At 54.1% G+C, this 230686-nt stretch carries 198 protein-coding genes, 6 tRNA genes, 1 pseudogene and 2 riboswitches (2 of these 207 cut by a window edge); of the genes and pseudogenes, 96 read left to right on the top strand and 109 right to left on the bottom strand.

Annotation, left to right across the window (positions count from 1 at the left end; translation table 11 throughout):
• On the bottom strand, window positions 1-702 hold the 5' portion of the coding sequence (locus ACT3RP_RS06470) for a dihydrodipicolinate synthase family protein (protein ID WP_441685195.1). 192 nt of this gene lie to the left of the window's left edge; only the first 702 of its 894 coding nucleotides appear in the window; it begins with the start codon at window positions 700-702; its stop codon lies beyond the left edge, outside the window.
• A 571-nt stretch (window positions 703-1273) separates the two neighbouring features.
• Between ACT3RP_RS06470 and ACT3RP_RS06465 the strand changes: the two genes are divergently transcribed.
• From ACT3RP_RS06465 to ACT3RP_RS06450, 4 genes are read left to right on the top strand one after another with little or no spacing between them, the layout of a single operon-like run.
• Window positions 1274-1660: a hypothetical protein gene (locus tag ACT3RP_RS06465; RefSeq protein ID WP_444625273.1), complete on the top strand. Its 387-nt coding sequence runs from the start codon at window positions 1274-1276 to the stop codon at window positions 1658-1660.
• The gene (locus ACT3RP_RS06460) at window positions 1629-2852 is read left to right on the top strand and encodes a hypothetical protein (RefSeq protein ID WP_483393476.1); all 1224 of its coding nucleotides are present in this window, start codon (window positions 1629-1631) and stop codon (window positions 2850-2852) included. Before ACT3RP_RS06465 ends, ACT3RP_RS06460 begins: the two co-directional genes overlap by 32 nt.
• A 30-nt stretch (window positions 2853-2882) precedes the next feature.
• A complete protein-coding gene (locus ACT3RP_RS06455) occupies window positions 2883-5738 on the top strand; it encodes a bifunctional diguanylate cyclase/phosphodiesterase (protein ID WP_483393475.1) in 2856 nt (951 codons plus the stop codon).
• Between the two features lie 55 nt (window positions 5739-5793).
• Window positions 5794-6612: a PEP-CTERM/exosortase system-associated acyltransferase gene (locus ACT3RP_RS06450; RefSeq protein WP_483393474.1), complete on the top strand. Its 819-nt coding sequence runs from the start codon at window positions 5794-5796 to the stop codon at window positions 6610-6612.
• A 17-nt stretch (window positions 6613-6629) separates the two neighbouring features.
• Here the strand turns inward: ACT3RP_RS06450 and ACT3RP_RS06445 are convergent, their stop codons facing one another.
• Both ACT3RP_RS06445 and nfsA read right to left on the bottom strand, forming a co-directional pair.
• Window positions 6630-7595 (bottom strand): zinc-binding metallopeptidase family protein, encoded by a 966-nt coding sequence (locus ACT3RP_RS06445; RefSeq protein WP_483393473.1) that lies wholly within the window; start codon window positions 7593-7595, stop codon window positions 6630-6632.
• Between the two features lie 110 nt (window positions 7596-7705).
• On the bottom strand, window positions 7706-8437 hold the full coding sequence (gene nfsA, locus ACT3RP_RS06440) for an oxygen-insensitive NADPH nitroreductase (RefSeq protein ID WP_096278845.1): 732 nt from the start codon (window positions 8435-8437) through the stop codon (window positions 7706-7708).
• A gap of 155 nt (window positions 8438-8592) precedes the next feature.
• Between nfsA and ACT3RP_RS06435 the strand changes: the two genes are divergently transcribed.
• Entirely contained in the window at window positions 8593-9363 is a 771-nt protein-coding gene (locus ACT3RP_RS06435; protein WP_096278843.1) for a class I SAM-dependent methyltransferase, read from the top strand.
• A 19-nt stretch (window positions 9364-9382) separates the two neighbouring features.
• Here the strand turns inward: ACT3RP_RS06435 and ACT3RP_RS06430 are convergent, their stop codons facing one another.
• From ACT3RP_RS06430 to hemA, 5 genes are read right to left on the bottom strand one after another with little or no spacing between them, the layout of a single operon-like run.
• Window positions 9383-10138, bottom strand: coding sequence for a HesA/MoeB/ThiF family protein (locus ACT3RP_RS06430; RefSeq protein WP_483393472.1), 756 nt, complete (start codon window positions 10136-10138; stop codon window positions 9383-9385).
• A gap of 4 nt (window positions 10139-10142) precedes the next feature.
• Window positions 10143-10643: an Lrp/AsnC ligand binding domain-containing protein gene (locus ACT3RP_RS06425; protein WP_096278839.1), complete on the bottom strand. Its 501-nt coding sequence runs from the start codon at window positions 10641-10643 to the stop codon at window positions 10143-10145.
• Window positions 10644-10672: 29 nt separating this feature from the next.
• Window positions 10673-11524 carry a peptide chain release factor N(5)-glutamine methyltransferase gene (gene prmC, locus ACT3RP_RS06420; RefSeq protein WP_483393471.1) on the bottom strand — a complete coding sequence of 284 codons (852 nt, stop codon included), beginning with the start codon at window positions 11522-11524 and terminating at the stop codon, window positions 10673-10675.
• Window positions 11524-12612 carry a peptide chain release factor 1 gene (gene prfA / locus ACT3RP_RS06415; RefSeq protein ID WP_096278835.1) on the bottom strand — a complete coding sequence of 363 codons (1089 nt, stop codon included), beginning with the start codon at window positions 12610-12612 and terminating at the stop codon, window positions 11524-11526. The genes prmC and prfA overlap by 1 nt, the downstream gene beginning before the upstream one ends.
• A complete protein-coding gene (gene hemA / locus ACT3RP_RS06410) occupies window positions 12609-13916 on the bottom strand; it encodes a glutamyl-tRNA reductase (RefSeq protein WP_096278833.1) in 1308 nt (435 codons plus the stop codon). The genes prfA and hemA overlap by 4 nt, the downstream gene beginning before the upstream one ends.
• Window positions 13917-14174: 258 nt before the next feature.
• Between hemA and ACT3RP_RS06405 the strand changes: the two genes are divergently transcribed.
• The 10 genes from ACT3RP_RS06405 to ACT3RP_RS06360 all read left to right on the top strand — a co-directional run bounded on the left by ACT3RP_RS06405 (window position 14175) and on the right by ACT3RP_RS06360 (window position 23909).
• A complete protein-coding gene (locus ACT3RP_RS06405; RefSeq protein WP_096278831.1) occupies window positions 14175-15968 on the top strand; it encodes a tetratricopeptide repeat protein in 1794 nt (597 codons plus the stop codon).
• A 128-nt stretch (window positions 15969-16096) separates the two neighbouring features.
• Window positions 16097-16744 carry a lipoprotein insertase outer membrane protein LolB gene (gene lolB, locus ACT3RP_RS06400; protein ID WP_483393470.1) on the top strand — a complete coding sequence of 216 codons (648 nt, stop codon included), beginning with the start codon at window positions 16097-16099 and terminating at the stop codon, window positions 16742-16744.
• Window positions 16745-16768: 24 nt separating this feature from the next.
• Window positions 16769-17641, top strand: coding sequence for a 4-(cytidine 5'-diphospho)-2-C-methyl-D-erythritol kinase (gene ispE, locus ACT3RP_RS06395; RefSeq protein ID WP_441685177.1), 873 nt, complete (start codon window positions 16769-16771; stop codon window positions 17639-17641).
• A 30-nt stretch (window positions 17642-17671) separates the two neighbouring features.
• Window positions 17672-17746 (top strand) — tRNA-Gln (locus ACT3RP_RS06390).
• 58 nt (window positions 17747-17804) lie between these two features.
• Window positions 17805-18746 (top strand): ribose-phosphate pyrophosphokinase, encoded by a 942-nt coding sequence (locus ACT3RP_RS06385; protein WP_176483380.1) that lies wholly within the window; start codon window positions 17805-17807, stop codon window positions 18744-18746.
• Between the two features lie 96 nt (window positions 18747-18842).
• The gene (locus ACT3RP_RS06380; RefSeq protein ID WP_096278824.1) at window positions 18843-19487 is read left to right on the top strand and encodes a 50S ribosomal protein L25/general stress protein Ctc; all 645 of its coding nucleotides are present in this window, start codon (window positions 18843-18845) and stop codon (window positions 19485-19487) included.
• A gap of 184 nt (window positions 19488-19671) precedes the next feature.
• Complete coding sequence (pth, locus tag ACT3RP_RS06375; protein ID WP_441685174.1) at window positions 19672-20259, top strand: aminoacyl-tRNA hydrolase; 588 nt, start codon at window positions 19672-19674, stop codon at window positions 20257-20259.
• A gap of 114 nt (window positions 20260-20373) precedes the next feature.
• The gene (gene ychF / locus ACT3RP_RS06370; protein ID WP_096278819.1) at window positions 20374-21465 is read left to right on the top strand and encodes a redox-regulated ATPase YchF; all 1092 of its coding nucleotides are present in this window, start codon (window positions 20374-20376) and stop codon (window positions 21463-21465) included.
• Window positions 21466-21605: 140 nt separating this feature from the next.
• Window positions 21606-23729, top strand: coding sequence for a cation:proton antiporter (locus ACT3RP_RS06365; RefSeq protein WP_096278817.1), 2124 nt, complete (start codon window positions 21606-21608; stop codon window positions 23727-23729).
• Between the two features lie 103 nt (window positions 23730-23832).
• A tRNA-Met gene (locus ACT3RP_RS06360) sits at window positions 23833-23909 on the top strand.
• Window positions 23910-24009: 100 nt separating this feature from the next.
• Here the strand turns inward: ACT3RP_RS06360 and ACT3RP_RS06355 are convergent.
• Window positions 24010-25329, bottom strand: coding sequence for a M18 family aminopeptidase (locus ACT3RP_RS06355; RefSeq protein WP_483393469.1), 1320 nt, complete (start codon window positions 25327-25329; stop codon window positions 24010-24012).
• Between the two features lie 138 nt (window positions 25330-25467).
• Here ACT3RP_RS06355 and ACT3RP_RS06350 point away from each other — a divergent pair, with 138 nt between their 5' ends.
• Window positions 25468-27594, top strand: a complete 2127-nt coding sequence (locus ACT3RP_RS06350) for a carboxy terminal-processing peptidase (RefSeq protein ID WP_483393468.1) — start codon at window positions 25468-25470, stop codon at window positions 27592-27594.
• A gap of 247 nt (window positions 27595-27841) precedes the next feature.
• Here the strand turns inward: ACT3RP_RS06350 and ACT3RP_RS06345 are convergent.
• The 3 genes from ACT3RP_RS06345 to ACT3RP_RS06335 form a co-directional block, all read right to left on the bottom strand.
• A tRNA-Asn gene (locus ACT3RP_RS06345) sits at window positions 27842-27917 on the bottom strand.
• Between the two features lie 58 nt (window positions 27918-27975).
• Window positions 27976-28051, bottom strand: a tRNA-Asn gene (locus ACT3RP_RS06340).
• Window positions 28052-28133: 82 nt separating this feature from the next.
• Window positions 28134-28209, bottom strand: a tRNA-Asn gene (locus tag ACT3RP_RS06335).
• Window positions 28210-28407: 198 nt separating this feature from the next.
• Here ACT3RP_RS06335 and miaB point away from each other — a divergent pair.
• The 5 genes from miaB to lnt all read left to right on the top strand — a co-directional run bounded on the left by miaB (window position 28408) and on the right by lnt (window position 34029).
• Complete coding sequence (gene miaB, locus ACT3RP_RS06330) at window positions 28408-29751, top strand: tRNA (N6-isopentenyl adenosine(37)-C2)-methylthiotransferase MiaB (RefSeq protein WP_096278811.1); 1344 nt, start codon at window positions 28408-28410, stop codon at window positions 29749-29751.
• Window positions 29752-29849: 98 nt separating this feature from the next.
• Entirely contained in the window at window positions 29850-30929 is a 1080-nt protein-coding gene (locus ACT3RP_RS06325; RefSeq protein ID WP_096278809.1) for a PhoH family protein, read from the top strand.
• Window positions 30911-31441 (top strand): rRNA maturation RNase YbeY, encoded by a 531-nt coding sequence (gene ybeY, locus ACT3RP_RS06320; protein ID WP_483393467.1) that lies wholly within the window; start codon window positions 30911-30913, stop codon window positions 31439-31441. Before ACT3RP_RS06325 ends, ybeY begins: the two co-directional genes overlap by 19 nt.
• Before the next feature lie 143 nt (window positions 31442-31584).
• A complete protein-coding gene (locus tag ACT3RP_RS06315; RefSeq protein ID WP_096278805.1) occupies window positions 31585-32484 on the top strand; it encodes a CorC family transporter in 900 nt (299 codons plus the stop codon).
• Between the two features lie 63 nt (window positions 32485-32547).
• Complete coding sequence (lnt, locus tag ACT3RP_RS06310) at window positions 32548-34029, top strand: apolipoprotein N-acyltransferase (protein WP_483393466.1); 1482 nt, start codon at window positions 32548-32550, stop codon at window positions 34027-34029.
• 105 nt (window positions 34030-34134) lie between these two features.
• Here the strand turns inward: lnt and ACT3RP_RS06305 are convergent, their stop codons facing one another.
• Window positions 34135-35208, bottom strand: a complete 1074-nt coding sequence (locus ACT3RP_RS06305; RefSeq protein WP_444625259.1) for an NAD(P)-dependent alcohol dehydrogenase — start codon at window positions 35206-35208, stop codon at window positions 34135-34137.
• Between the two features lie 219 nt (window positions 35209-35427).
• Between ACT3RP_RS06305 and ACT3RP_RS06300 the strand changes: the two genes are divergently transcribed.
• Window positions 35428-36321, top strand: a complete 894-nt coding sequence (locus ACT3RP_RS06300) for an AraC family transcriptional regulator (RefSeq protein ID WP_441684691.1) — start codon at window positions 35428-35430, stop codon at window positions 36319-36321.
• Between the two features lie 33 nt (window positions 36322-36354).
• On the opposite strand, the gene ACT3RP_RS06295 is transcribed toward ACT3RP_RS06300, so the two are convergent.
• Window positions 36355-36780 (bottom strand): VOC family protein, encoded by a 426-nt coding sequence (locus ACT3RP_RS06295; RefSeq protein WP_096278797.1) that lies wholly within the window; start codon window positions 36778-36780, stop codon window positions 36355-36357.
• Between the two features lie 132 nt (window positions 36781-36912).
• Here ACT3RP_RS06295 and ACT3RP_RS06290 point away from each other — a divergent pair, with 132 nt between their 5' ends.
• On the top strand, window positions 36913-37800 hold the full coding sequence (locus ACT3RP_RS06290) for a LysR family transcriptional regulator (protein ID WP_096278795.1): 888 nt from the start codon (window positions 36913-36915) through the stop codon (window positions 37798-37800).
• Between the two features lie 120 nt (window positions 37801-37920).
• Here ACT3RP_RS06290 and mqo read toward each other — a convergent pair whose 3' ends face one another.
• Window positions 37921-39642: a malate dehydrogenase (quinone) gene (gene mqo / locus ACT3RP_RS06285; protein WP_096278793.1), complete on the bottom strand. Its 1722-nt coding sequence runs from the start codon at window positions 39640-39642 to the stop codon at window positions 37921-37923.
• A 150-nt stretch (window positions 39643-39792) separates the two neighbouring features.
• Between mqo and ACT3RP_RS06280 the strand changes: the two genes are divergently transcribed.
• Window positions 39793-40023: a DUF3820 family protein gene (locus ACT3RP_RS06280; protein ID WP_096282316.1), complete on the top strand. Its 231-nt coding sequence runs from the start codon at window positions 39793-39795 to the stop codon at window positions 40021-40023.
• Here the strand turns inward: ACT3RP_RS06280 and ACT3RP_RS06275 are convergent.
• Entirely contained in the window at window positions 40014-40361 is a 348-nt protein-coding gene (locus ACT3RP_RS06275) for a hypothetical protein (RefSeq protein ID WP_096278791.1), read from the bottom strand. The genes ACT3RP_RS06280 and ACT3RP_RS06275 overlap by 10 nt on opposite strands.
• A gap of 64 nt (window positions 40362-40425) precedes the next feature.
• Here ACT3RP_RS06275 and ACT3RP_RS06270 point away from each other — a divergent pair, with 64 nt between their 5' ends.
• Window positions 40426-41193 carry a DUF1499 domain-containing protein gene (locus ACT3RP_RS06270; RefSeq protein ID WP_441684685.1) on the top strand — a complete coding sequence of 256 codons (768 nt, stop codon included), beginning with the start codon at window positions 40426-40428 and terminating at the stop codon, window positions 41191-41193.
• 4 nt (window positions 41194-41197) lie between these two features.
• Here the strand turns inward: ACT3RP_RS06270 and ACT3RP_RS06265 are convergent, their stop codons facing one another.
• From ACT3RP_RS06265 to ACT3RP_RS06255, 3 genes are all read right to left on the bottom strand, one after another.
• The gene (locus ACT3RP_RS06265; protein WP_441684683.1) at window positions 41198-41560 is read right to left on the bottom strand and encodes a ribbon-helix-helix domain-containing protein; all 363 of its coding nucleotides are present in this window, start codon (window positions 41558-41560) and stop codon (window positions 41198-41200) included.
• A gap of 116 nt (window positions 41561-41676) precedes the next feature.
• Window positions 41677-42246 carry a DJ-1/PfpI family protein gene (locus tag ACT3RP_RS06260; protein ID WP_483393465.1) on the bottom strand — a complete coding sequence of 190 codons (570 nt, stop codon included), beginning with the start codon at window positions 42244-42246 and terminating at the stop codon, window positions 41677-41679.
• 157 nt (window positions 42247-42403) lie between these two features.
• Window positions 42404-43018: a flavin reductase family protein gene (locus tag ACT3RP_RS06255; protein WP_096278789.1), complete on the bottom strand. Its 615-nt coding sequence runs from the start codon at window positions 43016-43018 to the stop codon at window positions 42404-42406.
• 184 nt (window positions 43019-43202) lie between these two features.
• On the opposite strand from ACT3RP_RS06255, the gene ACT3RP_RS06250 reads away from it, so the two are divergent.
• The 6 genes from ACT3RP_RS06250 (at window position 43203) to ACT3RP_RS06225 (ending at window position 49176) form a co-directional block, all read left to right on the top strand.
• Window positions 43203-44117 (top strand): LysR family transcriptional regulator, encoded by a 915-nt coding sequence (locus ACT3RP_RS06250; protein ID WP_096278787.1) that lies wholly within the window; start codon window positions 43203-43205, stop codon window positions 44115-44117.
• 288 nt (window positions 44118-44405) lie between these two features.
• On the top strand, window positions 44406-45389 hold the full coding sequence (locus tag ACT3RP_RS06245; RefSeq protein WP_096278785.1) for a TAXI family TRAP transporter solute-binding subunit: 984 nt from the start codon (window positions 44406-44408) through the stop codon (window positions 45387-45389).
• A gap of 110 nt (window positions 45390-45499) precedes the next feature.
• Window positions 45500-47482 carry a TRAP transporter permease gene (locus tag ACT3RP_RS06240; protein ID WP_483393464.1) on the top strand — a complete coding sequence of 661 codons (1983 nt, stop codon included), beginning with the start codon at window positions 45500-45502 and terminating at the stop codon, window positions 47480-47482.
• A complete protein-coding gene (locus tag ACT3RP_RS06235; protein ID WP_096278781.1) occupies window positions 47479-48426 on the top strand; it encodes a D-2-hydroxyacid dehydrogenase family protein in 948 nt (315 codons plus the stop codon). The genes ACT3RP_RS06240 and ACT3RP_RS06235 overlap by 4 nt, the downstream gene beginning before the upstream one ends.
• Before the next feature lie 88 nt (window positions 48427-48514).
• A complete protein-coding gene (gene arfB, locus ACT3RP_RS06230) occupies window positions 48515-48931 on the top strand; it encodes an alternative ribosome rescue aminoacyl-tRNA hydrolase ArfB (protein WP_096278779.1) in 417 nt (138 codons plus the stop codon).
• A gap of 38 nt (window positions 48932-48969) precedes the next feature.
• Window positions 48970-49176, top strand: coding sequence for a DUF1289 domain-containing protein (locus ACT3RP_RS06225; protein ID WP_444625253.1), 207 nt, complete (start codon window positions 48970-48972; stop codon window positions 49174-49176).
• Here ACT3RP_RS06225 and ACT3RP_RS06220 read toward each other — a convergent pair.
• The 6 genes from ACT3RP_RS06220 to ACT3RP_RS06195 all read right to left on the bottom strand — a co-directional run bounded on the left by ACT3RP_RS06220 (window position 49152) and on the right by ACT3RP_RS06195 (window position 56230).
• Window positions 49152-50210, bottom strand: a complete 1059-nt coding sequence (locus tag ACT3RP_RS06220) for a proline racemase family protein (RefSeq protein ID WP_483393463.1) — start codon at window positions 50208-50210, stop codon at window positions 49152-49154. The genes ACT3RP_RS06225 and ACT3RP_RS06220 overlap by 25 nt on opposite strands.
• The gene (locus tag ACT3RP_RS06215) at window positions 50210-51400 is read right to left on the bottom strand and encodes an alcohol dehydrogenase catalytic domain-containing protein (protein WP_096278775.1); all 1191 of its coding nucleotides are present in this window, start codon (window positions 51398-51400) and stop codon (window positions 50210-50212) included. The genes ACT3RP_RS06220 and ACT3RP_RS06215 overlap by 1 nt, the downstream gene beginning before the upstream one ends.
• 22 nt (window positions 51401-51422) lie before the next feature.
• Window positions 51423-52391, bottom strand: a complete 969-nt coding sequence (gene corA / locus ACT3RP_RS06210; protein ID WP_483393462.1) for a magnesium/cobalt transporter CorA — start codon at window positions 52389-52391, stop codon at window positions 51423-51425.
• A gap of 108 nt (window positions 52392-52499) precedes the next feature.
• Window positions 52500-53879 (bottom strand): sodium:solute symporter family transporter, encoded by a 1380-nt coding sequence (locus ACT3RP_RS06205; RefSeq protein WP_444671469.1) that lies wholly within the window; start codon window positions 53877-53879, stop codon window positions 52500-52502.
• A riboswitch (TPP riboswitch) is annotated at window positions 53869-53976 on the bottom strand. Its footprint overlaps the gene before it by 11 nt.
• Window positions 53977-54039: 63 nt before the next feature.
• Complete coding sequence (locus tag ACT3RP_RS06200; protein WP_441684669.1) at window positions 54040-54642, bottom strand: peroxidase-related enzyme; 603 nt, start codon at window positions 54640-54642, stop codon at window positions 54040-54042.
• Between the two features lie 88 nt (window positions 54643-54730).
• Window positions 54731-56230, bottom strand: coding sequence for a CoA-acylating methylmalonate-semialdehyde dehydrogenase (locus ACT3RP_RS06195; protein ID WP_444625251.1), 1500 nt, complete (start codon window positions 56228-56230; stop codon window positions 54731-54733).
• Between the two features lie 127 nt (window positions 56231-56357).
• Here ACT3RP_RS06195 and ACT3RP_RS06190 point away from each other — a divergent pair, with 127 nt between their 5' ends.
• The 3 genes from ACT3RP_RS06190 to ACT3RP_RS06180 all read left to right on the top strand — a co-directional run bounded on the left by ACT3RP_RS06190 (window position 56358) and on the right by ACT3RP_RS06180 (window position 58840).
• Window positions 56358-56546 (top strand): hypothetical protein, encoded by a 189-nt coding sequence (locus tag ACT3RP_RS06190; protein WP_444671468.1) that lies wholly within the window; start codon window positions 56358-56360, stop codon window positions 56544-56546.
• Window positions 56547-56610: 64 nt separating this feature from the next.
• Window positions 56611-57021, top strand: coding sequence for a hypothetical protein (locus tag ACT3RP_RS06185; protein WP_483393461.1), 411 nt, complete (start codon window positions 56611-56613; stop codon window positions 57019-57021).
• A 94-nt stretch (window positions 57022-57115) separates the two neighbouring features.
• The gene (locus ACT3RP_RS06180; RefSeq protein ID WP_444625250.1) at window positions 57116-58840 is read left to right on the top strand and encodes a potassium/proton antiporter; all 1725 of its coding nucleotides are present in this window, start codon (window positions 57116-57118) and stop codon (window positions 58838-58840) included.
• A 29-nt stretch (window positions 58841-58869) separates the two neighbouring features.
• Here the strand turns inward: ACT3RP_RS06180 and ACT3RP_RS06175 are convergent, their stop codons facing one another.
• Window positions 58870-59577 (bottom strand): DUF3581 family protein, encoded by a 708-nt coding sequence (locus ACT3RP_RS06175; RefSeq protein ID WP_441684662.1) that lies wholly within the window; start codon window positions 59575-59577, stop codon window positions 58870-58872.
• Between the two features lie 109 nt (window positions 59578-59686).
• Here ACT3RP_RS06175 and ACT3RP_RS06170 point away from each other — a divergent pair, with 109 nt between their 5' ends.
• Window positions 59687-62632, top strand: a complete 2946-nt coding sequence (locus ACT3RP_RS06170; protein WP_483393460.1) for a translocation/assembly module TamB domain-containing protein — start codon at window positions 59687-59689, stop codon at window positions 62630-62632.
• A 5-nt stretch (window positions 62633-62637) separates the two neighbouring features.
• On the opposite strand, the gene ACT3RP_RS06165 is transcribed toward ACT3RP_RS06170, so the two are convergent.
• Entirely contained in the window at window positions 62638-63354 is a 717-nt protein-coding gene (locus tag ACT3RP_RS06165) for a trimeric intracellular cation channel family protein (protein WP_441684658.1), read from the bottom strand.
• 241 nt (window positions 63355-63595) lie between these two features.
• Here ACT3RP_RS06165 and tssI point away from each other — a divergent pair, with 241 nt between their 5' ends.
• From tssI to ACT3RP_RS06125, 8 genes are all read left to right on the top strand, one after another.
• Complete coding sequence (gene tssI / locus ACT3RP_RS06160; protein ID WP_483393459.1) at window positions 63596-65698, top strand: type VI secretion system Vgr family protein; 2103 nt, start codon at window positions 63596-63598, stop codon at window positions 65696-65698.
• Window positions 65698-66504, top strand: a complete 807-nt coding sequence (locus tag ACT3RP_RS06155) for a DUF4123 domain-containing protein (protein WP_096278752.1) — start codon at window positions 65698-65700, stop codon at window positions 66502-66504. The genes tssI and ACT3RP_RS06155 overlap by 1 nt, the downstream gene beginning before the upstream one ends.
• A gap of 14 nt (window positions 66505-66518) precedes the next feature.
• Window positions 66519-70124 carry a hypothetical protein gene (locus ACT3RP_RS06150; RefSeq protein ID WP_441684654.1) on the top strand — a complete coding sequence of 1202 codons (3606 nt, stop codon included), beginning with the start codon at window positions 66519-66521 and terminating at the stop codon, window positions 70122-70124.
• Complete coding sequence (locus ACT3RP_RS06145) at window positions 70121-71308, top strand: hypothetical protein (RefSeq protein WP_096278748.1); 1188 nt, start codon at window positions 70121-70123, stop codon at window positions 71306-71308. The genes ACT3RP_RS06150 and ACT3RP_RS06145 overlap by 4 nt, the downstream gene beginning before the upstream one ends.
• A 106-nt stretch (window positions 71309-71414) precedes the next feature.
• Window positions 71415-72590, top strand: coding sequence for a hypothetical protein (locus tag ACT3RP_RS06140; RefSeq protein WP_483393458.1), 1176 nt, complete (start codon window positions 71415-71417; stop codon window positions 72588-72590).
• 324 nt (window positions 72591-72914) lie between these two features.
• A complete protein-coding gene (locus ACT3RP_RS06135) occupies window positions 72915-74090 on the top strand; it encodes a hypothetical protein (RefSeq protein ID WP_483393457.1) in 1176 nt (391 codons plus the stop codon).
• A gap of 201 nt (window positions 74091-74291) precedes the next feature.
• A complete protein-coding gene (locus ACT3RP_RS06130; protein WP_096278739.1) occupies window positions 74292-74786 on the top strand; it encodes a nodulation efficiency, NfeD-like protein in 495 nt (164 codons plus the stop codon).
• A gap of 2 nt (window positions 74787-74788) precedes the next feature.
• Window positions 74789-75841 carry an SPFH domain-containing protein gene (locus ACT3RP_RS06125; RefSeq protein ID WP_441684646.1) on the top strand — a complete coding sequence of 351 codons (1053 nt, stop codon included), beginning with the start codon at window positions 74789-74791 and terminating at the stop codon, window positions 75839-75841.
• Between the two features lie 168 nt (window positions 75842-76009).
• Here the strand turns inward: ACT3RP_RS06125 and ACT3RP_RS06120 are convergent, their stop codons facing one another.
• The 6 genes from ACT3RP_RS06120 to ACT3RP_RS06095 form a co-directional block, all read right to left on the bottom strand.
• Window positions 76010-77512: a sodium:solute symporter family protein gene (locus tag ACT3RP_RS06120; RefSeq protein WP_441684644.1), complete on the bottom strand. Its 1503-nt coding sequence runs from the start codon at window positions 77510-77512 to the stop codon at window positions 76010-76012.
• Window positions 77505-77732 carry a hypothetical protein gene (locus tag ACT3RP_RS06115; protein ID WP_441671808.1) on the bottom strand — a complete coding sequence of 76 codons (228 nt, stop codon included), beginning with the start codon at window positions 77730-77732 and terminating at the stop codon, window positions 77505-77507. Before ACT3RP_RS06115 ends, ACT3RP_RS06120 begins: the two co-directional genes overlap by 8 nt.
• 30 nt (window positions 77733-77762) lie before the next feature.
• Window positions 77763-79172 carry an amidase gene (locus ACT3RP_RS06110; protein ID WP_483393456.1) on the bottom strand — a complete coding sequence of 470 codons (1410 nt, stop codon included), beginning with the start codon at window positions 79170-79172 and terminating at the stop codon, window positions 77763-77765.
• A 39-nt stretch (window positions 79173-79211) separates the two neighbouring features.
• Window positions 79212-79685, bottom strand: a complete 474-nt coding sequence (locus ACT3RP_RS06105; protein ID WP_483393455.1) for a GNAT family N-acetyltransferase — start codon at window positions 79683-79685, stop codon at window positions 79212-79214.
• A 112-nt stretch (window positions 79686-79797) separates the two neighbouring features.
• Window positions 79798-80502 carry a 5,6-dimethylbenzimidazole synthase gene (gene bluB / locus ACT3RP_RS06100; RefSeq protein ID WP_483393454.1) on the bottom strand — a complete coding sequence of 235 codons (705 nt, stop codon included), beginning with the start codon at window positions 80500-80502 and terminating at the stop codon, window positions 79798-79800.
• Window positions 80503-80688: 186 nt separating this feature from the next.
• Window positions 80689-81177, bottom strand: a complete 489-nt coding sequence (locus ACT3RP_RS06095; protein WP_096278725.1) for a MarR family winged helix-turn-helix transcriptional regulator — start codon at window positions 81175-81177, stop codon at window positions 80689-80691.
• Between the two features lie 84 nt (window positions 81178-81261).
• Here ACT3RP_RS06095 and ACT3RP_RS06090 point away from each other — a divergent pair, with 84 nt between their 5' ends.
• Window positions 81262-82179: a DMT family transporter gene (locus tag ACT3RP_RS06090; protein ID WP_483393453.1), complete on the top strand. Its 918-nt coding sequence runs from the start codon at window positions 81262-81264 to the stop codon at window positions 82177-82179.
• Between the two features lie 96 nt (window positions 82180-82275).
• On the opposite strand, the gene ACT3RP_RS06085 is transcribed toward ACT3RP_RS06090, so the two are convergent.
• From ACT3RP_RS06085 to fabV, 8 genes are all read right to left on the bottom strand, one after another.
• Window positions 82276-83793 carry a Na+/H+ antiporter NhaC family protein gene (locus tag ACT3RP_RS06085; protein WP_483393452.1) on the bottom strand — a complete coding sequence of 506 codons (1518 nt, stop codon included), beginning with the start codon at window positions 83791-83793 and terminating at the stop codon, window positions 82276-82278.
• A 397-nt stretch (window positions 83794-84190) separates the two neighbouring features.
• Window positions 84191-85546 carry an N-succinylarginine dihydrolase gene (gene astB, locus ACT3RP_RS06080; protein WP_483393451.1) on the bottom strand — a complete coding sequence of 452 codons (1356 nt, stop codon included), beginning with the start codon at window positions 85544-85546 and terminating at the stop codon, window positions 84191-84193.
• Window positions 85543-87015, bottom strand: coding sequence for a succinylglutamate-semialdehyde dehydrogenase (gene astD, locus ACT3RP_RS06075; RefSeq protein ID WP_483393450.1), 1473 nt, complete (start codon window positions 87013-87015; stop codon window positions 85543-85545). The genes astB and astD overlap by 4 nt, the downstream gene beginning before the upstream one ends.
• A gap of 50 nt (window positions 87016-87065) precedes the next feature.
• Window positions 87066-88097: an arginine N-succinyltransferase gene (gene astA, locus ACT3RP_RS06070; protein ID WP_483393449.1), complete on the bottom strand. Its 1032-nt coding sequence runs from the start codon at window positions 88095-88097 to the stop codon at window positions 87066-87068.
• Window positions 88097-89161: an arginine N-succinyltransferase gene (locus tag ACT3RP_RS06065; RefSeq protein WP_483393448.1), complete on the bottom strand. Its 1065-nt coding sequence runs from the start codon at window positions 89159-89161 to the stop codon at window positions 88097-88099. Before ACT3RP_RS06065 ends, astA begins: the two co-directional genes overlap by 1 nt.
• Before the next feature lie 38 nt (window positions 89162-89199).
• Window positions 89200-90414, bottom strand: coding sequence for an aspartate aminotransferase family protein (locus tag ACT3RP_RS06060; RefSeq protein WP_483393447.1), 1215 nt, complete (start codon window positions 90412-90414; stop codon window positions 89200-89202).
• A 116-nt stretch (window positions 90415-90530) separates the two neighbouring features.
• Entirely contained in the window at window positions 90531-91508 is a 978-nt protein-coding gene (locus tag ACT3RP_RS06055) for a GlxA family transcriptional regulator (protein WP_483393446.1), read from the bottom strand.
• Between the two features lie 182 nt (window positions 91509-91690).
• Window positions 91691-92902 carry an enoyl-ACP reductase FabV gene (fabV, locus tag ACT3RP_RS06050; protein ID WP_483393445.1) on the bottom strand — a complete coding sequence of 404 codons (1212 nt, stop codon included), beginning with the start codon at window positions 92900-92902 and terminating at the stop codon, window positions 91691-91693.
• Between the two features lie 190 nt (window positions 92903-93092).
• Here fabV and ACT3RP_RS06045 point away from each other — a divergent pair, with 190 nt between their 5' ends.
• Entirely contained in the window at window positions 93093-93479 is a 387-nt protein-coding gene (locus tag ACT3RP_RS06045) for a DUF7079 family protein (RefSeq protein ID WP_096278706.1), read from the top strand.
• An 18-nt stretch (window positions 93480-93497) separates the two neighbouring features.
• Here the strand turns inward: ACT3RP_RS06045 and ACT3RP_RS06040 are convergent, their stop codons facing one another.
• Window positions 93498-93989 carry a glutathione peroxidase gene (locus ACT3RP_RS06040; RefSeq protein WP_441684488.1) on the bottom strand — a complete coding sequence of 164 codons (492 nt, stop codon included), beginning with the start codon at window positions 93987-93989 and terminating at the stop codon, window positions 93498-93500.
• Window positions 93990-94049: 60 nt separating this feature from the next.
• Window positions 94050-94667 (bottom strand): LysE family translocator, encoded by a 618-nt coding sequence (locus ACT3RP_RS06035; protein WP_096278702.1) that lies wholly within the window; start codon window positions 94665-94667, stop codon window positions 94050-94052.
• Between the two features lie 203 nt (window positions 94668-94870).
• On the opposite strand from ACT3RP_RS06035, the gene ACT3RP_RS06030 reads away from it, so the two are divergent.
• A complete protein-coding gene (locus ACT3RP_RS06030; protein ID WP_096278699.1) occupies window positions 94871-95605 on the top strand; it encodes a YebC/PmpR family DNA-binding transcriptional regulator in 735 nt (244 codons plus the stop codon).
• Between the two features lie 15 nt (window positions 95606-95620).
• On the opposite strand, the gene ACT3RP_RS06025 is transcribed toward ACT3RP_RS06030, so the two are convergent.
• Entirely contained in the window at window positions 95621-96457 is an 837-nt protein-coding gene (locus ACT3RP_RS06025; protein ID WP_096278697.1) for a mechanosensitive ion channel family protein, read from the bottom strand.
• 38 nt (window positions 96458-96495) lie between these two features.
• Window positions 96496-97641 (bottom strand): hypothetical protein, encoded by a 1146-nt coding sequence (locus ACT3RP_RS06020; protein WP_483393444.1) that lies wholly within the window; start codon window positions 97639-97641, stop codon window positions 96496-96498.
• Window positions 97642-97807: 166 nt separating this feature from the next.
• Here ACT3RP_RS06020 and ACT3RP_RS06015 point away from each other — a divergent pair, with 166 nt between their 5' ends.
• Window positions 97808-98074: a hypothetical protein gene (locus ACT3RP_RS06015; protein WP_096278693.1), complete on the top strand. Its 267-nt coding sequence runs from the start codon at window positions 97808-97810 to the stop codon at window positions 98072-98074.
• A gap of 100 nt (window positions 98075-98174) precedes the next feature.
• Here the strand turns inward: ACT3RP_RS06015 and ACT3RP_RS06010 are convergent, their stop codons facing one another.
• From ACT3RP_RS06010 to ACT3RP_RS06000, 3 genes are read right to left on the bottom strand one after another with little or no spacing between them, the layout of a single operon-like run.
• Window positions 98175-99182 carry a zinc-dependent alcohol dehydrogenase family protein gene (locus ACT3RP_RS06010; protein WP_483393443.1) on the bottom strand — a complete coding sequence of 336 codons (1008 nt, stop codon included), beginning with the start codon at window positions 99180-99182 and terminating at the stop codon, window positions 98175-98177.
• A gap of 52 nt (window positions 99183-99234) precedes the next feature.
• On the bottom strand, window positions 99235-101121 hold the full coding sequence (locus ACT3RP_RS06005) for an ABC transporter ATP-binding protein (RefSeq protein ID WP_483393442.1): 1887 nt from the start codon (window positions 101119-101121) through the stop codon (window positions 99235-99237).
• Window positions 101122-101171: 50 nt separating this feature from the next.
• On the bottom strand, window positions 101172-102212 hold the full coding sequence (locus ACT3RP_RS06000) for an AbrB family transcriptional regulator (RefSeq protein ID WP_483393441.1): 1041 nt from the start codon (window positions 102210-102212) through the stop codon (window positions 101172-101174).
• A gap of 219 nt (window positions 102213-102431) precedes the next feature.
• Window positions 102432-102602, top strand: a riboswitch (FMN riboswitch).
• A gap of 100 nt (window positions 102603-102702) precedes the next feature.
• Here ACT3RP_RS06000 and ACT3RP_RS05995 point away from each other — a divergent pair.
• Window positions 102703-103179 carry a 6,7-dimethyl-8-ribityllumazine synthase gene (locus ACT3RP_RS05995; RefSeq protein ID WP_444625223.1) on the top strand — a complete coding sequence of 159 codons (477 nt, stop codon included), beginning with the start codon at window positions 102703-102705 and terminating at the stop codon, window positions 103177-103179.
• 108 nt (window positions 103180-103287) lie between these two features.
• Here ACT3RP_RS05995 and ACT3RP_RS05990 read toward each other — a convergent pair whose 3' ends face one another.
• The 5 genes from ACT3RP_RS05990 to ACT3RP_RS05970 all read right to left on the bottom strand — a co-directional run bounded on the left by ACT3RP_RS05990 (window position 103288) and on the right by ACT3RP_RS05970 (window position 107531).
• Window positions 103288-104148 carry a PA4780 family RIO1-like protein kinase gene (locus ACT3RP_RS05990; RefSeq protein WP_096278683.1) on the bottom strand — a complete coding sequence of 287 codons (861 nt, stop codon included), beginning with the start codon at window positions 104146-104148 and terminating at the stop codon, window positions 103288-103290.
• Window positions 104149-104213: 65 nt separating this feature from the next.
• Window positions 104214-105647: an ATP-dependent RNA helicase DbpA gene (gene dbpA, locus ACT3RP_RS05985; protein ID WP_483393559.1), complete on the bottom strand. Its 1434-nt coding sequence runs from the start codon at window positions 105645-105647 to the stop codon at window positions 104214-104216.
• A gap of 89 nt (window positions 105648-105736) precedes the next feature.
• Window positions 105737-106204 (bottom strand): Cys-tRNA(Pro) deacylase, encoded by a 468-nt coding sequence (ybaK, locus tag ACT3RP_RS05980; protein WP_096278681.1) that lies wholly within the window; start codon window positions 106202-106204, stop codon window positions 105737-105739.
• An 88-nt stretch (window positions 106205-106292) separates the two neighbouring features.
• Window positions 106293-106562, bottom strand: coding sequence for a hypothetical protein (locus ACT3RP_RS05975; protein WP_444671451.1), 270 nt, complete (start codon window positions 106560-106562; stop codon window positions 106293-106295).
• A gap of 102 nt (window positions 106563-106664) precedes the next feature.
• Complete coding sequence (locus ACT3RP_RS05970) at window positions 106665-107531, bottom strand: cation diffusion facilitator family transporter (protein ID WP_096278677.1); 867 nt, start codon at window positions 107529-107531, stop codon at window positions 106665-106667.
• A 115-nt stretch (window positions 107532-107646) separates the two neighbouring features.
• Here ACT3RP_RS05970 and ACT3RP_RS05965 point away from each other — a divergent pair, with 115 nt between their 5' ends.
• Both ACT3RP_RS05965 and ACT3RP_RS05960 read left to right on the top strand, forming a co-directional pair.
• The gene (locus ACT3RP_RS05965; protein WP_096278675.1) at window positions 107647-108531 is read left to right on the top strand and encodes a LysR family transcriptional regulator; all 885 of its coding nucleotides are present in this window, start codon (window positions 107647-107649) and stop codon (window positions 108529-108531) included.
• Window positions 108532-108739: 208 nt separating this feature from the next.
• A complete protein-coding gene (locus ACT3RP_RS05960; RefSeq protein WP_096278673.1) occupies window positions 108740-110149 on the top strand; it encodes a PhoH family protein in 1410 nt (469 codons plus the stop codon).
• A 117-nt stretch (window positions 110150-110266) separates the two neighbouring features.
• On the opposite strand, the gene ACT3RP_RS05955 is transcribed toward ACT3RP_RS05960, so the two are convergent.
• From ACT3RP_RS05955 to ACT3RP_RS05915, 9 genes are all read right to left on the bottom strand, one after another.
• The gene (locus ACT3RP_RS05955) at window positions 110267-111241 is read right to left on the bottom strand and encodes a YihY/virulence factor BrkB family protein (protein ID WP_096278671.1); all 975 of its coding nucleotides are present in this window, start codon (window positions 111239-111241) and stop codon (window positions 110267-110269) included.
• Window positions 111242-111277: 36 nt separating this feature from the next.
• On the bottom strand, window positions 111278-113050 hold the full coding sequence (locus tag ACT3RP_RS05950; RefSeq protein WP_483393440.1) for a complex I subunit 5 family protein: 1773 nt from the start codon (window positions 113048-113050) through the stop codon (window positions 111278-111280).
• Window positions 113047-114552: a complex I subunit 5 family protein gene (locus tag ACT3RP_RS05945; protein WP_483393439.1), complete on the bottom strand. Its 1506-nt coding sequence runs from the start codon at window positions 114550-114552 to the stop codon at window positions 113047-113049. Before ACT3RP_RS05945 ends, ACT3RP_RS05950 begins: the two co-directional genes overlap by 4 nt.
• Complete coding sequence (locus ACT3RP_RS05940) at window positions 114549-116039, bottom strand: complex I subunit 5 family protein (protein WP_441684500.1); 1491 nt, start codon at window positions 116037-116039, stop codon at window positions 114549-114551. Before ACT3RP_RS05940 ends, ACT3RP_RS05945 begins: the two co-directional genes overlap by 4 nt.
• Window positions 116036-116716, bottom strand: a complete 681-nt coding sequence (locus ACT3RP_RS05935; RefSeq protein ID WP_096278663.1) for a hypothetical protein — start codon at window positions 116714-116716, stop codon at window positions 116036-116038. Before ACT3RP_RS05935 ends, ACT3RP_RS05940 begins: the two co-directional genes overlap by 4 nt.
• A gap of 56 nt (window positions 116717-116772) precedes the next feature.
• Window positions 116773-117438, bottom strand: a complete 666-nt coding sequence (locus ACT3RP_RS05930; protein WP_096278661.1) for an alpha/beta hydrolase — start codon at window positions 117436-117438, stop codon at window positions 116773-116775.
• Window positions 117439-117540: 102 nt separating this feature from the next.
• The gene (locus tag ACT3RP_RS05925; RefSeq protein ID WP_441684501.1) at window positions 117541-119310 is read right to left on the bottom strand and encodes an SLC13 family permease; all 1770 of its coding nucleotides are present in this window, start codon (window positions 119308-119310) and stop codon (window positions 117541-117543) included.
• 242 nt (window positions 119311-119552) lie between these two features.
• Complete coding sequence (locus tag ACT3RP_RS05920; RefSeq protein ID WP_008958127.1) at window positions 119553-119756, bottom strand: cold-shock protein; 204 nt, start codon at window positions 119754-119756, stop codon at window positions 119553-119555.
• 223 nt (window positions 119757-119979) lie between these two features.
• On the bottom strand, window positions 119980-121638 hold the full coding sequence (locus tag ACT3RP_RS05915) for a GMC family oxidoreductase (protein WP_444625216.1): 1659 nt from the start codon (window positions 121636-121638) through the stop codon (window positions 119980-119982).
• Window positions 121639-121951: 313 nt separating this feature from the next.
• On the opposite strand from ACT3RP_RS05915, the gene msrA reads away from it, so the two are divergent.
• On the top strand, window positions 121952-122572 hold the full coding sequence (msrA, locus tag ACT3RP_RS05910) for a peptide-methionine (S)-S-oxide reductase MsrA (RefSeq protein ID WP_483393438.1): 621 nt from the start codon (window positions 121952-121954) through the stop codon (window positions 122570-122572).
• Window positions 122573-122600: 28 nt separating this feature from the next.
• On the opposite strand, the gene ACT3RP_RS05905 is transcribed toward msrA, so the two are convergent.
• The 3 genes from ACT3RP_RS05905 to ACT3RP_RS05895 form a co-directional block, all read right to left on the bottom strand.
• Window positions 122601-124199, bottom strand: a complete 1599-nt coding sequence (locus ACT3RP_RS05905; protein WP_483393437.1) for a sigma 54-interacting transcriptional regulator — start codon at window positions 124197-124199, stop codon at window positions 122601-122603.
• A 94-nt stretch (window positions 124200-124293) separates the two neighbouring features.
• Window positions 124294-125715, bottom strand: a complete 1422-nt coding sequence (locus ACT3RP_RS05900) for a permease family protein (protein WP_096278650.1) — start codon at window positions 125713-125715, stop codon at window positions 124294-124296.
• A 79-nt stretch (window positions 125716-125794) separates the two neighbouring features.
• The gene (locus ACT3RP_RS05895) at window positions 125795-126967 is read right to left on the bottom strand and encodes an iron-containing alcohol dehydrogenase (RefSeq protein WP_483393436.1); all 1173 of its coding nucleotides are present in this window, start codon (window positions 126965-126967) and stop codon (window positions 125795-125797) included.
• 406 nt (window positions 126968-127373) lie between these two features.
• On the opposite strand from ACT3RP_RS05895, the gene ACT3RP_RS05890 reads away from it, so the two are divergent.
• On the top strand, window positions 127374-128756 hold the full coding sequence (locus ACT3RP_RS05890; RefSeq protein WP_483393435.1) for an NAD-dependent succinate-semialdehyde dehydrogenase: 1383 nt from the start codon (window positions 127374-127376) through the stop codon (window positions 128754-128756).
• Window positions 128757-128837: 81 nt separating this feature from the next.
• Here the strand turns inward: ACT3RP_RS05890 and ACT3RP_RS05885 are convergent, their stop codons facing one another.
• From ACT3RP_RS05885 to ACT3RP_RS05865, 5 genes are all read right to left on the bottom strand, one after another.
• Entirely contained in the window at window positions 128838-129314 is a 477-nt protein-coding gene (locus ACT3RP_RS05885) for a phosphatidylglycerophosphatase A family protein (protein WP_444671442.1), read from the bottom strand.
• Window positions 129314-130063 carry a tellurite resistance TerB family protein gene (locus tag ACT3RP_RS05880; RefSeq protein WP_444671441.1) on the bottom strand — a complete coding sequence of 250 codons (750 nt, stop codon included), beginning with the start codon at window positions 130061-130063 and terminating at the stop codon, window positions 129314-129316. Before ACT3RP_RS05880 ends, ACT3RP_RS05885 begins: the two co-directional genes overlap by 1 nt.
• Before the next feature lie 150 nt (window positions 130064-130213).
• Complete coding sequence (locus ACT3RP_RS05875; RefSeq protein WP_483393434.1) at window positions 130214-133279, bottom strand: AAA family ATPase; 3066 nt, start codon at window positions 133277-133279, stop codon at window positions 130214-130216.
• Window positions 133276-134421 carry an exonuclease SbcCD subunit D gene (locus ACT3RP_RS05870; RefSeq protein ID WP_483393433.1) on the bottom strand — a complete coding sequence of 382 codons (1146 nt, stop codon included), beginning with the start codon at window positions 134419-134421 and terminating at the stop codon, window positions 133276-133278. The genes ACT3RP_RS05875 and ACT3RP_RS05870 overlap by 4 nt, the downstream gene beginning before the upstream one ends.
• Before the next feature lie 111 nt (window positions 134422-134532).
• Entirely contained in the window at window positions 134533-136164 is a 1632-nt protein-coding gene (locus ACT3RP_RS05865) for an SLC13 family permease (protein ID WP_096282311.1), read from the bottom strand.
• A 292-nt stretch (window positions 136165-136456) separates the two neighbouring features.
• On the opposite strand from ACT3RP_RS05865, the gene ACT3RP_RS05860 reads away from it, so the two are divergent.
• From ACT3RP_RS05860 to sstT, 4 genes are all read left to right on the top strand, one after another.
• Complete coding sequence (locus ACT3RP_RS05860; protein WP_483393432.1) at window positions 136457-137086, top strand: CDP-alcohol phosphatidyltransferase family protein; 630 nt, start codon at window positions 136457-136459, stop codon at window positions 137084-137086.
• Window positions 137087-137133: 47 nt separating this feature from the next.
• Entirely contained in the window at window positions 137134-137862 is a 729-nt protein-coding gene (locus ACT3RP_RS05855) for a Crp/Fnr family transcriptional regulator (RefSeq protein WP_444625206.1), read from the top strand.
• Between the two features lie 190 nt (window positions 137863-138052).
• Entirely contained in the window at window positions 138053-146647 is an 8595-nt protein-coding gene (locus ACT3RP_RS05850) for a glycoside hydrolase family 94 protein (protein ID WP_483393431.1), read from the top strand.
• Window positions 146648-146990: 343 nt separating this feature from the next.
• Window positions 146991-148214, top strand: a complete 1224-nt coding sequence (sstT, locus tag ACT3RP_RS05845; RefSeq protein ID WP_483393430.1) for a serine/threonine transporter SstT — start codon at window positions 146991-146993, stop codon at window positions 148212-148214.
• A gap of 51 nt (window positions 148215-148265) precedes the next feature.
• Here the strand turns inward: sstT and ACT3RP_RS05840 are convergent, their stop codons facing one another.
• Entirely contained in the window at window positions 148266-149042 is a 777-nt protein-coding gene (locus tag ACT3RP_RS05840; protein ID WP_096278630.1) for an IclR family transcriptional regulator, read from the bottom strand.
• Window positions 149043-149166: 124 nt separating this feature from the next.
• Between ACT3RP_RS05840 and ACT3RP_RS05835 the strand changes: the two genes are divergently transcribed.
• From ACT3RP_RS05835 to ACT3RP_RS05780, 12 genes are all read left to right on the top strand, one after another.
• Window positions 149167-149691, top strand: a complete 525-nt coding sequence (locus tag ACT3RP_RS05835) for a 2,4'-dihydroxyacetophenone dioxygenase family protein (protein ID WP_096278628.1) — start codon at window positions 149167-149169, stop codon at window positions 149689-149691.
• A gap of 67 nt (window positions 149692-149758) precedes the next feature.
• Window positions 149759-150733, top strand: a complete 975-nt coding sequence (locus tag ACT3RP_RS05830; protein WP_096278626.1) for a Bug family tripartite tricarboxylate transporter substrate binding protein — start codon at window positions 149759-149761, stop codon at window positions 150731-150733.
• A gap of 12 nt (window positions 150734-150745) precedes the next feature.
• Window positions 150746-151216, top strand: coding sequence for a tripartite tricarboxylate transporter TctB family protein (locus tag ACT3RP_RS05825; protein ID WP_441684512.1), 471 nt, complete (start codon window positions 150746-150748; stop codon window positions 151214-151216).
• On the top strand, window positions 151216-152730 hold the full coding sequence (locus tag ACT3RP_RS05820; RefSeq protein ID WP_096278622.1) for a tripartite tricarboxylate transporter permease: 1515 nt from the start codon (window positions 151216-151218) through the stop codon (window positions 152728-152730). Before ACT3RP_RS05825 ends, ACT3RP_RS05820 begins: the two co-directional genes overlap by 1 nt.
• The gene (locus ACT3RP_RS05815; RefSeq protein ID WP_096278620.1) at window positions 152727-153422 is read left to right on the top strand and encodes an SDR family NAD(P)-dependent oxidoreductase; all 696 of its coding nucleotides are present in this window, start codon (window positions 152727-152729) and stop codon (window positions 153420-153422) included. The genes ACT3RP_RS05820 and ACT3RP_RS05815 overlap by 4 nt, the downstream gene beginning before the upstream one ends.
• A gap of 24 nt (window positions 153423-153446) precedes the next feature.
• The gene (locus ACT3RP_RS05810) at window positions 153447-154235 is read left to right on the top strand and encodes an SDR family oxidoreductase (protein ID WP_096278618.1); all 789 of its coding nucleotides are present in this window, start codon (window positions 153447-153449) and stop codon (window positions 154233-154235) included.
• A gap of 237 nt (window positions 154236-154472) precedes the next feature.
• A complete protein-coding gene (locus tag ACT3RP_RS05805; protein ID WP_441684515.1) occupies window positions 154473-155003 on the top strand; it encodes a helix-turn-helix domain-containing protein in 531 nt (176 codons plus the stop codon).
• Window positions 155000-155722, top strand: coding sequence for an AzlC family ABC transporter permease (locus ACT3RP_RS05800; RefSeq protein WP_444625202.1), 723 nt, complete (start codon window positions 155000-155002; stop codon window positions 155720-155722). The genes ACT3RP_RS05805 and ACT3RP_RS05800 overlap by 4 nt, the downstream gene beginning before the upstream one ends.
• Complete coding sequence (locus ACT3RP_RS05795) at window positions 155719-156051, top strand: AzlD domain-containing protein (RefSeq protein ID WP_096278612.1); 333 nt, start codon at window positions 155719-155721, stop codon at window positions 156049-156051. The genes ACT3RP_RS05800 and ACT3RP_RS05795 overlap by 4 nt, the downstream gene beginning before the upstream one ends.
• 105 nt (window positions 156052-156156) lie before the next feature.
• Window positions 156157-157098, top strand: coding sequence for an ABC transporter substrate-binding protein (locus ACT3RP_RS05790; RefSeq protein WP_096282310.1), 942 nt, complete (start codon window positions 156157-156159; stop codon window positions 157096-157098).
• Window positions 157092-158096: a FecCD family ABC transporter permease gene (locus ACT3RP_RS05785; protein ID WP_483393429.1), complete on the top strand. Its 1005-nt coding sequence runs from the start codon at window positions 157092-157094 to the stop codon at window positions 158094-158096. The genes ACT3RP_RS05790 and ACT3RP_RS05785 overlap by 7 nt, the downstream gene beginning before the upstream one ends.
• A complete protein-coding gene (locus ACT3RP_RS05780; protein WP_096278607.1) occupies window positions 158093-159076 on the top strand; it encodes a FecCD family ABC transporter permease in 984 nt (327 codons plus the stop codon). Before ACT3RP_RS05785 ends, ACT3RP_RS05780 begins: the two co-directional genes overlap by 4 nt.
• On the opposite strand, the gene ACT3RP_RS05775 is transcribed toward ACT3RP_RS05780, so the two are convergent.
• Window positions 159073-161214 (bottom strand): TonB-dependent receptor, encoded by a 2142-nt coding sequence (locus ACT3RP_RS05775; RefSeq protein WP_176483377.1) that lies wholly within the window; start codon window positions 161212-161214, stop codon window positions 159073-159075. The two genes, ACT3RP_RS05780 and ACT3RP_RS05775, sit on opposite strands and share 4 nt — an antisense overlap.
• 275 nt (window positions 161215-161489) lie before the next feature.
• On the opposite strand from ACT3RP_RS05775, the gene ACT3RP_RS05770 reads away from it, so the two are divergent.
• Entirely contained in the window at window positions 161490-162320 is an 831-nt protein-coding gene (locus ACT3RP_RS05770) for an ABC transporter ATP-binding protein (RefSeq protein ID WP_441684518.1), read from the top strand.
• 268 nt (window positions 162321-162588) lie between these two features.
• Here the strand turns inward: ACT3RP_RS05770 and ACT3RP_RS05765 are convergent.
• Window positions 162589-162665: transfer RNA gene (locus tag ACT3RP_RS05765), tRNA-Ile, on the bottom strand.
• Between the two features lie 184 nt (window positions 162666-162849).
• Between ACT3RP_RS05765 and ACT3RP_RS05760 the strand changes: the two genes are divergently transcribed.
• The gene (locus ACT3RP_RS05760) at window positions 162850-163425 is read left to right on the top strand and encodes a hypothetical protein (RefSeq protein WP_255249092.1); all 576 of its coding nucleotides are present in this window, start codon (window positions 162850-162852) and stop codon (window positions 163423-163425) included.
• A gap of 16 nt (window positions 163426-163441) precedes the next feature.
• On the opposite strand, the gene ACT3RP_RS05755 is transcribed toward ACT3RP_RS05760, so the two are convergent.
• The 5 genes from ACT3RP_RS05755 to ACT3RP_RS05735 form a co-directional block, all read right to left on the bottom strand.
• Complete coding sequence (locus ACT3RP_RS05755) at window positions 163442-165250, bottom strand: ABC transporter ATP-binding protein (RefSeq protein WP_483393428.1); 1809 nt, start codon at window positions 165248-165250, stop codon at window positions 163442-163444.
• Window positions 165251-165319: 69 nt separating this feature from the next.
• Window positions 165320-166129, bottom strand: coding sequence for an ABC transporter ATP-binding protein (locus ACT3RP_RS05750; protein ID WP_441684247.1), 810 nt, complete (start codon window positions 166127-166129; stop codon window positions 165320-165322).
• Complete coding sequence (locus ACT3RP_RS05745) at window positions 166126-167202, bottom strand: FecCD family ABC transporter permease (protein WP_096282305.1); 1077 nt, start codon at window positions 167200-167202, stop codon at window positions 166126-166128. Before ACT3RP_RS05745 ends, ACT3RP_RS05750 begins: the two co-directional genes overlap by 4 nt.
• Window positions 167203-167304: 102 nt before the next feature.
• On the bottom strand, window positions 167305-168318 hold the full coding sequence (locus ACT3RP_RS05740; RefSeq protein ID WP_096278575.1) for a FecCD family ABC transporter permease: 1014 nt from the start codon (window positions 168316-168318) through the stop codon (window positions 167305-167307).
• Between the two features lie 129 nt (window positions 168319-168447).
• The gene (locus ACT3RP_RS05735) at window positions 168448-169371 is read right to left on the bottom strand and encodes an ABC transporter substrate-binding protein (RefSeq protein ID WP_441684248.1); all 924 of its coding nucleotides are present in this window, start codon (window positions 169369-169371) and stop codon (window positions 168448-168450) included.
• A gap of 275 nt (window positions 169372-169646) precedes the next feature.
• On the opposite strand from ACT3RP_RS05735, the gene ACT3RP_RS05730 reads away from it, so the two are divergent.
• The 7 genes from ACT3RP_RS05730 to ACT3RP_RS05700 all read left to right on the top strand — a co-directional run bounded on the left by ACT3RP_RS05730 (window position 169647) and on the right by ACT3RP_RS05700 (window position 180463).
• Entirely contained in the window at window positions 169647-171854 is a 2208-nt protein-coding gene (locus tag ACT3RP_RS05730) for a TonB-dependent receptor domain-containing protein (protein ID WP_483393427.1), read from the top strand.
• 271 nt (window positions 171855-172125) lie between these two features.
• Complete coding sequence (locus tag ACT3RP_RS05725; RefSeq protein WP_444625175.1) at window positions 172126-174183, top strand: TonB-dependent receptor domain-containing protein; 2058 nt, start codon at window positions 172126-172128, stop codon at window positions 174181-174183.
• Window positions 174184-174371: 188 nt separating this feature from the next.
• Window positions 174372-175286, top strand: a complete 915-nt coding sequence (locus ACT3RP_RS05720) for a LysR family transcriptional regulator (protein WP_096282304.1) — start codon at window positions 174372-174374, stop codon at window positions 175284-175286.
• A gap of 78 nt (window positions 175287-175364) precedes the next feature.
• Entirely contained in the window at window positions 175365-176240 is an 876-nt protein-coding gene (locus ACT3RP_RS05715; protein ID WP_483393426.1) for an AEC family transporter, read from the top strand.
• 107 nt (window positions 176241-176347) lie between these two features.
• On the top strand, window positions 176348-177529 hold the full coding sequence (locus ACT3RP_RS05710; RefSeq protein ID WP_444625173.1) for a PQQ-dependent sugar dehydrogenase: 1182 nt from the start codon (window positions 176348-176350) through the stop codon (window positions 177527-177529).
• Between the two features lie 76 nt (window positions 177530-177605).
• A complete protein-coding gene (locus ACT3RP_RS05705; protein ID WP_096278563.1) occupies window positions 177606-179051 on the top strand; it encodes a sensor histidine kinase in 1446 nt (481 codons plus the stop codon).
• An 11-nt stretch (window positions 179052-179062) separates the two neighbouring features.
• Complete coding sequence (locus ACT3RP_RS05700) at window positions 179063-180463, top strand: sigma-54-dependent transcriptional regulator (protein WP_096278560.1); 1401 nt, start codon at window positions 179063-179065, stop codon at window positions 180461-180463.
• A 215-nt stretch (window positions 180464-180678) separates the two neighbouring features.
• Here ACT3RP_RS05700 and ACT3RP_RS05695 read toward each other — a convergent pair whose 3' ends face one another.
• Window positions 180679-181197 (bottom strand): hypothetical protein, encoded by a 519-nt coding sequence (locus tag ACT3RP_RS05695; RefSeq protein WP_226938605.1) that lies wholly within the window; start codon window positions 181195-181197, stop codon window positions 180679-180681.
• Between the two features lie 415 nt (window positions 181198-181612).
• Here ACT3RP_RS05695 and ACT3RP_RS05690 point away from each other — a divergent pair, with 415 nt between their 5' ends.
• From ACT3RP_RS05690 to ACT3RP_RS05675, 4 genes are all read left to right on the top strand, one after another.
• Window positions 181613-182815 (top strand): quaternary amine ABC transporter ATP-binding protein, encoded by a 1203-nt coding sequence (locus tag ACT3RP_RS05690; protein WP_483393425.1) that lies wholly within the window; start codon window positions 181613-181615, stop codon window positions 182813-182815.
• The gene (locus ACT3RP_RS05685) at window positions 182815-183645 is read left to right on the top strand and encodes an ABC transporter permease (RefSeq protein WP_096278557.1); all 831 of its coding nucleotides are present in this window, start codon (window positions 182815-182817) and stop codon (window positions 183643-183645) included. The genes ACT3RP_RS05690 and ACT3RP_RS05685 overlap by 1 nt, the downstream gene beginning before the upstream one ends.
• 55 nt (window positions 183646-183700) lie before the next feature.
• Window positions 183701-184576 (top strand): glycine betaine ABC transporter substrate-binding protein, encoded by an 876-nt coding sequence (locus ACT3RP_RS05680; protein ID WP_096278555.1) that lies wholly within the window; start codon window positions 183701-183703, stop codon window positions 184574-184576.
• A gap of 222 nt (window positions 184577-184798) precedes the next feature.
• Complete coding sequence (locus ACT3RP_RS05675; protein WP_096278553.1) at window positions 184799-186439, top strand: BCCT family transporter; 1641 nt, start codon at window positions 184799-184801, stop codon at window positions 186437-186439.
• A gap of 111 nt (window positions 186440-186550) precedes the next feature.
• Here the strand turns inward: ACT3RP_RS05675 and ACT3RP_RS05670 are convergent, their stop codons facing one another.
• From ACT3RP_RS05670 to ACT3RP_RS05660, 3 genes are all read right to left on the bottom strand, one after another.
• Entirely contained in the window at window positions 186551-187276 is a 726-nt protein-coding gene (locus tag ACT3RP_RS05670) for a 3'-5' exonuclease (protein WP_096278551.1), read from the bottom strand.
• A 1-nt stretch (window position 187277) separates the two neighbouring features.
• Entirely contained in the window at window positions 187278-189191 is a 1914-nt protein-coding gene (locus ACT3RP_RS05665; RefSeq protein WP_483393424.1) for a DUF294 nucleotidyltransferase-like domain-containing protein, read from the bottom strand.
• Window positions 189192-189395: 204 nt separating this feature from the next.
• Window positions 189396-189788, bottom strand: coding sequence for a DUF4168 domain-containing protein (locus ACT3RP_RS05660; RefSeq protein WP_096278547.1), 393 nt, complete (start codon window positions 189786-189788; stop codon window positions 189396-189398).
• A gap of 204 nt (window positions 189789-189992) precedes the next feature.
• Here ACT3RP_RS05660 and ACT3RP_RS05655 point away from each other — a divergent pair, with 204 nt between their 5' ends.
• Complete coding sequence (locus ACT3RP_RS05655; RefSeq protein WP_483393558.1) at window positions 189993-190865, top strand: DMT family transporter; 873 nt, start codon at window positions 189993-189995, stop codon at window positions 190863-190865.
• 11 nt (window positions 190866-190876) lie between these two features.
• Here ACT3RP_RS05655 and mtgA read toward each other — a convergent pair whose 3' ends face one another.
• The 3 genes from mtgA to ACT3RP_RS05640 form a co-directional block, all read right to left on the bottom strand.
• A complete protein-coding gene (gene mtgA, locus ACT3RP_RS05650) occupies window positions 190877-191593 on the bottom strand; it encodes a monofunctional biosynthetic peptidoglycan transglycosylase (RefSeq protein ID WP_096278543.1) in 717 nt (238 codons plus the stop codon).
• Window positions 191594-191603: 10 nt separating this feature from the next.
• Window positions 191604-192458 carry an S-formylglutathione hydrolase gene (gene fghA / locus ACT3RP_RS05645; protein ID WP_096278541.1) on the bottom strand — a complete coding sequence of 285 codons (855 nt, stop codon included), beginning with the start codon at window positions 192456-192458 and terminating at the stop codon, window positions 191604-191606.
• Between the two features lie 85 nt (window positions 192459-192543).
• Complete coding sequence (locus ACT3RP_RS05640) at window positions 192544-193653, bottom strand: S-(hydroxymethyl)glutathione dehydrogenase/class III alcohol dehydrogenase (protein ID WP_483393423.1); 1110 nt, start codon at window positions 193651-193653, stop codon at window positions 192544-192546.
• Between the two features lie 161 nt (window positions 193654-193814).
• Between ACT3RP_RS05640 and ACT3RP_RS05635 the strand changes: the two genes are divergently transcribed.
• On the top strand, window positions 193815-194711 hold the full coding sequence (locus tag ACT3RP_RS05635; RefSeq protein ID WP_444625169.1) for a LysR family transcriptional regulator: 897 nt from the start codon (window positions 193815-193817) through the stop codon (window positions 194709-194711).
• Here the strand turns inward: ACT3RP_RS05635 and ACT3RP_RS05630 are convergent.
• On the bottom strand, window positions 194708-196078 hold the full coding sequence (locus tag ACT3RP_RS05630) for an L-serine ammonia-lyase (protein ID WP_192535925.1): 1371 nt from the start codon (window positions 196076-196078) through the stop codon (window positions 194708-194710). The genes ACT3RP_RS05635 and ACT3RP_RS05630 overlap by 4 nt on opposite strands.
• A 171-nt stretch (window positions 196079-196249) precedes the next feature.
• Here ACT3RP_RS05630 and ACT3RP_RS05625 point away from each other — a divergent pair, with 171 nt between their 5' ends.
• Both ACT3RP_RS05625 and ACT3RP_RS05620 read left to right on the top strand, forming a co-directional pair.
• Window positions 196250-196897 (top strand): hypothetical protein, encoded by a 648-nt coding sequence (locus ACT3RP_RS05625; RefSeq protein ID WP_096278533.1) that lies wholly within the window; start codon window positions 196250-196252, stop codon window positions 196895-196897.
• Between the two features lie 88 nt (window positions 196898-196985).
• Window positions 196986-197147 (top strand): annotated as a pseudogene (locus tag ACT3RP_RS05620) (AbgT family transporter); the annotation flags it as partial.
• An 87-nt stretch (window positions 197148-197234) separates the two neighbouring features.
• On the opposite strand, the gene rpoD reads toward ACT3RP_RS05620, so the two are convergent.
• From rpoD to rpsU, 3 genes are all read right to left on the bottom strand, one after another.
• Window positions 197235-199079, bottom strand: coding sequence for an RNA polymerase sigma factor RpoD (gene rpoD, locus ACT3RP_RS05615; RefSeq protein WP_096278531.1), 1845 nt, complete (start codon window positions 199077-199079; stop codon window positions 197235-197237).
• 226 nt (window positions 199080-199305) lie between these two features.
• Window positions 199306-201165, bottom strand: a complete 1860-nt coding sequence (gene dnaG / locus ACT3RP_RS05610; protein WP_441684255.1) for a DNA primase — start codon at window positions 201163-201165, stop codon at window positions 199306-199308.
• Between the two features lie 249 nt (window positions 201166-201414).
• Window positions 201415-201630 (bottom strand): 30S ribosomal protein S21, encoded by a 216-nt coding sequence (gene rpsU / locus ACT3RP_RS05605; protein WP_096278527.1) that lies wholly within the window; start codon window positions 201628-201630, stop codon window positions 201415-201417.
• Between the two features lie 225 nt (window positions 201631-201855).
• Here rpsU and tsaD point away from each other — a divergent pair, with 225 nt between their 5' ends.
• Window positions 201856-202917 (top strand): tRNA (adenosine(37)-N6)-threonylcarbamoyltransferase complex transferase subunit TsaD, encoded by a 1062-nt coding sequence (gene tsaD / locus ACT3RP_RS05600; protein WP_483393422.1) that lies wholly within the window; start codon window positions 201856-201858, stop codon window positions 202915-202917.
• 2 nt (window positions 202918-202919) lie between these two features.
• Here tsaD and plsY read toward each other — a convergent pair whose 3' ends face one another.
• Window positions 202920-203492 carry a glycerol-3-phosphate 1-O-acyltransferase PlsY gene (plsY, locus tag ACT3RP_RS05595; protein WP_483393421.1) on the bottom strand — a complete coding sequence of 191 codons (573 nt, stop codon included), beginning with the start codon at window positions 203490-203492 and terminating at the stop codon, window positions 202920-202922.
• A gap of 90 nt (window positions 203493-203582) precedes the next feature.
• Between plsY and folB the strand changes: the two genes are divergently transcribed.
• Window positions 203583-203963, top strand: coding sequence for a dihydroneopterin aldolase (folB, locus tag ACT3RP_RS05590; protein WP_444671413.1), 381 nt, complete (start codon window positions 203583-203585; stop codon window positions 203961-203963).
• Complete coding sequence (gene folK / locus ACT3RP_RS05585; protein WP_444671412.1) at window positions 203960-204481, top strand: 2-amino-4-hydroxy-6-hydroxymethyldihydropteridine diphosphokinase; 522 nt, start codon at window positions 203960-203962, stop codon at window positions 204479-204481. Before folB ends, folK begins: the two co-directional genes overlap by 4 nt.
• Here the strand turns inward: folK and ACT3RP_RS05580 are convergent.
• Complete coding sequence (locus ACT3RP_RS05580; protein ID WP_483393557.1) at window positions 204464-205591, bottom strand: tRNA nucleotidyltransferase/poly(A) polymerase-related protein; 1128 nt, start codon at window positions 205589-205591, stop codon at window positions 204464-204466. The genes folK and ACT3RP_RS05580 overlap by 18 nt on opposite strands.
• On the bottom strand, window positions 205591-206439 hold the full coding sequence (locus tag ACT3RP_RS05575; RefSeq protein ID WP_483393420.1) for a symmetrical bis(5'-nucleosyl)-tetraphosphatase: 849 nt from the start codon (window positions 206437-206439) through the stop codon (window positions 205591-205593). The genes ACT3RP_RS05580 and ACT3RP_RS05575 overlap by 1 nt, the downstream gene beginning before the upstream one ends.
• A 205-nt stretch (window positions 206440-206644) precedes the next feature.
• Here ACT3RP_RS05575 and ACT3RP_RS05570 point away from each other — a divergent pair, with 205 nt between their 5' ends.
• Entirely contained in the window at window positions 206645-206821 is a 177-nt protein-coding gene (locus tag ACT3RP_RS05570; RefSeq protein WP_176483375.1) for a hypothetical protein, read from the top strand.
• Window positions 206821-208266 (top strand): FAD-dependent oxidoreductase, encoded by a 1446-nt coding sequence (locus ACT3RP_RS05565; protein ID WP_444671410.1) that lies wholly within the window; start codon window positions 206821-206823, stop codon window positions 208264-208266. Before ACT3RP_RS05570 ends, ACT3RP_RS05565 begins: the two co-directional genes overlap by 1 nt.
• Before the next feature lie 24 nt (window positions 208267-208290).
• On the opposite strand, the gene apaG is transcribed toward ACT3RP_RS05565, so the two are convergent.
• The 5 genes from apaG to ACT3RP_RS05540 form a co-directional block, all read right to left on the bottom strand.
• Window positions 208291-208668 (bottom strand): Co2+/Mg2+ efflux facilitator ApaG/CorD, encoded by a 378-nt coding sequence (gene apaG, locus ACT3RP_RS05560; RefSeq protein ID WP_096278512.1) that lies wholly within the window; start codon window positions 208666-208668, stop codon window positions 208291-208293.
• Window positions 208665-209492, bottom strand: coding sequence for a 16S rRNA (adenine(1518)-N(6)/adenine(1519)-N(6))-dimethyltransferase RsmA (gene rsmA / locus ACT3RP_RS05555; RefSeq protein ID WP_444625164.1), 828 nt, complete (start codon window positions 209490-209492; stop codon window positions 208665-208667). The genes apaG and rsmA overlap by 4 nt, the downstream gene beginning before the upstream one ends.
• 62 nt (window positions 209493-209554) lie before the next feature.
• Window positions 209555-210619: a 4-hydroxythreonine-4-phosphate dehydrogenase PdxA gene (pdxA, locus tag ACT3RP_RS05550; RefSeq protein ID WP_441684285.1), complete on the bottom strand. Its 1065-nt coding sequence runs from the start codon at window positions 210617-210619 to the stop codon at window positions 209555-209557.
• A complete protein-coding gene (locus tag ACT3RP_RS05545) occupies window positions 210619-211644 on the bottom strand; it encodes a peptidylprolyl isomerase (RefSeq protein ID WP_096278506.1) in 1026 nt (341 codons plus the stop codon). Before ACT3RP_RS05545 ends, pdxA begins: the two co-directional genes overlap by 1 nt.
• A gap of 38 nt (window positions 211645-211682) precedes the next feature.
• Entirely contained in the window at window positions 211683-214133 is a 2451-nt protein-coding gene (locus ACT3RP_RS05540) for an LPS-assembly protein LptD (protein ID WP_096278504.1), read from the bottom strand.
• Between the two features lie 70 nt (window positions 214134-214203).
• On the opposite strand from ACT3RP_RS05540, the gene ACT3RP_RS05535 reads away from it, so the two are divergent.
• The 4 genes from ACT3RP_RS05535 (at window position 214204) to speD (ending at window position 217273) form a co-directional block, all read left to right on the top strand.
• Window positions 214204-215211, top strand: a complete 1008-nt coding sequence (locus ACT3RP_RS05535) for an aminoglycoside phosphotransferase family protein (protein ID WP_483393419.1) — start codon at window positions 214204-214206, stop codon at window positions 215209-215211.
• A 35-nt stretch (window positions 215212-215246) separates the two neighbouring features.
• Window positions 215247-215930, top strand: coding sequence for an N-acetylmuramate alpha-1-phosphate uridylyltransferase MurU (murU, locus tag ACT3RP_RS05530; protein WP_096282302.1), 684 nt, complete (start codon window positions 215247-215249; stop codon window positions 215928-215930).
• A 123-nt stretch (window positions 215931-216053) separates the two neighbouring features.
• A complete protein-coding gene (locus tag ACT3RP_RS05525) occupies window positions 216054-216482 on the top strand; it encodes an OsmC family protein (RefSeq protein ID WP_096278500.1) in 429 nt (142 codons plus the stop codon).
• Window positions 216479-217273, top strand: coding sequence for an adenosylmethionine decarboxylase (speD, locus tag ACT3RP_RS05520; protein ID WP_096278497.1), 795 nt, complete (start codon window positions 216479-216481; stop codon window positions 217271-217273). Before ACT3RP_RS05525 ends, speD begins: the two co-directional genes overlap by 4 nt.
• 59 nt (window positions 217274-217332) lie before the next feature.
• Here the strand turns inward: speD and lpxL are convergent, their stop codons facing one another.
• The 12 genes from lpxL to ACT3RP_RS05460 all read right to left on the bottom strand — a co-directional run bounded on the left by lpxL (window position 217333) and on the right by ACT3RP_RS05460 (window position 227925).
• Window positions 217333-218247 (bottom strand): LpxL/LpxP family Kdo(2)-lipid IV(A) lauroyl/palmitoleoyl acyltransferase, encoded by a 915-nt coding sequence (gene lpxL / locus ACT3RP_RS05515; RefSeq protein WP_444625161.1) that lies wholly within the window; start codon window positions 218245-218247, stop codon window positions 217333-217335.
• Window positions 218248-218259: 12 nt separating this feature from the next.
• Window positions 218260-219360 carry an alanine racemase gene (gene alr, locus ACT3RP_RS05510; protein ID WP_444625160.1) on the bottom strand — a complete coding sequence of 367 codons (1101 nt, stop codon included), beginning with the start codon at window positions 219358-219360 and terminating at the stop codon, window positions 218260-218262.
• A 118-nt stretch (window positions 219361-219478) separates the two neighbouring features.
• Window positions 219479-220453, bottom strand: coding sequence for an RNA polymerase sigma factor RpoS (gene rpoS / locus ACT3RP_RS05505; protein ID WP_096278491.1), 975 nt, complete (start codon window positions 220451-220453; stop codon window positions 219479-219481).
• Window positions 220454-220618: 165 nt separating this feature from the next.
• Complete coding sequence (locus ACT3RP_RS05500) at window positions 220619-221707, bottom strand: peptidoglycan DD-metalloendopeptidase family protein (RefSeq protein ID WP_096278489.1); 1089 nt, start codon at window positions 221705-221707, stop codon at window positions 220619-220621.
• A gap of 7 nt (window positions 221708-221714) precedes the next feature.
• Window positions 221715-222674, bottom strand: a complete 960-nt coding sequence (locus tag ACT3RP_RS05495) for a DUF368 domain-containing protein (protein ID WP_441684267.1) — start codon at window positions 222672-222674, stop codon at window positions 221715-221717.
• Window positions 222671-223348, bottom strand: a complete 678-nt coding sequence (locus tag ACT3RP_RS05490) for a protein-L-isoaspartate(D-aspartate) O-methyltransferase (RefSeq protein WP_483393418.1) — start codon at window positions 223346-223348, stop codon at window positions 222671-222673. Before ACT3RP_RS05490 ends, ACT3RP_RS05495 begins: the two co-directional genes overlap by 4 nt.
• Window positions 223335-224081: a 5'/3'-nucleotidase SurE gene (gene surE, locus ACT3RP_RS05485; protein ID WP_441684268.1), complete on the bottom strand. Its 747-nt coding sequence runs from the start codon at window positions 224079-224081 to the stop codon at window positions 223335-223337. The genes ACT3RP_RS05490 and surE overlap by 14 nt, the downstream gene beginning before the upstream one ends.
• Window positions 224082-224130: 49 nt before the next feature.
• The gene (gene truD / locus ACT3RP_RS05480) at window positions 224131-225162 is read right to left on the bottom strand and encodes a tRNA pseudouridine(13) synthase TruD (protein WP_483393417.1); all 1032 of its coding nucleotides are present in this window, start codon (window positions 225160-225162) and stop codon (window positions 224131-224133) included.
• Complete coding sequence (ispF, locus tag ACT3RP_RS05475) at window positions 225155-225643, bottom strand: 2-C-methyl-D-erythritol 2,4-cyclodiphosphate synthase (RefSeq protein WP_483393416.1); 489 nt, start codon at window positions 225641-225643, stop codon at window positions 225155-225157. The genes truD and ispF overlap by 8 nt, the downstream gene beginning before the upstream one ends.
• Window positions 225643-226365 carry a 2-C-methyl-D-erythritol 4-phosphate cytidylyltransferase gene (gene ispD / locus ACT3RP_RS05470; protein ID WP_483393415.1) on the bottom strand — a complete coding sequence of 241 codons (723 nt, stop codon included), beginning with the start codon at window positions 226363-226365 and terminating at the stop codon, window positions 225643-225645. Before ispD ends, ispF begins: the two co-directional genes overlap by 1 nt.
• Window positions 226362-226700 (bottom strand): cell division protein FtsB, encoded by a 339-nt coding sequence (gene ftsB / locus ACT3RP_RS05465; protein WP_483393414.1) that lies wholly within the window; start codon window positions 226698-226700, stop codon window positions 226362-226364. The genes ispD and ftsB overlap by 4 nt, the downstream gene beginning before the upstream one ends.
• Window positions 226701-226776: 76 nt before the next feature.
• Window positions 226777-227925, bottom strand: coding sequence for a GNAT family N-acetyltransferase (locus tag ACT3RP_RS05460; RefSeq protein WP_096278473.1), 1149 nt, complete (start codon window positions 227923-227925; stop codon window positions 226777-226779).
• 160 nt (window positions 227926-228085) lie between these two features.
• Here ACT3RP_RS05460 and ACT3RP_RS05455 point away from each other — a divergent pair, with 160 nt between their 5' ends.
• Entirely contained in the window at window positions 228086-229441 is a 1356-nt protein-coding gene (locus ACT3RP_RS05455) for an aldehyde dehydrogenase family protein (protein ID WP_441684271.1), read from the top strand.
• Window positions 229442-229528: 87 nt separating this feature from the next.
• Window positions 229529-230686, top strand: partial view of a GAF domain-containing protein gene (locus ACT3RP_RS05450; protein ID WP_483393413.1) — the 5' end (the start) only. It continues 1464 nt past the right edge of the window; only the first 1158 of its 2622 coding nucleotides appear in the window; its start codon is at window positions 229529-229531; its stop codon lies off the right edge, out of view.

The following is a 230686-nucleotide window of genomic DNA, read 5'->3' as shown; positions in this document are numbered from 1 at the left end:
TTGAATAAGCTGCATGTCCCCTTTTTGAGCGGCACCTGTAATGGCCAGCGCCTGTTGGGGAAACAATCCGCCAAAAACGGAGTACCAGGCATCACAGCCTGCCCGTAATCCTACTCCTGCCACCGCATCGCCGCTGATGCCTATGGTGACACCGTCAGGAATCAACTTACGCAGCCGCTCGACGCGAGCGCGAGCTACTTCTACTTCATCCGCAACGGGCGGAATTTTTATTGAATGTACCTGCGATAGCTGAGCAATACGGCCATGCAGTTCATCGCTAAATTCAAAATGAGTAGTGCCAGGGTTGTCATAGACGCAAAGCGGCACACTCAGCGAACGGCAAACCGTTTCATAAAGATCAAATACTTCATTATCGGTAAGCTTTTGGTAGGAAACAGGAGCTAGCAGCACCCCGCTGGCACCTGCTTTCTGGGCGTTTTCTGCATTGGCCAACACATCCCTGGTACGTAATGCACCAATACCCACCACAACAGGCACACTGGCTGCGCTTTCCACGCTAAGCTGGGCCACACGCGCTCGCTCTTCTTGGCTTAAATAAGCGTAGCTGCCGGTCGATCCCAGCACGCCAATGGAGTCCACCCCAGCGTTAGCTAAGTGCTCCACTAAACATATTAGCTCACGCTCTTTGATACCCTTTTCATTCATAGGGGTTAGCGGAAACGCACTTAGGCCGGTGAACATGGTGGATCGTCCTATTTAGAGGGGCTTTATCGCAGTGTCACATAGACAGCTAACCGCTAACTAAAAGCATTTTAGGTAGATACTGCCGCAGGCAAAATGCAATAGCGGGTCAGAGCAGTGCCTACAGGTGTAATTCTAAAAACAGGTGTAATTCTAAAAAATTTCAATCGGTTATGTGCGTGAATGAGCTTTGGCTATCCGTTGAGTCAACCCCACAGCCTCCACCATGCCTGATCGTCTATCATTGACATAACTTCCTGTTATTTTTCTTGAATTGATGTAGTGTTTGCGTATATTCCGTAACAACGACACAGCGGTGTTTTTCTGAGGCTTATCATTTCGTTATACCCTAAGCGCGCGACATAAAAAACGATATTTAAAAAAAGCTAAAAAGGGAGATCGCCATACAATCATACTCATATAAAGTGCAGTCAGAACCTGTATGGTGCATGATCCTGGCGTTTCTCAAGCCGCCAGTATACCAATGCCATCATCTTTCTTGACTCGCTTCATCGCGCGGATAGCGTTATTAACAGTGATTACCACTGTTTTAATGGTGTGCATCACGTTTATGAGCACTACTGCCATGGCGCGGGAAGCACCTATTTTTCTGGTTGCACACCCAGATGTTGCTACTCGCGGACTCAATACTGATGCCACCCGCGCTATTTTCGCCATGCGTCAACGCACATGGCCAAGCGGGCAAGCTGTCCGCGTTTTTGTATTGAATAATAACGACCCTGTGCATGCCCGCTTTGCTAAAGAACATTTGGCCGTTTACCCACATCAGCTACAGCTGGCCTGGGACCGAATGGTATTTTCAGGCACCGGACAGGCTCCTAGCTCTGTACGCGATCAGGAGGAGATGCGCCAGCGCGTTGCAACAACGCCCGGCGCCATTGGCTATCTTGAAAGGGAGTATCTGGATGATAGTGTCCAAGTCATTTCGATGGAATGAGTACCGCACAATCGCGGCACTAGTCGCTGCACTGGCCTTGGTATTTCCCTCTCCAAGCCAGAGCAACGAGGACATTCTGGATACTTTCCAGGTGCATGGTTTTCTTAGCCAAGCGCTGATCGTGACTGACGATAACAACTTCTTTGGCCCTAGTAGCCATAATGAAGGCAGCCTGGAATTTACTGAAGTAGGCCTGAATGCATCATTACGCCCGCATCAAAATGTGCTGATGGCTGCCCAGGTACTCAGCCGACGAGCAGGTGGCGATAGTGGCGATGCAAGCCCCGTGCTCGATTACGGTCTCATTGATTACCAGCTAATCTCCGACCAAAAACACACGCTGGGTGTTCAGGTAGGACGCTTTAAAAACCCGTTAGGATTTTATAATCAGACACGCGACGTAGCCTTTACTCGCCCAAGTATATTATTGCCCCAATCCATTTATTTTGATCGTACGCGGTCGTTAGCGCTTTCCGGTGATGGCATAAGCCTTTATCACGAGGCACGATTATCTGCTGGCGTGATACGTACTCAAGTAGGGATTGGCCAGGCTCAAGCGGGTGACGATTTACAAAGCGCCCTGCGACTAGAAAATGTGCCAGGTAGTTTGGACGCTAAACAGTCTGCTATTGGGCAAATTCGTTATGAGCATGACGGCGGCCGTATTATTGCAGCGTTGAGTGCTGCTCAGGCAAAAGCGCGCTTTGACTCAGGTACGCCGCTGCAGTCTGATGTCGCATTCCGCTTCCGCCCCGCTATCTTGTCCTTGCAATACAACGAAGAGCTTTGGAGTTTGACCGGCGAGTTCGCGCTTAGATCAACCAAACTTGGCGGGGTAGAAAACCCCTGGGTTAATGATGTCATTGGAGAAAGCTGGTATATCCAATACACGCGTCGGTTTGCCAGTAACTGGCAATGGTTAGCTCGGTATGACAGCTTGACCAATAATCGCGATGATCGTAGAGGGCGGTCGTTTGAAGAAAGCACCGGTGGTGACATTCCAGCCCACACCCAATTTGCAGATGACCTGACGTTTGGCCTTCAGTGGACCCCGCATCCAAGAATAATGCTGGCAGGCGAGTACCACCATGTCGATGGCACTGGCTGGCTACCTATCCGAGATAACCCTGACTCATCACAGACTAGCCGTCGTTGGAATATGCTCTTATTCCAACTATCGCTTCGTTTCTGACGTCATGCTCACTAGGTTAGGAAGCTGAATGTGATCAAAACCACTGTTCCTATTCACAAATCTCATCGATTCAGTCTAACTTGGCGTGTCATTACGCTAAGCAGCTTACTGCTTCTGGCACTAGTGACGTTGTTTACCATCCTAGGCCACGACAATTTAACTCGCCAGTTTAAGGAGAGCCGAGACCAACACCATGAACGCCAACAGCGTGAAATTCGTTTAGCCCTACAGCACTCATCAGAAAATCTTCGCCAATTAGCAGGGTTAACAGCGGCCTCTTCAAGCCTGGGGCCTCCACTGCAAGCGGGGGATTCAGAAACGGTCGGGCAAGCATTAAATTCGCAATGGCCCGCGCTACAACTTGAAGCGGGCATTGATGAAGTTCTGGTGATGGACACCCACGGTCAAGTTCTAGGCAGCTGGGGAATGGGGGCAAGCGAAAGCCAGTTGCCCATATTGAGTTGGGTCAGGCGAGTGATCAATACCGAGATACCGCTCACCACATTGCGGTGCTCAACCAGTTGTCAGCAGTTTGCTGCGGTGCCTGTATTAGTCGAGGGTGAAAGCGTCGGCATGCTCGTATTAACCCGATCATTAGCCGATGTGACCAGGGAGGCCAACGAGGTTTCAGGTAGTGAAGTGGCACTGGTCGTCACAGGGGCGGATGATCAGCGCGATATTGCAGATGAACGCTATTTAGAACGCTGGAATGGTCGTATCACAGCGCTAACGCGTCAAGAATATAGCTTGGCACTCTTACAACAGGCCGCACAGACTTTGTCGTTACCTAGCCTTTTAGAAGCGCCGGCCATTTTTGAAAGTGATGGGAGAAGTTTAGAATTAAGTGCCGTCAATATGGAAGAAGATGCCGATATTATTAATAACAGCTACTTCTTATTGATATCCGATATCACTGAACAAATTGATACGATTAATCAGGACACGCGCACCCTGCTGTTCGTTGGCGTCCTTGGTTGGATTTTAGCGGAGTTACTGCTGTTATTCATACTCCTTGGCCCCATGGCTCGGCTACGTCGAGTGGCAGGGCTTCTGCCGACACTGGCACGAGGCAAGTTCAGCGATATACGTTCCGCCATTCCCGAAAGACTGCGGCGTCTTCCTGACGAAATTGACGTGCTAGAAAGCACAACACTGGCACTTTCCCATCAACTCGAAACATTAGAGACGCAAGTTCAGGAGCGTGGCGAACAACTAGCGGAGCGTATTGAAGAACTAGCAAAGGAACGTGACTTCGTTAACAGCCTGTTGAATACGGCTCAGGTGTTTATCGTGGCTCAGGACATCACAGGACGTATCAGTTTGGTCAATGAATACTCTCAGTTGATGCTAGGACTCGATGAACGGTCCTTACTCGGACGCAATTTTAGTGACATCTTTGAAGCTGGCAGTTCAACAGCCCATACGCCAAACGTTTCTCAGCAAGAAGAAAAAACGCTGCTAATGCCAGACCAGAGCCTGCATACCATCGTGTGGTATCACGCTCCATTGCAGGCTGGCAGCAACGAGCAACCGTCAAGAATATCGGTGGGACTTGATATAACGAAGCGCAAGGCTGCCGAGGCGCGTTTAACTTGGCTGGCCGAACGAGATCCTCTCACCGAGCTGTATAATCGTCGTTATTTCCAAAATTCGCTGCAAGCTGCTATGGAACGCACTATGCACGCTAACGGTGCTGTGCTGCTGTTGGACTTAGATCAATTTAAAGAAATTAACGAGCTTAGTGGGCACCATGTGGGCGACCAGCTGCTACGCGAAGTGGCCAAGACTCTCTTTCATAACCTTGGTCGACATGGCGTTGTTGCCCGCTTAGGTGGTGATGAGTTTGCTCTGCTGCTAGAAGATACCAACGCAGAACAAAGCGTCAAGATCGCGCAATATATCGTGCAACTGCTTGAAAATCTCGGTTTCACCGCAGGAGAACGGCGTCATCGTGTTACCGCCAGTATCGGCATTGCCCTCTTCCCAACGCATGGCCATACGCCCGCGGACATGATGGCCAGTGCAGATGTCGCGATGTACAAAGCCAAGGAAAATGGCCTTCAGCATTGGCACTTACTTTCCCAAGCGGAGAATGCCAAAGACGAGCTCAAGGAGCGGGTCTACTGGGTTGAGCGCATACGCAACGCGCTTGAAGAAAACAGCTTCGAGCTGATGGTACAGCCGATTATGCGCTTGGAAGATAGCGACGTGAAACACCATGAGGTGTTGCTACGTATGCGTGATATCGACGGCAGTCTAATTTCACCAGCACATTTTATTCCCGTTGCCGAACAAAGCGGTCAAATCGTACTCATTGACCGCTGGGTATTACGTCAAAGCTTGAAGGCCCTTAGTCAACTGCAGAAACGCGGCATTACCTTGGCGGTTAACCTTTCAGGCCAGTCACTGCACGACGAAGAACTAAAACAGTATCTTTCAGACGAGCTGGCGGCTAGCGGCGCAGACCCTCATCATCTTATTTTGGAAGTAACTGAAACAGTGGCTGTGACCGATTTCTCAACGGCACGTGGCGTTTTACAATCCGTACGTGAGCTGGGGTGTCGCATCGCGCTAGATGACTTTGGCATCGGCTTCAGCAGCCTCCATTATTTAGGGCAGTTGCCCATTGATTACATCAAGATTGATGGCTCTTTTATTCACAGCTTGCTGACCAACCCCGATAGCCGCGTGATTGTGCGTGCTATTGCTGACATAGCCAAAGGTTTTGGAAAGCAAACTATCGCTGAATTCGTCGATCAAGAAGCTTTGTTACCGTTATTAAAATCCTATGGCATCACTTATGGTCAGGGATTCTATCTTGGTCAGCCAGTCGCCATTGGCAATGCTTTCTCTGACTTGCCACCATCAGATAAATATTTAAATTAGACCAGCGCTTTTCTTAATTTATATTAATAACTCTATTAGCCAAGGAAAATCATTGATGGAAAAAAATCAACAAAAGGAGAATAGCAGCACTACCGCTTATGATTTTTTCGCTTCTTTTAAAAATGATTTTAATTTCAAAATAGCCATTACGGACATTGAAAAGCGCCGAATATACAAACTTCGTCATGACGTTTATTGTCAGGAAATTGGCTATCAAGCACCTGAATCATCGAGTAACAACCTTGAGCTCGACATTCACGACACTCATTCAATTCACTGTTTGATAGAGCATCGTCGTTCAGGGCTAGCGGCTGGCTGTCTTCGTCTAGTGCTCCCCGCCCCCTGTACTGACGACAATATGAAACGGCTCCCTCTACAAGATTTTGGCGAGCAACACTTACCCCATAAGACGTTACATCCAGCAAAGCTGCCTTATAACAGTATTTGTGAAATATCGCGTTTTGCTATTGCCAGGGCGTTTCGCCATAAAGCCATCAAATATGAGACGCTGGACCTCAATGATATCGACTATCAATTTACTAATGCAGAAAGAAAAACATTTCGCTTAATCATCATTGCGTTATTTCTTTCAACATACTCGCTTGTAGGTCTAATGAACAAGCGACATGTCTTTGCCATGATGGAACCACGACTTCCACGGCTCCTTTCTATGTCTGGCTTTAAGTTTACGAAAGTGGGAGAAACTATCGAAATGCATGGTAAGCGCAATGCTTTCTACATCGATCACGCTAAAGCTGAAGAAACAATGCACAAAGATCTAATGCCATTTTATTCGTACATTAGGCAAGCCTTAGATCCACAGCTTAAGGAACTGCTGGCCGTAAGGCTCAGCAGTTTCAATCAAGCTAGCTAATGCTGCTAAAAATACGTTTATAGTCCCAGCGCACCGCGACGCAGCCACTCATGGACGAAAGCAAGCTTATGTCGGGCGGCTTCTGAAAGCACAAAGGGATAAAGATCGGGCAAACCCATAGAGCGATTTATATGATTAACGCCGACAGTGAGCCCCGCTGCCACGTAAATCAAACGCTCAGCATTCGGCTCTGCATATGGCTCCCACTGATGGCTAGGGAGCTCCGGGGAAGAAAGATTGGATGCAGCAAAGCTATCGGCTATATCGGTTAAATGCAGAAGATGTGCAGCCGTTTCAGCCCAGTCTTCATGAGGGTGCGCAGAAGCATAGGTGGTCAGGAAGCTTTCCTTCCAGTTCGAGGGGGGGCCTTCCTTGTAGTGGCGCTGAAGCGCAGCCGTATAGTCTTGGCGCTCGTCACCGAAGGTTTTGCGGAAGGCATCAAGAAAATCTTCTCGCAGACTAAGCCGCCACCAGAGCATGTGCGATATTTCATGGCGCATGTGGCCGATCATCGTGCGATACGGCTCGTCTAATGCCTCACGACGCGTTGTGACCAATACAGGGTCTACCTCTGCCACACTGATGGTCACCACCCCTTCTATGTGCCCCATGGGCACCGGTGTCTTCCCTTCGGCTAACAAATGAAAAACCGGCGGTGCGCCTGCGTCTTCAGGGCGAAACCAGTGCCAGCGACCTAGGTTATCCAGCACCCAGCGTTTTGCTGCTTCCGTTTTCGCCCAGTTAGCCATCGCATCGGGAAGCTTGGGGTCTGGTGCTAGCGCCGTCATCGCACAAGAGCGGCAAAAAGCACCTTTTTTAGGTGCAATCCAATTGCAGCCGATGATCTCTCGATTGATACAGAAAGGCGGCATGGGCACAAAGGCCCTTGCCTGGGGATCATAAGCAACGGGAGTACCATCAGCAGTCGCGAGGTTGTCGAACCAAAGAGAGCCTGCACCGACGGGATTGGAAAATACACGCATACGGTAGAGCTCCTAAAAACGAGAAAAGAGAGCGTCCAATAAGCAGTTGATCGCTCTCTTTTCCGAACAGCCTATCCAGCAGGATGCTGCACCTCACATATCCTTACGGCTTACTTCATCTCAAAGCCGCGCTTGATCAAGAAATCACGCATATGAGGACGCAGCTTGTTATCGAACAGTGGCTTAAGATTATGCGACCAGTCAGTGTCTTTATTACTGCTGCTACGCGCTTGATAGTAAGCCTGCATAGTCGCGTCAAAAGCTTGAACCTGCTCGCTGTCTTCAGTGTAGTAGTCTTCCTTCAGAATGGCCTCCACCGCTAAACGAGGCTTAACTTCAGGGGCGTGATCAGGATAGCCAAGGCACATTCCAAACACGGGATAAACGTGCTCAGGCAGTCGCAGCAAATCACTAATCGCCTGGGGATTATTGCGGATGCCGCCAATATAGCAAATGCCCAGCCCTTCAGACTCAGCCGCCACTGCCACGTTTTGCGCCATTAGCGCCGTATCTACCGTCGCTACCAACAGCTGCTCGGTCATGCCGCGAATGACGTTGGCACCCGTGAGCTCAGATGCCTCAGTGGGCCGCTTCATATCGGCACAAAACACAAGAAAGTCTGCGCAGGTAGTAATATAACTTTGCCCACCGGCCAACTCCGCAATCTGTTCGCGGTTCGCCGCATTTTTCACATGAATAACGGTATAGGCTTGAACATGGCTGGAGGTTGCTGCGCCCTGCCCCGCTTGAATCAGCTCTAACAGTAGCTCTCGCGGAATCGGTTGATCGCTAAATTTACGGACCGAGCGATGGGATTTTAACAGTTCAATAACGTCGTTCATGGAACCTCGCTTCTCTGAATAGCACTTTTCTGATTAACACTTACCGATATAACGACTGGATATGGGTCAACAGTATCTCACAGCCTGGCAGGACTAGCGTATGCTGCATACTGACTGACACTTGATGAAATAATCACGAGGCTTAGAAAGCAGACATGACTCATACACCTCAACAAAATGCGCCTGGCCAAAAGTGGAATGCCAGTGGCTATGCCGAGAATGCTGACTTTGTACCGAAGCTAGGCGGCGACGTACTTAAGCTTTTGTCGCCTCAAGCCGGTGAAAGCATTTTGGACCTTGGCTGCGGTGACGGTGCCTTAACCGAACGCCTTGTGCAGCTTGGCGCCAATGTACTAGGCGTCGATGCGTCAGAAGACATGGTAAACGCAACACGTCAGCGTGGCATTTCCGCGCAAATCGTTGACGCCCACCAGCTGGATTTTGACCATGAGTTTGACGCAGTGTTCAGCAATGCGGCTCTGCACTGGATGCTTGATCCGCAGCCGGTTTTAGTGGGCGTTAAACGGGCATTAAAACCCGGCGGTCGATTGGTAGCCGAATTTGGCGGCCACGGTAATGTAGCGGCGATCTGCACGGCACTGATCGCTGCGCTGCACCTGCGTGGCATTAGCATAGAAGGCCGTCATCCATGGTATTTCCCTACCCCCACCGAGTATACGAAGCAGTTAGAACGTGCCGGCTTTGAGGTTGAGAGTATCGCTCTGATTCCTCGCCCAACGCCGCTACCGACCGGCATGGCAGGATGGTTAAAAACATTTGCCAGCCCGTTTATGCATGGTTTGGATGAGAGCGTACGCGAAGCCGTACTAGAGGATACCTTGATGCTTCTTGAGCACAGCCTGCGTGATGAGCAAGGAAACTGGACAGCCGACTATGTTCGTCTGCGCGTTTCAGCCCGCGCGTAAAGTAGCCCAACAACTGTCCTTATCGAAGCGATGCACATACCGGGCAGGCAGGGTCTCTTGGAACCTGAAAATGGCGCCATTGGCCGCTCAAACCATCAAACGTGGATAGCCCTTGATGGGCTGTGCCGGCGCCGCTGAGTAGTTTGAAAGCTTCCACAGCTTGAAAGCAGCCAATTAAGCCGACAAGAGGCGCCATGACGCCGCTTTCTGAGCAACTGAGCGCTTCGTCGCCGCTATCATCCGGCGGGTAAAGGCAGGCATAGCAGGGGCAATCAGCTCGGCGGGGGTCAAATACCGCCAGTTGCCCAGAAAATCGTATGGCGGCGCCAGACACCAACGGCACACCGGTCATTTGTGATGCTGCATTGATTGCATAGCGGCTTGAAAAACGATCGGTGCAGTCCAGCACGACATCCACAGACGCGACTAAGCGTTCAAGCGCGCCACCGGCTACATGCTGATCTAACGCGATAACGCGACAGTGCGGATTAAGCGCCTGCATGCTGGCTTGAGCTGAGCGCGCTTTATTGCCACCGATGCTAGCCTGCTGGTGAGCGATTTGGCGTTGAAGATTGGAAAGCTCAACGTGATCAGCATCGGCAATGGTGATGCTCCCCACGCCCGCAGCCGCCAAATAGAGCGCAACCGGTGAGCCAAGGCCGCCTGCGCCAACAATCAGCGCGTGGGCCGACAGCAGGCGTTCTTGGCCCTCTATATCAACCTCGGGCAGCATGATCTGGCGGCTATAGCGCAGCAGCGCCTGGTCATCCATCATGGGCTTACTTATCCTCAAATTCCTCATAGGCGGGAACGTGTAAATTAAAGCTTTCTTTTACCTCTTCCATCACCACGTAGCTTTTGGATTCTTTTACACCCGGTAGCGTTAACACGACATCTCCCAATAGCTGCCGATAGGCGGCCATTTCGGGGATACGGCACTTTAAGATGTAGTCGAACTGGCCTGAGACAAGATGACACTCTTGGATCTGGGGGAGTTTTTCGACAGCGCGACGAAACTCATCAAAAACGGCAGGCGACTGTGTCTCTAAGCTGATCTCAACAAAGACTAATAAATTGGCCTTTAAGGCTCGTGGATCAAGAATCGCTTGGTAGCCACGAATAATGCCGGCCTTCTCCAGTCGCTTAACGCGCTCAAGACAAGGCGTTGTGGACAACCCAACCTCTGAGGCTAAATCAACGTAAGAAATGCGCGCATTCTCTTGCAGGGAGCGCAAAATTTTAAGATCGATACGGTCCAGCGTTCTATTTTTAGGTTTCATGCCAGAATCCATTGCTAATAATCAGGCCGTTATTTTAAGCGCCCAAGAGTAACGCGTTCATGTCCGCCTAGGTCACAAACACTTTCAACGTTTTGATAGCCCGCGCTGCTGAGCGCCATGCGTACTTTATCCGCCTGGGTGTAGCCATGCTCAAGCAGTAACCAGCCGGACGGCGCCAAATAGCGCTGAGCGGCATTTACCAGATGCAGCAAATCGGCCATGCCATCGGCCTTCGCCACTAGTGCAGAGCGAGGTTCAAAGCGTACATCGCCCTGCGCTAAATGTGGATCATCGGCAGCAATATAAGGAGGGTTGCTCACGATCATATCGAACGACGCCACGCTCTTCTCATCGGTACTTAAAGCACTAAACCAGTCGCTTTGGCAAAACGCGGCATTGGTAATCGCAAGCGACTGTGCATTACGGGCGGCCAATGCCACCGCTTCGACGCGCACATCCATGCCGAGCACTTCCCAGCTTGGCTGCTCGCTGGCAAACGCTAACGCGATAGCGCCAGTGCCTGTACCAAGATCAAGCAGGCGGCCTGCCGATGCTGTCGCTCGGCTAAGCGCCTGCGCTACTAGGGTTTCCGTATCAGGCCGGGGAATTAACGTATCGGGCGAGGTGGCTAAACGCAGCCCCCAGAACTCGCGCTCGCCAATTAAGTAAGCAACAGGCGTCCCTTGGGCACGTGCCGCCACGAGGGCATCAAAACGCGCATGCTCCCAAGTCGGACAGCGCTGGTCGCCCCAAGTATAAAGCCAGGTTCGATCACGCCCTGTAACGTGGCTTAACAGCACGTCTGCATCGACTCGCGGTGAAAGCGAGCCCGCCGCCTGCAAGCGCAGAGCGGCCTGTTTAAGCAGCGCATCAAACAGCATTAGGCGTCCTGAAGAGCAGAAAGCTGTTCCGCCTGATACTCATGAATCAGCGGACTGATGACATCGTCAAGCTGTTCGCCGCTCACCACTTCGTTGAGCTTATAAAGCGTCAAATTAATCCGGTGATCGGTAATACGTCCTTGCGGAAAATTATAGGTGCGGATCCGCTCACTGCGATCCCCAGAGCCTACCAGCGAACGCCGCGCATCCGACTGCGTTTGATGCTGAGCATCGACGGCATTGCGCTTCAATTTCGCCGCCAGCAGCGACATCGCTTTGGCGCGGTTTTTATGTTGGCTACGCTCTTCCTGACACTCCACCACGACGCCGGTAGGTAAATGGGTAATGCGGATTGCTGAGTCGGTGGTGTTAACGTGCTGGCCACCGGCGCCACTGGAGCGGTAGGTATCCACTCTCAGATCGGCGGGATTAATCGTGATATCACCGACCTCATCGACTTCTGGCATCACCGCGACCGTGCAGGCAGAGGTATGAATACGCCCCTGTGATTCGGTTGCGGGTACGCGCTGCACCCGGTGAGCACCGGATTCAAACTTCAGCTGTGCGTATACGCCATCGCCTTTAACGCGGGAGATAATCTCTTTGTAACCACCCTGCTCGCCGTGACTGGCGCTGACAACTTCCACTCGCCAACCGCGCTTTTCGGCATAGCGTGAGTACATGCGAAATAGGTCGCCGGCAAAAATAGCCGCCTCATCGCCGCCGGTCCCCGCGCGTACTTCCAGAAATACCCCGCGCCCATCATCAGGATCTTTAGGCACAAGTAAACGCTTTAACTCAATGTCCAGCTCAGCTAGCCGATCGCGCCCTTCGCTTAGCTCCATCTCGGCCAATTCACGCATATCCGCATCACTATCGCCGCTAAGCTGCTCGGCATCCTGCATATTGGCTTCAACGTCACGATACTGCTGCCAGGCAGCTACCAGCTCTTCTAGCTCGGAATACTCACGCGAGTAGTCGCGAAAACGCTGCTGGTTATTGATCACTTCTGGATCAGACAGCAGCATCGCCAGCTCTTCAAAGCGTTCCGTAAAGCTGTCTAAGCGTTGGCGCAAAGTCTCTTTCATGCGGGCGTATCATCCTTCTGACGGTTAGGCACAGGCGTGGTTTCAAAGGCAGGTTTGGCGGGCAAAAGTAGGCGCGTCGCCGCATTCAGCAGCTCGTGGCGCTCTTCAGACGCAGCATCGCGTATTGCCTGTGTCGGCTGATGAAGCAGGCGGTTGGTCAATTGGTGCGCTAAGCGCTCAATGACTTTAGCGGGGTCTTCACCACTTGCCAGCCGCGCCAAGGCCTGGTCGCGGGTAAGATCACGCAGCGCCTCACCCTGCTGGCGATAGTCGCGGATCAACTCACCGCCGTTACGAATACGCCGCTCGTGCTGCCAACTCCCGACGCCGTGCTCAATTAATGATTCGGCTTGGTCTGCGGCTACCTGGCGATGACGACGATTCTCTTGGATCACTTCTTCCAAGTCATCAACGGTGTAGAGAAATACATCCGCCAGCTCGCCGACTTCGGGTTCGATATCCCTAGGTACAGCAATGTCCACCATAAAAATCGGCCGGTGGCGACGCTTTTTAAGCGCCCGCTCCACCATACCTTTGCCCAGAATAGGTAGCGGCGATGCGGTAGAGGAGATCACGATATCGGCATGTTCAAGCGCTTCAGGAATTTCTTGAAGGGTAATCGCCGACGCACCCAAGGGCCCCGCCAAACGCTCGGCGCGCTCACGAGTACGATTCGCAACGGTCAGTTGACGAACGCCCGCCTCATTTAAATGCCGAGCCACTAGCTCGATGGTTTCTCCAGCGCCAATCAATAGCGCCCGCGAACGGCTGAAATCATCAAAAATACGGCTGGCCATGCTGACAGCGGCATACGCCACTGAAACAGGGTTTTTGCCAATACCGGTCTCGGTGCGTACCTGTTTAGCGACGGCAAAAGTATGCTGGAAGAGACGTTCAAGCTCGCCGCCCAAACCTTTGGACTGACGTGACTGCTGATAGGCATCTTTCAACTGCCCCAGGATCTGCGGCTCGCCCAGCACCATTGAGTCCAGGCCAACGGCCACGCGCATTAAATGACGCGCCGCATCGTTGTCTAAATAGTGATAGGCACAGCGAGTCAGCTCATCGACGCGAAGATTATGAAAGCGCCCAAGCCAATTCAATACTGCCTGTTCACCAGCCGCATCCGTGACACAGTAAAGCTCCGTGCGATTACAGGTGGATAGCACGACCGCTTCACTAATTTGCGGCAGGCCACGCAATTCGGCCAGCGCGGCATCAAGCTGCGTTGGCGTAAAAGCGACCTGCTCACGCACGGCCACGGTGGCGGTACGATGATTTATTCCCAGGGCAAGAAGCGTCATGCGTTATGCGTCTTCGCTAGTGTGTCGGACTTTTCGTCAGCCGCTGATCTAAGCAGGCAGCTGTAACGTCAATTGGGGCTTGCTAAAACAAGTCTTAGCTATGGTCTAAGTGAGGCACATTCAGTATGCATAAAGATGGCTAATCACTTTTTCAAGGAGGAACATTCTATCACAGCAGGCTATCATCTGGCTCACACCACTTTGCCGCAGGCAGGCAAGCCGCTATGCTGAGCATTCGGCCACTTAATTGAGAGACGCATGCGACTTCGCTCTACATTACTGGGCACCACATCGATGGGCTCTATTTTAAGGGGTTCGACCCTATTATCCATGACCGCTGCTGCGCTGCTGCTAAGCGCCTGCCAATCGGCACCCAGCTCGCAGGATGGACCGCTAGGCCCATGGACAGACGATCCAATGCGCACCGCGCCGCCGATCACCCGCGGGCTCGATGCGGCAGGGCTCAGTGCACTGCTAGGGGCAGAGCTTGCTGGCCAGCGAGGCGACTACCGCTACGCCAGCCAAGGTTATCTGGATGCCGCGCAGCGCTACCAAGAGCCTGCGCTCGCTGAGCGGGCGACGTTCGCCGCACGCTTTGGCAATGAAACCTCTTTAATAGAAGCCTCGGCACTGCGCTGGCGCGAGCTGGCGCCTCAAGCAGAAACACCTAATCGCCTACTGGCGGCTTTTTCACTGCAGCGCGGTGATTGGCTCGACAGCCTAGCCCAGCGTCTTTCAATTGCTGAAGCAGGCGGCCACGGCGATTTAACCGCCTTTGCAGAGATTGCCGTCGCTGAAAATGCGCCATTAACGTTAATCGCCCAGCAGTTGCGCGACCACTTAGCCCAACCCAATGCCGCGCAATTAGAGCATCACAGCGATGTAGTGCTGGCGACCGCATTGATTGAAGCGGCGCTTGGCGACACCGCCAGCGCTCAGCAGCGGCTTGACCAAGTAGAAGCACTCGAACCTGAGTCCGCCGCGCTATGGCTCGCGAAAGCGCGGCTAGCCTTTGAGACAGGTAATCTTAAAGCGGCTCAGCAAGCTGCCGAGCAGGGCCTTAGCTTGGCCCCTGACGATGTCCGCTTTATTTTGCTATTAGCGCAGGCGGAAATTCGGCTTAGCAATATCAGCGCTGCCGAAGTTCAAACGGATGCGCTGCTAGAAAGCCATGGCGGCAATCAAGAGCTGCGTTTAGCCCTCGCCCAGCTTTATTTTGAAGAGGGCCACCCCGCCCCCGCCCAACGTTTACTCCAGCCGCTGATCGGCCAACCCGACGTACCCAACTTAGCGTATTACCTGCTGGGCGCCATCACCCAGGCGCAGGGCGATATCGACAACGCCCTGTTGTATTACCGTCAAGTCAGCGAGGGCGATGAATTTATGCCCGCGCGTGCGACAGCGGCCCAAATGCTACTTGAAGAAGACCGCCTGCTTGATGCCCGCGCCTTTCTACGCATTGAACGAATGCGCTCGGAGCGTTATTTCACTGAGCTGGCAATGCTCGAAGTGCAGCTGCTGGATGAAGCGAATCAGCGAGAAGATGCTGCAGCGCTGCTAGATCGAGAAATAACACGCACGCCTGACGACGAAGCGCTACTTTATATGCGAGCAATGCGCCGCTGGGGAACGGGCGACATTGCCGGCATGGAAAGCGACTTACGCCAAGTGCTGGTCACTGACCCAAACAATGCCGAAGCGCTTAATGCACTGGGCTACACCCTGATTGAGTTAAATCTGCCTGACCGCCTGGAAGAGGCCTTTGAGTTTATTGAACGAGCCTATGAGGCAGAGCCCAGCAATCCTGCCGTACTCGACAGCATGGGCTGGGCCTACTACCGCCTTGGCAATTTAGAAGAAGCATTATCTTGGTTAGAAAGCGCCTACGCGCAACTGCCGGATCAAGAGGTCGGGGCGCATTTAGCAGAAGTACTCCAGGCGCTAGGGCGTGATGAAGAAGCGCGCCGAGTTCTCCAGCAAGTCATGCAGCGAACCGATCGGCATCCGCTAATTGACGAGCTACTGCAGCGTCACCCGGAGCTAACGCCTTAACAAAAATCATCAATGGCACGTTAAAATCAACGTGCTGACTGAGAAGGGTATTGATCAATAATGGTACCCTACTCCTTACACTAAAAAATTCATCTTGCACTTACCCTTATTTAACATGGAGCCTGTTTATGCTGACAATGACGTCCCTTTCATCCCGCCTTCCGCTTTTTCTTCCTTCTTCACGCCTCTGGCTGACGGGCATGGCGCTGCTGTTACTCGCTGGCTGTGCATCCCAAGGCCCCATCGATGAAAGCGGCCGCCAATCCGGCCAGTGGGAGCGCCAACAGGCCGACGTTGAAGCGTTTGATACTTGGACACTGGTAGGCAAGGCTGGCCTGCGCACACCGGAAGAAAACATAAGCGCCAACCTTGACTGGAACCAGCACCCCCACTATTTCCGCATGCTGATCAGCGGCCCTTTTGGCGGCGGACGCAACGTGCTTGAAGGCCGTGAAGGACGTTTTTCACTCTCCAACAGCGACGGACGTTTTGAAGCTGAAACGCCCGAAGCGCTCATGGAGGAACAGCTTGGCTGGGCACTACCGGTCAGCGCCATGCCCGACTGGGTGCGCGGCCTACCCGGTGAACATGGCAGTTATCAAATCGAAACCGACGAACTGGGCTTTCCCAGCCATTTGACTCAAGACGGCTGGGAAATCGATTACCGGGACTGGGAAAGAGTCGATGAACTATGGCTGCCCCGCCGGCTAGTCATGCACTATGACGACGTTCGCATCACCCTAGTGGTGAATCAATGGCAAGCCAGCGGCGAGTAATTAAGCGCATGCAAAAGAGCCTAAATGATCGCATCACTAACGCTACCAGCACCGGCAAAGCTTAATCGAATGCTGCATATTGTGGGCCGTCGTGAAGACGGCTATCACAGCTTGCAAACGCTATTCCAGATTATTGACCTCTGCGACCATATTACCTTTACGCCTCGGCATGATGGTGAAATCCACCTCACCAGTGAGGTTAGCGGCGTTGATCACGATGACAACTTGATCGTGCGCGCCGCGCGACTACTGCAGCAATATAGCGGCTCGCATCTGGGTATTACTCTAGACGTTGAAAAACGCCTGCCGATGGGCGGTGGGCTGGGCGGCGGCAGCTCCAACGCAGCGACTGTTTTGGTGGGGCTCAATCATATTTGGCAATTAGGCTTGTCTCTTAACGCGTTAGCCGAGCTCGGACTGCAGCTGGGAGCCGACGTACCGGTTTTTGTGCATGGGCACACCGCTTGGGCAGAAGGCGTTGGTGAACAACTTACTCCGGTCACGCTTGATGCTCCGTGGTTCGTGATTATTCATCCGGGCATTAGCGTCTCTACTCCCAGCGTCTTCCAAGACCCGCAATTGACACGTGACAGCCGCCCCATTACTATGGCGCGCGCACTGCAGGGGGGAGCACCGGAGTGGCGCAACGACTGTGAAGCCGTCGTAAAGAAGCGTTATCCGCCGATTGCGGAAGCGCTCGACTGGCTCGGACAGTATGCGCCTAGTCGCCTAACCGGCACGGGTGCCTGTTTGTTTGCTGCGTTTCAGACGCAACAGGCCGCACAGGCAATCGCTCATTTGTCAGCTAAACGCTGGCCTACGTGGGTAGCGCACGGACTCAACACCTCCCCCCTACATGATGACTTGGGCTATTTCACAAAAGCTCTGGGCAGCTGAAAGCGCTCTGTCATCGCAATCGTTTATTGTTGGGGTATCGCCAAGTGATAAGGCATCGGTTTTTGGTGCTGGCATTCCCAGGTTCGAATCCTGGTACCCCAGCCAACCTAGGGTTGGTCAGCGTTTTATCCCCCGATCCCCAATACTGCAAAGGTGGCTGCGCGTGTCAAAATTGATGGTTTTCACTGGGAACGCCAATCCCGAGCTCGCTCAAAAAATTGCCGAGAGCTTGGACAGCCGGATGGGTAACGCCACGGTGGGTCAATTTAGCGACGGCGAAATCGCAGTCGAGATCAATGAAAATGTACGTGGCAAGGACGTTTTCATTCTGCAGTCTACCTGTGCACCAACAAACGATAATTTAATGGAGCTGATTCTGATGGTCGATGCTCTTCGTCGCGCCTCAGCAGCCCGCATCACTGCGGTACTCCCCTACTTTGGCTATGCACGCCAGGACCGTCGCGTACGCTCCGCTCGCGTGCCTATTTCTGCCAAAGTCGTTGCCGACATGATGGTTAAAGCAGGCGTTGACCGCGTGATGACCATGGACCTGCACGCTGACCAGATCCAAGGCTTCTTCGACGTACCGGTCGACAACGTGTATGGCTCACCCATCCTACTGGATGACATAGAGCGTCAGAATTACAGTGACTTAGTCGTTGTTTCTCCAGACGTAGGTGGCGTTGTTCGCGCTCGCGCCATCGCCAAACAGCTAAATGCCGATCTTGCCATTATTGATAAGCGTCGCCCTCAGGCTAACCAAGCCCAGGTGATGCATATCATTGGTGAGATTGAAGGCCGCACCTGCGTCGTCGTCGACGATATGATCGACACCGCAGGCACGCTATGCAAAGCCGGTGAAGCGCTTAAAGCGCATGGCGCCAAACGCGTTGTGGCTTATGCAACTCATCCAATTTTGTCTGGCCCTGCGGTCGACAACATTACCAACTCCGTACTGGATGAAGTGGTGGTGACCGACACTATCCCGCTTTCTGACATTGCACGTCGTAGCGGAAAAATTCGCCAGTTGAGCGTTGCCGGCCTGATCGCAGAAGCGATTCGTCGCGTCAGCAACGAAGAATCCGTCAGCGCGATGTTCCACTAATCGTCTGACGATATAGCCCCCTTTTGGGGCCACGGAAACGCTGTCATCTGGTCGCGGTCGGCAGCGCCTTCCTTACTTAAACTAAGAGGCAATTCCATGTCTGATTTCATCCTAAAAGCTAGCGTTCGTAACGACCTGGGGAAAGGTGCGAGCCGCCGCCTGCGTCGTGCGAACCAGCAAGTGCCAGCCGTTGTATACGGTGGCGAGAAAGGCGCGCAGTCTATCTCTGTAGAAAAAACAGCCTTCTACAAAGCGATCGAAGACGAGACTTTCTTCTCTTCAGTGATCAAGCTAATGATCGACGGCAAAGAAGAGCAGGTTGTTGTTCGTGATCTGCAGCGCCACCCTTTCAAGCCGTTGTTGACCCACGCTGACTTCCTGCGCGTTGATGCTACTCACGAAATCACCATGAACGTGCCGCTGCACGTCACGGGCGAAGAGAAATGTGTCGGTATCAAAGATCAAGGTGGCGAACTCCACGTACTGTCCAACGACATTGCGATCAGCTGCTTGCCGAAAGATCTGCCTGACTTCATCGAAGTCGACATCGCAGCGGTTGAGCTGGGTACGACGCTACACTTGTCAGACCTCACCATGCCGGCCGGCGTCACTTCTGTTGACCTGTCTCACGGTGAAGAGCACGACAATGCCGTACTAAGCATCTCTAAAGTAAAAGAGCGTGCTGAAGAAGAAGACGAAGCCGGTGAAAGCGAAGGCGAAGCAGGTTCCAGCGCCGAGTAAGTACCCTGTTAAGCACTCTATTGGGGCCATGCCTGCATGGCCCTCATGATGCTGACATGATGTTAAAATCAAGCGCCTCGGCGCTTGATTTTTTTTGCGGCAAGCCACCACTGGTAGCCGCCCTTCGGGCCGCCGCTTACGCGACGCCGAAAATTTCTTCTGGAAATTTTTTGGAGGTGGGAAGATGAGCCAGGTAAAGGCCATTATTGGGCTAGGCAACCCAGGTGCTGAATATGAAGCCACGCGACATAACGCCGGCTTCTGGCTAGTCGATGCCATTGCGCAAAGTGCCCACGGTGAACTGCGCCCGGAAAAAAAGTTTTTCGGCCACTATGCAAAAGTACGGATGGGCGAGCATGAGCTACATCTACTCAATCCCGCTACCTTTATGAATCGCAGTGGCGCCGCCGTGGCAGCACTGTGTCAGTTTTTTAAGCTTACGCCTGAAAATTTACTGGTCGCTCATGATGAGCTCGACCTGCCTCCCGGCCAGGCACGCTATAAAACCGGTGGTGGGCACGGCGGACATAACGGGCTGCGCGACATTATCAGCGCATTAGGTGATCAGAAGCAGTTTCATCGCGTACGGATTGGCATTGGCCATCCCGGTGAAGCACGCCAGGTGACCAATTATGTTCTAGGGCGCCCCGGCAAGGCCGAACAAGAAGCCATTGTTCGCGCCACGGATGAGTGCATCGCCACCCTGCCATTAGCACTATCAGGCGACTGGGCAAAAGCCATGAATAAGTTACATAGCCTTAAGCCAGAGTAAGCTTTCGAAAGGCCATCGTTAAGTCGGTGGCTGACGGCTAGCGCATCTCGTAGAATAGCGATTACTTTCACGCCTCACCGCCTTATTTACACAAACACTTTTCAGGAACATTTTATGGGTTTCAACTGCGGCATCGTCGGTCTGCCCAACGTCGGCAAGTCCACACTGTTTAATGCACTGACAAAGTCAGGCATCGATGCAGAGAACTTCCCCTTCTGCACCATTGAGCCGAACGTGGGTATCGTTCCGATGCCGGATCCGCGTCTCGACAAGCTTGCTGAGATCGTCAAGCCGCAAAAAGTACTGCCGACCACGATGGAGTTTGTCGACATTGCCGGCCTGGTTGCGGGCGCCTCCAAGGGCGAAGGTTTAGGCAATAAATTCCTGGCCAATATTCGTGAAACCCAAGCCATCGCTCATGTTGTGCGTTGCTTCGATAATGACAACGTCATTCACGTAGCCAACCACGTCGACCCACGCGCCGATATTGAAACGATTAACCTCGAGCTCGCCCTTGCCGATCTCGATACCGTTGAAAAAGCCAGCCAGCGCCTCGTTCGCTCGGTGAAAGGCGGCGACAAAGATGCAATTGCTACCAAGGCAATCCTAGACCGCATTCAGCCGCACGTAGCGGAAGGGTTTCCTTTGCGCAGCTTTGGCTTGAGCGAAGAAGAACAGCGTCAGGTGAAGAGCTTTGGCTTCTTAACGCTGAAACCCACCATGTACATCGCTAACGTCAACGAAGACGGCTTCGAGAACAATCCCTATTTGGACATTGTTAATGAAATCGCCGCTGAGGAAGGCGCACTCGTGGTACCCGTGTGCAATCAGCTGGAAGCTGAAATCGCCGAGCTGGACGATGAAGAACGCTCTATGTTCTTAAGCGAAATGGGCATGGAAGAGCCGGGACTGGATCGCGTCATTCGTGCAGGCTACTCATTATTGGGCCTTCAAACCTACTTCACCGCCGGCGTAAAAGAAGTCCGCGCATGGACGGTTAAAGAAGGCGCCACCGCCCCTGAGGCCGCCGGCGTGATTCACACCGACTTCCAAAAAGGCTTTATCCGCGCCGAAGTTGTCGCGTACGACGACTTTGTTTCGCTAAACGGCGAGCAGGGCGCCAAAGATGCCGGTAAATGGCGCCTGGAAGGCAAAGAGTACATTGTTAAAGATGGCGACGTAGTTCACTTCCGCTTCAACGTCTAATTGTCACGACGCCGCAGGCCCTAGGCGCATCAATGCGCTCAGGGCCGTGCGGCACGCCTGATAAACGATGTGCTTAAGAAAGCATCGCCTCAAGCCATCGATACTTGCCCCAGACTTTATCTGGCTGGAACGTATTATCCATGGAAATACTGTTCAATTTACTGATCCTGGGTAGCTTACTACTCTCCATTATTGCGTTTGTGCAGTGGTTCTCTGCGCGCACGGCCTTTCCTGAAGCGACATTATTGGCGCTAGTGGGCATGACGCTCGGCTTCTCATACGCCACCCTGTCAACACTGTGGCCAGAGATCCATCAGTTCGACCCGCTATTGACCGCATCACTACCTGCCGAAATCTACCTGTGGATATTCCTGCCTCCCTTGCTTTTTCAAGCGGCACTGAGTGTTGATGTCCGCGAAATGATGCCGGATGCGGCACCTATTTTGCTGCTGGCAGTGGTCGCTGTTTTTATTGCCACTGGTATGGTCGGCGTCTCGGTGTGGCTATTGAGCGGCGTGGCACTCTCGACCGGCCTGTTGCTGGGAGCGGTCATTGCGACGACCGACCCATCGGCAGTGATTGCGATTTTTCGCAGCGTGGGTGCCCCGGCACGACTGATACGCTTAGTTGAAGGAGAAAGCCTACTTAATGATGCTGCCGCCATTGCTATCGTTGGCGTGCTGGTGGCATCGCTCACCGGCAATGCCGCCGCTGCGACGTGGCAAGCAGGCGCCTGGGCCCTCGCGGCCGACTTCGGTGGAGGCCTACTGTTTGGCGCCGCGGCCGGAAGAATTGGCGCTGCTGTACTGGCATTTTTTGGCAATGATGGCAAAGCACAAACGGCGCTAACGCTTTCGTTGCCCTACCCCGTCTACCTTATTGGCGAAAGCATTGGGGTATCGGGCGTTGTGGCGGTGGTGGCCACGGGGCTAGTGCTCAGCGGGCTAGGGCGAACGCGCACTTCACCCGCCAACTGGGCGTATCTACAGCTACTTTGGGCGCAAATTGCCTCGCTCGCTGGTGCCACCGTGTTCCTGCTAGCCGCACTGCAGGTGCCGAAAATGCTGGAGGGCATTACGCTTGCATGGCTACCAATGCTCGCCGTCGTTATCGTTGCGACCCTACTGGCCCGCCTAGTGGCTTTATTCGGCTTTTTGCCACTGCTCAGTCGGCTCAAGCTTTCTGCCCCTATCAGCGCCAGCTACAAGCTAGCCATTACTTGGGGGGGATTGCGCGGTGCGGTGACGCTCGTGCTGGCCCTGGGCATAGCGGAGCAAACGGCACTCCCCGAACAGATCCGCCACTTCGTGGCTATTTTGGCTACCGGCTTCGTGCTATTCAGCCTATTAGTTAACGGCGCCAGCCTGCGCGGCGTTATTCGCTGCCTAAAGCTCAATAAGTTAAGCCACCACGACAGCGCTCTTCAGCAGCAAGCGATTCGTCTATCGACCACGGATGTCGAAAATGCTGTCAAGCGCACCGCGCACAATCTTCATATTGCTCCGTCAATCACTGAGGAAGTCATTGCGCGCTATCACCGCGACATGGCCATTGAAACGGCACCGCTCGATCTTGATCAAGCCCTTCCAGAGCGTGACCGAATGACCATCGCCCTGGTCACGCTGGCAATTCGAGAACGCGACCTTATTCCTCGCTATGGCAGCGGCGTCACCAGCATTCACAACCTGGATGCCATGATGCATAACAGTGGCAGAACTATTGATGCCGTCCGCTCAGACGGCCGTATTGGATACAACCGAGAAGCACGTAAAATTCTGGCCACCAGCCTCTGGCTAAAACCAAGCATCTGGCTCAACCGCCACCTACGCATACGCTGGCCGCTGTCGTGGCTGCTGACCAACCGTTTTGAGCTGCTGATTTGCCGTCGTGCCGCGCTTGAGGAGCTGCGCCACTACAATACGCAGCGGCTAACGCCACTCTTCGGTGAGCGCATGTGCGCCTTGCTCGATGAGATACTCGACGTCCGGATTACCGCGGTTGACCAGGCGATCCAGCAAACAGAAGCACAGTTTGGCCCCCATGCGTATCGTCTCGAACAGCGCATGCTACGACTTTTTGCGCTCCGCCGAAGTACTGAGAGCATGGAAGAAATGGTACAAGACCGGCTAATTTCTCAGCAGGTCTTCGACGATGTTCAACGTGGCTTACATCGCGCTTGGCGCAATGCCCTTGATCGCCCGCATATTTCACACACTGCTGAAACGCCAGAAAAACACTCGAGCAGTGAGCCAAAACAAGAGTGAGTAAAAAGCACTATCGACCACGCTGGACAGGTTGCCGATATGATTCTTGGCACGAAGCAGTTGACGAGCGAAATATCTCTGGTATCATTCGCCCCCGTTGAAAGGCTACGTAGCTCAGCTGGTTAGAGCACATCACTCATAATGATGGGGTCCCCTGTTCAAATCAGGGCGTAGCCACCAAACCGCATTTAAGCAGTACAAAAAAGCCCGCTGATCACATCAGCGGGCTTTTTGCTTTGCTATTATCTGCTTAGGTTCTTACCTGCTTCGGCTACCTGCGTCAGCTCAAGACCGCTCGATTTAGAAATAGCGTCAGCGCGCGAGTCAAGTGCTCAACGTCGTGAGTACCTGCCGTTTCCCGGATGGAGTGCATTGCCCATTGAGGGATGCCAACGTCAATGGTGGGAACACCTAACTCTGTGGCGGTGATTGGCCCAATCGTGCTACCACAGCCCATATCCGCTCGCGTTACAAACGACTGTACCGGCACGCTCGCCTCGCGGCACACATCTCTAAACAACGCCCCTGTCACGCTATTGGTGGCGTAGCGCTGGCTGGCATTCACCTTGATCACCGGGCCTCCGTTAATCGCAGGGCCGTGCCGCTCGTCATGCTTATCGCGGAAGTTAGGATGCAGTGCGTGGGCGTTATCACACGAAATCATGTAAGACGACTGAATCAACTGGATCAGCGATTCCTCACTGCCTTTGTCACCCTCACGGCCACCCACTTGAGCATTAATGCGCTTGAGCACGTCTGCTAAAAATGGGCCTTGGGCGCCGCAGGCGCTAGCGCTACCAACTTCTTCGTGATCATTGGCGACCAATAGCGTGCCCTGAGCGCCATCGCAGGCCAACAGTGCTTCCAAACCAATAAAACAAGAAAGCAGGTTATCTAAGCGTGCGCTTGCCACCAGCTGTTGCTTTACGCCGACCAAAGACGGCGGCTGTACATCGTAAAAACTTAGTTCAAAATCAACGATCTCAATATCATTTAAGCCATGCTGCTCGCTTACCCATTGCGCCAACAGCTCGCTGAGTGTGGCCGTCTCACTCTGCATCAGCACGGGCGCCATCTGCGTTTGAGCATTCAGCGCGCGGCCGCTGTTCACATCGCGATCAAGGTGGATCGCTAGGCTCGGCACCATAGCAACCGGCTGATCAACGTTAAGCAGCACGCTTTCTAAGCGCCCATCGGCATGACGTACATGCACCCTGCCCGCTAATCCCAAATCCCGGTCAAACCATGGTGCTAACAACACGCCGCCGTACACCTGCACGCCCAGCTGTAGCCAGCCAGCAGACCGCTGTGTCGCGTTAGGTTTTAAGTGCAGCCCAGGGCTATCGGTATGTGCGCCGATCATGCGCAGGCTGGTTAATTCAGACACTGGCAGCTGAAAAGCAATAATCGCCGAGTCATTGCGGGTGACGTAATAGCGCTCGCCCGGCGTCAACTGCCAATTTGCCTTCTCTTCCAGCCGCTGAAACCCAGCTTGCTCCAAGCGTGCCGCCATATTGCCTGCGGCATGCCATGGAGTCGGCGATCGGCGCAGAAAATCGCATAGACGCGTTAAACGATCAGCGTTGAAAGTCTCGGACATGGAAATCCTCATAACAGTAATGATTGAGTCTCATCGTGCAAACGACCTGCTACAATATCCCTCGGCCCTACGCAACTCATGGGTCATACGCGAGTCTAGGGAAGAATGAGTGTACACAAATCCGGGAGAGCTTGACTGATGAGCTTGTTTGCAACGCTTTCGCGTTCGGTCGCCCTAGCTGTCATGCTGGTTATTACCAGCCCAGCAGCATTAGCGCAACTTGAGCCGACCGACGAACAACGCCAGGCGGCTGTGGAAATCGCGGACTCACTCCGCTATGGCCACTATGCTGATATTAACTTTGATGAAGCGTGGTCAGAAGACGTCTTCCAGCGCTATTTAGACATTCTAGATAATCAGCGAGCTTACCTGTTACGTAGTGATATTGAGCCCTACCGTCACTTAGAATCCGACATGGCAGACGCTATTTTCAACGGCGACTTGGACGAGGCTTTCGCGTTATACGATGCATTCAGTGAGCGGCAGCGTTCGCGCTTGGAGTCACTGCTTGCACAGCTTGATGAAGGGCTAGACTTTAATTTTGAGAGCAATGAGCGTCTAGAGATTGATCGTGAAGACGCTCCGTGGGCTACGCGTCAAAGCGAGCTGGACGACCTGTGGCGCAAACGCCTCAAAAATGATGCCCTCACGCTTGCACTAACCGATCAGGATAACGAGCAGATTGAAAGCAACCTGCGTCAACGCTACGAAGGTCAGCTCACTCGCATAGACCAGACTGAACCCGAAGACGTTTTCGGCGTACTCATGGCGGCAGTCACTGGCAGCATTGAGCCGCACACTGGCTATCTTTCTCCTCGTCAAAGCGAGTCATTTGATATTCAGATGAGTCTTTCACTGGAAGGTATCGGCGCGCTGCTTCAATCTGACGGTGAATACGTCAAAGTCGCAAGCCTGGTGCCCGGCGGTCCCGCAGAACGCGCAGGCATCTTGGAGCCAGCAGATCGCATCATTGCTGTTGGCCAAGAAGACGGTGAGATGGTCAACGTCGTCGGTATGCGCCTGGACAACGTCGTTGATCTCATTCGCGGCCCTAAAGGCTCTGTCGTTCGCCTGGATGTAGTGCCGGCTCAGGCAGTTGATATGACGCGCTCACAAACCGTTGAAATTACTCGCGACACCGTTAGCCTTGAAGATCAAGCCGCTCACGGCGAAGTGATTGAGGTCGAACGCGACGGTGAGCCCCATCGCCTTGGGGTGATCAACGTACCTACCTTTTACGTTGATTTTGACGCATTCCAAGCTGGTGAAGAAGAATATCGCAGCACTACGCGTGACGTAGCGCGAGAAATCGATCGCCTCAAAGAAGAAGGCATAGAAGGCATTGTGCTGGATCTTCGCAACAACGGCGGCGGTGCACTGCAAGAGGCTAATTCGCTGATCGGCCTGTTTATCGATCGCGGCCCAACGGTGCAAGTACGTGATGCTCAAGGCCGTATTCAGCTGTATGGCGATACTGAAGCCGGCACTCACTACGACGGCCCGCTAGGCGTTCTCGTCAACCGTCTCTCTGCTTCAGCGTCTGAAATCTTTGCTGGCGCCATACAGGACTATGGCCGCGGCCTGATTCTGGGTACATCAACGTTTGGTAAAGGGACGGTGCAAACGCTTAATGATCTAAGCCACGGGCAAATTAAGCTAACGCGCGCCAAGTTCTATCGCATTTCTGGCGACAGCACGCAAAATCGCGGCGTTGAACCGGACATTATTTTTCCGAGTTTGATTGATCCCGAGCGGATTGGCGAAAGCAGCCTAGATAACGCGCTAGAGTGGGATACCGTACAAAACGTGCAGTATCGTCGCTATGGTGAGCCAGAAAACGTGCTGGACAAACTCATTGCCCAGCACGACACCCGGGCGCAGAACAATCCGAATTTCCGCTACCTGGAGCGCCAGTCAACGCTGGCCCGCCAACTACGCGAGCAGCACACCAGCGTGAGCTTAAATCGCGAGCAGCGTAAGCGCGAAATGGAAGCGCAAGAAGCCGAGCAACTCTCTCTGGAAAACCAGCGCCGTCGTGCACTGGGTCTTGATGAGCTAGACGAGTGGATGGATGCTCGCAGCGAAGGCGTAGACGGCGCAGAAAGCGCAGAAGATGCGACAGAGGACTCAGATGCTGAGACTGAGAGCGAAGGCGAAGAAGACGAAAAAACGTCCGTCGATCGCGCTCATGTGCTTGAATCTGCAGAAATCTTACTTGACTACGCCAAGCTCCAAGACAACCGCAGATTAGCCGCTAAACGCTAATTCATCAGGGCTAACGAACGTCGGCACCGTCAACGGGCCGGCGTTTTTTAATGGCTAAATTGACGACATCAAAACATTATTTAAAGCACTCAATCGTCACATACCCGTTTGCTAAACAGCATAAAACACCCTGGAGCCATTCGGCAGCGGGCTAAGATATAGCGATGCAGTTAATGAGGGGTAAGAATACAGTACAGCGGAAAGGTTGCTAGCTTACCAAGACGTAAATGATGCGAGGCGTACTAGATGGCTCCTCGAACAGGACTCGAACCTGTGACCCAATGATTAACAGTCATTTGCTCTACCAACTGAGCTATCGAGGAATCTTGCGCTATCTTTAACGGTAAGCCGTCAGTGATAGTTAAATAAGGCAGTACAACTTGGCTCCTCGAACAGGACTCGAACCTGTGACCCAATGATTAACAGTCATTTGCTCTACCAACTGAGCTATCGAGGAACATAATAAGTTGTCGTGTTTAACACAGCGTTTTCAAAAATTTTGCCAAGTACTTTTTTGCCAAATACTTTACGCAAAACATTGGCTCCTCGAACAGGACTCGAACCTGTGACCCAATGATTAACAGTCATTTGCTCTACCAACTGAGCTATCGAGGAACTGCTCAAACACGGTGCGTAGTATACCCATAGAAATGTGATGGTCAAGTATCGATTATTGAGGAACGCTAGCCGCTGCTTTCTTGTATCCGTATAATGCCACTATTAAAGATTGCGGCTTGGTGATGACAAACATGGGCCGCACGATCACTTTCCATTCATCCTCGTCCCCCGACGACTCATAGATGACAGGTACCGATGGCGAAGAAGCTCTTCATCAAAACGCACGGCTGCCAAATGAACGAGTATGATTCCTCCCGTATGGCGGATCTACTCGGTGAATCTCACCAGCTCGAACTCACGGACAATGAGCGCGAGGCGGATGTTATTCTGTTGAACACCTGCTCAATTCGCGAAAAAGCGCAGGAAAAGGTTTTCCATCAGTTGGGACGCTGGAAAAAGCTCAAAGATGCGAATCCCGACCTGGTGATTGGCGTTGGCGGCTGCGTGGCAAGCCAGGAAGGCGAAGCGATTCGCAAACGTGCGCCGCATGTAGACATGGTATTTGGGCCGCAAACGCTGCACCGCGTACCCTCAATGCTGGATGCTCGTAGCAATAATCAAATTGCCGCAGTCGACGTTACCTTTCCAGAAATCGAAAAATTCGATCACCTGCCTAAGCCAAGCTCTGATGGCGCCTCGGCGTTTGTATCGATTATGGAAGGTTGCTCAAAGTACTGCACTTTCTGCGTCGTGCCCTACACGCGTGGCGAGGAGGTTTCTCGTCCCTTTGAAGCGGTAATGGATGAAGTCATACACCTGTCCGATCAAGGCGTGCGCGAAATCAATATGCTGGGGCAGAACGTTAACGCCTACCGCGGTGAAAATCAGCTGGGCGATGAGATCGACCTAGCCGAGTTAATTGCCTGCGTGGCGGCGGTAGACGGCATTGACCGCGTGCGCTTCACGACCTCACATCCGGTTGAATTCACTGAAAGCCTCATCGATGCTTTCGCGGATATCCCTGAACTTGTGAGCCACCTGCACCTACCGGTTCAGTCCGGCTCTGACCGTATTCTCACGGCTATGAAGCGTGGCCATACGGCGGCGGAATACATTGATAAGATGGAGCGTATCCGCGCCAACCGCCCGGATATTAGCTTCTCCTCTGACTTCATTATTGGCTTTCCCGGCGAAACCGAAGAAGATTTCGAAGCCACGATGAATCTAATTCATCAAATCGGCTTCGATCACTCGTTTAGCTTTGTTTATTCGGCACGCCCAGGCACGCCCGCCTCAGGCCTACCCGATGAAACACCCGAGAGTGTTAAAAAGCAGCGCCTGGCCATCTTGCAAGAACGGATCCTCCAGCAAACGGCGCAGATCAGCCGCCGCATGATGGGAACCACCCAGCGTGTACTGGTGAATGGTTTTTCGCCGCGTGACCCCGGCCAGCTTTCGGGACGCACCGAGAATAACCGCGTGGTTAACTTCCGGGCAGCCAACCCTACCGAGCTAATCGGCTACTTTGTTGATGTTGAAATCACTGAAGCCTTCCCCAACTCGCTACGCGGTGAGCTAGCGTCGCCCGAGCGCTATTGAGCGTTTGCTTAGCACAATCGTTAACACAGGTAATTGCCCCGATCCCGGTCGGGGCAGTAAGCTGAACACCACACACACTAACGAGGGGTTCCCCACTCTTGAGCCAGCCAACACCTCAGGCCAATCGCATTCTCACCTTAAGCCTTGAACCCAATGATCCGCAGCGCCTTGCTAGCCTTTGCGGCCAGCAGGACGAGCATTTGAAGTTGATTGAAAGCCGCCTGGACGTGACGCTGCGCAACCGGGGCAATGTGTTTCAGCTGGCCGGCGCTGCCAACCGTATTAAGGCCGCGGCCAACGTGCTGGAACATCTTTATCGCGAAACAGCAGCCAATGATCTTGACGCGGATACCGTGCATCTTTTCCTTCAGGAATCAGGGCTTGAAGCACTGGAAGACGAAGAGGAAAGCACCGGCAGTAGCGATGAAGTGATCATGCGCACACCGCGCACTATGATCAAACCTCGCGGGCTTAATCAGCAGCGCTACGTTAGCAGTATCCGTGAGCACGACATTAATTTTGGCGTCGGCCCCGCGGGTACGGGTAAAACATATTTAGCGGTAGCCGCGGCGGTCGAAGCACTCAACCAGCAAGAAGTCCGACGCATATTGCTGGTACGCCCAGCGGTTGAAGCTGGTGAAAAACTAGGGTTTCTACCGGGCGATCTGGCTCAAAAAATCGACCCTTACCTGCGCCCGCTTTACGATGCCCTCTACGAAATGATCGGCTTTGAGCAGGTCGCAAAGCTGATTGAGCGCCAGGTGATTGAGATTGCACCGCTGGCCTATATGCGCGGCCGCACGCTCAATAACTCCTATATTATTTTGGATGAGAGCCAGAACACCACGCCGGAACAGATGAAAATGTTCCTAACCCGGATTGGCTTTGGCTCCACGGCGGTGATAACGGGCGACGTTACCCAGGTCGATCTGCCCAAAGGCCAGCGCTCCGGTCTGATCCAAGTACTCGACGTGTTAAAAGACACCCAGGGTATCGGCGTTACTCACTTTGCTGCCAAAGATGTTGTACGCCACCCGCTGGTTCAACGCATTATCGAAGCCTACGATATGTTTGAGTCCCAGCAGGAAGTCGAAGAGCGCGCTCGCCAAGAAGCACGCCAGCAAGAACGCGATGCGCGTATACATGCCCGAGAAGATTCATGGGACCGCTCACGATGAGCGAAGGCGCACTAAGCGAGATAGTGATTGATCGCCAGGCGGCTATCGACGAACCGCTGCTTCCTTCGCTGATACAGCTCACCCAATGGGTGGGCTGCGTTTTTGCGCACCACCCTGATGATCAGCGACGTGAGCTGACTATTCGCTTTGTGGATGAATTCGAAGGCCAGACGCTTAACCGTGACTATCGCGGTAAAGACAAAACCACTAACGTACTGTCGTTTCCCTTTGAAAGCCCACCAGGCATTGAGCTGCCCCTACTAGGCGACCTAGTGATTTGTCACGCGGTCGTAGCGCAGGAAGCCAGCGAGCAAGGCAAACTTTTGGAGCATCATTACGCGCACATGGTTGTGCATGGCACCCTGCACCTGATGGGCTATGACCATATTGATGACCAGGAAGCGGAGGAGATGGAGCAGTTCGAGCGTGAGCTACTAGCTGAGCTGAATATTCCCGACCCCTATGCGACGGATACCGGTGCTGGCGATAACGATAGTCGCTCGGAGCGTTAGCAAGCGGCTGCCCTAATTATTGGAGTGTCCAATCACCCTGCAATGAATCTGGTACTATCCTTGCTCAGCTGATACAACAGCTTCATTGATAAATTAGCCACCTGACATTGCAACTGTCTGTCCGCAAACAAGAGATTTGACGCATGAGCGAAGACCGATCGAGCACCCCTAGTCAAAAATCCTGGCTCGAGAAACTCTTTGGCGCCCTTTCCGGAGACAATGACGAACCCAGCTCACGAGATGAGCTGATGACGTTTTTACGCCATACCGCAGGCAAATTAAAGCTTGATCAAGACGCCATCATGATCATTGAAGGCGCGCTTGATATTAGCGATCAGCAGGTACGTGAAGTGCTGATCCCGCGCTCGCAGGTGTCGGCAATAGCCCTAGATCAAGCAAGCGACGGCTATTTGCCGTTAATCCAAGAAACCGGACATTCACGCTACCCGGTGATCGGCGAAAATTTGGATGACATCAAGGGCATACTGCTAGTTAAAGACTTACTGCCGCTGCTTTCGCAGACGCAGGCCCAGCGCGACGCTTTCAAGTTAGACGACATCTTGCGCCCTGCCATGTTTATTCCAGAATCAAAGCGTCTTAACAGCTTGCTGAAAGAGTTTCGGGATACGCATAACCATATGGCGGTGGTCGTAGACGAATACGGCGGCACTGCTGGCATCATTACGATCGAAGATATTCTTGAGCAGATCGTCGGCGATATCGAAGATGAGCACGATACCGATGAAGAAGACGATATTCGCGAGATTGAAAATGACCATTTCGCCATTCGCGCACTGACCCCCATCGAAGACTTCAACGAGCGCTTTGGTACTGAATTCTCCGATGACGAATTTGATACCGTCGGCGGCCTGGTCATGCAACAGTTCGGCCATCTGCCCCGGCGCGGCGAACATACCATCCTCGGTGGCTGGCGGTTTGTCATTCTCAACGCCGATACTCGGCGTATACGCCTGCTTGAGGCGTATCGTGATCACCGTCGTGATGAAGATGAAGACGACGATCAAGAAGACAAGCAGGCCTAATCCACGCCATTTCATTGTCTCTCTATCCACTCCCTCAAATTTTACCGACGATAGGTCATCGCTATGGGCTTACCCCCCGCGTTTTTGTTACAGCTGCTTGCCGCGCTGGTGGCAGGCGGCTTCACTACGCTAACCGCCTCCCCTTTCGAACTATGGTGGCTAGGGCCTGTTGCGATTGCACTGCTATACGCTGGGCTGCACACGCTAACGCCTGCTCAAGCGGCCCTTAAAGGTTGGCTATATGGCGTTGCACTGTTCGCCAGCGGTACGTCGTGGGTATACGTATCAATTCATGACTACGGTTATACCGGGGTTCCACTGGCAGTATTTCTGACTGCTCTGTTTGTTACCGTTCTGGCGCTATTTTTTGCCGGCACTTTTTGGCTCTACCGACGATTTACATCCGCTCGCCTCGCGTTTATTAGCTTTGCTGGGGCCTGGGTACTGGGCGAGATACTGCGCACCTATCTGTTTACTGGCTTTCCTTGGCTACTGCTGGGCTCTGGCTACGTTGACTCGCCGCTAGCCTCCTGGGCGCCCGTTGGCGGGGTCTATTTACTGTCTCTGTTGGTTGCACTCAGCGGCGCACTCGCAGCGGAGCTACTGCTGCGCCGTCAGTGGTGGACGCTTGCCCCACTCGCCACCATTTGGTTAATTCCTTTAGCACTTCCCACGCTGTGGACCACGCAAGCCAGCGAGCCAACGCGGGTAGCATTGCTGCAAGGCAATCTACCCCAGCTTGTAAAGTGGACCTCAGAAGGCCAGCGCGTAGCGGCTAATACCTATAGCCAGCTGACCCGCGACGTTGCCGATGATGTTGACCTAATCATCTGGCCAGAAACGGCCCTGCCGATGACGGAAACTCAGGCTCGACCTGTATTGGAACGAGTGCAAGCGAACCTACCGCCCAACGTTGCCCTGCTGACCGGCGTCGTGCAACGCGATGAGCAGGAACGCTACTTCAATGGTGTGATTGGCGTTGGCAATGTCGAAGGCCGCTATCAGAAAGAGCATTTAGTGCCTTTCGGTGAGTACTTGCCGCTGGAAAGCTTATTGCGCGGGGCGATTAACTTTTTTGACCTGCCCATGTCATCCTTTACCAAAGGAGCGACGGAACAAGCGCCCATGCAGGCAGCGGGAACCTATATTGGTAACGCAATCTGCTACGAAATCATTTACCCAGGGCTAGTAGCCCGTCGCGCGCAAAGTAGCGACGTCATCGTAACCGTCTCCAACGACACCTGGTTTGGCGCCTCTATCGGCCCTAATCAGCACCTGCAGATGGCACGGCTACGCGCGCTAGAAAATGGCCGCTACGTGCTTCGCGCGACCAGCAACGGCATTACGGCGATTATCGATCCCACTGGCCATATCGTTGAACGCGCTCCGCAGTTTCAGACAGCCACACTCAAGGGCGAGTTCTACGCTATGGAAGGCTTAACGCCGTTTACGCGTACCGGAAGCTGGCCTGCTTGGCTGCTGGCCGGCGTGATGCTCTTAGCGGGTGTATTTGCAGCACGAAACGCGCGCCGAGCAGCACGCTGATAAGAAACGCACCGAATAAGGCTGACTAAAAAAATGCCCCGAGTCCTCTCAAGGACTCGGGGCATGTCGTTTACGCCTGTCCTTAGCGAGCAGGTGGAAAGTGATTTAAGCCGGGCTGTTTTTCAGCGTCGCCATGTCGATCACAAAACGATAGCGTACATCGCCTTTTTCCATGCGCTCGAAGCCTTCATTAATCTTATGGATATCGAGCATTTCGATATCACAGGTAATGCCTTGCTCGGCGCAAAGTTCTAGCAGCTCTTCAGTTTCAGCGATACCGCCAATCAAAGAACCCGCCACAACGCGACGTTTAAAGACCAGGTTGAACGCTTCAATAGCAGGCTCAATCGGCTCAAGTAAACCAACGATAATGTGCGTGCCGTCATACTTCAGCGACGTTAAGTAAGGGTTTAGATCGTGCTGAACCGGGATGGTGTCGAGCATAAAGTCGAAGCTTTCAGCCACGGCATCCATCTGCGCCTGATCGCTAGAAACCACAACATGGTCCGCACCGTTGCGCTTCGCTTCTTCAACCTTGGCATCGGAGCGCGTAAACACCGTCACTTCAGCACCCAGCGCTTTCGCCAGTTTAACGCCCATATGACCTAAGCCACCCATGCCAATCACGCCAACTTTATGGCCTTTTCCTACGCCATGGTGCTTCAGCGGAGAATAGGTAGTGATGCCCGCGCATAGAATCGGTGCCGCAGACGCCAAATCAATGCCATCAGGCATTTGCAGTACAAAGTGCTCACTTACCACGATAGCGTCGGAGTAGCCGCCCTGAGTCATGGTGCCGTCTTGGCGATCTTCACCGCCGTACGTCATGGTAAAGCCTTCCAGGCAGTACTGCTCTACGCCATCTTTACAGGCTGAACAGGTACGGCATGAATCTACCATGCAGCCTACGCCGACTAGATCGCCGGCTTTGAAGCGCACAACGCTGTCGCCAACGGACGTTACACGGCCGACAATTTCGTGGCCGGGAACAACGGGGTACTGACTCATGCCCCAATCGTTACGCGCAGAGTGCAGGTCGCTGTGGCAAACGCCGCAGTAAAGAATCTCAATCGACACATCGTCTGAGCGTGGCTGGCGACGTTCAAAAGTGAAAGGTGCTAGCGGCTTGTCGGCAGCAAACGCCGCATAGGAAAGTACTTGGGGTAGCGCTTGGCTCATCGGTGGATTCCTCATCGTCAAAACTTGTCCTTCAAGAACGGGCCTTCAAGACAGGGTCTTCAAAGTCGGCCATTATTATTGGCCTAATCAGAGAGGATAGCGATAAACAAAGCTACGCCATTTTTGCCTATTCCTATGCATGCGCGTAATTAAATAACAAAAACAACGCCGAAATCGTTATTATTATACAAAATCCACCATAAAGAGAGAGAAGTAATCATGCCCTCTACCGCCAAGGCAGGCAATGCGCTGGCTGATGTTATCCAGCCCCTCGTTGAGGGCGATGGCATGGCCGCAACACCTCTTCCTGGCGTGTCGTTACTCTGCCTCAGCCGCCATCAAGTGCGCACGCCACTGCTTTATGAGCCAAGCTTAATCATCATTGCGCAGGGACGTAAAACGGGCTATCTGGGCGATCGAGAAATCCATTACGATCCTGGTCATTACTTAGTGCAAACACTGCCGCTGCCGTTTGAATGTGAAACCTACGGCTCACCGGAATCTCCCTTGCTGGGCATATCCGTTCGACTTGATCCTGCACTATTAAGCGAGATGGTGACTGCCATGGGCGATATTGGTCATCATTCCCAGGCGCCGCTGCCAATGGCGTCTGTCGCCATGACGGAGGGCATGCAAAATGCCGTTCTTCGCTTAGCTCGCTCGTTACCAATACAGGTAGAGCGCAGCACGATGGGCAAAGCCCGCATTCGCGATGTAGTGTTTGAAGCACTGAAGGGCGAGCAAGGACCCGCACTGAGGGCGTTGGTATTAGGGCACGGCCATTACTCACGCATCGTGCAGGTGCTCTCGAAGCTGCATGCTAATGTTGCCGGTGAGTTTAGCGTGGAGCAGCTGGCCCAACAGGCCAATATGAGCGCATCGACGTTTCACCAGCACTTCAAGCAGATGACGCGCTCGTCACCCGCTCAGTACTTAAAAAGACTTCGCTTGATCAAAGCGCAGCAACTGCTCGTGCAGGATAATCATAATGTGAATCAAGCCGCTGCGGCCGTTGGATACCGCAGCGTTTCTCAGTTTAGCCGTGATTATAAGCGCTACTTTGGCGAACCGCCCTTGCAGCATCGCCGCCAAGAGCAGGCCTTACGGGCGTAAAACTGAACAGAGTGTTGATATACCGCTCGGAGCTTACTTCGCGAACACTTGGCTCATATCTTTGAATGCTTTGAACTCAAGCGCATTGCCGCACGGGTCGAGCAGGAACATGGTGGCCTGTTCGCCTACTTCACCCTTAAAGCGCACGTAAGGCTCGATTACAAACTGTGTATCGCGTGCTTTTAAACGCTCAGCCAGCGTTTCCCACTCGCTCCACGTTAAGATCACACCAAAGTGCGGCACTGGCACGTTGTGGCCATCAACGGGATTGGTATGCGCGCTCTCTTGGCCCGCCGTTTTGGGCTGCTCATGAATGACCAGCTGGTGGCCAAAGAAATTAAAGTCGACCCACTGCTCGCTGGAGCGCCCTTCTTCCAAGCCAAACACGTCATTATAAAAGGCTCTTGCAAGCGCTACGTCGTACACGGGAATTGCCAGGTGAAAAGGTGAAAGGCTCATGAGCATCTCCTAAATTTTTACGTTAGGTAAAATGGCTAGCGTCTTGCAAGGCCACGGTGTCATTATCCTAAGACGTGATATGCAAAAATAAAATCAATTGTTTTTTAACCAACCCACAAAAAGTATTTATGAATGATTCGTGAGCTCAAAACGTTGATTGCCGTTGCCCAGGAAGGCACCTTCGCAGCGGCAGGTAATAAAATAGGCCTGACGCAAGCCGCGATCAGCGCTCAGATGAAACGCTTGGAAAGCGCCCTTGGCGTGGCTTTATTCGAACGCAAAGGCCGCGTGGCGATACTGACTCAACGCGGCCAAGAAACGTTGCAGCAGGCCCACACGCTGCTTGCGCTTTATGGCACCTTAGGGGTTTCGCCCTCCGGTCAAGAGCTGAACACTCGCGTGAACATTGGCGCTATTGCCTCTATTCAGCGTACGTTTTTACCCGACATTTTGGCGAACTTTCATCGCCGATTTCCTGAATGCTGCACTCGGGTAGTCCCCGGTCTTTCCATGGCGTTAATGAACCAGGTCGATGCCGGTGAGCTAGATATGGCGGTGATCATTCGCCCGCCATTTTCGCTGCATAGCGATTTACGCTGGACGCCGCTTGCCCATGAGCCTTTTCGTTTAATAGTCCCGCGCCGACTACCGATTGAGCCTTGGCAACAGATGCTGGCTACTCACCCTTTTGTGCGCTATGACCGCGCATCTTTTGGCGGCCGCCAGGTGGACCGCTTTTTAAGAGATAACCACTGCCATGTCCGCGAGGTATGCGAGGTTGATGAGTTAGATGCCATTGTGCAATTAGTGGCCAATGGGGTGGGCGTGGCGCTGGCCCCGCAGTCGGGAGCACTTAAACGCTGGCCTAAAGAAGTACGGGCTATTGATTTAGCCGAGCGGACGTTTCACCGCGACATTGGGCTCATCCACCGGGCTAGCGGGCATTTAAGTCCGCCCGCGGCTGCGCTCGCCGACTTAATTAACGATACCGCTCACATCATCGAGCAGCCCTCTCTCTAGCGCTGAAGCCTGACGTAAACAGCGCTTTAACAGTGATTGGCTAAGCTAAAAAAACCTAAAAAAAACGCCAGCCCAAAAGGGCTGGCGCATCTATACGTTAAACGCGTTAGAGCACACGCATTACGCGTCTGTCGTAACGTCTTGCTGCTCGGCGTCCTGTGCGTCGTTCATCTCAGCATCGTCCTCTTCAACGTCACCTTGAATCTCGTCTCCGGCGCCGTTGGGTTGAGGCTCAGCGTCGGTGTTTGCTTCTTCTTCCAACGCTTCATCGCTGCCATTGGCAGCGGCCAAGTTTGCTGGCTCGTCCAGCTCTAGGGTACTCGCAGTATAAGCACGCACCTCACTCAACAAGTCAGGATTTTCTGCGAGATGCTGGCCGTATGAAGGCACAATCTGGCGCAGAGCATCTTGCCATTCGCTACTTTCCATCTGTGCTGGGAAGGCCGTATCCAGCAAATTCAGCATAATAGAAGGTGCCGTCGAGGCGCCTGGCGAAGCTCCCATTAAGGCTGACATGGTGCCGTCAGCAGAGATGACAACCTCTGTACCAAACTGCAGGGTGCCACCGTCTTCGGGATCATCCTTGATAATTTGGACACGCTGCCCCGCTGTCCACAGCTCCCAATCATCTGGGTTGGCTTCTGGATAAAAGGCCTGCAAGGCTTCCATCCGATCGCCATCAGACATCAGCACCTGGCCAACCAAGTAGCGCACCAAGTTAAAGTTATCCAGGCCGACTTCCATCATTGGCCAAGTATTGTTGAACGTCATTGAGCCAAACAGGTCCGTCCAGGAGCCCTCTTTGAGGAACTTGCTTGAGAACGTCGCAAACGGGCCAAAGAACAACGCCGGTTCACCGTTAAGATTACGGTAGTCTAAATGCGGCACTGACATGGGCGGCGAGCCCTCACCGGCCTTTCCGTACACTTTAATTTGATGTTGAGCGACAACGTCAGGATTCGTGGTGTAGAGGAATTGACCACCTACCGGGAAGCCTGCATAAGCACTCGCTTCAGGGATACCCGATGCTTGGAGAAGCGGCAGCGCGGCGCCACCGGCACCAATGAAGACAAATCGAGCGTCAACGCTGGTTTCATCGCCACTTTCTAAGTTTTTAACTGTTACATGCCATGAATCGTCGTCATTGCGCTCAAGCCCACGGACTTCGCTGTTCAACGACAAAGTGAAATGTTCGTTGTCGCTCAGCGATTCAATCATCTGCTCTGTTTGGGCGCCGTAATTAACTTCTGTACCCATCTGCATTCGCGTTGCCGCAACGGGAGTGTTGTCATCACGGCCTGCCATCACGAGGGGCATCCACCCAGCGATCTCGTCACGATCTTCAGAGTATTCCATATCAGCATAAAGCGGATTTTGCACCATGCTGGCATGACGCTCGCGTAGGAACGCCACATCATCTTCACCCCAAACAAGCGCATGATGCGGAACGGTGTTGATGAAAGCGGTCGGATCACTCAAAACATCCTGGTCTACCTGATGCGCCCAGAATTGACGAGAAAGCTCGAACTGCTCGGTTACGTTGATCGCACGCTCAATTTCGACGTGATCGCCATCGCCCGGCGTATAATTCAGTTCCATAAAGGCGGAGTGGCCGCTGCCGGCGTTGTTCCAAGCATTTGAGCTTTCTTGACCCACTTGATCAAGGCGCTCAAAAAGCTGGATATCCCACTCAGGCTCTAACTCTTGTAGATAGGTGCCGAGCGTGGCGCTCATAATACCGCCACCAATCAACACGACGTCAACAGGCTCATCGGCTGAAATGGGCATAGCCGCTAGCGCTAAAAGCGGCGAGCAGAGTAAAAGGTTAAAACGTTTTTGCATGTCATGCCCCTGGCGGTACATAAAGAACGTGCCGAAAAGATAGTCGCCCTTTATCGAGATAGGTATCATTTGTCGACGAAAGTCTAACAAAAATATGCCACATCAGAAACATATGGCATCACTTAAATGAAAACGGATGGAATTCAGCGTATGAAACCAGAAGACCTGGAAAAGCTAGTGACACGCACCATGCCTTTTGGAAAGCACGCGGGATGGCTCATTGCCGACCTACCTGGCCCTTACCTAAACTGGTTTGCTCGGGAGGGATTTCCTTCAGGTGAGATCGGCCAACTGCTACAGTTGATGCAGGAAATTGACCATAATGGCCTTAGTGAGCTGTTAGAGCCACTGCGCCAGAGACCCAGGCAGCGTCAAGATTGATGCTGGCTGCGTTCGCTGGCCGCTCGCTGAAACTCAGCGTGATACGCCACCTCATGCAGCGCACGATCAGCAGGAAAGCGCCCGAGTGCAACAGCTAGCTCAAAAAAGCCTGCTGCAGGCAACCCCTCGCCTCGCCGGCTAACCACTAATGCGGCCATGAACGGCTTATCTTGCGTAGCGTCTTCACGCATTAGCTGCTCAAGTGACTGAGTAACCTGGCCAATGGTGCGAGGCGGTGTTAGCGATAGTGCTGAAGCGACCTGCTGATAGGTCATAGGCAGTGCCTCACGCGGTGCGCTCACGAGCAATTCGCGTAACGCTGTTTTTATAGCGGTCATAAAAATCTCATTGATGGCGCAGTTGCGTTAACAATAGCTGAAGACGATGTGATAAGGAGAAAACGTGACAACACGCCAAAAAACCTCTCACCCCAACCTTAGCCGCTGGCCAGGTGTGCTAGCAGGGTTAAGCATTGTACTGCTCGTCGTAGCAGCCATGATGATGGCCGGATCAGGCCCAGCATACCGCGGTGAACATATCTCGTTGAGTGAGGCATTTATCTTACTACGCAACGGCGTTTATGCCGCTGGGGCGGCGGTTGCATTAAGCCTTGTGGCACTTCTCGTTAGCGCGATCAAACGCCGCTCCACGCCAGCCGTGATAGCAACACTCGTTATTTTTAGTGCGGCAGCGCTACTTTATGTGCCTTGGCAGCACTGGCAGCGTGCCCAGTCTCTACCCGCCATTCACGATATCACCACCGATATGCAAAATCCGCCTGCTTTTGAAGCACTAGCAAGCGCTCGCCAAGCAGCGCCTAATGCACTCGCTTATCCCGGCGAAGCAACCGCTCGGCAACAGCAAGCAGCTTACCCGGCGATCAAGCCTCTTCTTTTGAAAGCAACGCCTCAGGCAGTGCTGGCTGCGGCACAAGCAGAGGCAGAAGAAGCTGGCTGGCGAATCGCCAGGATTAGCGACGATCACATAGAGGCCACGGCAACGACACCTTGGTTTGGTTTTGAGGATGACGTTGTCATTCGCTTAACGGAACGCGAGAACGCTGTGCAGGTAGATATGCGCTCGGCATCAAGAATAGGTGCCAGCGATGTGGGTACCAACGCTGCGCGCATCCAAGCCTTTTTGGATGAATTAAAAGCGCGTCTCAACTAACGCTTTAATGTATTGAGTCGAGCCGGTGGCCACCTTCACGCGCTAGGATTTTCTCAGCGTCTAAGGTGGCGATGGGCACCTGATGCCGCGTAGGAATATCGCCGGTCAACTGAAGCGCCTGATAGCGCAGCGCACAAACGCGTAAAAACGAGGTGAAGTTGCCCAAATCGTGCCCAGCATCGATGGACTCGTGATAAAGCCGAGTAATCATCTGGGCCGTATTCATGTCATCACGCAGGGCAATTTCTTCAAGAAGTTGCCAGAAGTAATTCTCCATGCGTACGCTGGTCACCATCCCGTCAATGCGTAGCGAGCGCGTAGCGCTACGCCACAGCTCGGGGTCAGCGTTAATAAAGAGCTTACACATGGGCGTTATCTCTTAGCGGCTTAATGAGTGCGGGTTACTTGCTAGTAGCATAGCGGTCAAGCGCATAGTTCGCCCAGCACGGTGCTGGGCGAACGTCGCTATCTTGCCATTCAGGCTTACTTATTAAGCAACGCCATAAACTGGGCGAGCCAGGCCGGATGAGCTGGCCAGGCGGGCGCCGTGACCAAGTTACCATCGGTCACTGCCTCGGTTACCTCTAGATTGACAAAGTGGCCGCCGGCTAGCTCTACCTCTGGCTGACAGGCCGGATAAGCAGAGCACTGACGCCCTTTTAGCACGTTAGCCGCGGCTAACAATTGTGCACCATGACAAACGGCGGCGACAGGTTTGTTGGTTTCAAAGAAGTGCTGGACCATCGCCAGCACGCCTTTATTCAAACGCAGATATTCCGGCGCGCGGCCGCCGGGTATCACAAGCGCATCGTAGTCGGCGGGGTTAGTGCTCGCAAAATCGGCATTTAGAGCAAAGCGATGGCCAGGCTTTTCAGAATAGGTTTGATCACCTTCGAAATCATGTATCGCGGTAGCCACCGTGTCGCCCGAGGCTTTTCCAGGGCAGATCGCATCCACACGATGTCCAATGGCCATGAGCGCCTGAAAAGGCACCATCGTTTCATAATCTTCAGTGAAATCGCCGGTAATCATTAAAATGCGCTTACTGCTCATCTTATTACTCCTTATCGTTATTGGTCGAGCGATTGAGCACACGCCTAGGGTGTGAAACGAGACTAGCAAGCGCTTACCGGCAAGGGGTAGTAGTCCACTACTACAGGGCAACTTCTTCAGCTACCATTACTTAACCAATAGCAATAGAAAGTCTTTTCTAAGCAGGACGCTCAATAGCAAAGCGATCGCTGATACGAAGATAATCGCTGCCGGCTAATCGGCCCACGGGCTTGAGTTGCTCCATATCAACATGACGGCCGTCCCACAGTGCATCATCAATATGAATCGAGACCACCTGGGCAAGCACTAAGGTGCCTGCTAAGGGCTGGTCGCCAAATCGAATCATATCGAACAGCTTGCAGCCAAAAGCAACCGGCGCGTTGGCAATCCGGGGCACGCTCACACCGGGCATACTAGCTTTTTCTAATCCGGCCAGCGCAAACTCATCCTCGTCTGGTGGCACGCTTGCACTGGTGACGTTGAGTGCTTCGACTAGCGCCTCACTGCCCACGTGCACGACACATTCCGCGACGTCGTTTAAATTGCGAACCGTGTCTTTAAGTTCGCCACTACCGTCTAACAAAGGTGAAAATGCCAGCACAGGTGGATTGACGCTGGCTACGTTAAAAAAGGAAAACGGTGCCAAATTGGCATTGCCGTGTTTATCTTGAGTCGCGACCCAGGCAATAGGGCGTGGGCAAACAGTGCCAGACAGCAAGCGGTATATAACACCTGGACTTAATGGGGATTCATCTAGCAAGTAGTCGCTCATTTGTGGCTCACTCTTCAGTCGCTAAAATAGCTGCTGCCCAGCAGTTCTCATCATCTTGTGTGTAATTTAATAAGCCGAAAGCCAATATAGGCCTACGCTGGTCAAAAATCGAGCCTCGTTGCATACAGTAATCCCGGCATCGCTCACGGTCATTGGCAGCCATATCAAAAAGTAGGAGCTCAAAATGAAACTCGACCCAATGTCCTTGCGACTGTTTGTCCGGGTAGCAGAGACGGGCACTATTACGGGTGCTGCTGATGCAGAGTTCATTGCGACATCTGCGGTAAGCAAACGCCTAAGCGAACTAGAGACACATTTCAGCACGCCGCTACTACACCGCAACAACCGTGGCGTAGAGTTAACGCCCGCGGGAAATGCACTACTGCATTTATCGCGAGGCGTGCTGCATAACCTTGAAGACTTAGAGCTTCAGATGCGCGATTACACTAGCGGTGAACGGGGTATTATTCGCATTTTTGCCAATATGTCCGCCATCACTCAGTACTTACCTGGCGAGACGCAGGCATTTTTTGAAAAGCATCCCGATATCGGTGTGCAGCTCGAAGAGAAAGTTAGCCCGGTTATTACCCGTGAAATTATGGCAAATGGCGCAGATATTGGCATATGCGCAAAGCTGCCTCATGGCTATGACTTAGCAGAGTTGCCTTACCATACGGATGAGCTAGTGCTTGTCACGCCGTTAAATCACCCACTTGCCGATCGCGACGTCATCGATTTTCGCGATAGCCTTGAGCATGCCTATGTAGGTCTGCACTCATCAAGCGCCATAAATTTGCAGCTGTTGAAAGCGGCCAGTTTAGCTAATAGGCCATTACGGTTACGTATTCAGGTTACCAGTTACGACGCGCTATGTTTGATGGTTCAGGCAGGGTTAGGTATTGGCGTAGTTCCCCGAGGTGCTATTCGCCAATATGTTGGCGGGCTACAGGTGCGTGTACTGCCTATTCGAGATGACTGGGCAAAACGCCCACTGTGTATCTATGTCAACAATATAGAACGAACATCCATGGCCGCCAGGCTATTTATCGACCATCTTGTTGAATCTGCTAAATTTTCACAACCATCAAATCAAGCATAAAAGAGACAGAACAATGCGATGCTGCCAGGCATTTAGCACTCATACAGCGCCAGCCTTCTCGCTTTACGAAAGCAGGCTCATCAATCACCAATATCCAAGCGCACTGATAAAAGGTAATTATAGTCTTGGGATGGTTATGTATAATAAAGGCCGGCTGTCTCGCAAGCACAATTAAAAAGTGGCACTTAGCGCTTAAGCTAAGCGACTGAAGCTCAGAACGCTAACGCGCCATCACCGAATCGAACACTCCAAGACAATAAAAGCATCTCAATGCTTGAGGTAATAACAATGATTCCTTTCACGCTGAAAGCACGCTTACTCCTTCCTGCATCTATATTGGCCTTAGGCACGCTTTCTAGCCCTCTTGCTCAAGCACAAGATGCCTTAAATATGGGCGCGGTTCCTACTGGCACTGGCTGGTTCTTTGGTATTTCAGAGGGCGCACGGGTTATCAGTGCTAACACGCCTTATGAAATTACCGTGCGCGAAACCGGCGGCACGCGAGAAAATGCTATTCGCTTAGGCCGCAATGAGCTTGATCTTGCCTTCACCGAAGCCTTGGTAGGCTACGAGCAGTACAACGGTATTGGTCGGTTCGAAAGCACACCCAACGAAAACGTACGCCTCGTATACTGGATTGCTCCCTCCACAATGCACTGGGCCGTTCGTCAAGACGCCGACATCAAGAGTTTCGAAGAGCTCGCGGGCAAGCGCTTCAATCCCAGCAGTATTGGCGGCGGCGGCGAGTACATCACTGAGCTAGTGTTTGATATTTTAGGCGTAGAGCCTGACTTTCAGCGCATGCGTATTGATGATGCAGCCGAAGGGGTCATTGATGGTCGCTTGGTCGGTTTTAGTTATAACGGCATTCCCCCCATACCGGCTTTTACAGAAGTTCACTCCTCGCGCCCCTTGCAGCTGCTTTCGCTGTCAGAAGAGCAGCTTGAAACTGTCACAACCGAGCTTCCTTTCTTATCGCCATCAATTATCCCTGCAGACACCTACCGCGGCATGGATGAGGCAACATCCTTGGGAATCTATATGGGCGTATCGGCCAATAGCTCTCTTGATGATGATATTGTTTATAACATCACCAAAGCTTATTGGGACAACCACGAACAGGTAGCGGCTTCTTTTGCTCCTGCCAAGGGAATGACCCCGCAAGACGTCATTGATAATGCCACCTTCCCGGTCCATGCGGGTGCGCTGCGCTATTACCAAGAGCTGGGCCTTGAAATCCCAGAAGACGTTATTCCTCCCGAAGCACGCTAATTTCTGCTGGCGCCCGCAGGCGATTAATAGCCTGCGGATGTTTAAACATCCTCATATTTATACACGCCTGCAGTGGTTGCTAAAAGACACGTGAGCGTGGGAGTCATCCGATGGATACCCCTGGAAGCAATAAGATCGTTGAGAAGTACTCAGAAGACTCGGGCAAGCGCCAGCTTACGGGTGTCTGGTTTTTGGTGATGCGATCAATGGCAGTGGCGATGGCAGTTTTTCACCTTTATGCCGCCATAACGGGGGCCGTTAATACCCAAAATGCTATACACCTCTTGTTCGCTCTGCCGCTAATCTTTTTGGGCTACTCCTGCCGTGCGAAAGACAATCACCGCCTGCCTTGGTTTGATGTCATCCCTGTGATACTGGCAATCGCGGTTAGCGGTTACTACATCATGCAGTTTGATCGGATTATCTATGAGCTGGGTTACCTCATGCCGACCACTTATGATTTGGTGTTCGGGGTTCTGGCCATTTTACTTTTGCTTGAGGCCTGCCGTCGTGCCATCGGCCTTGCGTTTCCAATCCTGGTACTTATTGCGCTTTCCTATGCCTATTTTGGCAACTACCTACCCGGTGTATGGGGGCATGGAGGGTTTGGTTGGGCCGACTTAGTGGCCACTTTTTACATGAGCCCAACCGGGATTTACGGCAGTTTGATGCGCACTTCCTCAACGGTGATCGTGGTATTTATTATGTTTGGCGCGCTGTTGGTAACCACTGGCGGTGGCGATACATTTATGCGTTTATCTAATTCGCTGACTGGCGGCATGGCCGGAGGCCCCGCTAAAGCGGCCACTCTATGCAGTGCCCTATTTGGTAGTATCAGCGGCAGCACCGCTGCCAACGTAGCGACTACCGGCGTATTCACCATCCCCCTGATGAAAAAAAGCGGTTATAGCCCACGCTTCGCAGCAGCCACAGAGGCCTCTGCATCCACCGGCGGACAAATATTACCCCCTATCATGGGTGCCGCGGCCTTCGTCATGGCTGATGTTATTTCGGTGAGCTACCTAGAAATCATCGGTGCTGCCCTTATCCCCGCCCTACTTTTCTATCTAGCCATCTGGATGAGCGTTCACTTCGAAGCTAAGCGCCTTGGGCTAAACCCTATACCCAAAGACCAGCGCCCTACATTACGCGAGGGACTGTTCAACATTGAAACACTGCTGCTGCCGATCATTGTACTCATCGCCATGCTGGTGCTGCGCTATACCCCCACGACTGCCGCCGTCGCCGCTTATTTCACAGCACTACTAATTTACCTATTCTCCTGGCGCAGCCCCGGCAGCTTTACGGATCGCTTGAAGTCGATTCCCGCTGCCTTAGAAGCGGGTGCGATGACCGCTGCAATGATCGCCGTTATCATCGGTAGCGTTGCGATTATTGCATCCGTCATCAGCCTTACCGGCCTAGGGCTTAAAGTCTCATCTGTGATTCTCGTCGTCAGCGGCGGCGATGTATTAATCACACTACTGTTGGCAATGGTAGTGGCGATCATTCTCGGCATGGGGCTCCCTACCGTGGCAGCCTACATGCTGGCTGCGTCTGTTGTAGCGGCTGCGTTTATTGAGGCTGGCTTGCCCAGCCTTTCATCGCATCTATTCATTCTCTACTTTGCAATCCTTTCCGGCGTGACACCGCCCGTTGCGCTAGCGGCCTATATTGGCGGCGCTATCGCGGGTTCACACTGGTTTAAAACGGCCCTGACGGCGACCAAAATATCGCTCGGCGGCTTCTTAATTCCCTTTATGTTTATCTACCATCCACCTCTTTTAGGCAATGGAACCGTGCTTGAGATTGCCCTTGCCGTGGGTTCTGGCATTATCGGTATAGTGGCGCTTGCGGCATCAACGATTGGCTTCTTTTTACGCCCATGCAGTTGGCTCGAGCGTGGATTATTACTCACCGCTGCACTGATGCTGATTAATGGTCAAGTGATGACCGATATAGCAGGCATTGCACTGATTATCGGGCTTTTTGGGTGGCAATACCGATTAAATAGTACTGATAAAAACAGTACTGATAAAAATAGTACTGATGACGCCCGCGCCCCTCTGCCAAGCAAGGAGCTCTCGCAATGAACATTGTCATTCCAGACGATTATCAGGACTGTGTACGCAGCTTAGACGCCTTCAAGCAGTTAGAAGACCATGATGTGGCGATTTATCATGACACCCTTACCGACCTGGATGCGCTAAGCACGCGATTGAAGGCCGCAGAGGCACTCGTGCTTATTCGCGAACGCACGCCCATCACGGCGGCCCTACTTGAGCGCCTGCCGAACCTCAAAGTGATTAGCCAAACGGGCGGTGGCGCGGCGCATGTTGATATGGCGGCCTGCCGTCGCCACGGTGTGACCGTGATGGCGGGCACCGGCTCGCCTAACGCCGCGGCGGAATTAACCTGGGGACTTGTGCTAGCCGCGATGCGCAATATTCCCGCAGAGGTTGAAAACCTAAAAGCAGGCCGCTGGCAGCGTACGCTAGGCACGGGCCTCAAGGGACGCACGCTAGGTATTTTTGGCTATGGGAAAATTGGCAGTTTAGTCGCACGCTACGGTCAGGCGTTTGACATGGAAGTACTGGTATGGGGGCGAGAAAGCACCCGCCAGCGTGCTATTGAGGCTGGCCTTGACGTGGCCAAAAGCCAGGCGGATTTCTTCCAGCGCGCCGATGTATTAAGTCTTCACCTTCGTTTAAACGATGACACTCGGGGTATCGTCACCGCTGAATTACTCGCCCAAATGAAGCCAACGTCCCTACTGGTGAACACCAGCCGTTCTCAGCTACTGGCACCACAGGCGCTTGAACAGGCGCTGCGCGCCGGACGCCCAGGCCAAGCCGCGGTTGACGTCTTCGATACGGAGCCTGTCGTCACAAGCTCTCTGCTCGAATTGCCCAACTTAGTCGCCACACCGCACCTAGGCTACGTCGAAAAAGACAGCTATGAGCTCTACTTTGGCGATGCGTTTAGCAACCTACTGGCTTATATCAATGGGCAGTCAGTCAATAATTTAGCTGGCTAGAGTTGGTTAGTATCATTCAGCCAATAAGCCCCGCCTCTGTGCCAATTGTGCTAGCCTTATAGGTTCATGAGTAATACAGAGGACATGAATGCTCACCATTTCTAGCGACGTTACCCTGGCTGATTGGGAGATTGGTATTAGCCAGATTCGTGCCCAAGGCGCTGGCGGCCAGAACGTCAACAAGGTCGCTTCAGCCGTACACTTGCGCTTCGACATTCTGAGCTCCACGCTGCCACCACTGTACAAAGAAAGGCTAATGGCGTTGTCCGATCAGCGCATTAGCAAAGAAGGCGTGGTGATTATTAAAGCTCAGAGCCATCGCAAGCTTGAGCTAAATAAAGAAGATGCACTGGCACGTTTAAGAGAGCTGATACGGAGTGCCACCAAACCGCAAAAAATTCGCCGTGCCACTAAGCCCACTAAAGGCTCACAACGCCGCCGGGTTGACCACAAAACCCGCAAAGGTAAAGTCAAATCGCTGCGCGGCAAGGTATCTGCTTCATAAGCCATCGCTCGATACTTAATGCCAAAGAGCTTTCAATCATGACTAAAGCCCATACACCCGCTAAGGTGCGGCCTATTTCGCCTTGCGTTCAAATCTGCCAAATAGAATCGTCAACATCGGTATGCGAAGGCTGCGGACGTACATTAGATGAAATAGCCTGCTGGGGAGCTATGACCGAGGCTGAACAAGCCCCGGTATGGGAACGGCTGGAAGCAGAAGGCTACGTCCCAGACTCTGTACGCTGATGGCGGTCACGCAATATATGATGTAGCTCGCCACAGGCCACCATGGGGTCATCACAGTTGATAACGATATCAGAGTGAGCCAACACGTAGCTGCGACCGGTGATGGTGTTTTCGACGACGTGATAATCGCCCTCTTGATGCGTGCCCGTGAAGGTGCCGATAAAGCCCGTATCACGCAGCGAAACGGTTTCTAGCTTATCCCCCACGTTCAGCCGCCCTTCATAGTTCATTAGCGCTAAGCGTGCCGACGTACCGGTGCCTGTGGTGCTGCGGCAGATAACACCAGGGTGAACATACGTGGTGGAACGTGAGCGTATATACCCCTCCCCGACCTTCTCCTCAGGGCCCATAAAGTGCAAAAATGGCAATGGCCCCACATCTCCAAGCGTGTAATGGGAGAAGCCGCGCTGCGCTTTAATTGCCTCAACAATTTTATAAGCGCACTCAGCCAACGCTCGCTCCTCATCACGCCCTAGCTTAAAGCCAAGCTCAGTCGCATCTACCAACGCATAAAAGCCGCCGCTATAAGCGATTGAGTAGGTCACATTACCAATACTCGGCACGTTAATCGTATCGCGATAGGTGTCGATATAACTGGGCAACCCGCTGCAGGTGACCGATTCGACAACGCCGTTATGCACCTTCGCTTCAATTTGCACCAGGCCCGCGGGCGCTTCTAGTTTGAAGCGCTGAATACCTTCTTGCTTAGGCACAATGCCGCTCTCTAGTACGGCGGTGGCCGTGCACAGCGTATTGGAACCAGAGTAAATGGGGTAACCCATCACTTCCATAATGATGTAACCCACGACGGCCTCCGGATGGCAGGCTGGCACCAATAAATCGACCGACATTTCCGGCACGCCGTAAGGCTCTTCTAGTAGCAGGCGGCGCAATCCGTCGGCGTCATCGCGCAGGTACTCCATCTGCTCGCGAACGGTGGCACCGGGCAAACTCTCAATACCACCCGTAACAATACGGCTAACATCACCACCGGCGTGAGTATCCATTAACTGAATGGTATGAACATTATGCACTAGCGTTGCTCCTGAGCGTCGGAAGAGGTGTTTTCAAGAGCGAACGACGCACCGTGGGAAGCCCACTGTGAATCGGGAACCAGCACAATTTTGCCCAGATAATTGCCACCTCGATTAACAAAATAACGCTCGGCAGCATGCAGGTCAGAAAGCTTAAACGCTGCATGAAGCACCGGTTTGAGTAGGCCGCTACGAATCCATTCGACAAGCTGCTCAGCCTCTTCACGAGTACCGTGAGAGACGCCAAAAATCTGCACCTGGTAAAGATAAATACGGGTCCACATCATTTCGCTGAGATTGCCACCGCTGGCACCGGCTATTGAAAGACGCGGATAGCTCTGACGGCCCTGCATATCGACAATCATGGTATCGATAAACAGGTTCGTCATCTCACCCCCGACCAGATCCATCACTGCATCAATCGGTTTGCCGTTAGTGGTAGCCAGCACTCGCTCAACAAACGTCGGCAAGTCGCCACGATCAATCACCGCCTCTGCGCCGAAGGCGCTTAGCGCATCGGCTTTATCTAGCTGGCTGACGGCGTAAGGGATGGCCCCAACGATTCGGCACAGCTGAATGAGCGCCGTACCCACGCCACCGCTGGCACCGCTTACCAGTACCCGCTCACCGGCACATATACTGGCAGCTGTCATCATGTGGTAAGCAGTTTGATACGAGCACATACCCATTGACGCCAGCTCAGCATCGCGCAGCTCAGGATTCGGCACAGCGTAAAACTGATCGGCTGGCACGGCGATATATTCAGCAAACCCACCGTCAGCACCGTGGCCGTAATAATCCGGCGTTAGATTGATATCGCGACGCTCGTCAGCGTAGATATTAAAATCGAGCAGCCCGCGCTCACCAATACGCTCAGCGCCAACACCTTCACCGACGGCTACCACGCGGCCTGCCACATCAGCGCCTTGAATACGCGGAAAGGTAAGCGTCGGCGTGCCGCCCATGGCAAAGGAAGTGACGTCGCCCTTATCTTTGGTGGGATAAAGACCTTCCCGGGCTTTTCGATCGGTGTTGTTCTTGGCCGTCGCGGTTACCTGCACCAACACCTCGCCTTGCCTGGGCTGCGGCGTAGCGACATCCTGATGGTATTCCAATTTATCGATATCCCCATGCCCGGTTAAGAGCATGGCAGCCATCGTCGTTGGTACCTTGTGTGCAGTGTCGGCCATAGATTGACTCCGTTGTATGGCGTTAAAACCAGTTTTTACGCTTGAATAACCAAATCAGTATTCCAGCGATGCCCAACATGGCTCCCCATACAAAAAAGTAGCCATACTCGTAGCGCAGCTCGGGCATATTGGCAAAGTTCATGCCGTAAATACCGGCAATAAACGTCAACGGCACAAAGATCGCGGTAATCACCGTCAGCACACGCATAGTGATATTTAGCTGATGAGATGAAATAGAAATATAACCATCGATTAAGTCACCGCAAATTTCATAGTACATCTGGGTTAAGGTATAGAGACGTTCGAAACGATCCGCCACATCATTAATCGCGTGGAGCGTCTCGCTTTCTTCGCGGGGCACATGCTCGTAGTCGTAAGCCGTTAGCTCCTGGGTAATTCCCTGATGGTAGCTAAAGATTCGGCGCATTTTCACCAGCCGAGAGCGATAGGTGATGATCTTGCGCATGAGCGCATCGTTGCCATTTTCGAGTAGCTCATCCTCCAAATCGCTTAGCTCAGTTTCAAATTCGAGCAGACTATCGATATAAAAGCCAGCTGAAATATACATCACTCGCAGCGCGACATGCTCAGGGGAATGCGCCAGCAGTTTCTTGCCGTGCTCATTAAACAGCCGCTCAATGCTGAGCGCCTCACCGGGGTGAAGTGTGACTAGAAAGCGCTCACCGACAAAAAAACATATCTGCTGCGGCAGATAATTCAGCTCGCCATCGAAGGAGGAAATACCCCGGTAGATAATCAGCGTGTGATTATCGAACTCTTCAATCTTTGGCGGATGGCGCTCCTTATGAGCATCCTGAATCGCCATGGGATGAAATTTGAAAGCCTCTAAAATGGTGCGTTCACTGTCCTGCGTCTCACCCTGCATATCGATCCAGATATGGCTGTCAGGCGTGGATTGCCACATGGCCAGCAAGTCTTCATTGCCTTCGTGAACCGCACCATCGGGCGTAGTAAGCATAGCTCTAATCATAGTCGTCCTTGCGATTAGCGAGCGCTCAGAAGCGCAAATCGTTCTACGTACTTATCCACTATAGCGATGCATTCCCGGCACACCAAGCCCACGCTAGGCGACTCCCTTCTACACAGGCTGTTTTTTTATAGCATAGGCAAGCGCCACGCTAACTAACGTTGACATAACCAATGCGCCCAGAAAAGGGCCTAACGTTGGAATGCTGTCAGGAAAGCTCGCCGCCACCACTCCTGCGCTGACACTGCCTTGGCTTAACCACCCGGGCAAAATAGCCCCGAGCAGCCCAGCAACGCCGCCCCCGATGGCGGCTATTGGCGTCATCCGTTGCCATAGCCCTAGCAACACCGGCACTACGATGGAGGCGCACAGTAAGTCGGCAATAAGGAAAAGCCGCAGTATCGATAATCCCTGTAAAGCAACCATTACCACGGGAATCATTAATGCAACCGTCGCCCAGCGGGCTGCCTCCAGCGAAACACCGCGCTTTTCGCTGCGTGTGACGATAAGCGAGGCAATGCCATTCTGGAGCGTATCAACACTGGAAGCTACCAAGGTAACAGCCAATACCAGCGCAGGTAGCGATAGCCAAGCGGGTGCATCCGTTAGCAGTGCGAAAAACGGCATAGGCGGTGTGCCCAGAGCAACACCGCTCATCGCTGCTAAAATGCCTAAACTACCAATAACCATTACCACCACCATCGTCATAGCGCCGCCTAGCCATGCGCCACGACCCAGGCTGTGGTCATCCTTAGCAGCCCATACGCGCTGCCAATAGCCCTGATGAAATAAATTGGCGGCCGTTACCGCAATCACTAGTGTTAATGCCACACTGAGCGCGCTGGTAACAGGGATAGCAGGCATCGCCGCTTCGCTAGGCAATGCAGGAAGCCGCCAAAGCGCCATGCTGCCTACCACGACCAATAGCACCAGCAGCAGCCAGGCCTGCCAGCGGTCAGTGGCAAGGCTGGCGCGCAGGCCGCCCACTACCGTGTAAATAAGCGTAGTCAGCGCGACGCCAATCACCACGAGTGAGGGAGGTACATCAGACAGCAATGCTGTTATCGCACCAATCGCCGTTAGCTCGGCGGCCAAAAAGCAGGCCATGTAAGCAATGGACACCAGCGTGACCCAGCGCCGTACGCCGAGGCCATAGCACGCCTGTGCAAATTCGGCGATGCTACGCCCTTCGGGAAGCGCGCGGCGAATCTTAGGCCCATAAAGAGCTAAGATAATAAAGGGTAATGTGGAGCCAAACGCGTAGCCTGCTAGCGCAAGCGGGCCCACGAAGGCACCAATTTCAGGGGGCGCAAAGAGAATCCACGCCCCCATGCCTGACGCGAGAAAGGAAAGCCCGAGAGTCGAGCTCGTCTGCGAATTGCGAGCTGTCATATAGTCATCAAGCGGGCCATCAACCCTGCGAGTCCGCAGGCCTAAAAAAGCAAAGCAGCACAGCGCCGCGCCAAGTACGGCTGACGTTAGGTAAAGCATGTCGCGCTTCCTCCGCCGGTACGAACCGGATCAGGTTCCAGGGTCTGCGCAACGCGCATTCTCAGCCCCGTTGATAAGGGCTCCCCTGGCGACAGTGAGTGGAGGCGCTATCCTCACTGAAAACCGCGCCTCAGTAAAGGAAAGTGAAGGTAAGTAACGCTTAAACGTTACCAGTCGATGCCTCGCGAGGTATGCGCCCCATCAGATAAAACTCCTCATTAGGCGGCGTACCCGCCAGCGTGACCAGTCGATTAGACAAACCAAAAAAGGCTGCAATAGCACCGATATCCCAGCAATCCTCTTGGCTGAAGCCGACGGCCAGCAGCCGCGCAGACCACTCGTCGGTCATTTCACCCACATCTATCGCACAGTGCATAGCAAAATCGAGCATCACACGATGGCGCTCGCTAATAGGCGCCACGCGATGATTAATCGCAACCTGGTCGGCCAACAGCGGGTCTTTACTATAAATACGCACCAGCGCACCGTGCGCCACCACGCAATATAAGCAGCGGTTTCGCGCACTGGTAGCGACCACAATCATCTCTTTCTCTGCTTTAGTGAGCGACTCTGACTCCCGCTCCATTAACGCGTCGTGATAGGCAAAAAATGCCCTGAACTCAGCGGGCCGATGGGCCAGCATTAGGAAAACATTGGGCACAAAGCCTGCTTTTTCCTGCACGGCCAGAATCGTAGTACGAATATCGTCGGGCAACGCCTCGAGCGTTTCTGGCACGTTAAAGCGACTTAATGATGGCAACATAATCACCTCTTTATTGTTAATTGCTTTGCCCTACGACCATTAGGCCCCGCTTAAGCGGGGCCTAATATAGCTAAAATCGGCGTTTCTTTTAGCCCAGCGAAATCGTGCTATTAATGCCACTGGAAACGTTCTCCGGCTCGAACCAGCGTGCCGTGACGGTTTTTGTTTGCGTCCAGAATGCGATTGCCTGCTTACCGTTTGGCCCCAAGTCACCGAGCTTCGACGCCCGAGAACCGGTAAAGCTGAAATATGCCACCGGGACAGGAATCGGCACGTTAATACCAATTTGCCCCACATCAATGTCAGTTTCAAAGCGACGCGCCACCCAGCCTGAGTTGGTAAAAATCGAGGTGCCGTTACCGTTAGGGTTGGCATTGATAAAGGCAATGGCATCATCCAGCGTTTCAACACTGACCACGCAAAGCACGGGCCCAAAGATCTCTTCGCGGTAAATAGTCATATCGGCGGTCACATCGGCAAACAGCGTCGGCCCAACGAAGTTACCGTTAGGGTAACCCTCTACCTGAATGTTACGGCCATCGACCATCAGCTTGGCACCCTCTTTTTCACCCGCATCGATTAAGCGCAACACACGATCACGCGCAGCGGGTGAGACTAGTGGGCCTAAGTCTGCATCTAGCTGGGTACCCGGCCCCACTTTCATATTACGTGCGGCGTCAACAATATCGGTTAACCATTCCCGAGCATCGCCCACGAGCACGACCACCGAGTTGGCCATACAGCGCTGGCCTGCGGCGCCAAATGCCGAGCCCAGTAAATTATTAATGGCCTGGCTGCGGTTAGCGTCGGGCATAACCACGCAATGATTCTTAGCGCCCATCATCGCCTGCATCCGCTTGCCTGCCACCGCCGCGCGGTTATAGAGCAGCGAGCCTACGTGGGTTGAGCCAATAAATGAAAGCGCTTTGATATCTTGATGATCAGCAATTTGATTGGCGACATCCGGGCCACCGTGCACCACGTTGAGTACCCCCGGCGGGATGCCAGCCTCGTGGGCCAATTCCACCAAGCGCATGGTAGAGCTTGGGTCTTGCTCCGACGGCTTTAGAATAAAGGTATTGCCGGTCGCAATGGCCAGCGGAAACATGAAACAGGGCAACATGATCGGAAAGTTGAACGCGGTAATACCAGCGCCAACGCCGAGCGGCTGGTGCATGGTGTAAACATCCACTTCATTCGCCGCATTTTCTGCCAGCTCGCCAAGCTGTAGCGAGGTAATTGAACAAGCATGCTCTACGACTTCTAGCCCGCGACCTACTTCGCCTTCCGCATCCGGCAGAGTTTTGCCATGCTCTTCAGTAATCAATGCCGCGAGTTCCGACGTGTTATCGCGAATCAAGGCCTGGAGTTTGAGCATAATACGCATACGCTTGCCCAGCGGCACTTTACGCCACGTCTTAAACGCCTCTTTGGCGCTGCTAACCGCGCGCTCCACTTCCTCCGCCGTGCAGAACGGCACCCGCGCGACCACTTCTTGCGTCGCAGGGTTAACCACGTCGTGCCACTCTTGGCTTTGTGACTGCACGGGCTGACCATCGATAACCATAGGGATTTGGCGAACGGACATAGTGCTGCTCCTATTACTTGAAAATGCATATTTATTGTTGGAAAGCGGTTGCTGACACACGTTAGCGATAATAAATGGGTGCTCAGGGTATAGCAGCAAGTTGACGTTAACGTCAATCAGGTATCATATGAGTAAACAAAATCTTCGGCGTGGCGTCAATGAGCCTTTCCCAATTGAGACAACTGATCCTACCGACGGCACCGTGCTCGCCTGGAGCCGGGATTACGCCGACGTAGCGCCGCTCAAAGGCGTGATGAATGGCAGTGGTGAGCATTGCTTGGAGGTAAATATTGATGTCCTGCCCATCGCAGACTGATGCAAATATTCCTCACCTAAGGTATAAAAGGCGCCTCACAAACGGCTTTTTCAAGGAAGATGCCATGCGGCATGGGCGTTGCGAACACAAGGAGCATTCATCGCGATGGGTTTCCCGCCTACTCACTCTTTGCTGTTTTTCGATCTTACTGTTGGGTGCCGCTAAACACCTCTACTCACCTCATTTAGCAGGCGTGGCGCAGATTCACGAAAGCCTGCACAGTCATTCGGATAAAGCGAGCGTTGCGCATATCCCGGATAAGCTGCGGATTCGAAATGACTCACTCAAGCAGCAAGCGGATGATAATCCTCTACAAATCTTTAAATTACATTCAGACGATGGATTCTTAAGCAACGTTTTCCCCACGCTAATGCCGCCCCTGCTCCATCAAAGCGGCGTTAACGGTTTTGTGCCTAACGATCGCTATTACTTTGGCGCCTCTCTTCCTCCCAGCAGAGCCCCGCCTAGCACGTAAGTCGGTTAGTCAACCGTTGTTTTATTAGTCACGACATGGCAGAAAGTTCACTGCCTGTTCGTGTTATGGGCGAAGTTAAAAGGGCTCTACGTTTATGTTTCAAGTTGATCATCTCATTTTACTTGCCGCGATACTGATATTAGTCGGCATCGTATCAAGCAAGCTATCTGCGCGTCTTGGCTTACCTGTTTTAGTACTGTTTTTAGTCATAGGGATGTTAGCGGGTGAGAGTGGTGTTGGCGGCATCGCCTTCGACAATCCCGCCGGTGCACATGCGCTCGGCACGCTAGCTCTCGCGATGATTCTATTTGATGGCGGCCTACAAACGCCGACATCCTCGATTAAGAAAGTATGGAAACCCGCTTCTCTACTGGCGACATTCGGCGTATTAATCACCGCCGTTATTACGGGGTTAGCGGCGGCTTATATTCTTGATTTACCCTTGTTAGAAGGCCTACTGTTAGGTGCGATTGTCGGATCAACAGACGCAGCGGCGGTCTTTTCGCTATTGCGTAATGCCGGCATACATATCAACAAAAAACTAAAATATACCTTAGAAATAGAAAGCGCCTCGAACGACCCGATGGCGATTTTTCTGACCGTTGGCCTGCTAGAAATACTGGTTAACGGTATGCAGCCAGGCGTGGGCTTGCTGGAGCTTTTCGTCCTTCAAATGGGGGTTGGCGCACTCGTGGGGCTTGGGGTCGGCTGGGCATCAGTAAAAATAATTAATCGTATACATCTTGTCGCATCGGGGCTTTATCCGGTGATGGTCGCGGCCTGCGGCTTTCTCTCATTTGGCATCTCGGCTAATGTTGGAGGCAGCGGTTTCCTCGCGATTTTTTTAACCGGCGTGGTGATTGGTAACCATAGAATTGTCTTCCAGCGCAGCACCTTCTTATTTCACGACGGGCTGGCCTGGCTAAGTCAGATCATGATGTTTGTGGTGCTCGGACTACTGATCAATCCCCTTTCGCTACTCGATGTCTGGCTTGAAGGTCTCATCATCGCCGCCGTGCTGATTCTAGTTGCCCGCCCGATTGCCGTTATACCGATTATGCGTCTATTTGGCTTCAACGCCCGCGAAACTACGTTAGTCGCCTGGGTCGGATTGCGGGGCTCGGTACCGATTATCTTGGCTATTTTTCCGCTGATGTTTGGGCTTGAAGGAGCGGAGTTAATCTTCAACGTGGTGTTTTTCGTGGTGCTTATTTCAGCCACTATCCAAGGCACCACGCTTCCACTAGTGGCGCGCCGGCTTAGGCTCACTGAAAAACCGCCCGCCTTGTCAGCAGCCAGTATTGAAATCACGGCAATTGAAGAAGTCGATGCTGATATCGTTGAGTACACGTTGAGCGAACACCCGCGAGCGGCAGGACGGCGGCTTTCACAAATGGCCTTACCGGATACCACCGTGGTCGCCATGATTACCCGTGGTAAAGATGTCATTCCACCGCGAGGCTCAACGACGTTAATGGCCGGCGATCATTTGTTTGTCGTGCTTCGTCCTGAAACGCGTCCCTTTATTGACTGCGTGCTCTCTGATGCCGTGGATGACATCAGTAGCGAATTACCGGATCAGGAGCTGAAGCTTAAGGGGAGCACTAAGATAGACGATTTACACCACTCCTATGGCCTGTTGATCCAAGAAGAGGACCAGCATATGACGCTGGATTCGCTGCTACGCAATACCTTAGCCGGCCAGCCGAATGCTGGCGATTCGATACAGATTGAAGGGCTGACGTTGGCAGTGCTAGAAACGCTCGGTGGTCGCATTACCACGGTAGGCTTAACGGTACAGGAAAAGCCTAATCAGTAAGTAAGAGCAGCCATCAACCACATTGACGCCTAGGCCGTTTCGTAAGCGGCCTTTAGGCGATAAAACTCTTCTACAATCGCGGCCATTTCGTCTGCGTCGTAACTGCAAAGCCCGCTAACCACGAGCTTTTTAGAGCCGACCCCGACCGCTTCGCCGGCGGATTCAATGGAAAACTCCAGCAGCGCATCCGCGCGTTTCCCCTGAACACTCAGCGACGATTGATTTAACGTTAAACCCGGTGAAAAACCATCTAAGCGCTTGAGTGAAAAGCCCATGCTGTCGTAGATTACCAGTGGGCGTTTAGGGTTGAACATTACCCCATGCTGCTCCATCAGCGGTTTTAAATAGTGCGGGAAGTTTTTGCCCGAAAACGCTACATAGCAGCGCGCAAAGGCTTCCACTGCGGCTACGTCGTGAGTGGTTTCACCACTGCGCAGCACTTGTAAGTAGCATTTCCCGCTCTCATCGCAAACATGAACGGAGCCATTATCCGCTTCGCAAAATTTAAGCGGCGTCTCCGCCGCCACCATGTTGGTGAAACGAAACTCCATCTGCCGCGACAAACCGAACTTTGTCAGTACCAGTACAAATAGCAGGTCGCCAGGAACGCAAAAACGGCGTGCTCCCGGATTATGGATAGGGTTGTAGTCGCCAGCCACGCCTTTAGCGAAACGGCTGGCCTGCTCTGCAGAGATCACTACATACTCTCCGCGCTGCGCGTAAAAATCCTTAAACATGGCGTTAGCTGCCTGCCTAGCGTTGAAATCGAAAACCCGTCAGTGCCCAACGTCGCGCATAATGCCATAAAACACGGCTCAACAGGAGTTATCTGCTAGGGAAGCCACTATGTCAAATGCCAATACGCGTAAAAAACGCTTACCACGCCTGCTATTAAGTATGTTGATTGGGCTACTGTTTATCATCGCTATCTGGGTGGCAGGCAGCTATTGGCTGCTCAACAGCCAGTGGCTGCCCGAGCGCATTTCTCAATTTGATGGCATTGAAATACGTTGGGAGCAGGGCGCCAGCCGCCACCCCGGCCGCTGGGAAGTAGAGGGTCTGTATTTAGCACGCGAAGATGCGGCGCTGCCCATCAGCATTGAAGCCGAGCGGGCGACTCTTTCGCTCTCTCTATTCGCCCTATTACGCGGAGAACTGCATATCGAAGCGCTGGATGCCGAAGGCATCCGCCGCCTCACCGTAGGTGATATTGCCCTTGAGGCGCAGGGCCAGCTGCACGTGGCGGATACCACGTTAACGCGCGACACCTTAGCGATCCCCGACTTTTCCCTAGCGATTACTGACGGTCGTTTAGTGCGCTTGAGTGATCATGCCACGTTAGTACGCGATATCAATCTCAACGCGGATGCAACATTAACCAGCGTCACACCCGTGACCGCTGCGACGGGGGAACTGAATCCCGATCTATTGTCAGCGCTTTCTGCCCAGCTACAGATTGAGGCGCAGGCAGATGCCTGGGATGTTTTCATGCCTTACCTCAACGCCCTGCCCTGGCTGACTCTTGAGGGGCGCGGGGCTTTAGCAGGCGCACTTGGTCTAACCGCTGGTGAGTTACAGCACGGCAGTGTTTTAACGCTGGATTCCCCTACGCTGCGTTTAGCGGTCGATGAACAGCGCCTACGCACACCCAGTGGCTCACCGCGCTGGCTCATTGCAGACAGCCCACCCCCGCGCCACACGGCAACCGGCAAAGGCCAAGTCCGCTTGGCGGTTGAGAATGATCAGCTACATTTTTCGACGCAACTGGCTGACGTAACGCTGGCTGATACTCATCCCTATGCTGAAAATGCTGAGCTACGCCTTGCCACTCAGATACCCAATCAGCGGCTAGACCGGCTTGATCTCCCCACCAATGTCACGCTCGCCTTACAGGGCCGCGTGATTCGCTTGGACATGTTTGATCGCTATCTAGCGCCAACGCTTGACGGCAAAGGCATACGGCTTTCCGGCAATGGACAAATAGAGGCGAGCGCCACGCTGGTTGATGCTCGCCCTCAGCAGGCGTCGCTGGCCATTCAGGCACCGCTGCTTGCTGCCGAGACGCTAGATTTTAAAGCACAGGGCAGCGGCTCACTTACTGCACGACTCACGCCTGACGAACACATTGACGCCCGCTTAACGTTCGCCAATGCGACCCTAACGCACCATCAGCGAACATTGCTTGCCGATGCTGACATCGAGTTAACGGCAAAGAGCCCGCTAGACACGCAAAGGGCGCGCCAAGAAGCAACGGCAACCCTCAGTTGGCAAGCGGCACAGCTACCCGATATTAGCGTGCTGCAAACGTACCTGGGGGCGATATTACCTGAGCCTGCCCCGCTTCAACTGCTGAGCGGCCAAGCCAGCAGCCACGGCCAGCTTCAGGTAACGTCTGAGCAGGCGACTGGGCAAGTGCATCTATCCGGCGAAGGAATGACCACCCGTTGGCAGCACGGCGAAAGCACCGGCACTCTCACAAGTGATATGCAGCTTTTTCTGCCTATTCGACAAGCGGCGTTGGATGGCTCCGCGTTGAATATCAGCGGCACTCGGCTGAGCTGGCAAGTGGCCAACCTAGAGCAGCCTGACGAGCAGCTGGAAAGTATTTTGATTCTCACCGACGGCCGATTTCAACGCCGCGAAAACGTGCCTAGCGGGCAGTTTTCCCTTGAAGGTAGCGTGCAACAGCTGGGCTTCTTAAATACTTTTCTTCCCGATGCTCATGGCCTATCGCTGGCAGGCAGCGGCCAGCTTTTTGCTCAAGGAGCCTTTCGCGACAAACAGCTCCTAGCACCTACCCGGCTACGCGTTAATGCTAATCAGCTTGAGGTCGCCTTTCTCGACTACTTGGCTACCGGGCGCGGCGAACTCACTGCTCAGCTGGACAGCGCTGAGCAGGCTCAGCTATCGCTGGGTATCCCTAACTTCGCGCTGATGCGCCAAAACGATGACCGCCCCCACCTTGAAGGCCGCCACTTTGCGCTTACCACTCAAACCGACCGCTTTAGCGAGGTGCTTAAGTCGCCACAGCCAGAGCACTTCGTCACCCGCATCGCTATGCCGATTATCGATGTGCCAGACTTTACTCGCTACAACCGCTATCTGCCCGAGGATACCGGGGTTCGCTTGCTAGGTGGACAAGCAAACCTTTCCAGCGAATGGAGACTTGATGGGCTAGAGGCCCAGGGGGAAATCACGCTTCGTGCCTTTGGTGCTGACATGGAGCTGCTTGATCAGCGGTTACGTGGCGATGTTGAAGTTTACTTAAATTTAACCGAAGGCGATTTACAAGCGCGGCGCTTCACCGCCAACGACTCGTTTTTACGCTTAGAAAACGTGTTTCGGCTAAGTGAGCAAGGTGCGCCGGACGCCGGCTGGTGGGTACAACTCAGCATGGAACAAGCGCAGCTTGAATGGGATGACCCTATTCACCTAACGAGCCAGCTACGTTTGGGAATGCGCGATACGGGTTTGCTGGCACGGCTATTTTTGGCCCGTGCCCGTGAAAGTGGCTGGCTAGGCAGATTGTTAAACGTGCACGATATCAACGGCACGGCTTTACTCCAGGTCGACGACCAGCGTATTCGGCTACAAAATCTTACGCTTACCGGCGGGCCGCTGCTGCTGCTCTCCGACGTTACTCTGCAAGACAAGCACGCTAACGGGGCACTTTATGCCCGCATCGGCCCATTGGGCGTTGGCGTAGAACTAGTCGACAGCGAACCTACTTTACGCGTGATACAGCCGCGCCGATGGTTTGATCATTGGCAAAAAGCTAACCAACCAGAATGATAGTGTTAGCGTTTTTTACGCTCTCGACGAATCATTCTGACCCGCTCCTTGGCTTTTTGCGGGCTAGACAGCGGCGTTGTGCTCTCATCATGGGTTTTTGGCGGCACGGTGACCCAGGCAAACACCGGCAGCGCTAAATGCCAGTGAATTGCCGCTAAGCGCAGCCCTAGCGTCACGCTTAATGAGGCGCCAATGGTTATCGTCAGCGGTACGTTCAAGGCGTCTAGCGCCACGTAAACAATCCCACCGGCCATGGCGGCAGTGGCGTATATCTCTTCGCGCAGCACCATCGGAACTCGCTGGGCCAACACATCACGGATCATGCCCCCCGCCACGCCGGTCATCATGCCCATCAATACAGCCACCGTGCCGGAGCTACCGAGTAACAGCGCTTTATGCGTGCCAATCACCGTAAATAACGCCAGCCCAAACGCATCCGCCACCGGTAAAAAGCCGCGAGAAAGGCGATGGATATAGTGAAACCCTACCAGGGACACACACACGGTGGCTAAAATCACCCATAAATACGTCGGATCCGCCACCCAAAATACCGGTCGTACGCCCAGGACTAAATCACGAATGGTACCGCCACCAATCCCGGTTACCGCCGCGAGTACCAGCATCCCCATCGGATCCATTTTTGACCGGCATGCCAAAATAACGCCTGAAAGCGCAAAAACAATAACCCCCGCCATGTCCAGCCAGTAGATCACCCCCGACACGCCCCTCTCCTTTTGTTTACCTGCGACTAAGGCAGGCAGAATAACACCTCTGCCACAGCTCATGAGGGCAACGTTGTTTACTTTTTAATCATCAAATGCTGATTTTGTAAGACATTGCCTACACGGCTTGTAAGACATTGCCGCTAGATAGCGACCAAGGGTTGCTGTGAGGAGTCAGGTCGTTATCCTGATCGTTTCTCATTTGTTTAGATTACCCTTGTCAATTATCCCTGGAGGGGGCATGACGCTCAGCACCGGTTTGCAATTCACGGTGACGCTACCCGGCGTTGATGATATCGCGGTGATCGATTTCACCCACCGCGAGACGCTCTCCCAGCCCTTTGAATTGGCGCTGAACCTGGCTAGCCGCGATGGCCGCCTAGACGCCGCCGATCTTCTGGATCGCGAAGCCACCCTGACTATTTGGCAGGATGGCGAACCGCTGCGTCGCGTGCACGGCATCATCGCTGAATTTGGCCGAGGTGATCGCGGCCACAGGCGCACCTTTTATTCGCTAGTACTGCGCCCCGCCCTTTGGCGGCTTTCGCTACGCCAGAACTCGCGAATTTTCCAGAAGACTGACCCGCTCACCATCATCAACGCCCTGTGCGATGAGCGCGGCATCACCGATGTGGCCTTTGCGGTTAACCGCGATCTTCCTGAGCGCGAGTACTGCGTTCAATACCGCGAGACGGATCTCGCCTTTATCGAGCGTCTCGCCGCCGAAGAAGGTCTGTTCTACTTTCATGAATTTGCTGAACGAGGTGAAGGCAGCGATGGCGGCGCCCACCGGCTGATCTTTGCCGACGATCCGCAAGTGCTAACGAGCCTTGGCGAACGCACTTATCACAGCCGAGCCGGGGGCACTGCTCCCAGCCGCCATGTGCGCAAGCTGAGTCAAAAGGCCCGCGTCGCTGCAGCCTCCGCCACGCTGAAAGACTACAGCTTCAAGAACCCGGCTTACGCCCAGTTGCACGAACATCTGGGCCGCGATGTCGAGGCTCACGGTCAGCAGTCTGACTACGAACATTTTGATTACCCCGGCCGCTATAAGCAGGACGCCTCCGGCGAACCGTTTACCCGTATTCGCCTGGAGCAGCTGCGCCGCGAGGCCATCACCGCCAATGCCGAAAGTGATCTGCCCGAGCTTGCGCCTGGCCTGCGCTTTACACTCACCGATCACGATACTGACAGCCTCAACCGTGATTGGCAGGCAATCAGCGTTACTCACCACGGTGAGCAGCCCCAGGCACTGGAAGAAGACGGCATGACTCAAGGTGATGCCAACGGGATGACCCGTTATTACAACCAGGTCACGCTAACTCCCGGTGGTGCCCCTTGGCGAGCCACCCCTAATCCCAAGCCCCGCGTGGATGGCCCTCAAGTAGCCTTTGTGGTTGGACCAGAAGGCGAAGAGATTCACTGCGACGAGCACGGCCGGGTCAAAGTGCAGTTCCCATGGGACCGCTACGCGGAACCCAATGACACGGCGAGCTGCTGGGTGCGCGTTGCCCAAGGCTGGGCGGGCGGCGGCTACGGCAGTATCGCCATTCCGCGTATTGGCCACGAAGTGATTATCTCGTTCTTAGAGGGCGACCCCGATCAGCCGCTGGTCACCGGACGTACCTATCACGCGGTCAATACCGCGCCCTACCCTCTTCCCGAGCACAAAACCCGAACAGTGCTGCGCACCCAAAGTCACAAAGCCGAAGGCTTTAACGAACTGCGCTTTGAAGACGAGGCCGGTGCAGAACAAATATGGCTCCACGCCCAGAAAGACCTAGAGCTGTTAACGCTTAACGATCGCATCGAAGAGATCCGCAACGATAGCTTCTTGAAGGTCAATAACGACCGCATCAGCGAGATCGACAACGACGACCACCACACGGTGCATGGCAACCGCTTCGAGCACACCGAAGGCCAGCAACACTTCAACGTGCAAGGCACCCTGCATATCAACGCCGGCCAAGCCTGGCTCAGCGAAAGTGGCCGGGAACTGCATATCAAGGCAGGCCACAAAGTAGTACTGGAAGCCGGTGACGAACTCACCCTGAACGCTGGTGGCAGCTTTCTTAAGCTGGACGGTAGCGGCATTACCATCGTTGGCCCCAAGGTACGCGTCAATGCAGGCGGCAGCCCTGGCAGTGGCAGCGGGCAAGCGGTGGAAGGCCCTCTGCTACCAGGGCATGCGGTGGCGGAGGGGCATAAAGCAATACTGCCCGTCACCCACGAGGCGCTACTGGAAGCTTCCGCACGGGAGGCCAGCATCATCCAGCTATGCCAAAAGCAGACCGATGGCAGTTGCCCACTGTCTGACTGTCCATGCCGGGATAGGGCGAGTTAATGCGTTATGCAGTGAATTTTCCAGAGCAAAGAGAGCGGCGCTACTGGTTGATAGATACGGCCAGCCTCCCTGAAGGTGAGGTGTTACGCCGTTTCTACGCCGTGGTGAGCGAACCCATGTTCCGCTGGCTTTACGACGGCACGGCCTATCACGCGGTGCGAGACAGCGGCCCCGTGCTGTTGGATATCACGCATAATGCCGACGTTTGGCAGCAATACAGTGCTGACTGGATGAAGCATGCCGCCTCGGTGGTCATCGACACGCCGGCTTCTCTGAATGACCTGCAACAGCGCCTCGCCGCCTGCCTGACCATTGACACGCCTGGGAACGGGATGGGCTTGCTGCGCTTTCACGAGCAGGCAGTCTTGCACCTCTTATTGGGGGAAGAAAAACTCGACCAGGCAGACCGTCTGGCCCTGATGGATAAAGATACCTGCTGGTCGTGGCCGCTTTGCCGGAGTGCTGACGGTATTGTTTATGAACGCCATTTCTCGACTGGCGGCAATAGCATACCGAGTGGCAAGCCACTACGGCTGGACGAGGAGACTCAGCAGCGTCTGCAAGGCTTGAGGCAGTATTCCCGGCTAATGCCATTACTGGGCGACGCCATTCACCGTTTCGACCTGCTGCAAAAAGAAGACGACTGCATCACCTCCCTTTGGCGGGCGCTGGAGCACTACTGGCACGATACCTGGCAACTCAATCTGTCACGCAAGCAAGCGGTGGAAAACGCGCAAGGCAAGCTGAAAACGAGTGACGCATTTGAACACTTCATCGAGTCCCTTTCTCTCGATGCAATGACATGACAAAGGACACGGGAATGTCACAGAACCATGCGTGCAGCCCCAAGGCGATCTACGTGGAAATCACCGGTCGTCATACGGATAACGACCAGAATGAATACTGGCTCTACCAGGGTGACGCCGCCGAAGAATGCCTGGCAGAGGGAGATGCCTCGGAAGGCCGTTACGGGCCGATTGTCGAGACCCAGCAAACGTACTTAGAAGAAGAGCTGGCGGGCTATGGTCTGATCCAGAAACTCGGTGACATCGAGATTCCATTGCTGCAGGTGGAAGATATCTCCCAATGCGGCTTAATCCCCAAGCAGCGTTCATTCCAGCACAACCTGATGGTCTCGACCCTGCCCATGCTGTACATCGATCATCAGGAGCTGGCGGCAGGGCCATGCCGTGGCGGCTTCATCTACGTGTTTCTCGACAACCGACTGATCAGGGAGTTGGTGGTGTCCGGCGAGCCGAACCAAGCGCCGCAGTTCACCGATAGCGACATCGCGACGTATCGGCAACAGGGTGACGTTCCCTCCGTTCGAGATTTCAGCGGTCCCGCTCTGGCACACCTCCATTTGCCCCTCAAGCTCAATGGCGAAACAGCCAATGTGCGCTTGGCTTTCTCCGACCACCCCTGGCCCTGGGCGCATATCGAACAGTTGGAAGCCAACCCAGCGTTGATCAACCAACGTTGCCAACCGCTTGCCCTCAATGAATCGTCAGTGAGTGCCATGCTGCAGGGCGACGTGCGCAACATGTACACCCACAGCTTGGAAATCAACCGTGACGAGTGCGCTGGCAAGGCCGCCGTTGAGTGGCTGCCACCCATGCGACCACGCGATGTGATGTACGAGCAAGCCTGGGGCAGCGCCAGAGATTATCTGGAAGATACCACGGCAGCGGGTTGGAACACCCTTGTCCAGCAGTTACAGGCCGACCGTGAGTTCTTCGAGTCCGACGACCAACAGGCAGTAGCGCCAGACATCGATACGCAGACGCACCAACGGCACTTCTCACCCGCGCTACGTAGTTGCCTGGTGCAGCAATGGAACAATGCCTGCCGTGCGGATGACGAGCGTGCGGATGACGCCTCGCTTGCCTTGCTCCCAGCGCCGGAGGGAACCGACGATTGTCTAGTGGCGCTTCGCGAACAGCAGCTCTGCGCTATCTTCTTGCGCGACCCCAAACAAGCGATTGACCACCTGATCGAGGATGTCCAGGCGGGTCAGGAACTGCTTTGGGTACTCTCCGAAGGCATGAAATATCACCCCCACGGCAAGTCGGCTGAACTGATTCAGGCCAACTGTTTCATGCCGTATGGCCCGGAGGGTGAAGACAACCCGCTCTACCTCGACACCTGGTATGACACCCGCCTCGAACGCTCCCGGGAGAGCCTGTTCGCCCGCTTGATCAAGGAAGAAGAGCGACGCCTGGCCCGCCTGAGGATCGACGAGCGGCTGTCGGCGCTGGTGACGCTGTTTAATGACACATCGCCAGGGGCCTTTTGCCATACCCTGCGCGACGCCATGCTGTTTGATGATATCAACCACCTGGAGCCTTACGCGCTGCTGGCACGCTGTATCGAGACGCTGCAAACCGGCTTGAACTGCCTCGACTTCAAGGCTACGCCCGAAGAAGCCCAAGCCCTCCAGGCCCCTGCACAGTGTCGGCAAGCTCTTGAAGCGCTGTTCGCCTCCAATCAACAGCAGGCGGGCCATGCTTGCTCTCCCCTGCTGTTCGCCGATGAGAACTGCAGCACGAACGTTTGGGGCAGCCCTTATGCCAGGAATCTGGACGTGCTGCAGGTGGCCGCCCAAAACGTCAAGGACCAGCAGGACCAGGTCGCTACCCCGACCGGGGAACAACTGATTGCCTGGCAGCAGCGCCTGGATGAAGAAGTCGGTGATCTGGGGCCGGCCATGAACCGCGCACGCATGGCGCTCAACGGTACGGATGCCGTCGCCAGCAGCATCGTACCGACCCTGCTCAACGCGGTGGCGGGCCTGAAACTGGGTGAGACCATGACCATCACCCTGGCCTCCGATATCGGTGATCTCAAAGGCGCTTTGATGGGTGGCCTCCCCATTGAGGTGGCCGATGTCGATGGCGCCGTTCATTGGCTCTTGCCCAGCCAGTTCAAACCTTTGACCGAGGAGATGGCCCAGGGCGGCATCGCCCTACAGGCCGCCTCCGCCCGCAACGTCATGGGCGGCGACGTCGCCTCGTCATCAGCGGCCACCGGCCGTGCTCAGGTGACAGGACAAGTGACCAGTGAGCAGGCCTTTCGGTGGACACAGACGGGGTATATCGGACTTTGGTCTGGGTTGGTGGTGCTGGAGCTGTGGAACCTGACAGTGAGCATAGTAAACGCGCGAGATAATAATAACGCTTTGAATCGAATGAAAGTTGGCAGTGCAGTTATTGATGCCTCGTTATTAACAGCTCAAGGCTTGAAGCTAGCTAACGTTAATTGGGCCTGGGCAGTAAAGGTCAATAAAGCACTTGATTCATCATTTATCACTAATGATGAGTGGAGGCGAGCCATGGGAGACGCTGGTCGCTACCGTGGTGCCTTTGGTTTCACTGCTGGGCTTTTTACAGCTACGTTAGTGGCCGTGGATGCTTACCAGCTCTATCAGCAAAAACAATACACTTCGGCGCGCTGGATGGCAGGTTCTAGCGCCGCCATTGGTGTCGGTAGCTATGCTGGTTCGGGTTTCGGCCAAGCGGCCGCCAACATTGCCGAGAGAAATTTATTACGAAATCAGTTCTTGCACAGAGTCTTGGGCTTGGTGGGCACGCCACGACCAGTGCCTATCATGCTTGCCAGCTTGGCAGTAGCGCTGGTTTGCAACTATATGGCTACCAACAGCCGCGACGATCGCGTGTCGTTATGGGCCAAATATGGCCCTTTTGGAAATCAGCAGAATGAGCGCGACGGCCGCCTCGCAGAGCTTACTTCGCAAGATGAATCGGGGACGACAAACCATCAGGCTAAGATTCGTGATTACCTTACTCCCTTGCAGGACGCTTCCCCCCAACAGGCCTACATACTGCTGCTTCAGGGTCTGTTTCAAGCACATTTCGAGCTGGTATCGACAAGAGGATTGGAGCACATTGATTCCGGTTTTCACAATTGCGACATTGCCCTCAAAATGACCTGCCCTGGCCTTCGCTACGGTGAGTTTCAATTGCCCATCACCCAAGTCGAAGTCGACTGCTCTGCCCCCGTACCGGACAGGAGGTACACCTATCAATACGCCCCTATGGATCGCCGCCGCGTACTAGTGGATATTGCAAAGCAAGACCCAGAAGATTCAACGGTACGTTATTTGGGTATCCGTCTTCCTCGGGAGTGGAACCGTTTGGGCGTCCCCTCTACAGGATTAGGTGATGTTCCGGCCGATTGGTTAGCATCCAGCTATAGCCGCTTTCGCCACGAGCCAGATTATCAACGCGAATACCACCAGGGGAGTTACTTGGTGCGCGTAAGGCCGAGTGACCTTGAAGGCCGAGGTAGCGTGGAGTACTGGGATACGGATGAGAAACGACACTGCAAGCTGGAAGATAGTGTAACTTTCGCGGCACAACCCTCGACGCTAACCTGGGTATGGAACAAGCAAGGAGCCCGAGCATGAGTCAGACGGAACAGCCACAAGATCATTATGCTGAGACCGCCTTTCGGTCCGATGCCATTCCCCGCCAGGCTCCGCCCCCAGAAAAGAACGTATGGGGAAAACTGGAAAGTAACTTCGATGTCGCTCGGCTACCCTGGGGAAATTATATTGGGGTAAATCCTTCTATCTACGAATATGAACATTCGGAGTCCTGGTATCGTAGCTATCAGTACATGGGGGAGCAGGATTACCGTCGTTACAATATGATCAACGAAATGCGTTGGTCGCAGTTTGTTGATGAAGATATAAACTTATTTTATCGCTTTTTGCGCTTTTGGTTTGTATTTTTTTCCCATTTATTTAGCTTTATAGGAGGGGGGGGGTATTTTTTTGTCGGAGTTTCAATCGTAGTTCTTTTAATCGAAGTGTTTATGGAATTATTCTGGCCAAAAAATGGTTTGTCACTTGATATCTTTATTATCCCATTATGCGTAACGGCACTTTGTAGCATTGCAACGATACTACGAAGGCTTTACGAAAAAAACAGTATCCGTTTCTATAAAAGCAATAAGAACTGGTCAGACGATGTCGCTTTTTGTCGACGAACGGGCATTGTGAAGTCCTCTCGCGGTGATTTCCCTTTCTATGAATTCGATGCCTTTATCGAAATGAGTGCTGACATGAAAGGTAACCAGTTCCATAGCCTTAAGGTGCGCCATCGCTATCCGCAGCACAGTAAAGACGAGCGCAACGGTCTACCGCTCGATTATAATTTTCCGGCTGACGGGAGCATTGCCCAGCTGTATGCGATGTGGGACATGCTGGGCCGCTATATGGATGTCAGCCAGCCACTGCCGGATATCCCTCGCCTGGAGCCGTTTCGCCATCTAGACCCTACCACCAAGGCCTTCGATGAGGCGGGTAAGCGTGGTCGTCCAGCCACCTACTGGCGCGACCTCTACGCCAAGGCCAGCGAGCAGGAACTAAAACAACGCCGCGAAGAGCACCGCCAAGTGGTCGATGCCGCCCCTTGGGGCAGCCGCCCAGACCTAATGGCCCAATCCGTGCCCGGCTATGGCGACAGCTATACCGCAGAGCCCGAAGACGTTAACGCCTACGGCCGCTTCCCCAACAAGGGGGACCGCTTCGTCGAGCGCACTGAAGCCAAAGACTCAACTGTGCAGAACAAACGCGACAACCATTAACATCATCGCAATAACTGTCATCAATACATTATTGTGGAAGGCCGCTGGCGGCCTTCCCTGGCGGTAGTGTGGCTAAACGGGTATGGAACAAACAAGGAGACGGAGCATGAGCCCGACGGAACAGCAAGATCACTATGCCGAGACTGCCTTTCGGGCTGACGCTATTCCCCGCCAGGCACCGCCGTCAGAAAAAAGCACTTGGAAAAAACTGGGCAGTAATTTAGATGTGGCCCGGCTACCCTGGGGGCATTATATCGGGGTTAATCCTACCCTCTATGAGTACGATAATGAGTGGTTTGAGGATTACCAGTACATGAAAGAAGATTATCTTGGCTATGCCATGATTAATGATGCACGCTGGTCGAAGTTTGTCGATGAAGATATCAGCCTGCTTTATCGCTTCTTGCGCTTTTGGTTTGTCGTCATCTCTCACGGGTTTAGCTTTATCGGTGGAGGGGGGTACTTTGTTTTCGCTCTAGCCGTCATAACTTCGGTCGTTGGAGTGATCGCTCAATTCTTTTCTGACACACCAGAATATCCACCACTTATTTTGACATTTCCGCTTGGAGTAGCTGCATTCTGTGGGGCAGCTACCATACTGCGAAGGCTTTACGAGAAATACAGCATTCGCTTTTATAAAAGCAATAAAAACTGGACGGACGATATCGCGTTTTGTAGGCGCACGGGCATGGTGAAGTCCTTCCGTGGTGAGTTCCCTTTTTATGAATTCGATGCCTTTATCGAAATGCGCGCTGATATGAAAGGTAACCAGTTCCATAGCCTCAAGGTGCGTCATCGCTATCCGCAACATAGTAAAGACGAACGCAACGGTCTACCGCTCGATTATAATTTTCCGGCCGACGGTAATATTGCCCAGTTATATGCCATGTGGGACATGCTGGGCCGCTATATGGATGTCAGCCAGCCGTTGCCGGACATTCCCCGCCTGGAGCCGTTCCGTCATCTTGACCCCACCACTAAAGCCTTCGATCAGGCGGGTAAGCGCGGTCGCCCAGCCACCTACTGGCGTGATCTCTACGCGAATGCCAGTGAGCAGGAACTGAAACAACTGCGCGAAAAGCACCGACAGGTAGTTGATGCAGCGCCTTGGGGAAGCCGCCCAGACCTAATGGCCCAATCCGTGCCCGGCTATGGCGACAGCTATACCGCAGAACCCGAAGACGTTAACGCCTACGGCCGCTTCCCCAACAAGGCGGACCGCTTTGTCGAGCGCGCTGAAGCCAAAGACTCAACTGCGCAGAACAAACGCGACAACCATTAACATCATCGCATCAATACATTCTTTTGGAAGGCCGCTGGTGGCCTTCTCTGGCGGTAGCAAGGTCAAGTGGGCATGGAGAAACAAAGGAGTTGGGCGCTGGTTGCGCCATAACCGTGGCCGCTTTCAGCATGAGTCCGACTACAGGCAGGAGTATCACCAGGAAGCCAACCTTGTGCGACTGTATCTTGACGACCTAACGGGCCAGGGCACCATTCAGTTCTGGGATCGGGCTAGCAGATCCTATCAACCCATTGAGGACGAAATGACCTTTACCACACACCCTTCGTCGTTGACCTGGGTAAGGCCCCAGCAGGGAGGCCGCCGATGAGCTTGCAACACGAACCGCAAACGCCAACGGATGGCTACGCCGAAACCGCCTACCGCGCCGATGCGCTTCCCGAACAGAGCTATGCCCCAAAAAATGAGATGCTGCGTGGGCGCATCCTCGAAACTCGCCTGCCCTGGGGCAGTTATCTAGATATAAACCCTACTACTTATCAATACTCGGACCTTTGGTTTCGGGAGTATCAATATATCGGCGATGATTATCATGATTACACCATGATCAATGAGTCACGCTGGTCTAAGCGAGTTGACGAAGATGTTAACGATTTTTATCGAATTACTAGATTTTTCTTTATTTTATTTACTCATGGCTTTAGCTTTGTAAGAGGGGGAGGGTGGTTTATTTTTGGTGTAATTGCCATTTGTACTATTTTGTTTATATTTGCAGCCGATACATTGCTTCAAGCATTTACCCCTTTGTTACTTGCCACCACTGTTTGCGGCATTGCAACCATTCTTCGCCAGCTGTGGGAAAAATATGAGTTAAAGTTTTATAAAGGCAATCGCAACTGGTCGAATGATTATGCTTTTTGTCGACGTACTGGCATGGTAAAAACATTTCGCGGGATCTTTCCATTTTACGAGTTCGATGCTCATATCGAGATGACTTTAGGCACTCAGGGCTCTCAGTTTCATTCCCTTAAGTTAATTCACCGTTACCCCCATAGTAGTCCAGACTCCTTTTCTAAACGTCCGCTGGAATTTAGTTTTACCGTGGATGGCAGTATTGCTCAACGCTACGCCGCTTGGGATATGTTGCAGCGTTATATGGATGTCTCTCAGCCGCTGCCGGATGTACCTGAGTTAGAGCCCTTCCGTCACCTTGACCCGACCACCAAGGCTTATGACGAAACGGGTAGGCGTGCCCTTCCCGCTACCTACTGGCGTGATTTATATGCCAATAGCAGTGATGAAGAGCTCAAAGCACTGTGCGAAGCGCAACGCGCCGAGGTGGACAGCACCACCTGGGGCGGCCGCCCAGACTTGATGGAACTCTCAGTGCCCAACTACCGCGAAACCCGCAAGGGCGAGCCGGAAGACGTCAACGACTTTGGCCGCTTTCCCTGGAAGGCGGGCAAGTTCGTTGACCGGCCGGAGGCGACACCGTCCGGGGAGTCACCGGATCATCAACAGAACGACAAATACCCACGCTGACGGTTAATCCGGCAAACATCTACCTGCCCGGGAAGGCAGCGATATCCTTACGGGGCGGGTTGTTGTGGCCGGTTGAACGCCACCCTCTGAAAATGGATGGAATACCGTCCCCCCCGCGCCTAAGCCAGCCTAACCTACACCCCAAGATGCGGTTAATGAGTTACTCTAGTGCCAGACCATTAATCCATTTTAGGAGAAACTATGGATTGGAATCCTGCATATACATGGCTAGTACTAGCACTACTGCTTAGCTTGGGTGAGCTCACATCGGGTGCGATGGTGTTACTGGCGCTGGGAATCGCTGCAGCGCTAACGGCGGCGGTTACTGCTTTGGGGTTAACGCTTCCTTGGCAGTTGCTCAGCATGGCTATTTTTACGGGGGTGCTGCTACCGCTATGCATCATGGTCATTCGCCCGCGTTTTTCACCCCGCGGAGTCGCCTACGGGACGACAGGGACTGGCGTAGAGAAAGGTAACCATTACACGACTCTCCGCCGTGATTTTGACGATGCCACCGGCATTAAAGTAAACGGCGATTTTTATCGTTTACGCGACCTTGATACTGGTGAAATCGAGTTCCCCAACGGTACAACAGTAGTATTTAGGCGCTTTGAAGGTACTACCGCTTTGGTCACGCTATATCAGCCTGCAGACATTGCCCCTCAAGAAGACAACTCACAACGTAAGGAACCCTAACAATGGATTTACCTATTAGCCCAGGTTTATTAATAAGCCTAATTGTTGTTGCGATCGCGGTCGTGATTATTTCTAAAGGCTTAATCATTATCCGCCAATCTGAAGTAATGGTGGTGGAACGACTTGGGTCGTTCAATCGCGTATTGGAAAGTGGTATTAACATTATTATCCCGTTTATCGAACAACCCCGCGCCATCACTATGCTGCGCTATCGCAAACTCGGTGAGGAATACACCGCGATCACCACAGACGAAATCCGGATCGACCGCCGCGAAACGGTAATGGACTTCCCCGGCCAGCCGGTGGTGACGACAGATAACGTGACGGTGCGTATTAATGGCGCGCTCTACTACCAGATTATCGACCCTAAACGGGCCGTCTACGAGGTCGTCAACATGAGCCAGGCGGTTGAGGTACTGGCCAAGACAACGCTGCGTTCAGTCGTCGGCAAGATGGAGTTGGATAAACTGTTCGAATCCCGCGCGGAAGTGAATAATGAGATTCAAGCGGCAATGGAAGAACCCGCTTCTAAGTGGGGCATAAAAATATCTCGCGTTGAAGTGCAGGATATCGCCATGCCGGATGAAGTCGAAACCGCCATGCGCCTACAAATGGCCGCTGAACGTAAACGCCGTGCTACCGTCACCGAAGCTGAGGGTGAAAAATCAGCGGCGATTGCCATGGCTCAGGGGCAGCGAGAGTCCTCCATCCTCAACGCTCAGGGTGATAAAGAATCGGCCATTTTGCGCGCCCAGGGCGAGCAGGAGTCGATCAAGCTGGTGCTTAGCGCCATTGGCGACAGTGAAGAAAACAAGCGGACCGTAGTGGGCTATCTACTCGGCCAGAGTTACATCAAAGTATTACCCAACATGGCAAAAGACGGCGAGCGAGTATTCGTACCCTATGAATCGTCGGCGCTGCTGGGCTCGATGGGCATGTTCCGCGAAATGGCAGGCTCACCTGAAGACACCGTGTCTAATCATCTTAAAAACCGCACTGGCAGTAACAACGACTTTCGTAGCGGCATAGTCGGCGGCGCGGCAGGCGTTAATTGATTTTTGCATCACTAGATGATTAAAAAAATCCTTTAGAAATACTGCAAAGCCGGTTCACGAGTGAACCGGCTTTTTGTTGGTAGTATGAAGGGTTATAGCCAAACCGGTGAGACTTTGGCGCCATCATTTGACGGGTGCATTCATCATGGTGAATGCCATTACCCGTGGCTATTTTTTCGCGCCCCCAAGCCGAGTAAAACCACGCGGGGCAGCAATACGAAAGAAGCGCTCAACTATCTCGGCATTGCTCGCTGGGGTGATTAAAGACACGGCCACAAAGACCGGCAGGTTGATCATTAGCCCCCAGAAGCCTGCATGAATGCCCAGCGGATGCGGCCATAGCGTTGTAAACGCAACGGTGACTAAAAATCCCGCCACAATGCCAGCCATCACACCCAGGCGAGAAGCCCGCGGCCAGAAAAACATACCAATGAACGCCGGTAATACCTGGGAGGCAAACCCTAGCCCCACTAACAGAATCATCACCAAACTACCCGGCTCAGCAATAGCCAATGGGGCAACCACCAGAAACATGATGGGTAGAATTAATAGCCGCGCGAGCTTGCCAGTCGCCCCTTCCGAGAGTTTTAACACCGGCTGAAGCACATCTTTACTCAGTGACAGCGATACCGAGTGGATAAAAGGCTCGCTTGAAGACATCGATGCCGCCAAGGTGCCCGCCCCCAGTAATCCGACTAGCACGACGGGCAAGTGCTGCATCGCGTATTCAAGGGCAACCGTATCAGCACGCGCCAACTCCGGCAGTGAGTAAATGCCGATAAACCCCACCACTACCATGGGTAATATCACCACGTAATAAGTAGGTAACCAAGTCGCGCTACGGCGGATAGTGCGCGCTGATGAAGCACTCATCCACTGGGTCCATACCGGCGGCATAAACGAAAACATTGAAACGATGATCGATGTCGTCCAGAAGCTAAAGCTCATATCACCGCCCGCCCCCGGCAGCGTTAAAAACTCACCGTGTTCAGTTTGAATGCGCTCAAATACGCCCGCAAAGCTCAGCCCCCCGGTAGCGCTATGGACCGCCCACAAACCAACCGCCCAAGCAACGATCAGCATGAGTACGCCCTGAAACGCATTGGTACGGCCAATCGCCCGCTGTCCGCTGGCGTACAGGTAGACCGCAATACAGGCCAGCACTGACAACACACCCAGCCAAATGGGGATCATCCCTCCGCTCATTACGAACAAAATGTACGCCGAACCGATCGTTTGCAGTACCGCATAAGCGACAGAGCCAATCGCCATCACTAACGCCGCTAAAGCGCCCAGCGCTGGGCTTTGATAACGGTCAGCAATCGCGCTTGCCTGGGTTACGTGGCCAAACTGCTCACCGAACTGCCACACCTTGGGCCCGAAATACCAGGCTATCAGCGCCAAATAAGCGAGGTAGATCGCTACGTAAAACACCGCCACGCCTTTGGAATAAGCCCATCCTGGCGCACCCATGAAGGTGTAAGCACTGACACTCCCGGCGGCAATCAGCAGATATAACGTGACCGGCCCCATGCTGCGTCCTGCCACGCCCCACTCTTCTAGGCTGTTCATATCGGCATTGTTGGCACACCCATTGCGAGCACGCAGGCCAATGATCATCGCGATAGCCACATACGTTAAGGTAATCAGCAGAGGCCAAACGCTATTCATGATCGTCTCTCTCTACAATATGATTGCCAACGAGCATGACGGCCACGCAGGCAAAAATAATCAGGTAGCTCCACACCACCATGAGCGGCAACCCCATCACCAGCGTTGCGCGGTTCACCCAGCCAATCACTGGCCATGTGCCCGCTAACACCAGCGCCACAAAAGCGACTAACAGCCCCCAGCCCGCCCTGGAGGTAGGCAGCACAATCAAGCGTCTCATCGATATCCCCTTATTCATTATTGAATGACATCAATTCACTGTGGGCAGTGTTGGCCACCGCATGGGTAACGCTAATCGGTCTTCCAACTGTTTCGCTAGCTTTAAAACAAAATGATCAGCAAAACGGGGGCCCATCAGTTGAACGCCAATAGGCATATTGAAGGAAGTCGTTGCCCGGCTAAACCCGGCATTAAGTGAGATCGCCGGCTGCTCGCCCATATTCCATGGCACAGTGTAGAAAATGTGTTCAAACGGCTGGGATGGATCATTCGTAGGCGATGACCACTCTGCTGGAAATGCGATATTGGGCGTCGTGGGTGAAATCACCGCATCTACCTTATCAAACACGGCTTCTGTCGCGCGGCGCATCACCATGGTTTGCTGAAAACCTTGCACCGCGTCGACACCCGTTAAGCGAGCCCCGCCCTCTGCCCAGGCGAGAATCGAGGGCAGCACCTGCTCACGTTCTTTAGGCGAGAGCTTCATCAGCTCACCCCACTGACGACCCTGCCAAAAGTGATTTAGTCCATCCAACATTTCACGTGTCAGCACTGGCGCGAGGGGAACCAGCGTTGCGCCAGCGGCTTCTAATTGCTTTGCAGCCTGCTCTACGTAGTTGCGAATTTCTTCATCCAGAGGCAGCCCACCGCCCGCCTCCATCATTACACCCACGCGCAGGCCATGAAGGTCTAACGCTAAGTCGGCCCAATGGATCTTTTCTGGGGGCAAGCGCATTGCATCGCGACGGTCTGTGCGAGCGAGCACAGTCATCATTAGCGCGGCGTCCTCTACGCTGCGCGTCATTGGCCCTGCACAGCGGCCCACATAATACGGATCAATGGGCACACGGCCTAGCGTGGGCTTAAACCCCACTACGCCACACCAGGCTGCAGGCAAGCGTATGGAGCCACCAATATCAGTCCCCACATGCAGCGGGCCAAACCCGGCGGCAGCGGCTGCCCCGGCACCTGAGCTAGAACCGCCGGTATTGCAGGCTAAATCCCATGGGTTGCGGGTTAAACCATGAAATGACGAAAGACCTGATGAGAGCATGCCAAAGTCAGGACATGTCGTTTTTGCCAGCAGCAGAGCATTGTCTTCATTTAAGCGTGTCGCTGCTGGCGCATCCTCGGTAGCTATCGCCTGCTCGCCAAGCCCTGTGCCTCCGGGCACGGGCATGCCTTGCGTTGCAATTAATTCTTTTAAGGTGACTGGCACACCATCCAGATGCCCACTTGGCTGGCCTTTGGCCCAGCGCTGAGTAGAAGCCTTGGCGGCGCGAATGAATGCATCAGGTTGATAAGCATAGAGCGCATTAATGTGCGGCTCCCACGTGGCGATATGTTCAATCAGTGCACCCGCCACGTCGCTTGGGGAGAAGGAACGGGCTCGGTAGCCGTCCAAAAGTTGCGTCGCCGTCAGTTGATGTAATTCAGGCATAGCATCACCTATTGCTGTTGTTATAAAACTGTCGCGATGTCACTGCGCAAGCTGCCGTGACATCAGCGTGACGGTTTCGCCTCGATACTCAAGCGTTTCTTCCTCTTGCCAAGCCAAACGCCGATAAAGCGCCTGCTGATCAGGGGTATACAGATAAAAGTGCTCCATACCGCTCTCAAGCACCTCGGCTTCTACGCGTTGCACTAAGGCCGAAGCAATCCCCTTACCCCGCCATTCGGGTACCACAAATACGGAGGCTAGCCACGGAGTAAGTTCACTGCGAATGCTCATATCATCGGCAATCAGGCTGGCCGTGCCGACAGGCAACTCCCCATTCATCGCGACGAAAATAGAAGGTACCGCTGCGCTACCGCATTCAGCTTTTGTCAGCTCGATAGCCTCATCCAACGTAAGCCCTGGGTGCAAATGCCCCCAGGCGCCAAAGGTCCACCTTGCCACGATCGTAATATTGGGGTCGTCGGCGCTGAGACGCTGAAGAGTAATATCGTGCATTAGCTGCCTCTACCTTATTAAGCAAGAACGAATACAATAGCGGCTAATGAGACACCCCGCTATAGGAAGCCAAGGTCAGAGTACAGAGAGAGCCAAGCAGCGATCACCAGCGCTATCGCGGTTCACTCAGCGCTACGTCAAGTTGGCTATCCGTCAGCGGCTGACCCCAGCTATCGCTGTGCACTAACTCCTTCAGCGGCAGTCGCGAGCGCCACCCTTTCGCTTCAAGCTCCGGCTGATCTAAAAACTCGCTGACATAGCCAAGGCAAAGGTACGCCACTGGATACACATGATCAGGAAGTTTGAGGGCAGCACTCAGCTGCGTTTGATCGAGGATACTCACCCAACCGACGCCAACCCCTTCGGCCCGCGCCGCCAACCAAAGGTTTTGCACGGCTAAACAGGTGCTAAATAAGTCGGTTTCTAGAATGCTATTGCGTCCTAACACATTAGGGCCGCCCCGACTGCGGTCGCAGGTAATACAAAGATTAAGCGGACTCTCCATAATGCCCTGTAGCTTAAGACCGCGGTAACGTTCATTGCGCTCCCCCTCAAACTGCTCGGCAGCCTTCTGATTCTCCTGCTCGAACATCGCCAGTACCGATTCTCTAACGTCTCGGCTTTCAATCACGATGAAATCCCAAGGCTGCATAAATCCCACTGAAGGCGCATGGTGGGCGGCCTTAAGAAGCCGCGCGAGTATTTCTGGTGGGATAGGATCAGGCAGGAACTGCGAGCGTACATCGCGCCGCTCATGTATAGCGCGGTACAGCCCACGCTGCTCAGCATCGGAAAAATGGTGGTTCGAATGGGTCATGGCGCTGGTCGGGCCTTATGCTGATCGATTGTGTAGACAGTGAAGAGTCTACACGAGGTCAGCTTAGCCGCCATCGTCGAGGTAAAGCGACGCCATCTTTAGGCACTTAAAAGCAATGGAGCGTGATAGAAGTTGTTACTTTAACGCTCACATTAAATAACGATTAGCATACGAATATGTTGGCTATTACTGCTGCTCAAAACCCACTAAGAACTGCTTCAATAAGCGATCAAGTTGAGCGATCTGCTCATCGGTTAAGGCAGCGGCTAGCTGTGCCTGCGTCTCTACGTGGGCAGTCACGGCCTCATCGATCACTTCGAGCCCTTGCCGGGAAAGCGAGATCAAAAACCCTCGCCCGTCGTCGGGGTTTTTGACCCGTTTTATTAATCCAGCTTTTTCCAACACGTTAATACGGTGCGTCATGGTGCCCGATGTCACCATCGTGGACGCCATCAAATCCCCGGGGGATAGCGCGTAGGGCGCGCCCGCACGGCGAAGCGTTGCCATTACATCGAAACTGGCACCATTCAGATCGTATCTCGACCATGTCTTTTCCATGGCACGCATTAAGTAGTGATTCAGCCGCTTAATCCGCCCAAGCGTACCCATTGGCACCACGTCGAGATCGGGGCGCTCTTTCTGCCACTGTTTGAGAATGCTGTCTACATGATCCATGCCTGCATTTTGCGCTTTTTTATCTTGACGTCAAGACTCTTCACAAATATCTTGATATCAAGATATGACGTTGAGAATATGCAAATGACATCACCTACAGATCCCAAGACCCAATCCAAAAAAGCTTGGCTAGCCCCACTGGCATACCTATTAGCCGGCGGTGCCTTGCTGGGTCTATCGACCAATTTAGCCAAGCTGGCGGGTGAAAGGCAGCTATCAGCGCTCGCTTTTTTATTTTGGTCGATCACCGGCGCAGCGCTGATACTGATTACAATCTCCGCACTCCGCCGCAACTTGCCACCTATCACGGGACGCACCCTTGAGTATTACTTCGTGGCCGGGTTTGTGGGGGTAGCGGGGTCTAACCTGATCTTTTTCTCCGCCATTCCGCATATCGGCGCAGGGTTCGTTGCCTTAACCATTACTCTGCCGCCACTGCTCACCTATATTGGCGCACTGATATTAAAGCTGGAACGCTTTCAGGTAATGCGTGCGGCGGGCGTCCTGTCAGCCCTTGCAGGCGCCGTCACCTTAGCGGCTCAAAAGCTTTCCACGCCGGATGCCGATTATCTCTGGATTCTCCTGGCGCTAGCGGGGCCAGTACTGTTGGCGATCGGCAATATTTATAGGACACTGCGCTGGCCAGCGGGTGTCTCTGGCGATGCGCTGGCCCCCGGCATGTTAATCGCCGCAGTTGTTATCCTATTCGGTGTCGGTTTGCTGCCCGGCTTCTCGCTTAGCATACCCACCGAGCAAAGCCTTCCGCTTCTACTGATCGCGCTTCAATCCGTAGTGTTCGCAGGCCAGTTCTTACTGCTCTTTTTGCTTCAGAAAAGCGGCGGACCGGTGCTACTCAGTTTACTGGGTTCGGTGGGTGCCGTAGTAGGCGTACCGGTCGCAATTTTTTTGCAAGGCGAAACCGCCCCCGAAGGCTTGCTGTTAGGCATTGTATTGATTGGTACCGGAATTGCCCTGCTTAATATTGGCAAGGTCAGGCAGTAACCTCGAAGTCACCATCCACTTTAGAGCGCACCTGAGCCAAGACTTATTGTCAGCGCAGTAGCGTGTATTGGCCAATTAGCGGCACGACCTATTGGCTTAATGCTTTAGCACAAGATTTTTTTGAACCCGAGATAACGTATAGAAGGTAGCAATCATTGCAAACACGCTGATTAATACGGTCAAGCTGCTCTCAGTGAGACCTGCTATTACAAATGAAACCAGGGCAATACCACCATTAGTTAATGCGTAGGGAAGCTGTGTTCTGACATGGTCGATATGATCACAACCAGCGCCCGTTGATGCCAAAATGGTCGAGTCCGAAATGGGCGAACAGTGATCGCCAAAGATGCCTCCTGACAAGACGGCAGCAATACTTACGATAATGGGTGCTTCTAAACCAGCTGCCATAGGAATCGCCAGGGGAAGCATAATAGCGAAGGTTCCCCAAGAGCTTCCAGTAGCGAAGGACATGCCTGCGGCCGAGAGAAAGATAACAGCCGGAACAATAAAGGGCGGTACGTTGCCTTTCATAAGATCAACAATATAGTTGGCGGTTCCCATCTCTTTGAGTAGCGATCCTAGTGCCCATGCAAGCACTAGAATTAGTACTACACTGACCATTTTCTGCATACCTGAAATATAGATATCAAAAATATCGCCAAGACGTTTTACTTTGAAATAAATCATCAAACTCATAAGCACGACAGCGGCAAACAAATAGGCCGTGCTCAGCGCGACTCTAAAGTCACTGCCAGGGACTGATTCGAAAGGAAATCCAGCTGACACCAAAAGGCTAAATAGAGTCACGAACAGTATGCTGAGAGGAAGCCAGATAAGAGATGGGTGGCTTTCTACGCCCGTACTATTAAGCTGAGCATCAATTTTACGTAAGGGAGTTGAACCGGGCCAATATAGTTGGCCTGTTTCTCTAACGCGCTGATCCGCCTGTCTCATGGCACCGAAATCAATACGCGCGAGAGCAACCGTCGGAACGGCCAGTACCGTCAAAATTGCATAGAACTGAAAGGGTATCGTTTGCACGAATGCTGTAAATTCGGAGGTATTAATCCCGAGATGATTAAACTCTTCCCGAATGAGCCCCATAACGTAAACTCCCCAGCCAATAAAGGGAATCAAGATGGCGACTGGGGAGGAAGTAGAGTCAAGAATCCAGGCCAGTTTTTCTCGTGAGACTTTGACTTTATCAAATATTTTTTCGAAAACAGGGCCCACAATTAAAGGTGTGCCCATATCTGAGAAGAATATTATTAAGCCCCCCATCCACGCTGAGATCTGAGTTTTTGCCTTGGTATTAATATAGTGAATAGTCCGGCTAGCAAGAGCTGCACCGCCCCCCGAATGCTCGACAAGTGAAACGAATCCTCCGATGAAAAATAACAGAACAATAACAGCAGCATTGTAGCTATCGGTAAGCTGAGGCGTTACGTAATCACGAATGGTGCTTGTTGTGGCAGCAATCGGGTTTCCACCAGAGAGCATCATTAATCCCGCAAAGATGCCTACAGAAAGGGAGACGATGACATTTCTAAACAGGACGGCTAGCACAATGGACAGTATTGGAGGAATGAGAGAAATGAACCCCATATTTTCCATATTATTCTTCTCCTAATGGATTGAAAGCATATCGTGTAAGCAGCGCGAGGCTCTTTCGAGCAGCGAGTGACATTAGCTCAGAGGATCAATGTATTGTGGCGATGAGTGCGTGAACATACGCAATATGAGAGCTGTAAAGCGCACGAGATTAGCGCCCTACTCCAGCAGGGATACAGCCCCAGACAAAATAGAGTAGAAAGGATTTTCGCCCAAGACTCGTCAGTGCTTTTCTGCTAAAAATTTTGTGCGCAATATCTATTATTAAACAAACAAAATCAACTCTTTATTTACAAAAAACGGTTACCTAAAAGCAGTATTTTAATCGTATCCAAGTACATCAATAAAAAACGCCAAGGCAGCGCCTTGGCGTTTCGGTTTGCTGTTAACAGCGTTCTTCCTACCCCAACTGAAATGGATAAACCGAGCCAATTTTCAGCAGTTGCGTCAGTTCATCCAATGCCGTTAGCGATTCTTCTGCAAGCTGCGGGTCGGCAAGATCATCGGGTGCTAATCGGTCGCGGTAATGACAATTGACCCAAGCGGTAAGATCGCCGTACAGCGCATCGGTCAGCAGCACGCGGCTGGTAAGCGCTGCTCGCTCGGCATCCGTCAGCACCACGCGCAGACGCAGGCAGGCAGGTCCGCCGCCGTTGCGCATACTTTGCTTGACGTCTTTCACGATCACGTCGCTGATCGGGTTATTGCCCGCCAGCAGATAACCTTGCAGCGTGCGCCAGACCGCTTCTCGCTCCTGGCACTCACTGGGTACAACCAGCGTCATAGTACCGTCTGGATTAGACAGCAGCTGTGAGTTGAACAGATAGGAAGCTACCGCATCTTCCATGCTGACGGCGTCGAGAGGCACGCGTATGGGAATCAAGGGCGTCGACATTTTGGCGCGCAGCTCATCTAGCGTCCCCTCTTCGTCCAAAAACGCCATTTCGTGATACAGCAGTACAGGGCCATTGCCAACGGCAATCACGTCATTGTGAAAAACGCCTGCGTCGATGGCGTCCGGGTGCTGCTGAGCAAACACCGTTTGAGCTTCCGTCAGGCCGTGCTGGCGAGCCACCGCTTGGCTAGCTTCTAACGTCTGTCTTGCCGGAAAAAGTGCTGGCTGACGCTCGCCGCCAAACGCCTGGCGGCCATAGACAAACAGATGAACGCCCGGCTCGCCATGCTCGCCGCAAAGGCGCGTATGGTTGGCCGCGCCTTCATCGGAAAAATCAGGCGTGGCGGGCAACACCGGGTGATGGGCGAAATACTGCTCATCGTGAAAAATCGCCCGCAGTACGCGGCCCGTCGTTTGTGGTTCGAGGTAACGATGAAAGCTGGACTGCAGATTCGCCGGAGTGAAATGTACTCGGCTGTCCCATGCATCCCGGCTGGGCGTAATAGTGCCTGCGTTAGCCGTCCACATGCTGGAAGCGGAGCAAACGGCGCGCAGCAAGTGCGGGGCCTCGGTGGCGGCGCGAGCCAACACTTCACGGTGGCTACCCTTAAAGCCTAAATCACGCAGCGCGCCGATATCAGGCCGCTGCTGAGGTGGCAATACGCCCTGAGCGTAGCCTGCATCCATCAGCGACTTCATTTTCAGCAGGCCCTGCAGCGCGCCCTCTTTGGGGTTCGACACCAAGCCGCCATGGCTCATCGAGGCAACGTTACCTACCGCAAGCCCGGAGTAATTGTGGGTAGAACCAACCAAACCGTCGAAATTGACTTCTCTGACATTGCTGATGGCAGCGGTGCTCATAGGATGACTCCCGGCGGCAGGGTATCGGGCATCTCCAAGGTGTCAGCTTCCATGGACGCGACGGGGTAGGCGCAGTAGTCCGCCGCATAGTAAGCACTGGGGCGATGATTGCCGCTGTCGCCCACGCCTCCAAAAGGCGCATCGCCGGAAGCCCCGGTCGTTTGGCGATTCCAGTTCACAATCCCGGCACGGATACACAGCAAAAAATCGTCCCAATCGGCTTTATCGCCGCCAATAAGACCAGCAGAGAGCCCGTAGCGGGTATTGTTAGCAAGCTCAAGCGCCTCATCCCAATCGTTGTAACGATGGATCTTGAGTAGCGGACCAAAATGCTCCTCATCAGGAACGTCCAGTCCCGTCACGTCGATAAGCGCAGGGCTCAGCAAGCTGGTGCCCTCCTGAAGCCGCTGCATACGATTGATGACCGTGCCGCCCAGTGCTTCCAGCGCGTCCTGAGCTTTTAGCAGCCCGTCCGCGGCAGCCACGCTCACCAAACCGGCGTAAAATGGCGCAGGATTTTCGTCAAACTGACCCGCCACGTGCAGCTTGGTAATAGCCTCTGAGAGCGCTTCGATTAAGCGATCGCCAACATCACCCAAGGGCACCATCAATCGACGAGCACACGTACAGCGCTGGCCACCGGAAAGATAGGCCGACTGTAGAATAGCCAGCACAACGGCGCGCTGATCGGGCACATCCTTAACCACCAGGGGATTATTACCGCCTAGCTCCAGCGCGAGAATTTTATCCAACTGCCCGGCGAACTGCTTGTGCAGCATGCCCCCAACGTTGGCACTGCCGGTAAACAGCAGGCCATCAATGCCGGGATGCGCAGCGAGCGCTTGGCCAACTGCCACGCCACCCTGCACCAAGTTTATAACGCCCGCAGGCAGCCCGGCTTCTAGCCAGCACTGCAGTGTGAGATCAGCCGTTAGCGGGGTTTGGTCACTAGGTTTAAAAACGATGCAGTTACCCGCTAGCAGCGCGGGCACCATATGGCCGTTAGGTAAATGACCTGGAAAGTTGTACGGGCCAAATACTGCCATGACACCGTGGGGGCGATGGCGCAGAACGGCTTTAGCGCTACCCACTGATTTTTCACGCTCGCCGGTGCGTTCGTGGTATGCGCTGATCGAAAGGGCAATCTTCCCCACCATTGCTCCTGCCTCGGTACGCGCCTCCCAAAGCGGCTTACCGGTTTCAGAGGCAATCGCCAGGGCAAGATCTTCACCACGGGCTTTTAAAATCTCGGCAAACCGCTCGACCAGTGCCTGACGCTCAGTAACGGGCGTGCGCGCCCAGCTAGGAAACGCTCCTCGTGCGGCGTTAATCGCGGCGCCAACCTGCTCACTAGATGCCGATGCGCCCTGCCACAGCTGCTTAGCCGAGATGGGATCATGCTTGGCGAACGTGTCTGCTTCACCTGCTACCCAGGCGCCGTTGATCAATTGCTGCTGTTGAGCGTGCATCGTTCTCTCCTAACGTTACCAAACTTATGCCGTGCTTATTTTTGCAGGATTTAGGTTTCCAGTAAGCGAATGAAGTCACCGGTGGTGACACCCAGTCGGCTTGCTTCCTGCTCACTAAGCACAATGATGTTGTCATGCGTCGGCGCACGGCCTATCCAACTGGCAGTAAAGTTGAGCATTTGGATAGTGGACGCAAGCCAGCGGCTGACGCTCTCTTGCGGGGCGCTGGATGAAACGTCTACCTGGCACAGCCGCGAGTTGCGGACCGCACGCACGTCGTCGATATACGCCTCTACCGTCGGGCCACCATCGAAAATATCGATATAGCCTTCCCAGCGCAGCCCTTCTTTGTTGAGCATTTCTAGTGCGGGCCGAGTATGGCGATGCACTTGACCAATGCAGGCACGCGCCTCTTCAGCCATAAACGTGGTGTAAATCGGAAACTTCGGCATCAGCTCACCGATAAAGCTCTTCTGTCCCAAGCCCGTTAGCCGATCCGCTTCATTGAAATCCATGGGAAAGAAGTGTTTTCCCAGGCTTTCCCAAAAGGGGCTTGTGTTGTTCTCATCAAACACGCCGCGCATTTCCGCCAGCACTTTGGCGGGAAAGCGGTCACGGAACTGGGCGATAAACAGCCAGCGTGCTTTGGAGAGCAGAGCTCCGTTGCGTAAATGACGATTGGCTTCGCCACGGTATTCAGGACGCAGAAACAGCGAACACACTTCCGCGTCGCCTGTATGGTCAGAACTTAAAAACAGCGTGTCGATGGTGCGGTGTAGATCCAACTGAACGGAGGAGTGCGCCAGCGTACCCAGCCGATAGTTATAGAAGGGCACTTCGCGACCTACTTGCCCCTCAATCGCGCAACATCCAGCCAGTTCGCCGCTCGCCTCATCTTCCAAGACGAAAAAGTAGAGGCGATCATCAACCGGAGTGCGCTCTTCAAAGGCGCGGGCGGCGGCTTCAATTTTACCGGCAAGGAATTCACGGTTATCCGGCAACGAGGTAAAGCCAACGCCTGCCTGCTGCGCAAGCGCCTGAAGCCCATCTAAATCATCACGGGCAATGGGTCGAATGCGCATTACATTTCTCCTTCATCAAGCGCGTCTACCGCGGTGGGTAATGTCAACGGCGCGGCAAGCACCGCTCGCCCTTCGGTGACACCCAGCCGCTCAGCGTGCTCAGGAGACAGCATTAGCTGACCCGTCGGCGAGAGCGCATAGCGCGACACAATGCAGCGAAACTCGCCGAGTTTTTGATTGGCGACCATCGCCGGCTCAGCATCGGGCAGCGCATGTTCAGGGCGAATGCGCACCGGATGCCAGGCAGCACTACGAAAGGTTTCCAGCCGCTCGCGCTCCGCTTTTACAATCGGCCCAGCGTCAAAAATGTCTACGTGACGAGAGCGCACAAAGCCCTCTGCCAACATCTCCTGTAGCGCCTCTTCATGAGCCGGATGTTCGCGACCAACAGCGGCCCGTGCTTGAGGCGTAAGCAGCGGCAAATAAAGTGGAAATTGAGGCATCACCTCAGCGATAAAGCTTTTCGAGCGCACTCCCGCCACGTGATTAATATCTTGAAAACTGCGGGCAAAAAAGTGCCGTCCTACACTCTCCCAAAAGGGCGATTCACTACGCATATCCAAATAGCCTGGAAACGCCACGGCTAGAATGCGCGAAAAGCGTTCGGGGTACTGAGCAATAAACATCAACCGCGCCCGGCGTAGCAGGCTTTCTGCACTGGTGCCCTTGTAACGTGGGTTAAGCGAAAAAGCACACAGCAAGGTGGCATCTGACACTTCATGAGAGAGCGCGAGTGTCTGCACTTCACGGCGCACGTTGAGCTGCTGGGAGGCGTGAATCAGCGTTTCTTGACGATAAGTATAATAGGCTTCACTGGCGCCAGCCTGGGCGCGAATAGTGGCCGTACCCAGCACCTCCTCCCGGCTATCGTCCGCTAACACAAAGGTATAGTGCTCATTTTCAGGAAACTCAACGTCACCACTAAACGCATCCAAAGAGCGCGCAATGCGCTCCTGAAGTCGCTCACGGTTAGCAGGCAGGTTGGTTAGCTTAGGCACGGCTTGCTCAGCTAACTGCTCCAATGCGTTGAGGTCCGTCGCCTTAACGGGTCGCACTACCAGCATTCTCGACGCCCCCTCGGTTAACGCGGCCTGTGGCTCACTCATGCTGTCGTAACAAGCCGCGCAATGGCACGCTCTAAGCGCGCCATACCTTCAGCAATATCTGCCTCAGGAATCACCAGCGAAGGCGCCATTCGCAGTACGTTAGGCCCAGCGATTAGCGCCATTAAACCTTCCTCAATGGCCAGCGGCAGAATCTCTTTAGCGCGGCCCTCAAAAGCATCCGACATTTGAGCGCCGATCAACAGTCCCATGCCGCGTATTTCTTTAAACACGCCGTGCTTGCGATTAATGGTTTCTAAATGCTCACGGAAAAGATCGTGGCGCGCTTGCACGCCTGCTAGAACGTCTGGAGTATCGATAAATTCGACTGCCGCCAACGCGATGGCAGAACCCAGCGCATTACCGCCGTAGGTTGAGCCATGGGTGCCAAAGGCTAATGACTTGGCGACTTTTTCAGTTGCCAGCATCGCTCCTACTGGAAAACCACCGCCTAGCGATTTAGCACTCGTGAGAATGTCCGGTGTTACGTCATAGCGCTCGTAGGCGTAAAGCGTCCCGCAACGACCAACGCCGGTTTGCACTTCATCAAAAATCAGCAGGGCATTGTGCTGATCGCACAGGTCGCGAAGGCCTTTCAAAAATGCGGGGGTAGCCGGCAGAATACCACCCTCGCCCTGCATGGGCTCGACCATCACCGCGCAGGTATCGTCGCCCATTAAGGCGCGAACGCTTTCCAGGTCATTAAATTCAGCGTGCAAAATGCCGCCAGGAATCGGCCCAAAGCCCTGCGAGTATTTGGGTTGACCGCCAACGCTAACCGTAAAGAGAGTGCGGCCATGGAAAGACTGATTGAAGGAAATGATTTTGTCTTTCTTTTCGCCGTGGTGATCTACCGCGTAGCGACGAGCTAGCTTCAGCGCCGCCTCGTTTGCCTCTCCTCCTGAAGAGCAAAGGTAGACTTTGTCAGCGAACGTGCGTTCTACCAGTTTTTTAGCAAGCTTAAGGGCAGGCTCATTGGTGTAGATATTGGAGAGATGCCAAAGCTTTTCACCCTGCTCTTTAAGCGCATTAACCAGCACAGGATGACAGTGGCCTAACGAGTTCACCGCAATGCCGCCGGCAAAATCGATGTATTCACGCCCCTGCTGATCCCATAGTCGGCTACCTTCGCCGCGCACCGGAATAATCTGCTGCGGTGCATAGTTAGGCGTCATGTATTGATCAAAATCATGCCGAGTTGGAATGGTGCTCATGGGGCAAACTCTCCAATAGAATAATGGGGTAAAAACAGTATAAGGCGCTGACGTGGTTATCTGCTTTCAGCAATGTGACAGGGAATTATGAATAACCACGCTTGGTTTTATGCACGCTAAGCCAAACGCTCTTCTCTTGGCGTCATGCCAAAATGGTTGCGATAGGCGGTTGAGAAGTGTGCGCCGGATGAAAATCCTGTGGCAAAGGCGATATCGCCAATCGCGCGATCGGTTTCGCGCAGCTGCTTGCGTGCCTCTTGCAAACGCAAATCCAGATAATAGCGGCTGGGCACTGCCTGGAGATATTTCTTAAATAGCCGCTCTAACTGGCGGCGAGAAATACCCAAATGCTCAGCCAGCTCAAGAGTCGAAAGCGGCTCCTCGATATTGGCTTCCATTAGCGTCACGGCATCGACCAAACTTTGCGGGGCATGCCCCAAGCGGCTGCGCAGCGGCACGTGCTGGCGCTCATCGGCTAAGCGAATGCGGTCGCAAACAAACTGCTCAGACACCTGTTCTGCTAGTCTCGCCCCGTGATGCTGACCAATCAGCGTGAGCATCATATCCATGGCAGCGGTGCCGCCCGCACAGGTCAGCCGGTCGCGATCAATTTCAAACAGCTGCTGGGAGAGCGTTACCTGTGGGTATGCCTGGGAAAAAGCCTCAAAACGCTGCCATGGAAGCGTTGCTCGGTATCCTTCTAGCAACCCGCAGCGCGCCAGCACTTCCGTGCCACCGGCCAAACCGCCTAAAGATACGCCACGGCCTTGATGACCTCTCAGCCATTCGTTGAGCTTAGCGGGCAAGGTATAGGGCAGCGGCGTAGGCGCACAGATCAAGAGCAGATCGATAGGTTCCGGTGCCTCGCTTAACGCATGCTGAGCCAGCAGCGAAAGCTGAGCACCGCTGCGCACCGGCTGACTATCCATGCTTAAGGTGGCGGTGTGGTAAAGCATTTGGCCACTCAACTGGTTGGCCATTTGCAGTGGTTCAATAGCGCTGGCGTGGGCCAATAACGAAAAGCCCGGCAGCAGCAGAAATGCGACCCGCCTGCGGATCACATTAGGCTGCGCCATTAGCGCGCTAGGCTGCATGATAAGTCACTGAGCTGCATGAAGAACCGCCATCAACTGGATGAAATGCCTATCTTACGCAATTACGCAGTGGAGAGCAGCGTTCTGCCCTCTATCGCAAAAAAGTGACGCATCAATGCAAATTGCCGGGCACAGGGCCCGGCAATAACAGCATCAAGCAAACACGTCACAAGGCCTAAGGCTTACAGACTGACGACATCAAACTTAACTGCCGGGCTGACATCGGCGTCGTAATCGACATCGCTACGCTCAAATCCAAATAGCTTCAAGAATTCGTGTTTGTAACCCGCATAGTCGGTAATGTCGAACAGGTTGTCGGTCGTCACTTCCGGCCAAAGGTCCTGGCAGGCTTGCTGCACATCGTCACGTAGCTCCCAATCATCTAACCGCAGGCGGCCGACCTCATCGGTGGCAAACTCGCCGCGCTTACCTTGTTCGGAGTAAAGCTGCTCACCGAACAGTCGATTCAACTGGTCAATGGTGCCTTCATGCAGGCCCTGTTCTTTCATAATGCGATAGACCATCGCGATATACAGTGGCATAACCGGAATCGCCGCGCTCGCCTGAGTGACTACTGACTTGAGCACCGCAACATTGGCACCGCCGCCGCTAGCCTTCAGGTGGCTATCAATAGCCGTCGCGGCGCGATCCAGGTCTTCCTTAGCTTTACCCAGCGCACCGTGCCAGTAAATCGGCCAAGTGATTTCGGTGCCAATATAGCTAAACGCGACGCTGCGAGCGCCTTTCGCCAGCACGCCCGCTTTATCTAGCGCGCTCATCCACAGTTCCCAATCTTCGCCACCCATGACGGTAATGGTGTCGTCAATCTCTTCCTGTGTTGCCGGTTCCACTTCTGCTTCGATGATCGCATCTTTATTGGTATCGATAGCCGTAGCGCGGTAGGTTTCGCCAATCGGCTTAAGGCTGGAGCGTTTCAGCTCACCGGTATCCGGCATTTTACGAACGGGCGATGCCAGCGAGTACACCACCAGATCAATCTCGCCCATATCTTGCTTAATCAACTCAATGGCTTTTTCCCGCGCTTCGTGGGAGAACGCATCGCCATTGATGGAATTGCTGTACAGGCCTTCTTGTTTAGCGAATTTATCGAAGGCAGCACTGTTGTACCAACCCGCGGTGCCAGGCTTGACATCAGTAGCAGGCTTTTCAAAGAACACGCCCAGCGTGTCAGCACCATAGCCAAACGCTGCGGTAATACGCGCGGCCAAACCATAGCCACTCGATGCACCAATCACGAGCACCTTTTTCGGGCCGGCGCTTTTATCTAAACCGCGGGCACGAGTAGCCTCAATCTGCTCAAGCACATTTTGCTCACAGCCCACCGGGTGGGTAGTCGTACAAATAAAGCCGCGCACCTTAGGTTTAATAATCATCTCGAACCTCGTTATCAGATTAATTTGGTTATCGACATCGCGATGTCGTGACTCAATGGAGCTATTCTAGCTGTCTCCGTGCGCGCTGTCCGCTCTTGCGCTATTGTCCGCGCTTGAGATCACCAGAGTTTCGCGTCACGATAGCAGTTAACGTCCTTATGCCAGCAACGACTCCCCATACGAGGCCACCATGAATGCACAGCAGCTAGTAGACGAACGCGGCGATCTTTGGCTAGCGTTAGCGCCGCTGTGGCTTGACCGTGAGCCCAGCGAACGGGACTACTCGCGCATGCTGGACGTCGTGCAACGCTACGAGATGTCGCTTAAAGAATTGGAGTGGATGTTTCGTTTGGAAATGGCGCCGGTCATGTCGCGTCATCAGCTTTCCATTGCTAGCGAATGGCGCCAATTTAACGACCGCAAGCTCATGCAGCAGCTGGTCAACCACAACTTGCGCCTAAAAGGCTGGCGGCGTAAAAGCTGGGCGTTGTTTTCAGGATTGACCACCATGATGGTGCGCCACCGCCTGAATGCGCTAATGAACCGACTTGCCGTTGTACGGGGCGAACAGGTTTAACGCATTTATACCGCCACGCTACGGGTAAGATTCATCTAAGGCTTTTTCCAACGCCAACCGCAATGGGCGCCCGTGGTCACGCGGGCCAAAGCGAGCAATGACGTTTCCATCGCGACCAATCAAGAACTTAGTGAAATTCCACTTGATCATTGGCGTCCCCAGTACGCCTGGCGCCTGATGTTTTAGCCACACAAACAGCGGATGAGCACGACCACCATTCACATGCACCTTCTCTAGTAGCGGAAAATTGATCCCATACTGCTGTTCGCCAAACTGACAGAACGCCTGGGCATTCTCCGGGGATTGGCGCCCAAATTGATTGCATGGAAATCCCAGCACGGTAAAACCACGATCACGATAGCGCTGATAAAAGGTTTCCAACTCTTTCAGCTGTGGCGTGAAGCCACATTGGCTAGCCACGTTGACCACCAATAATACTTGGCCACGCAACGCCCGCAGATTGAACGGTTTCCCTTGGTGGGTATAACAGTCTTGGTCGTAAATCGTCATTAAATAGGCCCTACAAACACCTTAAACGGCATAGCGATTACCATGCCACGGCTATTCTGTTTACACCAGCGGCCCGGCAACCACTCTCAGCGCCAGCACGATGAGCAGCACGCCGGTAATACGATTAATCCAGTGGGCATTCTTTTGCAACCAAGGCAGAATCCTTGAATGCGAAAGCACCACCGCAACAAGTACGTACCAGCCACCGTCAATCACCATCGCGGTCAGCACAATAATCGCTTTCGCCAACGCACTCATGTCGGGGCTAACAAACTGACTGAGCAGCGCAACAAAAAACAGGATCAGCTTAGGGTTTCCTAACGCGACTAGCACGCCCTCTTTAGCCGCCTGCCCTCTGCTCGTCGCCATGGCAGCCGGGTGCAAAGCGCCTGCTTTTCCGGCGCGCAGCGCTTGAAACCCTAGCCAGGCTAAGTAAGCGGCGCCGCACCAGGTGATCAATTGGAACAGCATCGGAAAACCGGCAATCAACGCGCCTAGCCCCCATACTGTCAGCAGTGCGTAAAACCCCACGCCGAGCGTATGAAAGATAGCCGCTATCACGCCAAACAACCGCCCGCCGCCTAGCGTATGGCGTAGCACTAATGCCAAACTTGGTCCTGGCGACATCGCCCCCATGGCGCAGATAGCGGCTAATGATAACCAGAGTGTCAGCGGCATACCGTTTTATTCCTGAGATCAAATGTCAGCCCATGGGGGCAAACCACGAGTATACGACAGGTGAGGCCTGCTCTTTGGCGAGCGGCTTAAATAACGCTGTTAGCATGGTACGCTGTTGGGTAAAATTTGCTCTTTGAGCTCTTTTCACATTTCAAAATACCGCCCGTTCAATGCGCGTGGTATGGCTAACACAGGACGGCAACATGGGTAGGGCTTTTCAGAACCGTAAGGAATCCATGGCCAAAACGGCCGATGCGAAGACCAAGGTCTATAGCAAATATGGACGTGAAATTTACGTTTGCGCTAAAGCGGGTGGCAGCGATCCTAATGGCAACCTTGCACTGCGCGGCTTGATGGAGCGTGCCAAAAAAGATCAGGTTCCTTCCCACGTTATTGATAAAGCGCTCGACAAAGCCAGCGGTGCAGGCGGCGAAGATTTCTCTACCGCGCGCTATGAAGGTTTCGGGCCAGGCAATGTCATGGTGATCGTTGACTGCCTGACCGACAATCCTAACCGCACCTTTGGCGATGTTCGCGGCTGCTTTACCAAAACCAAGAGCAAAATTGGCACGCCCGGCAGCGTGAGCCACATGTTCGACCACTGCGCTATTTTCTCGTTTAGCGGTAGCGATGAAGAAGCCGTATTGGAAGCGCTTATGGAAGCAGATGTTGATGTCACTGACATTGAGCAAGAAGCCGAACGCATTACCGTCTTTGCCCCGCACACTGATTATGCCAAGGCCAAACAGGCGCTGTTAGACGCTTTCGGTGAGATTGACTTTGAAGTTGACGAAATTCAATTTCTGCCGCAAACCACCACGCCGGTTGAAGGCGACGACGTGGCGCTGTTTGAAAAGTTCTTAGGCATGTTGAACGAGCTGGATGATGTACAAAATGTCTTCCACAGCGGCGAGCTGCCAGAGCCCACCGAAGCTTAAGCGTTAGCCAGCCAGTCAATACGTTGACTGCGCAGCGTTGCGGGCATCCAGGGTAGCATCAGGTGGTAACAATGCTGACCGGACGCCTGCCGCACTGAGCACTGTCTTACCGCGCACGGTTAGGTCGGTAATAAACAGAAACTGCTGACGTGGGTCTACCGGGTAGGCGCGTATCCGGTAGTGGGTGCCCCAGGGCTTCTCTTCAGCCACGACGATGATCGGTTGGTCGAACTTCAAGTAGGCGCTGGTGAGCGCTACATCGCGCAACGCTTTGCGCACCCAGCCCGCCTCATGCTCAGGATGAAGATAAAAACTCGCCACGCACTGCAAACTGGTGCCGCCGTTATTGGCATTATAAATGGCGTGATCCCATAGCTTTAAGTGCGGCACCGCGACTAAATCATCATCGGGCGTTTGGATCTCGACAGTGCGCAGCCCTACGTGCTTGACCTCGCCATAGGTGCCTTCAATGTTGACCCAATCCCCAGGGCGATAAGGTAGCTCAATGGCCGAAACGACTCCCGCAATTAGGCTACTGACGTAGTCCTTCATAGCAAAGCCAATGGCTAAACCCAGCGCACCCAGCAGCGTTACCATGTTGCGTAATGACGGCTCGATAATAATCGGCGTGACAATCGCCAGCGCAGTGATCAGCACAAACAGGCGCGTTAGCGGCACTAATGCAAATATTCGAAAGCGGACCTGCCCGTGTAAGCGCGAAGCCAGCCAGTTGAGCCCACGCTGGCTGACAATAATCAGCACAATGGCACTTAACAGCACTAGCCCCACGGTAATTAATGCTTGGCTATCGATATCGTTAAACAGTCTTGCGTACTTTTTTTGGTCGTCCATGGAGCCCTCCGTGGGCCTGCCGCTTAGCGAGAGCCGGCTTAAAGCGAATCGACCAGATAATTGCGCGATTCTAATAATTGGCGAACGCTAGCGTAGCTAAGTGGGGCGATCTGCCAACGCCCTTCCCAGCTTGAAACGATCCCTTTACGCTGCAGCGCCAGCCGTGCATTCAGCGCTTCGTGATGTGAGAACGGCAGCACCTCTCCCAATGACTGATCATCCAGACCACCGTGAATCAATAGCGCATGCAGCACGAGCGTTGCGATATCGCCAGTATCCGCAGGCAGCTCCGCATCGGCCAGCGCATCCACCAGCCACAGCGCCTGTGTCTCACCTGACGATGGCTCACGCAGCCGTTCGTGCCAGTAGTGCCAAGCAATGCCTAAATGCCCGCGGCAATGGGCTGCCAAGCGCTGTAGCTCTTTATGCGCAGCCTGGTGGCGCTTTGTTTCTAGCGCCGGCAATATCTGCTTGCCGGTCCGAGTGCTGTAGACAGACGGATACTGGCCATCGCTTGCGCTGATATTGGAAAAATAGCGTGTTAGCTGTTCGCCTTGCAGCGACTGCAGCGTAAATACCGGCGCCCCGTCGATCCCGATCACCTGCTGAAGATAGGCATAGGTCCAGCTATCGCACCCAATCACACCGTGTCCTAAGCGACCACTTAAGGCACGCTCAAGAAATTCACGAATACTTTGAATACCCTGCGTGTGGCGTAAAAAATGCCGTTCTAATGCAGGCACTGCCCAGCTTTTCTGGTTCACGCAATGCGCTATCCACTGCGTATCGCCTTTGGCAAGCTCACTAAGCGTTGGAGGCTCGACGCAAACGGCATGATGCTGCTTAGCCCAATGGGTGACCACAGAGGCGTGACCGCCATGTGGCGGCGTAATAAAAAACGTGACCGGCGCGTCCTGAGCGTCAAGTGCCTGCGCTAACATGCTAGCAGCGGGCGCCCAGTCAACCGGAGGCACTAAATGAGCCAGCCTAATCTCGGGTAAGGAGCGCAGCTCATGCTCCTCTTTTACCTGCTGTTCTGAGGTTTTTTTACCGATTAACCACTTTGAAGCGGAACGCCAACTACGTCGCCACTGGCTCGCCTGCGTCTTTTCGGGGGGACAAAACTGATCCAGCGCGACCACTTCCCACAGTGGCGAGACGCCTGTTGATGAGTACTCCCCCATGACACTTTCCCTATGGCTGCGTAAGTCATCACTTTAGCACGATGCACTCAGCTTCTAACGGCACACGAACTTATGGTCTAAAATAAAGTCTTCATAGACAGGCCATTAAGGTACCTAGCGTACGGATGTATTTTGCCATAGCGATTGCGAGCTAAAGGAGCAAGCGATGAGTGTCGTTCATGTCAGTGAAGAAGAGCTGCACGATAAAATAGGCAAGTGTATTGCTGGGGAACGGCTACTGATTGAGCAGCATGGCAATCGGTTTAGTGCCCGAATACAGCACGCTACGGCAGCAGGCGTGAAGGTGATCCCAGACACCGAGATCAAAAACAGCCACAAGTCATCCGGCGATGTAGAAGGGATGACAGTAGCCTATGAAGATATACTTGAGCTTGAAGTAAAAGGCGTCGTTTACAGCCGTTTATTAGATTAATACCCGTTCCTGCACGCCTTGAACCAGTAGCAAGGCGTGCAGGATCTCAATGAGCCTTACTGTTTTGAAACATCAGCATGTTTTAAAACATCAGAATATCTTAAAACGTCAGGCAAATTTTCCCAAAGTGTTTTCCTGATGCCTGATGTCGAAAGGCGTCCGCGATGTCGGCCAGCGGAAACTCGCGATCAATCACAGGGTGCATATCCAGGGCTTCCAGCGCACGAATCATCTCAATTTGATGCCGACGACTGCCTACGATCAGCCCTTTAAGACTGGCTTGCTTGGCCATTAACTTGGCGGTCGGAACCTCACCTTCACGGCCGGTCAATATGCCAATCAGCGCAATCTTGCCTCCAATTTTTACCGCATCGATCGACTGAGACAACGTACCGCCCCCCCCCACTTCAACGATATGGTCAACGCCTTCCCCGTCGGTGAGCTCTTTAACGCGCTTACCCCAGTCAGGTGTCTCTTTATAGTTGATAGTGTGTTCAGCGCCCATTTCCTTCAGCCGTGCCAGTTTTTCGTTGGACGATGAGGTGGCGATGACCCGCGCGCCCATCATTCGCGCGAACTGCAGGGCAAAGATTGATACACCGCCGGTACCAAGCACCAGAACGCTATCACCCGCTTTGATATTGCCATCGACCACCAGTGCCCGCCAAGCGGTTAAGCCTGCGGTGGTCAAGGTAGCCGATTCAGCATGGCTATAGCCCTTAGGCTGGTGAGTGAACCACTCAAAGGGGCGTACAACCTGCTCTCGCGCATAGCCGTCCATGCCGTCGCCTGGCGTCGTACGGAAATCGCCGACTCGCGCGGGGCCTTCCAGCCAGTAAGGGAAGAAGGTAGACACCACGTGGTCGCCCGCGGCAAACTCCGCCACGCCCTCGCCGACTGCCTCAACAACGCCAGCACCATCCGACATGGGAATGCGCTGATCTTCGGTGGGAATCATGCCGGCGACAACCGCGTAGTCATGAAAATTCAGCGAGCTTGCGTGCAGACGCACGCGAATCTCACCTGCCATCGGCTCACCGGGCGCATCCATCTGCTGTACGTTGAGGTTATCTAACCCACCGGGCTGCTGCAGTGTAATGACTTGCATCGTCTACCTCCCTTGCAGCGCTCGCTGCTAGTGATTTGATATAAAGCACACGTTAAGACGCATCACTTTCCGACACGTCTAGGCCTAAAAAGCCACCGGACTGACGTTGCCATAAGCTTGCATAGATGCCGTCTTTCTCCAGGAGTTCCTGATGCGTGCCGGTTTCGACAATGCACCCTTCATCCACGACGATCAATCGATCAAGCATGGCAATCGTGGACAGGCGATGGGCAATGGCAATGACCGTTTTACCTTCCATCAGCGTATCCAGCTGCTCTTGAATGGCGGCCTCCACTTCTGAGTCCAATGCAGAAGTTGCCTCGTCGAGGACCAGAATCGGCGCATTTTTAAGCAGCACTCGGGCAATAGCAATCCGCTGACGCTGGCCTCCTGACAGCTTAACGCCCCGCTCACCCACGTGGGCATCTAACCCTCGACGCCCTTTCGGATCGACCAGCTGATCAATAAAGGAATCGGCATGGGCGCGGCATACCGCGTTCCAAACATCTTCATCGTTAGCCTGCGGACTGCCGTAGCGAATATTGTCGCGCAGCGAGCGGTGTAGCAGCGAGGTGTCCTGTGTCACCATGCCAATCTGATGGCGCAAAGACGTCTGGGTTACTTGGGCAATATCCTGCCCATCAATTAAAATACGCCCACCCTGTACGTCATAAAAACGCAGCAGCAGGTTAGCAAGCGTTGACTTGCCCGCGCCGGAGCGGCCAATCAAGCCGATTTTTTCACCCGGAGCAATGGTGAGATTTAGCCCATCAAACACGGTTTTACTTTCACCTTTAGCTTGGTCGTAGCCAAACCGCATCGCTTCAAAGCGAATCTCACCTTGGGGGACTACTAATAACGGTGCATCAGGCGCGTCGCGCACCGTTGGTTCCTGGGCGATAGTATTCATGCCATCTTGTACGGTGCCGATATTTTCAAACAGCCCGGCCACTTCCCATAAAATCCAATCAGACATAAAGCGAATACGCATCACCAGCGCAATCGCGATCGTCAGCACCCCCAGGGAAATAGCTTCCATGTACCAGGCGCTAATAGCCATGGCCGCCGTGCCCACCAAAAGTGCTGTGTTCAGTAGCGTCAGCCCGACACTCATAATCGTGACCAGGCGCATTTGATCATGCACCGTCACCATAAAGCCTTCCATCGCATCACGCGCGTAGCGCTGCTCGCGCTGAGTGTCGGCAAACAGTTTGATGGTTTGAATATTGCTGTAGCTGTCGACCACACGGCCGGTCATTTGCGCGCGAGCATCGGCCTGAGCCATCGAAACGTCGCGCAGGCGGGGCACGAAGAAACGCATAATCGCTAAGTAGCCGACTAGCCAAAGGCCAAGCGGTATCAGCAGCAAAAGGTCTGCCCGCCCGAGCAAAAAGGCGGCGCCGGTGAAATACACAATGGCATAGACCAGCAGGCCCATCACCTTTGTGACCGTTTCACGGATCGCCAGCGCTGTTTGCATGACTTTTTGCGACACCCGCCCAGAAAACTCATCCTGATAAAACGCTAGGCTTTGGCTAAGCATATGGCGATGCGAAAGCCAGCGGCCAATCATCGGGTAGTTCCCGAAAATACTTTGATGAGTCACCAGCGACTGCAGCAGCACGAGCAGCGGCAAACCGACCAGCATTAAAAGCCCTAAGCCTGCCAACCACAGGCCATTTTCGGCCCAAAAGCCCGCTCGCTCAACGTTACCCAGCCAATCCACTAGCTGGCCCATGTAGCTGAAAAAAACCACTTCGGCACCCGACACCAGCGCCGTAAACAGTGTCATCAGCAGCAGCAGCGGCAGCATTGGGCGCGAAAAATGCACAATAAAGGGCATTAAGCCCTTGGGCGGTGTTTTAACGTCGCCTTCAGGATAGGGATTAATCCGCGTTTCGAAGTAGCGAAATAGCGGTTTTAAAACACGCGATAGCATGAGTCTTCCTTACGTTACTGACGTTGATTTTAACGGTCTTTGCTGATGTCTTAAGAAGCGGATCGGCGCATTAACCAGCGCGCCCAAAAGGGTGCAATGATCATTAGGGTCACCATTCTCAGCAGATGGTGGAAAGCAACGAATACTGGATCAATATTGAGCGCGACGGCCAAAATCGCCATTTCGCCAATTCCCCCCGGTGCCAGCGCTAACAGCGCTACGTCGCGTCCCACACCCAATATTTGATGAATCAGCTCGGCAAATAATGCCAGTACGGCTAATGCTAGTAGGGTTGCAATGCCCGACTGCCACAAATAGCGCGCTAGCAACTTGCGCGTCATGCCTTGAAAGCGCGAGCCAATAGCACTGCCCAGCACCCAGAGCATTACATTCATTCCCCAGCCCGGTAACACAAGGCTGGCGATATCAAAACCGGACAATAGAGCTGCCATTAATAGCGGTGCCAGCAGCGCTGAACTAGGGATTCGCAGAAAGCGACCTAGCGGCAGCACAAGCGGTATCGTCAATAGCATCCAGCCATGTTCTAAGCCGCTATGGACTGGACCAACGCCCTCCCCGCCATCGCCAGAGGCCCAAAACAGTGGCGGTAAAAAAAGAATAACCAGGATGATACGCAGCGACTGCGACACCGCGATACGCTGAGGGTCTCCACCGCATTTTTCACCCAATAGTATCATCGCCGTCATAGCGCCGGGGGCAGCTCCAAACCACGCACTGACAGGATCAAATCCACAGCGCCTATACCAGGCGGCAGCCACTGACGTAGAAGCCGCGACTCCCAATAGCAGTAGCCCAGCGGACACTGGCCAATCGACCACCCGATGCGCCAACTGTGGCGTTACTTGGCTGCCTAGCACCATGCCCATGATAGCTAAGAAAATATTGCGGACCGGCTCAGGTACTGCGACCTTCACACCTTGAGATGAGACCAGTAAATTGGCAATAAGCGGGCCCAGCATCCAGGCTAGGGGTAGCCCTGTCAGTTGAAAGGCGGTGCCGCCGACCACGCCAACCGCTAACGACGCTGCCAGCCCTTTGACGCTCCCTGCATTTATCTGGATATCCTTCACGCCAACTCCCTTGGTTCCAAAACGTTACTCATCGCTACGCAATCATTAACCTGCTAAGCGTAACCGTCAGTTTACCACCGACAAGGCCATTTGGGGCTTTAGGACCGCGCGCGAACCACCCTCTTACGCCCGCATAAGCGGATGCAAAACGTAATTTTTGGCGATGTCATCTACACACAACGTGCAGCACGCGTATAATAAGCAGCTGCCATTAATGGCAAACTTTCTCAGGGCGGGGTGCAAGTCCCCACCGGTGGTAATGCCGCTTAAATCGTCATTGCGGATAAGCCCACGAGCGCTCAGCTAGCTAATCGCTTTTAGTGGCTGAGGTCAGCAGATTCGGTGAGATTCCGGAGCCGACGGTCATAGTCCGGATAAAAGAGAAGGTTTCCATGCTGTGCGTATGACAGTGCCTATTTTTAATAGGCCTGGACGTGTGCCGTTGGATTCCTAATGCCCTGATTCTGGTAAACAATCCAAAAGGATAACCATGAATCAGACCCGCGTTTCTTCATCACCTCGCATTGCCTTTATCGAAGCCTCCTGGCATCACGATATTGTCAGCCAAGCCCGAGACGCATTTATTGCTCAGCTGTCGAGCCAGCATGGTTTTGCCGCAGAGCAAGTAGAGACCTTCCAAGTCGCAGGCGCTTATGAAATTCCGCTGCAGGCAAAACTATTAGCCAAAACGAAGCGCTACGCGGCTATCGTAGGCGCGGGATTTGTTATTGATGGGGGTATCTACCGCCACGACTTCGTCGCTCAAGCCGTAGTCGAAGGCATGATGCACGCGCAGCTGGAAACTGAAATCCCAATTCTTTCTGTTGTGCTGACGCCGCATCATTTTCATGAACACGCCACCCACCACGATTTTTTCCACTCCCACTTCCGTGCCAAAGGAAAGGAAGCGGCTGATGCCGTGGTGATGACGCTCAATAATCATCGGAAAATTCATGAGCTAGCGTAGGACACAGCGCCTATTAACATTCTGGCCTGAAAACGCTGGGCAGCCTTATAGGGCTGCCCACTTCAACGTCTTAGCTCTGTTACGTCTTAGCTCTGTAAATATGATCGCTCAATACTCGTCATCATCGTCATCACGCATACGTTCTTGACGCTCGGCCTCTTCCTCTTTGGCATCGTCTATCACTTCCATCAATTCATCCACGTTGGCAATGTGATTATCGAAATCAAAGTGGCCGGTCAGCTTGCTATCGGGATGCAGCTCGCCTGATTCATACAGTGCCCACATCTCTTTGCCATAATGGGTATTCAGTAGCGCGGGGGCATACTGACCAAAATAGTTGCGCATATTATCGACATCGCGATAAAGCATGGCAGCGGCACTGTTATTACTGGCGGCGTCAACGGCTTGAGGCAAATCGATAATCACCGGGCCGGTGGCATCCACTAGCACGTTAAATTCCGACAAGTCGCCATGAATTAAGCCCGCACACAGCATGCGTACTACGTCTTGAATAACCTTGGCGTAGTAGGTTTCGGCCTGCTCTGGAGTCAGCGTGACTTCATCTAAGCGCGGGGCAACGTTACCGTCGGCATCGCTGATCATTTCCATCAGCAGCACACCGTCTACAAAGCCGTGGGGCTCGGGTACGCGCACGCCCGCTGACGCCAGGCGATAAAGCGCGTCAACTTCCGCGTTAAGCCATGCCTGTTCCTGCTCTTTCTGACCGTAACGTGTTTTCTTCGCCATCGCTCTTGAGCGGCGGCTGTTACGCTCTTTACGCCCTTCTTGGTACTGTACCGCCTGTTTAAAGCTACGCTGCTTGGCCTCTTTAAACACTTTCGCACAGCGCACATCGTCACCGCAGCGCACTACGTAAACCTGCGCCTCTTTGCCGCTCATTAACTGCACCAGCACCTCATCGATCATTCCATCATCGACCAGCGGCTGTAATCGTTTAGGGATTTTCATGGTTAGCTGCGTCGGCTCCTCTTTACTCTCTGTATCGTTGCCATCTACGTTCAGTGATTATTGGCTCAATAACGAATACGACGAACGCGGAAAGCCCGCCCTTTTAATTTATCACGCTCAAGCTTGGCCTGAGCTTGTTGAATCACATTGCGCTCAACCGCGACATAGGCACTGCGGGCGAGCACTTTAATTTTACCCACTTGATCACCGCGCAGCCCACCCTCACTGGTCAAAGCGCCCAGAATATCGCCAGGGCGAAGCTTATCTTTCTTGCCACCAGCTAGCTGCAGCGTCGCCATCAGCGGCTCAAACGGCACCGACAGCTGAGGTTTGGGGAGTGGCTCAGTGGCAAGCGGTTGCTGCAGTAACACTTCCAGCTTTTCCAGCCGGTAGCTTTCTTTCGGGGTCACCAGCGTGCAGGCAATGCCGCTGGCACCGGCGCGCCCGGTGCGTCCAACTCGATGCACATGCACATCAAGCTCACGAGCAATTTGGTAGTTAAATACGGCGTCCAGCTGTGCAATGTCTAAGCCACGAGCAGCCACGTCAGTGGCCACCAGGATAGAAGCACTTTGATTGGCAAACAAAATCAGTATGCGATCGCGGTCTTTTTGCTCTAAATCACCGTTGAGAGCTACCGCGCTAAACCCGGCGTCCGTCAACTGCTCAGCCACTGCCTGAGTCTCACGCTTGGTATTGCAAAACACAACGCTGGTGGTGGGTCGATAGGTCAGCAGCAGCTGGCGAAGCGCCTCAAATCGCGCCTCTTCATTTGCCACCGTATAAAAGTGCTGATGAATAGTGCGCGCATCGTGCACCTCGGCGATTTTCACCGTCACCGGGTCGCGCATAATGCCACGGGTCATCTCGGTTAAGCCGCCGGACGCCTGCTCGTCCGGGAACGTCGCGCTAAATAGCAGCGTTTGGCGCGAAGCGGGCGTGTCCGCAATGATGTCATCGATGGTTGCCTGGAAGCCCATATCCAACATCCGATCCGCTTCATCCAGCACCAGCATGGCAAGGGAATCCAGCATCAGCGAGCCTTTGCGCAAGTGCTCATCAATGCGTCCCGGCGTACCCACCACGATGTGCGCGCCGTGTTCTAAAGAGCCAAGCTGGGGACCGAACGGCGCACCACCGCAAAGCGTCAGCACTTTCACATTAGCCATACCGCGGGCCAACCGACGTAGCTCTTCTGCCACTTGGTCAGCGAGCTCACGGGTTGGGCACAGCACTAACCCCTGCACAGCAAAGCTTTCTACTTTCAACGCTGCCAGCAGCGCCAAACCGAATGCCGCCGTCTTACCTGAACCCGTTTTCGCCTGCGCTAGCACATCGCGCCCGGCCAGCATCGGCGGCAGGCTTTGCGCCTGCACCGGCGACATTTCATGGTAGCCAAGAGATGCAAGGTTGCTCAGCAAAGCTTTCGGCAACGCTAACGAGGAGAAAGAAGAGTCAGACACGATATTACCTTGCTTGGGCCACAGGTGTGCGGCCATCATAAATACAGTGCGCGCCCTCTGGAGGGCAGTCGACGCACACAAACGTTACCGCACCATACCAGAAAGTGCCTCGACCTGCGCCGCCATCACGTTGCCAGGGATACAAAAGTGGCCTCACTCAGGGTGGCCAGGTCTCTCGGCGTCAGTTCAATTTCAAGCCCTCGTCGGCCCGCGCTGACATACACAGTAGCGAATGCTTCAGCTGACGAATCCACAAACGTGACTAGGCGCTTTTTCTGGCCTAGCGGGCTCACCCCGCCCAACACATAGCCTGTGGTGCGCTCTACTTCTTCTGGCGAGGCCATGACGGCTTTTTTAACGTCGGCCGCTTTGGCAATTTTCTTTAAGCTTAGCTGCCCCGTAACAGGCACGATGCCGACTGCCAGCTGCTTGCCATCCAACTTCACAACTAACGTTTTAAAAACCTGCTCGGCAGACACACCCAGCTTTTCAGCGGCTTCTAAACCATAGGATTGCGCGGCAACATCGTGATGATACTCATGAACTTGGAAGGCAACCCCTGCATGTTTTGCGCTATTAATCGCCGGCGTCATGTCGCTCTCTTTTTTTGCTAGGAACTGAAACACTAACGCCAGCTTAACAAAGCTGGCGTTAGTGTTTATACAGTTAAAATATCAGCGCTTACTGACAAGACACTACTTTACGCATGATGTCTTTCGCCCAAAGGGTTTGCCCATCGGGCGTACGTCCATGCTCGTTCCAGCGCTCGGCCGTTTCCAAGCAGAAAGAACCGGCGCTTTCAACGCTCGTATCACGATTAGCCGGACGTTCTCCACCAATACGCATCACGTCTGGATTATCGGAAGTATAGCGAGGAGCAATGGTAGAGCTTGCACAGCCAGCGACCAGAACAGTCAGCAGCAGTGCGGGTAAACAGCGGCACAATGGCATGTTATTACAACCCTCAACGTAGCGATCATTAGCCCGACACTTTTTGTCGGTAGCGCTAAATAGCACCGCTGTACAAATAACGTCAATCTTTTTTAACGCCGCTTAGCCGGCAATCAGGGTAAGACTGGTGATTGGGCGCAGATTTAATCGCTTGCAGCGCTGCTCCACGCTATCAACTATTTCCTGGGCATCGTGAAACTGCTGCTTATCGAGCTGGATGTCTACCATCAAGAAACTGCCTACCTGTGCCAAGCGCACATCGTCATCGGTGACATCAAAATCAGCAACGTCTTTCATGACATCGCGACGCACGCAGTTACTCGGCACACCGAACATCAGCTCACGTAGAGCGCCTTTCACCATGCGAATTGGCATCGGTAGGAAGTAGCCTGCAATCACCAGCACCATGATCGGATCGGCAAAGCGTGCGTAGCTCGCCCATGGCGTTTGCATTACCCCCCAAGTGAGCACAAAGCCCAGCATCACTGCAGCACTTAGCCAGGTATCCATCTGCCACTGACGCAATTCCGCGGCTAGCAGCGACGAGCGTGCCACGCGGGCATAGCGGGCCAGCCACCACCAGGTCAACAAGCAGCCGGTCACGTTGACCACGCCAAACATTAAGGCTAAATCTAGCGTCACTAACCGCCCTCCTGCCGATAGGCTCCAAAGTGCTGACACAAGCGACACGACACATACCATGGCGATCACTATGCCTTTGAGCAGCACCGCTAGCGGCTCAACCGTTAGCCGCCCAAAGGGGTAGTGATCATCAGCAGGCTTACGCGCTTGGTGAAGCGCATAGAGCGATAGCGATGCTAGCAATAGGCTTAGTAAGGAATAGCCGCTGTCAAAAAGAATCGTTATCGAGCCACTGGCGATCCCTAAAACAAGGCCAGTGGATGCAAAGAGGCTGGCTGAAACGGCTGAAAATCTTAGCGCACGGCGCTCGGCTACAAAGGGGGTCACGCGGATAACTCCATCACATTGGGCAAATTTTGCGCCATAATAGAAGGAGGCTGTATGAATAACCAATCGCTCAGCGCTAGCTTTATTGGCGCTAACACCTTTAAACGAGACGATTATGCGTGCTGAACAGGTGCAGGCCTTTGTTGATGTTACCGAACATGGATCTTTTGCCGCTGCGGCCCGACACACGGGAGTAAAGCGAAGTACGCTGAGCGCCGCGGTCAATGCCTTGGAAGACAGCCTCGGCGTGGCGCTCTTTGAGCGTTCAGGTAATAGCTTAACGCTTAGCGCCGTTGGAGACAGCGTACTGCCCGACTGCTACCGCCTATTAACCAGCGCCAGCAGGATCAAAAAGCACTGCCACCAGCATCTGCAGGGTGTTGAAAGCCAGCTCGGCATTGCGCGTGACGATGCCCTGCCAGAGGCCTTTTGGCGCCAAGTAATGCATGATTTAAAGCAGCAGTTCCCGCTAACGGCGATATCGGTATATCTGGTGCCTCCCCAGGAACATGCCCAGTTTGTACAGCGCCAAACGGTAGATATCGCTTTTGGCCTTTACACCGCTGAAGGCATTGATGCTAACGCGGCCAACCTTGCCCCGGTCACGATGCGTTTGGTGGCCGCGCCGCAGCATCCTCTCAGCCGCCTTCCTAGCGTCAATCGCGATGACTTAGCCCAGTACACGCAGGTGTGCTTAACCCACGTACAAGACGACAAACTGATCAGCGAGGCGCTGTTTTCAGGCAATTATCTTGGGCTCACCATGTTTGAAGTCATACGCGACGCTGTGATTAATGCCACCGGCTGGGCGCTACTCCCTTATCCGCTGGTCAAAAGTGCCCTGGAGGCAGGCACTTTATGTACGCTCAATCATGATCTCGTCTTAGACAGCCACCATTATCGCTATGTAGAAAGCGATAACCGTGGCGTAGTGGCCGCAGCGCTGCTGAACAAGGTGGCACACTTTTTAGCCACGCTGCGCCAATCCGAGTTTTCTTAACCGCTGCTCAAGCAGACTGACACAGCGTTGAAATAATTTAATTGGCAAAAAATGCCAAAGCCTTCCACGCTATTACAAAGTGCTCAGCCATTAAAAAACGAAGGAGATGCCAGGACACGCCATGTGAGGGACACAGGCAAGTGTCATCTGGGCGTAATACGCACCTGCCAGTGTCGAAGTTGCCGTCAACCAAGGAGTGATTCCACCGATGGTACGACTCGATAAGAAAGCCACTCGGCTGTACGTGCTGGACACTAATGTCCTCATTCATGATCCTGCCGCGCTCTATCACTTCGATGAGCACGATGTTGTTATCCCGATGACAGTTCTGGAGGAACTGGATAAGCACAAAAACGGTATTCGTGAAATCGCCCGCACGGCCCGCCAAATTAGCCGTACGCTTTCTGACCTTACTAGCCAAGTCACCTTTGATGAAATTCAGCTCGGTATTCCAATCCCCCGAATTAGCGGCGAATCAGGTCGCCTGCACTTTTTATGCTACAACGATTTAAAACTCCTCGACGCCATTGATGACAGCCCTGATAACCGCATATTGGCGGAGACCTGCCGCCTGCGCGATGAACGCCCCGATGCCTCGGTGATTCTGATCACCAAAGATATCAACCTGCGCGTTAAAGCCGCCGCGCTAAAGGTACCGGTTGAGGATTATCTAAACGACCGCGCGTTCTCTGATAGCGATGCCATGATTGAAGGCGCGCAAGTCTATGCCTCAGCAGGGCAAGATGGCGCCACGCTATGGGAAGGCCTCAATGTCGATGTCACCGTCGAGCGCGTTGGTCATCACACGTTCTATCAGCTCAATGGTGTGATGCCCCGGCATTGGCACGTTGGCATGCTGGTGTCGGATAGTGAGAATGGCGCAGAGTTCGAGGCGATCGTTCGCGAACTGGGCCCCTCCACAGCCCGCCTTCAGCTACTGACCAACTACCGCCATCATGCCGGCGTGTGGGGCGTTCATGCACATGACAGCCGGCAAAACTTCACCTTAAACTTGCTGATGGACCCGGATATTGACCTGGTGACGGTGGCCGGTAACGCCGGTACCGGTAAGACGTTTATGACGCTGGCGGCCGCCTTTCAACAAACGTTGGATGCCAAGCTATTTGAGCGCATTGTATTTACCCGCGCGCCGATCCCTATGGGGGAAGACATCGGCTTTCTACCCGGTACCGAAGAGGAGAAAATGTCACCGTGGATGGGGGCTTTCCACGACAACATGGATAACCTGCTGCGCAATGAGGAGGGAGAGTCCAGCTGGGATAATGGTGCTACTCGCCAACTGATTGGCTCACGCGTACAAATTCGCTCGCCAAGCTTTATGCGCGGCCGCACCTTAAATGACACGTTTCTAATCATTGATGAGGCGCAAAATTTTACCCCCAAACAGCTAAAATCGCTGGTGACACGGGCGGGGCGCAATACCAAGATTGTCTGCCTGGGCAACGTTGGTCAGATCGACACCCCCTACCTAACCGCCAATACCTGCGGCATGGCGGCCGTCGTTGAGCGTTTTAGAGACTGGCCTCATGCCGGCCATATCACCTTGAAAAGCGTTGAACGTTCTCGCTTAGCACTTGCCGCTGAAGAGCTGTTATAAGACTAGCGATTGTTAAACACCATCCCTCACGCTGGGACCGGGTGAGGGATGATGTAGCCAAGTAACGTTAACCAAGAAAGCTGATCCAAGAAGCCATGCGCACGAGGGCTGAATCGGCTACTCAGCGTCTGATGCCCGCCACGGCTGAGGGCTGCCAATAGTATCTGCGGCAAACGCCTCGCGTTCGCCAAGAGGGCGCGGATAACCGACAGTTGTATCGCGGTAAGTCTGACGCTCCATTTCACTGTTCACTTCTGCGCCAAACAGCACCACGAAGGCAGAGAGCCAAAACCATATCATTAACGCTATGACGGCCCCCAGTGATCCATAGAGCTCACTAAAGGTTGCGAAATAGCGTACGTACAGCGAAAGCCCGCCAGAACCTAATAGCCACATAAAAGTGGCGAGTAGCGTTCCATAGCTTAACCACCGCCACTGCGCTGAACGCCGATAGGGTGCGAAACGATAAAGTAACGCGATCAGCACGCTCATTAGCACTAAGAGCGCAGGCCAACGTAACCATTTCAGCAGCTTATCCAGGGGTGGATCAATGGCTAGCGCATCAACCAGCATGGGTACGATGGCGATAAAACCCAGTGATACCAAGGTCATAATAATCAAACCAAACGTCAGCGACACCAACACCGTGCTGCGATGAAATAGTGAGCGTTTTTCCGTTTCCCCATACACCACGTTTAATCCAATCACTAATACCGCCACGCTTTTTGAGGCAACAAACATGGCAATCAATAGACCGACTAGCGTGGCCATCACGTTACTTGATTCAGCACTTTCCACTACCTTCTGGGCCTGCTGATCAATTAACTTGGCCGCATCGGGTGGCATAAAACGGCTAATTTCGTACAGCTGCTGGCCCGCCTCATAGGGGTCAAACAGCAGCCCCCAGAGCGAAATAACCGCGGCAATAGTGGGAAACAATGCGAGCAATGCGTAAAAAGCGACACCGGCCGCCAGCATAGTAATGCGGTCCCGCCGCGCGGCGCGCACTACTCGCCAGACAATATCATGCCAGCCACGAGCGGGAATCTCGCCCGGCACCTCGGCATGCCGGCCACGCTCAAGATTACTCATAGCGCGTCAAAGCCCAACACGGTTGCGGCATTCTCATCATCCTTGGCCTTCCCACATAAGTAGCGCCGCAAGCACTGCGGCAAGCACCATCATCAAACCACTTGAATGATGCCGCAACCAGCTCTCCCCGGCCAATCCGCGTGATAAAGAAACCATGAATCTCTTTTCCATACTTTGCGCGGCAGTCACGCTGGCCGCTTTAATCTTGCCACAGGCGTGGCCTATCAAACGTATAGGCACTAGCGCAGCGTTGGCTATAAAGGCATACAGCCACCATAGATCACCTGCGGGGGGCGATTTACCCTTAAAGGAGCGAGTTAATAGCCAGCCCACTACAGCGAGCAGAACACCTGCCGGAAATGGCCATATAATCCCCAACCACTCTCTAAGAGGCGGCATTTCAATACTGCCCGTAGGTAGCGGTAACCACAGCGGCGTTACGAGCGCCGCCATAATGCCTGCAAGCCAAGCACCCCACTGCCACGGATTGCTGCCGCCTTGCTCGCGCTGCTGCCACTGGCGCCAAAGCGCAACACTGACTAGCGCCGCGGTGCCAACGGCGGCCCAACTCAGCAGCTTAATTAACGATTCATGATGCATCTCATAAAGCGGGCTTTTGACGCCCCATTTGCTGATCATACCTGCGCCAATAGCACCAGCCAGCGATATACCCGGCAGCGCCATCAACGCCCACACCAGAGGCAACGGCCAACGTGGCAGGTGCTCACTAATACTGGTGCCCATAAATAGACTGCCTTTGGCCAGCGCGTGATGAGCGGCAAACAGCACCAAGCCCGGCCACAGCAGTGGCCAAACATCCGGCGCCACTAGCCCCATTGCCACCAGCGCGGTCATCATGCCCATTTGACTAATACTTGAATACGCTAGCACGGCTTTTGGATGGCGCTGAAATACACCGTAAAGCGCAGCGGCAAAGGCGGCTGCCAACCCGGCTATCAGCATAACGTGGCCAAACTGGGCTAAGGCACCAGATACCTCGTCATGACCCAGCGGCAGCACGCTTATCCAGCCGAGCAGGCCGGCTTTAATCATCACCCCGCTGAGCACCGCACTGGCCGGTGCGGGCGCTACCGGATGCGCCAACGGCAGCCATACGTGCAATCCGATAACGCCGGCTTTTACCCCGAAGCCTAAGCACAGCAAGGCGGCCATCCATGCGCCCTGCTCTGCGATCAAAATACCCTCACGCACACCTTGCAGCGTTAGCGTGTCGGCCTCACCGGCGGCCCACAAAAAGCCGGCTAAAATAAGGCCTTCGCCGACCACGGCCAGTATTAAATATACCCGCGCGCCCAGCCGCGCCTCTTGTGTACCGGTGTGCACTACGAGGGCATAAGCGGCAAACGTCATCAGCGCAAAGCCTAAATAGAAGCTGGCAATATCCTGGGCGACAACCAATAACACGTTGCCTAATAAGGTCATTGGCCACAGCAGGGACAAACGTTGCAGGCGGCGCTGAACATCTTGATCGCCTGCCTGAGCCTGCTTCTGCTCCGCCGCAAAGTAACCTCGCGCGTGCACGGCTGCTAAACTCCACAGCAGCGCGGTAAACGCCAGCCATGGTCTGCTTAGCGAGTTTAACGCCCACTCCCCGCCCAGCATCCAGGCATCGATAGTCCACTGCGCTTCGCCACCGTACGCTAACAGTAAGGCAGGCCAAGCAGCGCTCACCCACAGCAGGGAAAAATAGTCGCGCCGTGAGCTTGGTGTGCGATAGGCGTGCCAAGCTGAACACCCGGCGACGCACAGCGGCCATAGCAGTGACAGCGCCAGCAGCAGCGTCATCATAGCAAGTACTCCCCGTTTGCGACGCGGGTTGCCCAGTCCAGCGGACTAAACGGCAAGCCTGCCAACAAACCAGCAGCGAGGCTCACCAGCGCGGTAAACACCATCGGTAAAAGCAACCAGCCATGGGTTTCAAAGCGGCCTAAACGCTGTTCGTCGGGCCAACTGCCTTTGCCATGAGAAGGCCCTAAACGGAACCACAGACGATGCACAATCGGTAAAAAATACATCGCGTTGAGCGTGCTGCTGATCACCAATACGGCCACCACCCAGTACATTTCAGCCTGGATCGCGCCGATACCGAGGTACCACTTGGTAATAAAACCAGCAAAGGGCGGGAGGCCGATCATGCCTAGCGCGCCTATCGTGAATGCAATACTGGTTAACGGCATGCGCTTACCGGCACCGTCCATCTCGTCAATGCGGTGAATCCCCAGCTCTTCTGCATAGTTACCCGCACAGAAGAATAACGTGACCTTCATTAAACCCTGGTGCAGCAAGTGCGCTAACGCGCCAATAGTGCCGAAAGGCCCAAATAAGCCGATGCCGAGAATAACGTAGGAAACTTGGCTGATGGTAGAAAACGCCAAGCGTGGTTTCAGCTCCTCTTGCGCGATGGCTCTCAACGACCCATAAATAATCGTAATAGACGCCGCCACCGCCAGCGCGGTAATGACACCAAGCTCCACGCTAAGCTCAATGCCATAAAGATCATAAACCACCCTCAAGATGCCAAACGCGCCAGCCTTCACGACCGCGACGGCGTGCAGCAGCGCACTCACCGGCGCTGGCGCAACCATGGCTCTTGGTAGCCAGCCGTGCAGCGGCACCATAGCAGCCTTAACCGCAAACCCGCCCACCAGTAGCGCAAATATTAGCGTTAGCAAGCCACGGTTATCGTTTAAATAATCGCCCAAGCCTGCTTCGGAAGAAAACGACTGGTCCCCCGTCAGGCTATAAAGCAGCACCGCGCCCAGGAGCAGCACCACGCCAGCCGTGAGGGTATAGCGCAAATAGACGCGGCCCGCGTTGAGCGCTTGCTCCGTACCCCGGTGCACCACTAGCGGGTACGTGGAGAGCGTCAACATTTCGTAGAAAATCAAAAAGGTAAACAAGTTATCAGCCAGCGCAATGCCGATGGTGCTGGCCACGCAGAGGCTAAAAAAGCCAAAAAAGCGCTTCCGGTTGGCAGACCCTTCCAAGTAGCCAATCGCGTAAATCGTCGTACACAGCCAAAGCAGTGACGATAACCCGGCGAACATCACCCCAAGCGCATCCGTGCGCAATACGAAATCAACACCGCCGACAACCTGGAAGCTGAAAATATCTTCATACCCAGCGGCTACTCGCCTGACCATCAAGGTGACCAGAACAATATTGGTGACCGCCGCCAGCAGATTAATCGTGGTGCGTAGACGATGGGATTCTTCCGGCAGCACAAAAATAATCCCGGTGACTAACAGCGCGATAGCCAACGCGGTGATGGGTAGCCACTCAGCAGTCATACGCCACCTCCATGCATCAATCCCAATGGATAATGCGCGAAAAGCCCCAGTGCGAAAGCGGCTAGCGCCAGCGTCAGGGCGATTAAGTCCATCCCTGACGCAAGAGGCTGGTAACGCTGGCGAGGTGCCGACTCGTCAAATGAATAGCGAAACATGCGGAATATATAGGCTGCAGTTAGTAACGTACCGACAAGCAGTGCCGCCACCGCCCACCACTGCTGCGTGATAATCATGGCCTCAAAGAGCAGCCATTTTGCGGTAAAGCCAGCGCTGGGTGGCAGGCCCATTAACGTGATGGAAGCAATGCCAAACACTAACAGCGAAAGCGGCAAGCGCCGGCTAGTGCCTGCAAGGCCTTTTAAGGTACTTTCACCGGTCGCCAGAATCAGGTTTCCGGCAGCCATAAACATCGCAGCCTTAGCAAAAGCGTGCCCCATTAGCTGTAGCCAAAAGCCTTCCCACGCTAAGGCGCGTGGCAGCGGGGCAACGTCTGCTCCCAGTAGCAGCGGGAAAATAACCATCAAATAACCCAGCTGCGCGACGGTTGATGAGGCGACCAACGTTTTCAGTGAGTCGGTTCGCCATGCTAATAGGCCACCCCATACAATCGCCAGCATGCCTAGCCAGGCAATAACACGCGATGCATAGAAAGCATCCGGCAGTAGAATGCTCCACAGCAGCACCAGCATAAAAAGTGAAGCTTTGATCACCAGCCCGGCATGCAATGCGCTCACCGGCGTCCAGGCATTTTCATGGACAGGCGACAGCCAGGCATGCAGCGGAAACAGCGCAGCTTTCAACGCAAGCCCGGCGCCCATCAGCGCCGCCGCGAACCATGCCACGGGGCCGGGCTCGATTATCTCGGCTAAACCCTGTAAATCTAACCGGCCCCAGTGACCTAGAATCAAAGCAACGCCCAGCAGATAAGCCAATGACCCCACCAGCGCTAGCAGCAAATAGCGCATCCCCGCCTTAAGGGCAGCCGCTTTCCCCGATAGCAGCAGCATGCCGACCGCCGCCAAGCCCATCAGCTCCAACGCAACATAGAGGGTGAGTAGATCAGTGGCTAGCCACATTAATGAAAGCGCGCTTATCAACGTCCCCATCAGCGGCCAAAGCCAGCGTGCCATCGGGCCGGGGTCGCTTAAGCGCAAATAGCCCGGCGTATATAGCGCTGCGGCAACGCCAATCCACTGGGTCGTTAATAGCAGCAGTACGCTGAGCCCGTTCAAACGCAGCGACAGTTGGATATCCGCCACCGCCCACTGCCAGCGCAGTAGCCCCGCATCGTTAAAGGCGAACAGCAGCATTAAACCAGCCGCCACTATCGGCGCGCTGGCAAGTAGCACGGGCCATGCTCGCTTAGGGGGGAATAATGCCGCCAACAGCCCCATTAGCAGCGGTAGGCAAAGCACCGTCAACAGCGCCCAGTGGGTTGTGGCAAGCGGCGTAAAGGTGCTATCGAAGAGACCAAAGCGCCAGATCATGTCGCACTCTCTTTGGGCCCGCTGTCGTGGTCCAAGGCATTAACGCCTTGCAAATGTAAAAGCTGCCTTATCAGTAAGACACCGAGCATCGACCCAAGCGCCGCCACTAGCAGCCCCACGCTGATTAAAACCTGGGCAGTCGGAGTAGTACCCGCCACGCCGGCAAGCAACATAAATACGCCAGAACCGAGTAGATTAAACGCCAGCAAACGTCTTAACAGATGACGGTGTAGTGCAAAGGAGGCCATGGCGCTGGCAGCAATCACCACACCAGCCAACAAAAGCGGATGTTCAGCAGGCGAGTGCTGCATATCGGTTAGTACATAGCCAATCGCCACAGCGACCATGACAAACCAAACCAGCGCTAACACCACTCGCATGGCAATTCGTGTCCACGGCTCGCTAAAATGATCGTGCGCTAAAACAGATGAGCCGCTAGACCCAACGTGGCCAAGAGCATAAAAACAGCAGAGCCCTGTCAGCACTGCTCCTAGCAGTAGCTCTGCGCTTGCTAACCAAATGGCACCTAGTTGCCACCATGCCAATGCCATAGCGATAGCAAAAGCCACAAAGAAGCGGCAGGCGCGCAGAAGATGGCGATCAAACAAGCACACCAGCGCCGTCCCCGTAAGGCACAGCGCTAGCGCTACTTCTACCACATCAATGGAAGCTATCATTCGTTTTCGCTACGTCCTTGCATCGGGCACGAATAGGCGCTGAGTTTAGGCAAATGCTAGCTTAGACGTGTGCCCAGCCATTTGCCGATGTCATTAACCTGCTGTGGACAGAGCGCGTGGGCCATTGGGTACTGGCGGTAATTGACCGTGTAACCCATCTCTTTCAGGCGGTCTACGCCGCTGCGCCCCAGGCTTTCGGGCACGATAGGATCAAAGTTACCGTGCTGTACTTCAATAGGCATTTGTCGATTTGCATCGCTCAGAACGATATTGTCGGCAGTGGCAAAATAGGTCGACATCGCTAACAAGCCGCCCAAGGGCGCGGGAAAAGTGAGCGCGGCTTCGTAGGCAACAGCGCCGCCTTGCGAAAAACCCGCCACAATAATGCGCCGACTATCGATTCCTTGATCAATTTGCTCTTGCATCAGCCCCTGTAATCGCTCAGCCGATTTTTTGAGCTGGCTTTTATCCACCCGGCGCCCCAAATCCATGGCGAGAATGTCATACCACGCGGGCATCACCATGCCGCCATTAATCGTCACGGCCAGGCGCGGCGCATGGGGCATGATAAAACGAACCTGCGAGTTTTTATGCAGTGCTAACGCGGGCACTAGCGGCTCAAAATCGTGCCCGTCAGCACCTAAACCGTGAATAATAAAGACACACGCATCGGCAGGTTGACCGTTTTTCGGCTCAATAATCAGTTCGCCAGGATCAGTCATCGACTCTCATTCCTTGTGCAAAAAAAGCAACCCTAGCGCAAACCAGTGCTAACCGCGAGTAGTGGCGCGCCTAAAGGAGCCAAGACACCGCCAAAAGCTATTTTAAAAAGGCCATACCTGAGGAATCAACACCAGCGCTATCGCACCGGTTAACACATTTAAACCACTGCCTAAGCGCAGAAAGTCACTCACCCGATAGCCGCCGGGGCCATACACCATCAAGTTCGTTTGATAGCCGATAGGCGTTAAGAAGCTGGCCGAGGCAGCAAACATAACGGCCACGACGTAAGGCATCGGACTAACGCCTAAACTTTCTGCAGCGCTCATCACGACCGGGAAAATAATCACTGCCGCAGCGTTGTTAGTGACTAGCTCTGTGAGAAGAGCTACGACACAGTAGGTCCCTATCAGCAAGAGTAGAGGATTACCCGCCACTAGCGCCAGCAAACCACCGGCAATCACTTCCGCCGCACCGGAGCTTTGTAGCGCGGCCCCCACGCCAAACGAGGCGGCAATAGTTAGCAGCACCTGGGTATCAAGGCCTCGCTTAGCCGCCCCCACCGAACAACAGCCGGTGAGTAGCACTAGCGCAGCCCCTAACATGGCGGCATTGAGCATGCTAAGCACGCCCAGCGCTGCAAGCACCACGGCACCCAGTAAGATCCCCCACGCAAGCGGCGCCTTTTCATGGATCGGCCGTGCTGACCCATTAAGCTCGCTTATCAGCAAGAAGTCTCTGGACTGACGATGACGTTCAATAAACGGTGGGCGTGCTTCTAACAGCAGCACATCCGCTGACTGCAAGCGCACTTGACCTAAATTCCCTTTCACCCGCTCACCGCCACGGCATATCGCCAGCACCGCTGCGCCGTACAGCGTTCTAAACCGGCCATCGCGAATACGCTGGCCAATAAACTGGCACTGGTCAGACACAACGGCCTCGACCAAACGGCGCTCTTTAAACTCTTTCTCTAAACTGGAAGTGTCGTCTCGAGAAGGAATGAGGCCACGGATTTGCTGGAGCTCTACCGCTGCATCGCTGGTTCCGGCAAACACTAGCCGGTCGCCACCTTTAAGCTGCTCCCCGGGACCGACAACGCTGACAATATTGCCTGCACGCTCAATCTCCACCAGGAACAGCTCCTGTAGATGGCGCAGCCCGGCTTCCTCCACGCTACGGTCGACCAGTACACCAGCTGGGTCTACCTCCATTTCAATCGTGAACTCACGCGGATTGGCAAACGCACTGGCCACCCCGGAACGCGCCGGTAGCAGCCGCGGCCCTAGTGCAATCAGATAGACTAGGCCCGCTATGGCCACGGGAATCCCGACCCAAGCGAGATCTAAAAGGCCCATGCCGCGCTCGGGATAACGGTCAAGTAACAGTCCATGCACGACCAAGTTAGTACTGGTGCCGAACAGGGTAATGGTGCCACCCAGGATAGAAGCAAAGCTGAGTGGCATGAGCAGCCGCTGTGGAGATAAACGCAGCCGCCGGCTCCAGCTCATCACCGCGGGGATATAGGTAGCCACTACCGGGGTATTATTGACAAAACCACTGAGCATCGCCACGGGTAACAGCAGGCGCGCCAGGGCGCCCCTTTCGCTCGCAGGGCGCCCCAACACATAGCGAATAATGAGATCAATCCCACCGGTTTCACGAATGCTAGCCACCAGCACGTACATAAACGCGACGGTGAATAAACCGCTATTGGAAAAGCCGCCTAACGCCTGCTGAGGATCAATGACTCCCAGCGTCATCAGCACGATAACCGCACCCAGCAAAATAATGTCGGGCCCGAGGCGTGAAAAAGCCATGAGCGGAAAGATCGTAACCACCACTGCTACCGCAATCCATGCATCCAGCGACATACCCACCCCATTCTTAATCCACAAGCATGGGCTATTGTGACGCCAACCGCATATTCTAAAAAGTTATTTTTAGAAACACCTAAAGAACAAAAAAGAATATAAGAGTAGCCATAGTGGCGTCAATATCGCGGCTTAGAGCACTCTCTAAATGACGGGCAACAAAAAGCCCCGCGCTTGGCGGGGCTTTACGATCAATCAACGCTAAGCGCTAATTGTTAACATCTCATGGTTTAAGAATTAACTTAAACAACTTTGATGTTAGAAGCCTGAAGGCCTTTTTTACCCTGAGTGACGTCGAAGGAAACCTTCTGGCCGTCCTGCAGAGATTTGAAACCTTCAGACTGAATTTCAGAGAAATGTGCGAACAGGTCGTCGCCATTGTCGTCAGGAGAAATGAAGCCGAAGCCTTTAGTGTCGTTGAACCACTTAACGGTACCAGTTGCCATGATCGAAATCCTCGATGTAGCTAATCAAAACCGGGAAATACCCGAATTACAGTGGGTAGAACAAGAAACTTTCACCAGAATTAACGCTTGAGGCGTTTCTATACTGCTGACAACGTTCGACTTGCTAACCAACTGAGCGTATTTTGCGCCTAACCCATGCACCCGTCAACACTACTATAATACCTAGCTAAAAGCCCCTAAATTCCTGGACTTTCGCTGAATTTCAGCTATGTGGCGCTAAGATCCAATCGGCAGCCTTCTCGGCAATCATTAAGGTTGGAGAGTTCGTATTGCCACTGGTAATGGTGGGCATGATGCTGGCATCAGCGACTCGCAAACCGTTGATACCGCGCACTCTAAGCCGGGCATCCACCACCGCCATAACATCGTCTTTGCGACCCATGCGCGCAGTGCCAACGGGGTGAAAAATGGTCGTTCCTATATCGCCCGCCAACCGGGCAAGCTCATCATCACTTTGATACTCAGCGCCCGGCTTCACTTCTTCAGGCGCATATTTGTTAAAAGCAGGCTGCTCGGCAATATGCCGAGTGACGCGCAGTGAGTCCGCTGCCACCTTACGGTCTTCAGGCGTACTCAGATAGTTAGGCGAAATGGCCGGCGCTTGATGCGGGTCACTGCTTTTTAGACGCACTGTCCCTCGGCTGGTGGGGTTCAAATTACACACGCTTGCGGTAATGGCTGGGTATGCGTGCAGTGGTTGGCCAAAAGCCTCAAGACTCAGCGGCTGCACATGGTATTGAATATTGGGGTGCGCGTGCTCTGGCGAGCTACGGGTAAATGCCCCCAGCTGCGAAGGCGCCATGCTCATAGGCCCAGAACGTTTGAGTAAATATTCAAGCCCGATACCGGCCTTTCCCCATAGCGTACTGGCCATGGCGTTTAATGTTTTGCCATTGGTAATTTTATAGACTGAGCGAATCTGCAGGTGGTCCTGCAGATTCTCGCCGACGCCCGGCAGCTCATGTACCAAGGTAACGCCGTGTTTGCGTAACAGCTCGGCAGGCCCCACGCCGGAAAGCTGCAGCAAGTGCGGCGTACCAATGGCACCGGCACATAGCACCACTTCCCCACTCACTGTCGCTCGCTGGACACTGCCATTGCGCTCAACTTCAACGCCCGAACACCTCGGCATACCTCCCTCTTCGTTAAAGCACAGCCGATTAACCTGCGTGGAATGCCATAGCGTTAAGTTGTCGCGCTTAAGTGCCGGGCGTAAAAATGCTTTAGCGGTATTCCACCGAAAGCCCGAGCGCTGATTGACGTCGAAATAGGCCACGCCTTCGTTTGAACCGCGGTTAAAATCATCGGTGCGCGGGATGCCCGCCTGCACAGCAGCCTCGGCAAAATCGTCTAACACGGGCCATTTCAGGCGCTGTTTTTCGACCCGCCATTCGCCGCCATGCCCATGAAAGTCGCGATGTTTAGCGTCGCCATCGCCGCCCGCATCTAATCGATAGTGGTCTTCGTGTTTGATAAAATCGGGCAAGCAGTTTTCCCAACGCCAAGCATCGTCTCCCGCCACCTCAGCCCAGTGGTCGTAGTCTCGCGCCTGGCCGCGCATGTAAATCATCCCATTGATGCTGGAACAGCCGCCCAGGGTTTTGCCGCGTGGATAAATCAATGAACGGCCGTTGAGCCCTTTGTCGGGCTCGGTGCGAAACAGCCAATCGGTACGCGGGTTATTGATGCAGTAGAGATACCCTACGGGAATATGAATCCAGTAGTAGTTATCCCGCCCTCCCGCTTCTATCAGCAGCACGCGATGTTTGGGGTTTGCGCTCAAACGATTGGCCAGCAGGCACCCGGCGGTGCCTGCGCCGATAACAATATAATCATAGTGGTTATTAGCTAGTTCTGGCATCACGGACTCCGGTAACGTTAAGGCGCTACTTCACCATCACTAGCGCTGTACTCGCGTGCGTGCCAACCTTTGCCACCTGGGCGTTGTGGCTAAAAAGCGCATTAATTGATTGGATTGTTGTTGTCATGGGCCTACCTTTAATAAAAAACGTGTTTTGAAAAGGCTGCTGATAAACGTATAACTAGAGACTAGCCTACTGAGTTAGCCAAGGGAGCCTAGGCGTTAGTTTAATGCCGCTGTCAGCAAGCTAAGCCCCAAGCCATTAATAGGCTTAAGCTCGAACCGTATCACTACCGCCACTGGAGTGCTTTGAATGACCCGACTTCCCCTTTTTCGTCCATTAGCACTTTGCGTAGTGGCTGCTGCAGGCCTCGCCAGCCCGTCACTTCAAGCCCAGGCGACCGTTGAAGCTACGTTTGCCGGCGGCTGTTTTTGGTGTATGGAACCACCTTACGATAAGCAGCCAGGGGTCAGCGCCACCATTTCTGGCTACATCGGCGGCGAGCTAGAGAATCCTAGCTACGAGGATATTTCGCGGGGCGGCACTGGCCACGCTGAAGCTGTCCAAGTTGAATACGACCCGGAAGAAATCAGCTATTCGCAGCTATTAGACATATTCTGGCGCAACATCGACCCCTTCGCGGTAGACCGACAGTTCTGCGACGTGGGCGATCAATACCGCTCGGCGATTTTTTATCATAATGAAGAGCAGCGAGAACTGGCTGAAGCATCCAAAGCCGACATGGAGGCTCGCTTTGACAAGGATATCGCCACCCAAATAGTACCCGCCACAGCATTCTGGCCTGCGGAGGAGTACCACCAGGATTATTACCAGAAAAACCCGGTGCGCTATAAGTTCTATCGTTTCAGCTGTGGGCGCGATGGACGTTTAGACGAGGTGTGGGGCGAAGAAGCTGGTGGGCCAGAGTTCTAAAAACCTTGCCATATAACACCACTTATTATCAGTTGCTCGCCTGACGCCAGCGCCGCTGCTTCTTTACCAGGGTCGACTGGTCGACCCCCAATGCAGCGGCTGCAGCGCGGGTAGAGCCATGGCTAGCAAGTGCTTGGTGAATTAACTGCTGTTCGAAGTGCATGACCTGTTGGCGGAGGTCGCCACTAACATGCTTTACACAAAGCGTGGCACAGGGAAATACCTCGTTCGGCAACGACGTAGCGGTTATTAGGTCTTCTAACACCGTAACGGCTAAACGCTCGGTTAAATTAATCAGCTCACGAATATTGCCAGGCCATGGATAGCTGGAAAGTAGCTCCAAGGCCTCCGGATCCCATCGCCGGCACAGCCCATGCAGCTTATTAAAATGACTCAAATAATAGCTAAGTAGTGGAATAATCTCATCGCGTCGCTGTCGTAAAGGCGATAACCACAAAGGCACCACACTAATGCGATAAAATAGATCCTCGCGAAAGCAGCCTTCTTTTACCCGGTCATGTAAATCCTGATGAGTAGCAGTAATCAAGCGCACATCGGTTTGACGAAACGCCGTTCCACCGACCGGCAAATAGCGATTTTCCTCCACTACTTTGAGCAGTTTCACTTGTAACGCGAGCGACAGGTCTCCAATTTCATCCAGAAATAGCGTGCCACCATGGGCAACATCCAGCAGCCCCTGCTTGCCTTTTGGTGCCGCTCCGGTAAAGGCACCAGCGGTATAACCAAACAGCTCTGCCTCCAGCAGCCCTTCAGGGAACGCTGTACAGTTAAGTTCCATAAACGGCCCATCCGCGCGATCACTGTGCTGATGAATATAGCGTGCCAATAGCGTTTTACCGGTGCCCGTCTCGCCTCGAATAAGTATCTTCGCGGACGTTTTTGCTACTCGCCTGGCCAGTTCAAAGCAAGGCTCCGTTTGTCGGCTGATAACCACCCCAGACGCACTTAGCGCCGTTACTTCCGGCACCTTAAACGTCTCACGCATGCGCTGAATCTGTTCTAACTGCTCCTGAGCGTGTTTCGCCAACAGCAACTCGGTAATATCACGCACACTAGTGACCACATACGCAATCGAGCCATCGGCTTTGAACATGGGCGTGCCGGTTACCACGATTTTCCGGCTATCATGAATAGTCTGCACCAGTGTAATCGGACGACGCTCACGAATAACTTCCAACGAGGCCGATTTAGAGATAAACCCCGCTTTCACCAAGTCGGCCATATGAAAGCCCACCACCTCTGCCCGAGAAATTCCGGTGATACGCTCATAAGCCTTATTGATCGTGACCGTAATCCCGCTGGCATCGGTGATATAGACACCATCGTGCAAGGCATCCAACAAAGAACTCAACGGCTCCTGATCAAAACCAAAAGCATCAACGCTTTGGGCCTCGCTAGGGGGGGTAACGCCCGTTACACGATAACGCATACACTCACCCACCAATCGACCTGGCGCCTTATTGCACTGCGCCTCTTCAATATCGGTGCGGGTTAATACTCCAATCACCTGGCCCTGGATATCAAATACCTCCACTGCATCAGTACCGTGCAAGTCAAATAACGGCAGCGCGGCTTCCAACGAAAGGCACTCGTCGATACGTTGCATAACAGCTCCCCCTGATAGACCACGCCCACCGCTTTCGCGGTGGACATTGATTTTCTACCTAATAGCGTTTAAGCCACTATAGAGGCAGTGTCTGTTATTTGCGCAATGGCACCTCCGGCTCGGGATCAGCCTCCGGTAACAATGCCTCGTCCCAGTCCTTCACGAAGGTTTTATCCACCTCACCTGAGAAGAAGCGTTTGCCGTAAATTAACGCGCAGAGCAAGATACCCACCGCAAAAGCCCAGGTAGCGCCTTTAATGACCAGCATGGCAGCAATAATTCCCGCGATACCTAAGTCTCGCTGGCTGCGCGCTTCCATAATGCCAATACGTACACTCACGTAGCCCTGAATTAACAACGTCAGCGCCAATGCAATCCCCAGGATGGGCTCCACCAAGCTAACAATTGGCAACAGCAACAAACCGGTATTCGTGCCCCAGCGGAATGAGCCGGAGCCGCCGAAGATAGAGTTCATCGCTGCTTTGCCCTGCTTGTAACGCTCCACCGTTACTACATGCATCGCTGCCCACAGCGGGCCACACATCACCACATCGGGACCAAAGATACTCATCCCGAAGTTACGCCCACCAAAAATCATGTGTGCACGATTAGGGTTATAGTCGATTTTTTCGTCCTGGCGTTTCTCATCAGCCTCTTCCAGTAACGCCTTGCTTTGAAGCACATCGCCAAACAGCACAATGTAAGCGGCGATAACTGTAGGTAACGCGGTCAAAAACATCGTCAACGGCGGCAAGCCAACACCAAACACAGTGTATTCACTAAACATCAGCGCGAAATCAGGCTGGCTAAACCCCCACTCCACATCAGGCCACGGTGCTTCACCAAACAGTGGTGCCACCACGATGGCCAGTACAATAATGGGAAAAATACCCAACTTACCGATCGCGCCCCAAAGCCCGCCCTGCGCTTTCAACTTATTAAAGTGCTTAGAAAAAATCAGATAGAACGCAACGCCTACCGCAATCGCAATGGTAAAAGGATACTGCTCAAAGCGACCACCCTCATCAAACACCACGACAATGGCCGCCAGCCCAGCGCCCATAATGACACCCGCTTTAATAGCAGAAGGGATTAGCCGCACCACCTTGCTAGCCATACCCGTTACCCCAAGCCCAAGCGCAATAATCCCCAATAGCATCTGAAAGGCAATCAGCGCATGAACTCTGTCTACCCCCTCAGGAAAGGTCGACACATAAGCCATCAACAGAGGAATAGCGGGGGTAATCCAACCTGGGATAACCGGATCACCCAGCAGATGATGCATCAAATAGAGCAAGCCATTTAAAATTACAATGGCCAACGCTGCTTCAAACGGCATGCCTAGTAACTGCATCATCAATGGAATGGCGGCAAGATCCACCGCACACATTAATAGGCCCTGCAGGTAATCGGGCAGTTCAAAACGGTAATGATAAAACGGCAGGCGTAGCTTAAATGGCCCTAACGGGGTGTACGGGCTCTCTTCACCGTCAACGCGATGTTTCCAAGCACTCATGGCATGGGCTCCTATTTTAAAATTGTTAGTATTTTTTTAATAAACGTTTTGTCGTTATGGCGTTTTAATTAGCGGCGCATTAATAAGCGTCGTGGTAAATCGCCTCAATATCCGCAAGCGTTAATACCCGCGGGTTATTACGTAGCAAACGTTCCACCTTAATGGCCTCGGCGGCCAACTCGGGAATGGCGGATTCAGGAATATCAAAAGAGCGTAAACCGGCAGGAATCTCCACATCAGCACACAGCTTATGCATGCGCTTGATAACCGCATCGGCAACGGCATCATCCGAAAGCCCAGCCACGGGTTCATCAAAGGCCACCGCAATGCCACGAAAGCGCTCGACGCAGGCCAACTTGTTCCACTCCATCACAAATGGCAATAAGAGTGCATTGGTTACTCCATGAGCCAAGTGGTAACGCCCACCTAATGGATATGCCAAGGCATGCACCGCCCCCACACCAGCATTACCAAACGCCAACCCCGCCAAGAGACTGCCAGTAGCCATGTCTTCACGGGCTTGAAGGTGGTTAGGGTTAGCAAATGCCTTGGGTAGCGCATGGATGATCAAGTTCATGGCTTTAACCGCTAAGGCATCGGTAATCGGCGTTGCGAAGTTAGAAAGGTAGGCTTCTATCGCATGCACCAACGCATCGACCCCGCTGGCTGCCGTTACTGAACGCGGGCAGCTCAGCGTCAACTCCGGCGCTACAATAGCTACGTCAGGTAGTAGGCAATCACTTACTATGCCCTTTTTCATCTTCTGAATTTTATCCGACAAAATTGCGATATTGGTTACTTCAGATCCTGTGCCCGCCGTGGTTGGCATGGCGATTAAAGGCACCTCACGTTGGGCAACTTTATTTTCACCAAACAATCCCTCAAGCGGGCCTTCATAGTGTGCATATACCGCCACGCACTTGGCGATGTCCATCGCACTTCCGCCGCCTACGGCGATAACGCTATCATGCTGACCACCATTAAAAGCACGCGTGCAATTTTCAACTATTTCCACTTCAGGCTCGGGCGCAATCTGATCAAATACTGCATAGGGCACATTTAGCGCCATGAGCTGCTCGGTGATGATATCCAGCGTGCCTGAAGCCACCACCCCCCTATCGGTCACGATCAACGGTCGTTGCATCCCCAGCGACTGCACATAGAGCTGCAACTGCTGGGCAGCTCCGTGACCAGTGACCAGCTTACCCGCGCTTTTAAAGCTACTTACTTGATTAAAAGGACTTAACTGCATGTGACGTTTCCTATAGAAATGTTATTGATTGTTCTACCAGCGCTGCTAATACGAAGGCGATTTCACCGGATAACAAATTCAAAGCAAATGCCATGCCAATAATATAATAATCATAAGTTTATGATTTAATTAAAATAACTGAATAAAAAAAATAAAACACTGATTAGGAAAAGAAAAAAATCATCAAAAAATACTTGATCGATGAAAAAAATCATCAGTAATGCAAAGCGCTTTTAACAAGCATATGGAACCACTCCCATAATTCATTGCCCGACAATAAGTGCTTCATTGTGCATAAGCACTCAGTTTGTACTAAAGTGACCCTACATTAGAAATAGACCGGTCGATTAAGCGCTCAGGAGCTGGGCGATTTGACCAACACGTTGACCTAAAGATAGGAGATCTTATGAGCAACAATATCACGACGATTAATCCGACTAACGGCGAAACCCTCGATACCTATGCGCTAATGAGCAGCGGTGAAGCCAAGCAGGTAGTGGATGCTTGTTACGAGGCGTTTCTGGAATGGCGTCTTGAGTCTCTTGAAAGTCGCGCTAAAACGGTTAAAGCGATTGGCCAAGCGCTTCAAAAGCATAAAGAAGCACTCGCCGATCTGATGGTCAAAGAAATGGGCAAACTGCCTGACCAGGCGCGCCAAGAAGTTGACCTGTGTACTGGCATTTGTGATTACACCGCTGAACATGGCCCTAAAAAATTAGCTGACGAAGAGCGCCAGCCTGGTAATGGTGAACGCGGCTTTGTTACCTATTCGCCGATGGGCGTCATCTACGGCATTCAGCCTTGGAACTTCCCGGCTTATCAAGTCGTGCGCTACTCAATCGCCAATCTAATGGCGGGTAATGGCGTATTGCTTAAGCACGCCGAAAACGTGACCGGAAGCGGCCTGTTACTGGAAAAAATCTATCGCGAAGCGGGCCTTCCCGAGAACGTTTTCCGCACGCTTGTGATATCTCACGACGTGTCTGATGAAGTCATTGGTCATTCTGCGGTTCGCGGCGTCACGCTTACCGGCAGTGACGGTGCAGGCCGCAAAGTCGCCGCTAAAGCCGCCGAACATTTGAAAAAGACCGTGTTAGAACTAGGCTCCAACGATGCTTATCTTGTGCTTGACGATGCCGACCTCGATCTCGCGGTAGAAACCTGTGTTCAAGGGCGTGTCTATAACGGTGGCCAAACGTGCGTTGCGGCTAAACGCTTTGTGGTGACTGAAAAGAACTATGATGCGTTTAAACAACGCTACGTGGCTCGTATGCAGGCACTGACCGCAGGCGATCCCAACCAAAAAGGTAGCGACCTTGGCCCCATGGCCCGCGTTGATCTGCGCGATGCTCTTCATAAGCAGGTAGAAGAGAGCGTAAGCAAAGGCGCAAAAATTCTCTGCGGCGGTGAAAAGCCCTCAGGTAAAGGCGCGTTTTACCCGGTCACCGTGCTAGACAACGTGACCCCTGGGCAGCCCGCTTATGATGACGAACTGTTTGGCCCGGTGGCGGCACTGATTCGCGCCAAAGACGATGAAGACGCCATGCGTATCGCCAACGACAGCCGTTATGGTCTGGGGGGCGGGATCATCTCTAAAAACGTTAAGCGCGCGACAGAGCTTGCCAGCAAGTACTTTGATACCGGCATGGTATTTATCAATGGCTTTGGCGTCGCAACACCAGAAATGCCCTTCGGCGGTGTAAAAGACTCTGGCTATGGACGCGAGCATGGCGGCTTCGGCATGCTTGAGTTCGTCAATGCCAAGTCGGTGATTGTGGTTAAGGAGTAAGTCATCAGACAAGACCACTAAGCTGCTAAAACTAGAACCTCGCAGGCCATTGCCTGCGAGGTTTTTTATTGCGATCACGTATTAGATAGTGCTGGCTCGACGCTGCCAAAGCCCCAATGCAGCCGCCACGATAAGCCAGGTGATTAGTGCAGCGATAACATCATCCAGCACAATACCTAAACCACCCGGCACCGCCTCTGCTAAATGTATCGGCGGTGGTTTTAACGCGTCGAAAAAACGATAAACGCCGAATGCCAGTGCCATTACCAGCGGGTGGCGGGCCGCTTGCAAACCAATTACGGCGAGAGGAAAAGCTACGTACTCATCGGCCACAATGCTGCCATGATCCAAGCCGGCAAAATGCAGCGAAGCGACATGGCAAACCGGTATCGCAATGGCTATCAATACCGCTATGATCGCCGCCTGATGAGACGTCGGCCTGCCCAGCAGCCACCATGCCAGTGGAACACCCAGCAACGAGCCAAACGTACCCGGCGCTATTGGCGCCAGCCCTAGCCCAAAGCCAGTGGCCAGCCATAGATTGAACGTTTCGAGCATTAACCAGCCTGCTGAGCTTGGTGCTCGAGCTCAGTCGTCATCTCTTTGGATAGATTAAGAGCACTGGCCAGCTGGTCTAGCCAAGCACGTTCCATCGGGTTTTGATCGTCAGTGACCGCCACGCTGATCAAGTACATCTCACGCGCGGCCTGTGGGGAGTCTGCTTCGCGAGCCAACGCCTGGGCATCCAGCGGTGCTTTTAGCTGCTGCTCTACCCAGTTGTGCATCTCCTGGTCGGCCCCTAGCGCATCAATTTGTTCGGTAATCAGCGCCTGCTCTTGCTCGTCAATGTGGCCATCGGCGCGTGCGGCCATGATCATCGCCTGCAGCAGTTCAAGGCTACGCCGCTCTTGGAATTCACCGCTGAGCACTTCTACCCGCTCGCCCTCTGCCGCACTCGCCTGTTCAGCGGAGGGCTGCGCGCCGCCGTCCTTAGCAGTTTGTGAACTCTGCCACGCTTTCCAAGCTAGCATGCCCACACCTGCAATAGCGCCATACTTAAGCGCTTTGCCGCCCATGCTGCGGCCACGCTTGGAGCCTACTAGCATGCCCATAGCACCGCCGCCCAGCAGGCTCTTTACGTCAAAACCACCGGAGGATCCGTTGCCTTGACTACTGCCGCCACCGCCACCTAAGTGCTTAGAAAGCCCGCTCAGCATTCCCTTAACATCGACACCGCTGCCACTACCGCCCTTCTGGCTACCGCCGGCTTGCTGCATCAACTGCTGCAAAATTTTGCTTGCGTTCATCCTTGTACTCCTAGGTCGATATTATCTTTAGGCCCGTTTAAAGATTAACTCACGTTATAAAACATACTGTATGAACGCAGCGTGAACTAACGCTGGCTCAGACATCAAAGACTGAGGCATTAAAGACTGAGGCATTAAAAAGCTTAGACATCAAAGAAGTGCGCCCTTTATTTCCACCGAACTACCGTGGCGGCTGGCACGCACGTCTATACGGACGGGCATTTGCTCTTTGAGTTCGCTGACGTGTGAGATAACACCAATCATGCGCCCGCCCATTTGCAGCTCGCTAAGCATGGCAATGGCCTGATCCAAGGCATCTTGATCCAGGCTGCCAAATCCCTCGTCAATGAATAGTGTATCCAGCTGAATACCGCCAGCGTAAGCCTGCACAACGTCCGAAAGCCCCAGCGCCAGTGCTAACGCGGCCATAAATGATTCACCGCCGGAAAGTGTCGCTACCGAACGATTTTTGCCGGTATAGGTGTCCGCTACATCTAGCTCAAGGCCTGACGCTTTGTTGCCTTTTGACGGGTCTTCTCGACGCACTAGCTGGTAGCGTCCGCGACTCATGCGTACCAGCCGCGCGGAGGCTTGAATCAGCACGTCATCGAGCAGCACACCAAGCACAAAGCGTTGCAGGCTAATACGATGCCCGGTGCGGCCATTAGCAACCTCGCTTAGCGTGCCCCACAGCTGGTACTGGGCTTCAAGCGCCGCCTGAGCCGTGTGGGCCGTCTTAAGCTTCTGCTGGGTATTGGTTAACTGGGCTATGCGTGCCGCCAGGCGTTGATAGGTTTCATCGCAGGTTTGCTCGCGGGCCTGCGCTACGGCCACCCGTTCAGCGAGTGCCTTTACGTCAGGCGCTGCCAGGCCCTCAAGACGCGCCTTGCTGGCTTCAAGCTGGCCCTCTAGCTTGGCAAGCTCTTGCTGAAAGTGCGTAACGGTTTCAACCAGCGCTTGGCGCGCCGATGTTTCCAAACGGGCCTGCAAAAAGCCTGCATCATTTTCAAACACACTACGTTCAAGCGCGCTACGCCATTCTTGCTGGGCGGTCGTTAATGCCTCGCTCGTTGCTGTTGCACGCTGGGCGCTACCCGCTAGCGTAGTGTCAGCCTGGGCAAGCGCTGTTTGTACCTGATGGGCAGTCTGCTGAGCCGATTGCCATTCCGTCTCGCCCTGCTGAATTTCACCCTGCAAGCGTGTCAGTTCTGCCTGTAAGGCCTCCGATGATGAGTGTGCTTCAGGCAACGACGCGCGCAGCTGCTCACACTGAGCCTCTAACTGGTGGCAGCGCTTTTGAGCCGCCTCTACATCGGGCTGTTGAGACTTTATCTGAGCATCCAGCGCTTTCCACTCGCTACGCCGCTGCTCAAGGGTAAGCTCCTGCGTCTGTATGTGTTGAACAAGCGCTTGATGGCGTTCCAAAGCGCGCTGGCTCTCTTGGCAGGCGGCCTCCAATGCCGTGAGAGGCTCACTACTCCACTCGCCTAGCGTGCGGCGTAATTGCTCACTCTGCTCATCGCTATAGCTAAGCTGCTGGGCTAGCCGCTGCTGCAGCTGCTGGGCTTTCACCAACGCCTGCTGGGCTTGCTCGTAGTCCACGCGCGCACGCTTTACATCCGCCTGGGTCACGGGCGCTTGGTCTGGCGGGGCGGGCGCGGGATGCTCGCAGCTGCCGCAAACTGGGCAAGGCTGGTGAATCTCCAACCGAGCTGCCAGGAGCGCTGCCTGACCCTGGTGCCAGTGCATTTCTTGCTCAGTGGCACGCTGCTGACAGCGCTCGAGGGTTTGCTGGTGACTTGCTACTTGGCTACTCGCCTGAGCTACCTGTTCGCTGAGCACACTGCGCTGAGTCTCAAGTCCCGCCAACGTATGCCGCTGGTCGCGCAGGGTCTGGCGGCCTTGCAGCACTGCTTCACTGCCTGCCAAGCTATTGCGCTCCGCCTGCTCCGCTTTCAACTGCGCGGCTAGCGCCTCCCCTTGCTGAGCGATGGTGTCGCGCTGGTGTAATTGCTGGCCGACGGTCTGATCTAACGCCTGCCACGCCTCACGGGCTTGATGCAACGTCTTTTCGACACGGTTTAACGCTTGAAACTGCTCAAGGGCTTGCTGTAATCGGCCGACCTGCTCTCGCCGTTCAGGCAGCTGGTGATAATGAGCTTGCGCCTGCTGCAGCACTTGCTGAGCCTGATGGTAGGCCGTGCGCTGTTTTTCGACGCTCGCCTGAGCCTGCCCATACTCTTGCTGAGTAGTCTGCGACGCTTGTTGCGCCATGTGGAGGCTGTGAAACGGCGCCGCCAGCTCCTGCGTTTGCTCATGTGCGCTTAAACGCTCTTGGGCGTGATTGACCTCAGGCTGTTGCTGTAGCAGCAGGCGATGCTCTTCAATCAGCGCCGTCTGGCGATCAAACAACGCCTGATGCTCTTGCCCCTGACGCTCGGCCGCCTGCGCGTTTTCACGCTGCTGCTTAGCGGCGGCTAACGCATCGTTGGCGACCTGCTGATCTGGCATGAGCGATTCCAGCAGTTCACTCAGCGCCGCTTCGCTTTCAACATCGCTGGCTTCTAAGATGCCTTTTACCCGATGCTGATGATCATTAACGTCCCGCACGATTTGATTAGCCTGGGTACGCAAACGTTCTTCAATGCGCTGAAAAATTTGCGTTTGGAACAGCTGAGAAAAAATGCTTTCCCGCTTGGCAGAATCTGCGATTAGCAGTTCGCGAAACTTGCCCTGCGGCAGCACCATCACTTGGCGGAACTGGTCGGCATTTAGCCCGATTAACGCCTGCAGCTCAGCGGTCGCATCGTTGACCTTACGCGCCACTAGGCAGGTATCTATCTCGCCACCCGTGGTTAGCCGCCATAGCTGCGCTTCAGCACTATGGGTGGTGGTACCTTCACCGCGCGCTTTGGGGCGCTCTTGCTGAGGTACACGCCTTACCCGGTAGTCCACACCGCGCAGGCGAAAACTCAGCGTTACTTCCGTTAACAGCGTATCGGACGCCTGATCACAGCGCATCTGCGTTGGATCGCGGTCATTGCCGGTGGTCTGGCCGTATAGTGCGAAGCAAATAGCATCCAGAATCGAGCTTTTGCCCGCCCCAGTCGGGCCGTTAATAAGAAACAGCGGGCTGGTGCCTAGCGCAGTAAAATCAATGTTTTCAGTCCCTGCGAAAGGGCCAAATGCCTGCATGGTCAGGGTTAATGGCGTCATCCTTGAGCCTCATCGCGCTGTAGCTGGTTAATGAGTTCTGCCATGGCCCGCGCCTGCTCTTCGCTCATAGCCTCTCCGCTAGTCTGATTGAAAAAATCACCAAACATATCCAGCGCATCAAAACGTAAACGCTCCCGATCAAGCTGCTGCCCCCCGCGGGTTTCTAACATGCCCGGCTTTTCGAGATGCAGCACGTTAGGATAAACCTCGCGCAGCTTACCCATCGGATCGAGAATGGCGTGACGATCGGTTAACCGCACCAGCAGGTAATCGTCTGCATTCTTATCGGTTCGGCCCTGGGCGATCAAGGCGTCAATCTCGCCTTCCAGCACGCGGACTTCCCGGCTTGGCAACAGCGGAATCTGTTCAATCTTCGTGACGCCACCTGCGTCTAAATCCACCAGCGTAACGCCTTTGTGCTGGCGGGCTTCAGAAAAGCTGTACTTGAGTATTGAGCCGCTGTAGCGAATGTGCTCGCCACCGCGATACTGCGGGCCATGCAGGTGGCCAAGCGCCACATAGTCAAAGCCTTGCATCGGCTCCCAGGCAACGCTTTCGGCACCGCCTAAAGTCAGAGGGCGCTCCGAATCTGACGCGCTGCCGCCAGCAACAAAGCAGTGGCTCATCAATATGCAGCGGCGCGTTGGGTGACGCTGCTCGCTAATTCGCTCGACCAAATAACGATGGGCACCGTCAAAATCGTGCACGTCGACCTTAAAGTGACTGCGCACATGCTCAGGATCAGCGTAGGGAATACCGAAAACATCTACCTCAACGCCATCAATAGTGAGCGTCACGGGGGTCGCGAAGTCAGCTAGGTCAGAGAGAATATGCAGCCCGGCTTGACGCAAGTGGCGTGCGCCAAACCGCAGCCGTTCAGCGCCATCGTGATTGCCTGAAATCATGATGACCGGAAGTTTGCGCACCTCACACAGCGCGTGAAGCACCTCATCCAGCAGCGTTACCGCGGCGGAAGGAGGCACCGAACGATCGTAAATATCACCCGCGATCAATACCGCCTCGACCTTTTCACGATCAATGATCTCAAGGAGTTGGCTGAGCACATGGCGCTGATCATCCAGCAACGAAAGGTTGTGAAATAGCCGTCCCAGGTGCCAATCAGCGGTGTGAAGTAGTCGCATAACAGGCTCAATTGCAAAGGGTGTAGCGGCATCATAACAATCAACCCACACAATCTCCCAATAACAAAAAGCCCCGCTCGAGGCAGGGCTTTCAGACACTAGCATGGCATATTAGCGACGGAAGGCATCTGGGTAGCTGGTTAAGTCAACGTTCCACATCACGGGTAGCAGGAAGTAAACCGCTGCCACGATTAAAAGCATGGCAATGATGTTGATCCAGAAGCCGGTACGCACCATTTCAATAATTTTAAGCTTACCGGTGGCGAAGATAATCGCGTTTGGTGGAGTACCCACCGGCAACATAAAGGCGCAGTTAGCCGCCATGGCAGCAGGCACCATCAGTACGAAGGGATGAATATCCAGCGCCAATGCCAGTGACGCCAGCACCGGAAGAATCATCGTCGCCGTTGCGGTATTCGAAGTGATTTCGGTTAAGAACAGTACCATACCGGTTGCCAGCAGGATCACTAGCAGGAAGTTAGCACCTTCCAGCACGCTCATCTGTCCGCCGATCCACTCTGCTAAGCCTGAAGAACCAAAGCCTGCGGCAATGGCCAAGCCTCCACCGAACAGCAGCAAAATGCCCCAAGGTACGTCTTTAGCAACGTCCCAACCTAGCAGGCAGCCGCCTTTGTTCTTGGAGGGAATCAAAAACAGCAGAATTGCAGCAAAAATCGCGATCATCGTGTCACTGATACCCGGAATATTGATGATCTGCCCTTGCCATAAAAATGAGCGGGTGATCCACAAAAAGGCAGCCAGCAGGAACACCGCCAGCACCGCTTTTTCTTCAAAGCTAGTAGTGCCTAAGGCAGCCTTTTCTTTGTGGATGAGTTCACGTCCGCCCGGCAAATGATTAAATTTGATTCGGAAAAATACGCGAGTCAGCAGCAGCCATGTGGCGAATAGCAGTACCACGACAACGGGAAAAGCAAACATTAACCAGCCAGCAAAAGAGATCTCGATACCGAAAAGCTCGTTAACAATTGCCGCGAGAATAATATTCGGCGGCGTGCCAATCAGCGTACCCAGGCCACCGATAGTACCGCCATAGCCAATACCAAAAATCAACGCTTTGCTAAATTTATCAATTTCGCCGCTGTGATCCTCATCACTTTTTTTCAGCTCTTGGCTCACTTGGTAAACAATAGCCGACCCGATCGGCAGCATCATCATGACTGCCGCCGTATTGGATACCCACATCGATAAAAAGCCCGTGGCGGCCATAAAGCCAAACACGATGTTATTAATGCTGGTACCCAATACGGCAATAATCGACAGCGCTATACGCTTGTGCAAATCCCACTTTTCCATGGCCAGCGCGATCATAAAGCCGCCTAGGAATAGGAATATGATCGGATTACCGTACGCAGCGGTGACCTTACTGCCTTCAAGCGCGCCGGTAATCGGCAGTAAGATGATGGGCAATAGCGAGGTAACGGGAATAGGGATGGCTTCCGTGATCCACCATACGGCCACCCACAGCGTGGTCGCAAGCACCATACGCCCTTCAAAGCTTAAGCCTTCGGGATGAAAAAACATCACGACAAAAGCAAATAGCAAAGGCCCAAGCAGTAACCCCACCTTCTGCGGCGGCGTGTAGGCCGGTGGTTTAGGGTCAGGGGATGGCTCGCGCTTGGCATTGGAAGCCGCTGCCTTCGCGGCACCACCGGTGGGCAGTGCGCACATCAATAGGTTTTTGGCTTGGTAATGGGAATTCCATAGCTGATCCCACACCGTCATCAGGGCAGTTTTATGCATACAATTAGCGTCGCTTTCGAGATATTAGTGATCGGATGTCGAGGATGCACGCGTAGTCGGTTAGCCTACTAACACGCGTTGCGGGTATTCCTATGGCGCCCTTTATTTCACTGCAATAGGTATTCAGTCCAGTCATTTACCCGCATTTACCACCAAAGTCTAACAGTCTTTAGTTCTAATCATTAGCTATCGCTAGCTATTAAAACGACTTTATTAGCTCGCAAGCTACTGCCATAGTTAATTAATTTCTTATATGCAGAGTAAGGAGCCGCGTATGCTAGACCGATGGACGATGCCGCTGGCTCAGCGCCCTCTCAAGCGATTCGCCAACGCGTTGCACAAATGGCGTATAACGCCGGACCAGGCCACGCTCTGGGCTTTCTTGATCGGCATGACCGCCCTGCCACTGTTAGCTTGGGAGCATTATGGTCTCGCCTTACTCGCCATTTTGCTCAATCGCATCGGCGACGGCGTGGACGGTGTATTAGCACGCATAAGTGGTCGCACCAGCGAAGCAGGTGGATTTCTTGATATCGGGCTAGATTTTGTTTTCTACGCGGCTGTCGTGCTTGGTTTTGCGCTGGCTAATCCAGCCCAAAATGCGCTTGCAGCGACCCTGCTGCTGTTTGCCTTTATCGGTACCGGCACGTCGTTTCTGGCATTCGCCATTGCCGCTAAACAAAAATCCCTTACTCGCCCCAACTTTCCTAACAAAGCGTTCTATTATTTAGAAGGATTAACCGAGGGCACTGAAACCGTACTCGCCCTGGTGGTTTTTTGCCTTTTCCCTGGTCACTTTTCGACCCTGGCGACCCTTTTTGCCAGTGCATGTCTTGTCACCACGGCAACACGTCTATGGGGAGGCTACTGGACACTGCGCAGGCATGAAGCCAACGAACGATAGCGTATGCTCAAACGCAGGATGACACGCTCTCTCAGGGATGATGACAGATGAAAGATCGTGATTTAACGGCACAGAATCATTTATTCGCAGCCTTGCCGGCTGACGCTCAGCGGCGGCTTACTCCGCTAATTGAACCGCTCCACTTGTCGTTAGGCCAGGTGCTTTACGAGCCAGGTGTTACGCTTGCGCACGTTTACTTTCCAATTAACGCAATTGTTTCGCTGCTGTATGTTACCGAAAACGGTGACTCGGCGGAAATATCGGTCGTCGGTAACGAAGGGTTGGTTGGCATTGCCGTGTTTATGGGTGGGGAAAGCACAACGAATCGCGCTATCGTGCAAAGTGCCGGGCACGCGCTGCGCTTACCCGCGGCGAGCTTACGCGAAGAGTTCGGCCGCCATGAAGCAATGCTCCACTTGCTCTTGCGCTATACCCAAGCGCTGATTACTCAAATGGCGCAAACGGCGGTGTGCAATCGCCACCACTCGATTGACCAACAGCTGTGTCGCTGGCTGCTGCTATCGCTAGACCGACTGCCCGGCAACGAGCTCGTCATGACGCAAGAACTCATTGCCAATATGCTTGGCGTGCGGCGTGAAGGCGTCACCGAGGCGGCCGGAAAACTGCATAAACGCGGTGCCATTGACTATCGACGCGGGCATATTACCGTTCTAAACAGAGCATTACTGGAACAGCTTAGCTGTGAGTGCTATGCCGTCGTAAAAGCAGAAAGCGATCGTTTAATGCCCTATCAACGCGCTTATAGCTTTAAATAAACGGGTTGTAAAAAACCAATCCAAAATAACCAATCACTGATAATTAATAACTAACAAGGCTTAAACATCTAAACAAAGCGCAATTAATCCATGCTATGTGCGCTAGCGCACGGACGAAGGCGCGCGGCACGACCACTGTCCTGGTAAGGAAGTATCGTTTGTGTGGCTCTTGAAGCGCACTCTCACCAGGATGGAACCTGTGAAACAATTTCTTCGTTTTGTGCGTCCGCACCATGCGTTTGCAGCGCCGTGGGATTCTACCACCCCCGTTAGAGAGGAACTCTTCAGCGCAGAGCGCCTGGAACAGCATGCTGGCAGCCTGGCACTGGCTCAAAAAGTAACCAGCATCCCACCCAAAGTAGTATCACTAACGCGACGACTCGACGCTAACGCGCAAACGCTGCTAAGCGTTTATCGCGCTAGCGCATCAGCGCTCGCAAACAACCGCGACATCGTTCCCGCAGCCGCCTGGCTACTTGATAACTACCACCTGATTGAATCTCAAATTCGAGAGATTCGCAGCGATCTCCCCCCCGGCTACTATCGCCAGCTACCTAAGCTTGCAAGCGGCCCATTCGCCGGGTATCCAAGAGTTTTTGGCATCGCATGGGCATTTGTGGCGCACACCGATAGTCATGTTGATCTGGCTAATCTACACACCTTTATTAGCGCATATCAGCGTGTTCAACCGCTCACCATTGGCGAGCTATGGGCCGTTGCTATCACGCTGCGCATTGTGCTGGTGGAAAATCTGCGCCGGCTAGCCGATCAAATGATCAGCGAACAAACGGCGAGAGACGCAGCCGATGACCTCGCGGCTAAATGGCTAGCGCCGTCCGATCAGCCAGCGGCAATGGCGCTTGACACTCTAAGTGAAGGCATTCGTACCTTTAACTCTCACAAAGGAGCGCTGGCTGAGCCGTTTATCGCTCAACTCGCTAAACGAGTACGCGGCTTAGACCCGCGCAGCAGCCCGCTCATTGGCTGGCTAGAGGAACAGCTCCGCCTTCAGGGTGAAACCATTGATGAAGTGGTTCAGCACGCTCAACAGCGCCAAGGTGCTGCCAACGTTAGCGTGCGCAATGTCATCACCAGTATGCGGCTGGTGTCCAGCATCGACTGGGCGGAGCTATTTGAAAGCGTCAGCTTAGTGGATAGAAGGCTGGGGCAACACAGCGGCTTTGAGCAGTTAGATTTCCCCACCCGCAACCAGTATCGCAGCGCCATAGAGCAACTCGCGCGTGGCTCTAAGCACTCAGAGCTTGAGATTGTGGATGCAGCGCTTGCTCTATCGCACAAGACAGTGGCAAGCACCGATGACTCAATAGAAGCTGCCCGCATGGGCGATCCTGGCTACTTTTTAATTGGCTCGGGGCGCACTACTCTCGAACAAACGGTGGGATTTGCCCCCTCCCCTCGTCAACGGCTGCGCCGCACACTTATTCACTACGGGATTAGCAGCTATATCGTGACAGTGGCGGCGGTGACACTGTGTTTAATAGTGCTGGCCGGCAGTACACTAGCCGCCCTGCCATTGGCGATAAGCGATGCTTCGCTAGCTTGGCTACTCCTACTCGGCGTACTCGCACTACTGCCTATTGTTGAAGTGGCCACACTGATCGTTAATCGCTTGTTTATTAACTGCATCGATGCCCAGCCGCTGCCCAGCCTCGATTTCTCCAAAGGTGTTCCTGCCCACTGTCGTACGCTGGTGGTCGTGCCAACGCTGCTCACCAGTGAAGAGGAGCTGCGTGAACAGATTGAGCGTCTGGAAGTACATCATTTATCTAGCGGTGACGGGGCACTAACCTACGCGCTATTGACTGACGGCATTGATGCTCATCAAGCGGATTCTCCAGCAGAGACAGTGCTATTAACCACGGGCCACAGGCTGATCGAGCAGTTAAATGAACGTTATGGCCTGGCGGGTAGCGCTCAAGCGTCAGCCAGCTCCCGCGTCACTGGCAGCGATAAGCGCTTTTTCTTACTGCATCGGCGACGGGTATTCAACCGTACTGAAAACACCTGGATGGGCTGGGAGCGTAAACGCGGCAAGCTGCATGAACTTAATCGTCTACTGCGTGGAGCCACCGACACCACTTTTATCAATCCACCCGCAGTGCCTGGTGATATTCGCTATGTGATCACCCTCGATGCGGATACGCGCCTGCCTCGCGGTGCGGCAAGCCGGCTGATCGGCAAGATGGCGCACCCGTTAAACCAGCCGCGCCTTCATCAGCGAAAACAGCGAGTAGTAGAGGGTTACGCGATTTTACAGCCTCGTGTCACCCCATCGTTACCTACCGGGGGCGAAGGCTCTATCTATCAGCGGCTCTTCTCATCCCCCGGCGGCATTGACCCCTATGCCGCCACTATTTCAGATCTTTATCAGGACTTAGTCGGCGAAGGCTCGTTTGCGGGTAAAGGTATCTATGCCATTGATGCCTTTGAAGCATCGTTGGCGGGTCGAGTACCCGACAATAGCCTACTCAGCCATGATTTGTTTGAAGGCGTCTTTGCCCGCGCGGGGCTCGCTTCTGACATCGAGGTGATTGAAGATTTTCCGGCAAGATATGACGTTGCCGCTAAGCGACAGCACCGCTGGACCCGCGGCGACTGGCAGCTACTACCATGGCTAAAGACCTCAGCCCTGCCGCTTACCGGGCGGATGAAAATGCTGGGCAATCTGCGCCGTTCACTATTGCCCCCCCTGATGCTTGCAGGCTTTGCCGTCAGTTGGCAGCTACCGCTCAGCATGGCCATCATCAGCACGCTATTGCTGTTGGTCGTTATGGGAGCCCCGGTACTGCTTTCGTTAGCCACATCGTTTATCCCTTTCCGAGCGAAAGCCAAGCTACGCCATCATTATCATCTTTGGTTTGACGAACTAACGCTGGGTAGCAGCCAGGTGTTGCTGCAGGTGGTTTTTTTACCCGATCAGGCGTGGCGCATGCTGGATGCCATTGCTAGAACCTTAAACCGTGTATTAATCACTCACCGGCACCTGCTTGAATGGACCTCGGCGGCGCAGTCGATGAAAAGCCCGGCACTGAGCATCTTAGGGTTTTACCAACGCATGGCACCGGGCACTGCGCTTGGGCTAGCGGTGGCCATTAGTGCGCTTTGGTCGGCAGGCGATGTGTGGCCAATCGCCGTTCCTATGGCGCTACTTTGGTTGGCGGCACCGGCCGTTGCCTGGTGGCTAAGCAGCAATAAAAGTGCCGTGGTTCAGCCCTCTATTTCGGCCGATGAAGCCCTTGAGCTACGCGTAATTGCACGGCGCACCTGGCGCTACTTTGAAACCTTTGTCACCGCCACCGATAACCGTTTACCGCCGGATAACTTTCAAGAAGACCCACAGCCCGTACTGGCTCAACGCACCTCGCCTACGAATATGGGGCTGTATCTTCTTTCCACACTGGCCGCCCGAGATTTTGGTTGGATAGGCACCCATCAAGCGCTAGAGCGCCTCGAAGCGACGCTTAACGTTATGCTGACGCTGCCACGCTACCGAGGGCACTTCTATAACTGGTATGCGACTCACGACCTACGCCCGCTGAACCCACGCTATGTCTCAACGGTTGATAGCGGCAATCTGGCAGGCCATCTCATCGTCATCGCTAACGCCTGCGAAACCTGGCAGCAAGCCACCTATCTACCCGACCCTCGCGCAGGCATCGCCGACACTTTACATCTTACTCGTCAGGCACTTGCACAGGCCTCAACGCTTCCAGAAAAAGACATGGTTCAGCTCACCGTGCACTTTGATGCCATTGAAGATCAGCTCAAAGGCGATGCAATGGGGCCAGAATGCCTGGCGAATACCGCGCTACTTATCGAAAAAGCCCTCAGCTTGGTAAGCAATAGCGATGACCTGCTGTTCTGGATACAGGCACTGCATGCCACCGTGACGCAGCACCGCCAGGACAGAGAAAACCAAGAGGAACAGTCCCATCAGGTAGACAGTCAACTCGTCATACGTCTGAAGCAACTGGCTGAATCTACCAGACGCCTTGCCATGGGGATGAATTTTGCCTTTCTGTTCAATACTGAGCGCCAGCTGCTATCGATTGGCTACTCGCTGGATGATCACTGCCTGGATACCAGCTGTTATGACCTGCTGGCTTCCGAGGCGCGACTAGCCAGCCTGTTTGCCATTGCCAAAGGCGATATTCCTACTCGCCACTGGTTTAGGCTTGGCCGTGCGGCAACCCCATTAACGTTCGGCTCTGCGCTGATCTCGTGGTCAGGCTCAATGTTCGAATACCTGATGCCGTCACTGGTGATGCGCGCCCCCGGCGGCAGCCTACTCGAACAAACCAATCGACTGGTAGTGAAACGCCAAGAAATTTATGCCGCTCAGCGCTCCGCCCCCTGGGGCATTTCCGAATCAGCCTACAGCGCCCGAGATTTGGAATTCACCTATCAATACTCCAACTTCGGCGTGCCGGGCCTGGGCCTCAAGCGCGGGCTCTCTGCGGACCTAGTAATCGCACCATATGCCACCGGTTTAGCCACCATGGTTGACCCCAGCGGCGCCTGTCGAAACTTTAACCGCCTAGCGGAGATGGGCGCATTAGGCCGCTACGGTTTCTATGAAGCGCTCGACTTTACCCGTTCAAGGCTGCCGGCTGACGAAACGGTGGTCATTGTGCGCAGCTTTATGGCCCATCATCAGGGCATGACTATCGTGGCGATTGCCAATACCTTGAATCATGGTCAAATGCGCGCGCGCTTTCACCGCGAGCCAATGATTCAGGCCAGCGAGCTGTTACTGCAAGAGCGTGTTCCCCGCGATGTAGCCATCATTCATCCCCGCGCTGAAGAGGTGAAATCAACCGCCAGCCAGAGTATTAACGAGGCGCAAACGATGCGCCACGTTTCCACGGTGGCCAGCGCCGCGCCGGTGACTCATTTACTCTCTAACGGCTGCTACTCAGTGATGCTAACGGCCAGCGGTGGCGGCTACAGTCGGTGGCGCAACATCGCGATTAGCCGCTGGCAGCCGGACGCCACCCGCGACCACCTGGGAAGCTTTATCTTTCTACGCGACAGCCAATCTCCCAGCATATGGACCGCGACAGGACAAATGGCTAGGCACGCGGCCGACATCACCGACCAGCATAGCCAGGTAACCTTTGCCGAGGATTACGCGCGTTACACGCATCGTCACAACGATATCACCACGCATATGGAAGTGTTGGTATCCGGCGAGGACGATAGCGAAGTACGCCACCTCTCGCTGACTAACAGCGGTCGGCGCGCCCGCGATATAGACATTACTTCTTATTTAGAATTAGTGCTGACCACGCCGGATGCCGACAATGCTCATCCGGCCTTCGCTAAAATGTTTGTGATGACCGAGTATTTGGAAGCTTTAAGCGCGCTAGTGGCCACACGCAGAAAGCGCACGCCTGACGAAGAGCCGGTATGGGCGGCCCACTTTGCCGTCGTGGAAGGCGACACTGTGGGCGAGCTGCAGTTTGAGACCGACCGCGCTCGGTTCTTAGGCCGTGGTGAAAGTATGTTAAGCGCCGCCGCGCTTAGCGATGGGCAGCCTCTGTCAAGTACGGTCGGCAGCGTTCTGGACCCAATATTTGCGCTGCGTTACCGCCTTCGCCTAGCACCAGGCAAAGCCGCTCGGATCGCTTACTGGACCGTGGTGGCTTCCTCGCGCGAAGCACTTATCGACTTAATAGATAAGCACCATCATCACAGCGCCTTTGAACGCGCCAAAACACTGGCCTGGACTCAGGCTCAGGTTCAGCTTCGCCACTTAGCCATTCAACCGGAGGAAGCCGCTGATTTTCAACGCTTAGCCGCGCCGATTTTATATCCAGACGCGCGTTTTAGAGCGCCTGCGGATGCCATAGAGCGAGGCGCCGGGCCACAGTCACGGCTTTGGCAACATGGGATTTCCGGTGATCGGCCCATTGTGCTGCTGCGTATCGACACGATTGATGATCTTGCCCAGGTGCATCAGCTGCTGCGCGCGCATGAATACTGGTGCATGAAACGCTTAGTCGTGGACCTAGTGATTATCAACGAGCGAGCCTCCTCCTATATTCAAGATTTGCAGCAAGCCATCGAGACTGCAGTACTCAGCAGCCAGGCGCGGCCACATTTGCGCTCTGGCCATGTCCACGGCAGCATCGTAGCGCTGCGTGCTGATCTCATAAGCTTGGAAGTACGCATGCAGCTGCAGTCGGTGGCCTGCGTTGCATTAATGGCGCAGCGAGGCAACATTGCCCATCAATTAGCGTTGACGCTGCCCGCCCATCCCGCTAAATCGGTGCTGCCAGACTTACAGCGCACCTTATTACCCAAGCACAGCCCCATTAAGGCCAGCGATCCTGCACCTGAGCCGCTTCCGGCGCTTGAGTTTTTTAACGGCCTAGGCGGCTTTGCCGACAATGGCCGCGAGTACGTCACAGTACTTGATGAAGGCAGCTCAACACCCGCTCCTTGGATTAACGTTATCGCTAATGAGAGCTTTGGCTTCCAAGTATCGGCAGAGGGCGCGGGCTATCTATGGGCGGATAATAGCCGCGAAAACCAGTTAACGCCGTGGTCAAACGACCCGGTGGCAGACCCCTGTGGCGACGTTATCTATGTCCGTGATGAAGAATCGCTGGCACTTTATACCGCCACCGCCCGCCCGGTGCGGGATCAGGGCCGCTACCTGGCGCGGCACGGTTTTGGCTATAGCCAGTTTGAGCATCAAACCGATGGTATCGCGCTAGCGTTACTACACTTTGTTCCCTTAGATGCACCGCTTAGGATTTCACGATTAAGACTGAGCAATCATTCAGACCGGCCACGCAAGCTATCGGTAACCGCCTATGCAGAGTGGGTGCTGGGCACATCGCGCAGCGCCTCGGCACCGTTGCTAGTTTCGCATCCGGATGCTGAAAGCGGTGCATTGATGGTCGAAAAACCTTGGAACATTGCTTTTCCAGGCCGAGTCGCGTTTGTCGATGTCGGTTCTCAGCCTGCCTGCTGGACAGCCGACCGCGGCGAATTCATTGGCCTTGGCGGCAGTCTGTCAGCGCCTGCGGGGCTACGCACTAAGGCGCCGCTTTCTGGCGCTCACGGTGCGGGATTAGATCCTTGTGCCGCGCTACAGCGCAGCGTGACGCTAGCGGTGGGCGAAAGCGTGGATGTGGTCATTTTGATGGGCCAGGGGAAATCAACCGCGGAGGCACAGGCGCTGATTGCGCGTTATCGCCAGGCCGACATTGATGCTGAACTCGCCGCGGTTCACGCACACTGGCAAGCCCAGCTCAATGCCGTGCAGGTAACCACGCCCGACCGCGCCACGGATATCATGCTTAACGGCTGGTTGCTTTATCAAACCATTGCCTGTCGGATCACCGCTCGCTCTGGGTTCTATCAAGCCAGCGGCGCGTACGGTTTTCGCGACCAGCTGCAAGACGGTATGGCGCTAACCTTTTCCAGCCCCGAAACCACTCGACAGCACCTGCTGCGGGCCGCATCGCGCCAGTTTGTTGAAGGTGATGTGCAGCACTGGTGGCTACCACACTCTGGCCAAGGCGTGCGCACGCGCATTTCCGACGACCGAGTATGGCTAGCCTATGCCTGCGCCCGATATATCGCGACATCCCATGACGAAGATGTGCTCGACCAGCCGGTAAGCTTTCTTGAAGGCGCTCTGCTCGCGCCTGACGAGCCCGACTGTTTCTTCCAGCCGATGGTCGCGGCAGAAAGCGCCTCGTTATTTGAGCACTGCGCCCGCGGCTTAGACCAGAGCATGACATTAACGGGTGAACACGGCCTGCCGCTGATCGGCGGAGGCGACTGGAACGACGGCATGAACCGTGTTGGCGAAGCGGGCAAAGGCGAAAGTGTCTGGTTAGGCTGGCTGCTGCTACATACCCTTGAGCTTTTTTTACCCTTTGCAGAGCAGCGCGAGGCCAGCCGAGCCAAGCGATGGCGCGCCCACGCAACGGCCCTGCGTTTAGCGTTGGAAAGTAACGCCTGGGACGGTCAGTGGTATCGGCGCGCCACCTTTGATGACGGTAGCTGGCTGGGCAGCAAGACAAGCGATGCGTTCCGGATTGATTCGATTGCCCAGTCCTGGGCAGTACTTTCGGAGGCAGCAGAGCCGCACCGGGCGGCGCTTGCCATGGGTTCGCTTGAACGCGAACTCATCCTGCAAGACGAACAGCTTGCGCTATTGTTCTGGCCTCCATTCGACCAACCCCAGCGCGATCCTGGCTATATTGGCGGCTATCCACCCGGTATGCGTGAAAACGGCGGGCAGTATAGCCATGCGGCTATGTGGGCGATATTAGCCTTTGCGAAGCTCGGCGAAGGCGACAAGGCACACGCGCTCTTTTCACTTCTCAACCCGATTAACCATGCTCTAACGGCCGATGACGCGGCTCGTTATCGCGTTGAACCCTATGTTGTGGCCGCGGACGTGTACTCCGTTGCGCCGCACACAGGGCGCGGTGGCTGGACATGGTACACGGGGTCAGCAGGCTGGATGTACCGAGCGGGTATTGAGGGCATCTTGGGTATCCGCCGAGAAGGTGGATGGCTGGTTATCGCCCCCTGCTTACCTAGCGACTGGCCAGGCTTTAGTGCCACCTTCAGCATCGGCGCCACGCACTATGCCGTCACCATAGCCACAACTAGCGAGGAAGCTTATGCGTTACTAGATGGCCATTCACTGACACGACCACAGGGCGATGTTCGTATCCCGCTGGACGGCGAGCGCCATCAGCTTGAGATGTTCATAGCGCCAGGCAGCGCGGTATGATGGTATAGCCAGTGCGGTTAGTAATATCCACATAGTAGTCAGCAGCTAGCGCGAATGATGAAATCATTCGCGCTACAAGTGCAACCAACAACGTTTTGATAAGCATTAGAAATTTGCCTGAATTGTTATAGAAAGTAGCAAGTTACGCTTTATGCATCACTGAATGTTAAAACTCAACGTCCAACGCATTATATATCCTGTTTCTCTTTTAGGAGATGTGCGCCAAGATTTTGACACAGCCGCCCATGGCATACCCGCAACTGATAGAATACCGCCCGATTCAAGCGCGTTAGCGGCCCCTTGCCGCAACGCCACTCACTTCCCACTATCTAAGAGTTGCGCAATGATCGCTACTGTCCAAGCCGTTTTTCGGCCATTTTTACGGCTAGGTCTTATCCCACAGATTTTAATGGGTATCGTTGCTGGAGTACTGCTAGCCCTGTTTGCACCGGGCATGGCTGGCAATGTGGCACTATTTGGCCAGCTATTTATTGCCGCGTTGCAGGCGGTGGCTCCCATTTTGGTGTTTGTACTGGTCGCCGCTGCCATCTCTGCTCATCAAAAAGGTCAGCCAACCCATATTCGTCCCGTGCTGGTGCTATATGTGGTAGGCACTCTAATCGCTGCGTTAATTGCGGTAGCAGCAAGCTTTCTATTTCCCACTGAACTTGCCTTGAACGCAGTGCAAGTGGATGGCAACCCGCCTGGGAACATCGTTAACGTTCTACGCGACCTGTTGTTAAATGCGGTTACCAATCCCGTTGGCGCGCTGATGGAGTCGAACTTTATCGCTATCCTAGCGTGGGCAATCGGCCTTGGCTTAACGCTTCGCCAAGCTAGCGATACCACCCGGCAAGCCTTAAGTGATTTATCCACGGCGATAACCCGCATTGTAACGCTGGTGATTCGCTTAGCGCCGCTGGGTATCTTTGGTTTAGTGGCCGGTACGTTGGCAGAATCTGGCGTTGAGGCTCTACTCAATTACGCTCAGCTGCTGGGCGTAATTGTGGGCTGCATGCTATTTGTCGCACTAGTAACCAATCCGCTGTTGGTTTACTTAACTACCCGAAAAAACCCTTACCCACTGGTATTTACTTGTCTGCGTGGCAGCGCGATTACCGCTTTTTTCACTCGTAGCTCGGCCGCAAATATTCCGGTTAACTTGGAGCTGTGCCGCCGCCTGAAGTTAGATGCCGATACCTACTCTATTTCGATTCCGCTGGGAGCGACGATCAATATGTGTGGTGCGGCTATCACCATTACAGTGATAACGCTGGCCACTACCCATACGCTGGGCATTAACGTTGACTTCCCCACAGCGCTGCTGCTGTGCATGGTTTCAGCGCTAGCGGCCTGCGGCGTTTCAGGCGTGGCGGGCGGATCACTAATGCTGATTCCCATGGCTGCTAACCTGTTCGGCATCCCGACGGAAGTGGCCATGCAAGCAGTGGCTATTGGGTTTGTGATCAGCGTGGTGCAGGACTCAACCGAAACCGCGCTTAACTCCTCGACTGATGTACTGTTCACCGCAGCGGCCTGTCAGGCGAGAGAAAAGATGCACTCTTAACCGCCAATCTAGAGGAATGGCTTGTTTTCATAATAAGCGCTGCAAGAGCCCTCAGTGCAGCGCGCTAAGGTGCTCTTGGATGGTCGTCACGATATGGTGGGCGGTCCCCTCCTGAAAACGGTAGCGCGGCACGCTAACGCTGATCGCCCCCGAGACGCGCCCATCGACGCCATTCACCGCTTGACCGAAGCAGATAATACCTAGCTCATTTTCTTCATCGTCAATGGCATAGCCCTGCTTGCGCGTCACTGCCAGTGCCCCTCGTAAATCCTCCAGGCTCGTCAATGTTTGTACCGTGATCGGTTCCAGCGTTAGCCGCGCTAGGTATTGTTCGCAGGCTTCTTCGCTCAGTGCGGCCAAGTAGGCTTTACCCACCGCGGTTGAGTGCATAGGCACCGGCATACCAATATAAGAGGCCATACGCACGGCGTCGGCCGATTCGACCTTATCGATAAACGTCATGTGATAACCATACGGAATCGCCAGATGCACGGTCTCCCCTGTCTGCTGGCTGATCTCGTGCATCACTCCCCGCACCCTCTCGCGCAAATCACTGCGAGTCAGCGATTGATGTGCCAGGTGAATCAACTGACGACCAAGAGCGTATTCATCGCTTATTGGATTGCGCTCAATAAAGCCCTCCTGCTCAAGTGTATTGAGCAGTCGATACACGGTAGGACGCGGCAAGCCGAGGCGCTCCTGAATATTTTTTGCATGCGCCTGTGGCCCTAACTCGGGAATCACTTGCAGCACGCGTAAACCTTTGACGAGCGCTGCGGCTCCTTGTACCGGTGGCCGCTGGGTAATGGACTCAATCCTCTCGCTCATACGTCCTCCAAGACGAATGTCTAATATCGTGCGACTTAACCATCATTGACGAAGTGACCTGGGTGTCTTAGATTTCAATTGTCCACATTATGATTTAAATGTCCACATTATGGACGGAGATAAGATGACCGATATTCAAGAACAACATAAACGGATGCCTTATCAATACGCCCAGCCAGCGGAAGCTGCTGCGGATATTGTCGTGCCGCACGCTATTCCCACAGACGAACGTATTTGGGTACCCCAGGCTGAAAACGTCCATTTTCGCCCCTTATGCCTCAACGTTTCACAGGGTTACTGGGTGAACTTGCTGCGGGTGCGTAAATCCGGCGTTCTGAGTCGCCATCGTCATCCCAATCCCGTACATGGTGTAGTGCTCAAAGGCAGATGGCGCTACCTCGAACACGACTGGGAGGCCACGGAGGGCAGCTACGTTTATGAGCCTCCAGGGGAAACACACACCTTGGTGGTCGATGACGATGTTGAAGAAATGATCACGCTATTTCAGGTAAACGGCGTGATGTACTACGTCGACCCGTGGGGCAAGCATCTGGGGTATGAGGATGTTTTCTCTAAAATTGATATGTGCCGCAAACACTACTCAGAGTGTGGTCTGGGCAGCGATTACGTCGACCAGTTCATTCGCTAAGCCCATTACCGCTGCTTCATTTATGCAAACAACCCTTCACGAACAACAAGTAATAAGGAATGCATCCATGAAAACATCCTCTTCTCCCCTCGTTCTCGGCGCCGGTTTCCTGGCCATCGCTCTATCGGCTGGGGCTGCTCAAGCCGACTACCCCGAGAAGCCTATCCAACTGATTGTGCCTTGGTCCGCCGGCGGTGGTACGGACGCCGTTGCGCGCCAGTTAGCAAGTGGCTTACAGAAAGAACTAGGGCAGCAGGTCAACGTGGTCAACCGAACCGGCGGTGCTGGCGTTATCGGCCATACGGCGATCACCATGAGCAAGCCCGATGGCTACACGCTTGGACTGCCGACGGCTGAGATCACGACGTATCGGCATATCGGCACGTCAGCCATTTCATATGAAGACCTTACCCCCATCGCGCTAGTCAACTTTGATTCTGCCGCCTTCAGTGTCAATGCGGACTCCGGCTGGGATTCGTTAGAGGCAGCACTTGACGACATCAAAGCAAACCCTAATCAGTACACTGTTTCGGGTTCGGCCCCGGGGGCGGCTTACCACTTGGCCTTTGCTGGCCTGCTTAACCAGCAGGGTATTGATCCCAACTCTGTCGCCCTTGTTCCGAGTGAAGGTGCCGCGCCTGGACTACAAGAGCTAGCGGCCGGCGGCGTGGACTTCGTATTCTCGTCACTGCCGGAATCTGAGTCCATGCGCCAAGCAGACCGTATTGATACGCTCGCCGTATTCTCAGATGAGCGGCTGTCGACCTTTCCAGACATTCTTACCGCTGCAGAGCAGACCGGCCAGCCTTGGACAGCCGGCACATGGCGCGGGCTAGCGGGGCCCAAAGGGCTGCCTGAGGATATCGTCGCAACGCTTGCCGAAGCTGCTCAGAAAGTTTACGAATCCGATGACTTCCAGTCTTTCATGCAGCAGCGTGGCTTTGGAACCGAGTGGCGTGGACCAGAAGAGTTCCTTCAGTTCATGACCGAATCAGATGCTAATAATGCCGAGATCATCGAAACGCTGGGGCTGGCCCAGTAAGGCCGGAAGACCATGCGTATTCACGATTTTATCCTGGGGCTTTTAACCGTTCTGCTCGGCACTATTACCGTTTGGCTCTCAAAAGACTTTCCCTCTCTTCCGCGCCAGGACTATGGCGCGGGAACCTTCCCGACGCTGGTAGCGGTCTTATTAATAGCGATGGGCTTGATACTTTGTCTACGCGGTTGGATTCAAAAAGGGCCGTTAATTGTTTGGCAAGACGCTATTCCTATCGGCCATGTGCTGTTCTGTATCATGGCCGTGGTGGTAGCCGTGGCTGGCTACATACTCCTAGCGCCGACTCTTGGCTTTCCCATTGTCTCACTCATCATGCTGACCGTGCTCATCGGCGTCTTCACTAAGGGAAGATGGTGGCTAGCGATTAGCGTGGCTGCCGTGGCGACGCTCATCATTTGGCTAACCTTTGCCGAGCTACTGCTCGTTCCACTGTCATTAGGCATCCTAGAAGAGGTGATCTACTAATGATGGAACTACAGCAATCATTAGCAATGGTATTTGATTGGCAGGTGCTGCTAGTGATTCTAGGGGCCTCAATCTTCGGGCTCTTCATTGGCGCGATCCCTGGACTGACCGCCACCATGGCAACAGCGTTGTTAGTCCCTCTCACATTTTTCATGGACCCTCTTCCCGCCATTGGTGCCATTGTGTCGGCCACTGCGATGGCGATTGTCGCAGGGGATATACCGGGCGCATTGCTTCGCATACCGGGAACCCCCGCATCAGCCGCGTATACTGACGAAGCGTATCTCATGGGTCGCCAGGGAAAAGTGGGTCAGGCGTTGGGCGTCAACTTGGCCTGCTCTGTCGTGGGCGGCGTCATTGGCGTTGCGATTCTGGCTTTTTTTGCGCCATTGGTTGCAGAATTTGCCATCCAATTCACCAGTGATGAGTATTTCTGGCTAGCCCTGCTGGGTCTTTCCTGTGCGGTACTCGTGTCAGGAACCGATCCTGTGAAAGGGGCAATCTCGATGCTGCTTGGCCTGCTGATTTCGATGGTGGGCATGAGTTCAGTGTCCGGGCAGATGCGGTTTATCTTTGGGGTGCCTGAACTGCTCAACGGCATTGCGATTTTACCGGTGTTAATTGGCTTATTCGCGATAGCGGAGCTGCTGCGGCGGCTGCCTGAAATTGGCACGATATCGCTGTCTAAGATGCCGCTTGTTAAGAAGCCTTTTGAAGGCGTCGGCGGGCTGCTGTGGAAATACAAAGGCGGGGTGGCGCGCAGCAGCCTCCTGGGCACGCTGATCGGTGCGCTGCCGGGAGCCGGTGCGGATATAGCATCGTGGATAAGCTATGCCTTGGCTCGCAAGCTCTCGCGCACACCGGAGAAATTCGGCACTGGACATCCAGAGGGCTTGGTATCCGCTAGCTCAGCCAATAACGCTGCGCTTTCAGGCGCCTATATACCGGCCCTTGTGTTCGGCATCCCCGGCGACACTATCACCGCCATCATTATCGGCGTACTGATGATGAAAGGCATTACCCCAGGGCCGGACGTATTCACCACCGATGCGGTGTTAGTTAACGCGATTTTTATTGTCTTTATTCTCGCCAATATTTTGCTGATCCCACTGGGTCTACTCGCCATACGAAGCGCGCGGCATATTTTGTCCGTACCTCACGGCGTGCTGTATCCCCTTATCTTGCTGTTCTGCATCGTCGGCGCCTATGCGGCTAATAACAGCATGCTCGATATCTGGATTATGCTGATTTTAGGCTTATTTGCTTATGTCATGGTCGAGCACAACTTCCCTATCGGGCCAATGATTCTTGCGGTCATTTTAGGGCCTGTGGTTGAAGGCAATTTCCTGCGCTCTATGATCAAAGCAAACGGTGATCTGCTGATGCTATTTGACCGCCCGATTGCGGCCACGCTAGGCACCCTTGCCGTGCTGGTTTGGGTCGCGATTATTGCGTCTGCGCTCATGTCAGCCGCTCGCAGCCGGCCCAACGTAGCTAACAAGGAAAACACATGAAAACCGTGGTCGTAATTGGAGGCAGCAGCGGCATTGGCCGGGCAATCGCCTCCGCCTTTGCAGAACAGGCCAGCGTTCATATAACGGGCGTTGAGGCGTCAGACAACGGCGTCACTGATTTCGGCGCCCTTCAATATCAGCTTGATGTTCGCAATGACGATGCCGTGACGACGTTCTTTGCTCAATTCACTCGCATTGATGTGCTGGTTAACTGTGCGGGCGTCATCCTACGCGGTGGTAAGGAATTTACGCCTCAAGGTTTCGCCGATGTCGTGGATATTAATCTAAACGGGACCCAGCGTTGCTGTCAGGCGGCCTTTGAAGCGCTTAAGAACGCAGGTGGCTGTATTGTCAATACGGCGTCGATGCTGTCATTTTTTGGCAGCGGATTTGTTCCCGCCTACTCCGCATCTAAAGGAGGCATCGCCCAGCTGACGCGCTCACTGGCGATTGCTTGGGCGCCCGAAGGTATCCGTGTCAATGCGCTAGCACCCGGCTGGATAGCGACAGAATTAACGTCAGCGTTAGTTCAAGACAAAGAGCGTTCGGCGGAGCTTATAGACCGGACGCCTATGGGTCGCTGGGGAGCACCCGATGATTTGATAGGGCCCGCCTTGTTTCTGGCATCACCCGGAGCAAAATTTGTGACCGGCGTCATTCTGCCGGTGGACGGTGGCTACGCCGCTCGTTAAACAATCTTTATCAGGAGAGCCACGATGGAATTAGGAATTAAAGGTCGCTGGGCAGTGGTTTGTGCCGCGAGCAAGGGTCTGGGTAAAGGGTGCGCCATGGCACTTGCCCAAGAGGGAGTGAATCTGGTCATCAATGCCCGCAATAGCGAAACCTTGGCGACCACGGCACAACAGTTAAAAGCGCTGAACCCGAGTATAGACGTCGTCACCGTTGCTGGCGACATTGGTGATGCGCAGGTGCGTGCGGCGATGTTAGCGGCCTGCCCCCAGGTCGATATCCTTATCAATAATAATGGCGGGCCGCCGCCGGGCGATTTTCGTGATTGGAGCCGGTCGGACTGGCTCAAGGCATTAGAAGCCAACATGATCACACCCATCGAGCTTATCAAAGCCACCGTTGATGGCATGTCGGAACGCGGCTTTGGGCGCGTGGTGAATATTACCTCCGGTGCCGTAAAAGCCCCGATCGAAGTACTTGGGCTGTCTAATGGCGCTCGCAGTGGGCTGACGGGGTTTATTGCAGGATTATCGCGTCAGCCTCAATTGGTGAGTCGCAACGTCACCATCAATAATCTTTTGCCTGGCCCGTTTGAGACAGAACGCCTTGAAAGCGCCTTAGCATCTGAAGCCAACATTTCTGGCCACAGCCTGAAAGACGTGACTGAAAAGCGTCTAAGCGGTGTGCCTGCTGGTCGGTTTGGCACGGCAGAAGAGTTTGGCGCATTTTGCGCATTTATTTGCAGCCAGCATGCCGGCTACATGACGGGGCAAAACTTCTTGCTGGATGGCGGTAGCTACCCCGGCACTTTTTAACGTTTGCTCTTCCTCCTCGCTTGCACTCCTTGCCCCTCACAGTTGCCTGTTTCTCGGATGAAAATTCGAAAGCAGGCAGCTGCCTATCAATGATACTCGCCATTATCTATACACCAGGCCTGCCCAGATCTGGCACACGATTACCGCACTGGCTCTCCTGACCGGCGCACTAATCGTTGACAGGCTACCGTTCTTTATATAGAACGTTCTATATAAAGAACAGCTGGGCGGTACGTCATGGATAAGCTTTCACTCAGTACCCTAGGTCAACACCTGCAGACGCTGCGCATGGAGCGGGGCTGGTCGCTTTCGCAGCTGGCCAATGACGCGGGCATCGCTAAATCTAACCTGTGCCGCCTTGAGCAGGGTAACGGCAACCCCACGCTGGATACTATCTGGCGGCTGGCGGTACAGCTCAATGTCCCCTTCGGCACGCTGGTAGCCCCAATTACCGTGCCGCTAGGCGAGGATGGCGTTCAGGTGCGCCTGATTGATCAAGGCAAAGGCATCCCGCAAGTGGATGCCTACTGGATGCGCTGTGCGCCCCATACGCTTCGCCACGCCGAACCTCATACGCCTGGAACCCGAGAGTCGCTAACGCTGATTAGCGGCTGCCTGGAAGCGGGGCCAGATGGCGCGACGATAGCGCTTACCCCAGGGCAGACGGTGACATTCTCCGCCGACCAGCCGCATCTTTATCGCACCCAGGCCGTGGAGGCCACTTTAATAATGACCATCACCTATGGTGAAAAAGGCAATACGCCATGAGCCAGCCTGCTCGTCACACACCTATTCGCTCAACCGTACAAGGTGTCCGGGAAGCCATTCCGTTGCTGGGAGGCTATATACCGGTCTCACTCTCCTTTGGCCTGGTGGCGACTCAAGCAGGCTTTAGCACCTGGGAAGCCGCCGCGATTTCAGCGCTTGTTTACGCCGGTGCATCGCAGTTTCTATTTGTAGGCATGGTGGCGGCGGGTTCACCGCTATGGCTAGTGGTGGCAATGACCCTGCTCATCAACGTACGACATGTCGTTTACGGTCCTAATTTAGCGTCATGGCTGCCACCCAGCCGCCACTGGCCTTGGTTAATGCATGGTTTAACCGACCAGGTCTTTGCCCTCGCCCTGACTCGGCTGCCTCAGCTGTCTGCGCCCGAGCGTTTTAGCTGGTTTATGGGGGCCTCTTTGCTGGCATGGGGCGTGTGGATAGTGGGCACGGTAGTAGGCGCCACCGCAGGAGAAACGTTAACCGCACGCTGGCCGCTGCTTGGCGAGGTTATGCCGTTTGCTCTGCCCGCACTATTTCTGACCATGGTGGCGCCGCGCTTCACCGATAAGCGCTGGGCACTGGCGATGGGCTGCACCATTCTTTCAGCACTGTTATTCACGCTTTATGGCTGGAGCAATGTGGCTATTCCGCTGGCCGCTGCCTGCGGCGCGCTGTGTTTCTATATCGTGAAGTTCCAGGCGGGAGGACGCACGCTATGAGCACCGAGCTATGGATCGCCGTTATAGCGTGCGCCATCGGCACGCTGTTAATGCGCGTCGTCCCTTTCCTATGGATGCAGCGCCGCCTCAATAGCGATACCGGCATCAATAATATGCCTCAGTGGCTGGGTATTCTCGGCCCACTGATGATTGCCGCTGTACTGGGCGTTTCGATTATGCCGGTTAATCCCAGTGCTATTGCCTGGATCGCAACGGCCATTGGGCTTTCCGTCACGCTGGCAGTATGGTCGCGGCTACGCTCATTAGGCTGGCCCGTGGCCGCTGGGGTGGCCGTTTTTGGCCTAGTGCAAATAGCCGCTCACATTTGATAATGCGTTGCATTGACTTTTGCTGCATGACATCATCGCGGCTCTCTAATTTCCGCCGGTCTGAAAGTGATCTTCAACCTGAACGCTCACCGCCATTACCGCAAAATGTTACGGTGCGTGCTACTGGCGGCCTGTGCAACGCTGGCTTACGCCATTGCCGAGGCTAGCGAAGAGCAGCCCACTACGCCAGCCCGCATCGTCACGCTGTATCAGGGCGCGACCGATAGTGCCGTCGCCCTAGGTATTACGCCCATTGGTGTGGTCGATTCCTGGCTAGAAAAACCCATGTATCACTACCTGCGTGACGCGCTTACTAACGTAGAGCACGTAGGCTTAGAAACTCAGCCCAACCTAGAAAAAATTGCCTGGCTCGCGCCTGATTTAGTGGTTGCCAGCGATTTTCGTCATGCCCGCGTAGCGCCGCTATTGAGCGCTATCGCCACCACGGTGACGGCGCCTAACGTGTTCGGCTTCAGAACAACGCTTACCATGATCGCCAATGCCACCGGGCGAGAGGCACAGGCAAGCGAGCTACTGCAACGCTGGGACGCTCGGGTTGCTGATTTTCGCCAGCAGATAGCCGCCCAAATGGGCAATGAATGGCCGCAAAAGGTTGCCGTCATTCGCTTCAAGAGCGACCACGTTCGCATTTATACCAGTGGTTTTGCGGGCTCCATTTTAGATGAACTGGGCTTTGAGCAACCCGATACCCTACAAACCCAGGGCTGGGGTATGAAGCTTTCCAGCACTGAAAATATTCCGGCACTGGATGCCGACGTCATCTTTGTACTGCTAGAGCCAGACGATGCCGCCATTGCTAATAATTACCGCCACTGGTCTTCTCACCCGTTATGGCAACAATTAAGCGCCGTTCAAAACCAGCGCGTGTATGAAGCCGAACCCGTGAGCTGGATGATGGGCGGCGGCATACTGGCCGCAAATGCCATGCTAGATGAACTCTATAGCCATTATGGGTTGACGCAACCGCTGCCCCGCCAAGCCTGCCGCGCTCTTGCCGCCACTAGCGTGGAGCAAACGACATGCTGAACAGCCGCACTGCAAAAAGCCTGGGGCTTTTACTAGCAGCCTTGACGGCACTTGCGGCCTTTTTCGCTAGCGTTATGCTCGGCACCACCGACATTCCGCTGGCATCATTAGCGGCCGCAGTTCATCACTATGACCCCACCCAAATCGATCACATCATTTTATTCACCGAGCGCTTACCCCGCGCGGTGATTGCCACGCTGGTCGGCGCCAGCTTAGCTATTGCCGGGGCGCTCATGCAGACCATGACACGCAACCCGCTGGCATCACCGGGGATTTTGGGGATCAACGCAGGTGCAATGTTTTTTGTGGTGGTCGCGGTTTCCTTCCTACCGCTGCGTACACCCGCTGACTATGTGTGGGCCGCACTGCTAGGCGCGCTTGTCGCCGCGGCGCTCGTGGTCATTCTCAGCAGAGGCCGTCACGGCGAGCTTTCGCCTCTTCGCGTTGTGTTAGCGGGCGTTGCCGTCACCGCTATGTTTGTCTCGTTCAGCCAAGGGCTGCTGGTGATGGATCAGCAAAGTTTTGAAAGCGTCCTTTACTGGCTGGCGGGGTCGGTGTCAGGGCGCGACCTTTCGCTAGTCACGCCGCTATTGCCTCTTTTCGGCGCTGCAATGCTGCTGAGCGCGCTGTTAGTGCGCCACGCAAACGCATTAATGCTAGGCGACGACATGGTTACGGCACTGGGCATGCAGGCAGCCACGATCAAACTGCTGTTAGGGCTTATCGTGATTGTATTGGCAGGCAGCTCTGTTGCATTAGCAGGCATGATTGGTTTTGTGGGCCTGATCGTACCCCACATGGCGCGAGGCATCTTTGGTATTGACCATCGCTGGCTGTTGCCCAGCTGCGCGTTACTCGGCGCTTGCTTGCTGCTGCTGGCCGACGTGGCTTCACGGTTTTTAATGCCGCCGCAAGAAGTGCCGGTGGGTGTGATGACGGCCCTCATTGGCACGCCCTTCTTTATTTATTTGGCGCGACGCAAGATGACTAGCCAATGACTAAATCCACCGTGCTTTTGCTAAGCCTGTTACTAGCGGCTAGCGCCGGTCTTTCGCTATGCTTAGGTAGCTTTCCAACGCCGCCGCTCGAGGTACTGGGCGCCCTGACCGCGCCGCAAAATAGCGACATTACCTTTATCATTTGGGAATTGAGGCTGCCTCGCATTGCGCTGGCAATACTCGTTGGTGCTGCCCTGGCGATGGCGGGAGCTATTCTGCAAAGCATTGTGCGCAACCCGCTGGCGTCTCCGGATGTGATTGGCATTACCAGCGGCGCGGCGTTAGCGGCAGTGCTTTTTTTAGCGTTACTGAGTACCCATTTTAGTCTTCACTGGCTGCCTTTCGCGGCCATGCTAGGCGCACTGATATCAGCGCTGCTGGTGATTAGCCTCAGTTGGAAAAACGGCATCAACCCATCACGCTTGGTGCTGGTCGGTATCGGCCTTGCAGCAGCCACTGGCGCAGGTACCACGCTGTTGATTGTGATCAGCGATGACGCCGCCGCCATGACCGCCTACGTATGGCTAACCGGCAGCCTGTATGCCGCGCAATGGAAGGATGTAGAAGGAATATTGCCGTGGCTATTGGTGCCTGTGCCCATCTGCTTGGCCTTTGCGCGTCATGCGGATGCCATGGCATTGGGTGACAGCGTTGCCGAAGGGCTAGGAGTGCCGATTTTGCGCAGTCGGATGATATTACTCGCCTGTAGCGTAGCGCTAGCCGGTGCCGCGGTGGCCTTCGCCGGTGGCTTAAGCTTTGTGGGCCTGATTGCGCCCCACCTAGCGGCTAGGCTGGTGGGGCGTAATATGGCACGGCTAGTGCCCGCCTCTGCGCTGGTCGGCGCGCTGATCGTACTGTACGCCGACTTGCTTGGCAGAGTGGCCTTCTTACCGAAAGACCTGCCTGCGGGTATTTTCGTAGCAGGCATCGGCGCGCCCTTCTTTGTCTATCTACTGCATAGAACGCGCCGACAGCGTTAGAAATCCAAACGATAGCCGAAGGTAACGGTTCTGCCACGCCCTGCAAAATAACGCTCGTCGTTAACCAGCGCGCTTTGCGAATAGTAGGTGACGTACTGCTCGTCTAACAGGTTGGCAACGCCCACGCTGACCTGCCCGACCGGCAGTTTATATCCCAGCGCCGCATCCATTAACAGATAGCCATCAAACTCACGATCTTCCTCGTCAAAGGTTTCATCAAAGGCATAGTTTGCCTGTACAAACGTCGAGAGTTCATCCGTCCAATTCGCTGACCAGCTGGCGACCAGGCGATCCGGCGACACATCAAGCCCTGACAGTTGGGAATCTAGGCTACCGTCCTCATTACTGTCAAAACGCCCTTCCATACGTGAGTAGGCCACGCGGCCGGAATGCTGCTCGGTAAATTGATAATCCACCGAGGCTTCCAGCCCTTTAATCTCGGTTTCCTCGCGGCTCAAAAAGAAGACATCATCGATTTCCGTCAGGCGGCTGCCGAACTCAGAGGACGATTCGTAATAGCTTAGCTCAGCCGCTAAGCGCCCGTTCTCAAAACGTACGCCGGTCTCAACATTATCGGTGACGATGGGGCGAAGGTTATCAATGCTATTGACCGACTGTCCGGGTGTCGAAATACCACGCAGTGCACGCCCTACATCTGGGATCACAAACCCTTCGGAGTAGTTGGCGAAGAGGCTCCAGTTATCAACGGGCTTCCACACAACCCCGGCGTTATACAGCGTTTCATTGAAGCTGGGGGCACCACCTTCGACCTCAACGCCATTGTTAGCCGCAACGGTCTGGTAGCCACCGATATCTAGCTTGGCATATTCATAACGGGCGCCAGCGGATAAAAGCAGCGAATCGATGGGCCTAAACTCGGCTTGAATGAAAGGCGAAAGATCGGTGTACTCTGTCGACGGCACATAGGTACGGTCAGATTGATACAGGTACTGCTCCGTTTCATCAAACAGTGTATCAAAGCCGCCGGTCAGCGTGAGCCGGTCGCTAAATAGATCATCCTTAGTCAGCGATACTTTGGTACCAAATTTGCTAGTCGTCGCCAACGTTTGATCATAAAAACTACCCACTGGCGCAATAGCAGGGTCTTGGAAGGTCCCGGAGTTGGTCGCGCCAAACAGTGCCTCATAGTCCTGGTAGAACACCTGAGCACTTAAGCGCATCCCAGCGAGATCGTAGTTATCGTAACTCAGCCCCGTCGTCCACACGCGGTTATAAGGCACATCGCCCTCTGGGGTTCCACGCTCAGAGGTGGTCACCACACCGTTGGCACGATCCCCCGTCACGCTGACGTAATTATTTTGCCCTTCAATATCAAAGTGATTCAGGGTCAATTGCAGGCGCTGATTATCATCGATCCAGTAGGCCACCTTGCCCAAAAAGTCATAGGAGCGAGAGTCCATCAGATCGCCCTGCGTGTTATCGACGCCGACAGCATCACCGCTACCGTCGAGGAAAAGCCCCTGCCTCTCGACGCTCGCCGAGAAGAGATAATCGATATCGCCGGTATTACCACTCACGCCATAATTCGTTTCATAGCTCAGCGTGTCGCTATCCAGCTCGCTGGTAGGGGTTGTCACCCTAATTTCTGCATGCTGGTTGTAAGAGCCTGGCTCCGGGCGCTTGGTAATCAGGTTAATCACGCCGCCAGCCGCCCCAACGCCATTGGTGGCGTTGGCACCTTGAATGACCTCAATTTGCTCAACCATGGAAAAATCGATGGTATGTGCTTCACGCCCTGTGGGACGTAGCGGATTAGACTGGGGAATACCGTCAATCAAAATCAGCGGGGTGCGTCCGCGTAGCGTCTCGCCGCTGCCACTCATCTTCTGGCGGCTAGGCGAATAGGACGGCAGCAGGTTGCTTAATACTTGCGATGAATCGCTGGAAATCTGCAGCTGCTGGTCGATTTCCTCTTTAGTGATAATGCGCACCGTTTGGGGAGAATCGTCTTTCGTGGCATTAGTCCGTGAGGCGGTCACGACCATTGTTTGATCGGCGTCACCACGGCTACGTTGTGAATCTGATACAGCCGTATTCTGCGCGTGGGCCTGACTCATAGCCACCAAACCAGCGAGTGTTACCGTTGGCCAAAACACTGGACGATTCTTAATGCGCATGTGCTTTTTATACCTTTGGAGTGAACGATCGAGAGAAAGCGTAATACATATACAAATGATAATGATTGTATTATGCATATAAACGTATTCAGGTCTACCAAACCTGAACGCACCGTTCACTTTTTTGCAATCATCTTGCTTGCGTTTATGATTCGCTACTCTGTAGACGATGGCACTACCTAGTAAGCGCCCACTAACGTAAAGTGTTAAATATTGAAAATGAGAATGTTTTACCTTACGGTGCTGCCTGCCTAGGCCATGCAATGAGCCCACCCGTGACCGACCTTTCAGACCAACAGCCTCGATTAACCGGCGAAGCCATATCGGCTGGCTACGAGACTCGCCCCGTATTAAAAGGCGTGGATATCGCCATAGCGCAAGGCAAGTTAACGGTGCTTTTAGGGCCTAATGGCAGTGGCAAATCGACGCTTTTAAAAACGCTTGCACGAACGCTTAAGCCCAGCGCCGGCCACGTGCATTTAGATGGTAAGGACATTCACCACAGCAATACGCGAGACGTGGCGAAACGGCTTGGCATACTCCCCCAAGGGCCCATCGCCCCTGAAGGGCTAACCGTTAAACAGCTAGTTGGTATGGGCCGCTTTCCCCATCAGACGCTGTGGCGCCAGGACACTAAGCAGGATGCCGAGGCCATTCGCGAGGCAATGGCTTACACCAACGTTACCGAGTTCGCCGACCGCAACGTGGATGCGCTTTCTGGTGGGCAGCGCCAACGCTGTTGGATTGCCATGGTGCTAGCGCAGAAAACCGATTTAATTCTGCTCGATGAACCCACCACCTTTCTTGATTTAAAGGTGCAGGTCGATCTTCTAGAGCTGCTATCTCGCCTCGCCCACGAACATGGTCGCACCCTGTTATTAGTGCTCCACGACCTGAACCTGGCCGCCGCCTACGCCGACCATCTAGTCATGATGTGTGATGGCCGCATAGTCACCAGCGGCCCGCCCAGCGAGATCTTTACCGCCGCAAACCTAAAGCGCGTATTTGACCTAGATGCACGCGTGCTCCACGACCCCGAAAGCGGCAGCCCGGTATGCGTACCGCGCAAGCAACCTGCCCGCGGGCTTGCGCCAATCCAATCGTAAATAGCTGACTATTTGAGCGTCATTGATGCCTGCTAATAACCTGCTAATAAAAGCAACTAAGGGTATTGAAACAGAGAGGAGGGATTACCGGGGCAACTAGAGATTTTGAGCGTTAACAGCCCTAACGGACCTGCTGTTAGCAGTTACTGAAAAGGGGGATGCGGGTTCTGCTAATAATGAGCGGTAAAGCACAGGACGTAAGATGAGCTGCTATTTGAATGAGCTGCTATTTGAATGAGCTGCTATTTGAAATAGACAAGTATAGAAATGGTGGGCCCAGTCCGACTTGAACGGACGACCAAGGGATTATGAGTCCCCTGCTCTAACCAACTGAGCTATAGGCCCGAAAAGCGTGCATATCATAGCGAATGTGACGGGTTGAGGCTAGCCCCATTGCGCTATCTTCATGCTGCTGTGGCACTTTATACGGTATGGGGGGTCTTGTGGGTAGTGTTTACTCATTTGAGTGGCTCTTAATTTTGCGGGTAGCTCAACGTACTTGTGGACAGTTTTTATGCGGAGGCGCGCTGTGAAAGCATTGATTGCTCTATTTCCTTTATTGTTAGCCCTACCGGTACACGCTGATTGGCAGCTTGATCCTGCTCAGTCTCAGGTACAGGCGTCGATTACTCAGCTAAACGGCGCAGCGCCGCAAACGCATCACCACCAAATACGCGACCTACAGGGCACTGTATCCAGCGACGGTACGCTGCGGCTGCCATTAAAGCTGAGCCAAACGGATGTACTTGAGCGCTTTAGCGAACTGCCGCCTTGGATTGGCTTGCTGGCAAACACCACGTTGGTCACGCTAGTGGCGCAAATGCCCCCTGAGCAGCTAGACAATTTGGACATTGGCGAATCCCTGGTCGAGACCCTGGAGTTTAGGGTTGAATCCGATATGGTTAATCAGCAGGAGTCGGTGCCGCTGCGCTTTACCCGCGAAGGCCTGAATGAAATACGGGTTACCCACGCTGAACCGATGGCCATCGATGGCAAGGTTCTAATGGAAAACAGCACGGTGCGTACCGTGCTGTCGATGCTGGGTTATCAAGAAATTGATGAGAACGTGCCGGTGACGCTTAACGCGCTGTTAGTGAATCGATAACGATGACACAAAGCGTTTAAGACCTTAGCACTTCTACGTCTCCTGCCAGAGCCTCTCCGGTTTGTACGCGCCACTGGGCGGCATAGTGCCCGTTGGTGGCAAGCAAACTGGCGTGGCTGCCCCGCTCAGCGACACGGCCTTTCTCGATTACCACGATTTCATCAGCGTGAACGATGGTAGAAAGCCGGTGGGCAATCATAATCACCGTACGCCCATGAGCAATGCGCTTTAGGGAACGCTGGATGGCCGCTTCGGTTTCGTTGTCCACTGCACTAGTGGCTTCATCCAACACCAAGATCGGCGGGTCTTTAAGCAGTGCTCGCGCGAGTGAAAGCCGTTGGCGCTGGCCGCCAGAAAGCAGCACTCCGCGCTCCCCAACGGGTGTATCTAGCCCCAGAGGCAATGTTTCAATAAAACTCCAAGCCTCAGCGGTTTTGGCAGCGTCGATAATCTCGGCTTCATCGGCCTGCGGCTTTCCATAGGTGATATTGTCTCGAATACTGCCTTCAAAGAGATACACGTCCTGGCTGACTAAGCCAATGGACTGGCGCAGTGACTTCATACTCACGTCAATAATAGGTTGGCCGTCGATCAGTACGCGCCCGGCTTCTGGGTCGTAAAAACGTAGCAGCAGCTTGATCAGCGTCGATTTACCCGACCCAGTGGCCCCCACCAGCGCCAGGGTATTGCCGGCGGGCACATGCAGATCAATTCCATCAACGCCCACGCGGCTGGTCGCGTAATGAAAGCTCACATTTTCAATCGTGACGTCGCCACGCACCGGCTGGGTGAGCGGAGTGGTGCTGGCATCTTTAACCGTGATTGGGACTTCGAGCAGGTCAAGAATCCGGCGCGTGCTGGCCATGGCGCGCTCAAACAGGTCGATCACCTGGGCCAGGCCGGTTAGCGGCCAAAGCAGCCGCTGGGTCAGAAATACCAGCACGCCATACGCACCGACGTTCAGAGAGCCGTTGAGCGCCATCATGCCACCCACGGTAAAGGTGGCCAGAAAGCCCGCTAGAATCGCCATACGAATCACCGGAATAAACGCTGAGCTGACCTTAATCGCCCGGCGGTTAGCCTCGACATACGCTTCGCTGGCTTGGCGCAGACGTTCCGCTTCGCGGTCTTCGCTGGTAAAGCTTTTGATCGTCGCAATGCCGCTAAGGTTGTTAGACAGCCGGCTGGCTAGGTCGCCCACCTTCTCACGCACATCGCTATAAAGCGGCCCGGCTTTACGCTGGAAGAAGAACGCGCCCCAGATAATTAGCGGAATAGGCGTAAAGGCTAACAGCGCGATCAGCGGCGAAAGCACAAAGAACACCGCGCCCACCGCCACCACGGTGACGACCACCTGAATAAGCGCATTGGCACCGCCATCTAGAAAACGCTCAAGCTGGTTAACGTCGTCGTTCATGGTGGCCACAAGCTGGCCTGAGTTTTTCGATTCGAAGAACGCCATATCGAGCCGCTGGGCATGCTCGTAGGTGTCTTGGCGCATATCCGCCTGCAGGCGCTGGGCTAAGTTGCGCCAGAGGATTTGAAACAAATACTCAAACAGCGACTCCCCTGCCCAAATAACAAAAGTCAGTATCGCCAGCATGGTGATCTGCTGGTGAGGCGTCTCAAAACCCAGGCTCGCCACAAAGCTTTGCTCTTGGTTCACCACCACATCAATGGCGACACCAATCAAAATCTCTGGCGCAATATCAAACAGCTTGTTGATAACTGAACAGGTGGTCGCGGCAATAATGCGCCGCCGATAGCCTTTGGCGTAGCGCAGCAGCCGAACTAAAGCCTGAAAACTGTGTGCAGGAGAGGACACAAGTGTTCCTTATTTGAGATTGTTAGCGTGCGGCTAAAGCGACGAGACAACCACTTAACTGACAGCCGATTAAGCTGTCGCAGGCGAGCGCCGCACATTGGCCAACAGAGGGCTTCCGGTCGCGGGGTCGGTTATTAGCGTGCATTCTACTTGATAAAGCGTGCGAACTAACTCTGGTGTCACCACTGAAGCGGGCGGCCCTTGCGCGATTATCTGCCCTTCCCGCATGGCCACTAGATGATCAGCATAGCGGCACGCGCTGGCAAGATCATGCAGCACCATCACAACGGTACGGCCGTGATGGGCGAGCTCTTTTACCAATTCGAAGACTTCGATTTGATGACCAAGATCCAATGCAGACGTGGGCTCATCTAACAGCAATAGCGGCGTTTGCTGAGCGATGGTCATGGCAATCCAGGCACGCTGGCGCTGGCCGCCGGAAAGCGCCTCAATGGGCCGATCAGCCAGATCTTCTAGCCCTGCCGCTTCAAGCGCATGCTGAACAACACGCTGGTCTTCTGCCGACCACTGGCGCAGCCAGCCTTGATGCGGCTGGCGGCCAAAGCGTATTAGCTCGGTCACGGTTAAGCCTTCCGGCGCGACGGCTTCCTGAGGCAGCAGCGCCAGCTGAGTGGCCAGCTGGCGAGAAGGCAATCGCTGAATATCCTCACCGTTCAACAATACGCAACCGCCATCGGGCTTATGCAGGCGAGCCAGCCCCGCCAGCAATGTTGACTTACCACAGCCGTTCGGCCCGACAATGGCCGTTACCTTTGCGCTAGGCAAGTGTATATCCAGACCATCAATGACCCGCCGCGCGCCGTAGCCCATGCTCAGCGCATCGGTAGCCAGCGTCGGCGGCGTTTCAAAATTGTTCATGCGTGACTCCGTTGCGGCCGCATCAAAATCCATAAAAGCCAGGGGCCGCCAATAATAGCGGTGACAATACCTACCGGAAGCTCAATCGGCGCCAGCAGGGTGCGCCCCATTAAATCGGCCAGCACCATCACCAGGGCACCGGCAAGCGTTGCCGCGACCACCGGCACATGGCGTGGGGTAGAAAGCGCGCGCGCAATTTCAGGCCCGATCAACCCCACCATGCCAACCGGCCCGGCAACGGCAACGGCAAGCGCCGTTAATACCACCGATAACAGCAGTATTTGGATACGTCTTACTTTGGCGTTCACCCCAAGCCCGTTAGCCGTCGCTTCGGAAAAACGTAGGATCGTCAGCGAGCGGGCTAACGCCAGTGCCGTCACAAAACCCACCGCTAGGCCGACGCCCAATAGGTGAACGGAACCACCTGAACGCGCATTCAGTGACCCGACCGTCCACGGGTAAGCGGCATTGGCGGTATCAATCGCGACCCGCGCCAGCAGCAGCTGCGTGATCGCCCCGAAAACAGCGCCAACACCGATACCGGCGACGATAAAGCGATAACCCTGAGTACCGCTCCCCGCCGCGAGTCCAAATGTCAGCACCGCGGCGGTCACCGCACCGGTCAAGGCCATGGTCGAAGGTGCTATAGAGACACTCATACCCACAACCGAGGCAACCGCAAACGCCGTGGCACCGTTATCAATGCCAATAATGCCCGGCGTCGCCAGGCGATTACGGGCCAGTGTCTGCATAAGAATACCGGCCAGGGCGAATGCCCCGCCGGTCAGGCAAGCCGCGACCAAGCGCGGCAGGCGCAACTCCTGAACCATAAATCCAGTCATCATGTCGCCCTGCCCCGCCAGCGCCATGATCACCTCACGAGGCATAAGCGTCAGGCTGCCAAGGGACAGGTAGGCAATAGCGGCGAATACTAACGCGACCATCAGTGCACTGTTGACCCAAACGGCGCGGCGTTCAATCAGAACACTGGCACCATTAGCTCGGCGCTCGCCCCACCGCCAGTAGCCGGTAGGCGGCTTAACGGATTCATCGTCATTCGAGGCTATTTTCATCGTGGGCGCGATAGACACCAGCGCAGCGGCGCTATTTTTCCTGAGTTTTCTGAGATCAGATTTCAACCAGCGTGGCCTCATAAAAAAAACTCATAAAAAAGCTCATAACGTAGGCAGGCGGCGGGCACGCACGGCGGCGATCAGCACCGGCGCGCCGCACAGTGCCGTAAGAACCCCCAGCGGAAGCTCAGAAGGCGCGACGACCACACGCGAAATAATATCAGCCGCTAGAATAATCAAAGGGCCAATCGGCAAGCAAAACCACAGCGTGCGGCGAATATCAGGCCCGGCAAAAGCACGGGCGATAAAAGGCACCACCAATCCAACGAAGATAATGGGTCCGGCAATCGCCGTTGCCGCCCCCACCAGCAGCGCCACGCAAAGTACCACCAAAGCGCGGATGAGCTGAGGATGATGTCCAAGCCCCGACGCCATACGCTCACCAAGCGCCAGCGCCGAAAGCGGACGCGCAATGAGGGCTATCAATACGCTACACACCACCGCCGATGGCAACACGGCCAACAGGTCTTCCAAACGGCGTCCTGCCAAGCTGCCAATCACCCAAAAGCGCACCTCATCGGCCGAGCGCTGATCAAATAGCAGCATTAACGAGGTCATGGCCCCGAGCAATGCTGAAAAAGCAGCCCCTGCAAGTACCAGGCGAATGGGATCATTGCCGACCCCGCGCCAGCGAGCAACGCCTAATACGCACATGCAACCGATCAGCGCCCCCAGCTGCGCCACTGAAATGCGCAGCGTTGCCGCACTGGCTCCCAGCACCAACGCTAGCGCCACGGCAAAAGCGGCGCCAGCGCTGACACCCAGCAAGCCAGGTTCGGCAAGGGGATTGCGGGCCACCGCTTGTAAAAGTGCCCCCGAAACGCCCAGCGCCATGCCCACCGCAATACCGATTAATGTACGCGGCGCACGCAGCTCCCAGACCACGAAATACGCCTCGCTGTCCTCGCCGCCCAGCAGCATCGAGAGTGCTTGAGACGGCGAAACGTTGCCCGCCCCTACCAGTAAACTAACGAGACTCACCGCCACAAGGGCGGTGAGTAGGCATAACAATAGCGTGCGCTGATTAAGGCGTTTCGCACGCGCGAAGACTTTCATGGCCATTCCTTCACGAGCGTATCTGTATACCAAAGACGTTTATAACAAGAATCTTTGCACCGAAAACTGTTGTGCCACGCATATTGTTACCCAGCGCTTCAATAGCAAGAGCGCTGGTAGCAAGAGAATCTAAGGCAACAACGCCTCTTCGATATCGTCCAAAATGGCTTGGGCGGCTAACGGGCCAGAGGCGCTGCTCCAAACCTGGCCATTAACAGGCACCACGTGACCTTGCTGGACAACGTTGAGACGCGTAAAGGCGCTGCTTTGCTCAGCGGCATCCAGTGCCTGCTGGCCTTCGTCGTTAAGCGTGGCGAGAAACAGCCAGTCGCCGTCGATCATAGACAGGTTTTCAAGGCTCAGAATATCGCTATGCGCACTGCCTTCTTTAACTAGCCCTTCGTCTTCTACGCTGATACCGGTCGAAGCCAGCACACCGGTTGCAAACAGTTCAGACGACATCACCATGGGCCCTGCGGGCATCCAGCGAGCCAAGTAGGCCGTACCGCTCACCTGGGCTTCGCTTAGGCGCTGGTTAAGCTCAGCCGCGCGCTGCTCAACGCTTTCAAGCACCTCATCCACCTCGGCTTCTTTACCCAGGGCCTGCCCATAAAGGCGTGACTCGGCCTTCCAGTTTTCACGCGACAGGCCGTTTGATTCAGGCACAACGGTGGGCGCAATGCGCGAAAGCAATCGATACTGCTCTTCGGGAAGCTGCGGGGTAGCCAGAATGAGATCCGGCTGTAAGCGAAGCACCGCTTCAATATTGGTTTCGCGCGCAACGCCCACCATTTCCAACTGGCGAGTATCAATATGTTCACTCATATAGGTCGCCACCTCATTGCCGCCCCGCGTGGCGATCGCCCCAATCGGCGTCACTCCAACCGCGACCGAGGCGTCCAAGGCACCTTCGTAAAGTGTCACCACGCGCGCCGGTGAATCAGGCACCTCCACTTTACCAAAGGCGGTATCCAGCTCACGCGCTTGGGCATTGGCGATAAGGCTCGTGAATAGCACACCTGTTAAACCATGACGTAGTACCGAACGCAGCATTGAGGTCCCCTACTTTTAAATATCGCTATAAATTGATTGGCAAATAACAATCCAGATAGCGAATAGTAACGATTCTCAAAATCACTTGCACTACTATTTCCCTGAATGCCATGTTCCATATTTGGCAACAGCGTTAGTCGCGCCAAAGTTGCAATTTACGCAACGCATCGTTCCATACTTTTGCATCGCAAATGGGAACTTTTCTTCTTAGAATCCAAACCCTATTTGATAATAAATATCATTAGCAAGCAAATCGTATTATCACGGGGTTCGTCATGCAACAATTTACTCGCCTTACATTAACCAGTGCCATCGCACTTGCCGCTATCTCCCCAGCTGCTTATGGCCAAGAAACCGCTCAGCTCAATAACATGGTGGTAACGGCTGCTGGCTATGAGCAATCGGTAAATAGTGCGCCAGCCAGTATTTCGGTTATATCTCGTGAAGAGCTGGAGCTTAAGCAGTTTTCCAACATTGCCGAAGCGATTGCTGATGTTCCTGGTGTTGATGTGCGCTCGGGAACAGGTAAAACCGGCGGGTTAAATATTTCCATTCGCGGCATGCCCAGCGAATACACGCTGATTTTGATTGATGGACGCCGCCAGAACACATCGGGCAGTGTCACGCCAAACGGGTTCGGTGAAACCTCGACCGGCTTTATGCCCCCGCTCTCGGCTATTGAGCGCATTGAGGTAATTCGCGGGCCGATGTCGACACTCTACGGCTCCGACGCCATGGGCGGGGTAGTCAACATTATTACTCGCCGCATAGGCGAGGACTGGGCTGGCTCGGTGACGGTCGAAAATACCTTTCAAGAAGACCGCGATGCCGGCAATAGCTCCGCGGTCAATCTCTATACGTCAGGCCCATTGGTTAAGGACACGCTTGGATTGCAGCTGCGCGGCCGTTTGTTTGACCGCGACCGTTCAGAACGCATGATTGAAAACAGCGCCGGGCGTGACCCACGCCCGTCTGAAGCACGTATTTACTCCATTGGCGGCCGCTTAAACTTAACGCCAGATGAAAACAACGAATTATGGGTCGATGCCGAGCGCGCTCGCCAAACCTATTCAAACGACGATAATCGCTTAGGCACTCAGGACGGCACCGACCGCAGAGGCAACCCTTCTCCAGGCACCTTTAATGGCTATAAGGATGAGCTGCGTTTTAACCGTGACCAGATTGCTATTGGCCACACGGGGCGCTATGCGCCGGGCACTTGGGAAAGCAGCATTACCCATAGCACTACCGAAACCTTTGGTCGTACCCTACCCGCCGGTAGCGCCCCAGACTTTGGTTACGAGGCCCAAGGCGGCGAAGATCGCATCCTTGAAAACCGCGACATTATTGTCGATACCAAGTTTGTTGCCCCCATCGGCGATCATATGGCCACCATTGGCGGGCAGTATATTGACGCCGAACTAGAGGATGGAACAGCAGGCGATATCACCTTCGAACAAACCAGCTGGGCACTGTTTGCCGAAGACGAGTGGCTGCTGCGAGATGATCTTGCCCTGACAGTCGGCGGGCGCTATGAACATCACGACGCCTTTGGCGGCCACTTTAGCCCGCGCGGCTACCTTGTATGGAGCACAACGCCCAACTGGACGCTGAAAGGCGGCGTGAGCCGCGGCTATAAGACGCCATCACTCAACGACCTTCACGATGGTATCAATGGCTTTGGCGGCCAAGGCACCACGGTCAATCTCGGCTCCCCTGATCTAGAGCCGGAAAAAAGCACCAACTACGAAATCGGTGCTATTTACGACAACCAAAGCGGTTTTGCCACCAGTGCTACCGTTTTCTATAACCGCTTTACCGACCGGATCGCCAGCGCGGCAGACCTGCCCAACTGTCAGTTCGTGAGTAACGGCGAAACCCCAAATGCAGGGCTTGCTAATTGCTTAAGCGTGGGTAACTTTACGCAGCAAGAAAGCTTTGGCCAATTAACCAATATTGACGAAGCTGAAACGCGTGGCGTAGAGCTTACCGCAAGCTACCAAATTGCGCCGGCTTGGCGTGTTAGCGGCGGCTATACCTTTACAGATTCTGAAATCACCTCCGGCGACAACGAAGGAATGGTGCTCACTAATACGCCTGACCACAAACTCACCGCAGACCTAACCTGGGCCATTAATGACCGCTGGAGCACCACCTTAGAAGGAGAGTATTACTCCTCCCGGGAGCGCTTCTCTGCAGGCCTTCCGACCTCCGGCGAGACGCTGTCACTCTACGAGCAGCTAGGCAATAAACTGAATGGCTATGAGCTGTTCAACCTGCGTAGCTCTTATCGTGTGTCTGACAGCGTGCGGTTAACCGGCACTATTTATAATCTGTTTGATAAAGATTTCACCAGCTCCGATACCTTCGAGCATAACGGTGAAACGTTGCGGGCCTACAACTTTAGCCAAACGGGCCGCTCTACCGACGGCGTTGCCCTAGATGGCCGCAGCCTCTGGGTCTCGGCTACCTACGAGTTCTAACCCGTTCCTACTTGCTACTGTTTCAATGCTGACTTGATGCCCCGGCCTTCGCCGGGGCTTTTTTATGCCTATAAACCCATCGCCAGGAGACAGCGCAGCATCAAAACTCTATCGCTGCGCTCAGTTGCCCAAAGCAGAACAGGATGTTCATTTTTTTTGCCTCGAAAAGTGGAACTATTAGCAATAGAATAAATATCCCATATGACAATACATCTCATATGATAAAAAAAACCATGAGCATCTGTAAGCAATATCATACCAAGGAACTCAAATGCCTCACTTCTCTCGTCGTGCATTAGCAAATGCCATCGGCCTGTCTTCTATGGCCATAGCTGCTGCTGCTGTCGCACAAGAAAACGCCACTCTCGACCCGATGGTTGTTACCGCCTCTGGGTACGAGCAGTCCGTTGCCGATGCTCCCGCCAGCATCTCGGTGATTAGCGGGGAGGAGCTGAATCGCCAATCCTATAGTGATATTACGGATGCGGTCAGAAACATCCCAGGCGTTTATGTTACTGGTGGAGGTGGAGCTCAAGACATCAGCATCAGAGGTATGGATGATAGCTATACCTTGTATTTGATTGATGGCCGCCCCATTTCCGCCGGTCGGTCCGTCAATACGAACGGCCAGGATAGCGGCAAACAAATCGGCCTTCCCCCCATTGCAATGATTGAACGTGTTGAAGTCATCCGCGGCCCTATGTCCTCGCTATATGGCTCTCAAGCAATGGGCGGCGTTATCAACATTATTACCAAAAGCGTGCCAGAAGAATGGTCAGGCCAAGTTGTCACCGAGTACACCCACTCTCTCAACGATATCAACAACGACTCGCAGCAAGTTAGCTTCTATACAGGCGGCCCGCTAATAGAAGGACTGCTGGGTTTACGCGTTCATGGTAGCTGGCAAGGAACAGAAGAGAGTGATTACTTAGGCGGTAGCGATAACGCCGAAAGCACCCCTGACAGCGATACACGCCAGATCGGTGCTGAGTTAATACTCACACCAGACGAGCTGAACGAGTACAGTTTCGGCTACACATCATCGGTTAAAGAATTCACACACAACCCGGGCCGAAGCATTGCCACGATAGATAGCCGTGGCAACCCCGCAACTTCGAGTACTTATCGCTACGATAAGGATGTATTCACCCTTGGTCATAAAGGCACTTATGGTGCCTTTATGACGGACACCTACCTGCAACACGATATTTCGGAGCGCGTCAGCCCATCACCTGATGAAAAGCGTGAAGAAGTCACAACCCTTAATAACCAATCAACTTACTTCTGGGGCGATCATATGCTGACCTTTGGTGGTCAGTACCGAGAGGAAGAGCTTGTTGATGATACCAATGGGCTTATTGGCAATAGCCCCAATGCTATGCGTAACGTAGAACGTTGGATTGCCGCGTTGTTCATCGAAATGGAATGGAGCCTTACGGATGCCTTTAGCGTTACCACAGGTATGCGTTACGACGACGACGAACTATTCGGTGGCCACCTTTCGCCGCGCGTTTATGCCAATTATCACCTAACGCCTGAATGGACGTTGAAGGGCGGCGTATCTACCGGCTATTCCCAGCCTGGGCTTGCCGCCGCCTCAGAAGGCTTCGGCCGCGGCACCGGCGGCGGTGGCTCTCCCGCTCCCCATTCACGCGCACTCATTATTGGGAACGAAGAGCTGAAGCCTGAAACCAGCACAAACTATGAAGCCGGCTTTATCTTTAATAGCCCAGACCGACGCCTTAGCTCCAGCATGATGCTATTCCATACGCAGTTTGACGATAAAATTGCAGAGGATCGCTACTGCAACACACCAAACGCGGATCGCAACGATCCTTCCACATGGGAATGCCCATACGCCGGCAATGATTATGTTTTTCTTAGCACTTATCGGAATATCGACGAAGCCGAGATGCAGGGCGTAGAGCTCACACTAGACTACGACTTTACCCAAGATGTGCGCCTAAGCTCTAGCTATACCTATACCGACTCAGAACAAAAATCCGGCGAATTTGCTGGCGAGCCACTGAATAAAATTCCTGAGCATATGTTCAATCTTGCCGTTAACTGGCAGGCAACTCCTGAGTTAAGCCTATGGACACAAGGCAATTACCGTGGCTCCACAAGTGATTATTTAGCTCGGACGAGCATGGGTGATGGCACGCCAGGGTATGGCTTCGTCGATGCCGGTGTCGTTTATGATTTAACTGACCGCGCACAGGTGAAAGCAGGCCTCTATAATATCGCCAACAAAGAGGTGACCAATGATGATTATGGCGTCGTATTAGATGGCCGCCAGTACAATCTGGGCTTAACGTTCAACTTCTAGTGCCTGCTTAACGAACTACCCTGATTTGATCCTTCGCCCCACCTCATGGTGGGGCTTTTTATTAGCGGCTGTGTATTTATTTAAGAGCGATAACAAGCAGCACTTTCATTAAATAATGAATGCTAATTATTTGCATTCAATCTTTTAAATGGCACAATAGACAACCCTTAATCGCTGCGGGCCTGACAATGTATGACTTCCACGAACTGTCTGCTTTTGCCGATGTGATGACGACGGGCAGCTTGACACGCAGCGCTCAAAAGCTCGGGTTAGCCAAGTCGACCTTAAGTCGTAGAATTAGCCAGCTAGAAGCACGGCTCAATCAACCGCTGTTGAGGCGCCAAGCGAACCGCCTAATTCCAACAGAGGCCGGGCTGCTGTTTCATACCTACTGCACCGAGCTTCTGGCCATGGCTGCCCACAGTCAGGAAGCGCTTGCGGAGCTGCGTGAGGAAATTAGCGGCGAAGTGACCCTAGAAGTGCACGGGGCGCTGGCCCGCAGCTGGCTGGCAAGCGCCATGCATACCTTTTTAAATCGTCATCCAAAAGTAAAATTGACGCTGCATACCCGCGAGACGCCACCCACGAAAATGGACAGCAATCGCGTGCATGTCTGGCTCGGGCCAACCCATGAGTGCGGGCTAAATCAGGAGCATTTGGGGCACTTAAGCCGAGGCCTTTATGCCAGCCCTCAGTATTTAGCTAACGCTGGCATACCCCAACGTCCCGATGAACTTAACCAGCATGCATGGATAGATTTGCTAGGGTCGACCTCAGATGGGTTAATGCTTGCTCACCCTGAACATGGCGAATATACATTTCACCCGCCTCGCTCGCGACTAAAGGTAGACCTCACGAGTCTTCACATTGATGCCATCGCGCGTAGCCAGGGCATTGGTCTTTTATCTCACTGGTTAACCGAAAAGCGTGAACAGCATCATCCTGGCGAGCTGATTAACTGTCTGCCGGGCTGGGAACCAGTGCCGCTGCCCATTACGTTGCTTTACGCGTACGGTCATCAAACGCGACGTACCCACGCACTGCTAGCATTTTTGCGTAGCCAGATACCGCTACAATGGAAAGCCTCCGCCGCCGCGATTTAATGTCATTGGCGTGTTTGCCTTGCCAGCTAGTCCACTGATTAACGACAATAGCTAGCTGACGACTGCCAAGGACCGTAAATGCTTGCCGAACTTTTTGCCGTTATGGCGCCCGTACTAGCCGGTGCAGGACTTGGCTTTCTATGGATACGTTTAGGCCAGCCCTACCCGGTCGACTTCATCACCCGGCTAGTGTTTAACATCGGCACACCATCGCTAGTACTAGCCTCGCTGGCGGGTGCTGACATTGATGCTGCTACGTTTGGCCAAACAATGCTGGCCTCAGCGCTGGTGATCATCACCATGGGAGCGGCCACCTTTCTGGTAGCAAAACTATTGCGCCGGAACTGGCGCGTATTGCTTTCTCCCATGATGTACCCCAATACTGGCAATATGGGTTTACCCGTAGTGCTTTATGCCTTTGGTAGTGCAGGGTTTGCTTACGGCATCACGGTCATGGTCACCGTGTCACTGTTTCAGTTTACTCTAGGCGCTGCGCTTAATAGCCAGGGCAATCCGTTCAAAACCCTTATCAAGACACCCACTGTCTACGCCATTATCATTTCTATGGCGCTGCTACTGACCGGCACCTCACTGCCGCGATGGCTGGCAAACACGGTGGACTTAATGTCAGGGTTCACGGTACCGCTTATGCTGATTACGCTGGGCGTGTCACTGGCCAGCATTCAGGTTAAAAACCTACGTTCAGGTTTGGGCTTTAGCCTGGTGCGCGTGCCGCTCGCCGCTGCAGCCGCTTGGTTTATCGCCGGCTGGGTCGGCCTACCACCACTGGCACAAAGCATTTTAGTGGTGCAGATGTGCATGCCCGTGGCGGTGTTCAACTATCTATTTGCTCAGCGCGCCCAGCGTGAACCCGCTTATGTGGCAAGCCTCGTCTTTTGCTCTACGCTACTCGCGCTTATTTATCTGCCGGTACTACTCGCCTTGCTCATGTAAGCTGGTCATTTAAGCCTGCTTAGCGGAACCCCCGCACTGAAGAAGAGTCACTGCTAGACATACCGATTATGTTGATTTGCGTTGACACCATCACCAGAGGACACGCTATGCATGATGTGAGCCAGACGAGTCTAACCTCCCGCTTACGAATCCCTGCCGTTAGTGGACTAGTGCTGGCGAGCATGATTAGCACAGCGAATGCAGAAACTATTCAAGGCTCATCGGAAACCGATCCTCTCAATATTTCGATTGAGCTTATAGCCGAGGGTTTTGAACACCCTTGGGCCGTGGCATTTTTACCCGATGGCCGTTACTTGGTTAGCGAACGGAGCGGGCAGTTGAAGCTAGTCGACCCTGAAAGTGGTGACATCAGCACGCTGGAAGGCATGCCCGAGGTGAATAACCAAGGTCAAGGTGGCTTATTGGATATCGTGCTGCATCCCGATTTTGGAAAGGCTAGTGGCGATGGCACCCACGACTGGATTTACTTTACCTGGAGCAAGGCCGACGGCAGCAACAGCCGGGCCGCACTTTCCCGTGTCAAATGGCAGGGCAATGAACTGGGTGAGGTTGAACATTTGTTTGCACAAGATCGCGCCTCAGGGCCTGGGCGTCACTACGGCTCCCGTCTAGCATGGCTGCCTGATGGCACGCTATTAATGAGTATCGGCGATCGCGGCAGTGACCCTTCTCGCGCCCAGGCAAGCGATGACCATGCGGGCTCTACCTTGCGCCTTACCGACACAGGCGGCGTTCCTGATGACAACCCCTTTGTTGATGATGATGCAACCCTAGATGAAATCTATTCTATGGGTAATCGTAATATTCAGGGCATGACGGTAATGCGCAACGGCGAAGCCTGGGTCTCAGAGCATGGCCCGAGCACTGGCGACGAGCTCAACCATATCGAAGCAGGCCTTAACTACGGCTGGCCCAACGTCAGCCAAGGCAATGACTACGCCACGAATGAGCCTATTGGTGAACCCTCACTGCCCGGCATGACCGACCCTGCCTACGTGTTTGAAGGCCGTTTTGCACCCGCGGGGCTTGCTGAAGTGACCAGTGCTGCGTTTGGTGACTGGGAAGGCAGCTTACTGGCTGGCGGATTAGGCAGCGAAAAACTGCTGCGCCTGCGCTTAGAGAACGGCAGCGTCATCGAACAGGAGCTGATTTTGGAAGGCCAGATAGGGCGTATCCGAGATGTGCGCCAAGGTCCGGACGACGCTATCTATGTGCTGACGGATGACCCGCAGGGTGGCTTATATCGCCTGCGGCCAACCGATCAATAGTCATCCCATTCACTTGCGGGCCGAACCAGCAACGCTGCCCGTCACTACGCAGTATTAAGGCCAACATGGATATCGCATGCGACTACGCAATTTAATTATTCTGACGGTGATTGTGCCGCTGTTTGTGATCCTGGTGGTCTTTAGCTTAGTCGCCATTAAGTCGCTTGAAGACAACGTACGCTCCAAACTACAGACCGAAGTCGAAATTATTACCCGGGCGTTAAGCACCTCACTTAGCTATTCCATCACGCCGGGCAGCGATACATCACTTGAAGAAGCCCTACAGTCAGCGTTCTCTTTCCACCGCATTTACGGTGCCTATGTGTTTGATACCGATGGACGCGATATTTATGGACTGGGTCTCGGCAAAGACATTTTTAGCCGTGAAGAAATCCAGCAGGTCATTGAACGCGACGATCTTTATAGCAATTATCGTGAGCACGATGGCTGGAACTATTACTCTGCCTTAACGCCATTACGCGCCCAAAATGGTACCGTGTACGGCGTGCTCCAGGTCAACCGGCTTAATACTGGCATCGAAACCTACACGGGCTTTATTAGCATCGTCGCCGTGTTGGTATTTGTGGTGGGTGCAGGGGGAATCGTATTCAGTATTTGGTGGGGGTTCCGCCGCTATATAGAGCGCCCCCTTAATCGATTACTCCACGTTATGCTACTGGTAGAAGGCGGAGATCGTAGTCAGCGCGCGGTCGAAGATGGCCCCACCGAATATCGCCGCCTTGCATCGGGGTTAAACGGCATGCTGGATGCGATGGCTGGGAAGGATCACGATATCGAAGACCGTCAGCGGCGCGAAATTGAGCTTGAGAAACGCTTACGAAAATCGAAAAAACTCGCTGAATTAGGCGTGCTGGCCGCGGGCGTTGCCCATGAGATAGGCGCCCCGCTGACGGTCATTAATGGCCAGGCACAGCGCCTTGCTCGACGCGATGTGATTGGCGATGACGAGCGCGCCCGGCTGGGCCGAATTCGCGGTGAGGTGGAACGTATTGTTGAGATCGTGCGCCAGCTAATGGAACTAGGCCGCCAGCATAATGTTGAGAAAGGCAGACAGGCGCTCGATAAACTTATTAAGAGCGCCAGCGACTTGGTGGAGGATGAACTAGAGCCACGCAATATTCGTCTGGTCATTGAATTACCATCGCCGACACCCAACTTATTAGCGGACGGCCAACAAATTATTCAGGTACTTACCAATTTACTGCGCAATGCGGCACAAGCACCCGACGTCAGCTGCATTCGCCTACACGCCCAACAGAACGATCACGAGCTAATCATATGGGTAGAAGATGATGGCCCAGGCATCCCCACTCCCCATCATCTTAAAGTGTTCGATCCATTTTTTACCACCAAGCCCGTTGGCCAAGGCAGCGGTTTGGGGCTTTCCATGGTACATCGCATTATTAACGACCACGGCGGTACGATTGGCGTATTTGATAGTGCTCTTGGCGGCGCTGGATTTGAAATTACGCTACCCCTTGGTGAAACCGCATCCGCGTGAGGACAACATTTGTGACCCATCAGGAACACCTTTTACCTTTGCTAGTGGTGGAAGACGACACCGCGATACGTGAGTTATTAGAAGAAGAGCTGCAGGATGCCGGCTACACAACGCTGGGTGTCCCTAGCGCAGAAGAGGCAGTTGCCTTACTGAGCCATACCACGGTTTCGCTAGTCATCACGGACGTGCGGCTACCTGGCATGACCGGCATTCAACTGCTTCAACAGCTACGCCAAGCAGGCAGTGAGCTGGGTATTATTGTCATTACGGCATTCGGCACCATTGACCAAGCCGTCGAAGCGCTAAAACTGGGCGCCGACGATTTTTTGACCAAGCCGCTGGATCTTGATGCCATTCGCGATGCGGTATTCCGCGTATTGGAAAGGCAGCGTTTGGCCGTCTCCCCCGATACCAACATCAGTCATTTCCACGGCATAGTGGGCAAGAGCTCGGTGATGCAGGCGCTATTTCACGATGCATCACGCCTTGCAAAAAGCGCTGCTCCGATTCTGATTTTAGGCGAAAGCGGTACCGGTAAAGAGCTTTTGGCCCGCGCTATTCACCAGGAAAGCCCTCGCAAGGACCAACCGTTTGTACCGGTCAACTGCGCAAGCATCCCGGCTGACTTGATGGAAAGCGAATTTTTTGGGCATGTTAAGGGCGCGTTTACCGGTGCTAACGAAGCGCGTAAAGGCCTATTTCATAGCGCCCAAGGTGGTAGCCTATTTCTAGACGAAATTGGTGAAATGCCGATTAACCTTCAAGCCAAGCTACTGCGCGCACTGCAAGAAAAAACCGTACGCCCGGTGGGTGGTGAGCGAGAAGAGCCGGTCGATGTTCGCATTATTGCAGCGACGCACCGCAACTTAAGCAAAGAAATAGAGCAAGAAAACTTCCGCAGTGACTTGTTTTACCGCCTAGAGACTTTCTCGCTACGCATCCCGCCGCTGCGCGAACGCGGCACTGATATTGAGCATCTCATTTTTACACTGATCGATAAGCATGCCGAAGCTCAGGGTAAGCATATAGAAAAATTTGAGCCGGAAGCACTCAACAGCCTTCTTAACTACCCCTATCCAGGCAACGTCCGCGAGTTAGAAAACGCCATTATGCGCGCAGTGACGCTGAGTGAAGACGGTTCACTCAGCCATAAAGATCTACCCGAGCGGCTGCGCGTCAACTCCGTTTCTGATGCGAGCGCTCCGCTAGTGGCAACACTTAGCGGCGAAGTGCTCGCGGCAAGCCAGGTATCAACACCCGCAACCGCCCGCTGGCCCAGCTTAGAAGAAGTTGAAAAACGCTATATAAACAAAGTATTGGAAGCTACTGGCGGCAATAAACGTCGCACGGCCGAAGTACTGGGCATTGCTCGCAGAACGCTGTACCGACGCTTAGAAGACAACGAAGAATAGCAGGCATGGCGCCAGCCAGAACGTTAATCGCTATACAAAACTAAAAACCACAAAAGAGACATAAAAAAACCCCCGCGGGCGCGGGGGCGAAAAAGATGATAAATCGTGTGGAGCAGCCGCAGGGAACAGACAGCTGAGTCGACTTATCATCGTAGGGACTGGTACTTCCTGTTCAAGTGCTGGCCTCATCCTTGAGGCTGAGCTGAAAACAGAGCTTACGTATTACTTGATGTTTCATCATCGTCTGCATTGCTGTCACCAGGCATTGGATCTGTGCCTTCACCGAACCCCGCCTCATCTTCATCAGGGTTCATGGTGCCTTCAGCAGGCTCATCCATTGTGTCTCCGGGCATGGTGTCGTCGGTAGACATAGGATCTTCAGAAGACATAGAACCTTCAGCCCCGGCCCCTGTACTCTGATTCATTGAACCTTGAGCAGCAGGATCGTCATTTAACCCAGGGTCCTGTTCCATATCCATAGCAGGCTCTTCGTTCATTCCAGCGGCGGGCTCAGCCGTCGTATCTTGCTCAAGTGGAGCAGACTCTTCAGCAGGGGGCGGTACAGCTGCGTCGTCGCCGCTATCTCCACAGCCAGCCAATACGATAACGCTGGCGGCCGTTGCCATCATGCATAGGGTCATCCAGTGAGGTCGCTTGGATGACTGCTGATCTAAAGTGGTTTGGTTATCGGTCATAGCCAGATCGTTATTAACGCGGTCACATTGCTTGTCCATAATTACCACCTCTAATCTTGAAACTAATGAAGCTCGCTATCCGGTAGACAGCTTTAACTTGAAACATTACTGATATGCCTTCCATACACTTCGCGTGCCATTTATCTTTTTAAAAAAAATATAGCTTTAAAAACAATATCTTAATAAATAAAAAACATTGCTTATATTATTTACCACTCATATTTAAATGGGTAAAAAATGACACATGTGGCGTTAGTTGCCGCGTTGAACGGGCCGTTGTGACACATTGAGCCCGCCCATGTATAATAATTAATAATAAATCACTCAGCTGAATCTCTTATTTTTTTTATGGATAGAGTGTATCGCTGCCTCCATTGCAATGATCCCTCTCATTCATGTGGTCTAAACGGAGTGACGCTGCACGGCTACTCTGCTCAACAAAAAGGCATCGTCGATGGATCAAACACGACCCGTCAAAATTCAAGTGCGCGGTTTAAGTAAAGTCTTTGGCAAGCATCCCCAAAAAGCCATTGAGCTTCGCAACCAAGGCATGAAGCGCCCAGAGATTTTGGAAAAAACAGGCCAGACACTCGGGCTTTCCAATATCTCCTTTGATGTCTATGAAGGAGAGCTGCTAGTCATCATGGGGCTGTCAGGATCTGGCAAATCAACGCTGATTCGCTGTCTCAATCGTCTTATTGAAACCACCGAAGGTGAGATCATCATCGACGGTGAGAACATTCCAACCTTAAAAGAAAAGGCGCTTTTAGAGTGCCGTCGCCGCCACTTTTCAATGGTGTTTCAGAATTTTGCGCTCTTTCCTCATCGTACCGTTCAACAGAATGCTGAATTTGGCCTAGAGATCCGCGGCGTTGAGAAGGCAGAACGGCATGAAATTGCCCACCGTTCGCTCAAGCAGGTTGGCCTTGAAGGCTGGGAGAATGCTTATCCTAATCAGCTTTCTGGCGGCATGCAGCAGCGCGTTGGCTTAGCGCGCGCGCTGGCCAACGATGCGACGGTGCTATTGATGGACGAAGCCTTCTCGGCACTCGACCCGCTGATTCGTAAAGACATGCAGCAAGAGCTTTTGCAGCTGCAGTCTAAAATGCAAAAGACCACGGTATTCATTACTCACGATCTCGATGAGGCGCTCAACATTGGCGACCGGATCGTGCTGCTGAAAGATGGCGAAGTCGTGCAAATTGGCACGCCCGAAGAGATCCTCACCCAGCCGGCAGATGACTACGTACGACGCTTTATCCAAGGCGTTGATCGCGCACGCATATTAACCGCTGAAAGTGCTATGCGACCGTTGCGCTCGACTGCTCGCGATAGCGATGGCCCCCGCACTGCGCTACACCGTATGCGTGACCATAGCATCGACTCTATCTATGTTGTCGACCGTGACCGTCGCTTGCTCGGTTTATTAGAGGCTGATGCGGCTAGCCGCGCAATTGACGAAGGTGCCAGCTCCATCACCCCCTATTTAACCCAAGATTTCCGCAAAGTTCCCATGGACGAACCGCTGCATAACCTGTTTGCCATGTTCAGTGAAAAAAGCTTCCCCATCGCCGTTACTGACCAGCAACAGCAGCTGCTGGGCGTGGTGGTAAAAGGCGCGGTACTCGATGAACTGGCACGAGCAGGAGAGCAATAATGGATATCCCTCGCATTCCGCTTGGTAATTGGATCGAAACGGGCCTGACCTGGTTGACCAGCGAATACTCCTCGGTAACCCGGGGCATCTCGCGCTTCACTCAAACCGGCATTGATGTCTTAAACGATAGCTTAATGTGGCTGCCTGAATGGGCGCTGCTGGCGCTGATTGCGCTCTTATGCTGGAAACTGGCCGGCCCTCGCTTAGCCATTGGCGCTATTGCTGGCCTAGCGCTGATTTGGAATCTGGGGCTGTGGAACCCTATGATTGAGACGCTCACTCTGGTCGTCTTTGCTACCTTCGTTGCCGTGATTATTGCGCTACCGGTGGGCATCACAGCGGCCTTATCGGACCGGCTTTATCGGTTCATCATGCCGACGCTAGATTTTATGCAGACCATGCCGGCTTTCGTGTATTTGATTCCCGCGATTCCATTTTTCGGCATTGGCTCGGTATCGGCTATTTTCGCGACCGTTATTTTTTCAATGCCGCCAGCGATACGTTTTACAACGCTAGGTATTCGCCAAGTCCCGGTAGAGCTGATTGAAGCCGCCGACGCCTATGGCGCAACGCGGAGCCAGAAACTATTCAAAGTACAGCTGCCACTCTCGTTACCGACGGTGATGGCAGGTATTAACCAGACCATTATGCTCGCCCTTTCCATGGTGGTGATTGCCGCGATGATTGGTGCAGATGGGCTAGGCAGCGAGGTGTGGCGCGCCATTCAGCGTCTGCGCCCTGGTGATGGTTTTGAAGCAGGTATTGCGGTCGTGATTCTGGCGATGTTGCTTGATCGCTTAACACAGTCGCTCAGGAAAACACGGCAATAGTGCAAATAGCAGTAGAACGACACATTAATAAATCTATACCCAAGGGAGAACGTGAATGAAATATCGCACATTGAACCTCCGCATCCGTATGGCCTCGCTGGCGCTATTAGCCGGAACCGGTATCGCGGTTAGCAGCGCGGCGCAAGCCGAAGAAGACAAAGGCTCGATTAACCTGGCCTACGTGGAGTGGTCATCTGAAGTTGCTTCCACCAACGTTATCGCCGCCGTGCTTGAACAAGCGGGCTATGAGGTTGACCTTACCTCTCTCTCAGCAGCGGCCATGTTCCAGGCGCTTTCTACGGGTGACGCGGACGCTATCGTTGCCGCTTGGCTGCCGACCACCCACGCTGAATACATGGAACGCGTAGGCGACAGCACTGAAGATCTAGGCGCTAATCTCGACGGCACTAAGCTGGGCCTCGTCGTGCCCGAGTACGCCGATATCGACTCCATTGCTGATCTTAACGATAACGCCGACAGTTTTAATGGCGAGATCATCGGTATTGACCCCGGTGCAGGCTTGATGGCGCTGTCCGAAAAGGTTGTGGATACCTATGACCTTGGGCTGAACCTGCGTAGTGGCAGTGGTGCCACCATGACAGCGGCACTTTCTAGCGCCATCAACAACGAAGAAAATATCGTTGTCACCGGCTGGACCCCTCACTGGATGTTCGCGCGCTTTGACCTTAAATACCTAGATGATCCGAAAAACGTTTACGGTGGTGCGGAGCAGATTCACACGGTCGTTCGTCAAGGCCTGAAGGACGACATGCCCGAAGCCTATGCAATTCTCGATGCCTTCGAGTGGACACCAGAGCAGATGGGCGAAGTCATGCTGCTAAATCAGGAAGATGGAAGCGATCCTTACGAAAATGCTAAACAGTGGATTGAAGACAACCAAGACATAGTCGAACAGTGGCTAGGTAGCTAAGACTAAACAGCTAAACAAGCTTGTCGATACGACGGCAAAGGACGTTTGCCCTCTGCCGTCGTTGTAAATCTATTTATTATGCAAGGCGAAGCATAATACGTTGAATGCTCTGCTAACAGATTTGCTATTGTGGGCGACTAACCATGCGCTATTCGATGTTGGTTGACGACCACATTTTGGTTTCTGTACACCCTATTTTTTGATCGCCATAGAGAGGCTCCTGTGGATAACCACGACGATAAACGCTCCCCTGAAGAGCCGAGCTCTGAGGGCATACGCTCTCCAGATGGCGCGGCTAATCTAATCGACACGGATTACGTGATCGGTCAGGACAACATTACCACCACTACCATGGGTCTTAATCTTGACCTACATGGAAAGGTGTTCAGCATTTCGGCGATCGTCGTCCTGCTGTTTGTGGTACTAACACTGGCGCTACAAGACACTATCGCGCCTATTTATGACGCTATTTTCGGCTTTCTGACCGGTAATTTAGCGTGGTTCTTTATGTCAGCGGCGAATATATTCGTCATTCTCTGTATTGGCCTGATTTTCTCACCGTTGGGTAAAATCCGTATTGGCGGTGCTGATGCCAAGCCTGATTACACCTACATGGGCTGGTTCTCAATGCTGTTTGCCGCAGGCATGGGCATTGGCCTGATGTTCTTCGGCGTCAATGAGCCGCTGACACATTTTGGCACCTCACTCAGTGGCAGTGACTGGGCGCCATTAGGCGGTGCCGAAGGTGATCCTGCCGCCGCTGCATCGCTCGCCATGGCAGCGACTATCTATCACTGGGGCTTACACCCCTGGGCGATTTACGCGATTGTGGCACTGTCGCTAGCGCTGTTCGCCTTTAACAAGGGCCTGCCGCTTTCTATGCGCTCAGTGTTTTACCCAATTTTGGGTGAGCGCGTTTGGGGCTGGCCAGGTCATGTCATCGATATTTTAGCGGTATTTGCGTCGCTGTTTGGTTTGGCTACCTCGCTCGGCCTTGGTGCTAGCCAAGCAGCCGCGGGCCTAAGCTACCTGTTCGGCGCGCCTGAAAGCGATGTCACGATGATCCTGCTGATTATCGGGATTACGATTATCGCCATTGGCTCAATTGTGGCGGGCGTCGACAAGGGTGTGCAGCTGCTCTCCAAGATCAACATCGCCATGGCGGCGCTGCTGCTTGTCTTCGTCATCGCTGTCGGCCCGACGCTGCTGATTTTAACTGGCTTCTTTGAGAACCTGTGGAGCTATGCGGTTCACTTACCAGCGCTGTCAAACCCGTTTGGCCGCGAAGACGCTAACTTCAGCCAAGGCTGGACGGCCTTCTACTGGGCATGGTGGATTTCCTGGTCCCCTTACGTCGGCATGTTTATCGCGCGGGTATCACGCGGCCGTACAGTGCGTGAGTTTTTGATTTCAGTGCTGCTAATACCTTCGCTGGTATCGGTACTCTGGATGACCACCTTTGGCGGCACGGCTATTGACCAATTTGTGAGCCAGGGTATTACGGCCGTGCGGGATGCAGGTGTCGATCTACAGCTCTTTATCATGTTGGAGCAGCTTCCGCTGTCGCAAATCACCTCTTTCATCGCTATTTTGCTGGTGATTATCTTCTTTGTGACCTCATCCGACTCAGGCTCTCTTGTGATTGACTCAATCACAGCGGGCGGCAAAGTAGATGCACCCACGCCTCAGCGCGTGTTCTGGGCGATCATTGAGGGCGCTATTGCGATTGCTCTGCTGCTAGGCGGTGGCTTAACCGCTCTGCAAACCATGGCAGTATCTACCGGCTTCCCGTTCACTATTATCCTGCTGGTGGCGTGTTATGCCATCATCAAAGGATTAATGAGCGAACCTAAAGCGGTCTAAGAACTGTCTTAAGAACTGTCTTAAGGACTGTCTTAAGTACTATCGCTGCAATGCAAACGGGCAACCCTCTGGGTTGCCCGTTTTGCTTTCTAGCCTTTCAATCTTATGCGCTCAGCACCATAGATCTTTCAATGGCGTTTCCGGTCGATAGTGAGTAGCAATCTGTGCCTGCAGCAACTCTGCCGTCGCTAAAGCATCTACCAGCGCATGGTGCCCTTGATAAACAGGCAGCCCATAGCGCTCACGGCTAGCATTCAGGCGTATCGAAACCGGTGGGCGGCCCAGCCAGCGACGAAAACGGGCCCATAGCGTTTGACGGTGTAGCCTAGCTTCCAGAGACATCGTATCAATCATTGGAAACAGCACCCCTTCCCCTCGCCGCGCATTAACGGCCGCATCTAAGAAGGGTCGCTCAATATTGCGAAAATGCACCACGACTAAGCGCCCGGCTAGCTGCATCAATAGCTCGTCGAGTATTGCCTCTAAGTCCGGTGCCTGCGCAATTTCGGAGTGGGTAATATGATGATAGGCAATGGACGCTTCTGCCAATGGGCGCGAAGGGTTAACGACCCAATAGCGCCGTTCGGCGAGTTTTATACGGTCTAGCGTAAACGGCACAATGCCGACACTTACGATCGCGTGCCGCCGCTCATCAAGCCCAGTGGTTTCCATATCCAGCGCCACCATAGGCACCTGCGAAATAGGCGTTTCAGGATCTGGAAGTAACGTACCAAAAAAATTTTGAATGGCTGGATTACGTGCTTTCTCCAGCCGCTGAGCCATATAACCTGCCCAGTCGGCCTGCGTTATTTTTTGGCGTGGGCGTATTCCATGCATCCTAGCGCCCCTGCCGCTGGGCGGGCATCGGATAGCGGAATTTTAAAAACTTCTGTGCGTTACTGAGCACTTGGAAAGCATCCTTCAACGTGTGACGTTCGCTATCTTCAACATTTTCTGGCTCGATATTGTTATCAGGCAGACGATCCTCTTGAAGATCAATCATCTGATGGCGTATTCGCGACATGCATAAAAACTCAAATGCGTAGCTCAGCTTTTCGCTCATGCCGGTCGCCAATAGCTGCGTGTGACTGATGTCATTCAAACGCTGAAACGAGTTTTGTGCCTTAGAACCACAGGCCAAGGCGTGTATCCGCACCAAATCTACCATCGGCGCCGTGCCTCGCCGCTTAAGATTGATGGAGTTATTGTGCTTACCGTCTTGCTCCATCACAAAGGTGCGAAAAAATCCCAACGGCGGCGTGCGGTTTAACGCATTACGCGCCATAGCCGCTAAGAAGAGAGGCGATTTGGGCGCCGTCAGAGCAATCTGATCTTGCAGTGCTTCCACATAGTGATCCTCGCCATAGCAGCTATCCAGATCGAAGAAAATCGAGCTATGTAGCAGTCTTTCCGGCGTTGGATTAGCCATCCAATCTTGGAAGTAACGTTTCCAAACACTTAGCGGCTGACGCCATTGCGTATTGGTGGCCATAACATCGCCTTTGCAATAGGTATAGCCACAGGCATCTAGGCCATCGCTGACAATGTTTGCCATAGCGAGAAAATATGCATCATGCTGCTCAGGGTTAAACTCATCTGAAAGGATCAGCGCATTATCCTGATCCGTGACAATGCTCTGTTCATTGCGCGCCATAGAGCCATTGACCATAAAGCAATAGGGCACGGGCGGAGGTCCAAGCTCGGCTTCAGCCATTTCCAACAGTCGTCTTGTAAAACTACGCCCAACCGTTGAGAGTGCGCTACCGACCATCTGAGAGTTAGCACCCTCTTGCACCATACGCACAAACGAGGCCCTGACATCCGACGCTAAACGGGCAAGCCCCTGCACGCTTGACTGGTTAAAGATATTGCTAACCAAATAGAGGCCACTGTGTGTTTCATAGCGGATAATATCGGATAAATGTACGACGCCTACGGGTCGCTGACGATACAGCACAGGCAAGTGGTGCACGTTATTACGCAGCATCGTCAGCATCGCTTCATTGACAGAAACGTCGGATTGAACGGTGATGAGCCGTGAGGAAATCACCTCGCCTACTGGCGTTTGCGGCGGTAGGCCTTCAGCCACCACGCGGGTACGAAAATCGCTATCGGTCAGAATGCCACACATTTGCCAGGTTCGACCTTCGCTATCTTGAAAGCTGAAGCGTGGGTTATCACCAATGCCCTCTTTGATGACGAGTAGCGCAGAGGCCTGTGCTTCACTCATCTGCTGTGCGGCAAGCTGAACGCTGGTCGAGGTTTCAACCATTACCGGATTCCGGGTAAGCAGCTTGCGTATCCGCGTGACCATCATATCGTTGGATTTTTTTTGCTGCTCAGCGATCGTTTCTAACCGTGGTCGCTCAAGCTCTACAAAGTCGGCAAAATGATCGTCTTCTTCACACAGCCGCTGGAACACTACATCAGGAATAAAATAGATTAACGTATCTTCTATAGCCTCTGCGGGGAAACGCACCTTGTGATTACGCAGCAGGCTAAAGTGACCAAAAATATCGCCTTCACCCAGGCGGTTATGTAACTCTCCTTTGCTACGGTAAACTTCTACAGCGCCGCTACGGATATAGCACAAATCATTGAGCATCTCGTTAAGCACTAAAATAGCGCTGCCATTTTTGAAGTAGCTGACTTCCACCTGCTCGGCAATGGTATCAAGAAGATCATCCGATAGGCCGTCGAAAGGCGGGAACCGCCCCATATGCTGGCGTATTTCTAACAGCTCAACGTCCATGGAATCTCCTAGAGCGTAACGTTCAAAAGTTAAGGTGAATTGTGTAGGGATGGCCCCTGGACGTAAACCCTGTGCGCATAATAAAAGCAGTTAACAGCAAAAAGCCCGGTGCTGAGAGCACCGGGCTTTAAGTGGCAAAGGCCACACTGGCATTAATTTTTGCGAATCAAGTCAAATAATGTCAGCGGATCTTGCTCATCGACCTTATGATTGACCGGCCATTTCTTGAACGCGCTGCATCATCTCTGGATCTTGCTGAATGGATTGACCGATAGCGTTGAAGGTATCAACATCTAGGCCGCTGTCTTCGACCACTTCAATCATTCGGTCGTTGGCTTCAGTGCGCACTTCCTGCTGCGATGATTCATCTTCCGCTTCCTGCAGACGCTGAGTGTACTCTTGCGAAACTACCGCAATTTCTTGAGAAGCATCGGCAAACTGCTGGAGCTGATCATCAGAGAAATCCTGGGCTGGCGCTGCTTGCTGTGTAGCCATCGGATCTTGCGCTGGATCTTGCTCTTGCTGGGCGTGGGCAGTAGCCGTCATCAGACCAGTGGCAAGTAGGGCAGCAGAGAACAGAGCAGTTATACGTTGCATAATAAGAAACCTCATTCACACGTTATGGATGTGCCAACTGTGACGCGCCGTATCCAAGCAGGTTCAATTTATGATGTAAAAGTTAGTAACAAAAAGAACAATAAGTAACTGATGCGCGCTTACGCCCTTCTTTTCAGGAAAACTATAGTGATTAATTTCAATAGCTTGCACAAAAAATACCGAACCTCGTTAGGGCTTGCGGCCATGCCTATTCTTTTTGTGCTGCTATGGAGTACTGGCTTCATTGGTGCGAAATTCGGCCTTCCCTATGCAGAACCTTTTACGTTTTTGTTTATTCGTTTTGTCCTAACGCTGTTGCTGCTAACGCCCCTCGTCGTGGCGATGCGTATTTCCTGGCCATCATCACCGATGCTATGGGTGCATATCGCGGTAGCCGGTTGCTTGGTCCACGGGGCCTATTTAGGCGGCGTTTTTTATGGCATTAGTCTAGGTATGCCTGCGGGCCTTGCGGCTCTTCTTGTCGGCCTTCAGCCGCTACTGACCGCAGCGTTTGCGGGGCCGCTCTTAGGCGAACGGCTTACTCGACGCCAATGGCTAGGGTTAATGCTGGGATTAATCGGCATCGTCTTTGTACTGGGCAGTAAGCTTGAGATTGGCGAATCGCTTTTCGATGGCTTCGGCATAAACGCGCTGCTGTGTGTGACGACCGCTTTAATAGGTATTTCAGTGGGCACGCTGTATCAAAAACGCTACTGCACTAGTATGCCGCTGCTGTCAGGAGCTGTTATTCAATATTTGGCAGCAGGGGTTTTGCTGGGATGTGGAGCACTGTTGTTTGAAACACGCGAGGTTGAATGGACCATCACCTTTGCACTGACGCTTGGATGGCTGGTGCTGATTCTCTCAGTCGCCGCTATTTTGCTGCTCATGGCATTGATAAAAAAGGGCGAAGCCTCGCGGGTAGCGAGCCTTTTTTACCTGGTGCCACCGGTCACGGCGCTTCAAGCGTGGTGGCTATTTGACGAACGCCTCCCACTGCTAGGGCTGGGAGGCATGCTGATTGCTTTGGTCGGTGTGGTCATGGTGGTTCGAAAACCCAGAGACAAGGCGGCATAGCGGCAAAACATTTACAGATTATTTAGATAGCCTGGGCCACCTAAATTACGCATTTGCTGGCGTATCCATTGGCTGCGCCGTTCAACCTGGGCGTCTGGGCGGGCAGCGCTACGCGTACGAGGACTGGGTAAAATAGCGGCAAGCAGGCTTGCTTGGCGCTCAGTAAGACTGTTGCCAGAAACGCCAAAATAATGCTGAGAAGCCGCCTCTAAGCCAAACACGCCGCTATCCCATTCGGCCACGTTAAGATATACCTCCAAAATACGCTGCTTGCTCCATAGCGTTTCAATCAGCAGCGTAAACCACGCCTCTAAGCCTTTTCGCGCCCAGCTTCGCCCCGTCCATAGGAAAACGTTTTTGGCCGTTTGTTGGCTAAGCGTACTAGCGCCACGCAGCCGCCCACCGTCTTGGCTAGCCTGCAATGCCCGCCGCAGCTCCACTAAATCAAACCCACCGTGATGAGGGAAACGCTGATCTTCTGCGGCAATAACGGCCAGCTTGGCATTCGCAGAAAGCGAACCCCAGCTGCGCCACTGCCGCTGTATGCGAATTGGCTCGCTGTTAATCCAACTCTGCACTTTGCGTTCGACCATGACCATTGATCCCGGCGGGGGAACCACGCTAAAAAGCAGCACAATCGCCACTGATAAGAGCGCAAACGCTAGCAGGCCGCGCCATACAAAACGCCATAGCAGACGCATGAAACGACGCAGCGAGCGATTGAGCATCCAGGTATCCTTAACGCTTCATGAGGTGGTCTGCATGATAGCGCAGATGGTCCTCAATAAACGAGGCAATGAAGAAGTAGCTGTGATCATAGCCAGGTTGACGGCGCAGCGTTAGAGGATGATCGTGCTCCTCGCAAACGGCCTCTAAACGCTCTGGCTGCAGCTGCTCTTCCAGGAATTGATCCGCTTCACCTTGGTCGATAAACAGACGCTGGCGCGATGCGCCATTAGCCACAAGTTCGCAAGCATCATACTGACGCCAGCGTGACTGATCCTCGCCCAAATAGGCGGTAAACGCTTGCTGGCCCCACGGGCAGTTCATCGGATTAACGATCGGAGAAAACGCCGAGACTGAACGGAAGCGCCCAGGATGACGTAACGCAAGAATTAGCGCCCCGTGCCCACCCATAGAATGGCCGCTAATCGATTCGCGCCCGTTGACCGGAAAATGTTGGCGTACAACAGAAGGCAGCTCTTCCACTAAATAATCGTACATACGATAGTGAGGCTTCCACGGCGCTTCGGTTGCATTCACGTAAAAGCCCGCTCCTGAACCTAAATCGTAGCTTTCATGTTCGCCGGGCAAATCAGTGCCTCGTGGGCTGGTATCGGGGCAAACAATAGCAATACCTAGTTCGGCTGCCACGCGATGAGCGCCCGACTTCTGCATGAAATTTTCATCATTGCACGTCAGCCCAGAGAGCCACCAAAGCATAGGCACACGATCATTTTCGGCCTGAGGCGGTAGGTAAACCGCAAAAATCATGTCGCAGTCCAGCGCGCGGGAGTAGTGGCGGTAGCGCTTATGCCAGCCACCGAAACTACGGTTGGCGGACACCAGTTCTAAAGTTTCACTCATGCTCATGGGCAGGTTCCTCTAAATGCAGCAAACGCGGGAGGTCTCCCCCACCGCGTTTTAGACATGCTAGCGATAGTGTCAGTAATGATACTCAGTAATGCAACACGGTACGAATGCTCTTACCCGCATGCAGTAAATCAAATGCTTCGTTGATTTTCTCGAACGGCATATCGTGGGTAATAAAGTCGTCGATATTGATCTCGCCGTTCATATAGCGCTCAACATAACCGGGCAGCTCACTACGACCTTTAACGCCACCAAAGGCAGAACCTTTCCAGACACGCCCCGTCACCAGCTGGAATGGCCGTGTGGAGATCTCTTCACCGGCCCCAGCAACACCAATCACAATCGATTCACCCCATCCTTTATGGCAGCATTCAAGCGCTGAACGCATCACATTGACGTTGCCGATACACTCAAAGGAGTAGTCGACCCCACCGTCGGTCAAATCGACAATCACCTGCTGAATAGAATCGGCGTAATCTTTAGGATTCACACAGTCGGTGGCGCCAAACTGCTTGGCCAGCTCAAACTTGTCAGCGTTAACGTCAATAGCAATGATACGCCCGGCTTTAGCCATCACCGCACCTTGAATAACGGCTAAACCGATAGCACCCAAGCCAAAGACCGCCAACGTGGCGCCCGGTTCTACCTTGGCGGTATTCAGTACCGCACCGATGCCAGTAGTCACACCACAGCCCAGCAGGCAGATTTTATCCATGGGGGCTTCTTTAGATACCACCGCCAGAGAGACCTCGGGTAACACCGTGTATTCACTAAAGGTGGAGGTGCCCATGTAGTGATGAAGCATCTTGCCATCTAGCGAAAAACGCGAGGTGCCGTCAGGCATTACGCCTTTACCTTGGGTGGCGCGTACGCTGCCACACAGGTTAGTTTTACCCGACAAACAGAATTTACACTTGCCGCACTCGGCGGTGTAAAGCGGAATAACATGATCGCCCGGCTTAAGGCTCGTAACGCCCTCGCCAACTTCTTGAACCACGCCGGCACCTTCGTGGCCAAGCACGGCGGGGAAATTACCTTCCGGATCAGCACCCGAAAGCGTGTAAGCATCGGTGTGGCAAACGCTTGTCGCAGCCATTTTCACCAGTACTTCGCCCGCTTTCGGGCCTTGTACATCAATTTCAACCAGCTCAAGTGGCTTGCCCGCTTCCAATGCAACAGCTGCGCGTGACTTCATTGACTAACTCCTAATGCATCGCCAACAGCAGACAAAGCCCGCCTGCTTGACGTAATTGGTGTGATTGCAGTGTAGATCAGCTGGGAGGCCTTGATAAACCGGGATATACTCATAAGATTATTGCCACACAGCAACAATCGTCGTTACGGCAAGGAAATAGCATGCAGCACTGGAATCGCATCGAAGCATTTGTGGAAGTAGTGCGATTGGGCACATTTTCTGCCGCTGCTCGGTATCTAAACGTGTCGACCTCACACATCAGCCGCTTAGTCAGCCAGCTAGAAAACCAGCTGGGCGTACAGCTACTGTATCGCACCACGCGGCAAATTCGCTTGACCGATGCGGGGGCTATCTACGTTGACCACTGTCGTCATCTGTTTGATGGGCTACGCGATGCCGAGCAAGCGATTAGCGAACTCCAGGCCACGCCTAACGGGCTACTTAAACTCACCTCAGCCACTACCTTCGGCGAGCGCTTTATCGCCCCACTCGTCAATGATTTTCAACGCCTACATCCACAGCTCGACATTCACATGCACTTTACTAACCGCCCGGTCGAGCTAATTGATGAGGGGTACGATATTGCGATTCGGATGGGGGTATTAAAGGACTCTAGCTTGATCGCTAGGCGCCTGTGCGACCGGCGCGAATATATCGTCGGCTCTAAGGGATATTTTCGCCAAGCACCTCGCCCTCACACACTGGGGGAGCTAAGTCAGCACCGCTGTCTGATTGGCTCGCGGCCTAACTGGCTATTTGATATGAACGGCCAGCGCCGCGAAGTGCGCATAGAAGGCTGCTGGACAGGCAACTCCGGCCCCGCCCTACTTGATGCTGCCCGCAAGGGACTGGGGCTTGCCCAGCTACCCGACTATTACGTTGCACCTTACCTTGCCAGCGGCGAACTGATAGCGGTGCTTGAGCCTTTTCAACACCACGATACCGCGGTATGGGCGGTGTATCCCCGCCATCGTCACCTATCGCCGAAGATCCGCCAAATGGTTGATTATCTGGTGGCCAATATCGACACTACGCTGCAACGCCATGCAGCTATTTAACACTCAATCGCGTTAACCGCGAGCCCGCCTTTAGACGTTTCTTTATATTTGTCCTGCATATCACGGCCCGTATCGCGCATCGTGCGGATCACTTTATCGAGCGATATAAAGTGCTCACCATCGCCGTGCATCGCCATACGCGCAGCGTTGATCGCCTTGACGGACGCTATCGCATTGCGCTCAATGCAGGGCACTTGCACCAACCCACCCACCGGGTCGCAGGTTAAGCCAAGATTATGCTCCAAGCCGATCTCTGCGGCATTTTCCACCTGCCCAGGGGAGCCACCCAGCACTTCAGCAAGCCCGGCAGCGGCCATGGCGCAGGCTGAGCCTACTTCGCCTTGGCAGCCAACCTCAGCACCGGAAATTGAGGCGTTCTTTTTGCACAAAATACCCACGGCGCCGGCGGTGAGCAGGAAGTCCACTACGTCAGCCTCACTGGCCTCGGGCTCAAATTTCAAATAGTACGCCAACACAGCGGGTACAATGCCTGCCGCACCGTTGGTGGGCGCGGTGACCATACGCCGCCCGGCAGCGTTCTCTTCGTTCACCGCCAGCGCAAAGACGTTGACCCAATCCATCACCGTAAAGCTCGATACAATCAGACGCTGGTTTTCAGGCGGATGCAGCAACTGCTGATGCAGTAGCTGCGCACGCCGGCGCACATTTAGGCCACCCGGCAAATGCCCTGTCGCACGCAAGCCATTCTCGATGCTGTCACTCATAGCATGCCAAATACTGAGCAGCTCCTCACGAATAGCCGCTTCGCTACGCCAGGCTTTTTCGTTCGCGAGCATTAGCTGGCTAATGCGCAGCTGGTGCTGCTGACACAGGCCAAGCAACTCAGCGGCCGTATTAAAAGGATAAGTCAGCGCTGTGCTGTCTTCGCCGACCTCACCTTGATCCGCTTTCGCCTGATCGACATAAAAGCCGCCGCCTAGGGAATAAAACGTATTAGTCGCTACCAGCGCGTCATCGCAGTAAGCGCTTAAGACCATGGCGTTAGGATGAAATGGCAGGCAGGCCTCATCCCATTGCACATCATCGGCGCGCGAGAAAGTGACCTGCTGCCCGTTCGCAAGTATCAGAAGGGCCCCTTCATCGATAGCGTTAAGCCGCACATCAATGCTGTCAGGATCAATGCTTTCAGGCACTTCTCCCATCAACCCCATAATAACGGCGCGATCTGTACCATGGCCTATTCCGGTAGCAGCCAACGATCCGTGCAGCCTAACAGCGAGCCGAGTCACGACGGTTTGTTTACTCAGTGTTAAGGCAAAATCTCGCGCTGCACGCATAGGGCCTACGGTATGTGAGCTTGAAGGACCAATACCAATTCGGAAAAGATCAAATACACTGATAGCCATAGCTGATACGCCTCGCAAGGGTGTTATTGCTTTACTGTGCAGGGCAAACCACAAAACGTCGAGTGATTAACCGCAATACCGACGTGCAAGCAAATAAGTGTGACGATATAATGAACATTCAACTATGCATGTTTGTTTTGCAAAGGCGCTTCTTCTAGATAAGGATGTCGTATGTCTTCCCTTCCCGCTTTGCCCATCTGTTTTCGTACGACCCTGCTACGTGCGACCCTTTATGTGTTGTTTATTGGCGCCATCGCTCAAGGCGCTTATCTAGAAGCCATATATCTACCGTCGGTGCGTTTTACCGAGCTGGGATTCACCGAGTTTACGCAAACGATTATTCTGGTGGCCTGCTGCCTGATGTTGCTTTACGTACGCCAGGTGCTAAAAGTATGGCCAACGGTGACGCTGCTTTTGTTCGCATTTATTGCGGCTTCGCTGGTGCGCGAGCAAGATTATTTTTTTGATAAATACGTTGGACACGATGCGTGGAAAGTTCTGGTATCGCTCATCGCCATCCCTGCTATTGCGTGGGTGGTCATTCAACGCCGCCGCTTTATGGAAGAGTTCATTTACTACAGCAACACGTTTTCCTTCGGGCTGTTTGCCGCTGGGTTACTCACCACTTACGTTTTTTCACGCCTCTATGGGCGGCAAATTTTTTGGCGCGCCGTACTCGAAGATAATTATCTTCGTGACATCAAAGACATAGCAGAAGAAGTAGTGGAGCTGCTAGGTTACAGCTTAATTTTATTTGCCACGCTTGAGCTACTTCTGCTTGCTCGCCGCATTTATAAAGCGCGCCACGTGTCCAACTAACAGCTTCCTTCCTAGGCTTCTAAACGCCGCCTTGGGCTTTCCAAGGCGGCGTTTCATTTTTCAAATCTCGTCATGCAAAAAGCCATTTGCGGCACGCTATCGTAAAGACTCAGGTATCGGAACACTGATCGCCATCATGCTGCCCTATACGCTCTTTATGCTGATTGGCTGGAGTCTGCTGTTCTTTGTCTGGGTGTTCTTGTTAGGCCTGCCCGTTGGCCCCGGCTCAGCCACCTATTACACGCTGTAAGCGCTTAGACGATAGAACGCAAAAAGCCCGGCGTTCATTGAACGCCGGGCTTTTTTATCTTAACGGCTACTTAGCGCTTATTGACCTTCACTCATCGAGGAATGAACGCAGCGGCTCAGAGCGGCTAGGATGGCGCAGCTTGCGCAGCGCCTTGGCCTCAATCTGACGAATTCGCTCACGCGTTACATCAAACTGTTTGCCAACCTCTTCAAGCGTATGATCGGTATTCATATCAATACCAAAACGCATGCGCAGCACTTTTGCTTCGCGGGCGGTCAAGCCACCTAGCACGTTGCGGGTCGCTTCGATCAAGCCTTCACCGGTTGCCATATCGATAGGCAGCAGCATAGTGCCGTCTTCGATAAAGTCGCCCAGATGCGAGTCATCATCGTCACCAATCGGCGTCTCCATGGAGATCGGCTCTTTAGCGATTTTCAGGACCTTGCGCACCTTCTCTTCCGGCATTTCTAAGCGTTCGCCAAGCTCTTCCGGCGTCGGTTCACGGCCCATTTCCTGCAGCATCTGACGCGACACGCGATTAAGCTTGTTAATCGTTTCAATCATATGCACCGGAATACGAATAGTGCGTGCCTGGTCGGCAATTGAACGAGTAATCGCCTGACGAATCCACCACGTGGCGTAGGTCGAGAACTTATAACCGCGGCGATATTCGAACTTATCGACCGCTTTCATCAAGCCGATATTGCCTTCTTGGATCAAATCCAAGAACTGCAAACCACGGTTGGTATACTTCTTAGCAATCGAGATCACCAAGCGCAGGTTGGCCTCAACCATCTCTTTCTTAGCGCGACGAGCTTTTGCCTCACCAATAGAGAGCTTGCGGTTCACCTCTTTAAGGTCGGCAACGGAAAGTTGCACCATGTCCTCTTCAAAGGCGATTTTGCGCTGAGCACGTGCAATATCGGCGCGCAGTGGCTCAAGGCGATCAGCGTACTTGCTCTGCGCTGCCTGAAAGTCATCTAGCCACGCCTTACGCGACTCGTTACCAGGAAACGACTTGATAAACGTTTTACGCGGCACCTTGGCTTTTTTCACACACAGCTGCATCACCGCTTTTTCTTGGGCGCGCACCTGCTCAACGCTGATACGCACTTGGCCCACTAGGCGCTCAAAGTGCTTAGGTACCAGCTTGATCGGTGAAAACAGTACTGCCAAACGCGTCTGCTCTGATTTCAGCTCGGCGCTACCGCGGCCATGCTTAGTAAAAGCGGCTTCAACGAGGGCATTCTGCTCACGGATCTGCTCAAAACGCGCACGCGCTTCTTCAGGGTCCGGACCGCCTTCGCTAGCCGTAGAATCGTCGTCCTCATCCTCGCCTTCGGCACCCTCTTCAATTTCGGGCTCGGGCTCAGGCTCAGGCACTTCGGCTTCGGCAACGCCAGGAATACCTTCATCAGGGTCGATGAAGCCAGAAAACAGGTCCGAAAGTCGCCCAGGCGCTTCTTCATCCTGGGTAGCATCGTAGGCATTCAGAATAGAGGCGACGGCACCCGGCAAATATGCCAGGGACGACATCACTTCACGGGTACCCTCTTCGATCCGCTTGGCGATTGCAATTTCGCCCTCGCGGGTCAAAAGCTCAACCGTACCCATCTCGCGCATATACATGCGCACTGGGTCAGTGGTGCGGCCCACGTCGCTATCCACCGCGGCGAGCGCGGCTACGGCTTCTTCCGCAGCGGACTCGTCTGCGGAATGATCCGACATCATCAAGGTGTCTTCATCAGGCGCTTCTTCAGCGACACTTATACCCATGTCGTTGATCATGCCAATGATTTCTTCCACTTGATCCGGGTCGGCAATATCCTCGGGTAGATGGTCGTTGACCTCGGCATAGGTCAGGTAACCCTGTTCCTTGCCGCGTGCGATCAACTCCTTCAGACGTGTCTGCTGCTGCGCATTTCCAGCCATAGAAACCCTATCTCGACGAAGAAGAATGAAACACCTGGAGCGCTGAATCGATTAAACTCAACAAGCGACGTAGTATAGCGTAAATAGCCGGTTTTTTTCCAGCAAAACGTATTTGCGCAACCATTCAGGTGTGTTAGGTTGTTTGGTTAGGCCAGCGCTAAGTGGCTGACCTCATATCTGGTGCTGAAACGGTAAGAATTCAACCCCTATCGCTTAAAACACCGCCTTATTGGCGCTGCGCAAGCTCCATTATCAAGCTTGCCAAACGCTGGCGCTGCTCCTTATCTAGCTTTTGCCCGGCGCGCTCCTGCGCCAGCAACGCCTCGTACTCCTCCTGCGGAGAACGCTGGCGATGAACGTACTGCAAGTGCTCTACCAAGCCATTCAGCTCGGCCTCTCGATCCGCTTTTGCGATTAACAAATCTCGCTTAGCGAAGGCAGCCAACGCCTGCCCCTGCTGACTACCCTGAAAATGTGCCAATACCACCTGCGGACTGCGATAGCGCCCCGCCTTGAGCAGCGTAATCAGCTCTTGGCATAGCGGTGCATCATCATCGTCAGGCAGCCAATCCAAATGATCCGGTAACGCGCCTACCAAACTAGGCTCGTGCAGCAACAGCTGCACCACACGCCCCACGGGCGAAAGCGCCTGAGAGCGTGAGCGCGATGATCGATCAGGCGCAGCATGTGAAACATTCGGCACAGCTGATGACACTGATTCGGCTTCCGACGGATCAACAGGCGGTGCTTTCTGCAACGCATGCTGCTGGGCCGCTTGAGCGCGCTTTTCGAGCAACACTTTCAGCTGCTCTTGGGCCAACCCGCTGCGCTGGGCCAACGACTCAAGCAGTAACGATTTGAGCATCCCTTCGGGCACTTTGTTCAATGCTTCCAGCACTTGACTGGCAAATCGCTCGCGCCCTTCGACCGTATTTAAGTCACGCCCCTGAGCCGCCTGTTCGAACAAAAACTCCGACAGCGGCATGGCACAGGTCACGCGATCTTGGAATGCCTGCGTGCCTTCGCGACGTACTAACGAGTCCGGGTCATCACCTTCTGGCAAAAACAAAAAGCGCGCTTCACGGCCATCGAGCATTTGCGGCAGCGCCGTTTCCAACGCCCGGCTAGCTGCCTGGCGGCCGGCGCGATCACCATCGAAACAAAACACCACGCGGCTCACCAGCCGAAACAGGCGAGTCAAATGATCTTCGGTGGTAGCAGTGCCCAACGTTGCCACGGCGTTATGGATGTCGTACTGCGCCAGCGCCACCACGTCCATGTAGCCCTCGACGATCACCAGCTGCTCGAGCTTGTTCGATGCCTGACGCGCCTCAAACAAACCGTACAGCTCGCGGCCTTTATGGAACACCGGCGTTTCAGGCGAGTTGAGGTACTTGGGCTGATCATCGCCCATGACCCTGCCGCCGAAAGCAATGGTTCGCCCGCGCAAATCCCTAATCGGGAACATCACCCGGTCGCGGAAACGATCGTAGGTACGCCCAGTATCTTCACGATGAATCAGCAGGCCGTATTCCACCTGAACAGGCTCACCAATTCCACGCTCGCTGAGGTGCTGCTTGAGCGCCTCCCATCCCGCCGGGGCATAGCCAATACCATAAGTCTTGATTACATCGTCCGAGAGCCCACGATCCAACAAGTAACGCTGGGCCGACTTACCTTCCTGCATTTTCAATCGCTCGCGATAAAAACTCGCGGCGAGTTCAAGCAGATTAACGCCCTCTTTACGCTTTTTTTCACGCTGCTGAGCATGCGGATCATCAGCCCCCTCGCGGGGCACCTCAATACCCAAACGCCCCGCTAGCTGCTCTATGGCCTCGGGAAACGGTAACTTGTCGTACTCCATCAAGAAGCGTAGTGCATTACCATTGGCTCCGCAGCCAAAGCAGTGATAAAACTGCTTATCCGCACTGACCGTAAACGATGGCGTTTTCTCTTGATGGAAGGGACAGAGTCCGGAATAGTTACGGCCGGCCTTTTTAAGCTGCACACGCTCACCGACCACCTCGACCACATCGACGCGGCCTAACAGGTCATCAATAAAACGCTGTGGAATTTGGCCTGCCATGAACTACGGGCATCCTCGCGCATCGCGCTGATTCGCTGACATTAGAGACAGAGCATTTCAGACAGAGCTTTTAAGACAGAGCTTTTAAGACACTGCTTAGGGTCATCAGACCCACTGCCAGATCACCTTAAACAGCGTTGGACTTGAACGGCATTAAATATGCCGAAAAACAAACGGCCACCTAGTGGCGGCCGCTTGGCATCCCTCTTGAGACGACCAGCTAACTGCTCCGGCCCCCTCGGGTACGGATCAATAGAGCCGTTCGAAACGCTTAGTTTCACGCTGGACTTTCTTAGCGTGACGCTTCACGGCAGCTGCCGCTTTACGTTTACGCTCAGCAGTCGGCTTCTCATATTGCTCGCGACGACGTACTTCAGAAAGAACGCCAGCTTTTTCGCAAGAACGCTTGAAGCGACGCAGGGCGACGTCAAACGGCTCGTTATCACGTACTTTTACAGAAGGCATTAAGCACTCACCTACCTTAAAATTTTGAGTTCGGATAGTACGTACACAGCGAAAATAGCGATTTACATCGCGATCAAGAACACAGTGCACGACCCAGTTTTACAGCGCACAGTAGTCTAGTCGCCGCTGGCTATCTTTGCAAATGCTTACGCCCGTCCGCAGCGACAATGCTAAACTAGCGCTCTCATCATTTTTTACCTTCATACCGACAAAGAGTCCCTTTTTATGCGCGTACTGGGCATTGAAACGTCCTGCGACGAAACTGGCGTCGCACTATATGACACGTCGAAAACAGGTGGCCAGGGGCTGCTCGCCGATGCGCTGTATAGCCAGATTGCCATGCACGCTGAGTTTGGTGGCGTCGTGCCCGAACTCGCGTCGAGAGACCACACGCGCAAACTGCTGCCGCTGATTGAGCAAGTGCTGAGCGATGCCAAACTGACGCGCAATGATTTGGACGGTATCACCTATACCGCAGGCCCGGGCCTTGTCGGCGCACTGATGGTCGGTGCCAGCACGGCTCACGGCATGGCGCGCGCCTTAAATATTCCGGTGCTTGGCGTGCATCATATGGAGGGGCACCTGCTGGCACCGATGCTGGAGGAGCACCCGCCCGAGTTTCCATTCGTCGCTCTCTTGGTATCTGGCGGCCATACCCAGCTGGTCGAAGTGCAGGGGCTAGGTTACTATCAACTGCTTGGCGAGTCAGTAGATGATGCGGCCGGTGAAGCCTTTGACAAAGCGGCCAAAATGCTTGGCCTCACCTACCCTGGCGGGCCCGAGGTAGCCAAGTTAGCGGAAAAGGGCAATCCCAAACGCTTTCGCTTTCCGCGCCCAATGACGGATCGCCCAGGGCTAGACTTCAGTTTTTCAGGCTTAAAAACGCATACCATGACGGCCATTCGCCAGTTAAACGACGCCAGCGAGCTCGATGATCAAGCGCGCGCCGACGTAGCCCGGGCCTTTGAAGAAGCCGTTGTTGATACGCTGGTCATTAAATGCCGCCGCGCGCTGGATCAAACGGGCCTTAAGCGCCTAGTAGTGGCGGGCGGTGTGAGTGCTAATCAGCGGCTGCGTGAACGGCTTCAAGCCGAGTGTGAAAAACGCCAGGCGCGCGCCTACTATCCACGTGGACGATTCTGTACTGACAATGGCGCCATGATTGCCTACGTCGGTGCTCAGCGGCTGGCGGCAGGCGAGCATGATATCCAAGGAATGATGCAAGCAACCCCCCGCTGGCCACTGGATAAGCTGACACCACCGACGACATCCGCTAGTCAGCCATAGCGTTAGGAGCCGCGTAAAGGCGGCTCTTCGCCCCGCCTCAGGCGTCGAATATTAAGGCCATGACGGGCCAGCACCAGTAGGCTAAAACCGCCCACTACCATCACATAGTCAGGCGCCAGCCAGCCGCAGGCGAGCGGCGCAATGAGCGCGCTTATGAGTGACGCCAGCGCGGCTGCTCTTAGCCGCCATGCTAATAATGACCACAGCACGGCGCTCAATAACGCAACGCTGGGCACCAATACCAGCAGCACGCCAAACGCACTCGCCACGGCCTTTCCGCCGCGAAAACCATGCCATAATGGAAAGCTGTGGCCCAGCAGCACCGCCAGCCCGACTAATCCTTGCAGCCACACCGGGCAGCTCATCAGCTTCGCGCCCAGCACCGCCGGCATGCTTTTCAGGGCATCCAGCAACAATGTAGCGGTTGCTAAGCGGGGGCCGTACAGACGCAGTACGTTGGAGAATCCAGGGTTAAACGAGCCGTGTCGGCGGGGATCGCCCACGCCCGCCCAGCGGCAAACGCTTAGCGCTGCCAACCAACTGCCGCTTAAGTAGCCCACCACAATCCACCCCATCGCTCTGTGCTCGCTTTGTGGCCTGGCTCGCTGTCGTTAAACCCCATCCTAACGTACAATCGCTCGCTTGTTGCAGCAGGGGATCGTGAGATGGACCGCATTTTAATTGAAGCGTTAACTGTCGATACCGTCATTGGCGCCTACGACTGGGAGCGCTCTATTCAGCAAACGCTGAGCCTAGACCTGACGCTGGCGACCGATATTCGCGCAGCAGCCGCCACCGATGATCTGCAGCTCACGCTAGATTACGCGGCTATCTGCCAGCGTATTCAGCAGTTTGCCGATGCGCATCAGTTCGCCTTGGTCGAAACGTTCGCCGAACGCTTGTCAGAGTGCCTGCAAACGGAGTTTTCGATCACCTGGCTACGTTTAAGGGTACGTAAACCCGGCGCCGTTCCCAACGCCGCCAGCGTCGGCTTGGAAATTACTCGCGGCAGCCTGCCAGAGGTAACGCAGGAGCCACGCGCATGAACTTGGTGACCGTCAGCTTAGGCAGCAACATTAGCCCAACTCGGCATATTCGCGGCTGCCTTGATGCACTGACTGACACCTTCGGCCCACTTACCATCTCACGTGTATTTGAGAGTGAGCCGGTCGGCTTTGCCGACAGCCGCCATTTCTATAACGCGGTAGTGGCCTTTTACAGCGACTGGACACCAGGCAAATTGCAGGCGTGGGGCAAACAGCTTGAAACTGAGCATGGCCGCCTGCCTAGCACCGTTAAACTGAGCCCTCGAACGCTCGATATTGATCTGCTGACCGTTGGTGACGCCTGCGGCATTGTCGATAGCGTATCGCTCCCACGAAGCGAGATCACCAATAGCGCCTTTGTTTTGCAGCCGCTTGCTGAGCTAATTCCGAATGAATGCCACCCTCTCTGCGGCACCCCTTATGCAGCGCTATGGAAAGCCTTTGAGCTAGGTGAGCAGCGCCTGTGGCCGATCAACTTCACCTGGCGAGGCCGGGTCATATCACGCAGTGATGGCTAGCGACACAGCCTGGCCGCGGTGCTCTCGCAAGGCGCTACCAAGCGCCGCCCCCTGATAGCCTTGGGCGATGAGCGACTGCGGGCTTACCTTGCAAGCAGCTTGCCAAGCGCGCTCAAGCTGCGCCTGGTGCTCTGGCGCTAGCAAAGCAACCAGCGCCAGCTGTTCTTCAACCTGAGAAGGCTTGCGCCAGGCGTCCAAGCGCTCCAGCCAGTGCAGCACGCCCGGGCCATCCAATCTATCGCCAAGCATTCCATGGGTAAGCGCCGTATGGCGGGCCAGCTGGGCCACCGCGTTAGGTAGCTTTAGCCGTACGGCCAGAGCCTCACGATCATTAACGCTAAGGGGCGACACCAGCTGGGCATAGCGCCAGTGGGCCACGGCTAATGCACTCCCTGCGGGAGTATGAGCCAGTGCCGCAAGGCCCTTCTCTAACGCTTGGCCGGATAGCTCGGGCCACCAAACAGCTAGCGCCGCACAGCGCTCAAGCGCTGTGAAATAAATATCAGGGCTTGGCTCACCCAGCGCTTTTTCGGTTTCCACCCATACGCGCTCAGCGGCAAGGTGCTCAAGCTCGCCACTTAGGCTCACTTGACGCATCAGCGCCAGCGTATCGCGAGCAATAGTGAAGCCAAGCAAGCAATAGCGGGCCAAAAAGCGCGCCGTGCGCAGCACTCTCAGCGGGTCTTCGCTAAACGCTGGCGAAACATGCCGCAGTAGCCGTTGCTCAATATCGCCCTGACCATTAAACGGATCGGTCAATTCACCTTGGCGACTTTGCGCGATGGCATTAATGGTTAAATCGCGCCGCAATAGATCTTCTTCCAGCGTAACATCGGGGCTTGCATGTACTTCAAAGCCAGCATAGCCATGACCAGACTTACGCTCGGTGCGCGCCAGGGCGTACTCCTCAGCGCTCTCCGGGTGTAAGAACACTGGAAAGTCTCGCCCCACCGGCTTAAAACCGCGTTTGCGCATGTCATCGGGCGTTGCACCGACAACCACCCAGTCATTATCAACCACCGGCCAACCCAGCAGTGCATCACGCACCGCGCCACCGACGCGATATACGTTTAGGCCCGCCAAGCGCGGGTCGGCATGCTGCTCTTTCATCACCACCTCGGCTTGCTCTGTGCACGGTCTGAGCATGCGAGGGCTGCGGCGCATGCCACGCTAGTTCGCTCGCCGCTGTCTAGATTAAGCGCGGTCAAGCGTCCTCCCCATACGCAACCGGTATCAAGCGCCTCAACGGAAATTTTCGCCTGTGGCGTTTTACCTTCTAGCGCTGCCCAGTGGCCAAAAAGTAGCTGCGCATCATCGTCTCTCGGGTACTGAAACCAGGGCAAAAACCCTGGCGGAGCGCTGTCTAGCCCTTCTTTAGCGGCGAAGTCCAAGCGCCCCTGAGCATCGATAAAGCGCATTCTTGTTAACACATTAACAATCAAACGAAGTCGATCGATGCCATCGATGTCGTCTTGCCACGTATCCGGCTGATTGCCAAATAGCGCCGCCAAGAACTGGCCAGATGTTTCACTCGCCAGCGCGGCCTGGATCTCTAGCCCTCGCAACTCGGTTTGTGCCACGCTCCACTGGGGCAGCACGCCGGCGTGCGTCATCAGCGTATTGTTTTCACAAACGCTAAGCGGCAGGCTTTGTAGCCAGTCCAACAGCGCCTCGCGATCAGGGGCGTCCAGTAATTGGCTAAAGGTGTCGTTTTTTTTAAGCTTACCGCCACCGCGAGCTAGCACGAGCAAATGAAAGTCATGATTACCCAATACGCTTCGCGCGGCATTGCCCAGCGCCCGTACTTCGCGCAGGCATTCTAGTGATCCGGGGCCACGATTAATCAAATCACCCACTAACCAAAGTGTATCGCGCGCGGGATTAAAGCTGATGCGTTCTAGTAGCGTCACGAATTCAACGTGGCAGCCGTGTAAATCGCCGATCGCATAGGTGCTCATGCGGGAGGCCTTTTATGAAATAAGTGGGCTAAATACTACCCTAAATACTACCATCTCACCTGCTGCTTGCATGCGACGCTCGCTCACTCTTTTGGCTAAGCATTGATCAAATGAACTGGTGAAAAAGCGGCACCTGCGCCACTATATAGTCATAGTAAACTTATCGTCATTACACGCAGCGACCGTTAAGGAAAACGATACTCAAATGACCCTGGACTATACTCGCCGCGGACTACTACGCGCTGCCACTTTGGCTGGCATTGGTGCGGCACTGCTACCCGGCACCACACTACTGCCTGCCGCCAACGCTGCCGCTAAAACGTCTGCGCGCCCCACGCCGATGATGGTGAAAGGCTGGCTTCTTAATGACAGTGATCGCTAATGTATATTGATTTTGAGGACATTAGCGAGCACGGTGACGCAATCGACGTGTGCATTATTGGCGCTGGCGCAGCGGGCATTGCAATGGCAGTCACGCTGGCAGAACGCGGGCACCGCGTTCTGCTCTGCGAGGGTGGCGATGCCGACTACAGCGAGCGCTCCCAGGACAGCTATCGAGGCGAAACGGTCGGCGACGCTTATATTCCTCTTTATGGCGCGCGCTTACGCTATTTAGGCGGGTCAACCAACCACTGGGGCGGCGTTTGTCGCCCGCTTGATCGCTACGACTTTACCGCTAAGTCGGCTTCCAGCGAGACAGCTTGGCCAATTGCGCGCGACGCAATCTCGCCTTATTACAGCACCGCTGCCAGCATACTGGATTTAGCACCGCTGCCTGCCGACCAGCCCATCGCTGGGTCAGGATTTAAACGCATCTACTTTTCGCTCGGCAATCCAACGCGCCTAAAAGAAAAATATGCCGCCACGCTTAGCGAATCAGCCACGCTTCAGTGCTGCCTAACGGCCAACTTGGTAGCGCTGGAAACGCTTGACGGCGCAGTCACTAGCGCAACGTTTAAAAACTACGCCGGCGACTCTCGCCAAGTGCGGGCGCGCTACTTTGTAATGGCCTGCGGTGGCATAGAAAATTCTCGCCTACTGCTGTGGTGCAATCAACAGGCAAACGGTCAGCTAATCCCTCAAGATGCTACGCTAGGCCGCTACTGGATGGAGCACCCGCATGCCACGGTGGGCAAGGCACTCATGTTCGAGCCTGCGGCTCTGGGCTTGGAAGACGAGTACAATGTGTTTCTTTCTCCGGATGCACAGGCCATCGCCTCACGCCAGATACTAAACTGCGGGCTGCGCTTGCACCGCATGAACACTGAGGCCACCCAAACATTAGTGGATGAGCTTGCTGAGCAAGCACCGACGCTAGCTGGGCGACTACATACCTGGCAAGCCCAAGGGCGCGTGATGCACGGCGCAGTGTTAAGAGCCGCCTGGGAACAAGAGCCTCGCTATGACAATCATATTGAGCTGAGTGATGATGTTGATAGCCTGGGCGTACCGCGCAGCCGGTTGGTATGGCAGCAGTCTGACCTTGATCGCCACACGATTCGCGAAAGTATGCTGATGCTGGGGGAATATCTGCGAGAGAATGATCTCGGCCGGCTGCAATTGGCAGATTGGCTAGCAGAGACGCCAGTACAACTCCCCTCAGACGGAGAGCTCGCCGGGCGCCACCACATGGGCGGCACGCGCATGAGCCTGGATGCAGAGCAAGGCATCGTCAACCCTGATTGCCGCCTGTTTGCTCAGGATAACGTCTATGTCGCGGGGTCCAGCGTGTTTGCCAGTGTCGGGCACGCCAACCCTACGCTGACGCTGGTTCAACTGGCACTCCGCCTTTGCGATCATCTAGACAGCCGATTGACGAGCGCCTAAAGCGCTCGCAGCAGCGAGCCACGATTAATGCAGCTGAAGGGGAGCTGCCAGCCTAAAAGGTGTAATAGGCACTTCAAAGACTCGCTGTGTGGAGGTGTCTAACAATGTGTAAGCACCTTCCATCACCCCTACCGGGGTTTGCAGAATAGCGCGACTGGTATAGCGAAAACTCTGCCCAGGACCTATTAACGGCTGCTGGCCAACCACGCCTTTGCCGCGCACTTCTTGGCAGTCTCCGCCGCCCTGAGTAATCTTCCAGTAGCGCGCCATAAGCTGAACGCTGTGAGGGCTTTGGTTATGCACCGTGACGGTATAACTAAAGACGTAGCGCAGCTCCCCATCATTAGACTCATCGGCGCGGTAGCTCGGATCAACGCTCACCTCAATCGCTAGACCACTCACCCTTCGCTGCCCTGGTCGCCGCTCGCGTGCTCATCCGCAGCCACACGATTGGCAATGGCAACGTACTCGGCCACCGTTAAGGTCTGCGGCCGGCGCACCGGATCAATACCAAGATCTTCCAGTGTCGCGGGGCTGACGCGCCCTTTGAAGTTATTGCGCAGCGTTTTGCGCCGCTGGCCGAAAGCAAGCTTGACCAACTCAAATAATAGCGCCGGATCATCGGCGGTGTGAGGAAGCGCCTCGTGAGGCGTTAAGCGCACAATCGCCGAATCAACCTTAGGCTGCGGAACAAATGCTTCAGGCGGAACAATAAATAGCTGTTCAACGTGGCAATAGTATTGCGCCATAACCGAAAGGCGCCCCCAATCGGTGCCGCCTGGCTCTGCCGCTAAACGCTCAACCACCTCTTTTTGTAGCATAAAGTGCATATCGGCAATGGCATCGCCAGCCGCTAGCAAGTGCACAATCAACGGTGTGGAAATATTGTAAGGAAGATTACCCACTACCCGCAGCGCAGGCCCATCGCCTTTTAGCGCCGCAAAATCAAACTTGAGCGCATCGCCTTCATGGATAACAAAATCGGGATAATTAAAAAACTGTACGCGCAAACCGGGAATTAGATCACGGTCAAGCTCAATGACCTCCAGGTGCCCGGCGGCTTCAAGCAGCGGTTCGGTCAGCGCGCCCTGCCCTGGGCCAATTTCAACTAAACGGTCCGTTGAGCGAGGGCCAACGGCGCGTACAATCCGCGAAATAATACCAAGATCACGTAAAAAATTTTGACCAAAGCGTTTACGAGCGCGGTGCTGGGGCACATGAGACATCAAGCGGTGTTCCTTGGAAAGCAGTTTCAATCAGGAGTATGGGTAGCAGCCGAGGCACGATCTTAACTATCTGCCCCACCGCGCTGCGCAGCTAAACGGCGCGCCAGCGTAATCGCCACCTTTAAGCTACTGGGGTCTGCCAAGCCTTTGCCTGCCAACCCTAACGCAGTGCCATGATCAACAGAGGTGCGCACTAGCGGCAAACCCAGGGTAATGTTGGCAGCTTGGCCAAAGCCTGCATATTTGAGCACGGCCAACCCTTGGTCATGATACATCGCCAGCACGGCGTCAACACCCGCCAAATGCCTAGGCGTAAATAGCGTATCGGCAGGCAGCGGGCCGTGAATATCCATTCCCTCTGCGCGCAGCGCATCAAGCGCTGGAATAATAATATCGAGCTCTTCGCGCCCTAAGTGCCCATCCTCACCGGCATGGGGATTTAAGCCACACACCGCGATACGCGGTTTAGCAATGTTAAACTGACGCTGCAAATCCGCCGCGAGCAAATGGCTAATGCGAATAACTCGCTCATAGGTGATGGCATCGGCAACGTTGCGTAAAGGCAAATGCGTGGTCACTAACGCAACGCGTAGATCACCACTGCCCTGCCAGCTTGGCGACGTTGCATGCAGCGCCGCGTCAGTAGCGAGCATCATGACTACCTCATCAACACCGCAGGCATCGCGCAGCCATTCGGTATGGCCGGTAAAACCAACGTGCCCGCCTTCAATGATCACGCCTTTGTGCAGCGGCGCCGTTACCATTGCCGACGCCTGGCCTTGCTGGCAGGCATCGACTGCAAGCGCCAAGGTGGCTAACACGTAGTCAGCATTGGCAGGGTTGAGCACGCCAGGCGTTACAGGCGCGCTAAGCGCCACCGGCCAAACGGGCAAGCGATGATTGCCCAACGGGCATTCACCGGGCGAACATTCAACAATCGGGATGTCCAACCCCAGCGAGGCGGCACGCTGGCGCAGCATCTCCGGGTCGCCAATGGCCACAGCATTGGCGGGCAGCAGGCCCTGCGCCGCCAGCATTAGCGTTAGCTCGGGGCCAATGCCCGCCGGTTCGCCGGTGGTGATGACCACCGGCGCAGCGCTAGCTTTCGTCAATGCACTAGCAGGCATCAGAGGCGAATATCGACAAAGGCCTGAGAGCGAATTTCCTGCTGCCACGTTTCCAGCTCTTCATTAGCACGGCGTTGGAAAATCGCTTGGCGCACCTGCTCACGCTGGCTTTCTTGGGTAACGTCCTGACGGCGGCGCTCCTCAACCTGGATCACGTGATAACCAAACTGCGAGCGCACAGGCGCAGATACTTGATTAATATCAAGACCGCGCATGGCTTCTTCAAACGCGGGTACAGTCTGACCGGGGCGAACCCAGCCAAGCTCACCGCCATTAAGCGCGCTGCCGCTGTCGTCACTATATTCGCGCGCTAATGAAGCAAAATCAGCACCGCCTGATAAGCGCTCGCGAACGTCTTCAGCCCGTGCACGCGCCTGGTTTTCATCGCGCGTTGGGGTCAGTGCAACCAGCACATGGCGGGCACGACTTTCCTCAATAAAGTTCTGGCTGCCCGGCTGGCTAGGCTGCTGGCTTAAGAAGCGGTCAACGTCGCGATCACTTACCGTTACGCGATTGCTGATTTGACGCTGCTGCACTTGGCGCATAAGCATTTCACGGCGCACCTCATCGCGCACGCTAGCTAATGTGATGCCATCGGCCTCTACCGCATCGGCAAACTCATCTAGCGTCATGTCGTTAGATTCAGCAATCGAACGTACCTGCGCATTTAGCTCGGTATCGTTAATGCTGAGATTGGCATCTTCCGCCATCTGCATCTGAATTTCTTCCATCACCATGCGCTCAAGCACCTGCCTCTCTAACTGAGAACGCGGAGGAAGATTGCCACCGCGAGCCTGGGCCTGCTGCTCAACTTGCGCCATCCGTCCATTTAAATTGCTGCGCATAATGACGTCATTATTTACCACCGCGACCACGCTATCTAACGCTTGCCGCTGAGTAGACTGGAAATTTTGCGCATTCACTGTAAGCGGAGCGAGCGCAACGCCTGCACCCACACACAGCGCCAGTACGCTGCCGGCAGAGAGCTGTTTCATACGGCCTAGCAGGGGCTTTTTCATTTTCATAACAAACGTCTCTTTCATTAGCCAATCGATGGATGTCGTTATAGTGCAGTCGGACGGTAGCCAGGAATGGTCTGTTCAAAATAGCTATCTGCGTCCTGTCCAACGCCGCCTAAACCACGGAATACGAAGCGTAAAAACAAGCCGCGATCTTTAAAATCGTCGTCAATGCGGGCGGTGTCATCGTCGTCTATCCATTCGCGCCAGACGACCTGAAGGCCATAGCAGCAATTGTTCCACTGGACGCCTGCCAATTGCTCAAGCGGGCGATTATTGGTCTGATCGTGCAGGTAGCTGCCAATCAAATCAATGCTAGGGCTGGCTTTCCAGGCAAACGACAAATCCCACTCTTCACGACTGTAGTCGCGAAAGCCGTCATCATCAGGCAAAACGCCGGGGTCGAACCCTTCGATCTCCCAACGGTAGCCAAGGTTCACTACGTGCCCTTCAGGATGGCGATAACGCACATCCACACTTGAGCGTTCGGTACGTTCACGATGATCATCGTAGAGCCATTCATAGCCACTGCTCCAGCGATCATTGATTTGCCAATCTAGCCGAGAGACCACCGGCGAGCGATCCCGCGTGGCCTGATAGCGGCTTTCAGGGTTAACGTTGGGATTATCTTCAGGCCGATCCGGCAGCGAATTGGGATCGCCGTCGCTGTCGATACGGCGCTCATCAAAATAAGCGCTTTGCCCTATGCCAAACGAGAGCCGGTCACGCCCGGAGGCATCTTCCAGCAGCCGCGACTGAACCCCATAAGACAGCCGATTCAAGTCGCCTACGCGGTCGGCGCCGGAAAAGCGCTTCGCTGACCACAGTTGATCCCAAGAGAATGCACGCTCACGACTATCAAAGTCTGGCAGTTCGGCCTGATCGGTACGCGGCACATAGGCATAGTTGAGCCGTGGCTCTAGCGTTTGACGATACTCTCGTCCACCGAGGGCAAGCTCACGTTCAAAAACCAGCCCGCTGTCGATAGACGTCAGCGCGATGCTGCGCGTAGGCGTTGTACCACGATCCGTTTCGCGCTCGCCGTAGTCCAACTCGTAGGCCGTGTTCCAAAACTCTGTACGCGGCTCGACATAGCCCCACGGCTGCTCAAACCGCCAGCCTACTGCTGGGGTTAGATGCAGTCGGCTACCAATTGCCGCTTCGCGTTCGGGCACGCGACGCTCATCTACATCACGCCAGAAATACGTCGCGTTAGAGCGCCATTCCGTATACAGCCCGCTGTTAAACTGCCAATCAGCGTTAGCGCTTAAGCTAGGCAACCGATAAAACGGCTTGTCGCTATCGCTAAGCGGGTCTTCCAAGCGCTGAAACCCTTGTGCACGAGCGTCTAACTGCCAGCGCTGGCCGCGGTAATCTACCTGGGCTAATCGCTCCATGCTCACGCGATCACTGTTACCAAACTCACCGCCAAAGTCATCAAAATAGCGCCCGTCGCTGGCCGCACCGTAGCGTAACTGATAATTACTACGTTCGTTAACCCGCCCAGCATGACGCGCATCAATATACCAGCGGTCATCACCTTCAAAGCGGTTAGCGTCACCACCCGAGCCGCCGTTATCACTGTTTAAGTAGCCGCCTTCCACGGTGCCTGCGCTTTCAGAAAACAGGTAGCGATATTCGCCATTCATCAGCAGTCCGCGATCGGTCATCCAGCGCGGCGTGATGGTGGCATCATGATTAGGTGCAATGTTCCAATAAAATGGCTGAGCGTAGTCAAAACCGTCCGCTGAAAAACCAATGGAGGGCGACAGCAGCCCGGTATGACGGCGGTCATCGATAGGAAAGCGCAGCCAGGGCCAATAAAAGATAGGAATATCTTTAACTTCTAAACGCGCATTGCGCGCGGTGCCAAAGCCTTGGGCTTGATCAAGAACAATGTTGCTACTCACCAGTTGCCAGCTATTTTCACCCGGGTCGCAGGTCGTAAAGCTTGCGTCTTGCAAGCGATACAGCCCCTCGCCCGTCTGCTCCAGCTGGCTAGCTTCTCCACGTAAGTGCTGATCATAGAGCACATATTGGCTGTTATTCAGCGTCGCCCGATCTTCATTTAGCCTTAACATGGCCTTTTCGCCGCGTATCAGGGCTTGCCCGTCGCGCAGCGCAATATTGCCCTCAGCATCGACCTGTTGACGGTCGGCAGGCAAAAAGATTTGCTCGGCCTGTAGTTCTTCATTACCGCGCCGTAAAACCACGTCACCGCGCAGCAGCGATTCGCCGTTGGCGGCGTAATCGACATCACTGGCTTCAAGAGACAGTGCTTCGGGGTTATCGTCGGCTGGCAAGCGGTAATCTGGCATCACGTAACGCCCACGGCAAAGCTGGGTAGACGCTTCAGCGTCTCCCCAGGCTTGCCAATCCAGCGCTTCAGCGGGCATGGTTTGACCTTGAGCCACCGCCGTAAACGAGGCGCCAGCGAGCAAACTGCCCACTAAAGTATGCGCAACCGGCAACGTGCGCGAAAATCGCTTGCCCATGTTCGTTATCCTTGGCATCCAGAATCGGTATTATACAGCCCGCATGATGCCCGACCAGCAAGGAGCTTGCATGTCCTCATATCGGATTAACGCCCTCACCACGTGGGCTGCCCAACAAAACGGCCTTTCTAAGGCCGATATTTCTCTCTCTTCTGCCGTAGGAGATGCGAGTTTTAGGCGCTATTTCCGCCTAACGCTACCCGACGGCAGCACCCAAGTGCTTATGGATGCCCCTCCTGAGCAAGAAGACTCGCAGCCTTTTGTCAGCATTGCTAAGCGCTGGCACAGCGCCGGGCTGCCGGTGCCCCAAGTACACGCGGCTAATCTAGCCGAGGGCTTTCTGCTGCTAGACGACTTGGGCAACACGCCGCTACAAGACTTGTTTACCGACGATGCGACTACACAGGCTTACCATTCGCAGGCCCTGATGCTCATCGCCAAGCTGCAAAATCGCGCTAACTCAGCGTTATTACCCGCCTATGATACGGCGCTACTCGCCCGCGAGCTCGATTTGTTTCCGCAATGGTGTCTCAGCACCTGGCTAGCGATACCACCGCCAGAAAGCTGGCAGGCAGTTCGTGAGCAGCTTATACAGCATGCTCTGGCGCAGCCAGTGGTAAGCGTACACCGTGACTTTGACGCGATGAACCTGATGGTACACCAGCAGCGTCTTTATATGATCGATTTTCAGGACGCTGTGGCTGGCCCGCTCAGCTACGATCTTATTTCTCTCCTTAGAGGACGCTATTGCCGCTTCACGGGCGAGCAGTTTGCAAGCTTCGTAGATGAATTTTATCACCAAGCGCGTCGCGACGGCAGGCTTTCAAGCAGCGTAGACTCGGCCTTGTTTTTGACCCAGTGCCACGCGATGGCTGCCCAGCGCTCACTGAAAGTACTGGGCATTTTTTGCCGGTTAACGCTACGCGATCAAAAAAGTGGCTACCTTGAGCGCCTACCTCACTTTTTGGATCATCTTGAAGATAGCCTTTTAGCTCTGCCGGAGCAGGCGGCCTTTGCTCACTGGGTAAATACCACCCTGCGCCCTGCGATTATTCAGCGGCTAGCGGAAGCTCATTAATAGCAATGGATGCAAATACAGATGAAAATAGCCGCATGAAAGCAATGATTTTAGCCGCAGGGCTCGGTAAGCGCATGCGCCCACTGACCGATCACTGCCCCAAGCCGCTGCTGCCGATCGCAGGCAAACCGCTGATTGCTTATCATCTTGAGCGTCTTCGTAGCGCTGGCATTCAAGACGTTGTTATCAATGTGAGCTATCGTGCCGAGCAAATCATTGCGGCACTGGGCGACGGTGACTCTTATGGACTGCGCATTCATTGGAGCCGCGAAACGTCGCCCTTAGAAACCGGTGGCGGTATCCAGCAGGCCCTGCCGCTGCTTGGCGAGGCGCCTTTTCTGCTGGTCAATGGCGACGTATGGTGTGAAGCACTTCCTCGCCCGCAAGCGCTAAAGGGCAACGACTTGGCGCACCTAGTGCTCGTGGACAATCCTACTCATCACATTGATGGGGATTTTGGGATTTTGGCAGGGCGCGTCAATCAAACCAGCCACCCGCGCTTAACCTTCGCCGGCATTAGCGTGATTCATCCAGCGCTGCTGGCCGGGCACGTACCGGGCGCCTTTGCTTTAGCCCCGCTGCTTAAAGACGCTATCAATGGCGGGCGCGTGAGCGGTGAGCATTACACAGGCCATTGGGTCGATGTAGGAACACCGGAGCGACTTGCAGCGCTGGAAAATCAATTACACGCTGCTAGCCGCCATATCCCAACGTCGTGAAGCGACTATCGTTAAACGGCTATCGCGAAGGCAATAATTCAGAGAAACGGTGAAGAGAGGCGCGCAGGCCAAGAAATGTTATGCTGCGCGACTTACCTTTCGCGCCTAGATGAGGAGAGCCACGTGAAAGCACGGGTAAAATGGACCGACGGGCGACAATTTGTGGCGGAATCCGGCAGTGGCCATAGCGTTGTGATCGACGGCCCGCCGGATCACGGCGGCCGCGACACCGGCCCTCGCCCCATGGAAATGTTGCTAATGGGCATGGGCAGTTGCACTGCCTTTGATGTGCTTAATATTCTTGATAAGGCACGTGCTGATGTCACTGACTGCGTAGCGGAACTTGACGCTGAACGCGCTGATGACGTGCCCGCCGTATTTACCAAGATCCACGTGCATTTTGTGGTGACCGGGCGCGGCCTGAAAGAGAAACAAGTTGAGCGTGCTGTTGGGCTCTCCGCTGAAAAATACTGCAGCGCGTCGATCATGTTGAGCAATGGCGGCGTCGACATCACTCACTCTTTTGAGATTATTGAGGAGGTTCGGGCATGACCGACAGTCTCCGACTCCACGGGTTTAACAACCTGACCAGTTCGCTGAGCTTCAACATTTATGACATCTGCTATGCCAAAACTGAAGAGCAGCGAGAAGCCTACATCGACTATATCGATGAGCTCTATAACGCTGAACGTTTGACGCAGATTCTCAAGGATGTCACCAATATTATCGGCGCTCACGTGCTGAATATTGCCCGCCAAGACTATGAGCCTCACGGCGCTAGCGTGACAATTCTGATTGCCGAGCATGAGCTAGACGAAGCCGCTCCGGATCAGATCAAGCCCGGCCCTGGCCCGCTGCCAGAAACAGTGGTCGGCCATCTGGACAAGAGCCACGTCACGGTTCACAGCTACCCTGAGTCGCATCCTGATAACGGCATCAGCACCTTTCGCCTAGATATCGATGTTTCCACCTGTGGCCATATCAGCCCGCTAAAGGCGCTTAACTACCTAATCCATAGCTTTGATTCAGATATTGTTACTATGGACTACCGTGTACGTGGCTTTACGCGCGACGTAGATGGCAAAAAATTGTTTATTGATCATGCGATTACTTCCATTCAAGACTACCTTGCTGAAGACACGAAGCATGCGTATCAGATGATGGACGTTAATGTGTATCAAGAAAATATGTTCCATACCAAAATGCTGCTCAAAGACTTTGAGCTGGACAATTACCTGTTCGGCACCTCGCGCCGTGATATCACGTTTGAAGAAGCGCGTGATATTGAGAGCCGCCTGCGTAAAGAAATGCTGGAAATCTTTTACTCCCGCAATCTGGATTAAACGCGGCGACCAAACGTCAAAAGCCGGCTTTCGCCGGCTTTTTTCGCGTGACTTGCTGATTAGTAAAGGCTGGGCTCGCCCTCAGGGCGCGTCTTAAACCGCCGATGCAACCAAAGGTACTGCTCCGGATGCTTGCGGATAGCAAGCTCGATAAACTGATTAACCCTTGCTGCATCTACTTGCTCATCGCCGCTTGGAAAACCATCAAAGGCGGGCAGGCACTCAATAGTGTAGGTCCGGTTATCCGGATTACGGTGAAACATCAGCGGTACCACGGGCGCACCGGTCATGCGCGCAATTTTTGCAGTAAGACGAATGGTCGATGCCTGCTGCCCAAATAATGGCGCAAATACGCTGACATCACGGCCAAAATCTTGGTCCGGCGAATACCATACAGTGTGCCCGGCCCTAATACGCCTTACCACGCCTCGCAGGTCATGACGATCAATCGCCTGGCCAAAAATACGCGATCGAGCACGCGTCATAAACCGCTCAAAAAGCGGATTGTTATGCGGGCGATACACCACGTCAGCGGGGAAAAATAGCGAGTGCAGCGCACCGCCTAAATCCAGCGTCGAGAAATGAATACCGATGACCAGCACCCCTTTCCCTTGAGATTGAGCGCGCGCAAGATGCTCTTGGCCTATATAGGCCACGCGGTGCCGCAAGCCTTCTGCATCGCGACACCAGCCGGTCGCCGTTTCAATCAGACCCACACCGTTCGCGATAAACGTGTCTTTAACCAGCTGGTGCTGCTCGTCAGCACTCTTTTCAGGAAAACACAGTTTGATATTGGTACGGGTAATATGCCGGCGCCGCTTAGCAACGCGCCATACGATAAGCCCAAGCGCTTTGCCAATCGCCATTTTTAGCCGCCATGGAAGCCAGGAGACAAAGTACATAGCGCCAATGGCCAACCAGGTGGGCCAGTAATAGGGGTGCGCGAAAGAGCGCGGATAACGTGTTTTGGACATAGAAATAACCGTTTAAACAGAGCACTCATGATAACGTCGCGGCGCTCGGGGCAGCACGCCCGTTAGCAACGTATAGCTGATCGTATCGCAGTAGCGGGCAACTTCATCAACCCGCAGCACTTCACCATTTTGGGCGCGGCCCCACAGCACCACGTCACTGCCAATCGCCGCATCCGGAACGTCGGTGACATCAACGGTGAGCATATCCATAGAGACTTTTCCGGCAATGGGGCAGCGCTGACCGTTCACCAGCACCGGCGTACCGTCTACCGCATGGCGGTCGTAGCCGTCGCCATAGCCGCAGGCGACAACGGCAATTCGCGAGCGCCGCTGCGCCCGCCATCTACCGCCATAGCCTACCGGCTCACCCTCTTCAAGCTCCCGCAGGGCAATGATTTTTGAACGCAGGGTCATTACCGGCTGCAGCTGCTGGGTGACCTCATTGGCGACTTCTAAGGGATCGCTGCCGTAAAGCATCACGCCAGGGCGATTCCAGTCACCATGCGCAACCGGCCAGGCCAACGTGGCCGGTGAGTTGGCTAAACACAGTGGCGCATCCAGCGCACTGGCTAGCGCCTGTATCTGCTCCATCTGCTGGTTGAAACAGCGATTATCGAGGGCATCCGCGCTGGCGAAATGGCTCATCAAATGCAGCGCCGCTACGCTAGGTGCGGCCTTAAGTTGACGCCAAATATTCTCGGCTTCATGCGGCGCAAAGCCCAAACGGTGCATACCTGAGTCAACTTTCAACCACACAGGAATCGGCTGATCGGGGCGAGCCGCTAGCAGCGCATCGACCTGCCATTGACTGTGAACAGCAATCCAAAAGCCATGAGCGTCCACCAGGGCCAGCTCATTAGCAGTGAATATTCCTTCAAGTAGCACGATCGGCTGCGTAATACCGCCTTCGCGCAGCGTCAAGGCTTCTTCGATGCAGGCGACCGCAAATGCAGGAGCAAGGCTCTCCAGTGCACGGGCGCACTCTAATGCGCCATGACCGTAGGCATCGGCTTTAATAACTGCCACTGAGCGACTGTGAGGCGCACAGCGACATGCCAGCTGATAGTTATGGCGTAATGCATCCAGATCAATCTCAGCGACGAGTGGGCGCATGTGTTTTCTCTCTGACGTGACTTCATTGTAAAAAATTCAGCACTAAAAAGCCGAGCAAGCACCTAATGGCACTTGCCCGGCTTAGCGAAATAACATTATTAGTCTGTGGTTAGCCGGCTTAAGTCTCGAACAGAGCTTCCAGAGAAAGACCTTGTTTTTCTAGCGAACGGCGCAGCTTCTTGAGCGCCTCCACTTGAATCTGGCGCACGCGTTCGCGGGTTAGGCCAATTTCAGCCCCCACCTCTTCAAGGGTTGCCGACTCATGACCACGCAGCCCAAAGCGACGCACGACCACTTCACGCTGCTTTTCGCTAAGCTCATCCAGCCAAAGATCGACATGCTCTTTAACATCGCCGTCAACTAGGCAGGCTTCCGGCCCTTGCACCTCATCATCGGCCAACGTATCAATAAGAGGTTTATCGCTTTCACCGCCCATTGGGTAATCAACCGATGACACGCGCTCATTGAGGCCGAGCATTTTCTTCACCGCCTCGACAGGCTTATCAAGATGGTCGGCGATTTCTTCCGCAGTGGCTTCATGGTCAAATTTCTGCGTTAACTCACGCGCCGCCCGCAGGTAAATATTCAGTTCTTTGACGACATGAATCGGCAAGCGAATCGTGCGCGTCTGGTTCATCAGCGCACGCTCGATGGTTTGACGAATCCACCAGGTGGCATAGGTCGAAAACCGAAAGCCGCGCTCAGGGTCAAACTTTTCTACCGCGCGAATCAGGCCTAAGTTGCCCTCTTCAATCAGATCCAGCAACGTTAGGCCACGATTGAGATAGCGACGTGCAATTTTGACCACCAGCCGCAGATTGGACTCAATCATTCGTGAGCGCCCCATCGGGTCATCCTTACGCGCTAAGCGGCCATAATAAACTTCTTCTTCAGGCGTCAATAATGGCGAAAAACCGATTTCGTTGAGATAGATTTGCGTAGCATCCAAGCTTTGGGTCGATTGACGATCCTCACGCCCTAGCGCTTTTTCAAAAGCATCTTCTTCTACCGCAATCTCATTATCGGTATCGTCAAGCGCTTCTTCCGCAGCATCCAGGTCAACCTCCTGTAGATCTTTCTCCAACACACTCATGGCCCTACCCCCTGATGTCGCCTACCCGCCATTTAGAAGACCAAAGGTGAACGCACGAATGCGCTCACTATATTGTTATGTGACAATTGTTATATGACGCTCGAATACAGCCATTCGGGTAACTTTCAAGCAAAACACTTGTGTCTCACGTTGCCCGCGAGAGGGTTAGCGAGAAGGTAAAAAGTCCAAAGGATTTTGCGGTTGCCCGTCACGGCGCACTTCGAAATGCAGCCTGACATTTTCGGCGTCGCTATCCCCCATGGCGGCGATCACCTCACCGGCTTCCACGACGTCGTTTTCGCTGACGCGTAGACTATCGTTATGCGCATAGGCGCTTAGGAACTGATCGTTATGCTTGAGAAGAATGAGGTTACCGTAGCCCCTGACGCCACTGCCCGCATAGACCACAATGCCGGGACCCGCTGCTTTGACAGGTTGCCCCTTTTCGCCTCGGATATCAATCCCGGCGGTGATGCTATCGCCCTGCCCAAACTCTCCTACCACATTGCCATTCGTGGGCCATTGCCATGCTATGTTTTCGGCAGGCGTATAGGTCCGTGAGGAACGATCGACACTCGCGGCTTGCGTGGCCGGCGCAGCTTCTGGCTTGGGCTCTGGCTTGGGCTCTGGCTTAGCCTCAGGTTGAGGTGCCGGCTGTTCAGCGGGTGCAGGTGATGGCTCCGGCTCAGCAACAGCAACAGCGGCGACGACTTCCGGTTCAGGTGTAGAGGCAACTGCTGGCGAGGTGCCTGTCGATCCTTCAGCGACTTGCTCTGCCGCGTCTACGGCATTGCGCTCAGCGGTCAGTCGCTGATTGCGCTGAATCGCAGACTCATCGGGCAGCAGCCAATCTAGCTCCTGGTCATCGCGAGCGACGGAGGCAGTCTGTGGGCTCAAGCCGGTCGCGACAGCACCGCCGCCACTTGAGGACGTCGCCGCTGGCTGGCTGCTGGCCACGGATGCTGACTGAGCAGCCCCTTCACGCAGAGCAATTGTTTGCCCTGGGCGAATTTGGTAGGGCGCGGCGATATTATTCATCGCCGCCAGCTGGCGATAGTCTAAATTATGTTGCCATGCAATGCCGTACAGCGTATCGCCCGCCTTCACCGTGTATTGAGGCGAACTTTCTACTGCATTACGCGCGTCGCTCAAATCACGCACTTGAGGCGAACCACCCTGCTGGCTAGCGCAACCGGCAATGGCCAGGGTCAGCGCCGATAGCATAAGCACTTTATGTATATAATCTTTACGCATGTAGGTCTTACTCCTTTTCAGCGCCAGGCTTGTTATCGATTGGCTGGCGGTCTGCATGTCGGTTGAGTAACACCACGATCAGTGCACCAAAAGCCATTAACGCGACAACGCCAACTACTTGTGCCGAAGCACCGGTCAATACGGCATAGTCAGCGGGTAATAAATAGCGGTGTTCAAGAGGGATCATTTGTCCTTCAGGACCTATTTGATAGCGCAGCAGTTCGCGCCATGGCCAAAGCACCGGTAACGAGCCGACTATAAAGCCCAGTAGCAGCTGCATGGTTGAGGTGTGATGGCGCCGCAGAAGCCATGACAACAGCCGCGAAAAAAGCGCCAGCCCGACCACACATCCCATTCCAAACAGCACAATAATACCGAGATCCAGGCTACGTATCGCCCCCATAATGGTGCCGTAGAGTCCCATTGTCAGCAATAGAAAGCTACCTGACACGCCCGGCAACAGCATAGCGCTGATGGCGATGCAGCCTGCGACCATCACTACCACTGCCTCATTGCCAATAAGCAAGACCAGCGGCATCATGCCTGGCAAGGCCTGGGCCAACAATAGGCCAACCAATAGTGGCAATACGTACCATAGCTTCCAGCCACTGCTCGCTTGCCCCACCACTAATGCCGATGCCGCCACTAAGCCAAAAAAGAAGCCGTCTAATAGCAGTGGGTGCGCTTCCATCAACCATAGCGCTAAATGTGCGACGCTAAACAGGCTGATCCCAACGCCGGCCAAGAGTGGCACTAGAAAGGCCAGATTCAAATGCACACTTAGGGCTCGCCAGCCCCCTCGCCGCCACACGCCGATAGCGCTTGGGCTAAACCGCTTAATCGTTTCAATCAGCTCTTCATAAATTCCGCTAATAAAGGCAATCGTGCCTCCCGATACGCCGGGAATCGCGTCGGCGGCGCCCATTCCAGCACCACGCAAAAATATCCCCAAGGGTCGCCGCTTCAATCCACTACTCCTTGCAGTAAAGGTACAAAACGAACGGGTTCAAGCCGACGTTTTTCAAAGGCACCACCAATTCGCTTTACCTGGGTAAGCCACTGGCTGCCATCGGGTTCTTCCAACGGCGCAATCAGTACGCCGTCGTGAGTCAACTGTTCTAACAATGAAGCGGGCAACGTTTGCGCGCAGGCGGTGAGCAAAATAACGTCAAATGGCGCAACCTCAGGCCAGCCGTAACCACCGTCGGCAACCGCTAATATTGCCGGTGCTGCTAGCCGACGCAAACGCTCCACGGCACGTTCATGCAGTGCATTAATCCGCTCGATGGAATACAGCTGCTCCACTAAGCGCGATAAGATTAATGTTTGGTAGCCAGAGCCAGTGCCCAGTTCCAATACGCGGCGCGGTGCTGTACGCAGCACAAGCTCCGTCATGCGCGCCACAATCCATGGCTGCGACAACGTTTGCCCGTAGCCAATAGGCAGGGCAGTGTCTTCATAAGCGCGGTGAGCCAGCGCCTCATCAACAAACAAATGACGCGGTTCATTCGCCATCACATCCAGCACCTGGGCATCATTGATCCCCTGCTGCATGAGGCGCTCAACCATGCGGTCACGCGTGCGCTGAGAAGTCATTCCACGACCGCGCAGCTCATCGGGCAATAAGTTAGGCAAAAACATTCAACCAATTTTGAACATCGTTTAACGCAGGATGACGCGTAAGATCGGTTTGCAGCGGCGTAATCGACACATAGCCCGCCTCGATTGCAGCAAAGTCGGTATCTTCACCGTCATCCGCATTCGCCGCCACGGGTGCGATCCAGTAACGCGTCCGCCCACGCGGATCCTTTACTTCTAACGGCTTATCTGCCGGCCCGCGATACCCAAGGCGCGTCACCTTCACGCCTTTAATATCTTCCCAGGGTATGTCGGGCACATTAACGTTGAGCAGCGTACGGGGTGGTAGCGAAAGCTGCTCCGCCGCGCCTATCAGCGTGGAGGCGACTCTTGCGGCCGTGGCGAAATGGCGTTCGCCGCATAGCGATATCGCAAACGCCGTCATACCCAAGTTACGCCCTTCCATGGCGGCCGCGACCGTTCCTGAATAAAGCACGTCGTCGCCAAGATTACTACCGTGATTAATCCCTGCAATCACTAAATCAGGCTTTTGCTCCCATACGCCGTGAACACCTAAATAAACACAGTCTGCGGGGGTGCCATCGACGCTATAAAAGCCATTATCCAGCGCCGTCAATGAGAGCGGCCGCGACAGCGTAAGCGAATTACTAGCGCCACTTCGGTCGCGATCAGGTGCCACGACGCGAATATTAGCGTGAGCCAACAGCGCATCATGCAACGCACGCAGACCGGGGGCATGGACACCGTCATCATTTGAAAGCAGCAGTCGCCGCATTGTAGCTCTCCTCGATATACCGGCAATGGCCGCCGTTCAGTCATCGCCGTCAGCTGACCGCGATCAGTTCACTCAGGACGGCAGTAGCAAAACTACCCCGCGGCAAGGCAAAGGAAAGCCGAACGGCTTCGGCTTCCCACGTAAGCTGCGGCTCTAATAAACGCATACGCAGCGCACGGCGAGCTTGCTTTACGCCACTGCGCTCCAACCCTTCACACAGCGCCGCATATTGTTGCAACAGCCGTGACTCATAGCCGGCGATCTCGCCCTGACCCGGCTCGCCAACGCCCCACAAAATCCCAGTGGGATGAATATCTAACGCGGCAGCACGGGCACTCAACGTGTCATCGGCTTGCTCAATGTTAAACACGCTTTGCGTACCGTCCAGCATCAGGGTGTCGCCTGCAAGGGGCTGACACCAGGTGCCATCCGCCAAGCGTTCGCTGAGCAGCTCATTAAATAAGAAGCTGCGCGCGGTAGACAGCATCATACCCTGCCGGTCGTCGCGCTTTCGCCAACCTCGGTTAAGTAACGCTTCGGCGCGCTGAAGGTTGCGCCCATCGGGGCCAAAGCGCTGGGGGCCAAAATAGTTAGGCACGCCATGCTGGCAAAGCGTTTCCCAGCGACGGATAAAGCCCTCTTGATGAATCGCCTCACCGCTGATCCGCAGCACGAATCTATTGGTGCGGTGAACGCCACGTTTGAGTTTACGCGGATGGCGCACCTGCTCGACGACCGTAACGCCCAGCGATTTAAGCGATTGCTCCAGATCCGCCGGCGCATCGCGGCCCGGCAGATGCACGCTTAGCCACTGGCGCGTCACGGCGATGCGGTCTTTCATACCGGAATAACCAATATCGCGGGGCGTAACGCCGCACAGCCGACTCAGCGTATTGACGACATCTAATGTCGTTTGATTACGCTTTTCTACTCTCAGCCAAAGATGCTCGCCATGGGCTTCTGGAATAAAATCAAGCTGCTCATCCACCCAGAAATCTTCTGGCTGAGCGCGGTACTGACCTGGCTGTGGAGGGCCGAACTGAGCATCAAGATAGCGCTGCCATGTCGGCATATTAATCATTAAGCGTCTCTATTCGGTTTATCAGCACCACGGCTTCCGCAGCGATGCCTTCGCCGCGCCCGGTAAAACCCAGCCGTTCGGTGGTGGTGGCTTTAACGTTAACCTGGCCAAGCGCAATATTAATATCGTTAGCGATAACGGCGCGCATTGCTTCGATATGCGGCGCCATTTTGGGCGCCTGCGCCATCAGCGTGGCATCAAGGTTAACCACGTCATAGCCCTGCCCTCTCACAAGGCTCACCACATGACGCAGCAGGTCACGACTATCAGCCCCCGCCCAGGCGGGGTCGGTATCCGGAAAGTGGCGACCAATATCACCCAGTGCGCACGCGCCTAGAAGTGCATCGCTAATGGCGTGCAGCAACACGTCGCCATCGGAGTGGGCAACAAAACCCTGCTCAAACGGCAGATTGACGCCGCCTATCATTAGGTGGTCGCCGGGGCCGAAGCGGTGTACATCAAATCCATGGCCAATACGCATTACAGGCACCTTTCTGACGTTTCATCGATTTGGGAGACAAGAGCCTGGGACGCAATAATCGCGGTAGCCAGGGCTAAATCATCTGGATGCGTTATTTTCAAATTATCACGCCGGCCGCTGACTAATTGAGGGCTTTCACCCAGCGCTTCAACCGCCGAGGCTTCATCGGTCACTACCATGTTCTGGCGGCGAGCTGTTTCCAAGGCACGACGCAGCAAGGCATAGCGAAACCCTTGAGGCGTTAGCGCATGCCACAGCCCATCGCGAGACTCCGTGCGCACGCTCAGGCCTTGATCATTACCACGCTTCATAGTGTCGGCAACGGGCATTGCTAGCAGCGCACCGCCGGGGTGATTGGCCGCGGCACGATAAAGTGCCAGTAAGTCACCGTGCGTGATGCAGGGCCGCGCCACGTCGTGCACCATGACGATATCGTCATCCTGAGCGTCGATGGCATGCAGCGCATTCAGTACGCTGTCCATCCGCTCACTACCACCCGACACCCGCTGCCAATGGGCAAACGGCACCCAGTCAGGGGCAAACCAATGGTCGTCATTATCCAGGCACAGCACCAGCCGAGCGCTTGGAAACGCGCCATGTAGGCGCTTTAACGTATGAGCCAGTATCGGCTGGCCGGACAGGGTTAAATACTGCTTGGGTTTACTGGCGCCCATGCGGCGACCCTGACCCGCGGCAGGCACTATCAGCCACGTCTGACTCACGGCGGCGGCTCTTGCGGAGCGATTAAGCCAGCATTAATGCCGATCAGATCATTTTTGATCGCCACACCGGGCACCCAGAAAAACTGCTCGTCGGTACGCACCATTCCCATATCGCTGCGCGCCCGCTCTTCGATCGCATCCAGACCGGTTTTCAAATCCATCACCTCAGCCGCAAGCCGCGCGTTGCGCTCACGCATAGGCAGATTGTTCGCTTCCTGTACCGCGACTCGGTGCTCTACATTCTGCAAATCTCGCCAGCCGCCGTTGCCCAACCATAGCTCATACTGAAGCAGTGCGACCACCGCGAGCAGCGCCATCACTAGCCATTTACGCATCGCTGCTCTCTCCTGTAGATCCGCTAAATTTAAAAACGCATTATGCCATTAAGGCGCAACACCAGCGAGCCGCCGTTTATTTAAAGGGAAGCGCATCATGCGCCGACGCGCGATAGGCGCGCACGTGCTCACTCTCTTCGTGGCAAAACTGCCCAACGCCGGCGGCAAGCCCAGGGTGGCTGATGTAATGCAGTGAGCGCACTCGCTGCGGTGTAAAGCCGCGCACCAATTTGTGCTCACCCTGCGTACCGGGATCAAACAGCGTCAGGCCATGCTGCAAACAGTACTCGATGCCCTGGTAATAACAGGCTTCAAAATGCAGGCAGTCAGCGACGACTTCGCTTCCCCAGTAGCGCCCGTAAAGCGAATCGGTGCCACGAAAATAGAGCGCCGCTGCGACCGGGCGCCCCTCACTGTGCGCTTGAACCAATACCAACGCCTCCGGCATGCTTTGGCGCAGGCGCTCAAAAAAATCATGGTTGAGATACGGCGCGCGTCCACGCTCATGGTAGGTCATCGTATAGCAGCGAAAGAAATGCGCCATCGCCGCTGACGTAATGGCATCACCCTCTAGCCGTAACACGCTTAAGCCCTGGTCTGCGACCAGGCGGCGCTCACGCTTGATCATCTTGCGACGCTTAGAGGTTAGCGTCGCAAGAAAGCCATCAAAGTCACCAAAACCGCGGTCACGCCACTGAAACTGCACGCCTTCACGGGTGATGAGATCAGGACACTGCGCCTGCCAGGCAGCGACGTCAGCCTCGTTGGCGAATAACAAATGCCAGCTGGAAAGCGCCTGACTCTCGCACTGCTCCCGCCACGCCTGCGCCAAACAATCACGCACGGCCCCGGTATCGGCCCGCTTTGCGATCAGCGTGCGCACTCCCGGCACTGGCGTGAACGGCACGGCACTGAGTGCTTTAGGATAGTAGCGGCCACCGGCACGCTCTAAGGCTTCCGCCCAGCCCCAATCAAATACATACTCACCGTAGGAATGATGTTTACGGTACATCGGCATCGCCGCAACTAGCTGCTCATCTTGCCAGACACTCAGATGGCAAGGCTCCCAACCAGTCGCCATGCTGACGGAGCCACTGGCCTCTAAAGCATGCAAAAAAGCGTGGCGTAAAAATGGCTGGTCGTCGTCTACCAGTGAATCCCATTGGCTTGCCGTTACGGCCGCCATAGTGGGTAGAATGGTGAGCGAAAGTGGACGTGACGACATAGCATCTCCGGTGAGTGCAGGGCTTACAGAGCGCACAGGGCTAGCGCACAGTCCACTCTGCAAGCCCTTGCCTGTGCCACTTTACACTAACTGTTTAGATAGACGCTTTATATGAACGGTTTAATCACCCTACGCCGAAAACGGCGCACAAGGAGGGGCCATGACGCGCGATCTAACGGGAGATTTTCAAACGCAGCGCCAAGCTGCGGACCAACAGCCCTACCCGACGCTAAAGATTCGGCGTGACCGGCTAGCGCGCTTAGCCCGTATGACTAAGCACCATCAGCTAGACATTATACGAGCAATTCAAACGGATTTCGGCCAACGCAGTGACGTTGAAATACGTATAGCTGAAATCAGCGCGGTGCTGCATGCGATTCGCTATGCCAGGCGCCACTTATGGCGCTGGATGCGGCCAGGCATGGCAAGCATGCCATTGCGACTGCTACCCGCTCGCGCACGCATTGCGCCTCAGCCGCTGGGCGTGATTGGCGTGATGTCGCCCTGGAACTATCCTTGGAGCTTAGCGTTAATGCCCATCGTGGATGCGTTTGCCGCTGGCAACGTCGCCATGCTCAAGCCCAGCGAGCACACTGCCAACACCAGCGCTCTGCTCAAGCGCTTAGTCCCGCAATACTTCACACCCGAAGAGCTGTGCGTGGTAGAAGGCGGCGTCGAGATGGCGCGTCGCTTTAGCGAATTGCCGTTTGACCACCTAGTGTTTACCGGCTCCGGCGCCGTTGGGCGCCAGGTAGCCCAAGCGGCCGCGCGAAATTTAACTCCAACGACGCTGGAGCTAGGCGGTAAATCGCCAGCAATGGTGGCCAGCGATGTGGATCTGGACCAAGCCGCCGCCGCGATTATCTTCGGCAAAGGTATGAATGCTGGGCAAACCTGTATCGCCCCTGATTACGTGCTGGTTGAAAGCCGCCACCTTAGCGCCTTGGTGACGGCGTTAAGCAATGCGATTGTGCAGCAGCGTCCTAATGATCATGCCGTCACGCATGCGATCAATACGACTCACCAAGACCGCCTCGACCATATGCTGCAAGAAGCCCGCGACCACGGCTGCAGAATCATTGATCATGGTGCCCATGCACCTGCACTGATTATTGATCCTCATCAAGAACTGCAGGTCATGCGCGAAGAAATTTTTGGCCGCTGCCTACCCATCATTGGCGTTAGCGATATGGCCGCGGCAGTAAGCTACGTGAATGCTCGCCCACACCCGCTGGCGCTGTATGCATTCACACACGATAAGGGCTTGCAACAGCAGCTATTGCGCACCACTCATTCCGGTGCTCTGGTGTTTAACGCAACGCTCCTTCATCACGCGGTGCCTTCCCTGCCGTTTGGCGGCGTAGGCGAAAGCGGTATGGGTGCTTATCATGGCCGTCACGGCTTTGAGCGCTTTAGTCATTTACGCGGCGTATTTTATCAAGCTAAACGCACACCTAGTCACATGCTCTATCCGCCGTATCGGCGCTGGCTCATGAAACTCATTGGGCTAGGCTAAAGCTTATGCGTTAATGACCGATAGGTAATAGGCTATTGGTATAGCGACCTTGTGGTATTTTTACTCATTCACTGCCGCGGAATCATCATGCAAGCCCCCGACACCCCTCATAATGAAACACAGCGTTTGGCGGCTTTGCATGCTCTTCATGTACTCGACACGCCTAAAGACCAGGCATTTGAGCGCATGACACAACTGGCCCGCGACCTGTTTGACGTTCCTATCGCGCTGGTCTCGTTAGTCGATAAAGAGCGCCAATGGTTTAAATCGCATCAGGGGCTCGACGCCTGTGAAACCAGCCGTGAACTGTCTTTCTGTGCGCACGCGATTTATCATGAAACGCCGCTGGTAATTGAAGACACGCTTAAAGATAAGCGCTTTTTCGATAATCCTCTGGTCAACGACGCCCCTCATATCCGATTTTACGCAGGCTATCCGTTACGGCCGTTAAACGGCATGGCAGTAGGCACGCTGTGCCTCATCGCCAGTCAGCCTCGCCCTTTCAGCGAACGTGATTTAATGCTGCTTGGCAGCTTGGCAGCACAGGTAGAAGAGCTACTTCGTCAACACAAGCGACAGGTGGAACTCACTCGTATAGCGCGTAGTTTTGAAGCGCTTTTTACTAAAAGCGCGACGGCCAAAATACGGATTGATCGCTCTGGCCATATTGCGGCGATTAATCCTTTTGCGCTAAACCTGCTTGGCTATACAGAAAATGAGCTAATCGGGCAAAACATTGCAGTGCTCACACCGCCTGACATTTCGATCCATCATGACAGGTTTATTGCTGACTACCTTGCCGGTGGCGAGCCCAAAGTTATTGGTCGAGGGCGTGAAGTCGAAGCGCTGCACAAAGACGGCCGCCGCATCCCCGTCCACCTTGCGATTAACGCCATTCACAACGATCAAGGCCGTGTCGTTGAATTCCTGGGCGTATTGACAGACCTCACTGAAATTTACGACGCTAATCGTAGAATTCGTAAAGAGGAAAATCTGCTCAAGATACTCCATCAGGGCATTACCGATTATCAAGCCCTCATGTCGGGCGAGCGTCTGTGGACATTTCTCATGGAAGCGCTGCGCGAGCTTACCGACAGTGACTACGCATTGATTGGCGAAGTGATGCCCACCGACACCACTAATGCCCTCAAAATTCACGCGATGACCGACCTTTCATGGAGTGAAGAGTCTAAGCATCTAATGGAGAAGTTGCGCAGCGGCGATATGACGCTGACCAACCCTAAC

The sequence above is a fragment of the Halomonas sp. AOP5-B2-8 genome, from assembly GCF_052376475.1.
Lineage (GTDB): Bacteria > Pseudomonadota > Gammaproteobacteria > Pseudomonadales > Halomonadaceae > Vreelandella > Vreelandella casei.
The sequence above is the reverse complement of the archived record's forward strand: the minus strand, read 5'-3'. Positions and strand labels throughout refer to the sequence as shown.

Bases quoted from the DNA above. Each gene is read 5' to 3' on its own strand.
- ACT3RP_RS06465 (WP_444625273.1), top strand. From the start codon at position 1,274: ATGAGCACTACTGCCATGGCGCGGGAAGCACCTATTTTTCTGGTTGCA.
- ACT3RP_RS06460 (WP_483393476.1), top strand. From the start codon at position 1,629: ATGATAGTGTCCAAGTCATTTCGATGGAATGAGTACCGCACAATCGCG.
- ACT3RP_RS06450 (WP_483393474.1), top strand. From the start codon at position 5,794: ATGGAAAAAAATCAACAAAAGGAGAATAGCAGCACTACCGCTTATGAT.
- ACT3RP_RS06445 (WP_483393473.1), bottom strand. From the start codon at position 7,595: ATGCGTGTATTTTCCAATCCCGTCGGTGCAGGCTCTCTTTGGTTCGAC.
- nfsA (WP_096278845.1), bottom strand. From the start codon at position 8,437: ATGAACGACGTTATTGAACTGTTAAAATCCCATCGCTCGGTCCGTAAA.
- ACT3RP_RS06435 (WP_096278843.1), top strand. From the start codon at position 8,593: ATGACTCATACACCTCAACAAAATGCGCCTGGCCAAAAGTGGAATGCC.
- ACT3RP_RS06430 (WP_483393472.1), bottom strand. From the start codon at position 10,138: ATGATGGATGACCAGGCGCTGCTGCGCTATAGCCGCCAGATCATGCTG.
- ACT3RP_RS06425 (WP_096278839.1), bottom strand. From the start codon at position 10,643: ATGAAACCTAAAAATAGAACGCTGGACCGTATCGATCTTAAAATTTTG.
- prmC (WP_483393471.1), bottom strand. From the start codon at position 11,524: ATGCTGTTTGATGCGCTGCTTAAACAGGCCGCTCTGCGCTTGCAGGCG.
- prfA (WP_096278835.1), bottom strand. From the start codon at position 12,612: ATGAAAGAGACTTTGCGCCAACGCTTAGACAGCTTTACGGAACGCTTT.
- hemA (WP_096278833.1), bottom strand. From the start codon at position 13,916: ATGACGCTTCTTGCCCTGGGAATAAATCATCGTACCGCCACCGTGGCC.
- ACT3RP_RS06405 (WP_096278831.1), top strand. From the start codon at position 14,175: ATGCGACTTCGCTCTACATTACTGGGCACCACATCGATGGGCTCTATT.
- lolB (WP_483393470.1), top strand. From the start codon at position 16,097: ATGCTGACAATGACGTCCCTTTCATCCCGCCTTCCGCTTTTTCTTCCT.
- ispE (WP_441685177.1), top strand. From the start codon at position 16,769: ATGATCGCATCACTAACGCTACCAGCACCGGCAAAGCTTAATCGAATG.
- ACT3RP_RS06380 (WP_096278824.1), top strand. From the start codon at position 18,843: ATGTCTGATTTCATCCTAAAAGCTAGCGTTCGTAACGACCTGGGGAAA.
- pth (WP_441685174.1), top strand. From the start codon at position 19,672: ATGAGCCAGGTAAAGGCCATTATTGGGCTAGGCAACCCAGGTGCTGAA.
- ychF (WP_096278819.1), top strand. From the start codon at position 20,374: ATGGGTTTCAACTGCGGCATCGTCGGTCTGCCCAACGTCGGCAAGTCC.
- ACT3RP_RS06365 (WP_096278817.1), top strand. From the start codon at position 21,606: ATGGAAATACTGTTCAATTTACTGATCCTGGGTAGCTTACTACTCTCC.
- ACT3RP_RS06355 (WP_483393469.1), bottom strand. From the start codon at position 25,329: ATGTCCGAGACTTTCAACGCTGATCGTTTAACGCGTCTATGCGATTTT.
- ACT3RP_RS06350 (WP_483393468.1), top strand. From the start codon at position 25,468: ATGAGCTTGTTTGCAACGCTTTCGCGTTCGGTCGCCCTAGCTGTCATG.
- miaB (WP_096278811.1), top strand. From the start codon at position 28,408: ATGGCGAAGAAGCTCTTCATCAAAACGCACGGCTGCCAAATGAACGAG.
- ybeY (WP_483393467.1), top strand. From the start codon at position 30,911: ATGGGACCGCTCACGATGAGCGAAGGCGCACTAAGCGAGATAGTGATT.
- ACT3RP_RS06315 (WP_096278805.1), top strand. From the start codon at position 31,585: ATGAGCGAAGACCGATCGAGCACCCCTAGTCAAAAATCCTGGCTCGAG.
- lnt (WP_483393466.1), top strand. From the start codon at position 32,548: ATGGGCTTACCCCCCGCGTTTTTGTTACAGCTGCTTGCCGCGCTGGTG.
- ACT3RP_RS06305 (WP_444625259.1), bottom strand. From the start codon at position 35,208: ATGAGCCAAGCGCTACCCCAAGTACTTTCCTATGCGGCGTTTGCTGCC.
- ACT3RP_RS06300 (WP_441684691.1), top strand. From the start codon at position 35,428: ATGCCCTCTACCGCCAAGGCAGGCAATGCGCTGGCTGATGTTATCCAG.
- ACT3RP_RS06295 (WP_096278797.1), bottom strand. From the start codon at position 36,780: ATGAGCCTTTCACCTTTTCACCTGGCAATTCCCGTGTACGACGTAGCG.
- ACT3RP_RS06290 (WP_096278795.1), top strand. From the start codon at position 36,913: ATGATTCGTGAGCTCAAAACGTTGATTGCCGTTGCCCAGGAAGGCACC.
- mqo (WP_096278793.1), bottom strand. From the start codon at position 39,642: ATGCAAAAACGTTTTAACCTTTTACTCTGCTCGCCGCTTTTAGCGCTA.
- ACT3RP_RS06280 (WP_096282316.1), top strand. From the start codon at position 39,793: ATGAAACCAGAAGACCTGGAAAAGCTAGTGACACGCACCATGCCTTTT.
- ACT3RP_RS06275 (WP_096278791.1), bottom strand. From the start codon at position 40,361: ATGACCGCTATAAAAACAGCGTTACGCGAATTGCTCGTGAGCGCACCG.
- ACT3RP_RS06265 (WP_441684683.1), bottom strand. From the start codon at position 41,560: ATGTGTAAGCTCTTTATTAACGCTGACCCCGAGCTGTGGCGTAGCGCT.
- ACT3RP_RS06260 (WP_483393465.1), bottom strand. From the start codon at position 42,246: ATGAGCAGTAAGCGCATTTTAATGATTACCGGCGATTTCACTGAAGAT.
- ACT3RP_RS06255 (WP_096278789.1), bottom strand. From the start codon at position 43,018: ATGAGCGACTACTTGCTAGATGAATCCCCATTAAGTCCAGGTGTTATA.
- ACT3RP_RS06250 (WP_096278787.1), top strand. From the start codon at position 43,203: ATGAAACTCGACCCAATGTCCTTGCGACTGTTTGTCCGGGTAGCAGAG.
- ACT3RP_RS06245 (WP_096278785.1), top strand. From the start codon at position 44,406: ATGATTCCTTTCACGCTGAAAGCACGCTTACTCCTTCCTGCATCTATA.
- ACT3RP_RS06240 (WP_483393464.1), top strand. From the start codon at position 45,500: ATGGATACCCCTGGAAGCAATAAGATCGTTGAGAAGTACTCAGAAGAC.
- ACT3RP_RS06235 (WP_096278781.1), top strand. From the start codon at position 47,479: ATGAACATTGTCATTCCAGACGATTATCAGGACTGTGTACGCAGCTTA.
- arfB (WP_096278779.1), top strand. From the start codon at position 48,515: ATGCTCACCATTTCTAGCGACGTTACCCTGGCTGATTGGGAGATTGGT.
- ACT3RP_RS06225 (WP_444625253.1), top strand. From the start codon at position 48,970: ATGACTAAAGCCCATACACCCGCTAAGGTGCGGCCTATTTCGCCTTGC.
- ACT3RP_RS06215 (WP_096278775.1), bottom strand. From the start codon at position 51,400: ATGGCCGACACTGCACACAAGGTACCAACGACGATGGCTGCCATGCTC.
- corA (WP_483393462.1), bottom strand. From the start codon at position 52,391: ATGATTAGAGCTATGCTTACTACGCCCGATGGTGCGGTTCACGAAGGC.
- ACT3RP_RS06205 (WP_444671469.1), bottom strand. From the start codon at position 53,879: ATGCTTTACCTAACGTCAGCCGTACTTGGCGCGGCGCTGTGCTGCTTT.
- ACT3RP_RS06200 (WP_441684669.1), bottom strand. From the start codon at position 54,642: ATGTTGCCATCATTAAGTCGCTTTAACGTGCCAGAAACGCTCGAGGCG.
- ACT3RP_RS06195 (WP_444625251.1), bottom strand. From the start codon at position 56,230: ATGTCCGTTCGCCAAATCCCTATGGTTATCGATGGTCAGCCCGTGCAG.
- ACT3RP_RS06190 (WP_444671468.1), top strand. From the start codon at position 56,358: ATGAGTAAACAAAATCTTCGGCGTGGCGTCAATGAGCCTTTCCCAATT.
- ACT3RP_RS06185 (WP_483393461.1), top strand. From the start codon at position 56,611: ATGCGGCATGGGCGTTGCGAACACAAGGAGCATTCATCGCGATGGGTT.
- ACT3RP_RS06180 (WP_444625250.1), top strand. From the start codon at position 57,116: ATGTTTCAAGTTGATCATCTCATTTTACTTGCCGCGATACTGATATTA.
- ACT3RP_RS06175 (WP_441684662.1), bottom strand. From the start codon at position 59,577: ATGTTTAAGGATTTTTACGCGCAGCGCGGAGAGTATGTAGTGATCTCT.
- ACT3RP_RS06170 (WP_483393460.1), top strand. From the start codon at position 59,687: ATGTCAAATGCCAATACGCGTAAAAAACGCTTACCACGCCTGCTATTA.
- tssI (WP_483393459.1), top strand. From the start codon at position 63,596: ATGACGCTCAGCACCGGTTTGCAATTCACGGTGACGCTACCCGGCGTT.
- ACT3RP_RS06155 (WP_096278752.1), top strand. From the start codon at position 65,698: ATGCGTTATGCAGTGAATTTTCCAGAGCAAAGAGAGCGGCGCTACTGG.
- ACT3RP_RS06150 (WP_441684654.1), top strand. From the start codon at position 66,519: ATGTCACAGAACCATGCGTGCAGCCCCAAGGCGATCTACGTGGAAATC.
- ACT3RP_RS06145 (WP_096278748.1), top strand. From the start codon at position 70,121: ATGAGTCAGACGGAACAGCCACAAGATCATTATGCTGAGACCGCCTTT.
- ACT3RP_RS06140 (WP_483393458.1), top strand. From the start codon at position 71,415: ATGAGCCCGACGGAACAGCAAGATCACTATGCCGAGACTGCCTTTCGG.
- ACT3RP_RS06135 (WP_483393457.1), top strand. From the start codon at position 72,915: ATGAGCTTGCAACACGAACCGCAAACGCCAACGGATGGCTACGCCGAA.
- ACT3RP_RS06130 (WP_096278739.1), top strand. From the start codon at position 74,292: ATGGATTGGAATCCTGCATATACATGGCTAGTACTAGCACTACTGCTT.
- ACT3RP_RS06125 (WP_441684646.1), top strand. From the start codon at position 74,789: ATGGATTTACCTATTAGCCCAGGTTTATTAATAAGCCTAATTGTTGTT.
- ACT3RP_RS06120 (WP_441684644.1), bottom strand. From the start codon at position 77,512: ATGAATAGCGTTTGGCCTCTGCTGATTACCTTAACGTATGTGGCTATC.
- ACT3RP_RS06115 (WP_441671808.1), bottom strand. From the start codon at position 77,732: ATGAGACGCTTGATTGTGCTGCCTACCTCCAGGGCGGGCTGGGGGCTG.
- ACT3RP_RS06110 (WP_483393456.1), bottom strand. From the start codon at position 79,172: ATGCCTGAATTACATCAACTGACGGCGACGCAACTTTTGGACGGCTAC.
- ACT3RP_RS06105 (WP_483393455.1), bottom strand. From the start codon at position 79,685: ATGCACGATATTACTCTTCAGCGTCTCAGCGCCGACGACCCCAATATT.
- bluB (WP_483393454.1), bottom strand. From the start codon at position 80,502: ATGACCCATTCGAACCACCATTTTTCCGATGCTGAGCAGCGTGGGCTG.
- ACT3RP_RS06095 (WP_096278725.1), bottom strand. From the start codon at position 81,177: ATGGATCATGTAGACAGCATTCTCAAACAGTGGCAGAAAGAGCGCCCC.
- ACT3RP_RS06090 (WP_483393453.1), top strand. From the start codon at position 81,262: ATGACATCACCTACAGATCCCAAGACCCAATCCAAAAAAGCTTGGCTA.
- ACT3RP_RS06085 (WP_483393452.1), bottom strand. From the start codon at position 83,793: ATGGAAAATATGGGGTTCATTTCTCTCATTCCTCCAATACTGTCCATT.
- astB (WP_483393451.1), bottom strand. From the start codon at position 85,546: ATGAGCACCGCTGCCATCAGCAATGTCAGAGAAGTCAATTTCGACGGT.
- astD (WP_483393450.1), bottom strand. From the start codon at position 87,015: ATGCACGCTCAACAGCAGCAATTGATCAACGGCGCCTGGGTAGCAGGT.
- astA (WP_483393449.1), bottom strand. From the start codon at position 88,097: ATGCGCATTCGACCCATTGCCCGTGATGATTTAGATGGGCTTCAGGCG.
- ACT3RP_RS06065 (WP_483393448.1), bottom strand. From the start codon at position 89,161: ATGCTGGTAGTGCGACCCGTTAAGGCGACGGACCTCAACGCATTGGAG.
- ACT3RP_RS06060 (WP_483393447.1), bottom strand. From the start codon at position 90,414: ATGAGCACCATTCCAACTCGGCATGATTTTGATCAATACATGACGCCT.
- ACT3RP_RS06055 (WP_483393446.1), bottom strand. From the start codon at position 91,508: ATGCAGCCTAGCGCGCTAATGGCGCAGCCTAATGTGATCCGCAGGCGG.
- fabV (WP_483393445.1), bottom strand. From the start codon at position 92,902: ATGATTATTAAACCTAAGGTGCGCGGCTTTATTTGTACGACTACCCAC.
- ACT3RP_RS06045 (WP_096278706.1), top strand. From the start codon at position 93,093: ATGAATGCACAGCAGCTAGTAGACGAACGCGGCGATCTTTGGCTAGCG.
- ACT3RP_RS06040 (WP_441684488.1), bottom strand. From the start codon at position 93,989: ATGACGATTTACGACCAAGACTGTTATACCCACCAAGGGAAACCGTTC.
- ACT3RP_RS06035 (WP_096278702.1), bottom strand. From the start codon at position 94,667: ATGCCGCTGACACTCTGGTTATCATTAGCCGCTATCTGCGCCATGGGG.
- ACT3RP_RS06030 (WP_096278699.1), top strand. From the start codon at position 94,871: ATGGGTAGGGCTTTTCAGAACCGTAAGGAATCCATGGCCAAAACGGCC.
- ACT3RP_RS06025 (WP_096278697.1), bottom strand. From the start codon at position 96,457: ATGGACGACCAAAAAAAGTACGCAAGACTGTTTAACGATATCGATAGC.
- ACT3RP_RS06020 (WP_483393444.1), bottom strand. From the start codon at position 97,641: ATGGGGGAGTACTCATCAACAGGCGTCTCGCCACTGTGGGAAGTGGTC.
- ACT3RP_RS06015 (WP_096278693.1), top strand. From the start codon at position 97,808: ATGAGTGTCGTTCATGTCAGTGAAGAAGAGCTGCACGATAAAATAGGC.
- ACT3RP_RS06010 (WP_483393443.1), bottom strand. From the start codon at position 99,182: ATGCAAGTCATTACACTGCAGCAGCCCGGTGGGTTAGATAACCTCAAC.
- ACT3RP_RS06005 (WP_483393442.1), bottom strand. From the start codon at position 101,121: ATGCTATCGCGTGTTTTAAAACCGCTATTTCGCTACTTCGAAACGCGG.
- ACT3RP_RS05995 (WP_444625223.1), top strand. From the start codon at position 102,703: ATGAATCAGACCCGCGTTTCTTCATCACCTCGCATTGCCTTTATCGAA.
- ACT3RP_RS05990 (WP_096278683.1), bottom strand. From the start codon at position 104,148: ATGAAAATCCCTAAACGATTACAGCCGCTGGTCGATGATGGAATGATC.
- dbpA (WP_483393559.1), bottom strand. From the start codon at position 105,647: ATGGCCGCACACCTGTGGCCCAAGCAAGGTAATATCGTGTCTGACTCT.
- ybaK (WP_096278681.1), bottom strand. From the start codon at position 106,204: ATGACGCCGGCGATTAATAGCGCAAAACATGCAGGGGTTGCCTTCCAA.
- ACT3RP_RS05975 (WP_444671451.1), bottom strand. From the start codon at position 106,562: ATGCCATTGTGCCGCTGTTTACCCGCACTGCTGCTGACTGTTCTGGTC.
- ACT3RP_RS05965 (WP_096278675.1), top strand. From the start codon at position 107,647: ATGCGTGCTGAACAGGTGCAGGCCTTTGTTGATGTTACCGAACATGGA.
- ACT3RP_RS05960 (WP_096278673.1), top strand. From the start codon at position 108,740: ATGGTACGACTCGATAAGAAAGCCACTCGGCTGTACGTGCTGGACACT.
- ACT3RP_RS05955 (WP_096278671.1), bottom strand. From the start codon at position 111,241: ATGAGTAATCTTGAGCGTGGCCGGCATGCCGAGGTGCCGGGCGAGATT.
- ACT3RP_RS05950 (WP_483393440.1), bottom strand. From the start codon at position 113,050: ATGATGACGCTGCTGCTGGCGCTGTCACTGCTATGGCCGCTGTGCGTC.
- ACT3RP_RS05945 (WP_483393439.1), bottom strand. From the start codon at position 114,552: ATGACTGCTGAGTGGCTACCCATCACCGCGTTGGCTATCGCGCTGTTA.
- ACT3RP_RS05940 (WP_441684500.1), bottom strand. From the start codon at position 116,039: ATGATCTGGCGCTTTGGTCTCTTCGATAGCACCTTTACGCCGCTTGCC.
- ACT3RP_RS05935 (WP_096278663.1), bottom strand. From the start codon at position 116,716: ATGATAGCTTCCATTGATGTGGTAGAAGTAGCGCTAGCGCTGTGCCTT.
- ACT3RP_RS05930 (WP_096278661.1), bottom strand. From the start codon at position 117,438: ATGACTGATCCTGGCGAACTGATTATTGAGCCGAAAAACGGTCAACCT.
- ACT3RP_RS05925 (WP_441684501.1), bottom strand. From the start codon at position 119,310: ATGTCGCTGGATGCATGGATTGCGGTAGCAGTGGTGGTTACGATCTTT.
- ACT3RP_RS05920 (WP_008958127.1), bottom strand. From the start codon at position 119,756: ATGGCAACTGGTACCGTTAAGTGGTTCAACGACACTAAAGGCTTCGGC.
- ACT3RP_RS05915 (WP_444625216.1), bottom strand. From the start codon at position 121,638: ATGCCAGAACTAGCTAATAACCACTATGATTATATTGTTATCGGCGCA.
- msrA (WP_483393438.1), top strand. From the start codon at position 121,952: ATGACCCGACTTCCCCTTTTTCGTCCATTAGCACTTTGCGTAGTGGCT.
- ACT3RP_RS05905 (WP_483393437.1), bottom strand. From the start codon at position 124,199: ATGCAACGTATCGACGAGTGCCTTTCGTTGGAAGCCGCGCTGCCGTTA.
- ACT3RP_RS05900 (WP_096278650.1), bottom strand. From the start codon at position 125,715: ATGAGTGCTTGGAAACATCGCGTTGACGGTGAAGAGAGCCCGTACACC.
- ACT3RP_RS05895 (WP_483393436.1), bottom strand. From the start codon at position 126,967: ATGCAGTTAAGTCCTTTTAATCAAGTAAGTAGCTTTAAAAGCGCGGGT.
- ACT3RP_RS05890 (WP_483393435.1), top strand. From the start codon at position 127,374: ATGAGCAACAATATCACGACGATTAATCCGACTAACGGCGAAACCCTC.
- ACT3RP_RS05885 (WP_444671442.1), bottom strand. From the start codon at position 129,314: ATGCTCGAAACGTTCAATCTATGGCTGGCCACTGGCTTTGGGCTAGGG.
- ACT3RP_RS05880 (WP_444671441.1), bottom strand. From the start codon at position 130,063: ATGAACGCAAGCAAAATTTTGCAGCAGTTGATGCAGCAAGCCGGCGGT.
- ACT3RP_RS05875 (WP_483393434.1), bottom strand. From the start codon at position 133,279: ATGACGCCATTAACCCTGACCATGCAGGCATTTGGCCCTTTCGCAGGG.
- ACT3RP_RS05870 (WP_483393433.1), bottom strand. From the start codon at position 134,421: ATGCGACTACTTCACACCGCTGATTGGCACCTGGGACGGCTATTTCAC.
- ACT3RP_RS05865 (WP_096282311.1), bottom strand. From the start codon at position 136,164: ATGACGGTGTGGGATCAGCTATGGAATTCCCATTACCAAGCCAAAAAC.
- ACT3RP_RS05860 (WP_483393432.1), top strand. From the start codon at position 136,457: ATGCTAGACCGATGGACGATGCCGCTGGCTCAGCGCCCTCTCAAGCGA.
- ACT3RP_RS05855 (WP_444625206.1), top strand. From the start codon at position 137,134: ATGAAAGATCGTGATTTAACGGCACAGAATCATTTATTCGCAGCCTTG.
- ACT3RP_RS05850 (WP_483393431.1), top strand. From the start codon at position 138,053: ATGGAACCTGTGAAACAATTTCTTCGTTTTGTGCGTCCGCACCATGCG.
- sstT (WP_483393430.1), top strand. From the start codon at position 146,991: ATGATCGCTACTGTCCAAGCCGTTTTTCGGCCATTTTTACGGCTAGGT.
- ACT3RP_RS05840 (WP_096278630.1), bottom strand. From the start codon at position 149,042: ATGAGCGAGAGGATTGAGTCCATTACCCAGCGGCCACCGGTACAAGGA.
- ACT3RP_RS05835 (WP_096278628.1), top strand. From the start codon at position 149,167: ATGACCGATATTCAAGAACAACATAAACGGATGCCTTATCAATACGCC.
- ACT3RP_RS05830 (WP_096278626.1), top strand. From the start codon at position 149,759: ATGAAAACATCCTCTTCTCCCCTCGTTCTCGGCGCCGGTTTCCTGGCC.
- ACT3RP_RS05825 (WP_441684512.1), top strand. From the start codon at position 150,746: ATGCGTATTCACGATTTTATCCTGGGGCTTTTAACCGTTCTGCTCGGC.
- ACT3RP_RS05820 (WP_096278622.1), top strand. From the start codon at position 151,216: ATGATGGAACTACAGCAATCATTAGCAATGGTATTTGATTGGCAGGTG.
- ACT3RP_RS05815 (WP_096278620.1), top strand. From the start codon at position 152,727: ATGAAAACCGTGGTCGTAATTGGAGGCAGCAGCGGCATTGGCCGGGCA.
- ACT3RP_RS05810 (WP_096278618.1), top strand. From the start codon at position 153,447: ATGGAATTAGGAATTAAAGGTCGCTGGGCAGTGGTTTGTGCCGCGAGC.
- ACT3RP_RS05805 (WP_441684515.1), top strand. From the start codon at position 154,473: ATGGATAAGCTTTCACTCAGTACCCTAGGTCAACACCTGCAGACGCTG.
- ACT3RP_RS05800 (WP_444625202.1), top strand. From the start codon at position 155,000: ATGAGCCAGCCTGCTCGTCACACACCTATTCGCTCAACCGTACAAGGT.
- ACT3RP_RS05795 (WP_096278612.1), top strand. From the start codon at position 155,719: ATGAGCACCGAGCTATGGATCGCCGTTATAGCGTGCGCCATCGGCACG.
- ACT3RP_RS05790 (WP_096282310.1), top strand. From the start codon at position 156,157: ATGTTACGGTGCGTGCTACTGGCGGCCTGTGCAACGCTGGCTTACGCC.
- ACT3RP_RS05785 (WP_483393429.1), top strand. From the start codon at position 157,092: ATGCTGAACAGCCGCACTGCAAAAAGCCTGGGGCTTTTACTAGCAGCC.
- ACT3RP_RS05780 (WP_096278607.1), top strand. From the start codon at position 158,093: ATGACTAAATCCACCGTGCTTTTGCTAAGCCTGTTACTAGCGGCTAGC.
- ACT3RP_RS05775 (WP_176483377.1), bottom strand. From the start codon at position 161,214: ATGCGCATTAAGAATCGTCCAGTGTTTTGGCCAACGGTAACACTCGCT.
- ACT3RP_RS05750 (WP_441684247.1), bottom strand. From the start codon at position 166,129: ATGAACAATTTTGAAACGCCGCCGACGCTGGCTACCGATGCGCTGAGC.
- ACT3RP_RS05745 (WP_096282305.1), bottom strand. From the start codon at position 167,202: ATGAAAATAGCCTCGAATGACGATGAATCCGTTAAGCCGCCTACCGGC.
- ACT3RP_RS05740 (WP_096278575.1), bottom strand. From the start codon at position 168,318: ATGAAAGTCTTCGCGCGTGCGAAACGCCTTAATCAGCGCACGCTATTG.
- ACT3RP_RS05735 (WP_441684248.1), bottom strand. From the start codon at position 169,371: ATGCTGCGTTCGGTACTACGTCATGGTTTAACAGGTGTGCTATTCACG.
- ACT3RP_RS05730 (WP_483393427.1), top strand. From the start codon at position 169,647: ATGCAACAATTTACTCGCCTTACATTAACCAGTGCCATCGCACTTGCC.
- ACT3RP_RS05725 (WP_444625175.1), top strand. From the start codon at position 172,126: ATGCCTCACTTCTCTCGTCGTGCATTAGCAAATGCCATCGGCCTGTCT.
- ACT3RP_RS05720 (WP_096282304.1), top strand. From the start codon at position 174,372: ATGTATGACTTCCACGAACTGTCTGCTTTTGCCGATGTGATGACGACG.
- ACT3RP_RS05715 (WP_483393426.1), top strand. From the start codon at position 175,365: ATGCTTGCCGAACTTTTTGCCGTTATGGCGCCCGTACTAGCCGGTGCA.
- ACT3RP_RS05710 (WP_444625173.1), top strand. From the start codon at position 176,348: ATGCATGATGTGAGCCAGACGAGTCTAACCTCCCGCTTACGAATCCCT.
- ACT3RP_RS05705 (WP_096278563.1), top strand. From the start codon at position 177,606: ATGCGACTACGCAATTTAATTATTCTGACGGTGATTGTGCCGCTGTTT.
- ACT3RP_RS05695 (WP_226938605.1), bottom strand. From the start codon at position 181,197: ATGGACAAGCAATGTGACCGCGTTAATAACGATCTGGCTATGACCGAT.
- ACT3RP_RS05690 (WP_483393425.1), top strand. From the start codon at position 181,613: ATGGATCAAACACGACCCGTCAAAATTCAAGTGCGCGGTTTAAGTAAA.
- ACT3RP_RS05685 (WP_096278557.1), top strand. From the start codon at position 182,815: ATGGATATCCCTCGCATTCCGCTTGGTAATTGGATCGAAACGGGCCTG.
- ACT3RP_RS05680 (WP_096278555.1), top strand. From the start codon at position 183,701: ATGAAATATCGCACATTGAACCTCCGCATCCGTATGGCCTCGCTGGCG.
- ACT3RP_RS05670 (WP_096278551.1), bottom strand. From the start codon at position 187,276: ATGCATGGAATACGCCCACGCCAAAAAATAACGCAGGCCGACTGGGCA.
- ACT3RP_RS05665 (WP_483393424.1), bottom strand. From the start codon at position 189,191: ATGGACGTTGAGCTGTTAGAAATACGCCAGCATATGGGGCGGTTCCCG.
- ACT3RP_RS05660 (WP_096278547.1), bottom strand. From the start codon at position 189,788: ATGCAACGTATAACTGCTCTGTTCTCTGCTGCCCTACTTGCCACTGGT.
- ACT3RP_RS05655 (WP_483393558.1), top strand. From the start codon at position 189,993: ATGCCTATTCTTTTTGTGCTGCTATGGAGTACTGGCTTCATTGGTGCG.
- mtgA (WP_096278543.1), bottom strand. From the start codon at position 191,593: ATGCTCAATCGCTCGCTGCGTCGTTTCATGCGTCTGCTATGGCGTTTT.
- fghA (WP_096278541.1), bottom strand. From the start codon at position 192,458: ATGAGCATGAGTGAAACTTTAGAACTGGTGTCCGCCAACCGTAGTTTC.
- ACT3RP_RS05640 (WP_483393423.1), bottom strand. From the start codon at position 193,653: ATGAAGTCACGCGCAGCTGTTGCATTGGAAGCGGGCAAGCCACTTGAG.
- ACT3RP_RS05635 (WP_444625169.1), top strand. From the start codon at position 193,815: ATGCAGCACTGGAATCGCATCGAAGCATTTGTGGAAGTAGTGCGATTG.
- ACT3RP_RS05630 (WP_192535925.1), bottom strand. From the start codon at position 196,078: ATGGCTATCAGTGTATTTGATCTTTTCCGAATTGGTATTGGTCCTTCA.
- ACT3RP_RS05625 (WP_096278533.1), top strand. From the start codon at position 196,250: ATGTCTTCCCTTCCCGCTTTGCCCATCTGTTTTCGTACGACCCTGCTA.
- rpoD (WP_096278531.1), bottom strand. From the start codon at position 199,079: ATGGCTGGAAATGCGCAGCAGCAGACACGTCTGAAGGAGTTGATCGCA.
- dnaG (WP_441684255.1), bottom strand. From the start codon at position 201,165: ATGGCAGGCCAAATTCCACAGCGTTTTATTGATGACCTGTTAGGCCGC.
- rpsU (WP_096278527.1), bottom strand. From the start codon at position 201,630: ATGCCTTCTGTAAAAGTACGTGATAACGAGCCGTTTGACGTCGCCCTG.
- tsaD (WP_483393422.1), top strand. From the start codon at position 201,856: ATGCGCGTACTGGGCATTGAAACGTCCTGCGACGAAACTGGCGTCGCA.
- plsY (WP_483393421.1), bottom strand. From the start codon at position 203,492: ATGGGGTGGATTGTGGTGGGCTACTTAAGCGGCAGTTGGTTGGCAGCG.
- folB (WP_444671413.1), top strand. From the start codon at position 203,583: ATGGACCGCATTTTAATTGAAGCGTTAACTGTCGATACCGTCATTGGC.
- folK (WP_444671412.1), top strand. From the start codon at position 203,960: ATGAACTTGGTGACCGTCAGCTTAGGCAGCAACATTAGCCCAACTCGG.
- ACT3RP_RS05580 (WP_483393557.1), bottom strand. From the start codon at position 205,591: ATGAAAGAGCAGCATGCCGACCCGCGCTTGGCGGGCCTAAACGTATAT.
- ACT3RP_RS05575 (WP_483393420.1), bottom strand. From the start codon at position 206,439: ATGAGCACCTATGCGATCGGCGATTTACACGGCTGCCACGTTGAATTC.
- ACT3RP_RS05570 (WP_176483375.1), top strand. From the start codon at position 206,645: ATGACCCTGGACTATACTCGCCGCGGACTACTACGCGCTGCCACTTTG.
- ACT3RP_RS05565 (WP_444671410.1), top strand. From the start codon at position 206,821: ATGTATATTGATTTTGAGGACATTAGCGAGCACGGTGACGCAATCGAC.
- rsmA (WP_444625164.1), bottom strand. From the start codon at position 209,492: ATGTCTCATGTGCCCCAGCACCGCGCTCGTAAACGCTTTGGTCAAAAT.
- pdxA (WP_441684285.1), bottom strand. From the start codon at position 210,619: ATGCCTGCTAGTGCATTGACGAAAGCTAGCGCTGCGCCGGTGGTCATC.
- ACT3RP_RS05545 (WP_096278506.1), bottom strand. From the start codon at position 211,644: ATGAAAATGAAAAAGCCCCTGCTAGGCCGTATGAAACAGCTCTCTGCC.
- ACT3RP_RS05540 (WP_096278504.1), bottom strand. From the start codon at position 214,133: ATGGGCAAGCGATTTTCGCGCACGTTGCCGGTTGCGCATACTTTAGTG.
- ACT3RP_RS05535 (WP_483393419.1), top strand. From the start codon at position 214,204: ATGTCCTCATATCGGATTAACGCCCTCACCACGTGGGCTGCCCAACAA.
- murU (WP_096282302.1), top strand. From the start codon at position 215,247: ATGAAAGCAATGATTTTAGCCGCAGGGCTCGGTAAGCGCATGCGCCCA.
- speD (WP_096278497.1), top strand. From the start codon at position 216,479: ATGACCGACAGTCTCCGACTCCACGGGTTTAACAACCTGACCAGTTCG.
- lpxL (WP_444625161.1), bottom strand. From the start codon at position 218,247: ATGTCCAAAACACGTTATCCGCGCTCTTTCGCGCACCCCTATTACTGG.
- alr (WP_444625160.1), bottom strand. From the start codon at position 219,360: ATGCGCCCACTCGTCGCTGAGATTGATCTGGATGCATTACGCCATAAC.
- rpoS (WP_096278491.1), bottom strand. From the start codon at position 220,453: ATGAGTGTGTTGGAGAAAGATCTACAGGAGGTTGACCTGGATGCTGCG.
- ACT3RP_RS05500 (WP_096278489.1), bottom strand. From the start codon at position 221,707: ATGCGTAAAGATTATATACATAAAGTGCTTATGCTATCGGCGCTGACC.
- ACT3RP_RS05490 (WP_483393418.1), bottom strand. From the start codon at position 223,348: ATGTTTTTGCCTAACTTATTGCCCGATGAGCTGCGCGGTCGTGGAATG.
- surE (WP_441684268.1), bottom strand. From the start codon at position 224,081: ATGCGGCGACTGCTGCTTTCAAATGATGACGGTGTCCATGCCCCCGGT.
- truD (WP_483393417.1), bottom strand. From the start codon at position 225,162: ATGATTAATATGCCGACATGGCAGCGCTATCTTGATGCTCAGTTCGGC.
- ispF (WP_483393416.1), bottom strand. From the start codon at position 225,643: ATGCGTATTGGCCATGGATTTGATGTACACCGCTTCGGCCCCGGCGAC.
- ftsB (WP_483393414.1), bottom strand. From the start codon at position 226,700: ATGCGTAAATGGCTAGTGATGGCGCTGCTCGCGGTGGTCGCACTGCTT.
- ACT3RP_RS05460 (WP_096278473.1), bottom strand. From the start codon at position 227,925: ATGTCGTCACGTCCACTTTCGCTCACCATTCTACCCACTATGGCGGCC.
- ACT3RP_RS05455 (WP_441684271.1), top strand. From the start codon at position 228,086: ATGACGCGCGATCTAACGGGAGATTTTCAAACGCAGCGCCAAGCTGCG.